Consider the following 196014-nt stretch of genomic DNA (forward strand, 5'->3'; position numbering starts at 1 on the left):
ACGAACGACTTGTTCCTGAGGCAGACCATCGACGACCAGAACCACGATCAGTTTGGCTTGTACAGGTTTTTCAACTGCAACAGCAGCGTGGGACGACAGGCTGGCAGAGGCGGTGAGGCAAGTCAGTAAAAACAGGCGGCGCATGGGCCGGGATATGCTTGGCAAGGGATTCTTCATGATGTATTGTCGAATGGTCAATGATGGTGGCGTTGGCTGATATGGGCTAGCATAGGCTAATGTAAGAGCCGACTTTGACACTGATCGGCACTCAAACTAGCATACACTAAGTGATGCTTCTGACAAGCGCATGACAGCGTAAATCTTGAGCAAAATACATAAGGTTTCCAGTATGTATTTTTTTATATTACATTTCACTTCGGTCCTTTATGATTGTTGCAGCCCAAAAACAATCTGCCTGATCTTGCATTTTCTTACTTTGCTCACCGTTGCCCGGCAGTAAAATGAAATGGCGCATCCCAGCATACATATAAGCGCGGAGCCGGGCTCTGATAGGATCATTCTTGAACAAAGATAATTATTTTGCTTACCTGTTTGATATCTTGCCAGTCGCAATAGCGATTGTTGTGGATGGTAAATTGGTAAAACTCAATCCCGCTGCGGTGCAGTTGCTTGAAGTCAGCGATGAACAGCTATTGATTGGTAAATCTGTCGATGAATTTGTTCATCCTATTGATCAACCAAGGTCACAAGGACGATTGAAGAAGCAGGGCAACAATTGGGCAAATGCGAATAGCAAGTTTCGCATACGTACCAGCAAGGGTAATTTTCGCATGCTGCTGGTGATCAGTAATGCCATCGTATTTGAGGGCAAAGATGCTGTCATGATCAGTGGTATGGACATGACTGAGCATAATGAGATGGAAGAGCAATTGCGCCTGAGTGAATTCAATTTCCGGCGTTTGTTTGAAAACATGCAAGACGTGTATTACCGCACCGATGTTGACGGCATAGTGCAAAAAGTCAGTCCGGCAGTATCTAAAATATTGGGATACACCCCTGAAGAGATTGAGGGCAAACCTGCCGCAGCACTATATCCGCAGATGGCGGACAGGGAGGCCTTCAGAAAAGAAATCATGCTGCACGGTATGGTCAGTGATTTCCCCGGACAAATGGTCACCAAAGATGGCCGCACCATTGATATTTCAGTCAATAGCCAGGCCCTGTTTGACGACGAGGGTAATTATGCAGGGGCAGAAGGTATCTGCAGAGATGTTACCCAGCGCAAGATGCTGGAAAGGGAATTGCAAAGACTGGCAACCACAGATTCCTTGACTGGCATAGCTAACCGCCGGGCCTTTCTTGAGCATGCCGAGCACATATTCAAGAGCTGTCAGCGCTACCAAACCGAGATGACTTTGATGATGCTGGATCTCGACTACTTCAAAAGCATTAACGACAAATATGGCCATCAGTCTGGCGACCAGGCGCTGATTCGTTTTGCTGAGGCCGTCAAACTGGAGTTACGAGAATCAGATTTGTTTGGACGCCTTGGAGGGGAAGAATTCTGCGTACTCCTGCAGCAGGCCAGTCAACCAGAATCCATGCTGGTGGCTGAGCGCATACGCGCTCACATACAGTCTCTGGTCTTGAATTCGGCTGCTGGCGATGTCTTCGTGCTGACTGTAAGTATAGGCATCGCGACATACAGGTCAGAAGACGATCGCCTTGGCCGCTTGCTGGAGCGTGCAGACAAGGCTCTATATCAGGCCAAGAGTCATGGCCGCAACCGGGTTACCTGGGAAATCTAGAACTCATTTCATAAATAGGGTGAGATGCGTTTGTCTCATAACACGGGCTGGCAAAGGTAAAGCAGGGAATTCGTGCAGCATGCTGCACGCCTGCGTACGATGTGCGCTTGCAAGCGCACATGCGCCCTGCAAGGGGACGAGGCAGTCAATAGCGGTGCTATTGATCACGAGTCGAATTGTCAAAACCTGTAGACCAGTACGCGTTATGAGGCAAACCCTTAGTGAACTGACGATTTGGGCGCATTGCAGCGCGTAGTGTGCCACCTCGCGCTTGCAAAGGCACCAGCCTTAGCTTCACAGGGTACACACCTTAGGCCTTGCACTACATCCCAAATCGTCTTGTTCGCACTCATCCTATTTATGAAATGAGCTCTGGAATTTCCCCAGGCGACTGGCTGATCAGGCGCTCAGGCTCAAAATCAGTAACAGATAAATCAGCAAAGAACATCCTGCCACGAACAGCAAGGCTATCGTGCGCCACAGGCTGGCAGCTACTCCCAATTGATAAGCCTCACGTAATTGCCTGAACATATGCAGGGGCGGCACAAAAACAAATAACAGCGATGCCGTGGTACTAAAATTCATGGCATTCAGTATGGCCGTGGTCATCAGAAGCAAGGCCATGAAGGACAGGGAGTACAGCGAAAATACTGCGTGATCGAACATGCCATATCTGCGCTTGAAGATGAAGAGCAGCCATAAAAACGGCAAGGAGATAGGCATGAGCATGAAGGCAAGCTTGGATGCATTGCTCTTCATTTTGTATAAGGTCAATTCAGGTGTATTGACCGCATGCCTGATTTTTTCCTGTATGGATGGAAGAGAAGAAGTAACCGTTACTTTTTGTTTTTTCTCCGCTTGCTTTGCCTGATTTTCTTCTATTTTTTTATACAGTTTTTCATCCAGTTTTTGCGCCAGTTTTCCCACGCCACGGTTCTTGTCATCGTCCTTTACCTGGCTGTTTCCATCATTTTTGATGCCAAGTAAATTCAGTGAATTTTCCAGTGCAGTGATCTCTGATTTAAGATCGGCGATGCTTTCATCCAGTTCTTCCAGTTTTGAGTTACCTGCCGGCAGTTGACCGCGCTCGCCCTCCAGGGATGTCAACTTTGCCTGACTCTCTTGTAAAACCTTGCTGATACCTTCTCTGGTATGCGGTTTGTCAGAAATGCTCTCGAGCGGATTACTGGTCGTGAAAGAAAACACAAAGAACATCACGAAGATCAAAAACAAAAACAGGGCCAAAGGTGATACATAGCGCGTGCGCTGACCTTCTATGTAGTCACGGGTCAGTTTGCCAGGTGACCAGATCAGTTTTGGAATGGTCCGCCATGCCTTGGTCTCAAAATGAAACAGGCCATGCAAAAGCTCTTCTACCAAATGCAGCAGGGAACGATGAATATGGGCTGATTGTCCGCAGGCATGACAATATGCACCCTGCAGGACGGCATTGCAGTTGGCGCAGGTATGATGAGCTTCATCAGTACTGGCAGCATGATGCACGTTTTTTTCTGCTTCGTTCACTAACACTGCTTCTGCTGCAAGGTCTGCAGCAATTTCTACATCCAGATTCATACGTTTGCTCTCTGATTTTTTTGATTGTACGATGTTGAGCTTCCCTCAGTCCGGCAAGATAGCACAATTCAGGTATGGATTTGATAATATGATGGACTTTTTCCAGTTGGCCGTTAGAGCTTCTATTTGAGTTGCTTGCAAGGATATCCGTATGCGTCTGTTTCAAATATTGCTGTCTTCATTCTTGCTTGTGTTGAGTAGCGAGGTACTGGCCCAGCGGGCTGCCTCTGGTGAAGATTGTTTCTTCTTGGGTGGGCAGGCTGATGCACGTGTATGCCTGGAAAAACGTGTCATTGACAGCGATGTGGCACTCAGACAGGCGGAGGCAGATACTCTTGACCATGTGCGTCGCTGGGACGACACCCCAGAAAACCGCAAGCGGGTGAATAATTATTTATTATCCTCAGGCAAACAATACTTGCGCTATCGTAAAGAACAATGCGAATTACAGGCCGCCCTGGCTGCTGGCGGCACCGGTGGTTCTCATCGGCGTTTCTTGTGCATACTGGAATTGAATGAGCAGCGCATGACTCATTTGCAAAGCGTGACTGAAGTGGCGAAGCGCTAAAAATACCTGCCTGATCTGGCGCAGAAGGGTTCTGGGCAGTTTGCTATGAATGCGTTACCTGATCCATATGGCACTTGTCAGTGAACCTGGTTTCCTGCATATTTACTTATGCTATCCCTGCAGTTGGTGCTATCCTAGAAGTCACTCCCTTCCTGCGTATGTAAAATCCCAAGCTGATCAGGCAGTTCAAGATCAGCCTTCATCAGTGTCATGCTTTATCTGTTGCAAATTGAAATCGTTTAATTCTTGATTACAAAGGTGCAAATAATGAAAAGTACACGCCTGTTCCTCATAAAAATCGCTGGCTTCATGATCTTGATGTGTAGTGCACTGACAGCCAGCAGTGTGGAAACTTATAAGCTGGGCGTCAATGCCCCGCGCTCAACGCAAGAGACCCAAAATCAGTGGCAAGACCTGGGCAAGTATCTGAGCAAGACAACAGGTAAGCAAGTAGAAATTGTCCCCATGGAAGTGTCCAAGGTGTTTGGCGATGCCAGTGCCAAGAAAGTTGATTTCATCCTTGCCAATCCCAACCAGACCTTGATGCTGAAGGTGAAACTGGGGGCGTCGCTGCTGGCTTCCCTGAATGGCAAGCAGGGCTCAGTATTTGGCGGTGTTGTCGTGGTTAAAAAGGGTGGTACCATCAGCAAGATAGAAGACCTGAAAGGCAAACCTGTCAGTGCCTTGGGCATACAGTCTGCGGGCGGTTATTTATTCCAGGTTTATCATTTATCCCAAAAGGGTATGCAACCAAGGCGTGACTACGGCTTGTTCACGACCACCAGCCAGGACGATTCTGTGCTGGCTGTGCAGTCAGGCAAATCCAGCGCAGCTTTTGTCCGCACCGGCATACTGGAGAACATGGCCAAGGAAGGTAAAATCAAGCTGGAAGATTTCACTATCCTCGACGAGCGCAAAGATGCAAAATTCCCATTTCTGCTGACGACAGAACTGTATCCCGAATATTTCGTGGTTGCCTTGCCGCATGCGAATAAAGATGTGGCAGCTGAAATCAAGGCCGCATTACTCAAAATGCCGGCAACTGAGCCTGCAGCACAAACAGCAGGCATCAAAGGTTTTATTGAACCACTGAGCACCTCGATGCTGGAAAGCGCCATGCGTGCTGTCAAAGCACCGCCATTTGAATAATGCTGCTTGCCATAAAACCTGCCAGAGGCATCATCGCATCGCAGTGGTGATGTCTCTGGTTTTGATTAGTTCAGGTAATTTGATTGACGGTAAACCAGCCTTGTCACAACCAGCCGGACTTCTTGAAGCGGTAATATAAATAAGCACAGGCTGAGAACATGATGCCTACCGCCATTGGATAGCCATAATGCCATTCCAGTTCTGGCATGGCTTTGAAGTTCATACCCCAGATACCGGCAAATGCGGTGGGTACCGCAAAAATTGCCGCACCTGCAGCCAGCCGCTTGTTGACTTCACTCTCATCGATGGCGACCATGGACAAGTTCACCTGTATCGCCGTGCTGATGGTGTCACGTATGGTTTCGATCGAGGTGTTGACGCGGTAAAGATGATCATATACATCGCGGAAATATTCCTGGGTATTCACGCACAAGGCTGGTACACGCCCACCAAATAATTTGCCGCATGCTTCCATCAAAGGTGTGACCGCATGTTTGACTACCATGATCTTGCGCTTGAGCTGGTACAGGCGCTGGATATTTGCTCGTTCACTGCCCTTGGTAAAAATCTGTTCTTCGATAAGTTCCAGTTCTTCTTCCAATGCTTCTACGACAGGGAAGTAGCGGTCAACGACGGCATCAATCAGCGCATAGAAAACAAATGAAGAACCATGCTTGAGTAAATGTGGTTCGCGCTCACAACGCTGGCGTACACCCAGGAAGTTTTGCTGACAACGGTTGCGCACCGACAATACATAATTTTCACCTACGAAGAGATTGAGTTCACCTATGTTCAGTTCGCCATCCAGCATTTCCACTGTGTGGATGACGGCAAACAAAGAGTCACCATATTCCTCGATTTTTGGCCTTTGATAGCCATGGCGCGCATCTTCAACGGCCAGTTCATGCAATTCAAATTCGACCTGCATTTCCTGCAATTCTTCATCCGAGGCATCGCGCAAGGCTACCCAGACAAACTGGTCTTTTTGTTGCACATAGTCGCTGATTGCTGCTACCGATATGTCGGACAGTTTGCGGCCTTCCTGATACGTAACGCAATTGATTAACATGTTTCAGTTTTCCGTCTTTTGTTAGGAGAAAAATAGCCTTAGTCTGATCCAATATGAGCGCTATGTAAACTCAGGTCTGGCATGGTTCAGTTTGTGTTATAGGAGGTTGTATCGCTGGCGCGCCACCAGCGCTTGTCTACCCGAAAGTTGAAGCGGCGCCGGAATTGCAAAGGGCTCATCTGGGTTTCTCTTTTAAACAGCCGGCAAAATGAACTATTGTCGCGGTAACCACATTGCTCTACGATGGCGCTGATATCCAGCATGCTGATTTCCAGCAATTGCTTGGCTCTTTGTATACGCAGTTTTTGCAGATACGAGAGCGGCGACATACCCAGCACTTCATTGAAATAGCGATTGATCGTGCGCGGACTGACGGCAGCGGCATGTGCAACTTCCTGCAGATCATAGGTGCGGCTGAGATCTGCTTCCAGCCAGGCACGGGCTTTGAAGACGATGCCGTCACGCGCTTTTGCTGACAGCACGGGGTTCATGTCTGCACTGATCTTGTAGCGCTCTTCCTGGTAGTAGGTGGCATCGATCGCACTATTGGCCAGGGCATCTCCAGAATGCAGGCGCATGACTTCATAAATCAAACGGTAATTGCTGGCTGGCGCACCGGTAGTAAAAATGTTGCTATCAACTACGACCTCGTGACGCAGATTCAGCAAGACATTTGGGTAATTATCGGCCAGCCAGCCACTCATCATCCAGCTCATGGCAGCCTGCTTGTGCTCAAGCAGGCCTGCTTCTGCCAGAAATCCGGTAGCGTTATAGCTGGCTGCGATGATGCCACCAGATTGATGGCGTGCCTGCAGCAAGGCTTTTTCTGCACCACCGGTTTTAACGCGCCTGTCCAAATCATAGATAGTGTTTATTTGCAGACCAGGCATGACCAGCACGGTTTGCCTGGCGGGCAGATATTCATCCGTGCCATCGAAGCCTGGTGCCATGGAGTTTGTCAGCCATGGCAAATGCAGGGCCTTGCCATGCACATCAATAATGCGCCAGCGAAATGGCAGGGCACGCCTGCCTGCCTGGCTTAGTTTTTCAGGGTTTCTCAAACTCCACAAGGTATTCCCCGCGGTAATGGCGTCAATGCTGGTCAGCATGGCACCAGGCATGCAGCCGTCCAGAAATAAGAGATCAAAGCGTATCGGTAACATTTGATTACATAGATTTGCTTACAAGTCATGGCTGAATCAGCACATCGCTTGTCTATTTTAGCTTATTAATTTTCCCCAAGCATGAATATACTTACTGCACAGAAACGATATTTCTGTTTCCAAACGGTGGGTGCGCACTCCACAGGAAAGGTTTTGTAGTCCCTTAAACTGCTTATACTTTGGATAAGATCATGCACTCACTTGCTCAGACAAATACCATCATTGGTATGCCACTGGACGTCCCTCGTCATAATAAGGGAGATGCTTTCAAGCGGCAGACACCACAGACCCCAGTATATCCCTGGCCGGACAAGCAGATTCCGGGCTTCAAAGTCAAGCTGGTAAATACCAGGAATGATAGAGAAACCATCGACATGCTGGTCAATGAACGCTTTTCCTCGCGTGGATATGCCCATCCTGAGGCGAGCAAAGCCGGCAATATTCTTAGCCTGCAGGCGACCATAGAAAATCGCGTGGTTGGCACGCTCAGTGTGCAATTCGATGCCGGTGAAGGCCTGCCGCTTGACAAGCTGTACCAGTTTGAACTGGATAGCTTGCGCAGGAGAGGTGCAAAGCTATGTCAGTTCACCAAGCTGGCGATAGAAAAAGAAGTCAAGTCCCGCAGCGTACTCGCGTCCTTGTTCCACCTGGCCGAGATATGGGCATTGCGGGTGCGCCAATACAACTATATCTGCATAGAGGTCAATCCCAGGCATGTGGCGTTTTATCAGCGCATGTTGAAATTTACGGTCTTGAGCGATGTCAGGGATAACCAGCAGGTGCAGGCACCATCTGTTTTGCTAGGCATCGATTTGCATTATGTTGCCAGGATGATAGAGATTTTTGGTGGCAAACCTGAGTTGGCTGACACCGAGCGTTCTTTTTATCCCTACCTTTTTTCCCATGAAGAAGAAGCCCGTCTGGCTGCCCGCATGCAGGGTTTGAGTGAGCAATAAAAATGAAACCATTACCAGCACATCCTGCTCAGTCAGCTTCTTCTTTTGATTACGATCAGGCTTTTTCCCGTAATCTGGGTTGGTTCACCGAGGCAGAGCAGGCCCAACTGCGTGGCAAGAAGGCTGCCATAGCGGGGATGGGTGGCGTAGGCGGTGCGCATCTGCTGACCTTGGCCAGACTGGGTATCGGTGCTTTTCATATTGCAGACTTTGACCAGTTTGACCTGCCTAATATGAACCGCCAGGCCGGTGCCATGCAATCCACCCTCGGCAAGGACAAGGCGCAAGTCATGCAGGCCATGGCCAGGGATATCAATCCTGAGCTACAGATAGAAGTTTTTGCCCAGGGTATAGGGCCAGCCAATATGGATGCCTTTCTGGATGGTGTGGATATCTATATTGACAGCCTGGACTTTTTTGCCTTCGATACCCGCCGCGCGGTGTTTGCTGCCTGCTATCGCAAAGGCATACCGGCTGTGACTGCAGCACCACTGGGTATGGGCACCGCAGTACTGGCGTTCATGCCGGGCAAAATGAGTTTCGATGATTATTTCCAGATGCAGGGCCAGTCAGAGTTTGAGCAAGGCATACGTTTTTTAATCGGGTTGGCACCGGCACGTCTGCATGGTTCTTACCTGGTTGATCCTAGCCGTGTGCGGCTGGATTTGAAAAAAGGCCCGTCAACGGTAATGGCCTGTCAGCTGTGTGCAGGCGTAGCTGCAACGGAAGCTGCAAAAATCCTGCTCGGACGTGGCAAAGTGGTTGCTGCACCGCGCGGCATCCATTACGACGCTTACCGGCAAGAGTTGAAGAAAACCTGGCTGCCAGGTGGCAACCGCAATCCCTTGCAAAAAATTAAACTGGCGATTGCCAGACGCATGTTAGGCCAGAAACTGGCCGAAGCAGAAAGACAGCATGAGCCCGCTTGAATACATACTGGACAAGGCACGCTGGGCACCTAGTGGTGACAATGTACAGAACTGGCGCTTTGAAGTTGTCTCGGAAGACGCTTTCATCATTCGTGCCTTTGATACCCGTGACACGGTAGTCTATGATTTCGATGGCCGTCCCAGCCAGCTCGCCCTCGGTGCTCTGCTGGAAAACATCAGCCTGGCAGCCAGCCACCAGCACAGGCATGCAGAATTTTTGCGTATAGACAGTCAGGGAAATTTGGACAATAGTCAGGCGCTTGCTTACCAGGTCAGGCTCTTGCCCGTCGACATCTGCATTCCACACCCTTTGGTGGAGATGATAGAAAAAAGAAGCGTGCAAAGACGGGCACTATCTACGCTGGCTCTGCGTGCAGAACATCAATTGTTGCTGGAGCAGGCTGTAGGTGGTAACTTCAGCATATGCTGGTTTGGTGGCTGGCAGCAACGCTGGAAGATGGCGAAATTATTATGGCAGAATGCAAAAATACGCCTGACCATGCCAGAGGCTTTTCCCACTCATAAAAAAGTCATAGACTGGGGTAAGCAATTCAGTACAGATCGCATACCGGATCAAGCCATAGGCATGGATAAACTGGGTTTGCTATTGATGCGCTGGGCCATGCATAGCTGGCAGCGGGTCAACTGGATGAATCGCTTTATGGCAGGCACATGGCTGCCACGTTTGCAACTGGATCTGATTCCGGCATTATTTTGCGCCACACATTTTATGATCGTGGCAAGGAAAGAGCCGCAAACTGTAGAAGATTTTATTGCTGCTGGCCGTAGCCTGCAGCGCTTCTGGCTGACAGCTACACAGCTGGGCATACAATTGCAGCCAGAGATGACACCACTGATCTTTAGCTGGTATGTCAAAGCCGGACGCTCTTGCAGTGATACTGCGGGTATACAGGAGCAGATGCTGGAATTGCAGCAAAACCTGGCGGCGTTGTGCCATCCCGCTGTTTTGAAAAATACCAGTTTTATGGGTAGATTAGGTTATGGCAAGGCAGCACAGTCACGCTCTTTAAGATTGAAGTTGCAGGATTTATGTCTTCAGCCTGGTGGCGACCTGAAAGATAATTCTCGCGACTGTCTGACCGTGAGCAAGCTTCCTGCCAGGGAATATAGCTGATTCACACAAATTGTATAGCATGAACAATTATCACTGTCACGCCGCAGGATCAGCGTCAGGAACGGGTGGGAGAAGACGCAGGTATTCTTTGCGGACGACTTCATAGCATTCGCAGACGCGGGCTTCCATTGCAGGCCTGTCCACCACCGTGATATGACCACGTCTGCTGGTAATCAATCCATCTTTTTGTAATTGGCCTATGACTTGAGTGACGCTCTCGCGACGTACTCCCAATAAATTGGAAATCATTTCCTGGGTGATCACGATATCATTTGAATGCAATCTGTCCATACTCATCAAGAGCCAGCGGCACAATTGTTGATCCAGTAAATGGTGCTGGTTGCAAACGGCGGTTTGTGAAGTCTGGCAAATCAGTGCCTGGGTATACAGCAGAGCATATTGCTGCAACTTGCCACCCAGGGAAAATTCCCTTTTCATGACTTTTCTGCTGAGCTTATATGCCTTGCCGGTGCTTTGGACTTCTGTGCTGGACGGCATGCTATCACCACCCATGAAGATGGAAATGCCTACCATGCCCTCATTACCTACCAGTGCCACTTCACTCGATGAACCATCTTCCAAAGCGTAGATCAGCGAGACGATGCCAGAGATAGGGAAATACAGAAAACGTACATGGTCACCAGATTCCAGCATCGTCCATTTCAAAGGGAGAGGTACCAGTTCCAGGTCGGGCAAAATACGCTCGAAATCTGCCTTGGGTAGCGCAGCTAATATACTGTTCTGTTTTGGATTTTCAGACCATGCAGCTTTGCTTATTTTTTTCATATGCGCTTTAAGGTAGCTTGCTTGTTCTACCGCAGGCTTGGGCAGGCTGTAACGTCAAAGCAGTTTACATCTTTTCGGAAGCAGTCTATAGGTCAATTTGCTTGCGCAGGTGGAAACAACAACATTGCAGGTGCTCATCCTGATTTACCGTTAATAGTTTTCTCCAGGCTTAGCTGAACGTACATAGAAAAAGTGGCGCTCAGAATGAACTATCCCCTCATATCAAGCGATATCAGGGGATATTCATCATGCCTTGGCAACCTTGTTTTTCTCAGTTTTTCTCTGCAAGACAAAAATAGGTTGTGCCCATTCGGTGTCTTTTTTCTTCTTGCTGGTGATCAGTGTCAGTTCTGATGGGTCATACACATCAGTATTATGCGTCAGCGGCGTCGTCATCAGATACTGGGCATCCGTGTTCTTCAGGAACTCACCAACCAGCTGGATATTGCGTATATCCAGATGGGCGAAGGGTTCATCGATGAAGACAAAACCGCCTGAACCATCGTCAGATTTCAGCAAACCTATCAGCAGTATCAGTGACTTCATGACTTGCTGGCCGCCAGATGCTTCACCATCATTCATGCCTATCGGGCCTTTGCCGTCAAACTTGAAGCGTACATGCAAGCCAGCCTGGGCCAGTTGTATGTCGTCATTCTCCAGTTTGACCGGGTCGGTATGCACTTCTATGCCTGCCAGCTCACCGAGTTGCTTGATGTTTTTGCTGTATGACTTGATCGTGAAACGCAACCTGTCCATATAGGCGGCGCGGGCATTCACGGTGGCTTCTATCGCGCGGTTATTCTGGTAGCGGCGTTCATCAGTCTCAGCCTGGCGGCCTTGCAGCAGGGCGTTCAGGCGGGTGTACTGATCAACCACAGTAGAGTCGGTTTCCCAGTCATCACGCGCCAGGTTATTTGTCAGGCTGCGTATGCGCAATTCTATCTGGTGGACGTTTTCATGCTCGGCCACCAGTTCCTTGCGGTGCGAGGCGCGTTTCCAGTTATGTGGCAGGGTATGCCAGGTGTCGCGCATGGCACGCAGGGTTTCAAATTGTTCCTTGCGTTCATCGGCATGGCGCTTTTCTGATGTGCGCAATTGGGCTTCGGCATCGGCAATTGCAGCCTTGGCCTGCTCCCATTTCAAATGAGCTACCGAGCGTTGCTCGGTAGCTGCTTTCAGCAAAGGTGCGATTTCACCGAGGCGACCGCCGACTTCCATGCGCTGCTGTTTCAGCGGCTGGGTATTGCGGCTGGCTTCTTCAAATTCGGCATGGCGGGCACTCAGTTCTTTTGCGGCGTCAACACCAGCCAGGCGCGCTTTGAAAGAGCTGATTTCACCTGCCAGTTTGCTGATCTGCATGGTCAGCACATCTTCTTGCGATTGCAGGCGTGGCAAAGACTTCAGCAAGGCTTCCAGGCGCTGGGTGCGGCCTGCATTACCAAAGCGATAGCGTGATACTTCGACAAACAGCGAACGGCCACCACGGCGCTCGAAATGATAGGCGTCAGGCGTAATCCATTCCTGATTCTTAGGCAACTTCATGCCCAGCTCAATTGAGCCTACAGTATCGATGCGCTGCAACTGTTCTATCAGCCAGCCCGGTGCCTGGCCGGTGAAGTTGACGACAGACAGCAGGCTCTGGTCCTTGACCACCGGTGCACTGATACGGTCAGGCACAATGAAGTGGCTGTAGCGCTGCTTTTCACCAATGCGGTAAGCGGCAGAAGCATCGGTGGCTTTGTCCAGCAAGATGACAGAGGTATAGCCGCGCAATACACCTTCTACCGCCGCCTGCCATTTAGGGTCGGTTACTTCGACAATCTCTGGCAGCATGCAATGTGGAATATTCGCATCAGTGAGTGCACGGCGCATCTGGCGCACATTCTCAGGGTCAGGCAGGGCAGACTTGCCTTGCAGGGCGGCGATGGTTTCCATCTCGCCAGCAATACGCTGGGTCAGGGAATCGCGTTCCAGTTTCTGGCGTGACAGCTCGGCTTCTTTCTTCTCCAGATCGTCAGCGATATTGGCGACATCGGCATCAGCTTCAGCAGCCAGTTTTTGCAAACGGGCTTTTTGTTCCAGCAGGCTTTCTTGCGGTTTGAGTTTGCTGTTGATCTGCCCCAGCTTTTCTCGCAGTGATGATTCTTCAGCTTCCAGTGCAGCTTCTGCCTGCTTGGCATCTGTGACTTGCTGTGCTTGCTGTGCCAGGTGCTGGCGACGGTCAGACAGGGCCAGGTCTTGCGTCTTTAAAAAACGCTTGCTGGCACGCAGGGCCTGGCTGGTAGTGCCCGCTTTTTCCAATGCTTCATGGTATTGCAGGGTAGGCAGTATCTCTTCCTGCAGGTCGCGCTTTTCCTTGTTCAGGCTTTCATACTGGTGGTAATTGGCAACGCGCAGGCGCAAGCCTTCCAGATTGGTTTTTGCACCTTCCAACTCGGTTTCAAAACGCTGCAATTCAGTTTCAGTATCACGCTGGTGACGCTTGGCGTCATCATAGGCATCCAGCACTTCCTTGTCGCCAAAGACCTGGAACACCAGGTCCAGCAACTGGCGCGGCGCGTATTCACAGAGTTTGTCTGTCTCGCCCTGTTCCAGCGCCAGTACTTTACCCATGGCATTTGACAAGCCTGCATGTGACAGGCGTTTGCGATAACTTTCCACACCCAGCCAGTCATTGGCTTCCTGTATTTCTTCTATCTCGGTCTTGCCGCTGCGCATCAGGTATTGGCGCTTCCAGTCACCACCATTTTTTTCTATCTTGCAAAACAGCGTGACTTCATCTTCATACAAACCAGACATGCGGAAAGGGCGGTTGGAAATCTGCGGACCCACCGCGCTGTTATCAACGACTGCACGTATCCATGCCGTTTGCTGACCTGAGTGGCGGGCGTAATGTTTGTACGAACGCCCCATCGAACATTCCAGGCCAAACAGGGTGCGCAAGGCATCCAGCAGCGTGGTTTTACCCGAGCCATTTTGCCCGGCGATGGTAATGATCTTGGCATCCAGAGGGATGTTCTTGATGCGTTGCCAATAATCCCAATGGACAAGTTCCAGCGATTTGATATGAAACATGGTGCTTATTCTTTTTCGGTATTGGTGTCGGTATTTGCGCCAGGACCGGCGTCTGTGTCTGCGCTTGTATCGGTAGCAGCAACGGGCGTTTCCACGCTTGCTTCATTTGTTTCAGTAGTAGATTCAGATTCAACTTCAGGCGCAACAGCAGGGACGATGATGGCTGGTGTACGTGGTACCGGGATCTGGAAAATATCTGACAGCGCACCATTGATGATGCGGTCTTTCAGGGTATCGGTATCCATCAGCAAATCCAGCAGCGGGCCTTCCAAAATCAGGTCTGCCTTGCGCTCAATAAAACCTACGCGTGCCAACTGGCCCAGGTTCATATCCATGCGGGTTTTCTTGCCCAGCTTTTCACCAAAGTCTGCCAGCAGGGCGCGGTAAGAAATACCTATCGAGGTATCTTCCGCACGCGGCATGGGTTTGTCTTTGCCAAACATATCATTCTGGTCTTCTTCTGCCAGTTGATGGGCTTCCTGGCGTTCACGCTTTGGCAAAATAATCAAAGACCACAAGACTACCAGCAAGGCCACGCCATCGCGAGCCAAGCCAAAATTATTGTTTTGCCAGGTCTCTTTGGTACCAAATACCTTGGATTCACTATCGCGTGTCAGTGCCAGGGTCACATAGTCGGCATACACGTTATCGACAAACTTCATGCCGCAGGCTTTCAGGCGTGTATCGATCTCGGTGCGGAATAATTCATCTGACAAGGCGCGCTTGACCAGTTTGTCTTCACGGCGCAGGGTCTGGTGCGCCAGCAAGCGGGCGATCAGGATTTGTGCATCTTCGATCATGGTGTTTCTCTTGTCTGTACAGGTGGTGCAGATGGTTCAGCGGGTGCAGATGACTTCGCTTTGCGTGCTGGCTGGACTGCGTTGGCCGCATCGGGGGCGTTCAGGCTGGCAATGGACATTGCCGCGACATGTTCATCATGCACCTTGTGCATTTTGTCTTTGGAATTGAAGACCAGCGGCAGGCGTGCCAGTATCCCGGTTGCGCCCTGCAAGGCGGATTCATTGGGGTCACCCAGCAAAGGCAGCATGGAGGCCCGGTAAGAGGCAATCGAAAAATTCGACGGTAATAAAATATCTTGTAGCGAGATCGGTTTTTCTGAGGCATCGGCCTCAGTCAGCAAGGCCAGCCAGTGATCGAGCTCATGCAGGGCATCGCTATCATCGTTGGCAATCGACGGTGCATTTTCACCGGCAGGCAAGGCACCAGCGAGGGCAGAGACACGGTGGCTCAACAACTCACTCTCGGCCACGTCTATCATTTCTGAGGGCGTGATGAACATCGGCGTTACAGGTTTTGCCAATGCATCGTCAGCCAGAGCTGCCAGATCATCCTTTTGCAACAGCCAGGTCTTGATATCGGTGGTCGACAAGCCAGACTGACCCAGATGCACGCGCTGGCGCTCAATCTGGTTCAAAGCTCTTGAGAACATGCCCTGCATATTCAGCAAGGCACTCTGGGCGCGGCCTATGGCCTGCGCTGCCCTGTGTGTTGCTGCATCGGCACGGCTGTCATTGGTGATGGCATGGATGATCTCTGAACCTTTTTCTACCCAGTCACAGGCGGTATGCCATTTTTGCTGGGCAGTGCGCAACTGGAATTCTGAGCCTGAGGCTATCGCATCCGAGAATTCTTCCGTCAACTCTATCAGGCGGCCCAGCAAGTGATGCAACTGTTCCACCGAGACGCCGCCAACGGCCTGTGCACCGGCAACCTGGGTGAGCATATAACTCATCTCAGCCTGGTCATTGTTTTCTTCGACTTGCAGCAAGGACTCTATCGCTGCCAGCACATTACGTGCCGTCGGTGTAATCCGGTAGACAGACTGGCTGGCGTCCCAGATCAACAGGCCGGTAGAGCGCAGACGTGACAATACCGTCTCCAAAGCATCTGCTTCGAGATAACCGAGTTTGGCATTGATATCTGCCCGGCTTAGCGAAGGTGTTTCCACATCCGCTGTCAATTCCCGCAAAACCAGCAGGCGCAACAGCACCCCGTTGAAACCGCCATGAAACAAAGCCGTAAAAGCCTGTAAAACAGGCTGGCCACGCTTCAGGGGGAATACAGCGGAAACGTCTTCGGGAGTAATACCAGGCTTGAAATAGGTCTGCAGAGCGAGATCGTCTTCGTTCTGAACCTCAGCGTCGTTACTTATATTTTGCATGCGGGCATTTTAACCGCTTGCAGCCTGCTTGAGTATTGTCAGGATTTTAATTTTTGACAGTGCGCATCAAGAAAATGATGTTGAGCATATGACTAAAAATCCATTTTCTTAATGCTAATGCAAGTTTGTATCGCGAATTTATAAAATATGGATAATTTAAAAAATGTTGCTTTAAAATTAATCAGTGCAGGCGTGATCTGTCATAGCGATGTTCTATGATTTGCAGAAGCAGCACTTCACGCTCTGTTTCATTGGCATGTAACAGACGTGTCACCGCTTTGCGCGGTACCTTGAAGTAGCGACGGCGGTTTGAACGCATGTCCAGCGTGCGCCAGCCTTTTTCGGTCAGCCATTCCCATTGTTCATAGTCAATAGGCACGATCAATTGCATCTTCAGGCGTTTATAGACAACGGTGCTGCCAAATGCCGGTTTAGGGCCAGGTGGTGGCAGTTCGCGGTCATGGCGCACTCTGAAGATAGTCCTGAAACCGTTTTTGATAACGTCAATTAACATGGTGTACTTATTGAAATAGCAAAGAGAAAATATGCGCCAAATCTGGTCTGGCAATTAAATTCTGGTATCCGCCATCTCTACAGGATGTCTGTGGATATTTGAATGACTCACCACTGTGTCTGGCAGTGGGAGAAGACATCACCAAAATTGAGGAAATATTTTAGTCGTATACCAAGTATTTCCTTTCATATTCTCGTGTAAGTTTTTGTAATCTTTGGATTGCATGGTTACATTAATTCACATTTGGCCGGATTTTAAAAGTTGTTTTTTAATTACCATTGTAATGTGCTGCGCGTTGTGCACGTATTGTGTACATTGAACTAGAAAAGAATTCGGACAAATTGGGTGGATTCTGAAATTACCGCACTTGCATCTGAGCTTGCAGCTTGTGAGCAAAAAATTCATAAATGTAAGAAAATGACTTGTGAGCAGACTAAGTATATTCAACTGCCATATAAACTAGGAGAAAGCCATGACCACGACATCAACTCAATTTGCCACACTGGGAGGCGGTTGCTTTTGGTGTACCGAAGCGGTATTCCAGCAAATTCGCGGGGTATTGAAAGTGGAGTCCGGCTATTCTGGCGGGGCAGTGCATCAACCCACTTATGAACAAATCTGCACGGGCAAAACTGGCCATGCAGAAGTGGTGCGCCTGACGTTTGATCCGGCTGTCATCAGTTACAGGGAATTGTTGGAAATTTTCTTTACCATCCATGATCCAACCACGCTGAACCGTCAGGGTAATGATAGTGGCACTCAATACCGTTCCGTGATTTTTTTCCATGATACGCAACAGCAGGCAACTGCTGAGCAGGTCGTCAAGGAAATGGCGATGGTCTGGGATGATGCGATCGTCACGGAAGTCAGCCAGGCACCAATGTTTTATATTGCGGAAGACTATCACCAGAATTATTTCCGCCAGCATCCGCAGCAAGGCTATTGCTCATTCGTGGTAGCCCCAAAAGTCGCCAAGGCCAGGAAGATGTTTTCCAGCAAGCTGATCACTTAAGCATGATCAGAAGCTATGCCTACCATATTTGAAAGACTGATCTCTGGCGAGCTACCCTGTGCCAAAGTGTATGAAGACGCTTTGGTGTTTGCTTTCATGGATGCCGGGCAGATCAATCCTGGTCATGTGCTGGTCGCCAGCAAACAGCCTTACCTGACCTTGATGGATGCTGATGAAGCCACAGCCGTGGCGATGATGCGCGCTGCGCATGCGATAGCCAGGGCTGTGCAGCAAGAATTTCAACCTGAAGGCATGACTATCTTGCAGGCAAATCGTGAAGCTGGCTGGCAAACTGTGCCGCACCTGCATTTACATGTGCTGCCGCGCTTTGCCGGGGATGGGGTAGAGCTTATCTGGCCACGCAAGGAGCCAGGCCTGGATGTATTGCAGGCATATGCAGCGCGTTTGGCACTTAGTCAGGAAATTTGCTCGTTAACATGAACTTGAGCCAGAAGAACAGGAGAATTACAGCTTCTCCTGTTTTTCAAATCCATTTCACATCATTCAACGCAATTTATTCCTGAGCGCATCCATCATTTTCGGTATGCTGTCTTTGCTCATGCTATCAACTATCCAGCCCAGGCCCATGGGCACCGGGCCCGGATCGGTAAAGACATGGTATTTGACGACAGTTTTGGCGGGGTTGTCAGCCAGGGCTGTCAGTTCCCATTGACCTGAGGTATCGGCTATGGTTTCTTCCTGTTTCAAACCTTCCCATGGTTGCAATTTCCAGCTCAGGTTACATGCGGCAGAGCTGACTTTGGGTGTCATTTTCAAGCGGTATTTTTTTACTTTCCCCAGCGGCAGATTCAGTGTGAAATCGACCAGGGCAGATTCATCTGGCTGACGAGTGACCTTGGCCTTGGCCGTATTAGGCATGAAGCTGGGATAGTCTTCATAAGCCTGTATGGTTGCGCAGACTTTGGCGACAGGCGCATTCAGGATAGTGCCTGCAGCAAAAGTCTTGCCATTGCTGTCTGCCTTGCTTTGATCTATCAATTGCACTTGTGTTTCAGTGAATTTGCTGGCGTCGAGTTGTGCTGCCTGGGTAGTTGGCAGCAATAGCAAGCTGGACGTGATGCCAATTAAAACTGATACATGCTTCATGGTTTATTCACACCTTCGCGTATTTTTTCTATATTCACTTTTTTCAAGTACTCCGGGATATTTTTCCACATGCTGTGATAGCCATAGCCACCCTTCATCAATTCTTCCAGTGCCTTCTCTTTTGTCCAGGCTTGATACAGGATACGGTACATGGCAGTCACCAGACCAGTGCGGTCAGCGCCGTGCATGCAATGCAAAAGCACAGGGCCATCCTTTTCTGCCGCCTTGATGGCACGCAGGGCAGAGATGACATTGGTATCATTGATATTCCAGGTATTGATGCCTATGCGTTGCAGCTTGATACTGGAATCTTTGAAGATGCTGGCGTCAGAATGAAAGGAGCGTAAGCTGACCACCGTCTTGATGCCCAGGGATTGCAGTAAGGCGACATCCTTGCTGTCGAGTTGGGCGCTGCGGTAAAAGTCTTGATGTACGCGGAACAGGTTTTGCGTTTCTGCTACTGGAGTCGCCCAGTCCGGGGAACGAGTTTCCTGTGCGCTGACGGCACTTGTGACTAGCAAGACAGCACAGGACAGTGCAGCCAGATAGCTGTTGCCACGCTTATTTTGCATCTTGCTGATCTTCATGATCTTATTAAGCATGTTTTTTATACGAATAAATATAGAGAAAAATGGCACCGATTAATCCTACCCAATAATCGGTTGGTACACCCAGCAACCAGTGTATATGCCATGGCACATCACGCGGGCTGAAGCGTGAAATGCCATATGCCGGATTCATTACGAACCATAAAAAATCCTCGACTATCCAGAATGTCATGATATTGGCGATGGCACGACATTCCAGTTTGACCGTCCATTGCTGCAACATCGCAAAGGGAAAATGAAAAAACAAGGTGATGAAAGGAAAGACCCAGGCATGGTAACCCGTCATGGCCCTGCCACCCCAGAAAATGTCCAGCAGCCAGTGCTTTTCTATACGCCAGGTTGGCAGATTGGCTGCCCAGCCGCCACTGCCTTCGATCTGGATTTCTACCTGCGCAAAGAACAGCGCCAGTACACAGACAAAGATAAAGCAAAGCAAGAAGGCCTTGAATGCATTATTAGTTGAATTGTTAGCAGATTTCATCGTCAAACCAGGGCTCAAACCGGTGCATCCAGTATGGTTTGCAAGACCTGTATTGCTGCCTGTGGACGCCCCAGCGCTTGCGCCTTGAGATGCATGTCGTGCAATTTATCCGGATGCTGTAACAGATGATTCAGGCGATAGGCCAGGCTGACATCGTCATAGGCTTTCAGCGCAACACCTTGTTCCAGCAAAAAGTCGGCATTGCGTTCTTCCTGCCCTGGAATTGGTGAGTTGACGATCATGGGCAGTCCCATGGCCAGGCATTCAGATGTAGTCAGGCCACCGGGCTTGGTAATGACCAGATCAGCACAGGCCATGAGGCGTTCTACCTTGTCAGTGAAGCCTTGTGGAAGCAGGCGTCCGGGATAACGCAAGGCCAGTTTTTGCAAGGCTTGCAGGGCAGGGGCGTTTTTGCCAGCCAGTACGATAAGCTGAAAATTGCCAGGTAATGACAACAGGCGTTCAGCAACTTCGTCGAGGCCACCCAGGCCAGCACCACCGCCCATCAGCATGAATGTTTGCAGAGATGGATCGAGGCCGAATTCTGCTGCACAGGTTTTCCTGTCCAGTGCCTGGGTGAAAGCAGGCATGATGGGGATGCCAGTGACATGAATGCGCTCAGCCGGGATGCCAGACGTACGCATACGGTCGGCAACCTCTTCGCTGGCAGCGAAATAGCCTGCCATGTGTTCATGCACCCACATCCTGTGTAAATCAAAGTCGGTGACCTGTACCCAGACCGGGCAATGCAGCCTTTCCTTGCGCAGCAGACGTGACAACATTTCGGCAGGCAGGAAATGGGTGCAGACGATAACATCCGGTGCAAAATCGGCAATAGCTTGCAGTAGAGGACGGGCATTCAGGCGCTCTATGCCGCGCCTGAGTTTTTCCATGGTGCTGTCAGACTGCGCTTCATTACTGGCGTGGTAAAGATAACCCCACAAGGTCGGCGCCTTATTGACCAGCTTGATATAGAAGTCTGTATAGATTTTACGAAACCCGGCGGTGACAAAATCCATTACGTCCAGGTGCAAGACTTCAGTGTCGGCAGCGTGTTGCAGCGCAGTGGCCTGTATGGCCTGGGCAGCACGTTTATGGCCTGCACCAGCAGAAACGCTTAACAACAAGATCTTTTTCTTAGGCATGGACTTCGGTGTCGGTAAAAAAACACCGAGGATAACATGGTCTGTAAACCATCATGCCAAATTGACTTGCTGACTACCTCCTCACAGGAGGTAGTCCGGGGTGCGAAATAACTTCAAAGAAGTTCAAATAAGCTCAAGGTTGCAGGCGGGATATCTTCCAAGCGCCATTGTCATCGCGGGTATAGATGATACGGTCATGCAGGCGCGAGCTGCGGCCTTGCCAGAATTCTACGCGCTCTGGCACTAGCCGGTAGCCGCCCCAATGGGCTGGGCGTGGCGGGTGATCGCCAAATTCTGCCACTACGGCGGCCAATTTTTGCTCCAGTGCTTCACGGTCAGAGATAGGCTGGCTTTGCTGCGAGGCCAGTGCACTTTGGCGGCTGCCCAGCGGGCGGCTGTTGAAGTAGGCATCATTTTCTTTGTCACTGAGCTTTTCTATGCGGCCTTCTATACGTACCTGTCTCTCCAGTGCAATCCAGAAAAACAGCAGGGCAGCATGGGGATTATTTTCCAGATCCTGGCCTTTGGCGCTATCGTAATTGGTGAACCAGGAAAAACCTCTCTCGTCAAATTCCTTGATGAGTACGATGCGTGAACTGGGTTTGCCTTCCACATTTACTGTAGACAGTGTCATGGCATTCGGCTCTGCCACATCGGCTTTCAAAGCCTGATCAAACCAGTTGGCGAACTGGCTGTAAGGATCGCTGGTTACATCAGATTCAGCCAGGCTGGCTTTTTTGTAGTCGGTGCGGATATCAGCTACGGACATGGTTTTCCTTGATAAAGTATTCAGAAGATCGGTATGTTTTTTTATGCAGCAATACCACGCCTTGCCTGCATGGCCGCGCCCAGCGCTGCCATTTGCGCCTCAGAAAACAGTCGCTTGGCCATGGGGGCGATCTGTGTTTCCTCTATCTGCATGTGTTCGCTGTACAGTGCTTGAAAGTCTTGCACTTCGCTGGCAGATAAGGATGCCGCGCTTGCTGCTGCAATGGCACTTAATTGCTTTTCTAATTGTTGCCATTGCGCCGCCATGTCTTCATGCTGGCTAAGAATTTTTGGCAACAAACTGGCTAACAGGCTTGCATCTTCATTCTTGGCAGTGACTTGCAGTTCAGGCAATAGATTGATTTCTTCATCTTCGTGATGCAAGGGTGCTGCCTTAATGAAGTAATTCAAAACAGACTGCGCGGCCTGTTGGGCATCCTTGTCTGCTCCGTACGCAGGCAAGTGCTCCAGCAGTTTAGTCATGGTTGCCAGTTGTTTGCGTATGCGATCATGGCAATGCTTGAGTACTGCCAGGGGCTGATCAAAGCCTGGGGCACTGTCGAATAGAGTATTCATGTTCACCTTGCATGTGTTGATCTGCCTATTATGCAATAGACAGGCTAGCCATGCTTGCGTCATATCAAATTCAGACGTGCTGACTTGGACGTGCTAACTATGCGCCAGACAAATATATTCCCCGGCGATAGCTTGGCTCTTGCTTGCCCGCTGAGTTGCCGCAGCGCTTTCTTTCAAGTCGTTCAGATTGAAACCATTTTTCTGCAAAAATGCCGGGACCTGGTCTTGTGCCATGCCAGACAAAAAAGGTTCGGCTTTTCTTTTCAGAAAAAAATCGATGATCTTGCTGGCCGGACGGAAGTTGGGCCGGCCGTCTGCCTGGATTTCCATCCAGGTGAAAATCAATGATGTCTCGGTTGCGGCTATTTTCATTTGCTGTAATAGCTGGGCAATATTGGCGATCGTCAAATACATGAGCAAACCTTCTGCGATGAACAGGGTCTTTTGTCTTGCATGAAAGTGCGGGCAACTGCTTAACACTTCGGCCAGAGATTGTTTACCCAGTTCAGCCGCGATATAGTGTATGCGATTTGCGTGTGATGGTCCTGCCGCAGCACGCTTCACAGTCTGTGTTGCCGGATGATCGATTTCTATCAGTTTCAATCCGGCAAACTGCTCAGCCAATTCCATGCACAGGGTATCGTAACCAGCACCTATCAAGACGATCTGACGTGTACCAGCAGCGACAGATTGTGCGGCATATTCCCTGATCAGCTTTTTGCGCAAGACATAGTGCAACAAGATACCAGGCAGAGTGATTTTCTCTGCCGCATAGGTCAGTGTGCGAAACCAGTGGCGTGCAACAAGACCGGACAGACGCGGGTGGCTGGCCCGCAATAAGCGTCGGCCATGTACTGCCATCGCGTGTGGCACCAGGTCGCGGTAATCCGGATCACGCGCCAGCATCTGCACCCCGGCTGCGACGATCAGCGCAGTGTTGCTGGCCTGATTTGTCTTCATGCTGCCTGCTCCAGGTCTGCAGAGAACATGGCTGCATGATGCAGGAACCAAGTACTCTGAAATAGTGAATCAGGGTCAAAACGGTGCTTGTAAGCCAGGAAATTTTCAAAGTTGGGATAGCAGTGGCGAATTTGCTCAACTGTCGCGAAGCGTCCATAAGTCAGGTAAAAACTGCCATCGCGTTTGATCGCCAGAGTTATCAAGCGACGGAAAGCTGCAGCGGTGGCGGCGATACCGCTCTCAGTATGTTCAGTATGCAAATTAAAGATGACGCAGGCATAATCTTGTTTGGCCCAGGGTAAAAAACTTTCTGTATCTGCCTCTATCAAGCGTACCGTGCCATAGATGAGATCCACTCCGTGCTGGCGAAAATCCTGCGCAGCATCATGCAAGAAGGCTGGCAGTTCAGCTTTGGGTACATACAACTCACCTATCATCTCCGAACCTTGATGCCCAAGCAGGCTGTCTATCTGTTTGTGATAGCCATCCAGATAAGTGGTTTGTTGCAGCCTGTCACTCCAGTAAATCTGGCCAGAGCTGGCCATATAGTGCTGGGCATAACAATCAAAGGCACGGCTCTTGTCCACATGGGCGAGTACCAGCAATTGCTGCCATTGCTCATCGCTGAGCGCATGTTCTTCCTTGATGCTGCTGGCATCAGATACCGGGCAATAGCAGGAAAATACACCGCGTTGTAAAAAGTCCGGGCTGGCAGGGTCGATGGCGAACTGGAAGTCACCATAAGCGTAGCCAGCATCTATGCGTTGTGCAAACGCGGGCATCAACTCATCCAGCGAGATGATACTGACATCACGTCGCATTTTTTGTCTTTTAGCCAGACACAGGCTGACTTTGGTAATGACGCCAAACATGCCATAACCACCTATGACCAGTCTGAAAAGGTGGCGATTGATTTCGCGGCTGCAGTGTTGCAAGTTCCCCTGCGCATCAAGCAGGCTGAAGCTTTCTACGTCGGCAATGAACGGGCGCATTTGCAAGCCACGTCCATGTACATTCGCAGACAGGCAACCACCTATACTGAGGTCATCGGCCCCAGTTTGTTTTTGCCGTATGCCCCACTGATGCAAGCTGTCTTTCTGGGCGGCTTCCAGGTAATCAATCAGCGCAGGCCACTGTATGCCAGCCTCGACCGTGATGATGCCCAGTTCGCGATCGAAGTCCAGCACTTTATCCATGCCACGCATGTCCAGCAAGACCGCATCTTCAGCAAACTGCTGCCCACCCATGGCATGGCGGCCAGCACTGATGGCGATCTTTTTGCCATTGCTTTTTGCTGCGGCCAATGTGCTGGCAAGCTGTGCGAGATTGGTCACTTCAACAATCCTGCTCACTTTTGTGAGGTTGAGCGCGGAATGCACATCATTTACATTGATTACGCTATGTGACTGGTTTTTGTTGGGCATGTTGTTTTCTCCTGATTTGAAGATTCCATTTTGCGATTTTGGGTATTGATATACAATCTATTAAAAATTAGTATTGAATATCAATACCTGACGTTACTTTGTCACTTAAATTCATCCAGAAAGTGGGCGCAACATGAACCTGACTCAGCAAATCACGATTGCCCTGAAAAAGCATCTGAAGCAAAAAGGCCTGACTTATGCGCAACTGGCAGCCCATTTGCAAATCAGTGAAGCCAGCGTGAAACGTTTGTTTTCTGAATCGACGTTCACAGTACGCAGGCTGGAATCCATCTGCCAATTGCTGGAACTTGATTTCCTGGAACTGGCAAGGTTGGCGCGCGGCCAGCAAGAGTTAAAGGGGGAGCTATCAGAATCGCAAGAGCAAACACTGGCAGAGCAACCCAGGTTGCTGGGCGTGTTTTATCTCTTGCTGAACCAATGGCAAGTCAAGGAAATTGCCAGGCAATTTGAGATTGCAGAAACTGAGCTATTGCAGTTACTGATGAAGCTTGAGCGTCTGGGCCTGATCGAATTGCATCCAAATAACCGCATCAAATTATTGACCCATACCACCCTGCAATGGCGTGATGGCGGCCCCATACGCAAGAAGTACCAGTCGCAGGTCATGGAAGAATTTTTGCAAAGTGATTTTCACGAAGAACAGGCGATTTTACGCTTTGAAACCCGAGAACTTAGCGCAGCCTCGATTGCAGTATTGCAAAGAAAAATGGCGCGCCTGTTGACAGAATTTAATGAGCTGGCTGACATTGATGCCAGCTTGTCATCAGAACAAAGGCAGGGCATGGCACTGCTGTTGGCAACCCGACCCTGGGTATTTTCGCTGTTCACTGACTTGAAGCGCAAAGCTGGCAGTAAAGTCACGGCTTGAGCCGCATCAAGTAAAATAGCGCCTGCTTACAATGTCCAGCCTGCGGGCGCAATTTTCTTATGCAAGAAGTAATAGATATCGATTTTGAGCGCCGCTTTGGTGGTATTGCCCGTTTATATGGGGCTGCAGGTCTTGAACGTTTCAAGCAGGCACATGTCTGCGTCATCGGCGTAGGCGGCGTCGGTTCCTGGGTGGTGGAAGCACTGGCCCGTAGTGCCATAGGCACGATCACCATGATAGACCTCGACAATGTGGCTGAATCGAATATCAACCGGCAGATACAGGCCAATACTGACACTGTGGGCAAAGCCAAAGTCACCGCACTGGCCGAGCGCATTGCCCTGATCAATCCTTATTGTAAGGTGAACGAGGTTGAAGACTTTGTCACCCCAGACAATCTTGACGCCATGCTTGGCGAGCCCGGTTTTGATTATGTGATTGATGCGATCGACAATGTCAAAGCCAAGACTGCCTTGATTGCTTATTGCCGCCAGCATGCGATACCGCTGATTACCATAGGTGCAGCAGGTGGGCAGACTGATCCTGGCAAGATAGAAATACGCGATCTCTCACGTACCGAACAAGAGCCTTTACTGGCGCTGGTACGCAAGCGCTTGCGTCAAAACCATGGTTTCCCGCGCGGGGCAAAAAGCAAATTCGGTATTGACGCGGTATTCTCCATGGAAGCACTCAGCATGCCAGAGACTGCCGAAGCTTGTGAAGTCGATCTCAATCCCAGTGCCGATGGTAGTGCTGGTGTTACAGGATTGAATTGTGCAGGTTTTGGTTCTTCCATCGTCGTTACCGCCTCTTTCGGTCTGATGGCAGCTGCCCAGGTCTTGCGCAAACTGGCTGCGCCCGGCGTAGACAATCAAACAGAATAATTTAGGCATTTTTCAAATTTCATACCAATATTTGCGTATGGAAACAATCTTTCATACTTTGTAGGGAAAATAGCTCAAGAAATTGTGAAATTTTAGTCAGACCTTGAGTTATTGCCTCTTAGCACTTACAGTCAATTGTCAGACGAGTATATCTCGCTCTGTGGTTCTGCTTTAGTCCTGCTTTGGCCTTGATGATACTCATGTATCAGGCCAGATTCAAAAAAAGTCCTTTGCTTTAACCATGGTTTGTCACGTTCAACACAGCGTTTACGGGGGCAAGTATGTTTCAGGATATTCGCATCAAGACCAGGCTCATCTTCAGTTTTATCTTGTTGACAGCTTTGGTGTTATCCATAGGTGTGGCTGGCTATCTGAGTCTGAATGCCAGCAATAATTCGATTAAAACCGTGTATGACGACAGACTGGTCGCTCTGGGGCAACTGGATGCTGTCATGCGCCTGATTATGCGGAATCAGGTCATCGTCGCCAAGGCCATTACAGACGATCCAGAGAAGTCGGCAGCTCACATAGCCGCAGTTGAGAAAGGCAAGACAGAAGCCAGCAAGATATGGTCAGAATACATGGCGACTTATCTGACGCCAGATGAAAAAGTCCTGGCCGACCAATTTGCTGTCAGACGCAAACAGTTCCTGGATGAAGGCTTAAATCCCGCACTGGTTGCATTAAAAAATAAAGAGACGGACGCAGCGTCAAAATTATTCCATGGCAAAGTTGATCCCTTGTTTTTGACGATGAAGGAGAACATGGATGCACTCATACAACTGCAATTAAATGTCGGTAAATCTGAATATGAATCTTCGCAAAGCTTCTTCCACAGCTTCCAGATTTATGCCGCCATTTTCATCGTCTTGTCGGTGTTGTTTGCATCTGCCATGGGCATCTGGTTGGTCAACAGCATTTCACGGCCTTTGAATTATGCGGTTGAGATTGCCAATAATATCGCTGCAGGTGATTTACGCCAGGATATCAAGGTTAGCTCTAAAGATGAGACAGGCGAATTGCTGCAGTCGCTGTTCAATATGAACAAGAGCCTGATTTCCATCGTCAGCCAGGTCAGGATCAGCACGGACACTATTTTCACTGCATCGAACGAAATTGCAACTGGCAATCTGGATTTATCTGAACGTACTGAAAGCCAGGCCAGTTCACTGGAGGAAACCGCGTCGTCAATGGAGGAGCTGACCTCGACCGTACAGCACAATGCTGAAAGTGCTGCGCAAGCCAATCAACTGGTCATGTCTTCATCTGATTTTGCAAGCAAGGGCGGCGATGTGGTTGGGCAAATGGTGAATACCATGGGAGCGATCAAGGATAGCTCGCGCAAAATCGTCGATATCATCGGCGTCATTGATGGCATTGCTTTTCAGACCAATATTCTGGCACTGAATGCGGCTGTCGAAGCGGCCAGAGCCGGTGAACAGGGGCGTGGTTTTGCCGTAGTTGCTTCAGAAGTACGCAATCTGGCACAAAGATCGGCAAGTGCTGCCAAAGAAATCAAGCAATTGATCGGTGACTCAGTATCCAAAGTCGACGCAGGTACTGCACTGGTGGATGAAACCGGCGTTACCATGAGCCAGATCGTGACATCGGTCAAGCAGGTGGCAGACATCATGAGTGAGATTGCTGCGGCAGGCGGTGAGCAAAGCCGTGGGATAGAGCAGGTTAATGTGGCTATTACCCAGATGGACCAGGTGACCCAGCATAATGCCGCTTTGGTGGAAGAAGCTGCAGCAGCAGCCCAAAGCTTGCTGGAGCAGGCCGATAATCTGCATCAGGTGGTAGGCGTATTCAAAATGGCTGGCATGGCAGAAGGTGGTGACGGCAAAACCGGCAAGTTTAAGAAAGCGCAAGCAGCAAATCAGGATCAGCGTTTGCGATTAGGTTGAGCAGGCAATAAGCAAAGCCATAAGTAAAGCAATGAGCAGTAAACATAAAAAAGCCAGTCTGACTTTATATCAGACTGGCTTTTTTGAATTTCCAATCTTTAATTATCGAGTTTGAAATTGAATTCCAGCAGCGTTGTCAGGGGTTTGGAGATAGGTGCATATTTCCATTGGGATGCTGCGGCAATCACTTCCTTGTCAAAATGCTTGGGTGGATTGGCTTTGACGATCTCTACCTGCGAGACCTTACCGTCCGTATCAATGTGTACGCGCGCACTGACTACGCCTGAAGTGATGCCTGCACGTACTGCAGTGCTGGGGTATTTAGGTTGTATGCTGGAGACAACTTTCAAGGTCAGGTTTTCTACCGGTGCTGCCGCTGGTGCAGGCTTGGGTGCCGCAGCGACTACTGGTGGTGGTGCTTCAACAGGCTTGGGTGCAGGAGTAGGTGCAGGCGCTGTTGCCGTCGCGGATGCGACCTTGGGTACTTCTTTGACTTTGGCTGCCAGGGCTTTTGCTTCTGCTGCCAGTTTTGCATCCTTGGCGTCTTTAGCCTCTTTCGCTTCTTTGGCTTCCTTTGCTTCTTTCGCCAGTTTTTCTTCTTTGGCAATTTGTGCAGCGGACTTGTTGGATGCCATGTCCATCCACTTGGTCACGTCGGCAGTGTCGCCATGTTTAACGGGATTTTTTACCAGGCCGGTAGGCATGGCGCTGGATGCTGGTGCGTCATGCGCACTGGCAACAGGGGTTGGCTCCGGGGTCTTTTGACAAGCGCTAATGAGTAGAGCACTGGATGCCAGGCTGAAAGTAAGAAATGACAGCTTCCCTGTTTTTTTAATAACTACCGTTTTCATATTACTCCAGACAAAAGACCGTTTTTAAAGCTAAAGTTAAATCAAACAATCGGCTGCTTCGCTGCGAAAAAGACGGACGCATGGAAATAGTGCGATCAAAAATAAATGCATTAATTCGGTGCAAAATCGATTTGTTTGCTGCTAAGTAAATTTTCACAAATCCGAACGACTATCCTGCCATGGATATAGGCACTTAGCAATATTCAAATCACAGATGTGATTGAAATTGTGAAAATTGATATATCAAAGTTGTCCTGGTCATACCTAACTATGCAGGATTTGTGCCAAATGCTGGCTAAATCATTTAAATGATACGAATTGTGAAAAAAAAGCCAACTTCCTTCGAAGCTGGCTTGTAGTATTGTTACTAGATTATGTTGGGCTTGTTTAGTGATATTTAGTGATAAATAGATTTCATTTGCTTCAGGATTTTCCGAACACTTCATTTAATTGCTGTGTCACCCGGATAAATGTTGTGCGCTTGGTCAGTTCTTTGAGCTTGTGCGCGCCCACATAAGTACAGGCAGAACGTACTCCACCCAGAATATCCTGCAAAGTTGCTTCCACCGGGCCGCGATAAGGGATCAATACTTCCTTGCCTTCAGATGCGCGGTATTTGGCGACACCACCGGCATACTTGTCCATCGCAGCGCGGCTGCTCATGCCGTAAAAGCGCTTGAACTGCTGACCATCGCGTTCTATCAGATCACCGGCACATTCATCATGGCCAGCCAGCATGCCACCCAGCATGATGAAGTCGGCACCTGCACCAAAGGCCTTGGCCAGATCACCGGGTACAACGCAGCCCCCATCGGCACAGATCTGTCCACCCAGTCCATGGGCAGCGTCGGCGCATTCGATGACGGCGGATAATTGCGGGTAGCCTACACCCGTCATCTTGCGGGTCGTGCAGACTGAACCAGGGCCTATGCCCACCTTGACGATATCCGCGCCAGCCAGTATCAGCTCTTCAGTAATATCGCCAGTTACCACATTGCCTGCCATGATGGTCAGGTGAGGGTAAGTGGTGCGTACCTTTTTCACGAAATTGATAAAGCCTTCGGTATAGCCATTGGCCACGTCTATACAGACATACTCAATGGCATTTTGTGCACGCGCCATGACAGCTGAGAATTTTTCGAAATCAGACTGGGTAATGCCCATGGAATAGAAGGCCGTCGATTTTCTTTGCAGGGCAGAGAAATACTCAACCAGCGCGTCTTCATCATAATGCTTGTGCAGGGCAACCGACAATTGATGTGGGTCCAGTGCGGCAGCCATCTCCATGGTGCCAGTGGAATCCATATTGGCAGCAATAATGGGGATGCCGTGATAAGTCTTGCGTGAATGATGGAAAACGAATTCTCGTTCGAGGTTGACTTGAGAACGGGAGGTGAGGGTGGAACGCTTGGGGCGTATCAAAACGTCCTTGAAATCCAGCCTGAGGGTTTCTTCTATATGCATGACGACTCCAGTATGCGCCTGGCGGACGCGGGAAATCACGACTTGACGCAGCAATGCGATCAAGTCGTTGGGCCGTACTTGAGTATAGTGCAAAAAAATCCGGAATCATTATTTGAATTTCATATGGACGATATCATCCATTTCATATTCCGGATGCGCTTGATATTGCCAGGCTAATATGTTGACAGAGGCTAGGGAGAGCTTATCAGAGCGCCCACGGTGGCACAAAAACCTGACCATTTTCCAGTATTGCTTCTGCACCCACGGGCAATATCGCGACAGCACGGAAATTCTCTTCACTGGTCTTGCTCAGAGAGAATCGCGTATGCGCTGGTACGATAAGGCAGGCTCCTGCACTCAGACTGAGATGCTCTTCCCCCATGCTCACTTTTGCCGTGCCCGCAAGACAGATAAATATTTCTTCTCGCGTAAGTTCGTGGGTGGCGCCGGGTTTGTTGGAACTCAATTCAACGATCCAGGCCGAATTTTCGTGAGAACCGCGGCTGGGTGAGGCAAGGCCGGTAAATATGGCCTCATGCATGGTAAAAACTTTGGCGGACGACGCTTCGATCAGATTCATGATTTCCTCTTGTGATATAATTCACCAAAGATTATAAACTAAGGTGAATTAAATTACCACGCAAGCAAATACTGATCTGGGTGTATTGCTGAATCTGGCTTTTGGCAGTTTCAAGGAGCAATTGCACCAGCACCTGGCACAACAAGGCTACGCCGATATAAGAAGTTCTTTTGGCTATGTTTTTCGTTTGCTGAAGAATAATCCACAAAATTTGAAGCAAGTCGCAGACAGCCTGGCAATGACGCCGCAGGGTGCCTTGAAGATCATTAATGACATGGTGCTGAAAGCCTATGTCCAGCGCGAAGATGATGCGAGCGATGCAAGGGTGCGTCTGCTGCACCTGACGCCACGTGCGCTGGCCCTGATGGAAGTGGCTCACGCATTCCACCAGGAGTTTGAACGCCACTTGAGCGATCGACTGGGGGCAAGTAAGGTCAAGGCCATGCGCAATGCACTCGAACAAATAGTCGCAGATGGAGATGACTCAGCGGGTGGTTTGCCTAAATTACGCCCTTTGTAAGCGGGGAGGGGCTTAATAACTGCGATCAGTGGCAGGTGGCCTTGCCCTTGTCGCTGAAGCTTTGCCCAGGCACAGGCAAAAATTCCCATTCATAAGACTTGTCATGCAGACTTAGTTTCAATACGCCGTAGGTAGAATTATCGCGGACTTCGGTCGCGCCTTTGGGTAAAAACATGGGCGTCAGTTTGGCACCACCGGTACCAACGATGAAGCTGCGCATGCCGTTCTTGTCATCCGTGTCGCCATTGGCGTCCAGCGGGACAAAGCGTTCGTAATCATGATCGTGCGAAGCAAGTACGACGTCAGCTTTTGCTGCTACCAGCATGGCCCAGGCTTCCTGCATGTTTTTATTATTGCCATGGCCACCTGAGCTATATACAGGATGATGCCAGAAGGCCAGCGTGCAGTTTTGCTTCTTGTTGGCCAGCTCTGCCTTCAGCCATGTCAATTGCACTTGCATCTGGTTTTTATCGAGATTGCTGTTGAGTGAGAGAATTAACCACTTACCCAATTGTGTCGCATAGTAGCCGCGTCTGTCCGGCCCCGCCAGTTCACCAAAGTAATTGTAATAACCTAAAGCCCTGGGCATGCCGTAATCATGGTTGCCAGGCGAGGGCAGGGTTTTATCCTTGAAGCGACCCCAGGTCGGTTCATAACATTTTGTGAATTCTTCGGGTTTGCCGACCGGGTAAGTGTTGTCACCCAAGGTAATCACTCTGGCTGTGTTGTCTTTGGCGAGACTTGCGGCAATCAATTCCGCAGTTCTGGCTGCCATGCTTTCGAGCGGGTTCTTTTTCTTGCAAGCGGCGATATCACCAGCAGCGTAGATGGTCACGCTGATGGGTTTTTCAGCAGGTTTCTTGTCAGGCAGTTTTGTTTTTTCGGTTGCGTGTGCGGGGTAAATAAACAGGGTGGCAATGTAAAAGGCCAGAATGGAAATACGCATGAATTCTTCTTATTAAACTTTTCAACCAGCACAGCGCTGGCAGCGGACAGGAACAGGCGCGTATTTTACCTGTTCCTGGCGAGCCAATTTTATAGTTTGGCGTGCCGTAAGCGCAACGCATTGCTGATTACCGAAACAGAGCTCAGGCTCATTGCTGCACTGGCTATCATGGGGCTCAGCAAAATCCCGAACCAAGGATACAAAAGCCCGGCAGCCACAGGCACACCAACAAAATTATAGGCAAAGGCAAAGAACAGGTTTTGCCTGATGTTTTTCATCGCCTGCTGGCTCAGGGAGCGGGCTTTGACGATGCCGCGCAAATCGCCTTTCACCAGCACCACGTGGGCGCTATGCATGGCAACATCGGTTCCGCTGCCCATGGCAATGCCCACATCGGCCTGCGCCAGTGCCGGTGCGTCATTGATGCCATCGCCGGCCATGGCGACTATGCGTCCCTGTGCTTGCAATTCTTGCACGATACGGAACTTGTCTGCTGGCAGCAAGTCTGCGCGCACATCATCCAGCCCCAGTTGTTTTGCCACCGCCCGCGCCGTGTTGGCATTGTCGCCAGTCAGCACGATGATTTGCATGCCCTGCTGCTGCAACTGACCAATCGCATCCTTGCTATTGTTCTTGATCTGGTCTGCCACACTCAGCAAGGCTACCACTTTTTGATCAACTGCCATCAACATGACGGTATGCCCCAGCATCTGCAAATCGGTGACTTGCTGTTCAAGATTCGACAAATTGATGGTGTGCTCTTTCAGCAGCGCAGGATTACCCAGCAAGACTGGCTTGCCGCCCACCATGGCACGGACACCCTTGCCCGTGATCGACGTGAAGTCACTGATCACTGCTGGCTTGCAGCCACGTGCTTCTGCATAGGTGACGATTGCATGGGCGACCGGGTGCTCACTACGCTGCTCCAGTGCCATTGCCAGCGCGAGTAAATCTGTTTCTGATTCGCCACTGGCAACGCTAAAGTTTTGCAGCATTGGTTTGCCCTCGGTCAGGGTGCCGGTTTTGTCTATCAGCAGGGTATCGATTTTCTCCAGTCTTTCCAGTGCCTCGGCATCCTTGATCAAAACGCCATCATGGGCACCACGGCCTATGCCAACCGTGACCGATATCGGTGTCGCCAGGCCAAGCGCGCAAGGGCAGGCGATGATCAATACTGATACTGCGGCCATCAAACCATTCGCCAGTGCCGGTGTCGGTCCCCAGATAGCCCAGCCTATAAAGGCCAGCACGGCAACGGCAATCACGCCAGGCACAAACCAGCCGGATACCTGATCAGCCAGCTTCTGTATCGGTGCACGTGAACGTCCAGCCTGATTTACCAGGGAGATGATGCTGGCCAGCAAAGTGTCTTTGCCTATGCGTTGGGCCTGCATACTGAAACTTCCTTGCTGGTTGATGGTACCGGCGCTGACCTTGTCACCAGCCTGTTTGCTGACTGGCAGCGGTTCACCCGTCAGCATGGCTTCATCAACATTGCTATGACCATCCAGCAATACGCCATCGACAGGAATATGCGCGCCTGGCTTGACACGCAAGCTATCATTAAGCTGCACTTCGTTCAGTGCAATTTCAGTCTCGCTGCCATCGGCAGCAATGCGTATCGCAGTTGCCGGTGTCAAACCCAACAGTGCCTTGATGGCTGCATTGGTTTGCGAACGCGCACGCAACTCCAGCACCTGCCCAAGCAAGACTAAAGTAATGATGACGGCCGCAGCTTCAAAATAGAGGGGCGCCATGCCATCCATCTTGAAGGCAGCGGGCAAAATGTCTGGCAACAGCAATGCCACCAGGCTGAATACATAGGCGGCAGCCGTGCCCACACCTATCAAACTGAACATGTTCAGGTGCATGGTCTTGAAGGATGCCAGCGCACGTTCAAAAAATGGCAGCCCAGCCCATAACACCACAGGCGTCGCCAGGAGGAATTGCAGCCAGTTGAACACTGTCATACCCAGCAGGCTGTGAAAAGACACGCCAGGCAACATGTCACCCATGGTCATGATCAGCAACGGCAAACTCAACACCAGGCTGAACTTGAAGCGGCGCGTCATATCGTCCAGTTCGCTGGTATCTTCTTCTGCCGAAGCTTCCTTGGGTTCCAGCGCCATGCCACAAAGCGGGCAAGTGCCGGGGCCAACTTGTTCTATCTCCAGATGCATGGGGCAGGTGAATATCGCATCCTTCGCTACTGCCTTGGCGACGGGCTTGGATACGGGGCGTTTGGCCGGGTCCAGCCAGGCAGCTGGATCTTTACGGAACTTTTCCAGGCAAGAGTTGCAGCAAAAATAATAGCTTTGTCCTGCATGTACAAACTGATGCTGGCTTTGCGCATTGACACGCATGCCGCAAACCGGGTCCTTGTGCTCACCCTGTGCATCGCTTTGCATTGCATCGCCACTGACATTAGCAACGCTACCTAGTCCGATGATCTTCTTGGCTTTGACATAGTTTTCTGGCGCAGCATTGAATTTGCTGACGCAGGAAGTGCTGCAAAAATAGTAGGCAATACCTTGGAAACGGGCCATTTTCTCAGGGTTCTTGCTGACTTGCATGCCGCACACAGGGTCTGTGAATTTCTTGTCCTGCGTTTTTTCTTGTTCAGTGCCTGGCTGCGCTTCATGCTTGTGCCCGCAGCAACTGCCCATATGCTGGTGATTTGTTTGGTCTTGAGTCATCGTTTTTCCTTCCAATACAAAATTAGCTTGATTGGCTTATCATAGACCCCGTACCCAAGAACAGAGTCAAGGACTTTTTAGCTATGCTTGATGCAGATCAATATACGATAGGGCAATTGGCCAAGGCAGCGGGCGTGGGCGTAGAAACCATACGTTACTACCAGCGCCGCGATTTGCTGCCTGTGCCTGAAGTTGCCAGTGGCTTCAGAACCTACCCAGCCCGCCTGGCAGAGCGCATACGGTTTATCAAAAGGGCGCAGGAACTGGGTTTTAGCCTCGATGAAATCGCCAATTTGCTGATGCTGGAAGATGGTAATGACAGGCAAGCCATACGCGATGTCGCACAGGAACGTTTGCTGCAAGTACAGGCCAAACTGGCTGATCTGCACAGGATGGAAGACATGTTGACTCAGTTGATACACCAGTGCGTGTCATCAACGCAGCAGGTGCAGTGCCCGATAATTCAGGCCTTGGCGAGCAGCAGTCCTGACGAAGTGAAAGCTTGTCAACACTGAAGCAAGTTCTGCCTCAGTGCTCACCGTTGGCGACCCAGTCCGGCTTCTCGGTTTGCACGTAGTGGATCAGGGCATCCACCACCAGAGGGTCAAATTGTGTGCCGCTCCGGGATTTGATATAGGCGATCGTGTCTTCCAGTGACCAGGGTTCCTTATAGGGACGGCGGTGCAATAAGGCATCAAACACGTCGACCACTGCAACGATGCGTGCTGACAAGGGGATATCTTCCCCTTTCAATTTGCGTGGATAACCATGACCATCAAAATGCTCATGATGGCTGCCTGCAATTTGTGAGCCATAAGTCAGGTAGCTGACACCGTCCACCATGGTAGCGGCACGCGCCAACACGGTTTCACCTGCCAATGCATGGTATTCCATGATGACGCGCTCCTCCTTGTCATGGCCGCCAGCTTTCAGCAAGACCGCGTCTGGTGTCGCCACCTTGCCCACATCATGCAGGATGCTGGCAATACCCACCATTTCCATGAATTGTGGTGTCAGGTCAGTGGCAAAATTATTGCGTCGCTTGAGTTCACTGGCAATGGCATTGGTCAGTCTGCAGACGCGCTGTACATGGCCACCTGTATCGGTATCGCGGGATTCTGCAAGGTCAGTCAGGGCGACAACCGAGGCTTCCTGCGCTTTTTGCAATTGCTCGTTCAGATAGCGATTATCAAACGCGGCAGCAATGCGGTCGCAGAATAATTCCAGCAAGTCGCGCTGCATTTGCCCCAGTGGCCAGGGCGGCGTCACCAGGATGGCAAATTCATGGCCTTGCCTGGTGTGTATGAACAAGACATCCGCAGGATGCTGGAACTGGCTTTTCTTTTCGTTGAAGGCTTTTTCGACGATGACGGTCCATTCACAATCTTGCGGCAATTTATCCAGTCCAGAAAAATTGCTGTAAGTACCGGTCGCCGCAATAACGCTGGCTTGCAGATTGCCATCTGGTGTGCCAAGCGGATTACGTGACAGGCATAAGACGCCATCAGCACCGACATCGAGGATGGCGCCGATCTGGTTCAGCACGCCACAGGCAAATTCCTTCAATGACTTTAACTCATACAAATTGGCAGATGCCTGCAGTATGCGTGTCAAACCTATGCGGCTGCGCTCTATCGACAGCAGGCCTTCATAAGCACGCAGTGATGCTATCACCGTGGTGAACAGGCGCTGGGTAGTCAGTTCGGTCTTGGTTTTATAGTCATTGATGTCGTAATCGACAATGACACTTTTTTCAGGTGCCTGGCCAGGCTGGCCAGTGCGCAGTACGATGCGCACCAGTTGATTCTTGAGTTCTTCGCGTATGCGTTTTACCAGGCGCAAACCGGCGTCATCGGTCTCCATGACGACATCCAGCAAGATCAGGTTGATGTCGTTTTCCCTGCTTAAAATGTCAAACGCTTCTGATGCACTGTGGGCTGACAATATGTCCAGCGGGCGTCCCTTGAAAACGATATTGTTCAGGGCCAGGCGGGTAACGGCATGTATGTCTTCTTCATCATCAACGATGAGCAGTCGCCAGGGGTGTGATTCAAATGAGGTGTCCAGCTGTTCCTGTGACTTGTCATTACTTTCATCTTCAATGATCCAGTCTTCTTCTGATCCCTGTTCGTGATTCATGCACTCCCCCGATCATTTGCACTGCAACATGACTTTTGGTCAGATAATCAATCGAAACGGCCTGTATCCTGGGAATTTATTATGCCAGCAATTCTATGAAAATGCCTTCCAGCATCATTTTATTATGTGGTATTTGACAGACATTCACATTGCTGCCGTAGTGATGGCGGTTTCGCTGGACGTAACAGCATTGAGTCGCAGTCGATGCAATACCATATCAACAATTAATGTCTCGGCCTCCTCAAAATCATTTTCATTCAATGGGCTATGTCCCAGTACCAGGCTCATCTGGGCGGCAAAATCGGCATAGGACTGCGTCATCGCCCAGATCGAAAATAACAAGTGTGTCGTATTCACTGCAGCAATTTTGCCAGCCGCCATCCAGGCCTCAAATACAGCGATATCTTTCTGTAACAACGGCAGGATTTTATTCCGCATGGTCTCGGCATATACAGGTGCACCACTGATGACTTCCATCGCATATACACGTGAGGCTTGAGGCTGCTCACGCGAGAAGCGCAGTTTGGCCCGTATGTAATTCCCTAGCAGTGTCGCCGGGTCATGCTCGGGGTCCGCCAGGATATTCATACGGTCCAGCCATTGGTCCAACACCTGATCCAGCACCTTCTCATACAGTATCTGTTTGGTAGGGAAGTAGTACAGCAGATTCTGCTTCGACAGGCCAGCGCGCTCGGCGATTGATGCCAGCGCCGTGCCTGCATAACCAGCCTCGGCAAATACCTCGACTGCGGCCTGCATGATACGGGCCTCCAGTGCATCGCGTGAGCGCGTGAGTTTATCCGGCGCCCTATCCATGGTGCTGCTTCATCAAAAAAGCTTTCAATGCATCCGCATCACTATAAGCGATATTGAAACGGAACCAGGGGTGATCACTGGCGCGCAAGCTAAAGAACTCGTCTGGTGCCAGCAAGATGCCTTCTTGCAAAGCCTGGCGTGAAATCTCGCTGGCACTAGCCTTGCTGTCTTTCCAGCCCGCGCTGATGAACATGCCACCACGTGGTTCAGCCAAGGGTGTCAAACCTGCTGCCAGCAGCATGTCCATACTGGCATTGCGCGAGGTTTCCAATTGGCGTTTAAGTTTTTCCAGCATGCGCCGGTACAGGCGCGAGCTGATTGCATGCAGCACGGCACGTTCATTGATTTCAGATGTCGTCAAACCAGCCAGCATCTTCACCCTCAGCAGTTCACCTACCAAAGAATGCGATGCGCAGATCGAGCCTACACGCAGGGTAGGGGATAGCGTCTTGGAAAAACTGCCCACCCGTATCACACGGCGCAAACCATCCATCGCTGCCAGTGAAGGTTCAGGCCGTGGGCAGAGTTCACGGTAGATATCATCTTCCACCAGCCAGAAGTCAAACTGTTCTGCCAAAGCCAGCAGGCGGTGTGCCTGCGCCTGGCTCAGGCTGGTGCCCAGCGGGTTTTGCAAGACCGTATTCACAAACATCAGCTTGGGCTGGTGCAGCAGAGCTTTTTCCATGAGGCTGTCGAGATTCAGACCTTTTTCATCACGGGCTATGCCTATAGGTATGCAGCCGTGATGGCGTATCAGGGATAGCAGATTGCTATAACCGGGGTCTTCTACCAGTACGGTGTCACCAGGCTTGCACAGCGTCCGTAAGATGAGGTCAAAACCATGGGTAGCACCATGGGTCAGCAATATCTGTTCAGAATCAACACTGAACAGTTCCTGTGACAGGCTGCCGGCCAGGTGCTGGCGCAGGCTGGGGAAACCCAGCGGGTTACCATAGCCACGCAGGCGCTGGGTAGGGATACGCATGGATTGCTTAAGTGCATCCAGCAAAATATCATCGCCATACCACTCTGGCGGCAACCAGCCAGAACCTACCGGCAGGGCGCTAGATACGCCAGAATACAAATCCGGGCTTAAGGCATCCAGCGCGCTAGGTATGACGGCTTGCGCCATGGGCTGCGGTGTACAGGCTGGTTTGGTGACAAAATAACCAGAACCACGTCGTGAACTGAGCAGGCCCAGGGTAATTAGCCGCTCATAAGACTCCACAACTGTAAAGGTGCTGACCGCATTGCATTTTGCAAACTGCCGCACTGAGGGCATTTTGCTACCCTGCGCCAGGTCATTCTGCCGCACCAGCCTGGTTACCTCTTGCACAATCTGGTCGACCAGGCTGGCCTGGCGGCTGCGCTCCAGCGACAGTTGCGGCCAGACTGGGCTTTGCTCTATTGCCTGCATTTCTTTTACGGCGTCCATGCTTTTTACTCCTCGCTAGACATAAACTAAATTGTGCAGGTGCACACAACTGTTATGTCTCGGCTACCAATACGGTTGGATGAAATTAAACTGGCTGTATATGTCATTACTGCATATGCTTATTTAACATTTCAGCATATTTTTACCACTTGGTAAATTGTTTTCAGGAGAAGCCCATGCTCAGCAAACAACAACTCAATTCCTACTGGATGCCTTTCACGGCCAACCGTGACTATAAAGAGGCCCCGCGTCTGGTGGCATCTGCCTCTGGCATGTACTACCGCGACCAGAATGGCCGCGAGATACTCGATGGTACGGCAGGCCTGTGGTGCGTGCCGCTGGGCCATTCCCATCCAACTGTGGTGAAAGCGGTACAAGATGCCGTAGCGACACTGGATTACGCACCCGCCTTCCAGATCGGCCACCCGCAAGCCTTCGAGCTGGCAGAACAGTTGATCGACTATAGCGGTAACAAATTCGGCCAGGTCTTTTATACCAATTCCGGCTCGGAAGCTGTTGATACTGCCATGAAAATGGTGCTGGCTTATCACCGCAGCCGTGGCGAAGCCCAGCGCACCCGCTTCATCAGCCGCGAACGTGCATATCACGGCGTTGGCTTTGGCGGTATGTCACTCGGTGGTCTGCCTGCCAACCGCAAACAGTTTGGCACCTTGCTGGCTGGTGTTGATTACCTGCCACACACGCATAACCTGGAAAAAAATGCTTTCACCCGTGGCTTGCCAGAATACGGCACCCACCTGGCAGATGAGCTCGAACGCCTGATTGCCCTGCATGATATCTCCACCATCGCTGCAGTCATCGTCGAGCCACTGGCTGGCTCTGCTGGCGTTATCCTGCCATCAAAAGGTTACTTGAAACGCCTGCGTGAACTTTGTGATAAACACGGCATCCTGCTGATATTTGATGAAGTCATCACCGGCTTTGGCCGCATGGGTACGCCATTCGCATCCGATTTCTTTGGCGTCACGCCTGACTTCATGACGACTGCCAAGGGCCTGACCAATGGTGTCGTGCCTATGGGAGCGGTATTCAGCCATCAAAAAATCTACGACGCCTTGATGGAAGGCCCGGCAGGCATAGAACTGTTCCATGGCTACACCTATTCCGGTCACCCTCTGGCGGTTGCTGCCAGCCTGGCTTCCCTCAAAGTATTCAAGGAAGAAAAAGTGCTGGAACATGCACAAAGCATGACTGCTTATTGGGAAGACGGCCTGCATTCATTGAAAGGCCTGCCGCACGTCATAGACTTGCGCAATGTCGGCCTCATCGGTGCGATAGAGCTCGAATCCATGCCCGGCAAAGTCGGTGCACGCGCCATGGCCGCCTACAAGAAAGCCTTTGCTGAAGGTGTACTGGTACGCACGACGGGCGACATCATCGCCATGTCACCTCCATTGATTCTGGAGAAAAAACACGTAGACCAGCTGTTCGGCAAACTGCACGACATTCTGAAACACCTCGATTAATCTGGCGAACATCATGACCACATATCAAGTCAATCACTACATCAACGGCGAACTGCATCAAAGCGTGCAGCCACGTTTTGCCGATATTTATAATCCTGCGCTCGGTTCAGTCCAGGGCCAGGTCGCGCTGGGTAGCGAGCAGGATGTTAACCTGGCAGTTGCCGCAGCCGCAAAGGCTTTTCCTGCATGGTCAAACACACCAGCCCTGTCGCGCGCCCGCGTGCTCATGGCTTACCTGAACCTGCTGCAACAGCACACCGATGAATTTGCCAATCTGCTGACCAAGGAACATGGCAAGACCCTGGCCGATGCCAAAGGTGAAGTCGCGCGTGGCATAGAAGTGGTGGAATTTGCGATTGGCATTCCACAGTTGTTGAAGGGTGAATATTCCGAACAAATCGCCCGCGGCATTGATGCCTGCAGCATGCGCCAACCGCTGGGTGTAGTCGCTGGCATCACGCCATTCAACTTCCCCGTCATGGTGCCGATGTGGATGTTTCCTATCGCTATCGCCTGCGGCAATACCTTTATTCTGAAACCGTCCGAGCGTGATCCATCTGCATCCTTGCTGCATGCAAAACTGCTCAAGCAGGCCGGTTTGCCTGACGGTGTTTTCAATGTTGTACAAGGTGATAAAACTGTCGTTGATGCATTGCTTGATCATCCGGAAGTGCAGGCCATCAGCTTCGTCGGTTCCACCCCGATTGCCCAGGCAATCTACGCACGCGGTTGCGCCAATGGCAAGCGCGTGCAGGCACTGGGTGGTGCAAAAAATCATATGGTCGTCATGCCAGACGCTGATCTGGATATGGCGGTCGATGCCTTGATGGGCGCAGCTTATGGCTCTGCTGGCGAACGCTGCATGGCCATCTCGGTTGCCGTCGCCGTTGGTTCTGCTGCTGATGCCCTGGTCGATGCCATGGCAGCGCGGGTCAAATCCCTCAAGATCAATAATGGCCTTATCCCTGATGCAGAAATGGGCCCGGTCATTACTCACGCCGCCAAGGAGCGCATAGAAAGCCTGATAGGCGATGGCGTGGCAGAAGGTGCGAAACTTGTTGTTGATGGACGCAACTTCAAAGTGCCAGGACATGAGCAAGGTTTCTTCTGCGGTGGCAGCCTGTTCGATCATGTGACGCCAGAAATGACTGTATACAAACAAGAGATTTTTGGCCCGGTATTGTGCGTAGTACGCGTACCAGACATGGAGGCAGCAGCAGACCTCATCAACAAACATGAATACGGCAATGGCGTCGCCGTCTTCACGCGCGATGGTGGTACTGCACGTGAATTCGTGCGCATGATACAGGTTGGCATGGTCGGTGTGAACGTACCTTTGCCTGTGCCTATGGCCTTCCATAGTTTTGGTGGCTGGAAGCGCAGCCTGTTTGGCGATCATCATATCTATGGCCCTGAAGGCGTGCGCTTTTATACCCGCGTCAAAGCAGTCATGCAGCGCTGGCCAGACAGTATTTCTAAGGGGGCAGAATTTTCATTCCCTCAAAATAAATAATCGCTGTCACGAAACTTGCTTTTAGAAAAAAGTTAGCAAACCGAGATTGATTGGAGCCACCATGTTGGAAGCCCTTAAGCATTTACCCCAGGCAGAAGAAAGTCAGGAAACGCTGCGTTCGCATTTCACTGACTTGAATCCGGCACTGAACAAGCGCCAGGCAGCGATAGAAAGTGACCGCTGCCTCTATTGTTACGACGCTCCCTGCACACGCATCTGCCCGTCAGAAATTGATGTGCCCAGCTTTATCCAGAATATTGCTGTCGGCAATATCAATGGTGCGGCCAAAGTCATCCTCGATCAAAACATCCTTGGTGCAAGCTGCTCACGCGTCTGCCCAACTGAGATTTTGTGCGAGCATGCCTGCGTGCGCAATCATGATGCAGAAGGTGCACCAGTCAAGATCGGTCTGCTGCAACGCTTTGCACTCGACAATGCAAAATTCGAACAGCATCCTTTCCAGCGCGCTGCCAGCACAGGTAAAACAGTCGCCATCGTCGGCGGTGGCCCTGCTGGTTTATCCTGTGCGCACAGGTTGGCGACATTAGGCCACGATGTCGTGATTTTTGAAGCAAAACAAAAATCCGGTGGCCTCAATGAATATGGTATCGCCAAATACAAATTGACGGAAGACAGTGCCCAGCGTGAGGTGGAATTCCTGCTGCAAATTGGTGGCATCACCGTCAAGCATGAACAGGTACTGGGCCACAACTTGCAACTGGCAGATTTACGCCGTGATTATGATGCCGTCTTCCTCGGCCTTGGCTTGGGTGCCAGCCGCCAGCTAGGCCTGACAGGTGAAGATGCCCCCGGCCTGATGGCAGCTGTCGATTACATCGCCGAACTGCGCCAGGCAGAAGACCTGACTAAACTGCCGGTACCCAAACAATGCGTGGTCATCGGTGCCGGCAATACTGCCATCGATATGGCAGTGCAAATCGCACGCCTTGGTGCAGAGCAAGTCACTCTGGTGTACCGCCGTGGTGCGGAACATATGTCTGCCACCCATCATGAACAGGATATCGCCAAGGCCAACCAGGTGCGCATCGTCACCTGGGCGCAACCGCAAGAAGTCTTGCGCGATGCAGAAGGCAAGGTCAGTGGCATGCGTTTTGCCCGTACCAAAGAAGTGGACGGCAAATTGCAAACCAGCGGTGCCACTATCGACATCCCCGCACAAGCCGTTTTCAAAGCCATAGGCCAAAGCATGGACAACAGCAGCCTGTCAGATGCACTGGCAAAGGACCTGCAAAAGCAGAATGACAAAATCCATGTGGATGGGCAGTACCGCACCAGTGTCACAGGCATTTATGCCGGTGGCGATTGCATCGCCGACGGGCAGGACTTGACGGTACAGGCAGTCCAACATGGCAAGCTGGCAGCGCTGGCGATTGATAATGATTTGAAAGCGAAGGTGTAATATGGCTGACCTCTCGATTAACTTTGCCGGCATCAAGGCACCCAATCCTTTCTGGCTGGCTTCTGCTCCACCGACCGACAAGGCCTACAACGTCATCCGCGCTTTTGAAGCAGGCTGGGGCGGCGTGGTCTGGAAAACCCTGGGCGAAGACCCGCCACCGGTCAACGTCTCTTCGCGTTACTCTGCCCACTTTGGCAAGAACCGTGAAGTGCTGGGTTTCAATAACATAGAACTGATCACCGACCGCAGCCTGGAAATCAACCTGCGCGAAATCACGCAAGTCAAAAAAGACTGGCCAGACCGCGCCATGATCGTGTCCCTGATGTACCCCTGCGAAGAAGAAAGCTGGGCACGCATCCTGCCACTGGTAGAAGCCACAGGCGCAGACGGCATAGAACTCAACTTCGGCTGCCCGCACGGCATGCCAGAGCGCGGCATGGGTGCAGCAGTAGGGCAGGTGCCAGAATACGTGGAAATGATCACGCGCTGGTGCAAGAAATATTGCTCATTGCCCGTCATCGTCAAGCTCACACCCAACATCACTGACGTGCGCATACCAGCCCGCGCTGCCTTCAATGGAGGTGCTGATGCAGTGTCGCTGATCAATACCATCAACTCCATCACCTCGATAGACCTCGACCAGATGATCGCCCGCCCCATCGTCGGCACGCAAAGTACGCATGGCGGTTATTGCGGCAGCGCAGTCAAACCTATCGCTTTGAACATGGTGGCAGAAATCGCGCGTGACCCGGCCACCAAGGGTCTGCCCATCTCAGGCATAGGCGGCATAGGCAACTGGCGCGATGCAGCAGAGTTCCTGGCGCTGGGTGCAGGTTCGGTGCAGGTCTGTACTGCCGCCATGTTGCACGGTTTCCGCATCGTCAAGGAAATGACAGACGGCTTGTCCCGCTGGATGGATGAAAAAGGCTACGAGCGCATCAGTGACTTTGCCGGTAAAGCCGTCGCCAATACGACAGACTGGAAATACCTGGACATGAACTATGCCGTCATTGCCGAAATAGACCAGGACAAATGCATACAATGCGGCCGCTGCTATATTGCCTGCGAAGACACATCGCATCAGTCGATTGCCCAGTTGATTGCTGACAACGGCACCCGCAAATACGAAGTCATCAAGGAAGAATGCGTAGGCTGCAACCTCTGCCAGATCACTTGCCCGGTAGAACAGTGCATCACCATGGTGCCCCAGGCAACTGGCAAGCCGTATATGAACTGGACACAAGACCCGCGCAACCCGCGTGCGGTGTTGAAATAATTGCTTGTACTTGGAGGGGAGTGGGGGTATAAATTCTGTCAGATTTAGTAATCTGGGTGTTTAGACTCCTTCCCCTTCAAGTGGTGAGGATATTTTGCACATCATCAGCATCTGGAATAAAGTTTGCTATAGCTTTCGTACCTGAATTTTTTCGAATATTCCACCTGGAGAAGAGTATATGCAGACACAAAGCGGGCAACTTTGGAATGAGGATTTAGCACCTACTTCAGAAGCACAGCGCACCTGGCGCTGGTATCACTTTGCTGCGCTCTGGGTCGGCATGGTCATGTGTATTCCGGCTTATACGCTGGCGGCCAGCCTTATCGAAGGCGGCATGTCGGGCTACCAGGCGGTGGTCACCGTGTTCCTTGCCAATGCCATCGTACTCGTCCCCATGTTACTGATAGGCCATGCCGGTGCCAAGTACGGCATCCCTTATGCCGTGCTGGCGCGCACTTCCTTTGGCGTGCGCGGCGCACGCTTGCCTGCCTTTATGCGTGCCATCGTCGCCTGCGGCTGGTATGGCATACAAACCTGGTTTGGTGGGCAAATGATTTATACCCTGGGTGGCGTCATGTTAGGCCATCCTCTCGGTGGTGACAATATTGCAGGCCTGGGCATTAACGCTGCGCAACTGGTGTGTTTCCTGATTTTCTGGGCCATACAGTTCTGGTACATCTTCCATGGCATGGATTCGATACGCAAGCTGGAAACCTATACCGCGCCTTTGAAAATCATCATCTGCTTTGTGCTGCTGGGCTGGGTCTATAACAAGGCGGGCGGCTTTGGCCCATTACTGGATCAACCTTCCCAATTCGTCGAAGGTGGTAAAAAAGCCGGGCAATTCTGGTCTGCCTTCTGGCCTTCACTGACAGCCATGGTCGGCTTCTGGGCTACCCTGGCTTTGAACATCCCTGACTTTACCCGCTTTGCCAAATCACAAAAAGACCAGATACTCGGCCAGACCATAGGCTTGCCCGCACCCATGGGCTTGCTTGCCTTGCTGGCGGTGATCGTCACCTCTGCCACGGTAGTTCTGTACGGCAAAGCCCTGTGGGACCCGGTAGACCTCGCCAGCCGCATGACGGGCATTGCCGTGTTGATCGCCTTGCTGATCTTGCTGATAGATACTGTATCCGTTAACCTGGCCGCCAACCTCGTCGGCCCGGCTTATGATTTCTCGGCCCTGAACCCAAAGCTGATCTCGTATAAAACCGGTGGCTATATCACCGCCTCCATCGCCCTCATCATGATGCCGTGGAAGATATTGGAATCTACCCAGGGTTATATCTTCACCTGGCTGATCGGTTATTCTGCCTTGCTTGGCCCCATCGCCGGTATTCTGATCATCGATTATTACTTCATCCGCAAGACAGAAATTGATGTCGCAGCCCTGTATCAGGATGAAGGCAAGTACAGCTATAAAAATGGCTGGAACATGGCCGCCGTGATCGCTTTCGTGATCGGCGTCTTGCCGAATATCCCGGGTTTTTTGAATGCAGCTTTCCCTGCCAGCTTCCCGGCTATTCCAGAAGTATTAAAAACCATCTACACCTACGCCTGGTTCGTCGGCCTGGCCTTGTCTGGTGTGGTGTATATGGGTTTGATGAGTGGTAAGAAAGTTTGAATTTTGAATGTGCAAAATCACGGAGTAGGTACAAGAACGAGGTTGGCGAATGCGTAGGTTGGGCTACGGTTTATCAGCCCAACACTGTGCCTCAAATAACGTATACGTTTTTTGAAAGCCGAGTGTTGGGCTGGTGAAGCGTAGCCCAACCTACGATACTAAATTAACGTATACGTTTTTGAAAGCCCAGTGTTGGGCAGATAAAGCGATGCCCAACCTACGAGAAGCGACCTCCCTGATCTCGCACACCCAATGAATTAATGAAGGAACTGCCATGACCATCCTGATACGCGGCGGCACTGTCGTCAACGCAGACCGCGAATTTAAAGCCGATGTCCTCTGCGACAACGGCAAGATCATCGCCGTCGGCGATAACCTCGACGCACCTGCGGGTGCCGAAGTCATAGACGCTGGAGGCCTCTACGTCATGCCAGGTGGCATAGACCCGCACACCCACATGCAATTGCCCTTCATGGGCACGGTCACGCAAGATGATTTCTTTACCGGCACTGCCGCTGGCCTGGCGGGCGGCACGACCAGCATCATCGACTTCGTCATCCCCAACCCGCAACAAAGCTTGATGGAGGCTTTCAACATCTGGCGCAGCTGGGCAGAAAAATCTGCCGGTGATTACTCCTTCCACGTCGCTGTCACCTGGTGGGATGAGACTGTCCATGCCGACATGGGCAAGCTCGTTAATGAACACGGCGTCAACAGCTTCAAGCATTTCATGGCCTATAAAAATGCCATCATGGCCGATGATGAAATCCTCGTCAAAAGCTTTTCCCGCGCGCTGGAGCTTGGTGCCATACCGACCGTTCATGCAGAAAACGGCGAACTCGTTTATGTCCTGCAGCAAGAGCTCATGAAGAAGGGCATGACAGGCCCGCAATCCCACCCCCTGTCTCGCCCACCCATGGTAGAAGGCGAAGCCGCACAGCGTGCCATCGCCATTGCCAATGTGCTTAACACTCCGCTCTACATCGTCCATGTATCCTGCCAGGAATCGCTGGACGCAATTACACGCGCCCGTGCCCACGGCCAGCGCGTGTTTGGCGAAGTGCTGGCAGGTCACCTCGTTGTCGATGACAGCGTCTACAAGAACAAGGACTTTGTACAGTCCGCAGGCCACGTCATGAGCCCACCTTTCCGCAGCAGCCATCATCAAGAGGCCTTGTGGCAAGGCCTGCAAGGCGGCAACCTGCATACCACAGCGACTGACCACTGCACCTTTTGCGCTGCCCAAAAAGCCGCTGGCAAGGACGACTTCACCAAGATACCCAATGGCTGCGGCGGCGTAGAAGAACGCATGATGATTTTGTGGGATGCAGGCGTCAACACTGGCCGCCTGACACCGTCAGAATTCGTCAAGGTCACCTCCGCAAACTGTGCACAGATTTTCAATATCTACCCGCGCAAGGGCGTGATTACCGAAGGTGCAGATGCCGACATCGTGCTGTGGGACGTCAATGGCACCAAGACACTGTCCGCAAAAACGCAATTCTCCAAAGGTGACTTCAATGTCTTTGAAGGCCGCACCGTCAAGGGCATACCAACTCACACCATCAGCGGTGGCAAGCTGGTGTTCAAAGAAGGTGAATTAATGGCAGAGATGGGAGCAGGGCGCTATATCAAACGCCCATCCTTCTCGCCCATGTTTCAAGCGCTGAACAAAATGCGCACGTAAAAAATAAGATGAGGAGTAATACAAATGTCTACCGCAAATTTACGTATCAATGGTGACCGCCTCTGGGCCTCATTGATGGAACTGGCACAAATTGGTGCCACACAAAAAGGTGGCGTCAAACGCCTGGCCCTGACTGATCTCGACAAACAAGGCCGCGACCTCGTCGTATCCTGGGCCAAGCAGGCTGGCCTTACCGTCACCATAGACCAGATAGGCAACGTCTTCATGCGCAGGGCAGGCAAGAACCCGGCACTGCCCCCCATCATGTCCGGCAGCCATATCGACACCCAACCCACCGGCGGCAAGTTCGACGGCAACTACGGCGTGCTGGCCGCGCTCGAAGTCGTGCGTACCCTCAACGACCACAACATAGAAACAGAAGCACCAATCGAAGTCGCCTTCTGGACCAATGAAGAAGGCTCGCGCTTTGTTCCCGTCATGATGGGCTCAGGTGTATTCTGCGGCGCATTCTCGCTGGAGACAGCTTACGCCGCCAAAGACACCGAAGGCAAAACCGTAGGCGATGAGCTTGAACGCATAGGCTACAAAGGCACAGAAGTACCAGGCCAGCACCCCATCGGTGCCTATTTTGAAACCCATATAGAACAAGGCCCGGTACTCGAAGATGCCGACAAGGTCATCGGCGTCGTCCCCGGCGTGCTTGGCCTCTCTTGGTACGACTGCATCGTCACCGGCATGGAAGCCCACGCAGGCCCCACACCCATGGCCTTGCGCAAAGACGCTCTGCAAATTTCCACCAAAATCATGCAAGAAGTCGTCAACATCGGCAACCGCTATCCACCCTATGGTCGTGGCACGGTCGGTATGGTGCAGGTATTCCCCAACAGCCGCAACGTCATCCCCGGCGAAGTCAAATTCAGTATAGACCTGCGCAACGTGTCGTCCGAATTGCTCGACACCATGCACAATGAAATCCTCGCCTTCGTCGATAAAACCAGCAAGGACAGTGGCCTGAGCATCAGCGTAGAACGCGTCTCCTATTACCCACCATGCCCCTTCCACCCAGACTGCGTCAACGCCGTACGCGAAGCCACAGCCACCCTGGGCTACAGCACCATGGACGTAGTCTCCGGCGCAGGCCACGACGCCATCTACACCGCCAGACTGGCCCCCTCAGGCATGATATTTGTGCCTTGCAAGGACGGCATCAGCCACAATGAAATTGAAGATGCGAAATCAGAACACCTGGAAGCGGGGTGTAATGTGTTGTTGCATGCGATGTTGGGGAGGGCAGGGGTGGTGTAGCAGCTTATCAGGAAGGATTCAGGGCGGCTGTGATAGATGCTTGTGGTTTAACTCGAAGTTAATTTTTACTTCGCCGTTTTTACTTCAAGCATCGTCTTTTGGTTTTCAACAGTATCATTTCATGCAATCCATACCGCTGCGCCGTTAGCAATTGCAAGCTCACAGGCACGGATAATATTGCACAGCCGATGATTGTAATCAAAGTTATGATCTAAAGCGTTCAGCAAGGTAGTGGCTTCATTTCTTAACGTGACAACATCACTTCCAAATACAAGAATATCCTGATGCTTGAGTGAGCATAGTAAAGAGAGCCCGAGTTCAACGCTTTCAGGCGATCCATATAATGACTTTCGCCACTGCTCCGGTCCTGCCAACTCTGTTCCTGCTGATAAAGGTATCTCGCCTGAAAATTTTCCAGTCAGTTCATCTATATACATTACGGAAACAATCAGGGACATTTTTTACTTGTGTGTATCAATTACTTGGTAAGCCGAGTTTATCAAAGAAAGCTCTATTTCTTTCTTTTGCGGCTGTTACTAGTTGGTTAAAAGAGATTACTTCTATATATGCTTTAAAGTTGTCGTTGAATCCAAAATAGCCCATGCCATCAGCGGTAACGGTTAAATTTGCACTCTTGCAGCGCTTAACCATTTTTTCAGTTAAGTCGCACAAAACATAACAATATCCTGGTATATATTGAGATCCTGGAATAAGGAGGCCAGATGCTGTTTTTGCTTTTCCTTCACGTACTCGCTCTAAATAATCAAGTGACTGCTGAATAGGATCTTTATCTTCACCCTCTTTCATATCATTGCGCATAGGGCGTTTTATCTCAACCACGGTAATCGATGCAAGTGGAAAAGTTGATTGATTATGCACTAGCAAAGGATTGTCAAAAATCCGTAGGCTCAATAAGTCAGGTTCCTTGTTTGAATTGCTTTCGGTGATAGGCATTGCATTTAAAGTTTTGTCCGAAGCTAAGTAGTTATGAAATGCAAGTCTTTCATCAAGAAGCCATAAATTACATGAGTCTAAGAAAACCTCGGTTGAATCTTTTCGCATAGGCATGATTAGCTCATGAATCATATCTTCGCGCGCATATTTTCCGTTGTCCAGGCGTTCTATGGATTTCTGAAGAAGATCAATAATGACCTTGCGGTGAGATACGTAGTTGGCAAGATCTGATTTTTTCAGATCTTCAGCTTTTTGCAAATAAGCTTGCAGTCGTGTGCTATATTCCTCGGCATATTCATCAATTTGTGGCTGCATAATATCGTGCCCTTCACTTAAAAGTTCTCGCTCTATTTCATACCATTGAGCGTGCAGATAAAGTTCTAATTCTTTATCTGTCTTTTCGGGATCGATGATTAGGTCGGCATCATTTACGTAATTTACAATAGGTCTGTACCGTGGTGCTCGAGTCGCTATAAAGTCTTCAACACGTTTTTTTCCAGCAGCTAGATTTTCAGACAGTAGATCCGACAGATATTCTTTCGATCTTTCGAGGACTGCATCACGGATATCTTTTAAACTGAGTTCTGCGTCAGAAAATATACCCTCTAAATCCTCGGTAATATTGAAAGATGTGCGTTCAGTTCTAACATGGTCATTTAAGTAATCTGAGGAAACATAGCATGTGTAGGTGAATTCACCAATCGCATCACCGATTTTGTTATACAGCCCAGGTATTTTTCCTTGAATGTTTTCTTCTTTTACTAATCTGTTTGCCGCACACAGGGCAATTTGATGTTTCTTATTTACTTATGCTCTGAATTTAATATGAGTAAGTTCAAAGATTTTCTCCTTGATAGTAATTTTTTCATGATGTGCTGCTGTGTGCATATGGAGGTCATAGAGATCACTTAAATCCAGTAAGTCATTGCCATCTTTGAAAAAAATCTTAGGCACGCCTTCTTCCCGAACAAAATACCACAAACAATGTTCTAGTAACTGATTGGCGATTGGTTCAGCGCTACTTGGTGCGGCTTTCCTATATTGCTCTTCAAACCCAACTAATTTGATTGTGGTGCCAGTTTCTTTGCCGTGGGTTGAGGTAATCTCATTAGCATGCACACCCAATTTTTCATCAAAGCGAAATGATCTACGCTGGTGGTCTGAAGATTGATCTATAAAATCACTTATAACTTCGACTTGCTTAAACGCTTTTAACCACATCAATCTGCCGACACCACGGCAGCCTTTCTCAATTTTATGATCTGAGTCTAGTGTTTCAAAAGAGTTGAAATTGGCATGATTGAAGCCACAACCATTGTCTTTAATAGTAAAGCCAATTATGGGAGCGATAGCTTTTGCACCGATATCAAGGTTCCCTTGATTCAAGCGAAGAAGTTCGACAGTAATCTGTCCGTCGCTACGCAAATTTCCTTTTTCCTCAATTGATTGAATTGAGTTAACTACTGCCTCAAACATAGGCATTAGGCCATGGCTCTTAGGGAGCGATGTATTGCGCAAGCGGCCCTTTAAATTTGTTTGTAAGCTCACAGTTTCATTCCATTATTTTAGTTGTTTGAAATACCAAATTCATGAAAAACCAACTACGTATATTTTTATTGCAAGGAAATAAATCCATAGACCCCTAATGTAGAGATCCTGCATTGAATGTGATTATATTGTCAATTTATTCTGTGATAATTTGACAAATATTAACTTCTAATTATTCAGCAGCCCCTTGAGTTGCTCATCCAATGAGTCAAACAAACTATGCACGCTGGTTTTAACCCTTGCTTGGATGAAAACATCAAATGGACGATATCGTGCTTCAGTGTGCATTAGAGAAGCAACTGGACCAGGCGGCCATGTCATAACTGATCTTTGACAGACTAGTCGGTTTTCTTGTTTGTTGCTTAGCCGTCCTTTTTCCCCAGAAAACACCCAACAATCGCATCCGCAACAGCCCTGACCCGCGCAGTGCGTGCAAGGTCGCCATGCATGACCAGCCATACATCGTAGCTATCTTCCCGCTCTGGCCACAGGCGGGTGAGCAGGGGATCGTTTTCTGCCAGGTGGACTGCCAGTTCTGCGATGCCCATGCCAGCGCGGGTGGCTTCGAGCATCATCATGGCGCTGCTGACTTCCATGGTGACACGGGCGTTGGTGATGGGCAGGCCGCAGATTTTTTCTGCGTGGCGGGGTGCGATGCGGTGCTGGTAGGTGATGATGTCGTGGCCGTCGAGGCCTTTGCTGTCTGCTGTTACTTCGTGTTTTTCGAGGTAGGTTTTTGCCGCGAACAAACCCAGCTTGCGCTTGGTCAGGTGGCGGGCTATGAGGTCGGGGTCGGTAGGTCTGACGAGGCGCACTGCTATGTCTGCCTCGCGCCTGGTGAGGTTGCTCAGTTGTGTTGCGGTGCTCAGCACGATGCGGATATCGGGGTGGCTGGCGTGCAGCTTTTTCATGGCGGGGATGACGAAGTGGCTGGCCATGGTGTCTGATGTGGCTACGCGCACTACGCCTGAGAGGCGGTTATCTATTCCGGCTATTTCACGCTGCAATTTGTCCGAGGCTTTTTCCATCATCTCGGCGGCTGCCAGTGCATGTTCGCCTGCCGGTGTCGCCACATAACCTGAAGGTGTTCGCAAGAACAGCCGCGCATTCAAAGCCTGTTCCAGTGCAGCCAGCCGCCTGCCTGCGGTGGCCTGGTCGATGTTGAGCATGGCAGCAGCACTGCGCAAAGTGCCTGCACGATAAATTGCCAGAAAAATTCTTGTGTCGTCCCAATCCATGTTTGATGCAGTCATTTCAGTATTCAATTGATGATGCATTTTTGCATCAGAGCGATGATCTTATGCTTATTTACTGCATCAGACAAGGCAACTACCATGCTCCCAGGTTTATTAAAAAAGGAGTTCTCATGAGCAGGGCAAGTGGTGGGCAAGGCAGTATCAATCTGGTGCATGAATGCAAAACATTGGAGGCGGCTGTCGCAGTGACAGGCAACCCGCGCCTGGGCAGGCTGGATGAGGCCTTGATCTTGCTGACGCTGGCGCTGGGTTTCATGGTGGCGATGGTGGATGTCACTTCGGTCAATATCGCGCTGCCTGCGATTGCCAGCAATTTTTCTTTGCCGCTGAGCCGCCTGGTATGGGTGGTGGATGCCTATACCCTGAGTTTTGCTTCGCTCTTGCTCATAGGCGGCGCGCTGGCTGAACGATGGGGCGCAAAGACGACTTACCAGGCTGGCTTGCTGGTGTTTATCGTGGCGTCGCTGTTATGCGGCATGGCTGACAGCGGCACTTTGCTGATTATTGCACGGCTATTGCAGGGCCTGGGGGCGGCATTGTTCATGCCTGCCTCATTGAGTCTCATGAGCCATACTTTCCAGGAGCAGAAACAGCGCACAAAAATGCTGAGCATATGGTCTGCCTTGGTCGGTGTTGCCAGCGGCAGTGGCCCGCTGATAGGTGGCATGCTGGTACAGCAGTTTGGCTGGCGCAGTATTTTCATGGTGAATATCCCGCTGGGGATACTGGGTGTGCTGATGGTGAGAAAGATCATACCTAAAGCACCAGCACACCCCAGGCCACTGTCCCTGCTCAGTCATGCCTTGCTCGTTGCGGCGTTGGTCAGCCTGACTTTCATCCTGATCGAAGGCCCGGCTTATGGCTGGCAATCTGCACTTGTCATGTTGCTGCTGGCTGGCATGGCCATCAGTGCGCTGGCATTGGTAGTGCAAGAGCGGCGTGGCACTCACCCCTTGTTGCCGCGCGCCCTGTTTGCCAATGCGACTTTCCCGGCGGCGAGCGGTATAGGTTTCCTGATCAGTTTTTCTACCTTCGCGCAAATCTTCTTGTTGGGTATTTTTTTCCAGGATGCCTTGCACATCACAGCCAGCCAGACCGGTTTGCAAATGCTGCCCATGATGTTTTCTTTCATGGTGGGTAATCTGTTGTCGGGCCAGATTTCTGCACGGGTGGGCACGCGTTACCCGCTGCTGTTTGGCACTGCCATTGCAGCTTTGATGGTATTGTGCATACTTGTCACTACACTGAGCTGTGATATGACATCCGCCTTGATGCTGCAGTTACTGACCCTGTGCGTCATGGTCATGAATGTTTCGGTGGGTTTGGCCTTGCCCGCGATGACTGCCACCGTGTTGCAAGTATGTGGAACACGCTATGCAGGCAGCGCGTCTGCCGCCGTCAACGCCAGTCGCCAGATCGGTGCTCTGGTTGGTGTTGCCATCATGGGCGGGATTTTTCATGCGACAGCAGACTGGGCGTGGCGCATGCCAGTGGCTTTTGTGGTGCTGATGAGCAGCTATGCGCTTGCCAGTGTGTTGACGTATCTGTTTATTCCCAGATTAAAGCAAGATTGATGGCGCATGCAAAATCAGGAGTGGCCTGGTCATTCCTGATTGTTTGGGTAGTTTCTGTAAATCTCTAAACTCATGTCCCCGCATCTGCAAATGAAGACCAGACGGACGACGTCGTGTTTCCGTGAGCAGTAGTAAATATTGGCAGGGGCGGCCATTCCGAGTTTTTTTCTTCTTCTCATTACCGCCAGGAATGTGACGCCTGCGTTACCAGGGCGAGGCTACGCATATCGTCGAAACAGGAAAATCCTGGAATCGTAACAATTTGTAAGAAATTGTTCTTGTGATCATTGTCCGAATGTTGGATACTTTGCCATCTTCCCTACTTTCATGCCTTTTCTGTTCGTCCCATCCGTCTGTTTGTTTGCAGCAATTCTCTAAGTCGATTTTTTCATCAAAGGAAATACGCATGGCCTTGCCTGAGCGCGCGACTGAGCGCCACCTTCTTCATTTCGATCTTGCGCGGCATCTGTCTGCCACCGCTACTACTACAACTTCTGTCACCGACACTGCGGCCAATATCTTGCACGCTGCCGCGCCTAGCTCTGCGGCCAGCTTCAAGCTGCATGTGGCGATGAATGAATACGATATTACGCCGCACACTGATCAGTCGCTGGTCGAGGGGCGGCAGAAAAATGGTTTCCTGAAAATGGTGCCTGACGAGGTCGTCAGCCATTATGCCGAGGTGGATTTGCCGTCTGATGCAGTAGCGCTGATGTGGGTGACTACGCCGGTGATCGTCGACGGTTATGAAACCGAGCGTACGATCTCCATGGGCATCCATGTGCCGCGTGACGCCAGGTTGCGCGACGTAAGGCGCAAGCTCTTGCGCGCCAATCCTGATGAGGCCTTGCACCCCAAGCTTGCTTATCGCCAGTTTGGCCAGAATTTTTTGTCGACGCAATTGCAGGCGATAGAGGCCACGCCTGACCATATCGCCAATTACCAGGATGCGTATGAGACTGCAGTGGCGCTGTTGTTCAAGCATCCTGAACTGATCAATCTCAACCAGGCTGCGACTGAAGGCGGGCCGGTGACGGTGATCGAGGCATGCATACGGCGTGCCCTGAATGATTTTAATCTGGTGGTGCTGAAGATACTTGAACATCCTGATGACTGGTCTACGGTAGAGCGCGTGTATGACGGCGACCAGCCAGCGGTGGGGGATGACGGAAAGCCGGTATTTACCATGGGCCTGCATCCTGATGTGCTCGATGCGATCAGCAAGGCGTTGTCGCGGGCGCTGGTGTATGCCAGCCAGGCAGAAGAGTTGCGTGGCCAGACCTGGTCTACCCAGTACGGCACGACCGACGCGGCCTATGACGGCAAGGTGCAACCCAAGCATATGCTGCGCTCAGAAAAACTGCGCGCCTCAAGCGATGTGCGCTGGCGGCTGAAGAACCTGACGCCCACCGATGGCCTGGTGTTCGAGCCGGATGTGCGCTACCAGGCTGCACCTTCTGGCAGCAATTGGCGGGCTGAAGGCACCTGGTCCAGCCGTGAAGACAAACCCAGCTATGCCTTTGATGAAGAAGCACAAAAAGCCTTGGCCGACCAAAACCTGTTTGTCGTGCTTGATGACATGACCGGTCCGCTACGGGCTTTGCCCAATGCTGCCGGGCGCTATGCGGCGCTGGTCACTTCGCCCAGCGGCAGGCATGCCCAGGTTGAATGCATACTGATGGGTGGTGGCACGATTTTGCAGTATCTGGTCACATCGAATGGCGCAGCCTTTGGCAAATCGTATTTTGCGGTAGGCAAGGCGGATGAAGCCAAGAAAGTGTTTCACTTCCCCATGCTCTCCAGCGGTGCGAATGGCAACCTGACCATCGTCCTTAAAAATCACTGGCTGCGCCATTTGTCTTGCTATGTTGAATTTCTCGATGTCAGTGGCAAGGCCAAGGCACCTGAGAACTGGACTTCGCGCTTCCCCTTGTTAGATTCGGTGTTTGACAGTGACAGCTATAAACGCTATGTCGGCATGGTCGACCCTGTAGAAACCATTATGGGCATACCCTTGTCTGCCGATTCTTCTCACTTCGATGTGCCGGTGCCGCATGATGCTGGCACCATACGCTTCACCTGGGGTGGCCTGGGTTGCGGTGCGAATGACCCGGTGGCTTGCCCGCCGGGCATAATCATGACGGTGGTCATAGAAATGGCGCTGCCTACGATGTTGCTGGTGGCGGGGGCCGCCCTGACGGCTTCTGGCGGCATGATGAAACTGCTGAAGCAAAAACCGGTCTATGGTGCTTTGCTGGCCGCCTTTGTCGGGATGTATATCGGTTTTGCTGACAACCCCGCCAAGGCTGCATGGACAGTGGGTAAAAAACTGCTGGTCGTGCTGGCCAAGGCTGGCCTCGGTCAACTGACGCAAATCATTGCCGAGATGATAGCCGTTGGTGCTGCCAAGAAAGCTATCCCTTTCATCAACGTGGCCCTGTTACTGGCTGATATTGCTGCCACTGCGGCGCAACTGGCGCAGACTACCAGCGCCATACGTCAGTCGCCACGTGCCCACGTCACGGAAGTCACCCGCAGCATAGACTTGCGCGTTACCGTTACCTCCAGCAAGCTGTACAAAAAATTCCCCGATCATCACCATCACTTGAGCGTGGTGGTAGCTTATGACAATGGCGCGACCCTGCCAAGGCTGGTCAAGACCTTGCCGCCAGAAACCATCAGTGACGATATCGTCGTCAGCTTCGATGGCGTGCCCGCTGCTGGCAACCTGCGCGTGCTGGTGTTCTTCTATGCCGAGAATGGCTGGCAATCAGGGCAGGGGGCTAGTGGCTGGCTGAAAGCGGAGGGTAGCAATGGCCAGGCCGTGCTCACTGTGCCACCGATAGAAATCGACATCAACGAAGTGCCACTTGGTGCCTGGTCAATCTATGAACACCAGGAAAAAATCACCATGAAAAATGGTGAGCATGTCTGGCAGGCGGGACCTGCACCACTGGCGACCATGAAGTCGCCCTCAAGTCAGCATGGCATCATCGAAAAACTGCATTCCATCACCGTGGCACAGTATCCGGAAATGATAGGCTATGCCTGGAAGGCCACTGACCTGCACCTGCCACCTGACGTTGCATCGCGGCCAGCGACCAATGCCAGCATGTACACCACGCAAAACCTGTCGGTGCTGCAACATCCGCAAAAAGCCTACGCTACCCAGCATGTCGGCTTTACCGGTGGTGGTGGCATTGGGTATGACGTGGTATCGCCCGACGATGGCAGTGGCCGCAATTTCCTGATTGACCCCAGCCGTGGCGTCTATCATGAAACCCGCAATCCTGATGGTGGCTTCCATTTGCGCCGGGTGGCTTTGCAATATAGCCACGTGCCAGAATTCAATGCTGTTGCCAACCAGAGCTGGGGCCGCTTCCCCGACAGCATAGACCAGATGGTGGTACACCCGCATGGCTATGTATTTGGCATCAACCGCAGCATCCACAAAATCTACCGTATTGGCTTGCCTACCCAGGCTGGCAGTGATGCCAGCGCGCCGCTGGCCACCCTGATGTCGGGCGAAGGCAAGCGCCACGGCCTCATCAAGACACCGGTAGCAGTTGCCCTGGCTGTGGATGGGCGTGTGCTGGTGCTGGAGTCAGGCAATGTACGCGTTCAGTGTTTTGATGTGAATGGCAATCCGGTGGCCTACTTTGCCAATCCCGAAGGCAAAGAACTGACCAAAGTGCCTGTCATGGCGCTGCGCCCTGGCAAGCTCAACCTGCTTGACATGGCGGTTGAGGCCAAGGGCCATATCTTTATTCTTGGTCACACCGGCAGTGGTGCCAAGCCCGAAGACTACCGCATGGATTTGTACGACCCGGCAGGTGTCTTCCTCGCCAGCACTGGCAACTTCACGGCGGCGCGCATTACCGTTGACTTGCTGCGCAACCTGTTTGCCCTTAATTACGAAGTGTTGGCTGGCAAAGATGGCCGCCCCGAACCTGGCATCAGCCACTGGCGTCCACCTGCACCTCCACAACATTAAGTCACCAGGATATATCAATGAAAACATTCGCCGGAAAATTTCAGTTCACCGTTGGTAACCATAAGCTCATCCTGTGGGAGCAAAGACTGGGCCTGATCAGCAAAGACCGTACTACCATCCGCAAAAATGGCACTGACACCTATGTGCCACTGCCAGCAGATGCGGGCAGTTTTCTTGCCATTGCCAAGGGTGATGGCACATTCGTGCTGCAAGCCAGCAATGGCGAGATTGTCAGCTTCAATCAATTTACCCCGCATCTGATAGCCACCACGCTGCCCACTGGCATGCCGCTCTATCCTGTGCCTGTGCGTCCATTACGTCTGAAGCTTGACCGTTTGCGCACCCCGGTTGGAGTCAAAGTCAACCTGCGTTTTTATCTTGAAGGTCAGGACCCGACAAAACTGTTTGACCTGATATGTAACCCGCATTTCGTCGAAGTGGACGATATCAGCAAGGCGCGTCACTTGAGTAATCTGAATAGCGTGCCCATGGCAGGCGACACGAATGCTGTGTGGACAGCCGTGCAGCTTGGCGATGGCGTGGACCAGATGCAGGCCAGCAAGTCGGTCACGCATTTTGACTTTACCCCGGCTGGCGCTGCCATCGTTGAGTTGTCAGGCGAAAATCTGGCGGGCATCAATTTTGGCCGCGCCAATTTCAGTCGTGCTTTGCTCAAGGACACCATTCTTACCAGTGGAACCTTCAACAAGGCCAGTTTTAGCCGCGCCACACTTGATGGTGCCGATTTTAGTGGCTCGGCCATGACGGGGGTAGATTTTACTTTCGCCTTGATGAAAGGCACTAACCTCAGCACGCTGACCGGCGGTAATTGTGATTTTTCAAACTGCGATCTGCTCAGCGTCATCAATAGTGCGCCACTTGTGCTGACTTCTACCGCTGCTGCTCCCATGCGCTTTGTGCGCAGCAAACTTAAATACGCCCTGATTGGTAAAGACTGGAGCCACAAGATACTGGCCTATGCCCGTATCACTGAGCGACCAAGCAACATCGACGACCTCAATGCACAGTCCGCCGACCTTACAGTCGTTGACCTGAGCGGGCTCAGCGGGGCAAGGGCCAACTTCAATAATGCCATCATGCGTGGCATCAAGCTGTCCAATGCCAACCTGCCCGCCGCCCAGTTCAAGGCCAGCATCCTGGAAACCACACTGGAACTACCAGCGGCGGACTTTACCAATGCGAGCCTGACAGGCTGCAGCTTTGAAAATGCACTCCTCTCGGGTGCCAGCTTTTCCGGCGCGCGCATGGATGAAACCACATTCAATGGCGCTACCATGCGCCTGACCAACTTCAGCAATGCCTACCTCAAGGCTGTTAACTTTAGCGCGGTCGAACAAAAAATGATGACTGGTGCCAGCTTCACCCGCGCTTTTCTGGTTGGCTGCGACTTCAGTAATGCCGACTTGTCTACTTACGACACCATCGCTGTCAACATGACCAGTGCGTATCTGCAAGGCGCAAATTTCACGGGGGCCAAACTGGATGGCACTTTCCTCACCGACGCCGGCATTTCCGAAGGCGAAGGCAGTCTCAGCGTCAAGCTTGGTGGCATCACTTTCCCCGTCAATTACGAGGCGACGGAGATCGATCCTGAAATTTCCACCAGCGCCAACACTACCTGCCCCATCGGCGCACCCGGCCCCTGCACTGAGGACAAAATGCACACCCTCAAACCTTTCCCCACATCGTGGCCGTGGCCAGGGCGGCTCAAGCAGTTGCAGAAGAAACGGAGATAAACAGGCAAGGGTTGGCCAGTGTGTGAAGATGGTGATGCGGAGACAAATAGTTCGCACCAGAGGACAGACTGACCAACTCCCTGAAGGGCAGGGGATCTCGTACTCTTTGCAGTAAACAATAAATGCAGAGGGTCCGGCAGGCTGTTTCTTTAGTTCCAGTTATTCGGCAAGTCCATAAATTATTCATCCAGCATATCAATCAGGCTGCACACGGCAAGCCTTATCCACCGCCTTGATGGAAACACCAGGTGGACGATGCCGTGCTTCTGCGTCCAGTAGGGAATGAGCTGGACCAGGCGGCCATCCTTCAATTCTCCTTCCTCATCACTGGCAGTGTCACGACGCCTGCACCAGCGATGGCAGCCAGGCGTCAGCAGCGTGTGCCTAATGCCTTGACACCCAGTTCGCTGGCTTCGAGTTGCAGGGTCACGCCCAGGCGTTCTTCCAGCAGGGCGATGCGGCGGCTGAGTTTTGATTTGGGTATACCTATGGCACGCCCAGCCATATTACTGATTACCGGAATCTGATCAACAGCTATACCAGGGCAACAGCGAGCAAGTAAGATTTTGAAGCGGCAAGCCTGCTTGCATGGAACAGAAGGGCTTCCTTATATGTATAGGGAAGCCCTTTCCTGCCTTCATTCAGCCAGGGTCATACCGGGTGTTACTGCATGCATGGGTCGCAGGCTTCTTTACTGTATTTATTGCGGCAGATGTTTTTGCCCGGATATTTTTTCTCAAGATCAGCAAAATATTTGCAGGTCGATTCTTTCAATGGCTTGATTTCAGGCAGTTGCATTTTGACGCCATTCTGGTCAGACACACTGAGGCGCGATCCATTTGTATCAGAGCGTAATTCTATGCCATTGTCACTGTTCCAGAGACGCAGGGCGCTGGCTTCACCTTCAGGCCCGGCGACGAATAAAGCCAGTTGTTTATGCTTGCTGTCGAGGGTAATCATGGCGTTGCTGCCATTGTCCTGGGTGACATAACCACCGCGTTCTATGCCTTCTTCATCAAAGATGATCAGGCCAGCCGCATTGCTGCCACGCGGTGTGACTTTTCCATCGATAATGGCATCAGGCAGGTTGCCACCAAGGCGGGCACGGACTATGCCCTTGTTGTCGATGATGACGATTTCTTTGGCTTTGATAATACCGCTTTGATCCGGGCCTTGCGCCTGGGTAGGCGAGGCAGTGAACCATACGGCGATGCACAGGAAAACCAATGCTTGCAGCCAGAACAGTTTTTTCATGCGCTTGTTGGATTGCTCGCAGTCAGCCAGCCTTTGCATTAAATCTGCATTCATATTTTCTCTTTTTTAAATCAGGGTTGATGTTTGCAAATGAGTTTTTACTCATTTATTTTTTTGGGATGTCTTTTGCAAATCAGATGACTGTCCTTGGCGGACAGGCATAAGACTATTTAAAAAGTTTCATCGTGGAAACTATTATTGCACATATGAATACTGTTGAGTTTGCAATTTAGCATTGCATGTATAGAAAACAGATTGATCCGTCGCCGGGACGGATCGGTGAAACAAGTAAGGGGCTGGTATCAATAAAAAAGACGCATGCGAATGAACAAATCAAACATAGGCATGGATATCAAATTCATCGATCTGCTCAGGGTTCATGAACAGCCTGCCGTATTCCAGATAGGCACCTGATTTAAGGAAGAGCCCGAATAATTCTGCATCGATATGCTGGTCTTTTTTCATGAAACTCATGATCTTGATGGCTTCTGACAGGGTCTTGCCTTTCTTGTAGGGACGGTCAGCAGCGGTCAGGGCTTCGAAGATGTCGGCGATCGCCATCATGCGGGCGGGGATGCTCATGTCGGCGGCGGCCAGGCGTTTGGGGTAGCCGGTGCCATCCATTTTTTCGTGATGACCACCGGCGATTTCTGGCACTCTGGCCAGGTGACGCGGGAAGGGGAGTTTTTCCAGCATCATGATGGTTTGTATCATGTGTTCATTGATCTTGTAGCGCTCTTCTTCTGACAGGGTGCCACGTGCCACGGTGAGGTTATAGACCTCGCCACGGTTATAAAGATGCTCTGGTACCTTGACCTTGAAGCCCCAGGGGTTGTCAGGTGTGATGGTGTCGCGGGGTGATCTGGTGAAGATGTGTTCTGGCTTGTCGCTCAGCAGCTGTTCCTGCACTGGTAAGCTGGGTTCTATTGTGCGGTTTTTGCGTTCTTTTTCATCGTGGGAAATGCCGATGCGGTCAGACAGTGTCCTGAGCCAGTGGCGTCCGGCGATATCTTGTATGCGGGCGATTTTATCGGGGGCCATGAATTCACCGCCTTCATTGCATTCTGCGAGGAAGGCGAAATCACTGTCCAGCTTGTCGATATTTGCGTCCAGTTGGGTTTTCAATTCCGTCGCATTACCACCATTGGCTACCGCTTGCCAGTAATCGATTTGCGCGTCGCGTTTCAAGACTTCAAAGCGCATGCGTATTTCATGGATGCGGTCGTACAGGGTTTCGAGCTTTGTGGCTTTGTCGACGATGTATTCTGGTGTGGTGACCTTGCCACAGTCATGCAGCCAGGCGGCGATGTGCAGTTCTTCCCATTCTGCGTCTGTGAGCTGGAAGCCGGCAAAGGGACCTTCGGTTTCCTTGCAGGCAGCCTGGGCCAATAGTTTTGTGAGTACCGGTACACGCTGGCAATGGCCGCCGGTGTAGGGGCTCTTGGCATCGATGGCGCTGGCGATGAGTTGTATGAAGGCTTCCAGCAGGGCTTTTTGTTCCTGTATCAGGCGCTGGTTTTCGATGGCGACTGCGGCTGCGCCAGATACTGCTTCGGCCATGGCTTGCCTGCCCGGGTCTATGTTTGCATCATCTATCACCAGGGCGATTGCGCCGACCAGCGTGCCGCTCCTATCTTTTAAGGGGATGGCGATCAGAGTGGTGGTGTGGTCGGTGGCAGGCAGGGTGCTGAAGTAGCGTGTCAGGTCCGCTGCCTGCAACTGGCAAATGCTGCTGCGGGACTTGCACGCCTGTATGACGGGGTGGTTCTCATCTGCCATGCTGATGCTGTGTGCATTGGTTTCCAATACCTGATGATCAACATAGGCCTGCACCACTTGCATGGCTTTGTCTTGCGGTTGATAGAGATAGAGGATGCCGGATTTGGCTTCGGTGATTTCTGACATTTCCTTTAGTACCCGTGCCAGCAATTTGTCGTAATTGGTTTCTGATGCCAGGCTGCTGGCAATGTCGAGGAAGGAGCGTATGGTCGCCTTCATGCCGCGCATGGAATTGCTGAGGTCAGCAATTTCCTTGATGCGTGACTGGATATTGATGGGGCTCTTGAAATCGAAGCGGGCGATCTTGCTGGCTTCATCATTCAATTGCTTGAGCGGATTGGATGCCAGGCGCGAGAAGTAAATGGTGACAGCAATGCCTATCATCAGCATTACCAGAAACAGCAAGCTCGTTTGCTCGCGCATCCTGATGATATCGGCCAGTAATTCTTCATGCGGGCTGGCGATGAGTATGCGCAGGTCATGGCCGCCGGGGATATTTATCTTGCCCTGATAGGTCGCCCAGGTTTTATCGATTGCATCCAGTGTCTGGCTGCTATTACCAGTACTGCTGTCGAGTTCGCGTATTTTATTGAGGACTGGGGCATTTTGCTCAGCCAGGGTAGGCATGCCCTGGGTACCATCGAGCTTGGTGACGATCTGTGGTTTATAGGCGGGCTGTTTGCCGTTTTGCCAGGCCAGCAACTGACCCTTGCTATCTATCAGGGCGATTCTGGTGGAAGGGGTGACGTTGCTGTTTCTGATGGTTTCATGGATGGTGGGCATTTCTATGTCGATGCCGACGACAGCATCGGCATCGACAATTTTTTGTGCATAAGTCACGCCTATCTGGCCGGTCGTGAAAAAGTAATAGGGTTCGCTGACATTGGCCTGGCTGGCGTTTTTCATGGCGGTTTCATACCAGCCACGCTGACGCGGGTCATAATTGCGCAGAGGGATTTGCTGGCGGCTGATTTCATTGAGCCTGTCGTCCAGATACACCAGGTGTTCTACCATCTTGCCCGCATCCATGCTGCTGCTTTGCACTATCCAGGCTGTTTTATCCGGTGCCTTGAATATGTCTTGCCCACCATTGGATTTGGCATACTGGCGTAGCAGAAAAAATTCGCCATTGGCAAAACCCACATAAGCAGAGGTCGCAGATTTGACGCTGACGATGGCCTTGGCCAGATAGTTAACGTGGGTAAGACGTTCGTTCAGATCTTTGCCAGAGATGGGATGTGATTGGGCAAGTATCTCCGTCTGGTTTTTTACCGGTTCATAAATGTCTTTGACATTGCTGGCGACTTCATTACCTATCAGGGCATAGCTGCTATTGGCTTGCGCCAATATGATCTGGCTCATGCGGCTGAATTGCACAGTGCCCATGGCGATGGCAAAGATAAGGATCAATGCAGTAAAGAGATACGAGATGTAGATATAGAACTTAACATTCCTGGTTGCACGCATTGCCTGGTCCGCCTGTTTTGGTGGGTGATGCGGTGGAAGAAGTGAAGCAATGAATATAGCAAAGAGCAAAGCAAATAAGATATGTAATGAGCATATCTAAAAAGCAAGAATTATGGTAGTGCTTTATCTAATAATGCACGAAAACTTTTCACTTGCTGGCAATGCGTTGGCAATGACAAATTGATGCACTCGTGAAGTGCTGCGTTGATGATGAAGAAATGAGTTGATGAAGTGAAGCGCAATGCTTGAAGGCATTTCAAGAGACCGGCAAATCCACATAAAACCTGGTGGCTTGTCCGGGTATCGATTCAAAACCTATGGTGCCGCCCATTCTTTCTACCAGTTCGCGGGTGATGGCCAGGCCCAGGCCGGTGCCGCCGTTTTGCCGTGTGTCAGAAGAATCTGCCTGGGCAAATTTCTGGAATATCCTGTCGCGGAATTCATGCGGTATGCCGACGCCGTGATCAATGACGATGATGCGCAGCTTATGTCCCCGCTTTTCTGCTTCGATGCTGACCACATCATTTTCAGGTGAATACTTGATGGCATTTGACAACAAGTTCGACAAGACTTGCATGAAGCGCTGGGTATCGACCGAGATATTGATCTCCGGCATTTGTTTTGCCAGTTGCAGGCTGACTCCACGTTCTGAACCAAAGGTCTGATTGGCTTCCACCGCCTGTTGCAGCAACTCGCGTATGGCGATCGTTTCAGGGCGGAATGTCATCTTGCCTGCCGTGAGTTTCTCCATATCCAGCAAGTCATTGATGAGGAAGGTCAGACGCTGGCAGTTTTTGTTGGCGACATCGATCATCTGTTTCATGCGTTCTGGATAGCTGCCAAAGACGCCGCCAGAAATCAGACCAAGTGCGCCCGAGATAGAGGTGAGGGGTGTGCGCAATTCATGGCTGACTGTAGAGATAAATTCATTCTTGATGGTTTCAGTGCGCTTGCGTTCGGTAATATCACGCATCAGGGCGATGAACAGTGGTTGCCCTAATCTTGAAACGGTGGATACCGACAAATCAAGCGGGAACAAGCTGCCATCTTTACGACGCGCTTCCACTTCGCGCCCTATGCCTATGATGTTTTGTATGCCGGCTTTTTGCGCTTGTGCATTGTCGCTTTCGTGCACGGGATAGGGGATGATCTGGCGTATGTTCTGACCCAGTAATTCGTCAACGGCATAATCAAAAATATGTGCTGCTGCATTGTTGACGCTGAGGATGATCTCCTGGTCATCAAAGGTGATGATGCCATCCAGCACATTATCAAGTACTGCGCTGGTATGGGCAGCCTGGTCGCGCAAGTCTTCTGCGGCGGCTCTTCTCTCACTGATATCCTGAAAGGTGCCGTAGACACGTACACACACGCCTTCTTCAAATTGCGGGAAGCCGATTACGTGTACCCATCTGTCATTGCCCTTGGCACTGAGTATACAAAATTCGCTATCAAAAGAAATATTCTCGCGTATGGCCCTGACAAATAATTCACGAATCTCTTGCTGTTTTTTTGCGCCTTTGTAAAAAGCAATGGCATTGTCAACACCGCATTCAAATGTCTCATCAACCTCATGTATCTGCCGGGTGACTTTACTCCATTGCAGCTTGCGGGTTTTGACTTCAAAGCCCCAGGTACCTATGCGCGCGGCAGTATTGGATTTTTCCAGCAATTCATAGGCGTGTTCGAGTTCTGCTTCCGCTTCTTTTTGCTTGGTGATGTCGGCATGGCTGCCTGACATGATCAGGGGTTCGCCATTGGGGCCCCAACTGACGACGCAACCACGGTCATGTATCCATATCCAGTGGCCGTCCTTGTGACGCATGCGGCTCTTCAGATCAAAGTACTCGATTTCACCCCTGAAGTGCTGTTCTATCATGGCGCTGGTCAGCTTCAGGTCTTCAGGATGGCATAGCTTGAGCCAGGTATCAACGGTAGTGGGCTCCAGTTCTGCCAGGGTGTAACCCAGCATCTCGGCCCAGCGCTCGTTATAGATGGTTTCGCCGGTGAGGATATTGCATTCCCATGTGCCGATATTGGTGCCCTTGATGACATTGACCAGTTGACGCTCAGTTTCATACCTGCGCTTTTGCGCACGTGCTGCGCTGATCAACTGACCAAGCGTGCTGAACAGGGGTTTTAAGAATTCTGTTACATACTGGTCGTAGGCATCTGGCTTGTTGGCGATACCGACCAGGGCTATCAGTTCGCCATCGTATTGCACGGGTATGCACAAGAAGCATTGCAAGGCATCGAAATGTGCAGGAAAAACCTTGTCGAGCGCATCTGCTGTATTGTCAATGACTGGCTGCCCGGATCTGAGCGCCGCACCATACCTGGACTTTAATTGCAGGCAGGCGATATCCCTGGCGGCGGTGTCCAGGCTGGTGCTGGAAATATTCGGGCTGAGTGTATTCCAGGCCAGCATCATGCTCTTCAGGGCAGGGTTGCTGACAGTATTATTCTTGACTTCGCAAATGAAACCATAGGCGCTGCCTGTCAGTTTCAAGATCGCTGCCAGCAGTGATTCAAAGCCTTTTTCCTGATCTGTTTCACGTATGAACAGAGCCTGTGCCATGGCGATGGCGTCGCTGAGTGCACGTTGCCTTTGCAGTTGCCGGTCAAGTTCCTGTCTTTTCATGACGCCAGTGACCCAGTCGGCCAGCAGGCGTACAAATTCTGTTTCTACTTCTGAAAACGGGAATGACCTTGGCTCGGTATGCCAGATACACAGTGCAGCATCATCCCTGGCATTGATATGCAGGCGCAGGCCTATCAGGCATTGTATCTGTGCAGGCACTTTGCCCCTGTACTTGCTTTCTGCCAGGTCTGCCGCATGAATGAGGCCCTTGTTCGCATCTTCTGGCAGGATGCACAGCGGTGCAGAATGCGAGCTTGCCATTTCAGGATGCAGAGAATCTCCGGACTGGCAGACCAGGCTGGCTTTGCCACCTGCTTGCACGCGGCTGATCTGGCCGCAAGTCATACCCAGATAGTCACAGGCCATGGCCAGGGTCTGTTGCAAGGCTGCTTCAGGGTTCTGGTGCGACAGGGCAGTGATGGCAGTCAGCGATAGCAAGGCATGCAATTGTCTTTGCTGTTCTTCGCGTGAAAATTCACTCTCGACACAATCAGCCAGGTCACGCAGGGCAGCCAGGTCTTCTGCGCTGAGTATGCGCGGTTTGGTGTCGATGATGCACAGGGTGCCCAGGCTCTGGCCGTTACGTGCGCGCAAGGGCGCGCCAGCATAAAAGCGGATATTGGGGACATGGCTGACCAGAGGGTTGTCGGCAAAACGCGCATCCTGGCTGGCATCGGCGACGTACAGGATATCTGGCTTGAGTATCGCATGGCCGCAGAAAGAAATATCTCTCGCCGTTTCGCTGACATCCAGACCCTGTTTTGATTTGAACCACTGGCGCTCACTGTCGATGAGGGAAACCAGAGCGATGGGTGTCTTGAACAGGTGACTTGCCAGCCGCGTCAGCCGGTCAAAACGCTCTTCTGGCGGTGTGTCCAGTATGGCGCAGGCTTGCAGGGTTTGCAGGCGCAATATCTCATCGACAGGAAAATCAGGTGCTTGCATCGTGAATCAGTCGTGAGCGTGGCTTGCCAGACCGTCCAGCCATTTTTGTAAGCCTTCGCCATACAGCGGTTTGCTGGCGAAATAGCCTTGCATGGAATCACAACCAAGCTGGCGCAGGCTTTCTCGTTCGGCTGCGGTTTCTATGCCTTCGGCAATCACGCTCAAACCCAGGCCATGGCCCATTTCTATGATGGCCTTGACCAGACCCTGGGTCGTGGGCAGTTTGTCGATATCGGTGACAAAGCTGCGGTCTATCTTGAGTTCGCTGACGGGCAGGCGCTGCAAGTAGGACAGGGAAGAATAGCCAGTACCAAAATCATCGATGGACAAATCCAGGCCAATGGCGCGCAGGCGGTTCAGCAATTCTATGGTGCTGCCCGGGTCTTCCATGATGCCGCTCTCGGTAATCTCCAGCTTCAGCAATTTGGGGTCAAGGTCATACTGACGCAACAGGGCCGCAATCTGGTCGGGGAAGCTGGTGTCACGCAAATCATGGGTGCTGACATTGACGGCAATGGTTTGGCCGGGATATTTTTCTTGCCAGTTCTTGAGTGTGACGATGGCTTGCTCCAGCATCCACATGGTGAGCATGCTGATATAGCCTGTGCGTTCAGCAAAGGGGACAAACTCTGCGGGCGAAATAAAACCGCGTACAGGATGTTGCCAGCGCACCAGCGCTTCAAAACCATAGGCCTTGCCAGATTGCAGATACAGCTTGGGTTGCAGCCACATTTGCAATTCTGATTCCCTGACGGCAGAGCGCAAGTCAGACAACAGGCTAAGATGAGTCAGGCGCGAAGCTTCTTGCGCATCGGTGTACCAGGCGGATGAGCTGGCGCTGCGTTTGGCCGCATACAGGGCAACTTCAGCATTTCTGATCAGGGTCATCAAGGGCAAGGGTGTGGCTGCGGTGATGGCAAAGCCATATACCAGACTGACATCGACCGAGTGCTGGCCGCACTTGACCGGATCGGCCATGGCAGCATCTATGCGTTGGTGCAAGTCTTCAATCGCAGTTTTGGAGCTGTCATGGCAAAGTATGGCAAACGCACCGCCAGCCAGTCTGGCGAGCCATGGTTTTTGTGACGCAGTATCGCCGCCGATAACTGTTTTAAGACGCATGGCCACATCTGATATGACAGTATCACCGGTATCAAAACCCAGGGTTTCATTGATGACTTTCAGACGTGCCAGGTCCATCAGGATAAAGCCCTGGTGGGGTAAACCCTGGCCTTCATGGGTTTTGAGCAGCAGGGTGCGGTTGGGCAAGCCGGTCAGGCTGTCGTAATACGCCAGACGCTCTACTGCTTGTTCGCGTATGCCTATGGCTTCAGCCATGGTGTTCAGGGCTTCACCGACGCGTGCTACTTCTTCAGTCTTGCTGGGGATGAAGCGTGTCTGGTAATCACCTCTGGCAATTTGCAAGGCGCTGGTTTCCAGACGTGCCAGCGGCCTGACCACGCTACGGGTAGTCAGCCACGCCAGTACCGCAGCCAGGATCACGCCAAATATTGAGAGCATGGCCACCATCTTGCCAGTTTCTTCCAATTCCAGTTGCGCTTCCGCCTGATGCGTCTGGATCAGCTCCTGCTCGCGTTTGAGGAAGGTTTTTGACTGATCCAACAAGGCATCCAGCGCAGGTTTTACCCGCGTGATAAAACTGGCCTTGGCGGCATCTTGCCCTTCATCTTCCAGCTGGTTGACTGTATCAAGATAGTGCTGATTGTAGATCGCCCGTTTTTGCTTGAGGACTTTCAGGCTTTTCAATTGCTCATCATCACTGAGGCTGGCTTCGAGATCGCTGATCAGACGATCTATGCGGCGATTTTTTTCATCGACGATGGTGTATTCAGGAACACGTTGTTCATAAGGAACAGTCAGGAATTGCAACAGGGCTCTTCCGACGTTTTCTGTTGCGACACTGAGTTCTTGCACATATAAAAGACTTTGCACCTCTTTGCGGGCAAATTGCTCATTACGCGCAGTCATGTTGCGAATTTGTGAAATTGGCAACAGCAATACAATACTGAATAAAATCAGCAGCAAACCATAGCTGAGCGCCAGACGCATACCTATACGGCGCAAGCGCAGGAGCTGAATCAGACGATTTAAGCTAGAAGACATAAGTTATCAATGTATCGTTTTGGTTTGCTACAGAAGGTGCAGTTTCCAGATTCATGCAAAAGCCACTGGCATGGCATGAGCCTGACATTATGGTCTTATGTTAATGCACTATTAACAGCGAGAGCAATACTATTGTGAGTGAGCGATCTCAGGGAGGCAGGATCAGCGTGCTATCAGTATATACAACATCAGCACATTGGCGACGATGGACAAGACTGCCAGCATGCGCCAGGTGGCCAGTGGATCGCGCTGAGCCAGGGGTTTGGCTTGCGGGGCGGGCAGGGGATGGGCTGCGCCACGTTCCAGTGCCAGCAAGAATTCTTCTGCTGTTTCAAAACGATCGGCCTCGTCGCGTGCGACGGCTTTGAGCAAGACATTTTCCAGCCAGTGTGGCAAGTCGGGACGATAACGACCTGGTGATGCCGCCTCACCAAATTTGGGGCGCTGGAATGGCTCCACTTCACCATAGGGATAATGGCGCGTCAGCAAATAGTAGAGCGTGACCCCGGTGGCATACAAATCCGTAGACCTTGACGGTGCGGCACCCTGGAATTGTTCCGGTGCCAGAAATGAGGGTGTGCCCGCCATGGTGTGGCTGGCGTTACCCTGGCCATCCTGGCTGTCAAAGCCGGATTGTGCTACGCCGAGGTCAAGAATGCGGATCTCATCATCATCCCCCAGATGCACGTTGGCGGGCTTGATATCCCTGTGCAAGATGCTGCGCCTGTGCAGGGCACCAATGGCGCGTACCAGCTTGCCGCCATAGGCAACTGCTTCTGGTATGGTGAAATGCTGACCGGCTTCCAGCCTTTTTTGCAGGGATGCACCGGCATGCCAGGTCGAGAGATAGTACAGGTAGTTTCTCTGATCAGGAGTAATCACCTGTGGGAAAAAGCGCGCCACGACGCGTTTTGCCAGCCATGCTTCATGCGCGAAGGCAGAGCGTTCTTGCGTATCGTTGGCCTTGTCCGGGTGCAGGGTTTTTAATACCAGTTGCCGGTGATGTGATGGTTCGCTGACACGATACAGTACCGTCGTCAGTGAAGTATGCATGACTTCTTCTATGGCATAACCGTCCAGGGTCTGGCCAGGCTTCATGCGCGGCGGCACGGGCAGGGCATGCAGCTCGCTGATGGCATCGCGCAGTTCACCTTCAGGCAAGGTCTCTACGCGTGCTATCACAGCGCTGCAATTATCTTGCGACCCTGCCTTTAGTGCGGCTGCACATAGTGCTTCGCAGGCGGCTTCGCTGCCCAGGCTGCCTGCACTGACTTGCTTCAAAAAATCTGTCAGGTCATATTCGGTCAGGCTGGCCCAGATACCATCACAGGCCAGCAAAAAGACATCATTGACACGCAATTCACCCATGCCATGATCGATGACGAGGTGGCTGTCCAGGCCGATAGCACGGGTCAGGACATGCTGCATCTCTGGCCTGTCCCAGACATGATCCTGGGTCAGTTTTTGCAGCACACCATCACGCAACAGGTAGCAGCGGGTATCGCCCACGTGGGCGCTGTAATACATGCGCCCCCGCAGGACCAGTGCAGTCATGGTGGTGGCCATGCCTGCCAGCTCACGGCGCACTGAGCCTTGCTGCTGTACCCAGCTATTCATGGCAACCAGCACCTTGTCCAGCGCTGTTGTCACTTCCCAGGTATCGGGCGTGGCATAGTAATCGGTGAGCAAGCCACGCACTACATATTCAGCCGCTTCACGTCCGCCTTCATTGCCGGAGACCCCATCGGCTACGGCCAGTACCATGCCCTTGCAGGATAGCTCGGGTTCGCCCGGCGTGACCATGCCGACAAAGTCTTCATTGCGCGGGCGTAAGCCGGCGACGCTGTGATGTCCTGTGCTGACAGTCAGTGGCATATGCGATCGATTAAATTTTTGCTGTAGTCATGGCGGCGGAACCCCAGGTAGTGCGCCAGCGTTTCTTGACTAATGATAAACCCAGCAAGGCGACAATGGCGAGGCTGGCGAAAATTGACAAGCCTATTTGATAGCTACCAGTGATCTGACGTGAATAACCCATACTGGCAGCCAGATAAAAACCACCTATGCCACCGGCCATGCCGACCAGGCCAGTCATGACACCCATCTCTTTACGGAAGCGCTGCGGCACCAGTTGAAATACCGCACCATTACCTGTACCCAGTGCCAGCATGGCAACCACAAATACACATACCGCAGCAGTAGCCGATTGCAAACCTATGGCAGCAATGAACAGGAAGGCAGAAGCGATGCTGTACATGACAGACAGGGTTTTGATACCGCCGATGCGGTCGGCAATACGGCCACCCATGGGACGCACCAGCGAACCGGCAAAGACGCAGGCGGCAGTGAAGTAACCAGCCGTCACTGGCGTTAAACCATATTGCGTATTGAAATAAATTGTCAAAGAGGATGCCAGGCCAGAAAAACCACCAAAGGTAACGCTGTAAAAGAACATGAACCACCAGGCGTCTTTGTCTTTCAAGACGGCCAGATATTCAGTCAGGGATTTGCTTGGTGCGTCTCCCGGTGCATCCTTGGCGAAAATCAGATAAACAGCTAGTGCTATAAATAAGGGGATCAGCGCCAGGCCAAACACATTTTGCCAGCCAAAGGCGATTGCCAATGCTGGTGCAAACAGGGCAGCAAAGGCGGTGCCAGAATTACCTGCACCCGCTATCCCCAGAGCGGTGCCCTGGTGTTCAGGAGGATACCAGCGTGATGCCAGCGGTAATGCCACGGCAAAGGCAGAGCCAGCGACACCAAGGATCACACCGAGGAACAGTAGTTGTTCATACGTATGCAAATTACCCAGCCATGCCCAGCATAAGCCTATCAGTACGACGATTTGCCCTATCAAACCGGCTTTCTTGGGTTTTAAATGATCTACCAATACACCCATCACGATGCGCAATAGAGCGCCAGCTAATAATGGCGTAGCGACGATCAAGCCTTTTTGTGCCGCTGTCAGACCCAGGTCTTTGGAAATCTGGATGGCGAGTGGCCCCAACAATACCCAGACCATGAAACTCAGGTCAAAATAAAAGAAAGATGCCAATAGGGTGGGTGTGTGCCCGGCTTTCCAGAATGATGTTTTTTGCATGGTCGCTCCAATAGTGAACACGCATGCCACTTGCAAGGGACGTGCCATCAAAATGTGCATGCCTTTGCTCTGCTTTATGATTAAAAACAAAACTTACTGCGCGAAAATCGTGCGTCATCTGAATTAAATGGTGCAATGCACCAGAATGGCTTGGTTTTGTATGAGTGCAGTGAGGATTTTGGGCGCATGCTTCAATAAGTGGCATTGCTCTTGCTGCCAACAGAGGAATCCTCAGTTTTTCTTGGTGAAAACCGTATTAATGCGCAGTTAAATTGGTGCAGGCTTATAAAAACATTCTGGCTTTCACTCTGATAAAAATGAACTGGCATTGCTCTTGCTTAGTGTCTGGGGAGACAAGCAAAGGAGCAGCCATGAAGAAACTTAAGCTAGTGATGGTAGGGAATGGTATGGCAGGTGTGCGTACCCTGGAAGAATTAATCAAGATCGCCCCCGACCTGTATGACATTACCGTATTTGGTGCAGAACCTTATGCCAATTACAACCGCATCCTGCTATCACCTGTATTGGCAGGCGAGCAAACCATCAAAGACATCATGCTCAATGATGTGGATTGGTATGAAGAAAACAATATCACTCTGCACCTGGGCAAAAAAATCGTCAAGATAGACAGAGCACGTCGCCTGGTAATAGCCGAAGATGGTACCCAGACTGAATACGACCGTCTGTTGCTCGCGACAGGTTCCACACCTTTCATGCTGCCCGTGCCTGGCAAAGACCTCAAGGGCGTGATTGCCTACCGCGATATTTACGACACCAATACCATGATAGAGGCGGCAGAAAAGCATACGCACGCTGTCGTCATCGGCGGTGGCCTGCTGGGTCTGGAAGCGGCAAATGGTTTGAAAATGCGCGGCATGAGTGTCTCTGTGGTGCATCTGCCTGGCTGGCTCATGGAGCGTCAGCTTGATCCCGTTGCTGGCAAGATGCTGCAAAAATCGTTGGAAGACCGTGGCCTGAACTTCCTGCTGGAAAAAAATACCGAAGCCATCATTGGTGATGATGCCGGTCATGTCAAATCCATACGCTTTACCGATGGTCTGGAAATCCCTGCACAATTGATCGTCATGGCAGTTGGCATACGCCCCAATACGGCGTTGGCAGAGTCTGCAGGCTTGTATTGCAATCGCGGCATCATCGTCAATGACACCATGCAGACTTATGACCCGCGCATTTACTCTGTTGGTGAATGCGTTAATCATCGCGGCACGGTATATGGCCTGGTTGCCCCTTTGTTTGAAATGGCCAAGGTCTGCGCCAATCACCTGGCGAATTTTGGGATTGGCCGTTACCAGGGTTCAGTCACATCCACCAAACTGAAAGTGACAGGCATCGATCTGTTTTCTGCCGGTGAATTCATGGGTGGCAAAGACACTGAAGAAATCATTTTGTCTGACCCTATAGGTGGTGTTTATAAAAAACTGGTGGTGAAAGACGACAAGCTCATCGGTGCCTGTCTGTATGGTGATACCGTCGATGGCAGCTGGTATTTCAAACTGCTGCGCGAAGGCAAGAATATTTCTGAAATCCGCGATTCCCTGATGTTTGGTGAATCAAATACCGGCGACGTTGGCCACGAAGGTCATACCAAGGCTGCCGCCATGCCAGACGAGGCCGAGGTCTGCGGCTGTAACGGTGTCTGCAAAGGCACCATCGTCAAGGCCATCAAGGAAAAAGGTCTGTTCACACTCGACGATGTGCGCAAGCATACCAAGGCATCGGCGTCCTGTGGTTCCTGTACTGGGCTGGTAGAACAGATCATCATGTTTACTGCCGGTGGTGATTATTCGACGGCATCTAAAGTCAAGCCCATGTGCGCGTGTACTGATCATAGCCATCAGCAAGTGCGTGATGCCATCAAGGCCAACAAGCTGTTGACGGTCTCTGGCGTGCAGGAATTCATGGAATGGCGCACACCTAATGGTTGCTCCAGCTGTCGTCCGGCCATTAATTATTACCTGATTTCTACATGGCCACGCGAAGCCAAGGATGATCCGCAATCACGCTTCATCAATGAGCGTTCACACGCAAATATCCAGAAGGATGGTACTTATTCTGTCATCCCGCGTATGTGGGGCGGTGAAACCAATGCCAGCGAATTGCGCCGGATTGCAGATGTCGTCGATAAATTCAAGATACCGACAGTCAAGGTCACCGGTGGTCAGCGTATCGATTTGCTGGGTGTGAAGAAAGAAGACTTGCGCGCCGTGTGGCAAGACCTGGGCATGCCATCCGGTCTGGCTTATGCCAAGGGTTTGCGTACCGTGAAAACTTGTGTGGGCAGTGAATGGTGCCGTTTTGGTACGCAAAACTCTACCCTCATGGGGCAACAGCTGGAACGCGAACTGGCACGCATGTATTCACCGCATAAGGTCAAGTTGGCGGTATCCGGCTGTCCGCGTAATTGTGCCGAGGCAGGTATCAAGGACGTTGGTGTCATTGGTGTTGATTCAGGTTGGGAAATTTATGTAGGCGGCAATGGCGGTATCAAAACCGAAGTCGCACAGTTCCTGGTCAAACTGAAAACCCATGAAGAAGTCATGGAGTATACCGGCGCCTTCTTGCAACTGTACCGTGAAGAAGGTTGGTACCTGGAGCGCACCGTACATTACCTGGCCCGCGTCGGTCTGGATTATGTGAAGAAAATCATATTGGAAGACCACGAGCGCCGCAAAGACCTGTATCAACGTTTGCTGTTTGCACTGGAAGGTGAATCTGATCCGTGGCATGAACCAGAAAAAGCCCAGGTCGATACGCGTCAGTTTGAACGCTTGCCAGCATAACGCCATTTTTTGAGAGGAAAAAACATGAGTCATGAATGGCAAGTTATTTGTCGTGTTGAAGATATTCCCGTACTGGGCGCACGCGTGGTTGCGCGTGCCGCCAAACCGGATGTGGCTATTTTCAGGAATACAGAAAACAAGGTCTTTGCTTTGCTGGACAAGTGTCCGCATAAAGGCGGCCCATTGTCACAAGGTATAGTCTTTGGTGAAAGAGTGGCCTGCCCCTTGCATAACTGGAATATCGAATTGGCTTCTGGCTGTGCAATTGCGCCCGATGAAGGATGCACGCAAAAATTCAGCTTGAAAGTGGATGCAGATCAGGTATATCTGGATGCGAATGAATTGCGTACACTTGCAATAGAGGCTTAGAACCTGTTCACGATCTTAAGCGCGAGCGTGATCGGGGTTCATGTGCTGCTCAAAATGCTCATGTACTGGAGTACATTCCGCTTTTTGCGCTGCTCCTCACTCCCGCTGACGCGCGCTCGCTACATATCGTAAACAGGTTCTTAGAAAAAATGCGCTGCATCACATACTATGGTGATGCAGCGAGCACTTAAAGGCATGTATGACTGAAACCAAATCTACCTGTTGTTATTGCGGCGTTGGTTGCGGTGTAATAATTGAAAGCGAAGGCGGGCAGGTTGTAGGGGTACGTGGTGACCCGGATCATCCAGCAAATTTTGGCCGTCTGTGCAGCAAGGGTAGTACCTTGCATCTGTCGGCAGATGCAAAAATACAGCAGCAAGTCAGGGCTCTTTATCCTGAAATGCGTGATCCGCTAATGCGTGAAGAGACGCGTCATCGCAGTGACTGGGATACCGTCATTGCCAGCATGGCGGGCAAGTTTGCGAACACCATCAAGACGCATGGCCCAGATAGTGTGGCATTTTATATTTCTGGTCAGTTGCTGACTGAAGACTATTACGTCTTCAACAAACTCGCCAAGGGTCTGGTAGGCACCAATAATATCGACAGCAATTCGCGTCTGTGCATGTCCAGTGCCGTGGCCGGTTACAAGCAGACCCTGGGTGCCGATGCGCCGCCTGCCTGTTATGAAGATATAGACCTGGCAGAAGTTATTTTTATTGTCGGTTCCAACACGGCTTACGCACATCCGATTTTGTATCGCCGCCTGGAGCAGGCGAGGGAAAAAAATCCAAACCTGAAAGTGATAGTCGCTGATCCACGCCGTACTGATACCGCGCGTGAAGCAGATTTATTCCTGCCTATCTTGCCAGGCACCGATGTTGCCCTGTTCAACGGCATGTTGCATCTGTGTCTTTGGGAAGACCTGATTGATCTGGGGTATATCCAGGAACATACCGAAGGCTTTGCCGAACTCAAGCAAACTGTGCGTGATTACACACCAGCAGCTGTTGCCAAGACCTGTGGCATCAAGGAAGCTGACCTGGTACAGGCAGCGCGCTGGTTTGGCCAGTCCAAAGCCAGCCTGTCACTGTATTGCCAGGGGCTCAATCAATCATCTGCCGGTACCGCAAAAAATGCTGCCCTGATCAATCTGCACCTGGCTACCCATCAAATTGGCAAGCCAGGTGCCGGGCCGTTTTCTCTCACTGGGCAGCCAAATGCCATGGGCGGACGTGAAGTCGGTGGCATGGCCAATCTGATGTCGGGCCACCGCGACCTTGCCAATGCTGAACACAGGGCGGAAATTGCCGTCTACTGGGGTGTAGACGATGTACCCGCCACGCCGGGCAAAACCGCAGTGGAAATGTTTGAGGCAGTCCGGCAGGGGGAGATCAAGATCATCTGGATAGTCTGCACCAATCCCGCTCAATCCATGCCTGAGCAAAATCTCATACGCGAAGCCCTGCAAAAAGCTGAGCTGGTGATCGTGCAAGAGGCTTATGCAAGCACCGCCACCGTACCTTACGCCGACATACTTTTGCCAGCCAGCACCTGGGCAGAGAAAACTGGCACCGTCACCAACTCAGAACGCCGCATATCCCGTGTGCGCCCCGTCATACCGGCACCTGGCGAAGCAAAACACGATTGGCAAATCGCCAGTCAGTTTGCGCAGGCACTGGCCCCTTTGCTGGGCAAGTCGCCAGCAAACTTCAGGTACGGCAGCGACGAACAAGTCTGGAACGAACACCGCGACAGTACCCGTGGCCGTGACCTCGATATCACCGGCTTGTCATACGCCATACTGGAACAGCAGGGGCCACAGCAATGGCCTTATCCGGCTGGTGCCAGCGCTGGCAAACAGCGTTTGTATGAAGATGGTATCTTCCCTACGCCAAATGGTCGCGCACGTTTCGTCAATACCGTGTATCAGCCTGTCAAGGACGCAGTTGATGCACGCTACCCATTTTCCTTGAACACTGGTCGCCTGCGCGATCAATGGCATGGCATGAGCCGTACGGGTACTGTCGCACAGTTGTTTGCCCACGTGGCTGAACCTGGCATTTGCATGGAGGCCACAGACATGCAGAGGCGCTTCCTCAAAGCGGGTGACCTGGTGCATGTCAGCAGCCGCCGTGGCACTGTCATTTTGCCGGTAGTTGAAAGTGATGAGCAGCGCGCTGGCCAGGTTTTCATCGCCATGCACTGGGGTGAAGAGTATGTATCTGGCCGTGGTCATGCCAGGAACGCCAGCTATGGCGTGAATGCATTGACTTCACCAGCAATCGATCCCAGTTCAAAACAACCAGAACTGAAAGCCGCTGCCGTCAAGATTTTGAAAGCAGAATTGCCATGGCGTTTCGTGGTATTCGCCTGGCTGGATAGTGAAGAAGCTTATGCCGTCCAAACTGCCTTACGCCCTTACATGCGCGAGTTTGCCTATGCATCCTGCATACCATTTGGCCGTGACAAAGTGGGGGTGATCTTCCGTGCTGCGAATGAGGAAGCGGTAGCAACTGAAGTTCTGGAAAAAATCGAGCAGCTGTTTGGCATACAGGGCGCGGATGTCTTGCGTTATGACGATAAGCGCCGCAGTGTTTCTCGCCATATTCTGGTGAAAGAAGGTGGTCTGGCTGCTGTGGCGCTGGCAGGGGATGTGTCTGCCGAAAGCTGGCTCAAGGATTTCCTGCAGGCGCAGGAACCTGTGGCCAGACTGGGCCGCCTCTTGCTCATGCCAAGCACCACGGCACCGCAGGGTTTTGCCGCCCGTGGCAAAGTGGTTTGCAGTTGTCTGAATGTGACTGATACCGAAATCAATAAGGCGCTTGGTGACATGGATGGCCTGCCAGCCGATGTCTTGACGGGTTTGCAGACTAAACTCAAATGTGGCACGAATTGCGGTTCTTGTGTGCCTGAGCTTAAGAAAATGATCAGTTTCAACATGCAGGAAAAAGTAACATAAAAGAACATGAAGATAGAGAGAATAGATCCAGCTTCAGAAGCAGCAGGCAGGTTGATAGCCATGTCTGATGCTTATATGGCGGCACTGTATCCAGCCGAGAGTAATCACTTGTTAAGCGTGGACGCATTAGTGCAAGATAATGTGATTTTTCTCGGTTGTCACATAGACGGACAACTGGCTGCCTGTGGTGCTGTGACTATTCTGTTTGATGACGATGAACAACTAAGTTACGGTGAAATCAAGCGGGTGTTTGTACCTGAAGAATTCCGCGGCAGGGGTTTGTCCAAGCACATCATGCGTGCGCTGGAAGATCACTTGCTGGACCAGGATATCCGCGTAGCCCGGCTGGAAACCGGTATCAGGCAGCCTGAGGCGCTGGGCTTGTATTTCCGCCTTGGATATGCCGAAAGGGCTGCTTTTGCTGATTATGAAGAAGACCCTTTGAGCGTCTTCATGGAAAAAATCTTATCTGCCTGAACCCTCAGACCCTCAAGCGGTTTGTCTGCGTAAACTCAGCAACATCGTCCCGAAGGTGATGAAGGCCGCGCCGACTATGCGGTTAATCCACTTCACAAAACGCGGCTTGACCAGCACATGCATGGCACGCGCAGCCAGTTGGGCATACATCAGATGGGTCAGGTAAGACAGGCTCATGAAGATCGCCATCAATGCAAAAAACTGTGGCGCCAGAGCTTCACCCGGCGTAATGAAGTGTGGGAACAAGGCTGTAAAAAACATCAGGGCTTTGGGATTGGTAGCCGCTGTCAAGAAGGCTTCTGAAAATAATTTACGGGGACGTGGCTGCTTATCTGCATGCCCGTTCTGGACACCATGTGTCAACGCACTACTCTTTCCAAACAACTGTTTTGCACCGATATAAAACAGGTAGATCGCACCGATGATCTTGACGGCAGTAAACAGCATGGCTGACGAATTCAGCAATGCACCCAGGCCGAGGAAGGCAGTAGTGGACAGGCAAAAGATGCCGCACACATTGCCAAAGGCTGACCACATGACAGCGCGCGTGCCATAACTTGCACCGTTTTTTAAAGACAGCAAGGTGGCGGGGCCGGGGCTGAGTATCGCCAGGCTGGCCATGGCGGTAAAGGCAAGCAGGGTTTGGGTTTGCATCGCTAGTTCCTGGTTTGATTAAAAAATGTCCTTCTATGTCATCTTTGCGCCAGTGGCTTGTCGTACCGGGATACCGGCAGGGTCAAAATCCTCCAGACAATAGACATTGATACCAAAATTATCTGGCGTCACGCGCTTGCGATGAAAAGGATAAATGCCGCAAGTCTTGCAAAAATAATGATGGGCGGTGTTGGTGTGAAACTGGTATTCGCTCAATGATTCCGTGCCCGCCAGCAGCTTGAATTTGCTTTCATGTACCTTGACCATCAAGGCATTTTTGCGACGACAGATAGAACAGTCGCACATCGTCAGCTCAGGAAAATCCGTCTCTATTTCAAAGCGCACAGCACCACAATGGCAACTGCCCTGATATTTTTGCGTGGGGCGTGAACCGGGTATTTGCATTTTTTGCTACTCCTGAGTCTTCATTAAGATTCATCTTAGAGCATGGCAGACCAGGTGTACCGGTACAATTCTCTGCAAAATACTGTGCTGCCATGGTCAATTCACCATGACAATTCCGTGTATATTTATTTAAGCTTGCTGCAAAGCCTTGTCTGCCTGTTTCAGGTGTGTCCAAATGTAAGCCATACCTTGGTATCGTTGTAATGATTTGGCAATAGACTTATCATGCCGGGTCTGCTCAGCAACACTGTGCTCCGTTTATTTTTCAACCATCTCATGCAAGCCATTCTTCAGACTATGACCGCACATCGATTTATCAGTACTGGCGGCCAATAACCATGCAGAATTCTTTTTTTGGAAGACCTGTAGTTTCAAGAATATCGCTGATTGCTGCCTGTATTGCTTTGGCGTGGTTAAAGCCAGCTTCCGTGTTTGCAAATGATCTGCCTGTGGTACAGACTGCCTCCAGGGATGTGATGATCAGGGAGTTTCAATTCAATGGCAACGCAGTCATCAGTACTGCAGAACTGCAGGACATGTCGGCAGCCTATCTCGGCAAGCGCACCACTTATGCTGATCTGGAAGAATTGCGCACCCGTATTTCGCGCCTGTATGCAGAACGTGGTTACCTCAATTCTGGTGCCGTTCTGGTCGTGGCAGAGGGTAGTGAGCCTTTTCCATCAGGCATAGTCAGCATACGTTTGATAGAAGGACGCATTTCTGAAGTCCGGCTAAAAGGTGAAGAAAGGCTGCGGCCAGCTTATTTGCAGCAGCGCTTGCTCCGGGATGATGAAGTGTTCAATATGCCAGTCTTGCAGCAGCGTTTCCAGCTCTTGCTGACTGATCCGCTGTTTGAAAAAATCAATAGCCGCATCATCCCCGGTGACAAGCCCGGTACTGCGATATTGGACATCGATGTCGTACGCGCCAAAGCCTATGGCATGAATATCTATGCCAACAATTACCGTGCGCCTTCGATAGGATCAGAAGTGCTGGGCATGTCAGGCTGGGTGCGCAATCTGAGTGGTTATGGTGATTATCTGGATGCCAGTATCGCTCATAGCGAAGGTGCTGACCCAGTGCATCTGGGATGGACCATGCCGGTAAATAGCCGTGGCACTGCACTGAAGCTCAGCCTTGATAAAGGCAGCTCCTCAGTTGTTGGTGAATCCATGGCAGCTATTGATATAAAGAGCCGTAGCTCGGGTTATGAACTGGGCATGAGCCAGACTTTGGTCAATAGTCTACAAAGAAAAACCGAGCTCGGTCTCAGCTATAGCCAGCGCGATAGCCAGACCAGTTTATTGGGCGAGGCATTCTCCTTCACGCCCGGCGAGCCTGATGGTTATTCAAAAACCAAAGTAGTACGCTTTTCCCAGGAATGGACAGAACGCTGGGAAACCCAAGCGCTGGCTTTGCGCAGTGTGTTTGCTTTTGGCCACAATAATATAGATGGCAGTGATACCAGCTTGCAGGTACCTGATCAGCATTACCGCATCTGGACAGGGCAATTGCAGTATGTCAAAAACCTCGGCAAGACTGGTGATCAAATCATCTTGCGCGCTTCTGCGCAGCAAACACCAGATCGCTTATTGCCTATGGAAAGATTCTCGCTAGGCGGTGTTGCTACTGTGCGTGGCTATAGGGAAAACGCTGTCGTACGCGACCGTGCCTGGTTGCTGAATGCAGAATACCATTACCCCTTGCCAGTCTGGCTGGAAGCCGGACACAAATTCAAGCTCATTGCTTTTACTGATCTGGCGACAGCCAGCAACCAGGGTGAGGTTGCACAAAGACTGGCTTCGATAGGCGTGGGCATGAACTGGCAATGGCAAAACTGGGCTGCCGACTTGTTCCTGGCCAGGAAGCTTGTCAGTCTGCCGGGGCAGAGCAATGGCAATTTGCAAGACCATGGTGTGCATGCCCAATTGACTTACCATTTATTTTGAGAGTGTGGCATATGCGTAACAAATTTGCCTCACCAGCCAAATGCATCTTGATTGCCAGTGTGCTGGCAATGTCTATCCACATGCTTGCATCTGCAAGCGATGTTGCGCTGGATCAGGGGTTGCATGAGTGTGCCAGCGGTAGTTATACGCAGGCACTGTCGGCTTTGCAAACTGCTTACGCCAGGGCTGATCAGACAGCAGATAAAGTCAAGGCCGCGTCTGCACTGGCGCAGACTTATGTGCAAATGCATCAGATTGCCAAGGCAGAGCCCTACCTGGTATTTGCCTTTGATCATGCCAGCAATAAACTGGACAAGGCTGGCTATGCAATTGATGTTGGCAACTGGCAGCAGCAACAGGGGCATGTAGAGCAGGCGCGTTACTACTACGATGCGGCGTTGCAATTGGCTGATTCTGATGCCGCAATCGCAATCAGTGTCGGACTGAACCGGCAAAAGCTGGAAGCAAAAAAGCTGACCCCGGCAGCCAGCCTGAAAAACCTGCAGGCATTGTGGCAAGGTCTGCAGCGAGCAGGAGAGCAGCCACATGCTGCCCGCTATAGTCTGAATCTTGGTGCGCAAGCCAAGCCTTTGGGCGCAGAGGGACAAAGCCTGGCTTTTCAGGCTTTTGACTATGCACGTAAACTCTCTGCAAAGCAGGGCCAGGCAAGATTGCAACTGGAAGCACTGGACCAGCTTGCACAGCTTTACGAAGATGCACATCGTTATGATGATGCCCTGGCATTGACTGACCAGGCCCTGCTGGCTTCGCAGGGACTGGAAGCGCATGACTTGCTCATCAATATCGAATGGCGTCATGGCCGCATCTTGCGGGCGCAAGTAAAAAATACTGAGGCAATCGCCGCCTATCAAAGAGCGCTCGACCATATAGAAGTCATACGCACTGACATACCGGTCGAATATCAGGATGGTCGTTCTTCTTTCCGTGCAACTCTGGAGCCTGTGTATCTGGGTCTTGCAGATTTGTTACTGCAGACATCTGCGCGATTGAATGATGACCAAAAAAATGCACAATTGCGCCGCGCCCGCGATGTGCTGGAATTGCTCAAGCAAACCGAATTGCAGGACTATCTGGGTGACCGCTGTGCTGTTGATACCGCCAGGGCCAATCGTAAGAACAATAAGAATGATGTGATCGCTCATGACACAGCAATACTCTATCCCATCATTTTGCCCGACAGGCTGGAGCTTTTGCTGGAAACAAGCAAGGGTATGTACAGCCATAGCATACCTATGTCTTCAGCAAAGATGCGCGCCGACGTGCTCGATTTTGGTGTTGTACTGAAAGAGAATCTTTCTTTTAAACCGCAGGCAAAGCGTCTGTATCAGGCCTTGCTGGCGCCAGTTGATGCTGAACTCTCTCAGCAAGGCATACGCACATTGGTTATTGTCCCAGACGGTGTATTGCGCCTTTTACCTTTTGCGGCCTTGCATGATGGCCAGCAATTTGCCATAGAAAAATATGCGATAGCGGTTGTACCTGCTTTGAGCCTCACCAATACCAGCGTTCGCAACCTTGGCGACACTGCATATAAAACGCTGCTGGCAGGCATGAGCGAGCCTGGTGCTGTTGTTGATAAATTGCCCGGCACCATGGTTGAGCAATTGCTGGCAGCTAATCCACAAACGACAGCAAATGGCAGGCAAGTTGCCAGAGCCGTGCTGACGCGCAGCCTGCGTAATATCCCCCAGGCAAGCGAAGCCGCTATTCTGAATAAGCCAGCCCAGCATCAGCAGTTGCAGCAAATGCTAGCGCTGGCTGGCGTCGATGAAGAAATCCGTACGCTGGAAAAATTGACCAGCAGCCAGACTTTGCTGAATGCGAATTTTACCGTTGCAGCATTCAGCCAGAAGGTCAGGACGGGTGATTACCAGATCGTGCACATCGCTTCACATGGTGTGTTTGGCGGCACTGCCGACAGCACCTTTGTCATGGCGCATGATGATCTGATCACCATGGATAATCTGCAAGGATTTTTACGGTCAGGTGGTATGAAGAATCAGGAACTGGAGTTATTGACACTGTCGGCCTGTGAAACGGCAGAAGGTGATGACAGGGCACCGCTGGGCTTGAGTGGAGCGGCTCTAAAAGCCAGGGCCAGGAGTGCGCTGGGTTCATTGTGGCCTGTATCTGATGATGCGGCGACTTTGCTGATGGGCCAGTTTTACCGTCGCCTGGCAGAACCTGCCACCAGCAAGGCACAGGCCTTGCAAAAGGCGCAGTTGGAATTGATGAAGAATAATCAGTTCAGTCATCCATTTTATTGGGCACCATTCATCATGGTAGGGAGCTGGTTATGAAGACTAAGCGATTGCATAAGGTGGACTTGCTCAGATTAAGCCTTCTCAGAGTAAGCTTGTCCTTGGCTTTTGGGAGTATTCCTGTATTTGCTTACGCCGGTGCCACCACTGACGGCACCGTTGGTGCCGTACAAAACCTGAGTGGCAATTTCGTCGTCCCACAAAGTCTGGGTACGACCAAGGGTGGTAATTTATTTCATAGCTTTAAAAACTTCAGTATAGAAAATGGTGAATCGGCCACATTTACCACTTCGACGGCTTTGCAAAATGTAATAGCCCGCGTCACTGGCGGCGTAGCCTCGAATATAAATGGTTTGTTGAAACTCAGTGCAACTGCGGGTAACCAGCCGCATTTTTATTTCATCAATCCTGCTGGTGTGATTGTTGGTGCAGGGGCTGCCATTGATGTACCTGCAGGTTTGCATATCAGTACAGCAGATTATGTGAAATTTGCAGATGGGAATTTTTATGTCGATACGGCAAAAGCCAGCACCCTGTCCGCTGCCGCGCCTGAAGCTTTTGGATTTTTGGGAAATAATTCTGCCACTCTTGAATTCAAAAATGGCGCAACAGTTAATGTCCGCCCGCAACAGGCGCTGACGCTGGCTGCTGGCGATATCGCTATCAATGACGCAAGCTTGCTCGCACCCGGCGCAGCAGTGCGCGTGGCTGCCATAGGCAAGGGCAAGTTGGAAGTTGGCTTTAATGGTGAGTTGCCCAAGGCGGATGGCAAATTGAGTATAGTCAATGGTGGCAGTCTCAATGCATCGGTGAGTGGTAATGTCGATGGTGCCCAGGTGCGTATACAGGCAGGTGATATTCTTATCGACGGACAAGATGCACGCAAACCTACCGGCATTTTCAGCAATGCTAACGATGGTGGTGCAAAGTCGGGCGATATTCTTATCGCGGCAAACCAACAGCTCAGCATAGTCAATGCTGGCCGTATTTCCACTTCTACCTTCAGTTCTGGCACTGCCGGTTCCATCAGGCTTGATGCAGCCAATGTCAGTATGGATGGCAAGGGACAAGTGACAGGTATTTTCAGCCAGGCTAACGAAGCTTATGGCAATGCGGGCAATCTTGACATCAATGTGGCGGGCAAACTCAATATCCTGAATGGCGCAGTCATTTCTTCATCCAGCTATACATCGGGCAATGCTGGCAATGTGCGTGTGAACGCCAGTGAAATAATGCTCGACGGGGCAGAGGCCAATGGCCCTTATACAGGTTTGCTCAGCACCACCAATAAAGGAACGGGAAATGCAGGCAATGTTGAGGCCATAGTCAAAGGCAAGCTCAGCATATTGAATAGCGCACAAATCTCTTCTGCCACTTATGCGGCAGGGCAGGGTGCCGATGTCAAAGTCAGTGCTGCAGAATTGCTGATCAATGGCAATGGCATTTCTACCGGCATTAACAGTATTTCTGGTGCTGTTGGCAATGCCGGTAATGTCAGCGTCAATGTCAGTGGGACTACTACCATCTTGTCTGAAGGCGGCATCGCAACCTCAGCATTTGATGCAGGTCAGGCTGGCAAGATCAGGTTTGTTGGCAATAGCCTGCACATTGATGGTCAGGGCTTGGAGGCGGGCATCTATAGCGACGCCGGTGATTTTCGTGCTTCTGCCAATTTCCGTGGCGGGAATGGTGGTGATATTGATGTCAGCGTGGCTGACAAGTTATCACTGGCTGGTGGCGGGCGGATCTCGACTACTACGTACACGCGCGGCAATAGTGGTTCTATTAATGTGGCTGCCAATACCCTGGCTCTGGATGGTGATGGCAGTGGCATCCTTGCTGAAACCATAGGTGTGGGTAATGCTGGCAATATTGCAGTCAAAACCAATCAGTCCATACAGATGCAAGATGGTGCGAGAATATCTTCTGCCACCCGCTTTGTGGGTAATGGTGGCAGCGTCAAAATTGATGCTGCCAGTCTTGATGTCAATGGCAAGGGAGCGGCGACAGGTATCTATAGTGATGCTGGTACGCAGGCGCAAGGCAATGCCGGTAATGTTGATGTCAATATCACTGGTAATCTGTCATTGAAGGATGGCGGTCAGATATCGTCGGCGACGATCAGTTACACTACCGGTTCGGCTGGTACCGTGAAAGTGAATGCCGCCAGCATCAGTCTGGATGGCAAGCTCAGCAATCCCATCAAGGAAGATGACGTTAATGCGAAGATTCTGAGTACGGGTATCCTCAGCAGCGCTAATGCAGGTGGTGAATCTACCAGCAGGTCAGTCGGCAATGCCGGTGCGGTGAATGTCACTGCGGGCCAACTGCAGATGGGCAATGGCGCACAAATTTCATCGAGTGCTTATGCCAATGGCAAGGCTGGTGAAGTCAATGTCAATGCAGGTAAGATTCGTGTGGACAGCAATGCCATCATCAGTTCAGAAGCTGGTGCTGCATCCAGCGGTTATACAGGTAATGTGAATATCAAGGCGACCGATAGCCTGGATATGAATCAGGGCATACTGTCGATACGCAATGCTGCCCAGGTCAGCGCCGACAAATTGCCTGCCAAAACCCTGCTGGCAATTGATGCCTCGGATATCACGTTGCAGCAGGCGCAAATCACTGCTTCTGCCAGCGGCAATGTGGCTGCCAGTGATATTCGTCTCAACTATGCTCACCGCCTGCTTGCAAAAAACAGTAATATCAACACCAGTGCCTTTGAAGGGAATGGCGGTGGTATCAATGTCCATGGTAAAGGCGCTTTGATACTTGAGCGCTCACAAATCACCACTTCCGTTACGGGTCTGCAGACAGGCAATGGTGGCGATATCAGCATCAGTGCACCAGCCTTGATACTGCGTAGCGGTTTTGTGCAGGCAAATACTGCGGCCAAGGCTGCCAGTGGCGGTAACGTGAACATACAGGTGAACGCCACCATCGCCAGTGGCAATCAGTTGCTGCTTGGCGGTGCGCCGCAAAAATTTGATGGTAGCGGCAAGAATTTGATACAGGCTGCAGCACCTGATGGGGTGAATGGACTTGTCAGCTTGAGTAGCCCGCAAGTCGATTTTTCTGCCAGTCTGGTGAATTTGAATGCGCAAGCATATGAGTTTGCAGACCTGGCAGCCGATTTGTGCAGGCTGGGTAGTGGCAGTTCATTGAGTCTGATCGGACGGGGTGGCTTATTGCCCACCGCGACGAGTTTGTTGAGATATTGAGTTGCCATGACCACGTCCAGACGCCTGCAGGATTTTTTTACCCCGCGCTTGCTGCAAGTGCTGGGTTTGCTGGTGTTGCTCGTTTTGTCTGCGATCTTGCTGCGTTTACCTGCGGTGATTGCGATAGACAACAAAATTCTCGATTTGCAATTCAAAATATCGCGTGAATACTCTCCTCAAAAAATAGTCATAGACCCCATCGTAGTAGGGATTGATGAAGCTTTTCTTGATGAGGTTGATGAGCCATTGAGTCTGAATCATAGGCATCTGGCCAATTTTTTAAGAGCCATGAACCAAGCTGGAGCCAAGGTAGTCGGCATGGATCTTAGTTTGCCTGAAAAACGCTTTGATACCTTGATCTCAACACGCAAGGATGCACTCGATTTTCATAAAATATTGCTGACGGGACTGCTGGAAAGCATACAAACTACGCCCGTGGTCGCAGCCAAAATCTGGGATTTGAAGCACGCGCACTATCGCGACATCCAGGTGGATTATGCTGCGGTGCTAGGCATGCAGGGTGAGCAATTCCAGCCTGTTGCCTCAGCTGAATTTTGCCGCGACAGTGACCAGCGCATACGTCGTTTCCCGGGACGGGAATGCCAGCCTGATCGCAGTGAACGCGGTCTGGCGACTGAAATAACGGCAGCTGCAGGTGTACGTCAGGACTGGAATGGTCTGATCAATTACCGTCTCGGTGAGCGCTTCAGGTATATCCCGCTACAAGACATACTGAAACTCGCCGAGCAAGGCAAAACAGCAGAATTGCAACAAGGCTTTGCTGGCAAGATCGTCTTGCTGGGGGCGACCATGGACGCAACCGATCTGGTCGATCTGCCTGTATCACTGGCGGCCTGGTTGCCAGAGAATGATCCCAATCCAGGCGTACTGGCGCACGCGCAGTTATTGCGCAGCATACTGAACCAGCGTTTATTGCAGCAGGCAGGCACGCCTGGTCTGTTTGCTCTGTCTGCCTTGTTTGCCCTGTTCTGGCTGGGGCGCAGCATACGCATCAAATTGCTGGCATTCACAGGTGCCACGCTGGGCTTATTTATGACCAGCAGCATCGTCATGCAATATGATTTCTGGTTGCCGCCAACGGCAGTTTTCCTGACAGGTTTGCTGGCCATGAGCAGTAGCAGCGCCTGGCAAGCATGGCAGCACTATGTTGACAAACAACGTCTGAGCAAAGCTTTTTCTGGCCGCGTCAGCCCGGCTGTCATGCAGGAGATAGTGGAGGGCCGCATAGACCAGACTTCACAAAGCAGGCGTTTGCCTGTCTGCGTTTTGTTCTCTGATATCCGCGGTTTTACCACTTTGTGTGAGCATGCACAGGCTGAAGATGTGGTCAGCCTCTTGAACCGTTACTTTGCCGTCATGAGCAAGATTGTGCATGAGCATGGTGGCACCATAGACAAATTTATTGGCGACGGCATGATGGCATTTTTTGGCGCACCCAAGCAACTCGATAATCCTGCGCAAAATGCTTTCAATGCCGCGCGGGCCATGCTGTTTGCACTGGATGCATTGAACCTTGAATTGCAGGCGGAAGGTGAAACTGCATTGCAGATAGGCGTTGGCCTGCATGCCGGCGATGCGGTGATTGGTCAGGTCGGTTCGGCAGAGCGGCATGAATACACAGCCATAGGAGATACTGTGAACACTGCAGCAAGGATAGAGGGCTTGTGCAAGGATGTGGGGTATCCTGTTGTCTGTTCTGAGACAGTAGTTGCCAGCCTGGCTGAAGCAGATACCTTGATTCCGCTTGGGGATAAAAATCTCAAGGGGCGTTCTGCTATTGCCGTATGGGGCTGGCAGGCTGTATCTGCTACTGAAATTTAAATGATGAGTGTGAATATGAAAAAATTAAGAACTTATCTGGCCATGTTGATCAGCCTGCTTACTGTATTGACTTGTGGTCTGGCACGTGCCGAAGCAGCCTTGGGCATGGTGCTGGACGTGCAGGGCAATGGCAAGATGGAAGCCAATGGCGTGACGTCCAAACTGCAATTGCTGGCTTACCTACAGCCAAAAATGCAAATTACACTAGATGCAGGTGCCAAGGCTTCGCTGTCTTTATATGCGACACGTTCGGTGTATCAACTGACCGGCCCCGCGACAGTGATCATAGAAAAAGAGGGCGTCACCAGTCTGCAGGGACAAAAAGCGGTAGTCCGGCCCATGGCAGAAAAACTCGTGCGTGCAGCGGAAACCAGCAATGTGATTGCAGGTGCCGTGCGCATGCGCCAGGTACCGCCACGTATTGTTACCGTCACGCCCGAAAACAATTCCTTGTTACTCGGCAAGCGTCCAGCATTTAACTGGATTTCTGCTGAAGCGGCAGAGTTTGACATCAGTATTTCTGACATGGATGAGAAGCTCATCGTCACTGAAAAAACCAAAGAGAATAACTGGCTGATGCCAGAGACGATAAAGCTGGAAGAGGGCGCGACTTACCGCTGGCAAGTCGCTTATATCTCCGCCAAAGACGGCAAGACATATACTGCCAGGGCTGAATTCAAAATGGCCAGCAAGGCAGAAGCTATTAGTCTCAATGAACTGAAGCCGGAAGATGGTGCAGGCGTTGAAGACTGGGTCATGTATGCAGCCATGCTGCAAAGCAGGCGGGCTTTTGGTGAGGCCAGACTAGTCTGGCAACAGATCGCCAGGCAGCGGCCAGACTTGCAAAAACTGTCTGAAGCTGCACCTTAATAAAAAACGCCACGCTCCTCACAGGGCGTGGCGTTTTAACTAAGCACGGTATTTTATGCTGCCGTATTCATGCCGGTATCAAGAAAATCGACATGGAAATCAACAATGACCTGACCTGCAATACGCTGGACAGAACCATCCTTGTGCATGCGGCTGACAGTTTTATCTTCGCGTGAGCGCACATCAATCTGGAATTCAGGGTGGCTCTTGGCAAATGCATCCTGTATGGTTTCCCTGACTTGCGCGATCAGGGCTTTTTCAGCAGCGGATACAGTATCAATCGCATCCTGCGCATTTTGCTCAGTCATGGCAATAGCGGCCTCAGTGTCGCCAAAGAACTGATCCACTGTTTGCCTGAACTCTCTTTGTGTCGTCACCACATATTGTATTTTGGCGATAGGGAAGAGGCTATGGACGATGCGTGAAGCCATGACACGTTCAGGGTCCGTCGTCATGACAGTCAGGCTGTCGGCATTCTCTTCGAGTATCACCCAGTGATGATCTTCAACATAGGCGCGTTTGAAATTCTTCAAGGCATCCGGGCGTGCGCGGTCGGCCTTGTAAGGCTGGTATTCGCACTCAAAGAAAGTCGCCAGGGAATTGCCTATATCAGACAAGTTAACTTCAAATTCATCGATGAGGATTTCTTCCACATCCACACCCTTGCGGCGTGCTGCACGCGCAGCCAAGCCCAGTTCTGGGATGGACAGTATCGATGACTTGATCAGGGAATCAAACTTGGTATGAATAACCTGTGGCGACATCAGGCGCTGGGCAAAGGCCACAGCCAGGGTATTGCGCAGATATTTGAAACCTTCTTCCAGCAACGGCGGGAACTGGCAATCATTGCGGTTATTGATGAGCTGCAGCACGCCCAGCAATTCATTGCTTTGCTCGTGGATCAGCGGGCCAACCATCATGTGCTTGGTACGAAAGCCAGTGCGTTGATCAACGCGGCGCAAGAATTCCAGTTTGGGCGAATGCTTCCTGAGTTCAGCCTCGTCATACACATTCAGAATATTGACAGTCTGCTTGCTCATGGCGACAAAGCCAGCCACGCTCTTTTCAGAAATAGGCAGGGCAAAATCCTTGAATGAGGTCAAACCAGTCTTGACTTTGGATTCGATGGCGTTTTTCTTGTAATTCACTGAGTACAAGGTCAGGCGTTCACAATCAAACAGATTGCAGATGTCGTGCGACAGATCGAGCATGATTTGCTCGATATTACTGGTCGAATGGATGGCATTCGTGATGGTTTGCAGATTCTTGAAGAAATGTAAGCGAGCATGCACGTCCTCTTTATCATAGACATCATACTTATCTTGCTGGACACGGCGTACAAAACTCATAAATTTGCTTTCATCGATGGGAATTCAATCCCAGCTATTTTGCCACAGCCGGGCTATATCGTCATTGCGACACTGATAAGCTTGGGCTCGTTTTTTGCAAAAAGCCAGTGGCAGGTATTGCCGCCGGGGGAAATATTGATAATTTATGGCTATTTCCATTAAAAAAGAGGCATTGCTGCCTCTTTTGTCTGAATGTTAATTACCAGATCGTAATGCGTTTTTCAGGCGCCACGTACATCTTGTCACCTTCCTTGACACCAAAGGCAGAGTAAAACTCTGGCAAATTCGTCAAGGGGCCGTTGCCACGGAACATGGAAGGGGAATGCGGATCAGTATTCACCCTGAGTATGGTTTCGCCATCGCGTGACTTGCCGCGCCAGACTTGCGCCCATCCCATGAAGACACGCTGGTTGCCAGTATATCCATCGATTACCGGGGCTGGTTTGCCACCCAGGGAAATCTGGTAGGCCTTGTAGGCAATTGACAGGCCGGAATTGTCAGCAATGTTCTCACCCAGGGTCAATGCGCCATTGACCTTATAGCCAGGCAAGGGGCTGTAAGCGCTGTACTGGGCGATCATGGCTGCGGTCAGCTTGCCAAAGTTGGCCTTATCTTCCTTGGTCCACCAGTCACGCAAATTACCGTCGCCATCTGACTGGCTGCCAGAATCGTCAAAGCCATGGCTGATTTCATGGCCTATGACTGCACCTATGCCGCCATAATTGACTGCATCGTCAGCTGCTGCGTTAAAGAATGGCGGCTGCAATATTGCCGCAGGGAAGACGATTTCATTCTGACGTGAGTTGTAATAGGCATTCACGGTTTGCGGGCTCATGCCCCAGTCAGTGCGGCTGACCGGTTTGCCCAGTTTTGCCAACTGGCGCTGGTATTCATGTTCACGGCCACGTATGACGTTGCCGACCAGATCATCCTTGGCAATGACTAGCTTGCCATAGTCGCGCCATTGATCAGGGTAGCCTATCTTGGGATTGAATTTTGCCAGTTTTGCCAGGGCTTCTTTCTTGGTTTCAGGGCTCATCCAGCTCAGGGTTTCTATGCTTTGCTTGTAGGCCAGTAGTAAATTGTTGACCATGGTTTGCATGCGCGCCTTATTCTCTGGCGGGAAGTATTTTTCTACATACAACTGCCCCAGGGCTTCTGACATGGCTTCTTCTACCCGGCCTACGCCGCGCTTCCAGCGTGCCTGGTTAGCGGGGACGCTACGCAAGGTCTTGCTGGAAAATTCAAAATCCTGGTCAACGAAACGCTGGCTGAGGAAAGGTGCATAAGCACTCAGGGTTTGCCATTTCAGATAAATCTTCCAGGTATCCAGAGGTGTGGCGGCGATGATCTTGCCCAGGCCGCTGAAAAATTCAGGCTGACGCACGATGACGTAGTCCATTTTGCCTGCCATGCCTATTTCACTGAAATAAGCGTTCCAGTCAAAGCCAGGCAGTAATTGTTCAAGCTGTTTCAGATCTGTTTTGTTATAGGTTTTGACAGGATTGCGGTTTTCTACCTTGGTCCACTGCACCTTGGCGATCTCGGTCTCCAGCGCCATGATGGCAGCGGCCCCTTGTTCAGGCTTGGCCTGGCCACTCATGCCCAGCATTTTTTCCAGGTGCTTGAGATAGGCTTCGCGGAAGCCTTGCAACTTGGCGTCATCCTGTTTCAGATAATAGTCACGGTCTGGCATGGTCAGGCCATTTTGGCTCAGATACACCGCATAGCGGCTGGAGTCACGTGCATCCTGGTTAATGCCGGTCGCGACTGGCACGTTCACGCCTAGTTTGCTGAGCTCTGCCATCAAGGCAGGCAGTTTTGTCTTATCTGTAAGTGCATCTATGCGGGAAAACTGGCTTTGCAGTGGTTTGATGTCAAGCGTATTGGCGCGTGCTTCATCCATGAAGCTATTAAACAGATCGGCAATTTTTTTCTGGTTTGAGCCTGCGGCCAGCTTCGTGTTTGCAGCCAGGGTCTGGATGATGTCGTAAGACCTTTGTTCAGACAAATCACGCAACTGGTCAAATGAACCAAAGCGGCCACGGTCTGCCGGTATTTCTGCAGTTGCCAGCCACTTGCCGGACATGTGCTGGTAAAAGTCGTCCTGCGGTCTGACAGTTTTATCTATCCACTGCAAATCTATGCCAGATTGCAGTTTATGCGCGACGATAGTGCCGGTGCTGCCAGCATTTGCATTTTGTGCAAAGGCTGGCGTTGCCAGCATATTTGTAAACAGGCTGGCAAGAGCGAGAGAAATCAGGGTACGTGACATAGTATGTCCTGGCTATGAAGCTTGTTGTGTGGAAAGATCTATAGATGCTCTGTTTTAGCTAAAGTTCAGGAATTTTAGAGAAACTTATGCTGCAGAACGGCAAATGTGAGCTTGAAGGCAATATCAAGGCAGGCGGGTTAATTCAATAGCCAGGAAAACCACGCTAATCGTCAATATAGCAAATGGCTTGATGATGGAAATGGGAAAACGAGGGTGTTCAGGCATGGATGGTGCTATGACCATCCATAGGGCATCCGGCAAATGCCTGTGCTGCATCAGGTCGACACGCCATTGAACCTGGTATTTTCGTGATTCATGCCAATACTCAAGCTCGGCATGTAGCCAGCCAGTAGCACAACCATCATCGTCGCCAGTGATCTCTTGTCTGGTGCTCAAGACACGCACTTGCACTTTGGGCCACAAGGCTATTTGTAATAGCCTTGCACCGTAAACCAGGCCAAGTACGCAGACGAGCAATAAAAGCAGTTTCATTTAAAGACCAGGGTGGGTATCGATCGCTTGCATATTGCCCACTCGTACCACTCTTGTAAATGAATGAATTTCTTTATTTGTTATGTCTGTTATGTCAGGCTTTTTCTATACACGATAAATCCCGACCTGTCTGCCACCTGGCGATACAGTTTTTGCGCAGTCTCGTTAGTTTCATGAGTCTGCCAATACACGACGGTAGAACCCGCCAGTTTTGCTTGTTCATACACTGCTTCTATCAAGGCACGTCCCACACCCTGGCCACGTACATCTGGACTGCTGAATAAATCATTCAAATAGCAACTGGCTTCAATACGGCTGGTGGTTCTGTGATACAGGTAATGCGCCAGCCCCACCAGACGTCCATCCTGTTCTGCCACCAGGGCATGCACAGGTTCATAGCCATCAAAGAATCTGCCCCATGTCCTGAGCGTCACTGCTTCTGGCAAGGCATTTGGACCGGTACGCTCATAGAACTGGTTATAGCCTTCCCACAAGACAGACCAGTTGGCGAAATCTTCTTTGGTCACTGCACGGACTACTACTTTACTCATTTACTTTCCTTATCATTTTGTTTTAATCGGTTTTAAACAATTGCTGTTCCATGACATCTGCCAATGCGCGCGAAGCCGGGTCCTGTTTTTCACGCAAGCCATCCACCATATTCACCCTGTCCTGCGTGCTTTTGTTTTGGCTGGTTTTCCATTTTCCGCTGATGCGGCGCACGGGTATTTCTATGCCGACTATCAAGTCCATGATCCTGTCTATATATTCTGCTGGCGCATCGCTGACTTTCCATGGCTGGTCGAACTTGCTCTCAAAATTGTCACTGAGATCGCTGAGCAGGAGTAAAAATTCCTGCCTGTCTTCGACGATGCGCATGGGGCCGTGTGCATGAACGACCGCATAGTTATAGGTCGGTACGACGGAACCGCTGCGCTGCTTTTCTTCATACCAGCGCGGACTGATATAGGCTTGTGCGCCCTGAAAAATCAATAACGCATCCAGACCTGAGTCTGCGCTTTGCCAGACCGGGTTATTGCGGGCTACATGGCCGCGCAATACGCCATACGGTGCATCTGTCGTTGGTGGCGAGATGATGAAGGGAATGTGATTCGCCTCAAGTTCACCTGCTTGCAAGCTGACCAGAGCAGCCAGTGGATGCGCCTGTATCAGGGAGTGTAAGACTTCAATGCGTTCTTCAGAAAAATGACTTGGCATGTACATGGGCTATTCGATTTCTATGATGACTTCGGCATGGATGGAATTGGCGATATAACAGTGTTCATGCGCCATATGATGCAGTTCTTCGCGCTCCTGCAAATTGGGTTGCTTGTCACCACTATAGCTTTCCTGCGGGCGCAGGTGGATGCGGGTAATGGCTGTCTTGCCCTGGGTATTTTTATCCATGATGCCTACCGCCAGGTCACGGTATTGGTCCACCACATAACCACGTTTGGCAACGAAGGACAGGTAAAACAGCATATGACACGATGCCAGCGCCGCAACCAGTGCTTCTTCGGGATCGACATTTTTTTCTTCTGACATGGGTACAGGGACGGATAAAGGGGATGAAGATGCTGGCACTACCAGACCGCCATCAAATTCCCATGCATGCGCGCGGCTGTAGCGATTGTCGCTAAAAGCCTGTTCGCCACGCTCCCATAAAATTTTCGCCTGGTATTGATGCATTTGTTTACTCCGTTGCCATGAATATGCGTTAATCTTATTCTTGGTATTGGCTATTGAAAAGTACCAATTTTATAAAAAATAAGAATGCCAATTTGGTGTAAGCATGCATATTTCACAAATGATTGCCAGTATCGTCCTCGACCGACAAAGCGGGCTGCCCTTGTACCGGCAGTTGTATGCCGAAATACGAAAAGCCATCCTGACAGGCCAGATGCTGCCTGGCATGCAGTTGCCACCCAGCCGCGAGTTTTGTCAGGTGCTGAATATTTCCCGGCAAACTGTCTTGAATGCCTATGATCAATTACTGGCTGAAGGCTATTTGCGTGGCTCGGTAGGGCAGGGGACTTTTGTGAATGAGGAGTTACCTGCAATTGCCGAGCGTAGTAAGTCACCGTTGAGTAATGCTCCTGCTATTCCGTTGATGGACAGGATTTCAAAGCGTGGACTACAGCATATAGACCCCCGTGGCAGCACGCGTTTTCATCATGGCAGTGTGAGGGCGTTCAGGGTCAGCATGCCTGACCTGGATTTATTCCCATTTGATATATGGGCGCGACTGGAAGCGCGCCATTGCCGTCATCCCAAAGGACAATTGGGCTATGGTGACCCTGCTGGCCACCTGGCTTTGCGCGAGTTACTCGCGGTTTATTTGAAGGCAGCGCGTGGTGTGAACTGCGCGCCAGAACAAATCCTGATTACCTCCGGTTCGCAGCAGGCCCTATATCTGCTGAGTACCATGTTGCTTGATCCGGGTGAAAAGGCCGTGGTGGAATATCCTTGCTACCGGGGCACGACAGCCGCTTTGCATGCGTCGCAAGCTGATATCTGCGCTGTACCTGTTGATGATGAAGGCATGGATGTCGCGTATGCGGCTATGCATTATCCGGATGCGAAAGTCGCTTTCGTCACACCTTCCCACCAGATGCCGCTTGGCATGACGATGAGCCTGCAAAGACGCATGGCCTTGCTGGAGTGGGCGCAGGCAAATGCGGTATGGATAGTGGAAGACGACTATGACAGTGAATACCGTTTTGGCAGTTCACCACTGGCATCCCTGCAGAGTCTGGATACACATCAGAGTGTCATTTATGTAGGCACTTTGTCCAAGGTGCTATTTCCTGGCCTGCGTCTCGGCTATCTGGTGCTGCCAGAAAAATTACTGGAACCAATGATTGAGGCCAAGGCAGTCATCGATAAACATACCAGCATCATGCCGCAAATGGCACTGGCTGACTTTATTGCGGAAGGCCATTTCGGCAGGCATATCAAGCGCACCAGAAAAGTCTATGCAGAACGTCAGGCGTGCTTGGTGAATTGTCTGGAAAAGGAATTGGCAGATGAACTGGTCTGCGGTGCGCAAGATGGCGGGCTTGATCTGGCTGTGTATTTCAAACAGGCTTACGATGAAGAGCAGATCATAGAAGCAGGGCAAGAAATCGGGCTGGAGTTGCGTGGCCTGGGGCATTACGCTGACGTACCGGGAAAACTCAACAGACCGGCAGAAAGCCCTGACGGTCTGTTACTGGGTTTTGCTTCACTGACTTGTACAGAGATAGAGCGCAGCGTCAGCAAGCTTGCTACGCTCTTCAAAGCTACTCATTAGCGATCAGGCCGCAATCATTTGCATTGCCGTATCTGCATTTGCATGGCGGTTAATCACACTGATGATGGCGCGCATGCTGGCAGTTGCCGCATCGTCAGCTATGCCCGCACCATGCTGGCTGCTGCCATCATTGATGCGTGCCTCGATGATGCTGATGTACTGTGAACGGCCATGCCGCGTCAATTGCTGCTCTTGTTTGTCGATGATCCTGACTTGATAGCCAAGCACCTGGCAGGCATTGACCTGGGCTTCAACAATACCATGACCTGTACCCTGGATAGCTTGTGGCTGTCCGTGGTGCAGCAGATCGACATGCAAGGATACTTGTGCCGGATCGGATGGTGATGTCCTGTGATGCAGGACGGGGTTTGCATGATGAGCTTGATAACTGATGGGTGTTGCTGGCGCGAGATAGCTGTCACTGAAAATCTGGTGTATCTGTTGTGCCGTCATTTCTTTGCCACTGTCGTCCGCTACCGCTTGCACGACACGGCTGAATTCAATTTGCATGCGCCTTGGCATGCTGATGCCATATTCCTGCTCCAGCAAGAAAGCCATGCCACCTTTGCCAGACTGGCTGTTGACGCGGATCACGGCGTCATAACTGCGGCCAAGGTCAGCCGGGTCTATCGGCAAGTAAGGCACTTCCCAGATGGCGTCTTTCTGTTGCTGGGCAAAACCTTTTTTAATCGCATCCTGATGAGAACCGGAGAAGGCAGTGAACACGAGGTCGCCGACATAAGGGTGGCGCGGATGCACAGGCAATTGATTGCATTCTTCCACGCACTGTCTGACGCTATCGATGTCAGAAAAATCCAGGCCGGGATCAATGCCCTGGGTGTACAAATTCAAGGCCAGTGTGACGAGGTCCACATTGCCGGTGCGTTCGCCATTTCCAAACAGGCAGCCTTCAACCCTGTCTGCACCGGCCATGACAGCAAGCTCCGCTGCGGCGACGGCCGTGCCTCTGTCATTATGTGGATGCACGCTGAGGATAATGGCGTCGCGTTGCGCCAGATTCCTGTCCATCCATTCTATCTGGTCAGCATACACATTCGGCGTTGCACATTCGACAGTGGTCGGCAAGTTGATGATCATCTTGCGTTCAACTGTGGGTTGCCAGATGGCGGCAACTGCATCGCAGACTTCCTTCGAGAAATCCAGCTCGGCCATGCTGAAGGTTTCTGGAGAATATTCAAATACCCATTCTGTCTCAGGCATGGTATCGGTAAGTTGCTTGATGAGGCGGGTGCCATCAGTGGCAATCTGTTTGACTTCTTCACGCGATTTGCCAAAGACGATGCGGCGGAAAGCAGGTGCTATCGGGTTATACAAATGAACGATTGCCCGCTTGGCACCACGCACTGAATCTATGGTGCGGCGTATCAGGTCTTCGCGGGACTGCGTCAATACTTCTATCGTTACATCATCCGGTATCCGTTGTTCTTCTATGAGTTTGCGGACGAAGGCAAAATCAGTTTCTGATGCAGAAGGGAAGGCGACTTCAATTTCTTTAAGACCTATCTTGACCAGCATTTCAAAGAACCTGAGTTTTTTCTTCGCATCCATGGGTTCTATCAGCGCCTGGTTACCATCGCGTAAATCCGTGCTCATCCATATCGGCGTTTTGTTGATGCTGCGGCTGGGCCATTGTCTGTCGTGCAAAGCGATAGTCGGGAAGGCTTGATATTTATTAGCTGGATTACTCATCATGATGTTTTTTCCTTGGGCTGGCACAGTGCCTCAGCAAGGCGCTGATATTTTCAAATTGGTGAATGGATGCTGATGTGGCGGCGCTAAGCTAACCGGCTGCCACAAAGAACGCGAGGCCGGTTAACCGATCAGTAGTCGTAGCGCTAGCAGTTTGTGATTAAGAAGCTTGTAAGCAAGTGACAGCGCAGACTGTGGGCGTGCAAAGCCAGACATGACGCTGATAGCGCCTGCTGAATTCTCTGCTGATGTGCCTGATGGTGTCATGCTATTTTTCCTGATGTCAGGAAGCCTGTGCTGGGTACTACTGGGATATAAGGGTAATTTTTGATACAGGTGTTTCAGGCTGGCAGGTATGCCGCTTAAAACTGGACAAGACGCAACTTATAGTAGCGAGCTTGCTAGAGATGGTAGTAGAACTAGTACAGAAGCAGACACAGACGGCAGCACTGCTTGCAGCTTGGCGCTGTCAGCAGTTTTTCTTGCAGATGTCGATGTCAAAAAAGAGTTCATGTAAATACTGTAAGAGAAATTGGCTATCTTCGTCAAGCGAAATTTTCTTCATCATAAAGAATATTCAACACTCAGCAATAATGTCAGCGATAGGCATTGATCAGTTTTTGCCAGATAGGGTCATTGACAGCATTCCTCAAAATGACATTGATCTGCTGTTGGACCTTGGGCATGTTCAAGGGAACCAGAATCTGTCTGTCATACTGGTCATGCGGTTTTTTTGAGATATAAAACTGCCCCTTCAAATCAGGATGATTCTTCATTTCATAATCGTAGTTGGAGCGACTGATGATGGCCGCATCTATGCGACCTGCCATCAATTTGCGAAAACTATGCTCTTCACTGCTGGCATCGTCACGTTGAATTTTTCCTTCAGCAATGAGTTCATTGACACCGTAATAGTAATAACCCAGTACCAGGCCTATGCGCATGCCAGCCATCGACTTTGCACCTGCGAACTCGAAAGGATGATTTTTGGATGAGACGACATCGTCGATATCGCTCATGACGGGCAGGGTCCACAAGAATTTCTGTTCTTCCCGGTCATTAAACCAGACCGGGCTGACACCAATCACCAGGCCATCCAGATTGCCGGAATTGACCAGCAGATCGAGACGGCGACGTGGCAGATAAATGAGTTCAAAGCGATACGCTGTGTTTTCTTTATTCAGATAACTCAGTATGTCGTTATACAAGCCCCGCCCTGTGACTTGATCCAGTATCAGCGGTGGCTTCAGATGGTAGCTATACACTTTCACCATCTCGACGGCACCAGAACTCTGCCAGCACAGGCAAATCATCAATATCAATGCTGAGCAGATTTTATGCATTGTCAAAGTCTTGTTTTACTGTTAACTATATAAAGATGCTGCGATGGAATGTAGTTTAGCCTGCTTCTTCAACTGAGCAAGCATAGCTTCGTTAATTTTGTTGTGCTGGCACACTGCCATGTACCCCTTCTACCAGATAGTACATGCGCTTCAGATTGAACTCACTCATGGGGCCTTTTTCCAAACGCATTTTGCCGGTATTGTCTTTCAACGGCCCAATGAAGGGAACCAGGCTTCCATTGACTATGTCGGCCTCTTTTTCCGCCAATAACTGCCTGACGTCTTTGGGCACACTGCTGTTGATGAATTCCAGCTTTACCATGCCCTCCTTGATGCCGCCATAGACACTGTCAGACTTCCACTTGCCGTCCAGGACATCCTGTGCCTCTTTTGTAAAGTAACTACCCCAATGGTGAGTGACGGCGGCCAGTTGTGCCTTGGGACCATACTTTTTCATGTCGGAATGGTAGGCTATGGCGTAAATCCCCTTTTCCTCTGCCGTTTGAACGACGGCAGTAGAGTCAGTATGTTGTGTCAATACATCAGCACCCTGTTTGCTCAACGACAAGGCGGCTTCTTTTTCCTTGATGGGATCAAACCAGGAGTTGACCCACTGCACCCTGACTTCAGCCTTGGGGTTGACACTGTTCATGCCTCTGGCAAAAGCGTTGATGCCCTGAATGACTTCGGGTATCGGAAATGCTGCAACATAGCCCGCCACCCCTGATTTGCTCATTTTGCCCGCCAGTACGCCTGCAAGGTAACGTCCTTCATAAAAGCGGGCGTTTGCATTTGAGACATTGGCCGCGTTTTTATAGCCTGTCAGATGTACAAATTTGACTTCAGGGAATTGTGCTGCGACCTTCAAAGTTGGTTCCATATAACCAAATGAAGCCGTGATGATGAGTTTATTGCCTTTTTTGACCAGTTCGGCAATGGCTTTTTCTGCAACCGCGCCTTCAGGAACATTTTCCTGATAATTGCTGCTGACTTTGGTACCGAGATTTTTTTCCATCTCTTTCCTGCCAAGGTCAATTTGCCTGGTAAAGCCAGCATCGCCAATAGGGCTGACATACAGGAAGCCGACCTGCAAGGGATCGGCTGCCAGTGTCACGCCGGGAAGCCCCAGACTAAACAACAGAAGACAAAGCAGTGAACGCAGATGGAAGCGGAATAGGTGAAAGCAGGGTAGGCTGGACATCATTAATCTCCAAAATTTTATACAAAGATGAGATAACAAAATGCCTGAAAAGCTTAACAAGTACTTTTAGTCCGCTTATGCCTGAATCTTTATGCTTCTTATCTCCTGAAGTCTATATGAATTTGAAAAAGAGAATAGTCGAGTTTTTAATTCAAGATTTTTTGTTGAATTTATAAGAGAACGTTAGCAGCAAGAGACCGATGATGATCATAGGGAATGACAGCATTTGTCCGGCAGAGATGGTCATTCCAAGGATGCTGACTTCGTAGTCGGGAGTGCGGAAATATTCAGTGAAGAAGCGTGTGCAGCCATACAGCGTCACATACAAGGCACCGACGGCCAGGCGCGGGCGGGCTTTGGCAGCATATAGCCAGAGTATGACGAAGACCAGCAAACCATCAACCAATGCCTGATAGATGGGCGAAGGATGAACCGGGTAATTGATGCCGGGCCAGATCATGGCCCAGGGCAAATCTGCCGAAGCTACGCGCCCTGGCAATTCATGGTTGATGAAATTACCCAGGCGACCGGCAGCATAGCCCAGCGGAACCAGCGGAGCGATGAAATCATACACATCGGCAAGATGAAACTTTGCCTTGCGCGCCCACAGGAACATGGCGATCAATACACCAATAAAACCGCCATGGAAGGACATGCCGCCTTTCCAGACAGCAAATATTTCCAGCGGATTAGCCATGTAATAGGAAAATCCATAAAAAAATACTTCACCCAGGCGGCCACCGAGTATTACGCCGAGTACACCAAAAAACAACATGTCGTCTATGTGCTCACGCGTCCATCCCTGAGCGGCGATATGCGGCTGCCTGAGTCTGAAGCGACCGAGTGCGATAAACTGGGCAAAGGCGAGCAGGTACATGATGCCGTACCAGTGGACAGAGACAGGGCCCAGGTGAAAAGCGACAGGGTCAGGATTGGGATGAGTCAGCATGGATGAATTGGTTAGTTAAACAGGTGGGCAAATGCCGCCAGCACTGCAGAGTGATTGTCCTTGCGCCAGGCCAGGCCAATTTCTACTGTGGCACTGGCTTCTGGCAAATCAAAATACAATACGCCGGGGCGCTGCAGATTTGAGACGGATTGTGGCACAAGTGCGATACCCATGCCAGCCGACACCAAACCGACGATGGTTTGCATCTGTATGGCTTCCTGGCCTATGGCTGGCGTCAGCCCCGCAGCATGGAAGCAGCCAAGGATGGCATCATGCAAAGCCGGGGCAATTTTTCGTGGAAACAGGATCAGAGGCAAGTCAGTGCAGTCGCTCAGACGTAATTGCTGACGCCCCTGGGCCTGGCTTTCAGGTACTGCCAGCATCAGTGGTTCAGACAGTACTTTTTGATAGTTGAATAAGCCTTGCAGCTTTTCAGGGAGTGGTGGTATCAAAAAACCCGCATCAATTTCACCATTTTCGAGCGCCGCCAGCTGTACGTCTGTGGTTGCTTCACGCAGTTCTATGTGGACGTCGGCATGGTGGCGGCGAAATTCGCGCAATGCTGGCGGCAGCACGCTATAGTCGGCAATGGAGACAAAGGCCAGAGACAGATGGCCATAAGTGCCACTGGCGGCTCTTTGTGCCAGCTCTGGCAAGGATTGCGCCTGTTGCAATAGTCGCCTGACTTCGGGTAAGAGTGCCTGTCCGGCTGATGACAGCGAGATATTACGGGTATTGCGGATAAACAGCTCTGCTCCAAGTATGGTTTCGAGTGTCTGTATGGCTTGCGACAGAGGCGGTTGGGTCATGTGCAGACGTGTTGCCGCCCTGCCAAAATGCATTTCTTCCGCAACGGCAAGGAAGTAACGTAACTGGCGTAACTCAAGATTTCGTAATTCAGGTAAAGACATCGGGCAGGTGCCGGTATTTGCGGTATTTTGTATTGGGGCAGGATGCAAGTCCGGAAAAATAATCCGGACATAATCCGCACGCAGAAATTAACGGCGATGGGTCTTTTTGTCGAAAGCGCGTTTGACGCGTTCTTTCTGGATTTTTTCAAAGTGCGCATGGTCTTTGCGTTTGTCCAGGCCCAGCATGCGCTCAAGAATTTCAAACCAGACAAAGGCTGCACTCGCACCGCCTATGATCCACCACCAGGACATAGTGGCAAAAATCCACACATCTGCCAGCTTTAGTACCAGCATGATGAATAAAACGATGATGATGAACATGGGAGACATCCTTTTTTGGAAAAACTATCAAACTCACTTTTATGGATCATTGAGTTTCCTTAATTTTACTGCAGGTCAACCCCGGCATGGGGATAAACGTTAAAATTGTCAAAAAGCGGTAGAATGAATTAGTTTTTAACCTGGAGAAAGCAATGAAATATTCTTTATTGGTAGGTTCGGTATTGGCAATAATGGTTTCTGGCTCGGCAATGGCGAATGCGGATCTGGCAAAAGCAAAAAACTGCATGGCCTGTCATGCAGTCGATAACAAGGTTGTTGGCCCTGCTTATAAGGAAGTGGCCAAGAAATATGCTACCGATAAGACAGCTGAAGCCAAGCTGGTTCAGAAAGTATTGAAAGGCAGCTCCGGTGTGTGGGGTGCTATCCCCATGCCAGCAAATGCCCAGGTGTCTGAAGCAGAGGCGAAAACCCTGGTTAAATGGATTTTGAGCCTTAAATGAGTCTTGCTTGATGCAGATACTTTGATCTGCATCAAGCCTGCATCAATCATCAGGCAATAAAAAAACCTGGCAATTGCCAGGTTTTTTTATTGCTCATAAGAACTCTTGAATCTTGAAAGAGCATTGCAGCGATAAAACTGCAATGCTCTTCGTCAATCTCAGTTCAAATAAGCTTGTACTGAGCAGCTGTTACTCAGCTATTACTTAACTACGCGCAGCAGTTCACGTTTGCCGCCTTTGTATGTGTACAAAGTCAGTGTGCCGTCTTTGATATCGCCTTTGTCATCAAATGCGATATCGCCTGTTACGCCTTTGTAGTTGATTTTCTTCAACTCTGGCAGGTATTTGGCTGGGTCAGCAGAACCAGCTTTTTTCATTGCTTCTACCATAACCATGACGGAATCATAGACATATGGTGCATAGATCTGGACATCCAGATTGAATTTTTTCTTGTAGGCAGCTTTCCAGTCATCATTGACTTTCTTCTGCGCTTCAAGAACACCACCAGCTTCAGCACAAACTACCTGGCCTTCGCCAATGCCGTTGTCAGCCAGTTTAACCAGATCAGTTGTACAGATACCGTCGCCGCCCATGAACTTGGCTGTAATGCCCAGTGCTTTCATCTGACGCAGCATAGGACCTGCAACAGCGTCCATACCACCGAAGAAGATTACATCTGGGTTTTTAGCTTTGATTGTGGTCAGGATGGCGCTGAAATCTGTAGATTTGTCAGTGGTATGCTCTTGCACGACAACTTCTGCACCCTTGCCTTTGGCACCTTTGATAAACTCAGCAGCTACACCTTCACCGTAGGCTGTTTTGTCATCAATAACAGCGACTTTTTTCGCTTTATTGATTTGTACAGCGAAGCGGCCCAGTGTGCCACCCAGTTGACCGTCATTGGCCACTACACGGAACGCGCCTTTGAAGCCTTGTTGTGTGTATTTAGGGTTAGTTGCAGATGGGGAGATTTGAACGATACCGGCATCATTGTAAATCTTGGATGCTGGGATAGTTGTACCGGAGTTCAAGTGACCGATAACGCCGTTTACTTTCGCGTCAACCAGTTTCTGTGCTACGGTTGTACCTTGTTTTGGATCGGCACCGTCATCTTCAGCCAGCAATTCGAATTTGGCTTTTTTGCCGCCGATCATCACGCCTTTGGCGTTCAGTTCTTCGATCGCCATTTTGGCGCCGTTTTCATTGTCTTTACCCAAGTGGGCGATCGCGCCGGAGATAGGGCCAACGTGACCAATTTTTACAACCAGATCTTGAGCTGCCGCAGCACCAGCGAAAGCGAAAGCAATTGCGCCAGCCAGTGGAATCATTTTAGTTTTGAACGACATGAACATACTCCTAAGGATTAAAAAGTAGGATAACAATACTGCATCTCTGACTTATTCAGATAACTGAACAGCAAGAAGGTACAACAGAAAAAATATTTCGCAAAGCTATTTTGTGTGGTTTTTTCTCCAAACTGACGTTTTTTATATGCCCCAATATCGCACCCTTGACAAGCTTGATCGCAAGCTTTTGAACCTCCTGCAAAAAGACAACCAAACCCCTACCAGGATACTGGCAGACAAGCTGCATATCTCCCAGCCTACCTGCCTGCGCCGCATACGTGAATTGCGTGAAGCCGGAGTGATCAGCGCCGAAGTGGCGATGGTTGACAGCTTTGCCCTTGGCTATGGCATGCTGGCTTTTCTGGAGGTATCGCTGATTAATCAGTCTGACGAATTCATGCGTGAATTTGAGACCCGCATGAACAAGGAAGCCGAGGTCATGCAATGCTATTTTGTGTCTGGGGAGTACGACTATTTTCTGGTTGTCCATATTATTGATATGGACGCTTACTACCAATTTGTGCGGCGCGCCATTTCTGGCTCTGGCAATGTAAGGCATTTCCATTCTCGTTTCCCCATGAAGCGCGCAAAATTTACGACACGCATTTCGTTTGATGAAAAAGCCGAAGAGTTACCTGTGCGTATCAGCGGCAAAGGCAAATAATTAAGGCTGTTGATCAGTAAACGCAGGATGTCGCATTAGGATGACAAAAAGAACGCAAGTTGTTGCAGATAGAAATTCCATTTGGCAACTTGCGTGAGGGGAAACTGGTTCATAACGCTCCCTGGGAGGAGCGTTTTAGCCTGCAAGGCAGGGCTGAGCCTGCCTGTTTGTCTGTGTTTGAGATCAGGTCTTGGGATTAAATTTGTGTACTTCAGGCAGGTTGCAGGATGACTTTGTCTGTCTTGCGCTCCATGCCGGTAAATGCAAAATCTACTTCTGGCTGCAAACCTGAAACGATATCGGCAATGGCGCGGCCAGAACCTGCACCCATGGTCCAGCCCAAAGTACCGTGACCTGTATTGAGGAAAAGGTTGCTGATGCGGGATTTGCCTATGTAGGGCACGTTGGAAGGCGTCAGTGGCCGCAAGCCTGTCCAGTAGACCGGATTGTCATAGTCGCAGGCATGCGGGAACAACTCGCGGGTGCGTCTGGTGATGGCTTCGCAACGGGCAGTATTCAATTCACGGCCATAGCCATTGATTTCACACGTGCCAGCGACTCGCAGGCGGTTACCCAAGCGTGACACTACCAGCTTATACCCGTCATCCGTCAGCGAGATGACTGGAGCCTGGTCAGGGTTAGTGATTTGATAAGTTGCTGAATAGCCTTTACCCGGATAAATCATCAGGGAGATACCCAAGGGTTTTAACAGTGTTTGTGAATGGCTGCCCATCGCCATAACGAAAGCGTCGGCGCGCAAGGTCTTGTGCCGTCCGGCTGCATCGATGATTTCTACCCCAGTAATTTTGGCGCTGGCACCCGTACCTTCTGATAAAAGCCGGGTCACCGTGGTGTTGAACTGGAACTGCACGCCCGCTGCGGCTGCCTTATCGGCCAGGCCTGTCGTGAATTGATAGACGTCGCCTGACTCATCGGTTTCAGTATAGTCGCCACCAACGATTTTATCGCGTATGCCTGCCAGCGCAGGCTCTCTGCGTACCACTTCATCAGCATCGATAGAATCGCGCGGACAACCCAGATCGCGCATGAGTTTTGCTGCGGGCAGGGAAATGTCGAACTCCTTTTGATCTGTGTAGAAATGCAATATGCCTTTTTTCAGGCAGTCATACTGTATGCCGGTTTCCTCACGCAGACTGCGCAAAGTCAGGCGGCTGTATTCAGAGATGGCGACGATCTGGCGGATGTTCTCTGCCGTACGGCCTGGTGTGCATTCACGCAAAAAATGCATGCCCCACAGCCATTGCAGCCATTCTGCACGCGGGCGAAACAGCAATGGCGCATCTTCTTTCCCTAGCCATTTCAAGACTTTCAGCGGTGCAGAAGGATTAGCCCATGGTTCAGCATGGGAGACCGAAATCTGGCCACCATTGGCAAAGCTGGTTTCTTGCGCAGCGCCGGGCTGACGATCAATGACGATTACTTCATGCCCCTGCTTTTTTAAAAACCATGCGGAAGACGTGCCAACAATGCCGGAACCGAGAACGATGACTTTCATGGGTAAATCTCCTGTGTTTCATCTTGTATGTGATGAAGGAGATTGTAGAAATACTTTGCTTTCTCAGGTAATCAGAAATGCATTCGGTATTTTTATTTTTAAACGAGAATTTGTTTTTTATGTTTAAAAATAAAAATATTATTAATTATTCTGATTATTTAGGTGTTTTTACCTTGGTGATTTCCTGGGTCACGGCGCGGGTGATGACTTCTTCCAGGGTTTTATGCAAACCGGAACGTATTTCTGTTGATAAATTTGCCACGGCAATTTGCAAAACATCGGCCAGATTGTCCCTGATCCTGTGCTCGAGGACAAAATCGATGCGTGTCAGAACCTGGCGCAAGACATTTTCGCGCAGGCTTTGCTCCAGCGCTTGCCAGTCTTCTTCCACTTTACCTGGATAGTTATTGGCAGCCATTTCGTTGGCCAGTGGCGTCACACCCTCTGCGCCCGGTTGATCGGCTGCAGCTGCTGACTTGCCTGCGGGAGTGAGTAGTTCTTCCGGCTTAATGACCTCAGTCAAGACAGGAATGCTGGCGTCTATTTGATTATTCATTTTATTTCGCCACGGAGTGGGTAAGGGTATGGCCTTGCTGCTGGTAGTGGCGATAGCGTTCGCGTCCGGCCAGTTTGTCTGCATCATCGGCAGAGATGACTTCTATCATGCGCTGAAACTGAGCAAAGTTGGCTGGCGTAGCAGAAGTCAGGTTGATCAGTAATTCGTAATGCGGACAAGCAGCATGCTCGTCGTGACTGAGTACGATAGGTGTCATGGCTGATAGTGGATCGTTGAGCATGACGTGCGGCAGGAAGTCAGCTTCAGTAAGCGTCCACAAGGCCTCATTCAGCCGCTGCAGATACGCACGGTCATGGTGGTATACCACCATCTTGCAGTTGGCTGCGTGGGCCTTGCGTATCAGGCGGCAAGAGTAATTCAGCTTGTCCGCTACATTACTGTGAAAATCTATACGTGTCATGCGAACTTAAAATTTAAAGCCATCATCCGGTTTTTTGGGCTGAGGAGCGGGAGCTTGCCTTGCCGCTTCCGGTGTTTTGGGTGCAACTGGTGGCGGCGGTGGGGACGCAGGTTCAGCAGCCGCGTAACGGTAATCCTTGGGCAGCTTGCTGGTGGCTGGGTAGCCAGCTTTGCTCAGAGCATCTTTCCAGTCATCCATGCTATAGCCACGGAATTTGACATTGGCAATCACCAGTAGTGGCAATTGCAAATCGCCACTGACCTGCTTCATTTTTTCCTGGTCCGCTGCGGTGTTAACGGTTTTTTCGGTGAATGGTATGCCCATGCTTTTAAGCAGGCTGCGGCCATCATTACATGGTGAGCAGCCGTTGGCTGAGTAAAGAGTAACCGGGTTTTTTGCGACCACGATCGCCAGTTCAGCAGGCAGATTGCCACCTTCCAAAGTATCAGGCAATTTTTTCTTTTCTACTTTTTGATTCGCTGGTGGTGGTTGATCACTATAGGTAACTTTACCGTCCGGTCCGACCGACTTGTACATTTGTGCCTGCGCTGTTGCCACCATAAAAATGCTGGAAATTACACTACAGATCAGGATCTTTTTATTGAATGTCATATTTTTCTCCTAAAGACTCAGGCACTCATGCCATTGTGACGCAACAAGGCATCGATGTTCGGTTCACGACCACGGAATGCCTTGAACGAAGCCAGGGCAGGGCGGGAACCACCAGCTTCCAGAACTTCGGTTTGAAATTTTTCGCCTACCGCCCGCGACAAGGTGCTGCCCGATTCAGTCGCATGTTCTTCAAATGCAGCATAAGCATCGGCTGATAAAACTTCCGCCCACTTATAACTATAATAGCCTGCTGCATAGCCACCAGAAAAGATATGGCTGAACGAATGCTGGAAACGATTGAATTCTGGTGGCTGCATGACAGACACCTGAGCACGTACCGCCTGAACAATGTCTTGCACGCTTTGTGTACCATTGGGTTCAAAGGCATCATGCAAACGCATGTCAAACAGCGAAAATTCAACCTGGCGCAGGGTTTGCAAACCAGACTGGAAATTTTTGGCGGCAATCATCTTGTCATACAGTGCACGTGGTAATGCTGCACCAGTATCCACATGGGCAGTCATATGCTGCAACACATCCCATTCCCAGCAAAAATTTTCCATGAACTGTGAAGGCAATTCAACCGCATCCCACTCAACACCGGAAATGCCTGAGACGGACAAATCATCCACCTTGGTCAGCAAATGGTGCAAGCCATGGCCAAATTCATGGAACAGGGTGATCACTTCATCATGACTGAACAGGGCAGGTTTTGCCACGCCATTCATGGTCACTGGCGCGCTGAAATTACAGGTCAGATAAGCAACTGGTGTTTGCACGCCATGTGCGGTCAATCTGCGGCCACGGGCATCGTCCATCCATGCACCGCCACGCTTGCCATTACGGGCATACAGGTCCAGATAAAACTGACCGACCAATGCACCATTTTTTTCAAGCCGGTAAAACTTGACATCCTTGTGCCAGGTGGTCGCCTGATCCGGTTTGATATCAACTGCAAACAGGGTCTGGATGACACGGAACAAGCCATCGACAACCTTGTGTTCGGGGAAGTATTCTTTTACTTCCTGTTCAGAAAAAGCATAGCGTTGCTGGCGCAATTTTTCGGATGCGTAGGCAGTATCCCAGGCCTGCATGTCGCTGATGCCTAGTTCACCGGCAGCAAAGGCACGCAATTCTGCCAGATCTTTTTCTGCATAAGGACGCGCGCGTTTTGCCAGATCTTCCAGGAACTGATTAACCAGTGCGGGAGACTCAGCCATCTTGCTGACCAGGGATACTTCAGCAAAATTCTGGTAACCCAGCAGCGAGGCTTCTTCCTTGCGCAGGCGTAACAGCTCCGCCATGATGTCGCTATTGTCCCACTCTGCTTTGCTGCCCAGTTCAGAGGCTTTGGTCGCATTTGCACGGTAAATGGTTTCGCGGATATGACGATTTTCTGCGTATTGTAATAACGGGAAATACGAAGGGAAGTGCAGGGTGAATTTATAGCCGGTTTTGCCATCGGTTTCTGCCGCTGATCTGGCTGCCTGCAAGACGTCTTCAGGCAAGCCTTTCAGCTCTGCGACATCTTCTATGAACAGGCCATAGTCATTGGTTGCATCCAGCAAGTTTTCAGAAAATTTGGTCGACAAGGCGGCCTGTTTTTCCTGAATTTCTGCATAGCGCAGTTTCTTGTCCTCTGCCAGTTCTGCACCACTTAACCGGAAGTCGCGTATAGCATTCTGGATGATGGTTTTCCTGGCCTGTGGCAGATAGTCAAATTCAGGTGCTTGCAGCAAGGCTTTATAGCCGGCAAACAAGGCCAGGTTCTGCCCCAGTTCTGTCCAGAACTCGGTGATGGCCGGTTGGTTCTCATTGTAGGCGGCACGCATTTCTGGCGTATCCACAACTGCATTCAGGTGACCGACTATTCCCCAGGCACGCCCCAGTTTTTCTGTGGCGTTTTCCAGTGGTTCAACGAAATTGTCCCAGCTAACCTGGCCAGTGTTTTTTTCGAGTTCAGCGATGACAGCACGATTCTCCTCCAGCAGGGCTGCAACGGCAGGGCCAACATGCTCGGCCCGGATATCGGCAAAACGTGGCAAATCACTAAAGTCCAGCAGAGGATTATCTTGAGTCATATTAAGTTCTTTCAGCAGCTTCTATGGTATTGACCAGTAACATGGTGATGGTCATGGGACCCACACCGCCTGGTACAGGCGTAATATAACCTGCAACTTCTTTACTTGGCAGATAATCAACGTCGCCGCACAGCTTTCCTTCATCGTCTCGGTTCATGCCTACGTCGATGACGACTGCGCCAGGCTTGATCATGTCTGCCGTGACGATATTGCGCTTGCCTGTCGCCACTACCAGAATGTCAGCGTTGCGCGTATGCGCTGCCAGATCACGGGTTTTCGAATTACAGATGGTGACAGTAGCGCCCGCTTGCAAGAGCAACATGGCCTGTGGTTTGCCAACAATATTCGAGGCACCGACCACCACAGCATTAGCGCCACGCACAGGGAAGTCAATGGATTCCAGCATCTTCATAACGCCATAAGGGGTGCATGGGCGGAACAGAGGCTGACCAGTCATCAGCAGACCAGCATTGCTGATATGGAAACCATCCACGTCTTTTTCTGCCGCGATGGCTTCAATGACCTTGTTGGCATTAATGTGAGCAGGCAGGGGCAATTGCACCAGGATGCCGTTGATCTTTGGATCATTATTCAAACGGGCAATGTGCTCAAGCAGAGCCTGCTCAGTCAAATTTGCATCATATTTTTCCAAAACCGAGTAAAAACCACAGTCTTCGCAAGCCTTGACCTTGTTGCGCACATACACCTGCGACGCTGGATTTTCGCCAACCAGAATGACTGCCAGGCCTGGCTGCTTGCCAGCAGCGGTCAGTTTGGCGGCTCGTTGTGTTACATCGGCACGGATTTGTAGGGAAAGCTGGGTTCCACTGATAATTTGGGCAGTCATGACTTTATGTATTGAGCAGTAGTTAGAGGTAGGTAAACCAAGATTATAAAGGATGGCGGAGCGTGGGCTCAGCTCTGCAGATTTAACGAATATTTTTTGTATTAATTTGCCATCTTTTCCCATAGATATTTAATTGTCTTTTAAATAAATAATATCGACTTGAGATTACCCTTGTGTAAGCGATTTATTTCATTTGGTTATGGAATTGTATCGCTTTGTTGTTTTCTGTCCGCATTCTCTGCGTAGTGATTGACTTCAAAATTCAAGAATGGCTTCATACATATTGTGAAAATTAATTTTCAAAATATTTTTCATTGTGGCTGGTTTAGCCGCGATGTAACACAAGACACAAACCCCCTAGGAGAGAGATATGCTGAAGGAAAAGGTAATTTCAAGATCGCTGCGCGTGATGTTTTCTGGCGGCTTGATGATGACAGCCGGTATGCTGGCACAACCTGCATTTGCTCAGGATGACGCCAAAATACAGCGTGTAGAAGTAACTGGTACCAGTATCAAACGTGCAGAAGCTGAAACTGCATCGCCGATACAAATCATCAGCCGTGCGGATATCGACAAGGCTGGTAAAACAACCGTTGCTGAATACCTGCAAACCCTGACTTCCGATGGCGCGGGTTCTCTGCCAACCAGCTTCGGTAATGGTTTTGCTGCCGGTTCTACCGCTATCTCTCTGCGTGGCCTCGGTGCTACTTCCACACTGGTGTTGTTGAATGGCCGCCGTATGGCGCAGTTTGGCCGTGCCGATGACGGACAAAAAGCATTTACTGACATCTCCACTATCCCTATGGAAGTGGTTGAGCGTATCGAAATCCTGAAAGATGGCGCGTCTTCCATCTACGGTGCCGATGCGATCGCCGGTGTCGTCAATATCATCCTGAAAAAGAATTACGAAGGCGTAACCGTCAGCGCCAGCGCTGGTACTTCCGGTTCCCGCGATGCGAATCAGACAAAAGCTTCGATCACCGCAGGTTTTGGTAATCTGGAAAAAGACAAATACAACATCATCGTCAATGCCGAGGCATACAAGTCCAACGAGTTGATGAACAGCCAGCGTTATGACCGTGACTGGATCGGCACAGGCGACTGGCGTCGTTGGGGTTACCCTATGGTGACCGTAGGTTCTTTCACTTCCGGTTATATCGCCGGTAATAATAGCGCGCAACCAAATCCTGCAGGTTCCTTGCGTGATCCAAAAACATTGAATTATGTTTCCTTGCCAGGCTGCTCGACTTTGTCGACAACCAAGGTGCAGGATCCGGGCGGTGGCTGTCTCTGGTATGCAGATCAGTTCCGTACCATGCTGCCACAAATTGATGGCGTCAACCTGTTCACCCGTGGCACATTCCAGATCAATGATGATTTGCAAGCGTATGCTGAATTTGGCTATTCCCAGCGCAAGGCAGCGTTCACTGTAACGCCTCCTTCTACATCCGCCAACGTGTTCTTCCCTTCAAATCCAACCAATTTGAACGGTAACATCAACTACGGCAACACCATCCTGATGTCAGCTTCGCATCCGCAAAATCCGTACGGTGCTGATGTACGTCTGCGCTATTCCATGTTTGACGTAGGTGCTAACCGCCGTATTGCTGATAACTCCTTCTACCGCGCCGTTGCAGGTTTGAAAGGTACGATGGCTGGCTGGGATTTCGATACAGCTATTTTGCATTCTGAATCCAAGCTGCATCTGGACTACACCAATACCATCAACATGGCAGTATTGAAGTCTGCTCTGGGCGATCCTAAGAGCCCATACTTCCCATACTACATAGGTACTCAGGCCAGCAAAAACAATCCAGCTTTGTATGCAGCCATGGTCAAGACAGCGACTATCGATGCACCTACCAAGATGGACATCATCGACTTCAAGGCATCCCGTGAGCTGGTAGCTTTGCCGGGCGGTATGATGGGCCTGGCGGTTGGTGCTGAATATCGCCGTGAATCCTATGACATGCCTTCTCTGGACGGTAGCAAAGATGGTTCCATCAATGCCAGCTATGTAGCGGCAAAGGGTAATGAGACAGTATCTGCGATCTATGCAGAGTTGCTGGCTCCGGTCATCAAGTCTCTTGAATTGTCCGGCGCTCTGCGTTACGACAAATATTCTCACTTCAATTCCGTGACACCAAAAGTCGGTGCCAAATGGACGCCAGTGAAAACATTTGCCTTGCGCGGTACTTACTCTGAAGGCTTCCGTGCACCTAGCGCACCAGAATCCGGTACAGAAAGCTTCAGTGCTGGTACTGCTTCCGTCAGGGATCCGGTACGTTGCCCTAATGGCACACCACTGCCGGGTGCACAGTCTTCTGATTGCGCGGCCACTTTCACAGGCTTCAAAGTCGGCAATCCTAACCTGCAACCAGAAACATCCAAAGGTTACACTCTGGGCGTAGTCTGGGATCCGCTGCCAGACACCAGCTTCGCGATTGACGCATGGAAGATTCGCCGTAACAACGAAATCAACTCCATGTCCTTCCAGCAAGCAGCTGCCTTGCCAGGCGTATTGCGCCAGGATAACAACCTGACCATCAACGGCGTGGTGACACCAGGTACAGGTACTATCATCGGCGGTGCCGCTCCTTATGCCAACTCCAGCTACACTGAAGTCAAGGGTGTGGATCTGAACGCCAAACAGCGTTTCAACCTGGGTGAATACGGCAAGCTGACTGCTGACGTCAACTGGACACATGTTAATTCCTGGTTGCGTGTTGATGGCACCGTACAGCATCAATATGCCGGTACCCATGGTAACTGCGATACATCCAACTGCGCAGGTACACCAAAAGACAAAGTCAACTTTGTACTGGGCTGGGATAGAGGTCCATTGAACATCACTGGCGTTGTCAGCTATCGTGGTTCCATGAAAAACATCCCAGAAGAAGGCCAGCCTTGCGCCAACAAATTTGCTGACGGCACTGATGCGCCAGCAGGTTGCACACTGGCTTCCTTCACGACTCTGGATGTGTCTTTCCGCTACAAAGCAATGAAAAACCTGGAAATCTTTGGTTCCATCGCCAACCTGTTTGACAAGGTTGCACCGCTGGATCCTCTGACTTACGGCGCAATGGGCTTCAACCCTATGGACGGCAGCGGCGCAATCGGCCGTTACTTCAAAGTTGGCCTGAAATACCAATTCAAATAATAAGTAGTTGTAATAAGTAGTAGCGCTGATTAAGGCGATTGAGAGGGCGATGATTTATTCATCGCCCTTTTTTATCCTTATGCCAAAACCGCCCCGCAAGTTACCAAAGTGCTGTAGTTTCAGATAGGCGTCACACCCACCCGTATCAGACAAGTCAACCTCGCAAACTGCGGGGACACGGCCTTGGATTTTAATTGGGGCGACTACTGAATTAAGTAGTGCTATTATTAACAAATCATATCTTGAATAAAAATGGAGATACATGTCTGCTAAAGCTGATGATTTGTATCGAACACATCAATCCCCAGTATGGCGTGCAGAAGCTAATTTTCTAATAATGGCTAGAGTCGATGACGATGGAGAGTCCCAAAAATGGGAGCAGCTATGGACCAAGAAAATTGATGAACATAAATTTGTTATATGTTGCATTCCCTTTTTTACTTGGGATATGGATTTGGGTGATGAAGTAGAAACTACAAATGACTATGTATTTACCCGCGTCCTAAGGCCATCGGGATATAAAACTCACCGTATCTGGTTTGGCAATTCTCTGGGCACGGATACGAACGAGGTAGCTCAGACTTTGCAGAATGTTGGCGCAGAAGTAGAGTGGTCTTCCAGGAATCTGCTTGCTGTTAGTGCAGCAAGTAAAGATATCAATTGCAATGTATTGAAATATTTGCTACATCAGCATAATCAACAACGGTTGATCTATGAGTCGGTAAGGCCCTGAAATGATTGGGATATTTTAAAGCGGTCTGAAATATCGATTCAAAGAATAAGGTTTGCACCGATTAAGATGATTGGGAGGGCGATGATTTATTCATCGCCCTTTTTTTGTTGTCTTTGGAAAAGCTTGCGATCAATTGCAACAACTTACTAGCCGATTGATAATCAAACAAGTATTGCAAGCAATAAGCGTGCTATTAATTTATTTCAAGGATTTTGCACTGCACACCAAGCGCTATGAGCTAAGTTTTAATAGAGAACTTATGAATAAAATAAAAGAATTTTTCAGTTTATTTGCTGCGTTGCGGCGTAAATTTCACATTATGAAATCATATATCGCTATTTGAAAAATTAAAAAGTCCTGTTAAAATACTTGCGAGAACAAAAAACTAGCCGTAATTTGTCGATTCGCCCCGCGCGTTTCACCCAAACGCGCAATAACAGGAGACCCCTTCTATGTCACCCCAGATAGACCAGGTGCTGGCCCAGGCCGTAAATGATCCCGATGTAGTTGAAACAAATGAGTGGCTGGATGCGCTTGAATCCGTCATAGAGGCCGAAGGCCCTGAACGTGCGCATTACCTGATGGAGCGCATGGTTGACCTGGCGCGTCGTCGTGGTGCCCATATCCCGTTTTCCAGCAATACTGCCTATGTGAATACCATCCCTGCTGACCAGGGCGAGCATTGCCCGGGTAACCTGGAAATTGAAGAGCGCCTGCGCTCTTATATGCGCTGGAACGCGATGGCCATGGTGGTCAAGGCTAACCGCGTTGATGGCGACCTTGGTGGTCACCTGTCCAGCTTTGCCTCACTGGCGAATATGCTGGGTATAGGCTTCAACCATTTCTGGCATGCGCCGACTGAAGATCACGGTGGTGATTTGCTTTACATCCAAGGCCATTCTTCCCCTGGTATCTATGCGCGCGCCTTCCTCGAAGGCCGCTTGACTGAAGACCAGTTGCTGCATTTCCGCCGTGAAGTCGATGGCAAGGGTCTGTCTTCTTACCCGCATCCAAAACTGATGCCAGACTTCTGGCAATTCCCTACCGTCTCGATGGGTCTGGGCCCGTTGATGGCGATTTATCAAGCGCGCTTCCTGAAGTATTTGCATGCACGCGGTATTGCTGACACTGAAAAACGTAAAGTATGGGCATTCTGTGGTGATGGTGAGATGGATGAACCAGAATCCATGGGCGCGATCGGCATGGCCGGCCGCGAACAGCTGGATAATCTGGTCATGGTCGTCAACTGTAACCTGCAACGTCTGGACGGCCCGGTACGAGGCAATGGCAAGATCATCCAGGAACTGGAATCTGATTTCCGTGGCGCGGGCTGGAATGTCGTCAAAGTCATCTGGGGCAGTGGCTGGGATGAATTGCTGGCGAAAGACAAAGACGGCATCCTGCAAAAAGTGATGATGGAAACCGTTGATGGCGAATACCAGAACTACAAAGCCAAGGATGGCGCCTATGTACGCGCCAATTTCTTTGGCAAGCATCCAAAATTGCTGGAAATGGTCAGCAAAATGTCGGATGACGATATCTGGCGTTTGACCCGTGGTGGTCATGATCCACACAAGATTTACGCAGCATTCAAAGTCGCCCAGGAAAACAAAGGACAGCCTACCGTCATCCTGGCGAAGAGTATCAAGGGCTTTGGCTTTGGCAAATCTGGCGAAGCACGCAACACTGCACACAATACCAAGAAGCTTGACGACGAAGCCATCAAGGCCATGCGTGACCGCTTCCAGTTGCCGATTGCTGATGCTGAATTGCCAGCTATCCCATTCTTCAAACCGGCTGACGACACGCCAGAAATGCAATACCTGCATGCGCGCCGTAAAGAGCTTGGTGGTTATTTGCCACAACGCCGTCAAAAGGCCGACGAAGCCTTGGTGGTGCCAGAACTGACAGCCTTCCAGGCGATGCTGGAACCAACGGCAGAAGGCCGTGAAATTTCCACCACTGCCGCTTATGTCCGTATCCTGACTGCCTTGCTGCGCGATGCCAGCCTGGGCCAGCGCGTGGTGCCTATCATGGTCGATGAATCCCGTACCTTTGGTATGGAAGGTCTGTTCCGCCAGATCGGTATTTTCAGCCAGGTAGGTCAGTTGTATGAGCCTGTCGATAAAGACCAGGTCATGTACTACCGCGAAGACAAGGCTGGTCAGATTTTGCAAGAGGGTATCAATGAAGCCGGTGGTATGAGTTCATGGATCGCTGCGGCGACTTCCTACTCGACCAATAACCGCGTGATGATCCCGTTCTATACCTATTACTCGATGTTCGGTCTGCAACGTATTGGCGATCTGGCCTGGGCTGCTGGCGATATGCGTGCACGTGGCTTCCTGCTCGGCGGTACTGCCGGTCGCACGACGTTGAATGGTGAAGGTTTGCAGCATGAAGATGGCCACAGTCATGTATTGGCATCGACCATCCCTAACTGTATTCCTTATGACCCTACCTTCGCGCATGAAGTGGCAGTTATCATGCATGATGGCCTGCGCCGCATGGTGACCGATCAGGAAGATGTGTTCTACTACATCACTCTGATGAATGAAAACTATAGCCACCCAGGTTTGAAAGCCGGTCAGGAAGAGGGCATCATCAAGGGTCTGTACCAATTGCAAAAATCCGAACAAACCACCAAGCACCGCGTGCAACTGATGGGCTCAGGCACTATCTTGCGTGAAGTGATTGCCGGTGCTGAATTGCTGCAAAACGACTGGGGTATTGCTGCCGATGTCTGGTCTGCACCATCCTTCACCTTGCTGGCGCGTGATGGCCAGGATGCAGAACGCTGGAACATGCTGCACCCGACTGCAGAAGCACGCGTGCCTTATATCGCCCAATGCCTGAAAGACACGGCTGGCCCTATCGTCGTCGCGACCGACTATATGCGCACCTTTGCTGAACAGGTACGTGCCTTTATACCGAAAAACCGTAGCTACAAGGTCTTGGGTACGGATGGTTTTGGCCGTTCTGATTCCCGCGCCAAATTGCGTGAATTCTTTGAAGTCAACCGTTACTTCGTGGTCATCGCTGCGTTGAAAACATTGGCTGATGAAGGTGCCTTGTCTGCATCTGTAGTGGCGCAGGCGATTGCCAAATACGGTATCAATGCAGATAAACCTAATCCGGTTACTGTGTAATTTTACGTCTGACACCCACTAACATTTCCTGCCTCTCTCATTTTCAGGGAGAGACAGGATGAGCGTGAAGACAGAGTAAAACCTGGCTTCACCCCAACCGCCCTGTGATAGCGCAGGGCGACAATGGAGAAAACTATGAGTAGCGTAGAAGTCAAAGTACCGGATATTGGTGATTTCAAGGAAGTTGAAGTCATTGAGCTGATGGTCAAAGTCGGCGACACCATCAAGGTGGATCAGTCACTGATCACCGTAGAATCAGATAAAGCCAGCATGGAGATTCCATCCAGCCATGCCGGTGTAGTTACAGAAATTAAAGTCAAGGTCGGCGACAAGGTTGCTGAAGGTTCTTTGCTGGTCATCGTTGATGCTGCGGCAAGTGCTGCAGCTCCAGCAGCGACACCTGCGGCTGTTCCGGCTGCATCACCAGCGCCAGTAGCTGCAACGCCAGCACCAGCGGCTCCGGCACCTGCAGTCGCCGCTCCTGCTGCAGCGGCAGCAGCACAGGCTGCTCCTGTAGCAACAGCCAGCGCAGGCAAGGCCCATGCTTCACCATCCATACGCAAATTTGCGCGTGAACTGGGTGTTGATCTGAGCCGCGTCGCCGGTTCCGGTCAAAAAGGCCGTATCACGCAAGAAGACGTACAAAACTTCGTCAAGGGCATCATGGCTGGCAGCACTGCTGTTGCTGCGGTTTCTGCTCCGGCAAAAAATGGCAGTGGCGTTGGCCTCGATGTATTGCCATGGCCATCGCTGGATTTCAGCAAGTTTGGCGCGACCACGACATCACCTTTGTCACGCATCAAAAAACTCAGTGGCCCGAATCTGCACCGCAACTGGGTGATGATCCCGCATGTCACGCAATTTGATGAAGCAGATATCAGCGACCTCGAAGAGTTCCGTAAATCTTCGAATGAAGCCTTGGTCAAATCCGGCGTCAAACTGACGATGCTGGCTTTCGTCATCAAGGCCAGTGTTGCAGCGCTCAAAAAATTCCCGGCATTTAATTCTTCGCTCGATGCGACAGGTGAAAACCTGATCCTGAAGCAGTATTACAACGTCGGCTTTGCAGCAGATACGCCTAACGGCCTGGTCGTGCCTGTTGTTAAAAACGCAGACCAGAAAACCCTGTCGCAAATCGCTGTTGAAATGGGTGAGCTGTCAGCCCAGGCGCGCGATGGCAAGTTGAAACCTGCTGACATGCAGGGCGCAACCTTCACCATATCTTCACTCGGTGGTATCGGTGGCACGGCGTTCACGCCTATCATCAATGCGCCTGAAGTGGCGATCCTGGGCTTGTCCAAATCCAGTATCAAGCCGGTGTGGGATGGCAAGCAATTCCAGCCGCGCCTGATGCTGCCTTTGTCGTTGTCATATGACCACCGCGTCATTGATGGTGCCATGGCTGCCAAGTTCACCGCTTATCTGGCTGATGTCTTGGCTGATCTGCGTAAAACCTTGCTGTGAACGGAGAACAGACTATGAGCACTATCGAAGTCAAAGTACCCGATATCGGTGATTTCAAGGAAGTTGAAGTCATAGAATTGCTGGTCAAGGTGGGCGATACCATCAAGGTTGATCAATCACTGGTGACAGTGGAGTCCGACAAAGCCAGTATGGAAATCCCGTCCAGTCATGCCGGTGTCATCAAGGAATTGAAAGTCAAACTCGGTGACAAGATTGCCGAAGGCAGTTTGTTGCTGGTGATAGAAGCTGAAGGAGCTGCGGCAAGTGCAGCGCCTGCGGCTGCTCCGGCAGTTGCGACCGCTCCTGCGCCAACATCAGCACCCGCCGCCGCGCCTGTCGCAGCAGCACCTGCCGGGCCTGTCGGCATCGTCGAAGTCAAGGTACCTGATATTGGTGATTTCAAGGAAGTTGAAGTCATCGAAGTCATGGTCAAGGTTGGCGACAGCATCAAGGTTGACCAGTCGCTGATCACCGTTGAATCTGACAAAGCCAGTATGGAAATTCCATCCAGCCATGCCGGTACTGTAAAAGAAATCAAGGTCAAGGTTGGTGACAAGGTTGCTGAAGGGAGCTTGCTGTTGCTGGTCGAAGCCGCAGGCCAGGCAGCGTCTGCTCCTGCTGTTGCCGCTCCAGCAGCAACAGCACCTGCTGCTGCTCCAGCCGTCCCTGCGCCAATCGCTTCCGGTTACACCGGCAAGGTCGATGTTGAATGCGACATGATGGTATTGGGCGCTGGCCCTGGCGGTTACTCCGCCGCCTTCCGTTCTGCTGATCTGGGCATGAATACGGTGCTGGTCGAGCGTTATTCTACGCTGGGTGGCGTTTGCTTGAATGTAGGCTGCATCCCATCCAAGGCACTGCTGCACGTGGCTGCCGTGATTGATGAAACTGCATCCATGGCAGCACATGGCGTGACATTTGCGAAGCCAGAAATCGATATCGACAAACTGCGCGGCTACAAGGAAAGCGTCATCAAGAAAATGACGACTGGCCTGAATGGCATGGCAAAAGCCCGCAAGGTCAATGTAGTGCAGGGTGTGGGCCAGTTCCTCAGCCCTAACCATATCGAAGTCACCGCGGCGGATGGCAGCAAGAAAACCGTGCAGTTTAAGCAGGCAATTATTGCCGCTGGCTCTTCTGTCGTGAACCTGCCTTTCGTACCCACTGATCCACGCATTGTTGACAGCACAGGCGCGCTGGAATTGCGCCAGATACCAAAACGCATGCTGGTCATCGGTGGTGGCATCATCGGCCTGGAAATGGCAACTGTGTATTCCACCCTGGGTTCACGCATTGATGTCGTCGAAATGCTGGATGGCCTGATGCAGGGCGCAGATCGTGACATGGTCAAGGTTTGGCAAAAATTCAATGAAAAACGTTTTGACAACATCATGTTGAAGACCAAAACGGTTGCTGTTGAAGCGCTGCCAGAAGGCATCAAGGTCACATTTGAAGCGGCAGAAGCAGGCGGGACTGCACCGGCACCCCAAGTCTATGACCTGGTACTGGTGGCGGTAGGCCGCAGCCCCAACGGCAAGAAGATTGCCGCTGACAAGGCGGGCGTGGCAGTGACTGACCGTGGCTTCATCAATGTCGATAAACAAATGCGCACAAATGTGCCGCATATTTTTGCGATTGGTGACCTGGTTGGCCAACCCATGCTGGCACACAAGGCTGTGCATGAAGCCCATGTCGCTGCAGAAGCAGCTTCCGGTGAAAAAGCCTATTTTGATGCCAGCGTGATCCCATCTGTTGCCTACACCGACCCTGAAGTCGCATGGGTAGGTATGACAGAAGATGAAGCCAAGGCCAAAGGCGTCAAGCTTGAAAAAGGTCATTTCCCTTGGGCGGCGTCTGGCCGTGCAGTGGCCAATGGCCGTGATGAAGGCTTCACCAAGTTGCTGTTCGATGCAGAGACCAAGCGCATCGTCGGTGGCGGCATCGTTGGCACGCATGCCGGTGACATGATAGGCGAGATCGCCCTGGCTATAGAGATGGGCGCAGATGCGGTGGATATAGGCAAAACCATCCATCCTCATCCTACCCTGGGTGAATCGATAGGCATGGCGGCTGAAGTGTATAAAGGTGTCTGTACTGACTTGCCACCGCAGCGCAAGAAATAAGTGAATTTGCTGTAAAGATAGCCCTGATGCATAAAAAGCATCAGGGCTTTTTGTATTCATGGCCATTGAACTCTGGTTTTCTGAACTTGTTCTGCAAACGGTAGTCAAAACGCTGCTTTTTGAGCTATCTTTGCGTGTTGGTAAAACGTAGCTCCATAGAATCTGATCAAGCTCCCTTACAATAAAATATTACAGGTGGTGCAACCATGAAAACCTTTGTACGCAGCACGCTGGCCATTACGCTGGCAACTGCATTTCTCCCTGCTATTTCTGTTCATGCACAGGATAAAGCTGCTCCGACAACTACGGCAGCTAAAGCAGCCAAGCCAGGACAAAAAATGGCAGACCTGCTGCCATTTCACGCAACAGAAAAGCTCTTGCCCAATGGCCTGAAAATCATCATCGTGCCGACTGGCTTGCCTAACATCATCTCTCTGCATATCCCGGTACAGACGGGTTCGCGCAATGAGATAGAAGAGGGCAAATCCGGTTTTGCCCATTTCTTTGAACACATGATGTTTCGCGGTACCAAGGATATTCCGGCAGACAAGTACAAAGACATATTGACCGCCACTGGCGCACGGCAAAATGCGTATACCAGCGACGACCTGACCAACTATCACACGACATTTTCCAAGGAAGACCTGGAAACCATGCTGAGGGTAGAAGCAGACCGTTTCCAGAACCTGTCCTATAGCGAAGCTGATTTCAAGACAGAATCGCGCGCGGTACTGGGTGAATACAATAAAAATAGCGCCAATCCCATCAGCAAGCTGTTTGAAGTCATGCGTGATGCGGCTTACCAGAAACATACCTACAAACACACCACCATGGGCTTTCTCAAGGATATTGAGGATATGCCCAATCAATATGCTTATTCCAAGGTGTTCTTTGACCGCTGGTACCGCCCTGAGCGTACCACCGTCATCATCGCTGGTGATGTAGAGCCGCAGAAAGCCATTGCCCTGGTCGAGAAATACTGGGGTAAATGGCAGCGAGGCAAGGTGCAGCCTGCTGTTCCGGCAGAACCACCAGCGACAGGTGCGATCTACAAACATGTGCCATGGCCCAGCCCTACCTTGCCGTATGTGACGGTGGCTTTCCATGCGCCAGCTTTTTCTGAAGTGAACAAGGAACATGCGGCGCTGCGGTTGCTGCTTAACCTGTCCTTTGGTTCTACCTCGGCCCTGAACAAGCGCTTGCAGCAGGATGAGCAAAAGGTCGATCAGTTGTTTGACTTTACGCCCGATAATGTTGACCCTGGCCTGGCGACCATAGGTGCACGGGTCAAGAAGCCGGAAGACGTGGTGTATGTGCGCGATGCCATCCTCAAAACCGTTGCTGGTATCACGACGAAACCATTGTCTGACAAAGAACTGGCCGACGCCAAGTCGGCACTCAAATATGGCGTGATACGCACGCTGGACAATACCGAGCAAATCGCCTCTACCCTGGTGCGCTTTGTTCATTACAAGCGTTCTTACGCGACCATGAATCAGTTCTATCAGCTCATGGACAGCCTGACGCCAGCTGACTTGCAGGCTGCGGCGAAAAAATACTTGAGCGATGACAGCATGATCGTCACCACGCTGTCGAATGCAGCATTGCCTGCCGAGGTTAGCCAGTTGCCCAAGCTGGCCAGCTTTGCCGACAAGAGCACAGGCAGCAAGCTCGACATGCTGGTACAAAAATCAGCTTTGCCACAGATACGCTTCAAGCTGGTGTTCAATGCCGGTGCTGCCAATGACCCGGCAGGCAAGGAAGGTCTGGCAGCCCTGACCGCAGCCATGGTCGATGCGGCCGGTTCCAAAGATCGCAAGATTGATGAAATCAAGAAGGCCTTGTTTCCGCTGGCGGCCAGCTTCAATGGCCTGACCGACAAGGAAATGACTACCTTTAGCGGTTCCGTGCACAAAGACAAATGGGATGATCTGATCAATATCGCCCTGCCGCAATTGCTGGAACCAGGTTTCCGTGAAGAAGATTTCCGCCGTCTCAAGGATGCGCAAAAGAATGCCCTGACACTGGATCTGAAGGACAACAACGAAGAAGAGCTCGCCAAAGAACGCCTGCAAACCAATGTGTTTGCAGCATCACCGTATGACCACCCTGTGCTGGGTACGATCAAGGGCATAGATGCGATTACGCTGGATGATGTCAAACAGTTCTGGAAACAGGCTTATACCAAGGGCGCGCTGAAGGTCGGTATTTCTGGCGATGTGACCGAAGCGATGCAGGTTTCCTTGCAGCAAGCCCTGGCGAAATTGCCAGAAGGCGCAGGCATTACCCGCATTGCCGCACCTGTGGGCAAGGTCAGCAAGGGGCTGGAAGTGGAGATCATAGAAAAGAATACGCGGGCAACCGCTATCTCTTTGGGGCAGCCCATCACGGTGACGCGTGCGCATCCTGACTTTGCCGCTTTGTGGCTGGCCAAGACCTGGTTGGGTGAACACCGTGCCAGCTCATCCCATTTGTATCAGCGCATACGTGAAGTACGCGGTATGAATTATGGTGACTATGCCTATATCGAAGCCTTCCCTGGAGGCATGTTCCAGTTCTTCCCGACTGCCAACAGGGCGCGTCAGTCACAACTGTTTGAAATCTGGATACGCCCGGTCGCACCGGAAAATGCCCAGATGGCCATACGTGTTGCGCTTACCGAGTTCGACAGAATGGTCAACAAGGGACTGAGCAAGGAAGAGTTTGAGATTACCCGTGCCTATCTGATGAAGAATGTTTTCATGATGACGGCCACCCAGGACCAGCAGCTAGGCTATGCCATGGATTCGCAATGGCACCATACGCCAGAATTCACCAAGATGATGCGTGACAACCTGAGCAAGCTGAGTCTGGCAGATGTCAACGCTGCCATCAAAAAGCATTTGTCGGCAGAAAACCTGTCCGTCGTCATCATCGCCAAAGATGCTGCCGACCTGAAGGCAAAACTGGTGGCGGATGCTGAATCGCCGATCAAATACAATTCCGACAAACCCAAGGAATTGCTGGATGAAGACCAGATCATAGGCAAGCGCAAACTCAATATCAAGGCAGAAGCTGTCAGCATTACACCAGCAAGCAAGGTGTTTGCTGATTAAATACGATTAGCCAGGAGTAGTAAAAAAGCCCTGCGATAAATCATGATCGCAGGGCTTTTTTTACATGTGGATATGGCAAAAAACTAAGCTGCTTTTTGCACGATCAAACCTATGGATGTCACCACGTATTTTTCTATCTGCAAACGCAGATGCGTATCTTGTATGTAAGGTGCCATGTCTACATGGCCATCTGCATAGCCATCGCCTTCATCCCAATCCATGTCTATCTGGTGACTTTGTGATTGCAGGGTAGTGATGATATCTTCGATATCGCGCTTCCGGAATAAGACAGTTGAGCCAGCATCAACGGTATCCTCATTCGATGACATATTGAATTCTGTGGTGTGGACTGCGATGCCGCCAGGCTTCAGGCAGTGCATGGCATTGTAGACAAATTGCTTGCCATGTTCGAGTGAACCCAGATGCTCAAAGGCGCAGGATGACCAGAGGAAATCGAATTTGCCATGCAGTTCTTCACTGATATTGTTCATATCGGCAAATTTGAATTCAACCAGCCTGCGCAATTCTTTTTCATCACAGAGATTACGCTGGTTGATGGCTTCAAAACCATTCGCATGCTGGGTGGAGTCGACCCAGCCCTTGGCTTGTGCTTCTTCGGTAAACAAATCAGTGGCGATGATGTTCGCTCCATGTGCCGCGAAGATCGCGGTCAAAGGTTCAGTGCCGACAGCAAATCCCAGACCCAACTGACCTTCCTGCAGCATGCCGCGCTCTTTTAACGCCTGAGTGATAAAGGCCCACTCCCAGATTTTTCTGTGCATGTGACCTGGCCTGTCGCCCATGCGCGCGGTCCAGTACTGGAAAACTTCCGTGCGCATCATCTGTTCTGTGCACATGGATGATTTCAGCACTTCTGTGCGGGCGGGTGGAGGTGACTCCAGATAGTCGTGGCTTGGTTTGAAACCATCTTGCCAGGCACGTACAGGGACGAGTGGGTCTTCACGCTCAACATGCACCGGTGCTACAGGCTCAACCGGAGTCACGACAGGCGCAGGCATTTCTACCGGTGTTGGCCTCACAAATTGCTGCCGGATTTTTGCCGCCAACCCGGATTGCCGGAATTCAGTCGGGAGTGCACGCCAGACCGGTAAAACCAATTTCAAAATACTGGATTTCATGAGGTAAATCTTAGCTTGAATTGAGTAAACTGCGCTTATGCCATATCCGGCCAAGTCGAGCGCCTGATACCATTCTTCCTATAATAGCAATTGATTTGCCAGTCTGACTATTAAATTTTTCAATTGACAGAGTAATCATTAAGATGGGCTGGAGTTAATAACAAGGTGAGCATTGGATGGATGCTGAAAAGTATCCTCAAAATAAATCCCGTACTTCGTATAAGAATGCTGCCTTGAACTATAATTTTTAGTAATATTGATCTACGACAATCAGGAAAGCCACAAGATGAATACAGCCACTAGCGTTGACAGTTTCACTTGTCCTGAATTTCTGGCAATGGAGCGTAGCATTATTGACGACTTTGTCGATTGCACACGCGAAGCTTGCGAAGAAGCCGAGGCCTGCGTCAAAGAATTGAATAATCAAGGCGGTACTGCTTATGTGCACCGCCTTTTCCGCGCCATGCATTCACTCAAGGGCAATTGCCAGATGGTGGGATTGGTTCCCTTCGTTGAGTTATTGCACAGGGTTGAAGAGATCGTCGCCAGGGTCAGGGCTGAACAAGACCCTTATTTTCGCGAGTTGGGTGAATTTCTGTTGCTGGCCATCGATGAAGTCGAGGATTTGCTCAACGACTTGATTGCCAATGGCCACACCAGCGATGTCAGGCGCAAGAAGTTGTATGAACTGTGCGATGCATTGCAAAAGACCAGCAGCAAAGGTTTTCAAGCGCAGCAATTCAAGGATGCGATTGCTTTGCTCGATGGTAAGGTCGCCAATAAGGAAAATGCCCCGAAAGCTCCAAAGGTATTGCTGGAATTATCGGATGACATGGCAATGATGTACAAGTTTGCCCAGCAAATAGATAATCTCAGCATCTATAGAAAAAATCGCAGTGAGCAAGCCGCGCAATTAACCGAAGCCCTGAATGAGGCCCTGGGTTTGCCAGTAGATGCGAGGCAATTGAAGGCTGCCTCCTTGATGCATGATGTGGGTATGGGCTTTATCCCGCATAGTATCTTTAACAAGGAAGCGGGCTTATCCAGGGAAGAACTGAAAATAGTACAGGAGCATGTGGTGACCGCCAGCCAGATACTCTTGCGCTTTGGCGACTGGGATGAAGCGGCCCGTATCGTACTGGACCATCACGAACGCTATGATGGCTCTGGCTATCCAAATGGCTTGCAGGGACAGCAAATACATCCTGGTGCACGGATGTTGGCGATAGTAGATACCTTTTGCTCTATCACCAATGAGCGGTCTGACCGTAGTTACAAGCGTAGTTTGCTGAGTGCGATTTCCGAAATCAACGCCAATATTGAAAGCCAGTTCGACCCCGCCATGGTAGAGATGTTTAATGATGTGGTACGCAAGCTGATTGCCAGACAATAATTCTTTAATCATGCAGACAGTATGCAGATAAGTAAAGTACCTGACATTTCACACAAGGATGTGGCTCTACACAATATACGCCGCAGTGATGCTGAAGCCTGGTATGCCTATCTCAAGAATCCGGATGTGATCAGACATACCAGTTGGAACCTCAGTGCGGCAAAAGATTTGTTGCCACAGTTTGATGTGTATGAAAGCGATGAGCCTGATACACCCGTTCGCCTTGCCATCGTCACCAAAACAGAGGACAGATTGGTAGGCACGATAGGTTTTCATACTATCTCCAGTGTCAATCGCAGTGCAGAGCTTGCCTATGATCTGGCACCTGAATACTGGGGTAAGGGCATCATGCAAGCCGCAGCAACGGTGCTTTGTGATTGGGGTTTTCATGAAGCTGTTTACAACCGTATCCAGGCAACTGTGCTTGAAAGCAATTTCCATTCAATACAACTGCTGGAACGCCTGAGCTTCGGGCGTGAAGGTTATCTGCGGGCCTTCCGCATGGTGCGTGGTACACCGGGCAATTTCTGGATGTATTCCCGCTTGCATCCCGATATTGCCAGCCAATAAACAAATTGCTGTAACGCTATGGTGAGATTGGGCAAGCTTGAGAAAGACAGAGCAAGACTGTTTTTTTCATGCAAAGCTTGTTGCTTAGTGTTGGACATATGCTTGTGGCTTGAGTTAGGCTGGCATAGAACAGTCTCGCAATCAATTTGAGATGCACTGATTCAATTGCCAGCAATCGCCTGCAACGGCCAGCAAAGACCAGGAACGCAAGCATGTTGTTAAAACGCTCAAAAGAAGAAGTGGTCTTGCTCATGCTTTGTGGTCTGAGCATACCTAGCATCCTTCCCTTTGGCATTGTGCGCTTGTTCCAGGGTAATTTGCTGATGGCAACGGTTGATCTCTTGATCGTGCTTGGCATGTTGTGCATCATGGTATTTGTCTGGCGCACACGACGCGTCCGTCTTGCCGGGATTGCCGTCACTGTGTTTTATTCCATGGGCATGTTGGCGGCTGTGTATGTCAAAGGCGTTCCTATCGTGTACTGGGTTTATCCCACGATGATTGCCGCCTTCTTCATACTCAGGGCTAAAGAAGCCCTGATGATCAATAGTGTATCTTTGCTATGTCTGATTGCTATCCTGCGTGGTGCGATGCTGCTACTGGATATATCCAGCCTCGTCGTCACGCTGGTGTTGATCAATCTGTTTGCCTACATCTTCTCTGACCGCACCAGTCTCCAGCATTTTGAATTGAACCAGCAGGCAGAAAAAGACTTTTTAACCGGAGCCGGTAATCGTCGCGCTTTTGACAAGCAACTGCAAACCATCTGCGCCAAGGATGGTGTGCAGGCTGACGTTTGCATATTGATACTTGACCTTGATCATTTCAAGAGAATCAATGACCAGTTTGGTCACATGGTGGGCGATCAGGTCCTGATACAATTTTGTGCGTTGTTACGCTCACGCATACGGACAGCGGACAGTTTTTTTCGCTATGGCGGTGAAGAGTTCGTTGTCATTGCCATGGGCATAGATGATATTGCTGCTGCACGCTTTGCTGAAGAATTGCGCTCTCTGGTAGAGAAATCACAATTGCTGCGTGACTATCCTGTCACAGTATCAATAGGCGTGGCAAAGAAAATGACCGGAGAAGATGGCGAAGCCTGGTTCCAGCGCGCTGACGCCAAGCTTTATGAGGCAAAGCTGTCCGGGCGCAATGCAGTACGCGTGGCCCGGGAGGACGGGGTCTGATTAATTCTGCTTGTCCGGGTTATCGCCGATAGCCGTACCTTCATTCTCTATGACGATCTGCTTTTCCAGCTCACTGTCCGGGCGATAACTCCAGGCTGGCATGAATAGCAGCACAAATAAAGAAGCCAGTGCCGTAATGACACTGATCCAGATGACAAACTGGTTGGCAGCGACGCGTTCAGGGTAGATGTGGGTGACTGCACCCAGGCCTATGGCATTGGCGGCAGCCACCAGTACTGCACAGGCATAATCCTGAAAGCGCCTGGCCTTGTTGGCGCTTTTGGCCCAACGCGGGTCGGTGTTATAGCTGGGCAGATGCAGGTGGGCGTCTTCCAGTCTTTCCAGCGTGGCCAGGAAATGGCGCAAATTCGTGATTGAGCGTTCTGCTTTGTAATTCAAGAATGTCAGGCAAATCGACGCCACGGGAAAACCCATGACCAGCCATTCTACTGGCAACTTGCTGCTGGGCTCACCCGGTTTCAGGGCCACCAGCGCGGCCAGCAGGCTCACTACCAGCGTTACGTACAGGGCCAGCGCCTGATGTCTTTGTGCTATGCGGGTATTGACTTCCTGGTTGGCGGCGATGAAACGATAATTGGCATCAACATGGGATTTTGACATGGGCGGCTTTCAGCGATTTGGAGCAAGCCGCCATTATCGCTTAATTTTTCGCTGAAATTCATACTGAAACTGCCCATCCCTACACTCAAAATGCCCAGGTAGCAGAAATGTAGGCTGTTTTGCTATCTGGTAGTTGCGCGATTATTGCTTTACTGGGTCCGCCATAAATACGCAAACCACCATTGATACTGATGCGGTCACCCTGCCAGCCCAGTGCCGCGGTGATGATGCGGCCATTGTCCTCTGGCGTCCACAATACGTCCAGCGAGGGTTGCCAGTCATTCTTTTGCCAGCTCCAGCGTGCAAACACATTCTTGCGACGGATATTGCCAGAGGCCGACAGCGCCTGGTTTTGCCAGGCCAGGTTATAGCCAATCATTTGCTGCATTTGCGGTAAATAATTGACGCTGTTCTGCAAAGCCAGGTTGCGCTTGTTCCAGTCTTGCCATTCACGGTCTGACAAGGCTGTGCCATCCCACCAGGTTTCGAGGAAAAAACTGTGCTGAGATTCTGTAGTGTAGTTTGCACCCAGCATGGCTTGCACGACATTGCTTTGTGTATTGTTTTGCCATGGGCTGGTACGTTGTAATAGAGTAAGCGGGGTAGTATCTGCATTCATGCGCAGGCCCGTATTTTTTTGCATGAAACGTAAGGAGCCGTGGACCTCCATTTCATCTGTTGCCACCCAGGATGCAGCAGCTCCCAAGCTACCACCACTCTTTTGACCATAACGGCCAAAGCCATGCAAATCAACGCCACCAGCATGGTGATAAACCCGTGCTGCCAGTGCCTGTTCATCCGCTACGTCCGTCGTCGCAGCGTGACCTGGATTGACCCAGACCATCGTCACTGAGGTATTCGCGTTGAAGTAATCAAGGCTGGCCAAAGGTTTGCCTATGACGGTAGTGCTGATCAGCGAACGACGCTTTTCCTGTGCCACCACGTCATTAGGGCGAAAGCCATAACCCACATCCCAGGCGATGGTTTTTTTGCCCGCGCTGAACTGCCATGCACCATCGCCAAGGCTGCCGTACAGTTCATTGAGCCAGGCTGTGGACTGGGTACGCCCGCCATCATTCATCTGCCCCTGCAAGGTGGCGACAGCGTTAATGCCTTTGCCACTGGCGCGCAATTCGGTTTCTACTACACCCAGTTGTGTATTCTTGCTGGATAAGCCAGGTGCCAGTTGATTGGCAATTGCTAAAGGACTGGCGCTGTTGCTGGAATAGCTGTTGACCAGGCCACGTACTTGGCCACTGAAGTCTGCATCCTCAGCTATGACACAAGCTGGTGCGCACAGCAGGGCAGCCAGCACACTGCTCAGTGCTTGGGTCTTAAGATAGTACATGATTACTCCAGGCTGGGATTTTTGGCCAGGAACATGGGATTCAGCCATTGTTCAGGTACGGTTTTTTGCTTGCGGCCCAGATAGCGCACCCGCGTTTCTTTGTGGCTGCTCAATTGGTCAAGCAAAAACATTTCTGTCACTGCTGTTGGTGCCTGTGGTTTGTCAAATACAAAGCGGGCTTGCTTCGCGAGTTTTTCTGACTGCACATATAAATCTGCCTTGATGGGTTCATGACGGGTCTTACCCAGCCATACCTCGATGCGCTGATAGGCGACAGACTTGCGTACTGCATTCAGGCTCAGGTGCACACAGACTTTGTCGTCGCATTTTTCTTCGCCTATGATTTTGCCCGTGTAATCCTGGGCCCAGCTCATGGTGGCGACGTCGCCTATGGACGCATCCCCCAGTAGTTTTTGCATGGGTGTAATGCGCAAAGGTCGCTGGCTGCCGGGCAAAAGCATCCAGAAATCATCACCCAGCATCAAGACTTTTTGGCCTTTTTCTGCCGGGCTTTTCATGAGCACCAGAGATTGATGATTGACCTGTGAAAACACCAGGTAATTTCTTTCTTTTTCCTTGCTGCCATCCTTGGCAAAGGTAGTGATTTCAGTCTCTACCTGCATGTTTTCTGTACCGACCCTGAACTGATCGGCAGCTTTCAAGATATCACTGACTTCATCTGCCCTGGCGAGACCTGTTGTTGCTGCCAGCAGTAAAGCAGCAATATGTATAGTTGTTTTCATTTTTATTCCTGTCTTAGTTATGTGCCAGCGCATCGACAATAGGTTGGCGCAGGGTTTTGCGGGCGATGAAAGCTGACGACAGCATCGACAAGGCAATCATCATGAACACGGTGATGGCATACATGGCTGCATCTATCGTGATCAGTAAGGGGTAGCCGCTGGAGCGTCCGGGTGGTGGTGGCATTTCTACGGGAAACACCATGAGCAGCAACGCAACGGTGATCGCCAGCAAGGCACCGGCGATGGCACCTGTGCCACCCAGTATCATTCCTTCAAAAGAAAAGCTGCGTATCAGTTGCCCTGGTAAAGTACCCATGGCTCGCAGTGTACCAACTTCACGTGTGCGTTCTATGATGGCCATGGCCATGGCATTGGCAACCACGAACACCACGATGACACTGATGATGGCACCGAGGGCACCAAAGATGCGGTTATATAAATCACGTACAGATTTATAAAAGAAGGCTTGTTCCAGCCAGTTTTGTACTGTCAGTTCCGGGAAGACTGTTGCTAGTCTGGCTTGCGCAGACAAGGTCGCATTCATGGAGTTCAGGAATACACCGAGGCTGGAGATGCGCTGGGTATTCAAGAGCTTTTGTGCAGTCTTGATATTCGAGTACACCAGACGCTTATCCAGGTCAGGCACACCGGTGGATACCAGACCCTTGACGGTGACATCAACCGCATTCAGGGCGCCATCGGTAGTACTGGCCATCAGTGTCAGACTGCTGCCGGGTTTGGCCTTCAGGCTGCGTGCCAGTGCGTCACCCAGGACGATTTCTGCCTCTGCTGATTCGGTTTGCAGGAGCTCCCCTTCTTTCAATGTCAGGGTTGGGCCCTTGACCGAGAATTCAGCATCGGGGTCTATGCCTACTGCCATCATGATGGTGGACTTGTCGCCATTGCTGATCAGGCCGCTATATTCTATGCGTGGCAAGACATAGCGCACGGCTGGGTCTGTCAGCAACTTGCTTTGCAGTGCCGCAGCATTCTCCAGACCATATTGCAGTGGCACATCCTGGTCACTGGTGAAGTGCTGAGGTTTGCCTATGGTCAGATGGCCGGTGCTGCGGGCAGATATCTGCGCCAAGCCTTCATAAGTCGAATAGGCAAAACCACCAGCCAGCAGAATGGCCGCTGTACCTAGCGCAGCGATGACCACGGTAATGGCAGAACGGCGGCGGTTGCGCAGGGTATTGTAAAAGGCAAATTTGAGCCAGCTGAGTTTCATTGCAATCTCCCATCCAGCAGAGACACAATGCGGTCACTGCGGCTAGTCAGGCGGTTATCATGGCTGGCGATGATGAAGGCCACGCCTTCGGCATGACCACGCTCACGCATCAGGTCCAATACCTGGTCGGCGGTGTGCGAATCCAGGCTGGCAGTCGGTTCATCGGCAATCACCAGACTGGGGCGCTTGATGAGTGCGCGGGCAATCGCTACCCTCTGACGCTGTCCACCAGACAATGCATCTGGCAAATGCTGGGCATGTTCATGCAGGCCAACTGCCTTCAATTGCGCAGCTACACGCTCACGCCGTTCTGTTGCCGGTACACCGGTCAGGAAGAGCGGGTAATCGACATTTTCAGCCACCGTCATGACAGGCACAAGATTAAAGCTCTGGAAGATAAAACCTATGGTGTCGCGTCTTTGCAGTGTCTTTTGCGTTTCACTGTATTCATTGATGTTGACACCGTTGAGCAGGATGTCGCCAGCGTCGGCATGGTCTATCAGCCCGCACAGGTTCAGGATGGTGCTCTTGCCGCTGCCGGACGGGCCGGTCAGTGCCAGTAATTCACCGCGTTCCAGTTTCAGGTCCACACCTTGCAATGCCTTGACGACGTGGGCACCGAGTTGGTAGGTCTTATGAACTGCATGCAGTTCTATGGCAGGTGCCAGGCTCATGATGGAATACCTTTCAACATGGCCTTGGCTGCTTCTGCCTGTGGTGCATTTTGTTTGACCACTTCATTCAGGTAACGCTTGGCATCTTCAGGGCGTTTTTGTTCATTCGCCAGACTGGCAGCGCGCATCAGCACCGAACCACGAAAACCTGGTTCTGCCTTGTCGAATTGCTTGTGTTCCAATACTTCGTTGAGGAGTTTTGCCCCACGCGGGCCGCGGTTCATAAAGGCAGGCACTGCCAGGAAAGTGCTGGCGGCAACATACTTGACTTCCAGTATTGCTGGTGTGCTGCCGTGGCTCTGAGCGTTTTCGTTGGCGGCAGCGAGTTGCAGGGCTTTTTCCAGCATGGCCATGCCGTCTTCTGCATAAGACATTTTCTTCCATGGGAACATGGTGGTCACTGCCAGTTTGCCCGTGCTGGCACCAGCGTAAGCCATGATCAAAGGACTGGCAGGGTCTTGCTTGAGTAATTCATTGAAGGCATTGGCAGCAGCTTCTTCACTACCTTTGCCAGACTGGGTGAATTGCTGGAAGGCAGTTTTAAACTCTGGCTCAGAAAATGCCATGGCCTGGCTGCTGACCAGCAAAGCCAGGCTGCTTGCCAACAGAATTTTTTTACTGATAGTGAGGTGAAATGCGCGCATGTGTATCTCCTTTTTGTTTACATGTGATTGATGTTTGCGACAGGGGGAGATTAAAGGCGGGAGGCATCAGCCTCAATGCAGATGCGACGAGGTAAAGAAGTCCGCCGTGAACGGTAGTAAAAATGGCGCGAATGGAAGGCGTGTTGTGCGCCAGGTCTTGCTTATGTGTAAATATTGGCAAGGCAGGAAAAATTTCCTGAATCGTGCAATACTAGAATTTAAATATAAATTTCTTAATAAACTGACGTGAAAACGACGAGACCATGAAGAATCCAGCCAAAGAATTTATTGTCAACAAAAGCAATCTATTGGAGTCAAGATTCAAACCCCTGCATGTACCTGCTGAAGCGGAGTTGCAAGATGGTCAGGTGGTTTTGCAAGTGGAGCGTTTTGCCTTCACCTCGAATAATGTGACTTATGCCGCTTTTGGCACTGCCATGCATTACTGGAATTTTTTTCCTACAGATGAAGGCTGGGGCAATATTCCGGTCTGGGGCTTTGGCGATGTGCTGGCCTCGAAAGCGGAGGGCGTGCAAGTTGGCGAGCGCTTCTATGGTTACTACCCCATGGCGACTCATTTAACGGTGCAGGCGACCAGAGTGTCACCTGGTGGCTTTGTCGATGGCGCAGAACACAGGCAGGCCATGCATGGTTTATATAACCACTATGTCAGAACCAGTACTGATCCTGGTTACACCAAGGAGTCTGAAGATGTGCAAGTCTTGCTGCGACCCTTGTTCATCACCTCATTCATGATTGATGATTTTCTTGATGATAATCAGTTCTTTGGTGCGCAGACCGTGCTGATTTCCAGCGCCTCCAGCAAGACCGCTTATGGACTGGCATTCATGCTTTCGCTGCGCAAGGACAAGGCTTGCAAGGTCATTGGCCTGACTTCAACTGGTAACCTGGAGTTTGTACGGAATATGGCTATTTATGACGAAGTCATCAGTTACGACCAGGTGACTGAGTTGGCTGCTGATCAGGCTGTTGTGTATGTTGATATGGCTGGTAACGGGCAATTACGCAGTCAATTGCATCATCATTTCAACGACAACATGAAGTATAGCTGTGCTGTGGGTGGCACGCATTGGGAAGAACTGAGCGGCGGATCAAACCTGCCTGGTGCAAAACCGGCTCTGTTTTTTGCTCCAGCCCAAATCAAAAAACGCATGACAGACTGGGGGCCGAATGGCGTGCAGTCTCGTTTAGCACTAGCCTGGCAAGCTTTCATGCAACCGGTGATGACTGCAGAAAAACCATGGATGCAGGTTATCCATGGCCAGGGCGAGGCAGCAGTCCGGCAAGTCTATGATGACATGCTGGGTGGTGCAGCGCGGCCCGACCAGGGTAATGTCCTGACTTTGCTTGGCGGAGATGCGGTTTAGTTTTTCCAGAGGGCAGGCAAATCACCAGATTTCCTGCCTCTGATGATGGCGGTGTTGATCCTGTTGATGACATCTGCTTTGGTATTGATGCCAGAGGTGAAATGGATGGGATCAACCAGCAAAGGTTTGGCAAACACCTTGACACCATAATTCATTTGCGTTTCGCTGCGCAGGTTCTTTTCGTCCAGATAAAGATTCAGTTCCGCTTCCAGGTCTTTTGCATTTGGCAGGCGAGAATTAACCAGCATGACATCCATGCGTCCCGATAAAAGTTTTTTCAGACGGGAACTACTTTGTGGCTGATCTTCTTCTACCTTGAACGACACATTACGCAATTTGTCTATCTCATCACCAAAACGTATGCCCCTGACTATGCCAACGGATTTGCCCTGCAAGTCGCCGATGCCAGAATATTTCATATGGCTGTCGTCCCTGACCACGACCCAGACAAAGTCTGAAAAAACTGCCTCTGAATAACGCATGGTTTTCAGTCTCTCGCTATTTTTCGACAAACCAAATCCCAGACCTTCACCCTTGCCTATGTTTTCTATGACGCGTGGCAGGGGGTAACGGCGCATTTCAAATTTCACATCCATGGCGCGTTCAAAATAGGCGATGATTTTTTGATTCTCTGGCCGGATGGGAGCGATCTCGCCGTTTTCATCGCGGGTTTCTGCGAGTAGCAAAGGCAGAACAGTGACGGCATGTGCTCTTGATTGCAGACAGCACAGACAAAGCAGCATCCCTATAAAACGGGAAGCGCTCAGTAAAACGGCGTGATACTTATCTGACATGCAATGTTTTCATGCGGAAATGATGTGCGATGATACCTTTGGTGATGCACGGTTGTATAGCTGTCTTAGGTAAGGATTTGTTAAGCGAAGCTTGATATAACTTAATCGCTGCAAAGCCTTACCAAAATAAACATTAACAAATTTCAAAAGAGCTAATTAATTTGCTAAGATGAAAATAAGCTTCTTTAAAGTCGCAGTTTTTGTAGAAAAGGAGACATTATGCCCCTCGTCACAATTACCGTTTGCAAACCCAAGTCCTTGTTGTTCAAAGAGACAGTCTTGAATGCTGTACACGCGGCATTGATAGAAGCGGGTGTGCCAGAGAAAGACAAGTTTCAGCGCATATTGGAACTGGACCCGGAAAACTTCCGCTTTGATACTCACTACCCCGACCTGCATAAGGACAGGAATCAGGATTTTGTCCTGATAGAGATACTCTGGTCCGTCGGCCGCAGTGTCCAGGTCAAGAAAAAACTACTGGATACCCTTATGAAACGTCTCTGCGACAAGAGCATGAACCCTGAAAACATCATGGTCTGTTTCAGGGAAACCGCCTGGGAAAACTGGTCATTCGCCGGTGGCCGCCTGCTCCATACCTGAGTGTAGTTTCATCCCGGATATTTGGTTTTTCCCAACCGGGTCGGGCAGGGAATATCAGGCAAGTACAGCCAAGTTTTTTGCTGGCGCTGGATTAGTATATCCGTCAGAATAACTAAAATTTTACAAGACGGAGCAAGCATGATGGGAAAAACCAGACTGGAAGCATTCAGCGACGGCGTTATCGCCATATTGATCACCATCATGGTGCTGGAAATGAAAGTGCCGCATGGCGGTACGCTGGATGTGCTGCTGCCTGTGTGGCCGGTATTCCTGAGCTACATCCTGAGCTTTGTCTACGTCGGTATTTACTGGAATAATCATCATCACATGTTGCATACCTGTCGCAAGGTGACGGGTGGCATTTTGTGGGCCAATCTGCATTTGCTGTTCTGGCTTTCGCTCATCCCTTTTGCTTCTGGCTGGGTAGGTGAAAATCATTTTGCTTCTGCACCTGCAGCTTTGTATGGTGTCGTTTTGCTGATGGCAGCGATTGCGTATTTCATTTTGCAGCAACAGATCATCGCCACCCAGGGCGAAGATTCTTTATTGAAAAAAGCCGTAGGTGCAGACTGGAAGGGCAAGCTCTCGCCTATTACCTACGCAACCGCAATTCCTCTGGCTTTCTGGTATCCGCTGCTATCGATGACCTTGTATGTGGCGATGGCCTTGATATGGCTGATACCTGACCGCCGCATAGAAAAAGCCTTGAAGAATCACGAAGAGTAAACCCATGCGTTTTTTTGTTTCTGCCATCACCTTGATGGCTGGCCTGGTTTTTTGCATGCCCGGTCTGGCTAAGGATCAATCCGGCAATGACCAGAATATCGTTCTTGTTACCACTACCGGGAAAATTGACGGCAGCCTGCAACTGCCCGTCAGCAAAGGCAAATTACCTGTGGTCTTGCTCATTGCAGGTTCTGGCCCTACCGACAGGGATGGCAATTCCGTAGGACTCAAAGGCAAGAATGATTCCCTGAAAATGCTGGCGGCATCCATGGCACAAGCAGGAGTTGCATCAGTACGTTTTGACAAGCGCGGTATCGCAGGTAGTGCCAGCGCAGCTACATCCGAGGCTGATTTGCGCTTTGAAACCTATGTGCAGGATGCAGTTGCCTGGTTAAAGCTGTTGAAGGCAGATGCACGTTTCTCCGGTGTTGCCATTCTGGGACATAGCGAAGGTTCCCTTATTGCCATGCTGGCTGCCCGGCAAGAATCTGTCAAGGCATATATATCCGTGGCTGGCCCGGCAAAAAATGCCGCTGATGTTTTGCGTCAGCAATTGCAAGGGAAATTGCCACCACCACTGGCCGCACGGAATGAAGAAATTCTGAGTAGCCTGCAAGCTGGAAAAACCTATACCGACGTGCCAACAGAATTGAAATCTTTGTATCGCGACAGCGTACAGCCTTATCTTATTTCCTGGTTTCAATACTCACCAGAAGAAGAGATAGGCAAACTGAATTGCTCTGTTTTGCTGATACAGGGTGACAAGGATATACAGGTAGATACGACGCAATTGACCGTACTGATGACGGCCAAGCCAGATGCAGACAGCTTATTGGTACATGATATGAACCATGTCTTGAAAATCATAAAAGGGGACATGACGCAGCAAATGGCTTCCTATACAGATCCGACTCTACCAATAGCGCCCGAATTGAGCGCTGGGTTGAATACTTTCTTGCGCACCAAACTAAAGTAAAACATGTACGGTATGGATTGCTATTAGCGTCTGACTGTCTTAGGATGAAAAACGATCCGTATCAAAGAAACGGACATTTCCAAATATCCGGGGGCAAGATGGTAAATCAATCGCAAGGCAGGGGCGGGGATAGTGCACCACCTGACATCAAGACTGTCATCGACAATGAAGCAGTTTTTCCGCCACTGCGCCGGGTGGGCATGTTCCGGCCACTGGTCTGGTTGCGATTGGGCTGGCAGGATTTTCGCGCGTCTGGTAGCGCCAGCATTTTTTATGGTGTATGTTTTGCCGCCATGGGTCTGGTCCTGCGACTGGTGCTGAATAATGCACCTGAATATCTGTCAGCCCTGACTTGTGGCTTTCTGCTGGTAGGACCTTTGCTTGCGCTGGGTTTATATGGTATCAGTCGTCGCCTTGAAAATGTACGCTCAGGCTTGTTGGGTAGCGTGTTTTCCATGCGCGGGCGCTGGAGCAATATAGGCGTGCTGGCGCTGGTATTGGCCGTCATCATGATGGTATGGGCACGTGCTTCGCTGGTGATCTTCGCGTTGTTTTATAACAAGGGCATGCCGACCATGCAGGGGTTTTTGGCACAATTATTTTCACTGAATAATCTGGAATTTCTGGCCGTATATGTCTGTATAGGCTTTGTTTTTGCCAGCCTGGTATTTGCCATCAGTTGGGTATCCATACCCTTGATGCTGGACAGGGATACCGACGCCATTACCGCCATGATCATCAGTTGCGTTGCCTTGTTCGTCAATGTCCCGGCGACCATCGTCTGGTCTTCACTGATCATCACCAGCGTGGTGCTGAGCTTCATGAGCTGGAACCTGGGTTTCCTGGTACTCATGCCCATCATCGCTCATGCAAGCTGGCATGCGTATAAGGATGTGGTTGGCAACGTTGCTGATCGCCAAAGAGTTGTAAAAATTCCAGAGTAAGCTTATGCCTTGATTTGCTCAAATATTGACATTGATATTGCCAGTAGCCTCTGCATCTTTTTCCGGCTCACCCAATTCCTCGGCTTGATGATATGCAGAGTCAGCCTCTGCATCATGACGCTGGTTTTGTGCATGTTCATGCAAATCCAGCGTAACAGGTTCTACCACTGTAACGGCTTCTGGCGCTGTGACTGCATCAGCTTCAGCTGAACGCGGTTTTTCTGTTGTGTTGGCTTGCAGGCCGTCTCTCACACGAAATGCAGCTACAGCAGCAGAAATCAGGGGATTGATGCTGGCCTGTATGCCGTTCACATTGGCACTGGTGTTGACTACCGCACTGTTGTTGACAGGCGTAGTTTGTTGGACGCTGGTATTGACGGGCACTGGAGTAGCAACTGCCGTTGATGCCTGGATGGCTGATGCGGGCGGCTTGTTGGCTGCAATATTATTTGCTGCTGCGGTGGCCTGATTGATGGTATCCAGTGTCTTGCTGACTTCTTCAAATGTGGATGGGGTATTGAGTGTCATCTTCGCATTGCTTGAAGCGGTATTGGACGTAGTGCTTTCATTTAATTTAGCCGCAATTGCAGCAACCTGATTTTCCAGCTGACTTTCTGTCAACAGTGAAGATGGTGTCGTAGGGTTGGCAGATAACTTGTTTCCAGCGCTTATAGCTGCCTGTAATAGCGTGGGCGTATCCACGGTTTCCGCAGGCTGGGTTTGCGCCGTTATTTGTTTACCCTGCGCCTGTGAAGGTTGATTGACGGTGATGTCCGTCGTCTCTGCTGTGGCTGAAAGCGCGTTGCTGTTTGCACTGGTATCCGTAACTCGTGTATTCACTGTTGCATTCGAGGCTATGTCAGTCCCTGTAGCAGACGTTGTGGTCGTTCTTGTGTCCGTAGATGTATCTGCTGCTGGATTGATGGCGGCATTATTTTGCGAGATATTTGCAGCATCACTTGTGGCAGGCGCTGCTGTCGTTGTTTCTGGAGATGCGGGTATTTCAAGCCTTGCCTGCACGGCATTGTTTGCTGTATCGTTTGTGCCATTGGTATTTGCTACTACAGTCTGAGAATTTCTGGTGGTATCGATTGCCACCTGCAGTGCTTCATCTCCCAATGCTCGCTGCAGTTCTGCATTGGCGTTGGTCGTTGCGGTGCCCACATCTTCATTCAAATTAACCGATGAGGCAGCGCTGTTACTGACATTGTTATCTGTACCGGTACTTTCAGTTGAGCTTGTAGCCCTGGCAGTTTCATTGATATTTGTATTCGTCAGGATATTGCCAGAACCAAGCTCCTGATTTTGTGCAATAACGGTGCTCTCTGCGCTACCCAGTACTTGTAAAGCCTGCGTCAGTAAAGTGCTTGTGCCCGCAGGATCTTCAGCCAGGGCATTTTGAAAAGCATTCACATCCAGTGTCAGAAAACTATTGCTGTCAGGCTGGGCGATAGTTTGCAAATTGATCCCAATTCTCCCCAATTGCTCGAACAGGCTACTGCCGTCTGTGTTTTGTGCGCCGGCATTCATGGCTTGCAAGAGGCTGTCGCTACTAGTGGGTATCAAGGGGTTTTCCGCCAGGTCGGAATTGCTGGCTTGCAGTTGATTAAATGCATCCACAAAAGAAGTTGCGATGGCGGTGAGCTGGGCAACATCAGCTTTGGATGCAGCTGCAACTTGAGTTGTATCCGCCGGGTCCACCGTATCCGTAACCGGGGCATTTGCAGTTTGCCTGCTTTGCAAGCGCGCTGTGTAGGCCAGCAATTCACCAAGGGCAGAAACGTCAACAGTGATGTTATTGCTGCCTGTTGCAATTGCATCGGGCGAACCGGGGTTGCTGGTTATTGTTGGAGACAGGGCGTCAATTGTAGCGAGATTGATTGCTGATGCAGCTTGCAATCCCGGTGTCGTCACTGAACTGATGGGCGAGATTATCATGCACTACCTGCTTTCTTAAGACCTGCTTTTATCCGTATTTACACAATAACTGAGCATTCGTAAATACTTTGTGCGCTGCCTCACTTAGCGGGCAAAACGCGGGCATTGAGCTAAATAAAAAAAATCCTCATAGTGTTTAACTATGAGGATTTTTTATGCAATATGAGCAACTACTTATTTGCTACTTACTTGCTACTTATTTCAAAGGTGGAATGGCTTGCGGCACCAGAACTTTAATTGGCTGTTCTTTCAATTTCTTCTCCAGCAACTGTATGGCGGCTTCTAACTGTTGGTCTTTGCCATTGAAGGTTGCATGTGGCAGGTTGTCCACTTCAACATCCGGTACTACACCTATGCCTTCTACCAGCCAGCGGCCATCCATGCCAAACTGTGCATTCTCAGCGGCCCTGATCATGCCATTATCAGACAGCGAATTATTGTCTGACAACCATACGCCAGCACCGGCAGTGCGTTTGCCCACCAGCGGCCCCAGCTTCAAGGCCTTGACGCCGGCGGCAAAGGTTTCGCCATCAGAGTAAGTCAACTCGTCAACCAGCACAACCAGATGACCACGGAAGGTCTGTTGCATATTGGTATATGGTGCCGAGGTTGGTGAAGCCCAGAAAGCCCATGCTTTGCGCAAGAGTTTTTCTATGATCCAGCTATCGATATTGCCACCACGGTTACGGCGCACGTCTATGATCAGGCCATCGCGCTCTATATTGCTATAAAACTCGCGGGCAAAGCTGTTGATGTCTTGCGCACCCATGGCACGCAGATGCAGGTAACCGATACGACCTTGCGATGCCTTGCTGACTTGCTCGCTACGGCTTTGCTCCCAGTCGCTATAACGCAGATTGGCATGCTTCATCATGTTGACCGGTGTGACGATGACAGCGCGGGCAGCCTGGTCGCCACGTTTGACATGCATCAATACCTGTTTGTCTGCCTGATTGGTCAACAGGTCTGAGATATCACGCGCTTCCAGCACGGGCTGGCCATTGATAGCGGTGATGATGTCGCCTTCCCTGACGTCAAGGTCAGGTTGCGACAAAGGTGTGCGCTCGGACGGCAATTCTGCTTCGGTATGATAAATATGGTCGATGCGGTAGCCAGTTGCCGTGCGGCTCAGTACCGCACCCAGCGAGGCAGCTTGCCCTTCTGGTGCTGCGCGGCGTATATCACCAGGACGACTTTGCGAATGCAGGGTGCTGACTTCGCTGGCCATCATGCCCAATACATCATTCAACTCAGCCCTGTCTGTAATACGGTCGACCAGTGGTGCGTATTTGGTGCGTACCTTGTTCCAGTCTACGCCACGCATTTTGTCGTCAAACAAAAAGTCTCTGTGCATGCGCCAGGCATCGGCATACATTTGCTGCCATTCAAGTTTAGGGCTGAGGAAGAAAGCCCAGTCGTTAATATTGACTTTGGATTTGCTGACATCGCCCGGTTGTTTTGCACCGGCTTCGACAACAAAGAATTCCTGCGGCCCAGTGCCAATTTGCTGACGATAAAACACATGTTTTTTATCGGCAGACAAATCAAACTGGCGTATGTTGCCGGCAAAAATGTCGGGTTGTGGTGAAGTCTTGCTTATCGCCAGAGTCTTCAACGTGGACTTGCCATCCGTGCCTTCTGCTTCAGTGAAATACAGGCGTTTTTCATCAATGGCCAGGTCGCGGTAGTTACCATACGCCAGTGGTACCTGATACAAGCGCTCGGCCAGACCGGCATACTGTATGGAAGGGAGGACGGGCTTGGCAGGTTTCTTGACTTCGTCTGCTTTATCGGCAGGCTTATCCTTGGACTTGTCGGCGTTCTTGTCGTCTGTTTTTTCTTTGTCCTTGTCTTTTTCCTTATCTGTGGCTTTGTCACTGGACTTGCTCAACTCATCGTCAGCCTTGAAAGGAAAGCGATTCCCTGCTTGCAAAGCCAGTGCATACAGGCCAGTACGCTTTTCAAAATGCGGTCCCATATTGCGGTCACCCCAGGGCGCGCGGTTGCTGACCTGGAAATTGCGTTCAGAGTAAAAATACAGCCAGCGTCCATCGGGCGAGAACACCGGTGCATGTGAGTTGTATTTATCGCTGGTGACAAAGTGTATTTGCTTGCTGTCGACAGCGTACAGACCTATCTGCGGCCTTTGCAATTTGTTGTCTGCCCTGACGACGGCGATGGTTTTACTGTCTGGCGACCAGATGACTTCTTCCTGCCTTTCAGCGCCAATTTTGCCTGCATCATCAATCACCTGATTGGTCTTGGTTGCCAGATCCAGCAGCCACAGCCTGCCGCGCTTGTCGGTATGAGCCAGCCACTTGCCATCAGGGGAGGGGATGATACGGTAGCGGTGTACGTCACCATTGGTTGTCAGCACTTCAGGTTTACCTACGCCATTGGCAGGAAATTTCCAGATTTCATTTTCACCCGTGGTATCGACAATGGCATACACGGATTTGTCATCATGCGAAAACACGGCTTCGCGGGCGCGGGCGTTTTCTGGCACGGGTAAGTCTATGCGTCTTTGCGGGCCTGAGCCTGCAATGGTCAGGCGTCCGCGCGCAGTGAACAGCAGGCGTTCTTCCTTGCCAGCGATTTCTATATTCGACACATATTCCATCGGGTTTTTGATCTGGCGCTTGCGTTGCTGATCAAAGTCAGACACAAGGTCTATATTCAAGGTCTGGTCTTTGGCGCTGGCAATATCAAGTACATGCAAGTCGGCACCCAATTGATAGGCTATTTTGCCATCAGCGATGCTGGGATTGCGCACTTCCCATTCCTTGTGCTGGGTCAGGACGCGCGCATCCGTGCCATCAGGATTGGCGCTCCAGATATTGAAGGCACCATTGCGATCGCTGACAAAGTAGAGCTTGCCCTTCCACAGCATGGGACGACGGTTGTTACTCTTGTCTTCTGCAAATAATTGTGTGGCTTCAGTTTTAGCTTGTACGTCATACCGCCAGACTTGTGCTGTAGCACCCCCGCGATATTGTTTGGCATTGTCATTCGTCATGTGCAAGCCAAAGCGGGTGAAGTACAGGTACTTGCCACTGTCATCAAGCACAGCCTCATTCGCATCTGCCACCGGGAATACCCTGCGCGTCAGGGTTTGCGGGTTGATAGCGGCGATGATACGGTGCGAGGCCGGGCCTGTGCTATTGAGTGTCGTTACCAATACTTCACCACTGGCAGTCCAGCCCAGGACAGATACCTGATCATTTTCGAAACTGATGCGCTTGGGTACGCCACCTGTCATGGGCATGACGTAAGCTTCGTTCGCACCTTCATAGGCAGCAGAAAATGCCAGCCATTTTCCATCTTGTGAAATAGCGGGCAAGACTTCTGCCGCAGGATGGCTGGTCAGCCTTTGCGCTTGGCCACCATTACTTGCCACTTTCCATAAATCGCCTTCTGCCGTGAATACAACAGCATCACCACGTATGCTGGGGAAACGATAATAGGCAGGTGCAGCTAGTGCGGTAGTCATCAGGCTGGTCAGGCTTAGAGCGAGGGCGAGTTTGCTTGGTCTCATTGTTATTCTCGAAAATGGATGTGGATGATTTTTTAATAAATACTTGTGTAAATTGAAATTAAAATTACAAAGTCATGTTGCAAAAAAATAGCCTCAAATACATGCAAAGGCTGAGTGAAAAACAATACGCAATAACGGGATTTGCAACATTCTGTAAGCAGTTTTTCATTTATTCCAAGGAAAAACAGAAACAGCATGTTTTACAGTTACATTTGGCTGCCAGACGTTTCTTGAATTGTTAAAAATTATGAAGTACCCTGAGTGCTGAGTTTCCACTTGGAAATAATTCACTTACGAGCAGACCAAGGGTGCATCATGAGACAAGTCAGCTTGTGTAAAGTTCTTTTAATTCTGGGTATTTCGGCGGAAATTTCGACAACGTCGGCACAGAATGTGACATTTTCCATTGATACTCAGGCAGAGCGCAAGACTATCAGCCCGCTGATCTATGGTTATAACGCTTACGCCGATGGTACTGGTCGAGCAGGCTGGGCCAATCAGGGCGGACAAGCCAGTTTACAAAGCCTGAATTTGCGCTCGCGCCGCCTGGGCGGTAATAACATGACCAGCTATAACTGGGAAAATGGCGTCAGCAATTCGGGTAATGACTGGTGTCATTCTTCCAATGCCGGTGTCAGTGCGACTGCCGGGGCGGGTAATCCCAATTCAAACAATGGCCTGGCTTATTATGCGCCGGGTGCTGCATTACAAAATTTCCAGGATCAGTCGCTGGTGCTGGGCACTTATTCTTTGCTGCAATTGCCTGCTGCGGGCAAATTACCCAAGGACATCGTTAATCTGAATCCTCCATCGACTTGCATGGGTTACCAGCTGTGGCAAAGCACCGCTGGGCCGTCGAATGTGGATACTGCGCGTTGGGTAAACATCATGAATGACAAACCAGCAGCGGCTGGTGGTCTGAGTCTGACACCAGGCCTGAGTGATGGCGTGGTCTATATTGATGAAGAAATCAATTTTCTCGTACAAAAATATGGCACTGCCTCTACAACAAATGGCGTGAAAGGCTATGAACTGGATAATGAGCCTGATCTCTGGCATCACTGGACGACGAACAGCGGAGAGAGTGGCACGCATGCCAATCTATACCCCTCGCTGACCACAGTCACTGATGTTTTGCAGAGGAATATCAGCCTCGCGACAACCGTCAAGCGCATGGATGCTTCTGCCGAAACCTTTGGACCGGCAATCAGTGGCTATCTGGGGTTGTTCAGCCTGTGGGCGGTGTGGGATGGTTCAGCTTCACATCAGCCATCTGACTGGGCGCAATACAATGTGGAACCCTATTACAGTAATAATACTGGTGACCGCTACCGTTACAATGGCATGGCCATGGCGAATACCTATCTGGCAAAAATGAACCAGGCTTCGCAAAGTGCTGGTCGTCGTTTATTGGATGTATTCTCTTTTCATTACTATCCGCAAGCGTCTTACAATGCGACTGACCGTGTACAGGCTGCCCGCAGTCTGTGGGATTCTACTTATGTAGAGCCTAGCTGGATTACCCAGACCGGCAATGGGTTCACCGATGGGCGCGCTTTGCAAATGCTGCCCAAGTTGCAGCAATCCATCAATGATTTTTATCCCGGCACCAAACTGGCCGTGACTGAATATGATTTCGGTGGCAAGAGCGATATTACTGGTGCCATCGCCCAGGCAGATGCACTGGGTACCTTTGGCAAGCAGGGCGTCTATCTGGCGACTTATTTTGGTGATGCAGAAGAGTTCATTGCTGCTGGTTTTAAAATATACAGAAATTACGATGGTAATAAATCTGTTTTTCCGGCCACGTCAGTCAAGGCCGTTTCCAGTAACAACGCAAATGCGGCGGTGTATGCAGCGGTTGATGTTAATGATCCCAACGTCATTCATGTCATTGCCATCAATCGTCAGGCCAGCAATGTAACAAGCAGCTTTCAATTAAACCACCCCGTGAATCTTAAATATGCACAAGTCTGGGGTGTCAGCGGCAGCAGTAATGCCATCACTGCCAGAAGCGGCCTCAGCAATATTTCGAAGAATAAATTCAGTTATACCTTGCCTGCACGATCTGTCTTGCATTTCGTGTTGAAACCCTGATTGAAAAAGCCATCAGCATGCTGGTGGCTTTTCATCTGAGTCAGGCTACCTGGCTCAGGCAGCAGCTACTTTCAAAATCAGCTTGCCATTGTTTTCACCAGTGAACAGTTTTTGGAAAGTCTCAGGGAAATTTTCCAGGCCTTCGACGATATCTTCGCGGCTTTTCAATTTGCCAGACATGATCCAGCCACCCATGACCATGGCGGCTTCCATGGCACGTGGGTAAAAGTCGGATACCATCACGCCTTTCATTGTCGCGCGCTTCACCATCAGGTTCAGGTAATTTGATGGGCCTTTGATTGGCGTAGTATTGTTGTATTGGGATATCGCACCGCAAATCACAACGCGGGCACCAAATGCCAGTTGCGCCAGGGCTGCATCAAGGATGTCACCGCCGACATTATCGAAATACACATCTATGCCTTTAGGGCAATGCTGTTTCAGTGCTGCACTGACATCTTCACTTTTATAATCTATTGCTGCATCAAAGCCCAGTTCTTCTGTCAGGTAGCGGACTTTGTCTGCGCCACCGGCGATACCAACAACACGCGCACCCTTGATCTTGGCGATCTGGCCAACGATGGTGCCAACAGCACCTGCTGCGCCGGAGATGACAACGGTATCACCTTCCTTGGGTTGGCCGACTTCGAGCAAACCAAAGTAGGCAGTCATGCCTGGCATGCCCAGGGTACTCAGATACAGTGGCAGCGGGGCCAGTTTGGGGTCAACCTTGCTGATGCCATTGCCGTCAGAGTAAGCATACTCTTGCATGCCCAGTATGCCGCTGACATGGTCGCCGACTGCAAATTTAGGATTATTTGATTCAACTACCTTGCCAACAGCCAGGGCGCGCATGACTTCACCAATCGCAACTGGTGGCATATAGGAATTTTTGCTCTCATTCATCCAGCCGCGCATGGCAGGGTCGAGCGAGATATACAGGTTCTTGATCAGCACTTCGCCTGCTTGCAAGTCACGCAATTGCTCCGTGACATGATTGAAATCGCTGGCTTTAACGCTGCCTTGTGGACGGGCTGCGAGTTTGAATTGAGAATTGATGGCGTTCATGTTTTTTCCTTGTCGAGTGGTAAGGTAGCGAAGCGCTGACCATGAAGAGCAGTATAGACAGGATATTGTTGCCTGATAAGGCAGGGATATTGCATAATATTGTTGCTTAAAGTGAGACAATGAAAGAGGGGTACTCATGCTGAATCCACAACATCTGGCAGTCTTTGCCACCATCATCCGCGCTGGCAGCATCAGCAAGGCTGCCACCCAGCTTGGTTGCGGCAAGTCCTTGTTGTCGCGGCAATTAGCAAAACTGGAAGATGATTTGGGAGCACGCCTGATACAGCGTTCCACGCGCAAACTGACCTTGACCGAAATTGGTGAGCAAGTCTTGCATGAAGCCCAGCGCATCGATACTGCGTTGGCCAACATAGAACAAATGGCAGGCCAGCACCAGCAAGAAGTGAAAGGGCGCTTGCGTGTAACCTGCCCGATGCCCGCTGTAGCCAGGCTGGTACCGGTTATGACTGAATTTTGCAGGCGTTATCCGCAAATCGATTTTGCCCTGCAAGTAGAAGACAAACTGGTGGATCTGATCGCCGGGCAAATCGACGTTGCCATCCGGGTCGCGCATCTGGATGATTCCAACCTGATTGCACGCAAGCTGGTGGATAGTCAGCGCATACTTTGCGCTGCACCAGCCTATCTGGCAAACGCAGGCCATCTTGTTGTGGCTGAAGACCTGGCACAACATGCCTGTCTGCTGTATATCAATGCAGCAGGCAGGGCCAATGACGAATGGACCTTGCTTGATGAGCACGGTGAGATCAAGAAGGTCAGAGTGAGCAGCCACTTCCAATCAAATAATGGTCTTGCGCTGGTTGCTGCCGCCTGTTCGGGGGCTGGTATTTTGTTGATAGACAGGCTGATCGTCAGCAAGCACTTGCAAAGCGGGGAACTGGTGGCGGTGCTGGACAACTATCAATTGCCCAGTGGTTCACCTGTGTATGCAGTGTATCCAGCGCGTGACTGGCTGGCGTTGAAGACGGCCACTTTCGTGGCCTTTTTGCAGGAGCGATTATTTACCGGCGTCTGATGCCGCCATTGACTGGCTTTTACCAATATTCTGATCAAGGAATTTTTCTACACGGCCCCAAAAATCGATATTGTTTTTGAGCAGATTAAAGCCGTGGCCTTCTTCCGCGTATTCTACCCATTCGACGTTGGCATTTTTTTCTTTAACGGCCTTGTAGAATTTGGTGCCGTGATCTATAGGTACCCGGTGGTCACGCTTGCCATAAGCCATCAGTAAAGGGCGGGTCAGCTTGTCGGCATTTTGCAAAGGCGAAGTGGCTTTTAGTTGGGCAGCATCCTTGACCTGGTCACCGATCAGCACAGGCATGCCGTACCATTTCCACTCATCTGAAAAATCACTCCAGTGGATGTCGTACATGAGGTTGATATCTGTCACGCCTACCCATTCTATGCCGCAACGGAAGATATCCGGGTCTTTGATCAGGCCCATCAGAGTGGCATAACCACCGTAACTGGCACCGGCAATGCAAATACGTTTAGGGTCTGCATAGCCTTTGGCAACTGCCCATTTGGCAGCATCAGCGATATCATCCTGCATCGCAAGACCCCATTGTTTGATGCCAGCGCGGAAATGTTTGCTACCATAACCTGTGCTGCCACGATAATCCGGCTCTATGACAACATAGCCACGAGAGGCGAGGAATTGCGCTTGTGGATTCCAGCTCCAATGGTTGCCGCGCACATAGGGGCCACCATGTACCAAAACCACGGCCGGCAGGTTTTTGCCGTTGCTGTTTTTGGGCAGGGTCAGATTAACCGGTATCTGCATGCCGTCGCGAGCCGCGTAGTTCAACATTTCTTTTTCGGCCATTTGTTCCGGCTTAATCTCAGGCTTGCTGACGCCCAGGCGTGTTAATTTCCCAGTATTGAAATCAAACAATTGCCATGCACCGGGGGCGACATCCGAATAAGAATAGATCAGAGCGATATTGGTTTTCAGGTCTGAAGGGAAATGCAAGGAATTATAGGTATCTGGCAAAAGCGCATCGATCTGCTTTTGTTTTTCAGCGATGGTTTCATCAAACCAGATGGTCGCAGGTCTGCTCATTTCATAGCGCAGGCCGAGTACTTTCTTTTGCGGGCCGTTATATATCAGTTGCCCATCAAAGTCGTAGCCTTTCAAAGAAATCACTGGCTCAGGGTCCAATTGATTTTTTTCCAGATCAAAGCGGTACAGTGAACTGAAGTCTTTGCCGTTGCTTGCACGTACATATAAATCACCCTCGGGACTAAAAAATACGGGAGTAATCCTGTCATTTGATGTCCAGTCTGACGTGGCCAGCTTACGCCAGGTATCAGTTTTGGGGTCTTTATAATAAATGATCGCTTTTTCGTCTTCGGTCGTTACTGCAATACGCGGTACACCTGCCTTGTCTATCAGCCATCTGCCGACCTTGCCAGGACGGGTAACCAGTTCAGTATTACCAGTCAAGGTATTCAAGCGATACAGATCATGTACATTGGAACCTGCTTCTACAGCCTGTGTGACATAGACATCTGGTGAGCCAGAACCATGTGCAATATCTAGATAGTGAGTGTACCAGGGTAACTCATTGCCTATGAGCTTGGTACGGGCACCGGTAAACTGATGCGTGACCAGACGCAGACGCTTGCTACGGTCCTTATTGACTGCATACAGACCGTGACCAAAAAAACGTTGTGTTTCCTTGTATTGCAGGTCGGTCAAGTCATACACCAGACGATCATTATTGATCCAGTGGAAGGACCGTACATCCTTGTCTTCATAATTGGCGATAATTTCCGGACGTAGTTGACCTACTTCCAGCACTGCCAGCACCATACGGTCGTTGGCACCCTTCATGATCATGGCGATGTTTTTACCATCCGGTGACAGGCGGGCATCACGGAACTGGGATTCTCTGAAAAAACTGGCAATCGGAATGGGCTCAGCCGCCGCATGCGAAACCGGGGTGTGAAGCAAAAACATGCTGCTGAAAACACCGAGGGCGATTTTGCAGGCGAGAGGCTTGTAAAAGTTGTGCATGCGCGCTTTCATTGCTGGAATGGAATCGTGCATTATATACAGATTAAAAAATGTTAAACATGCTTTAGAGGCAATATTCTTGTCGTAAAAAATGGCCTGTACTGCTCTCACAATACAGGCCAATTCTTTTGCGTTGATGGCTAAACTTAGTCCTGGTTTTTGACTTGTTGTATCACTACACGCAGCATGCTGATCAATTGATCAATCTCTTCTTTTGTCACATTCAATGCCGGCATGAAGCGCAGCAGGTCAGGGCGAGGTGAATTGATCAGCAAACCTACTGGTTCCATGTCACGGGCAACTTCTACCAGCTTGCCACCGATGTTTTCACCCAGTTTCAAGGCACGCAGCAAACCAAAGCCACGCTCGCCTTGCATGCCGAATTCTTCAGACAGTTTTTCCAGTTGCTGGCTCAGGTACTCGCCTTTTTCCTTGACCGAAGTCAGGAAGCCAGGCTTGTTCAATTCATTGAATACGGCCTTGCCCACCGCTGCCATCAAAGGTGCGCCGTTATAAGTGCCTCCCTGGTCGCCAGGGACGAAACAGGCCACTTCTTCACGACACAGCAGGGCACCCAGTGGCACACCGCCACCTATGCCTTTTGCCAGGGTCATGATGTCTGGTTCTATGTTGGACAATTGATAGCCAAACAATTCACCAGTACGGCCCATGCCGGTCTGAACTTCATCAACGATGAGCAGCAGGCCATGCTTCTTTGTCAACTCACGCAGGGCTTGCATGAACTCAGGGCTAGCGGGGATCACGCCGCCCTCGCCTTGTACTGGTTCCAGCATGACACCAACAGTTTTGTCAGTGATCAGTTTTTCTACTGAAGTGATATCGTTCAAGTCTGCCTTGGGGAAGCCGCTGACTTGCGGGGCAAAAATCGTGTCCCAGCCTGGTTTGCCAGATGCAGACATCATCGCCAGGGTACGGCCATGGAAGCCATGGTCAAAAGTAATAATTTCAAACGCGCCATTCTTGTTCAACTGGCCCCACTTGCGCGCCAGTTTGACAGCGCCTTCATTGGCTTCGGCACCACTATTCGTAAAAAACACGCGGTCAAAGCAAGAGTTTTTGGTCAGCAAATCAGCAAACTCCACCATAGGGGCGTTATAGAAAGCCGGGGAGGGGTTCAGCAATTTCTTGGATTGCGTTACCAGCGCATCATGAATCACGTCAGGGCAATGACCGAGGCAATTGACGGCCCAGCCTTGCAGATAATCCAGATATCGCTTGCCCTTGTGATCAGTCAAATACATGCCCTTGCCTTCGACGAACACGAGTTCGGGGCGTGGGGTGATGTACATCAGGGAATTTACGTTGTACTGACTGAATTCCATTTCAAGACTCCTAAGGTCGTTACAGTGGGTGGGGTAGACAAAAATTCAAGGTAAAAAAAAGCCACAGGGCGGAACCTGTGGCTGGATATTCGTGGTGCAGCTTTTTACGCGCACGCTCACTCCTACATCGGCCCAGGCTCGCTAAGCGAGTTGCGACGTCGTGCAATATTCGGTGAGGACATGTCAGTAAAAATTTTCATAAAACGGATAGTAGGACTTTTTGCGCACTGCGTCAAAATAAATTTTCGGGCGCACCCAAAAAGCCTGTTTGCATCAATTCGCCAGATCAGCCTCGGAAGTAAATGAATCAGCATAGAACTCGTCCACAGGCAACTGGCACTGAGCAGTAAAGTCACGTTTGGCTGAATCGACCACGACAGGTGCGCCGCAAGCGTAGACTTGATGGCCTGACAAGTCTGCATGATCGGCTATGACGGCCTGATGTACAAAGCCACTACGGCCTGCCCACTCGTCTTCAGGCAAGGCGTCAGAAACGACAGGGATATAGGTAAAGCCTGATATTTGCTTTTCCCATTCCTTGCACAGACTATGCATATACAGGTCAGCAGGTCGGCGACCACCCCAATACAGGCTGACGGGGCGCTTGGATTCTATGAAGATCAAGTGTTCCACCAGCGCCTTAATAGGGGCGAAGCCAGTGCCGGAAGCCAGCAGGATAATTGGTTTTTCACTATCTTCGCGTAGGAAAAAAGTACCTTGCGGGCCTTCAAAGCGCAGGATGTCACGTTCTTTCAGGGTAGAAAACACCTGATCAGTGAACAGGCCACCTTGCATATGGCGCACATGCAAGGTGATCTGCTCATCCAGGTGCGGTGCATTCGCCATGCTATAGCTGCGGCGTTTGCCATCCCTGAGCATAAATTCTATATATTGGCCGGCGCGGTATTGCAGGCGCTCATTGGCAGGTAATTGCAAGGCGATGAGCATGACATCGTGTGACAATTTTTCCAGTTTTGCAATGCGGCTAGGCATTTTCTTGACCGGATAGTCACCGTCAGCGACGATTTCACGTGCTTCTATGACCAGGTCAGATTGCGGTTTAGCGCAGCAGAACAAGGACATGCCCAGGGCTTCTTCAGCCTCAGGCAGGGCACGTTGCTGGTGCGGGCCATGTTGTACAGTGCCGCTTGCTATCTTGCCCTTGCAAGAGCCGCAGGCACCATTTTTACAGCCATATGGCAATATGACGCCTGCGCGCAGAGCTGCCGACAATACGGTCTCATCTTCTTCACAGCTAAATTGACGGCCACTAGGGGTGACGCTTACTTGAAAAGTCATACAATCCTGAACATGAAAAAACAGTTTAAACAAATTGGCAAGCCACGCTTGCTTATCATAGGTTGCGGCGACGTAGGCATGCGCCTGCTGCCCCTGTTGAGTCAGCATTTCCGCATCTTTGCCCTGACCAGCCAGACCGGGCGCTGCGCAGAGCTACGTGCCGCCGGTGCCACTCCCTTATTGGGAAACCTGGACCAGCCTGATACCCTGGCCCGTCTCAAAGGTCTGGCAGACAGGGTTGTTCATCTGGCACCACCACCCTCAGAAGGCAAGACCGACAGGCGCACACAAAATTTGACCGCCATTTTACCTGACAAGAGCCGCCTTGTTTATGTCAGTACGACAGGTGTGTATGGTGACTGTGCCGGTGCATCCTTTGACGAGACCAGAACGGTAAGCCCACAAAACGCCCGCGCCCAGCGCCGCGTGGCTGCAGAAAACTGCCTGCGCACCTGGGCCAGGCGCAGCCATTCTTGTTTATCCATCTTGAGAGTACCAGGTATTTATGCGGCTGACCGCCTGCCGCTGGAACGTCTGCACAAAGCCACGCCCGCGCTGATAGAGGTTGATGATGTGTACACCAATCACATTCATGCAGATGATCTGGCACGATTGATCAGGCTGGCATTGTTCAGAGGCTTTCCTAACCGGGTATACCATGCTGTCGATGATAGCGACATGAAGATGGCCACCTATTTCGATCTGGTCGCCGATGCCTTTGCACTACCGAAGCCACCGCGTTTGCCACGTACTGAACTGGAGCAGCAGGTCAGCCCGGTACTATTGTCGTTCATGTCAGAATCACGGCGCATGCAAAACCAGCGTATCAAGCTGGAACTGGGGGCGCGTCTGCGTTATGCCTCGGTGGTTGACGGTGTGGCAGCGGCAGTCGCTGCAGTAACAAGTGGCAAAATGATATAGAAGCAGGAGCCCAGGTTTTCTGTACTGCTGAAGCCGATTTGCCCGCCCATTTTTTCTATCATGGTTTTGCTCAGGCTGAGGCCCAGGCCTGTACCGGCATATTTGCGGGCGGCCTTGGCATCTTCCTGGGTAAATTTCTGGAAGATGCTGCTCTTGAATTCTTCTGAAATACCTATGCCATAGTCCTGTACTTCTATGCGTACCTGATCCTGGCCGGTCGTGACGCGCACGTCGATCTGCCCGTGTGGCTGCGAGAACTTGATGGCATTCGACAGCAGATTGGACAAAACTTGCACGAAGCGCTGTGAATCCACGCGTACATGCACAGCTTGATCTACCGGTGTTTCATACTGTATGCCTATATCAAAACTTTGCGCATATCCCTGATTTGACTGCAAGGTACTGTCTATCAAATCCGCCAGGGGCAGTGTCTCGAAATGGAATTGCATGCTGCCATATTCCAACTTTTCAAAGTCCAGCAAATCATTGATGAGCGTCGTCAGTCGCTTGGCATTGTCATTTGCCATCATCAGCATGGCTTGTGCTTTTTCAGGGATGTCACCGGCGACACCACCAACCAAGAGGCCCAGCACACCACGGATAGAAGTCAGCGGTGTGCGCAATTCATGCGAGACGGCAGAAACAAATTCAGTCTTGAGTTTCTCTACCCGTTTTTTCTCGGACAGATCATGCACGATAATGACGTACAAGACCTGCAAGCCCAGGCGCACGCGGGTAATTGCCAATTCCACAGGTACATCATGATCATCTTTTTGCCTGGCCAGTAATTCTCTGCGTTCACTTTTTCCTGCCACTTCAAATTGCTTTTCACGGTTGGTCGTGCGCAAATGTGTTGACAGGAATTGCAGTGATTGCGGATCAGGAAACAGGCTGAACATGTTTTTGCCACGCAGACTGCCATGAGCATATTTCAACAAAACTTCAGCAGAGCGATTGGCTGATTCTATGATGCCGTTTTCATTCGTCGTCAAGATCCCTTCCGCTGCATTATCGAGTACGGTGCGCAGGCGCTCTTCACTGTCATGCAATTCTGCAGTTCTTTGCGCGACCAGACTCTCTACGCCAAAGGTATGCGCCGTTGCCACCAGGAGATAGGCACCCAGCAGGCCAGTGAACAGCAGACCACCTATCATGGTGATCCAGGTGATCCATGCAACATGGGTGCGCCAATATTCTGATGAAGGTTGCGCCTGTAAGGCAAATTGCCGGCCACCAAAATTGATGGTGGACTGGAACAGATAACCCTGATTCAGTCCGCTGATTTCATCGATGAATATTCCTCTTTTTCCAGGGTAGGAGAGATCATAAAATTTGATGCGTACACTACGCATGTCTTCATTGGAGAGAATTTCCCTGACCACGTCAGCCATGCGTATCATGCTGACTGCTGCCCCTGAAAAAGCAATTTTCCTTTGTTCCATGGTCGCTTGCGGTTTGCCATTTTCATAGACAGGCGCAAACAGCAGCACGTGCAATTGCTCTCTGCCATCAGTCTCATTGAAAATCAAGGGATCGGTTACTGTCAGGTGGCCGCTGTCACGCGCATCCTCTATCGCGATCCTGCGTGCCGTGGTTGACCCCATGTCATAACCAAACATCTGGTGATTATCGAAAAAAGGCTCTATATACCGGACGGGATAATATTCATCCCTGACACTGACTTCAACGAGTTGCTGAAATTCATTCATCTCCTGTATCTGGTAATTGGCAAAACCTTCGCGCAGCACGGTCACTTCAAAGCTTTCACGCTGTTGCAGATCTACCCTGGGTACCCAGGAAAGGAAGGAAATGGCTTTCTGACTTTGCAGGTTATGACTGACAAAGGTGGCAAAATCATTGCGGCCGACTTGTATGGAACTTGCATACAGGCGCTCGATATTGCGCATGATGTCGGCATGCGTATCAAGCTTGTTTTGCAGATTCTGGCCTATGCGTTCAGCTTTCAGGCGGAATTCAAGCTGCTGTTTTTGTTCTTCCCGGTAACGGGTAAAGGCAAATGCGGTAATCACCAGCATCAGGCATATCAGCAGTGGCACCATGACGCTCCAGCGCCTGGCATACCAGATTTCACGTGGCTTGCCATAAATAACCATGATGATGGGGGCAATCGTCAGCACACCAAAGGTATCGCCTATCCACCAGCCTATCCAGTTGTTGAAAAAATCCTGCCAGGGAATCACCCCCAAAGCCACCAGCGCCGTGACACTGATACTGGCATTGACCAGGCAGGCAATGACGCCGCCATAGATAAAAAACTGGAAAATCGCCTTGTCTGTATCCAGCGCCAGATTGTCCTGTAATTTTTTCAGGATCAGTTTGCTGCCAGTGAAGGCCTGCAAGGTGGCACCCGCAGCAACGATGGTTGATGCAATCAATGAATTGGTATTGATACTGCCAAAGATACTCTGGTTAATGAGTAAATTGGCAATGAATGCACCGACTGCCACGCCAGGCAAGAGACGGTAGCCACCAGTGAGAACCATGCCCAGTGCAACACCTGCAGAAGGGTAGATGGCGATGGAATAACCAGGTGGGATGGCAAGTAACAGGGAAAGGCGTCCAAGTGCCGCATACAGTATGGCAAGCACCAGCATTTGCCATAGTAGTTGTCGCGTATCACTTTGCGGTGTTGAACGCATCCCCGCCTTCCCTGAAGACTATGCTAGATCAGTGATGAAGTGACTTTCAAGACCTCATCTGCCGTGGTAACACCTTCGATGATCTTATATGCGCCTGCAATGCGCAAGGGTTTCATGTCATCCTTGATGCTTTGTGAACGCAGGGCGTGGATATCGGCACTTTCAGTGATCAATTTGCTGAAGGGCAGAGTGACCGTCAGCAATTCGTATAAACCGGTACGTCCCATGAAACCAGTCTGGCGGCACTCGGGGCAACCGACAGGTTTATAAATTTTCTCCGGTTTGCTGATACCCCAGCCTTCGGTCAGGGTATCCCAGACGGCATCCTGCAACTCACCTTCAGGCGACTTGCAATGGATGCACAGGGTTCTGACCAGGCGCTGGGCCAGGATGCCAATGATAGTTGCTTCCAGTAAATAATAAGGAACGCCCAGTTCCAGCAGACGCATGATGGCTGAAGGTGCGTCATTGGTATGCAGAGTGGACAAGACCAAATGGCCCGTCAGTGCGGCCTGTATGGCCATTTCGGCGGTTGGCAAGTCACGTATCTCACCCACCATGATAATGTCAGGATCCTGACGCATGAGGGCGCGTATACCATCGGCAAAGCTCAGGTCGATGGACGACTGTACCTGCATCTGGTTGAACGAGCCTTCTACCATCTCGATAGGGTCTTCGACGGTGCAGACATTCACGTCCGGTGTGGCGAGAGCCTTCAAAGTGGTGTACAGGGTGGTGGTTTTACCGGAACCGGTAGGTCCTGTCACCAGGATAATACCGTGTGGCTTACTGGTCAGATGATCCCAGCGCTTGGCGTCATTCAGTGGGAAACCCAGTTCCGGCAGGGTTTTGACGACGACTTCAGGATCAAAAATACGCATGACCATTTTTTCGCCAAACACCGTGGGCAGGGTGGACAGACGTAATTCGACTTCCTGGCCTTCACTGGTACGGGTTTTGATACGACCGTCCTGGGGGCGACGTTTTTCGATCACGTCCATGCGGCCCAGCAATTTGATACGGGCTGTCATGGCGATCATGATGGTGGCCGGTACCTGATACACCTGGTGCAAGACACCGTCAATACGGAAGCGGATGACAGAAATATCTCGTTTGGGTTCCAGATGGATATCGGAAGCGCGCTGATCAAAGGCAAATTGCCATAGCCAGTCAACAATATTGACAATATGCTGGTCATTCGCATCAACCTGCTTGTTGGTCTTGCCGATTTCTATGAGTTGTTCAAAGTTTTGGCGTAAATTGGCGTCATTCTTATTCGATTTACGCGCATCCTTGATGGATTTGGCCAAGGAGAAAAACTGGACGATGTATTGTGAAATTTCCAGTGGGTTCGCCAGCACCAGGCGAATTTCCTTGCGGCTGAATTTCAGTATTTCATCTTGCCATTCAGTATTGAATGGTTCAGTCGTTGCGACTACGACAGTGTTGCTTGTTGATTCTACCGGCAGTATGTTGAAGCGGGTTGCGTAGGATGCAGACATGACATCAGATACGCTGGTGAAATCAATCTTCAAGGGATCAATGCGATAGAAAGGCACGTTCACCTTGCCTGCTACCCATTCTGTCAACCAGTCCAGCGTCAGCAAAATATGCGGGGAAATGGCCGAATGCAACCTGGCCTGTGCCACTGCCGTCAAGGGATGCATGCTGGCTGGGCCATTTTTCAACAAGCCCTGGGTCGCGTGGAACTGGGTCTTGGCTTCATCTTTGAGGATGATGCCGTCAGCCATCAACCAGGTGAAAATTTGTTGCAGATTCAGACTGCGGTGTGCGGGTTTATTCATACTGTATGGCCGTTTCCATCAATTTATTTTGGAATTGTTTTGCATCGCAGGCTACTTTGAGCCGGCTTTTAGTCCGTTTACCCAGGATTTTGCTGGCAATTTGGTACTGGCTCTGATCTGTTCAGCTTTCTCGTACAGGTCAGGGAAATTCAATTCAGGTTTGCGCTTGAAGGCAAGTGCAACAACGTTGCCATCATGGACTTCCGGCAGGCATAGCACGGTGTCAAAGGCAAAGCGCATGGCTTTAAGGTTGCGTGCATAGCTGGGGTGGTCACCAAACAGGTTGACTGTCAGTATGCCTTCATCGTTCAGGCAATTTGCGCAGGCTTGATAAAATTCTGCACTGTCGAGTACTGGCCCACGTGCGGTGGCATCGTATAAATCCACCTGCAGAGCATCGAAATGGCCATGATTATTGTCATCATTAACAAAATCCAGTGCATCCATTTCCAGCACTTGCAGGCGATCATCATTGGCTGGCAATTTGAACATGCTTTCGCAAATGGCAATGACTGAGGGATTGAGCTCTACAGCCGTTACTGATGCCTCTTCGAACTGGCGGTAACAGAATTTGGTCAATGCACCGGTCCCTAGTCCCAACTGCGCCAGGTGTTGTGGTGCATCAATGAACAGCATCCAGGCCATCATCTGTTGCGCGTATTCGAGTTCAATGGCATCTGGTTTGCGCAGGCGCATGGCACCTTGTACCCATTCGGTACCAAAATGCAAAAAGCGTACTCCATCCATTTCAGACAGGGTTACTGGAGCAAATTTGGGTTTGCGGTTGGCTTTCTTGGGCGCCGCTGCCGTGGGGCCAGACCGGTGGTTGGCCTCGGCTTCTATGGATTTTCGTTTGATTAGCATCCGCTTATTTTAACCTCCATAGTGTTTATGGAAAGCAAATTTACATCATTCATACAAGTTGTAATAAATTTTGACTGAAAAAGCTGCAAATTTTGCTTTTTCCTGCCATGCCGGACACGGCAGCGATGTCGTGGCGCTATAGCTTAATGTTACTGATGAAATGAATTTCAGGGAGCGGCAGGCCCTAGCTCGGCTTGCCATTCCCTTAGTTTTTCTTCAAAACTGCGCATCGCATAAGCAGGAGAAGATGAAGGAAGTATCGCCGTCAGATAGCCACGCTCCTTGAAGTAAGCCGCCATTTTGCCTGCCGTCTGACCATTGAAACAAAGCTTGCGCAATTGGGGGTGGCTTGCTTGCAAACCACTGAAATCATTCAGCTTGCCTTCACGTATTGCTGAATCCAGGCTGCCTGCGCGTACACAGGAATGAAATACATCCCACAAACCTATACCATGCGCCAGTAAGCCTTGCAGGCGTTGTTCATACTCCAGACTGACCAGGTCTGTGCCCAGAGAGGCAGAAACCAGACGCCAGAACTGGTTTTGCTTGAATGCATAGTATTGCGTTGCATCTAGTGAAGCAACGCCGGGGAAGCTGCCCAGTATCAATGTGTGGGTATCCCCATTCACTACTGGTGGAAAGCCTTGTAGTAAAAGAGATTGGGAAGGCGAGGTCAGGGAAGAAGCTTTCATTCGATTTATATTTGGTCAGGTCTCAATATTATAAGCAGTAGCCTTTGGTGTGCAGTACGGTCTCGCATGCTTCTTTTATCTTGTGATAGAAACCTGTCGTAAGACATTAGCAAGACAATAGTGAGACATTAGTGAGACATTCTGCTGCAAAACTTTGTGACAAAATTCATTATGACTGGCGACCGGCATTGTCTGGTCGTTTTTGCATTCATGAACTATTCTTGAAGTAGGGAAAAATCTTGCAGTACTTGCTATAGTAGAATGAAACAGGAGGTGGAAAATGAAATTGACTTTTAGCACAGTGTTTTTGGCTATTGTAATGACCGCGCAGGTACAAGCAGGTGAAGTGAAGGTCACCTGGCAGGAGCCTGAAAAGTTTACTGATATTCGCCCCGGTAATGAGTCCAAATCAGGGTTCCAGGCTCGCATGATCAAGGAACTTGACCTGATATTTGCAGACCTGGCAAAAAAATTGCCCGACGCTTATCAATGGGATGTGACAGTCACCGATGTTGACCTTGCTGGCGATGTACGTCCATTTTTCCGTAATACTGTCGATGACATACGTGTCATCAAGGATTTATACTGGCCGCGCATGACTTTCAGTTTTGACTTGAAAGACGAAAAAGGTAAAAGCGTTGCCTCAGGTACGGAAAATGTCAAGGATATGAACTTCCTCATGCGCTCGGGTCTGGCCACTGGCAATTCCAGCTTTCGCTATGAAGAACAGATGTTGCGTGACTGGTTTGCCAAACAGCAGCGTGACAAGATTTTCCCTTCGCGCTGAGCTTGTTACATAAAAAAACGGACTCAATATTGAGTCCGTTTTTCATTGCGCAGGGATGAGAGAGCTTATTGACTCATTTGCTTACTTTTACTTACTCAGCAACATCTCATTAAGACGTTTCACAAAAGCGCTAGGGTCGCTGAGATGGCCGCCTTCCGCCAGCAGAGCCTGGTCAAACAAGATGTGTGACCAATCATTGAACTTGGCCTCTTCATATTTGAGTTTCTGTACCAAAGGATGGTCAGGGTTGACTTCCAGGATAGGCTTGGATTCAGGCGCGCTTTGACCCGCAGCCTTCAACATGCGTGCCAGGTTACCAGACAAATCATGTTCATCAGCCACCAGGCAGGCTGGGGAATCAGTCAGACGGAAAGTCACGCGTACATCCTTGGCTTTATCTGCCAGGGCTGTTTTCATTTTCTCGACCAGGTCCTTGAACTCGGTCTGCGTTTCTTCATGTTGTTTCTTTTCTGTTTCATCTTCCAGTTGGCCCAGGTCCAGGCCTCCTTTGGCGACAGACGCCAGTTCCTTGCCTTCAAAGTCGTTCAGGAAGGACAGCATCCATTCATCGACGCGGTCGGTCAGCAGCAGAACTTCAACGCCTTTTTTGCGGAAGATTTCCAGGTGCGGGCTGTTTTTGGCAGTCGCATAGCTTTCTGCCGTGACATAGTAAATCTTGTCCTGACCGTCTTTGGCGCGACTCAGGTAATCTGCCAGCGACACGTTCTGTACATCGCTGTCATTGTGGGTAGAGGCAAAGCGCAATAGCTTGGCGATACGTTCCTTGTTGGCATTGTCTTCACCGACGCCTTCTTTCAACACCTGGCCAAATTCTTTCCAGAATGTGGTGTACTTGTCTTGCTTCTCTTTAGCGTCGTCACCGTCAGCATTTGCCAAATCTTCCAGCATGCCCAGCACGCGCTTGGTCGAGCCCTCGCGGATAGCCTTGATGTCGCGGCTTTCCTGCAGTATTTCGCGCGAGACATTCAAAGGCAGATCGTTGGAGTCAATAACACCTTTGACAAAGCGCAGGTAGACCGGCATCAGTTGTTCTGCATCATCCATGATGAAGACACGTTTGACATACAGCTTGATGCCACCGCGCTTATTGCGGTCCCACATGTCAAATGGCGCGCGTGCCGGGATGTACAGCAATTGCGTGTATTCGCTACGGCCTTCAACACGGTTATGCGTATGTGTCAGCGGCGCTGTGTAATCATGCGAGACATGTTTGTAGAATTCATCGTATTGCTCAGGCGTGATCTCGGACTTGCTGCGCGCCCACAAGGCACTGGCCTGGTTGATGGTTTCCAGTTCATCTTTCAAAACCTGTTCTTTTTTCTCTTCATCCCATTCTTCTTTCTGCATCTTGATAGGCAGGGAGATATGGTCGGAATAAGTACGAATAACGGATTTGAGTTTCCATGCCGACAGGAACTCATCTTCACCTTCGCGCAGGTGCAGGGTGATGCTGGTGCCGCGACCTTCCTTGACGATATCTTCGACGCTGAAGTCGCCCGCACCTTCAGATTCCCAGCGTACAGCCTGGTCTGCTGGCAGACCGGCGCGCCGGGTTTCTACGGTGATGCGGTCGGCAACGATAAAGCCGGAATAAAAACCAACACCAAACTGGCCTATCATGGCCGCGTCTTTTTGCTGGTCGCCAGACAATTTGCCAAAGAATTCCTTGGTGCCGGATTTGGCGATCGTGCCCAGATGTTCAATTGTATCAGCTTTGCTCATGCCTATGCCATTGTCGGCGATAGTGATGGTGCGAGCTTCTTTATCGAAACTGACCTTGATTTGCAGATCAGGATCGTTTTCAAACAGGCTGGCATTGTTGATGGCTTCAAAACGCAGTTTGTCTGATGCATCAGAAGCATTCGAGATCAGTTCGCGCAAAAATATTTCCTTGTTTGAATACAAGGAATGGATCATCAATTGCAAGAGTTGTTTGACTTCGGCCTGAAAGCCCAAGGTTTGCTTTTCTGACATGGTTTCCCTCAAAGATTTTTTAGTGACAATGGCAATAATTGCCTGCTGCTGTTTTTGTAACATTGTTTGCAGCATTGCTTGAGCAGGGAAGGTGAGGCCGCTTTGTTGGATTTCAAGATGATTGTTTAAAAAACATGTAAATAGTGTATTTTTATCACTGGCGTTTAGGGATATTTGTAATTTTTGCAAAAGATCACTAAACTTGGCTATATCAATACACATTCAATACATAATTACCAGTGCGATTTTTGATCGTTCGCGGTAAGGAGTGGCAACAATGTTACTTAATGTAGCAGCTTCGGTAGCGCGTTCGCTCTGTGTTTTTCTTTTTTGCACTCATGTGCCTGCTTTACATGCAGCCAATCTCTATCTGACGGAGGTAGCTCCTTTTGCGTTCGTCAAAGATGCCAAGGGTGGCTACGATGGTATTAATGTGCGTATCGCCAATGAATTAAGCAGGCGTTCAGGGGTCGTTCTGGACCTCGTGGTGGTACCCAGTGCCCGCCATGTAGTGATGTTTCCTGCAGATAAAGAAGCCTATAGCATTTCCCAGGCTGAAAATTTTACAAACCAGGAAGGCAGTTTTTTATCCGAGGTGACGCAGTTCCCTATTGTGGTGGTCGCGCAGCGTGGTGCCGCGCTGAGGAATTATGATGATCTGATTGCCCTGTCCATGGAAAAAGGCATAGGCATGATGCGTCGCTTAAGTTACGGTACTTTTGGTCAGGATGAGCGGGTCAGAAAGGTAGAAATCAATACCCTGGAAAATGGCCTGCGCATGCTGGAGGCCGGGCGTATCTCGGGTATCGTCGGTAGCCAGCCAGCTATTCTGGCTGCGGCAGAAAGAAATGCATCAACACACTTATTGGGGCCTAGCCTGATTATTTCTTATGGTTCTCATGTCATGCGCGTCAGACCAGAATTTGCTTCAAGCCCGACTTCAAAAACCATCAATGCGACTTTGCTGGCGATGAAAAATGACGGCAGCATTGCGCGCATACTTGATGATTTTTTAAAAGACCTCAAGGCGGGTTTGTCGCCGGCAAAATAGCATGCCGACAAAGTTCTCGCTATCCGTGAGATGAGTTCTGCTTTCCCTGTCACCTGATTTCGGGCTTTTGTCACAAGCCAGTTCTGCGATAGTCTTGCCCACTTTACAATCTCCCCGTTATCTAAAAATTTCTGCTTGCCGTATGGCTGGCAGTACTCTCCCGCTTATATTTCCTCTCCATGCCCAAGTCTGTCTCAAGAATTAAATCTGTATCGCCTGACGCGTCACACCAAGCATTCATGAAATCCAGTATGAACTGTGTTGGAGCCTCGCTTTTATTTTTCAGTGCTGCATTGCATGCTGCTGATGTGCCCGCCAAGAGTGGCGAAGTAGTACAAACGGTGGAAGTTGCAGGGCCGGAGGCAACTGCGCAAAGAAAGAACGACACTGCCGCCAAAATCATCATTAATGCTGCTGAGCTATTGCAGTACGGGGACACGCAATTGTCGGCCGTATTAAAGCGCCAGCCAGGTGTATCCGTCGTGGGCAATGAATTACGGATGCGCGGCCTGGGATCTGGTTATACCCAGATTTTATTGAATGGCGACGCAGTAGCGCCTGGGTTTTCCATAGACAGTATTGCACCTGAGTTGATAGAGCGCGTGGAAATCCTGCGTACGACGACGGCAGAGTTCAGCGCGCAGGCGGTGGCAGGTACCGTCAATATCATCCTGAAAAAAGGCGTGAGCAGTGCCAGGAAAGAATTCAAATTCGGCATAGCGCATGGCGAAAATAACTGGAATCCCTCATTGGCTCTGGAGCTTGCTGACAAGAACGCCGGGCTTTCTTATTCTGTCGTCGCTACACTCTCAAAAACTGGCTATGAAAATATACCAAAGGTGACAGAGAGCATTGATGATGCAACAGGAGAACTCAAAGCCCTGCGCATCATGCAGCAAAGGAATATCGCAAACGTCTGGCGCTTCGGACTCAGCCCGCGATTGAACTGGACCATGGAGAATGGTGATACGCTGAGTTGGCAGAGTTTCTTTGACTACTACGGTAATTTGAATTGGGGTAGTGATCACGAAACGACAGTGGTCGGAGGGGCTACGCAATACCCGGATAACAATTACCGCACCTCCATGCATACAGCCATTTTGCGGACAGATCTGAACTGGGCGCACAGGATAGATGCCGATAGCAAGCTGAATGCGAAGCTGGGCCTGAATTATAATCATCGCGAGGTAGATTACAATTTCTTTGGTTATCCTTTACTGCAGGATCAGCCTTTCAATCGCCATGTGGTATCGAATGCTGCCGAAAGCAGTGCCAGTAGCAACGGTAAATACCTGAGTCGCTTTCGCGAAGATCATAGCCTTGCCCTGGGATGGGACGCGACGCTGACGCAGCGTAGTGAAGCCCGTCTGCAATTTGACCGGCGGACAAATACCAATACCATAGACCCGCTGGCAGAGGACTATAAAGCCAATGTGCGCCGCGTTGCCTTGTTTGCGCAAGATGAATGGGATATGACTAACAGGTTGCAAGCTTATCTGGGCTTGCGCTGGGAAGGTTTGAATACCGAAACCACAGGTCGCCTGATGGCAGCAGTGCAGACCAGGTCCAGTGTCTGGAGCCCGGTCATGCAATTACTGTGGAAGTTGCCGGGGCTGGAAAAAGATCAATTGCGCTTTGCCTTGTCACGTACTTATAAGGCACCGACCCCGCGTAGCCTGGTGCCGCGCCGCTACACAGCAAATAATGACAATGGTCCGAATAATCCTGACTTTCAGGGTAACCCGCAACTCCTGCCAGAGCTGGCCTGGGGGGCCGATCTGGCTTATGAATCTTACTTTGCCAAAAACAGCATGTTCAGCCTGTCAGCGTATGCCAAACGTGTGCAGGATGTGACTGTGCAAAACCTGTATGAGAAAAATGGCGTTTGGATTACGACACCCCATAACCACGGCACAGCCAAAGTGATGGGAATAGAGTTTGATGCAAAAATAGCATTGCAGAATTTGCTGGTTGCTGCGCCACCGGTAGAAGTACGCCTGAATGCAGCACGTAATTGGTCAAGGCTGGGTGCCATACCAGGGCCGGACAACCGCCTTACAGACCAGGTCCCCCTGACTGCTAATCTGGGTATGGACTACAAGCGCAGTGAGCAACAATCATTTGGTTTCAATTTTAATTTACAGACTGGTGGTACTGTGCAAGTCACGTCTGGTTTGCGTAGCTTTACTGGCGTCAGCCGTAATCTTGATTTGTATGCTCTGTGGAAGCTGGAAAATAAAGTGCAGTTGAGACTGTCGCTAAATAATCTCTTGCATCAGGATGTGCTGCAGGCTTCACAATTCAGTGACCAGGAGGGACGCAAGTTGCGTAGCTCTGTCACACCTGGTAGCGCGACGATACGTCTGCAGTTTGAAAAGAGTTTATAGATTCATTGGGGGGGGCTGCTCCCCAATGTTTGTCTGGTACCTGTTACTTGGTGCCCACACCCTTGAATTTTTCCGGATCAAAATCGGCTATATCAATTTTGCCGAAATGTTTAGGTGGTGTGTAAGTCTTTTCTTTGGCTTTTTCCGGATCGCTGGTATGGAAGGAAGATTCAGACACTTTCACCAACTGCCATGTATCATCCTTGCGCGAGTAATTGAATTGATATTCATTCGCCCAGCGCCAGGCACTGCCACCGTAGTGGGACACGGTAAAACTTTTCTTGTTGGCCGTCAGGTCGGCAAATGGATCGCCCATCATGCCGCCGCAAGTTGAACATAGAACGATTCTTTCATTGGTCTTGACCAGTTTTAATTTACCGTCGGCCTGGCGTATGGCGATTTGCAGGGGGCGCTGTCCTTGTTCAATATCTTCATCCCCGGCGTTTTTCTTTTGTTTTTCCAGGATGAAGACATAGTCAGTCTTATCATCACCGTTCAGGTCAGCGCTGACAAAGGCCAGCAATTTGGTATTGGCTGCGATGAGGGGCCGCAAATCTGCGGGAATATCTTTGCCTTCTATGTAGGTGCCAGCCTGGCCGAGTCCCGGCACTATCATCATGCTGGCGATGGCTGCGAATTTTTTGGACAGACTGATATTTTGCATTGCAATCCTTTTGAAAGAAAAACAGGGGAAACAATTGTTTCCCCTGAGTAGTCTTAGATGTTGAATAGTATGGTTTATGACAGCTTCTTGATTTGCATGCTTTCGGCCTTGTCTTCTACTTCATAGCCTAATGCATGCAGCTCGCCACGCAAGCGATCTGCCTCGGCCCAGTTCTTGGCCTTGCGCGCAGCCTGACGTTGCTCCGCCAGGGTTTGCACTTCTGCCGGGATGGCCAGCACGGCAGGTTGCCATTGTGCCAGACCCAGGCCAAATACTCTGTCGAACTCTGTCAGCGTGGCTTTTTTGTCGGCGTCAGGCAAATCGGCTTTCAGCATTTCCCACACCAGTGCCAGGGCACGCGGCACGTTCAAGTCTTCATTGATGAAGGTAGTGAATTTCTCGCGGTATTCTGCACTGACATCGCCACCTGCTGGCCATGCATGATAGGTCTCGCGCAGGCGTTGCAAGGCTGTCTGTGCGGACAGCAGGGCTTCAAAGCTGAATTGCATCTGGCTGCGGTAATGCGCAGTCAGGCACAGGTAGCGATATGCCAGCGGATCAATATTCTGATCGAGCAAAGTTTGCAGGCGCAGGAATTCGCCAGTCGATTTGGACATCTTGCCCGAATCGATTTGCAGGAAATAACCATGCATCCAGAAGTTGGCCAGACGGGTGCCATGGCAAGCCTGGTTTTGCGCGATCTCATTGCTATGGTGGATAGCGATATGGTCTTCACCACCGCAATGGATATCAAACCATGGCGTCAGGTATTTGGCTGACATGGCCGAGCATTCTATATGCCAGCCAGGAAAACCACGGCCCCATGGACTGTCCCATTCCATCTGGCGATGTTCATCGGGTGGACTGAATTTCCATAGCGCGAAGTCAGTCGCATGCAGTTTTTCACCGAGTTCAACGCGGCTGCCAGCCTTGATGGCATCGCGCTTGATACGTGCCAGGAAACCATAGTCATCCTGCTTGCTGGTATCAAAATAAATGCCATCACTGGTGCGATAGGTATAGCCATTTTTTTCTATGGCAGCGATAAAATCGATTTGCTCAGCAATATGGTCGGTAGCCTTGCACCAGATGGCGGGTTCCAGGATATGCAGTTTTTGCAAATCATCCTTGAAGGCCGCAGTAAAACGGTCAGCAATCTGCCAGGCTGATTCGCCAGCTTTGCGGCTGCCTTTTTCCATCTTGTCTTCACCATCATCTCCATCGGACACCAGATGGCCGACGTCAGTAATGTTGATGACATGGCGTACGGTATAACCATTCCATTCCAGGGCACGGCGCAGCAGATCCTCAAACAGATATGTGCGCAGGTTGCCGATATGGGCATAGTCATACACGGTAGGTCCGCAGCAGTACAGGCCCACCCAGTCTTTGTTCAGGGGGCTGAAAGGGCGCAGGCGGCGTTCCCAGTTATCGTAGAGAAGTATGTCCATTTGTTGTGAAAATAGCTAAGTGTGAATGTGATCGTTGGTGAAAGCAGGTACTCAGGGCGGGCAGACAGGGGTAAGCCTTCTGCATGCAGTTTTGCAGACTCAACAACAGCTTGAGTTGAAAACTTGTGTTTGCGCGGACGCAGACATGCCAGACACAGACGTTTCGCCTATGCAATCTTTAACATGTTGTTGGTCCAAGTGGGGCATATAATTAAGTCTGACTGGTTCCGTTAGCACAGAATTTAAGAAGTTCAGCGTGAGAATGTAGCATACATATGCACTTTTGATCAAAATTGAACTGTCTCGAATTGTCTGTTCACGAACCAAACAGGCAAAACAAGATGTGGCTGAAAATAAAGCGGTGCAAAAATGCAAACGAATTATAAAGACGTCAGCGAAGAAAACTATCGTTCCCAGTACATCAAACAGGACAGGGCACAAGTTCGCCGTGTCGTGCGCATCATGCTATGGGCATTCCTGCCGCTGGCACTGGTCGATGTGTTATTCCATGAATTTGACATTCCGCTGGCTATCTTGCTGGTTCTGCGTCTTGTGGGTTTCGCCTATTCCCTGTGGTTGATACAGCAATATGGCAGGGAAGAAAATGTGCCAAAACTCGACCGTTATGCCATGCACTGGATAGTCATGGTCTTGCTGATACAGTTCATCAGCAATGCCTGTCTGCCGCGCGATTATCTGGGGCATTACATGGTTGATGCCTGGTTGGTGTTGATGGCGTTCATTTCTTTGCCCCTGGCTTTGAATGTCTTGCGTGTACCTTTATATTTGTTTGTCGCCGCATCCTGTTTACTTTTGCTCTATAAGCAATCAGGTACTTTTTCCCAGGCGGCCAGCGTATTGCTGGTCTTGCCCGCAGTCGCCATCACTGGTCACGCCATTGCAGCCTATGTGCACAGATATAGACGCAAGCTGTTAAGCGCGGAGCAAGAGCTGGAAAGACAGGCGAATATCGACCCTGTTACCGGCGTCGCCAACTGGAAAGAATTCATGCGCATCTCTGATACTGAGCTGCAACGCCACCAGCGTCTGGGCAAGCAATTGTCGATGCTGGTACTTGACCTGGATGACTTCAAACATATCAACGATACACATGGACCACAGGTGGGTGATGTGATCCTGGTTGAAGTCAGCCGCCGGGTGAAACGTGCGATGCGTGCCTATGATTGCATTGCCCGCTTTAGCGGCGAAGAATTTTGCGTGCTCTTGCCAGAAGCATCTGCGGAAGATGCCAATAAAATTGCCGACCGTACCCGCGCCACTGTGATTGCCATGCCTATTTCAGTATCAGGCAAGGAAATGAAAGTCAGTGCTTCTGTACGCACTGCTACCTTGCGTGAAGGGGATACTGCGCTGTCACTTTTGCGCAGGGCGGGCGAGGGTTCAGGCAGGCCTGAGCAAGAAGTGCAGCAAAATGTTAATCTCATGCCTGTGCCAGTGTAGATGGCGGAGCTCAGTAAAGGACTGCTGGGCAATCTACTGAGCAAGATAAGGGTAGAGAAAAATGAGTTTTTATGGCGTAACCGATTTGTGGACTTATGTACTTGGTGCTTTGGGCATCATCTTGTTGCCTGGGCCTAATTCCCTGTATGTATTGGCGGTTGCTACCGCACGTGGTGTGCGTGAGGGTTATAAGGGGGCGGCTGGGATATTTGTCGGCGACAGTATTTTGTTGATGCTGACGGCTCTCGGTGCTGCAGGTATCTTACGGACTTATCCGGCCTTGTTCATGGTGGTCAAATATGCTGGCGCAGCTTACCTGGCCTGGGTAGGTGTCAATCTGATCTGGGCTGCCATACAAAAATGGCGCAACAAGACAGCGACTGTGGCAGAAACGCAAGCGACCGCGATTAATATGCAAAACCCTTTCAAGCGTGCCCTGGTCATCAGCTTGCTCAACCCGAAAGCGATCCTGTTCCTGCTGTCTTTCTTCGTGCAATTCATAGACCCCAACTACCCGACTCCAGCAGTACCTTTTCTGATACTCAGTGCTGTGGTGATGGTATTCAGTACCACGTATCTGTCGGTATTGATCTTCCTTGGTTCCCGTCTGGCGCGCAGCTTTAGCCAGCGCCGCCGTTTGTCTGCCAGTTTGTCGAGTGGTGTGGGCAGCATGTTTGTCTGGTTTGGTGTCAAGCTGGCCAATGCCAGCTTGCATTAATCGATCCGCTGGCTAATTTATCTCTCGTTTTAAAAATTCCCAGACACCGGGATCAGACATCGCTGCAATATTGATGCGCATCTTGGTGGAAGGGAGCTGGCTAGGCGAGAATAAACTGCCGGGTGCCAGCAAATAGCCTTGCTCCATGGCTTTCTCGGTCAGCTTATTGGTATCACAGCCAGTCTCCGTCCACAAAAACATGCCTGCCGGTGTACGGTAATCAACCTTCATCCCCTGTTGTTCCAGCCGTTTGGTAATGTCATCGCGTACGCCATCAAGCTTCACGCGTATGCGGTCTACATGTTTGCGGTAATGTCCTTCTGACAGGATTTTGTATACCACGCGCTCCCCAATTTCTGTGGTCGTCAGGGTAGACAGCATTTTGCGGTCAGCCAGGCGTATTGCCAGTTCTGGCGAGGTGGCGATAAAGCCGACACGCAGATTGGCTGCCAGTGTCTTGGAAAAACCACCAAGATAGATCACCCTGTTTAACTGATCCAGTGCCGCAATGCGGGTGGCGGCCTGTACTGCCGGGCCGGGGTGCATATCGCAATACACATCATCTTCGACGATCATGAAATCATGTTCTTCTGCAGCTTTCAAGACCTGGAAAGCCTTGGCGGCGGACAACGATGTCGAAGTTGGATTGTGCAAGACTGAATTGATGATATACAGCTTGGGCTTGTGCAAGGCAGCCAGTTCGGCCAGCTTGGCAACATCCGGGCCATCATGCAGGCGTGGTATGCCTATCACCTTGGTGCCAAGAATGGCGAAAGAGCCAAACATCAGAAACCAGGCCGGGTCATCGACAAAGATAGTATCGCCAGGCTGGGTAAATTCACGGGCTACCAGGTCCAGGCCCTGGGTAACGCCACTGGTCATGACGATTTGTTCGGGTGAGGCGGCAATTTCCAACTCTGCCATTTTCAATTGCAATTGCTGGCGCAATGGCAAGAAACCTTGCTGGGTGCCGTAATGCAGCAAGAGGTTCTGGTTCAACCTGCTGATGGAGCGCAAGCCATTCGCCACCAGTTCACCATCCAGCCAGTCATGCGGCAATACTCCAGAGCCGGGCATTTTCTGCGGTGGCAATTGCCGGAACATATTGCGCACCAGCCACACTACATCCAGATTTTGGGTGACAGGCGCAATTTGTGGGGTATTGGGGACATTATTGAGCATGGACGCACGTTCGCGCACAAAGAAACCGGCACCCCGGCGTGACTCAAGATACCCCTTGGCGACCAGCCTGTCATAGGCTTCGACTACGGTAAAGCGCGACACCGTTTGCTCATCGGCAAACTGGCGTATCGACGGCATGCGCGCACCAGTGCGCAGCAATTTATCGTCGATGCGGTTGGCCACGGCATTGACGATTTGTTCTACCAACGAACCGCCAGAATCACGCGAGATAAAAAAAGTGGGTGTCAGCATTGATGTCTCCAGCGAGTCTTCTGTAATGGATAGTTGACCATTACAGTACGAATATTATCGTTTGTAGTGTATTGGTACTGTATCGGTTTTTGCGTTTAGGATAGCACAACACTAAAGCAAAAACAGGAGAAACACGATGAATGAGCGACAGAATTCTGATCACTGCCAGCAGGGACACGAGCGCGGAGTAAAACATGGCAATTGATACTTTGATGGCCTTCGCCCTGTTTGCCCTGGTGTCATCCATTACACCAGGCCCGAATAACCTGATGTTGCTGGCTTCTGGCGTGAACTTTGGCTTTCGCGCCACCTTGCCTCATATGCTGGGCATCAGCATAGGATTCATGGTGCTGGTGTTGGCCGTTGGCGTTGGTCTGGCGGGCTTGTTCGCGGTGTTCCCTTGGTTATATGTCGTGTTGAAATGGGCAGGCGCAGCTTATCTGCTGTATCTGGCCTGGAATATCGCCAATGCCGGGCCTATAGAAAGCAAGGCACAAGACGGTGTACACAAAGCTGGTCCCATGAGTTTCTTGAGTGCTGCCGCGTTTCAATGGATCAACCCCAAGGCCTGGGTCATGGCGCTGGGTGCTTTCAGTACCTATATACCCGCGACCAGCGGATTCTGGATCGTTGCCCTGGCTGCAGGTGTGTTTGCGGTCATCAATTTGCCCAGCGTAGGTCTGTGGGCTTTGTTCGGTGCCAAGGTCAGGCATTTGCTGAAAGTGGAACGCAATCTGCGCATCTTCAACTATGGCATGGCCTTGCTGCTGGTATTGTCGCTTTACCCCATGCTGGTGAGTTCACAATGATATACAGCGCGCAGTGTACACAGGCAGGTTCATCATGCTGATGCAAGAAAACAAGGGCATGGTCCTGGGCCTGGTTGGCGTCATGATTTTTAGCCTGACCCTGCCATTTACCCGCATGGCAGTGGCGGAACTCAATCCGGTGTTCGTAGCACTGGGGCGGGCTGTGGTGGCGGCTTGCTGCTCTGGCCTGCTGTTGTGGATGCAGGGTGCGAAATTGCCGCAACGTGCACAAATGAAGCCACTGCTGATCACTTCTCTGGGTGTGGTGGTTGGTTTCCCCTTGTTCAGCTCTGTCGCAATGGCCTATGTACCTGCGTCTCATGGGGCAATCGTATTGGGTATTTTGCCATTGGCTACTGCTTTGTTTGCGGCATTGCGCTTTAATGAAAAGCCGTCGACGGGCTTTTGGGTGATGGCGGTACTGGGCAGTGGACTGGTGATAGCCTTTGCTTTGATGCAGGGTGGTGGCTCATTCCAGTTTGCCGACCTGGCCTTGTTTATCGCCGTGATTGCTGCAGCCATGGGGTATGCCGAAGGTGGTCGACTGTCGCAAAGCATGGGCGGACAGCAGGTTATTTCATGGGCTTTGCTGCTGGCTTTGCCGGTTTTATTGCCAGTGACGGCCTGGCTGGGTTGGCATTATGGGGTACAGGCTTCTGGGCGTGCCTGGGCCGGGTTTGCCTATGTTTCGATATTTTCCATGTTCATCGGCTTTTTCTTTTGGTACAAAGCGTTGGCGATTGGTGGTATTGCCCGTGTCGGTCAAGTGCAATTGCTGCAACCATTTTTGAGTTTATTGGGAGCTGCCTTGATACTGGGTGAAGTCCTGACTGGCCGTGAAATCTTTTTTGCACTGGCGGTCATCATTGTAGTGGCACTGGGCAGACGCATGAATATTCAACGGTGATTTTCTTGTAAAGCACATGGCGACCGAATTTAATCTGCCATTAGCCATGCACTAGGGGGTGTTAATCGGCGGGGTGCGGGCTTACAATAGAGGACTGGTATTTGTGCCTGAATTTGTTCTTTACTAAGAAGGCATTTGCCAGAACAAGGTTTTGACTTCTGCAAACTTTTAAAACTTGCAGAAAATAATAATAAAAATTTAATTATCTCTAGTGCATCAGTGAGGGCTGCTGCGCTTTTTTCTGGAAAATAGACATGTCATTTTACGAAAAGCTTCAAGCATTAAATATTGAATTGCCTGCTGTCGCGACACCTGCTGCTGCCTACGTCATGTATGCACAAACTGGTAACACAGTATTCCTGTCTGGCCATATTGCCAAAAAAGATGGCAAGCCATGGGTAGGTCAACTGGGTAAGAATATCTCTACAGAAGAAGGCAAACTGGCAGCACGCGCAGTCGCGATTGATCTGATCGCCACCTTGCAGGCAGCTTGCGGTGGCGATTTGAACCGCGTTAAACGCATCGTCAAGCTCATGAGCCTGGTCAATTCCACGCCTGATTTTATCGAGCAACATCTGGTGACAAATGGCGCATCTGAACTCATCGGTGAAATCTTTGGTGAGCAAGGCAAACATGCACGTTCAGCCTTTGGCGTTGCCCAGATCCCCCTGGGTGCTTGCGTAGAAATTGAAATGATCGTCGAGATCGCCTGAATTTTATAAAACAATAAGCTTGCCCGAGATGGCAATTTAACCGAGAGATAGTGAGACCAGCATGAAACTTGAGAATCCCAGCCCCATAGATTGGAAATTTTCTGACCGCGCAGAGCAGTTGCAAAGCTCTGCCATCAGGGAGATTCTAAAAGTGACCATGCGTCCTGAAGTGATTTCTTTCGCTGGTGGATTGCCATCTCCAGAAACTTTCCCGGTAGAGCGTATGCGCGCTGCCTTTGACAAGGTACTGACACAACAAGGCAAGTCAGCATTGCAATACGGCCCTACCGATGGTTATGCTCCATTGCGTGAATTTCTGGCTGACTCTTTGTCCACCAGTGATTCAAAAATCCTGCCTGACCAGATCATGATGGTATCTGGCTCGCAGCAAGGTCTGGATTTGCTTGGCAAGGTGCTGGTGGATGAAGGCAGCAAGGTTTTGGTGGAAACACCGAGCTATCTCGGCGCACTGCAGGCTTTTTCCGTTTATCGCCCTGAATTTGAATCGGTGGATACCGATGATCATGGCCTGGTGCCAGCTTCAGTCGCAGCCAAAGGTGCTGGTGCACGCCTGATGTATGCCTTGCCTAACTTCCAGAACCCGACTGGCCGCACGCTGTCGGTAGAGCGTCGCTATGAACTGGTAGAAACCTGCGCCCGCATGGGTATCCCGCTGGTTGAAGATAATCCTTATGGCGATCTGTGCTATAGCGGCGAACCTTTGCCAAAAATGCTGAACATGAATCCGGGTGGCGTGATTTATATGGGTTCATTCTCCAAGGTGCTGACGCCAGGGATACGCCTGGGTTATGTCGTTGGCCCTACACCATTGATACGCAAACTCGAACAAGCCAAGCAGGCGGCCGATTTGCACACGGCGCAACTGACACAAATGGTGGTGTATGAAGTCATCAAGGATGGCTTCCTGAGTGAGCACATTCCAACCATACGCACTCTGTATGCCAAGCAATGCAATGCCATGCTTGAGGCGATGAGCAGACATTTCCCTGAAGGTGTGCGCTGGACCAAGCCTGAAGGCGGCATGTTCATCTGGGTAACCTTGCCTGAGCACATGGACAGCAAGCAATTGCTGGATGAAGCCATACAACAAAATGTCGCTTTTGTTCCTGGCGGCCCTTTCTATGCAAATAATCCTGCAAAAAATACCTTGCGCCTGTCATTCGTGACTGTGTCGCCAGAGCGTATCAATGAAGGCATAGAAAAACTGGGTAAGCTGATCAAGGCAAAAATCTGATTTTTATTTGATTTCCAGATTGCCCGATCATCAGTGTCTACAAGCAAAACCCGTCATCTGACGGGTTTTTTTATGGTTGAGATACATGTTATTAATCCTGGCTTAATATGTAACTGTCAACTATTGTGATTTAAGTCATCATATTTCGTCGTGAACCGTTAATGGACTTAGTTTCTAACCCATGTTTCGCAAAGCGATACTGAACTTTGACCAATCGAGGAGTAGTAAATGAATAAAAAATTGTTTCTGGCCAGCCTGATGTTAACTGCCGTGACAGGCGCTTTTGCGCAAAATATGACTGCCAAACAACAATATGCAGCAGATAGCAAACGTGCCACGCAGAGATACAACGAGGATAAAAAACTGTGCGCTGATGCTGGCAACTCTTCGGCAAGAATGCAATGTCTGCGTGACGCCAAAGCTGAATACAATACCGCGCTGGCAGTTGCCAAACAAAACATGAGTAAACCGGTAGCTGCGCCAGTGAATGCCAGAAATGAGCCAGTTTGTCCTGATTGCGGCAAAGTCGTTGCTGTTGCTATTGGGGATAAGGAAGGCGAGGGCGGCGCCCTTGGTGTGATTGCTGGCGGTGTAGCCGGTGCCCTGCTGGGTAATCAGGTTGGTGGTGGCACTGGCCGTGACCTGGCGACAATTGCCGGTGCTGCTGGTGGTGCATTGGCAGGACACAAGATAGAACAAAAAGTGAAGACGACCAAGGTGTGGAATGTGACAGTGGCTTTTGAGAATGGCAACAAGCAAACCTATGCTTTTGACCATGACCCTGGTTTGTTGTCTGGCGATGCTGTCAGGACAAATGGTAATTCTATCGTCAGGCGCTGAGCTTATTAATATGCAACATTAAATACAGCATTAACATATGCGGAAAATGGATTGCGCTGATTAATCCAGTCTGATGCAATCCCTTTTCTGCCTGATTTCAAGATGGTAAAAATCTTGCACTTATAGTCAGGATTTGGAGGAATTATTTTCTTTTTGGAAACCGTTCCTCCTTCACAACTACTTCCTTGCCAAGCCTAATTCCAGCAGTTAGACTTAGGTGTCTATCCCCCCCACGTTCTTGTCGAGAAGGTCGTGCCATGAAGCTTGATACTTGCAAAGCTAGTCCTTCAAATAATGTCATTTTGCAGTTGCTCTGCTGGATGGTATTGTTGCTGGCGACAGCATTTAGTTCAGCCGCACGTGCCAATGAATCCTGCAAAAGCCTGATAGCAACTGGTAATCCTGAATATCCGCCTTATCTGTGGCGTGACCCAGAAGATGAAAACCGCCTGATAGGGGCAAATGCTGAATGGATGCAATTATTGTCTAAAGAAATTGGCATACCAATTGACATTAAATATGTAGGTCCGTGGGGACGGGTGCAAGAAGAAGCCAAACTGGGCCGTGTGGATTTGCTCGCGGGTGCCTTTTTTACCCTGCCAAGACTGGAATACATGGATTATTTCTATCCAGCTTTTCGTGAAACACGCACAGTCATCTGGACCCGCAATAATTTCAATTTACCTTATAAGAAATGGTCTGACCTCGCTGGCAAGCAGGGGGTGACTGTGATTAATAATAGTTTTGGCGAAGACTTTGATCGCTATGCCAAGGAGTCTTTGAAAATTTCCATGGTCCCGAGTCTGGAGCAGGCTTTGAAGATGCTCAGTCTTTCCCGTGCAGATTATTTGATTTATGAAGAAGATCCAGGCCTGGCCTATGTCGCCAAGCTCAATATCTCTGGCTTGAAAACTGTAACGCCGCCCATTACAAATGAGAATTTATATTTGACACTGTCCCATAAGTCAGCCTGCAACACTCCGGAAATGCGCGGCCGTATTGCCAAGGCAGTTTATAAACTGGACAAACAAAACGTGATGAATAAACTCATCGCGGCAAATATACAATTGTGGCGTAAGCAACAATCGAAGTAACCGCTGCAAACAACAGGTAATCCATTGCGTACACTCTCCCTCCGACAAATCCTTATTATCGGCGTTGTGGTTGGCATCGTATTGCCCGCGATTGTTTTGGGGCGTTTTCTGGTTCAGGACAGGTACGAGCGTGAGTTGCAACTACGCGTACGTAATCCCATGTCGCAGTACGCAGATATGCTGTCGCGCGGCATGGCAGTGCCAGTCTGGACGCTGGATAAGGCCGTCGCCAATCAATTCATACAAGCCGTCATGCGCAACCCTGAAGTGGTCAGCGTGGAAGTGCTGGATGAATCCAAATCCATTTTTGCCCACAGCAGTAAATTCAAAAAAGAGGGCGCTAAACTCTTGCGCGAAGAACGCCCTATCTTGCTGGAAACCAAGGTCATAGGCAGCGTCATGCTGGAACTGACCACCGAGCATATAGAAAAAGAATTGTGGGCAGATTTCCTTAAGCTAGGCCTGGCCTTGCTGGTCCAGGTGGTGTTTTCCTTTATCCTGATCTGGTTATTGTTTGAGCGACGCATCGTCCGGCCTATCATGGAATTGCAGTCGGCAACCGGGCGGCTGGCACGTGGCAAACTGGATCAGCCTCTGGAATGGGTGCGTCAGGATGAAATCGGGAATCTGGCGCAGGGCCTGGATAAAATGCGCCTGAACCTGGGGCGCTTGATTACCGAGAGAGAAGCGCAAAATATCACTTTGCAACAAGAGCTCAATGAGCGTTTGCGTGCTGAGCAGGCCTTGAAGGTGACTGAAGAAAAATTCATTGGTATTTTCCAGGCTTCCCCCGTCGCCATGACGGTGCTGCGCAAGAGCCAGCTGTACAGCATGATAGATGTGAATGATGCCTGGGTCAGGCAATTTTACTGGTCACATGATGAAATCCTGGGGGATAACGAAACCCAGAAAGCCTTATGGCGCAATGAAGCTGATTTTCTGGAAGTCGTGCGCATCATAGAACGTGATGGCGAAATCCATGATTATGAAGCATGGCTGACTTGCGGCCAGCAAGAAAAAATTATCCTTTGCCAGGTATCCGGACGCATGATACGGCTGGGTAATGAACCCCTGATTATCCTGGTGCAAGAGGACATTACTGAAAAACGCCAGAACGAGCAGGAAATTCGCAATATGAACACCACGCTGGAAAGACGGGTGTCTGAACGTACTCAGGCACTGGAAGCAGCCAACAGTGAATTAACCATTGTTTTGGAAAACCTGCAGCGTGCGCAGAGGGAATTGCTCAGGACTGAAAAGATGGCGGCGCTGGGTTCTCTGGTGGCTGGTGTTGCCCATGAACTCAATACACCTATAGGCACCAGCGTTACGGTCGCCAGTACGCTGGCCCAGCATACCGATAATGTGCTGGTCGAATTTGAAAAAGGCTTGCGTCGCTCGGTACTGGAAGAATATTTGAGAAATGCCAAAACAGGTGCCGATTTACTCTTGCGTAATTTGAGCAAGGCGTCTGAGCTGGTGATCAGCTTCAAACAGGTGGCAGTCGACAGGACCAGCGCCAACCGCCGTGTTTTTGCGCTCGATGAAATGCTGTCCGAGCTGATCTTGACCATGGGGCCTGCCATACGCAAGACACGTCACGATGTTGTGCACAATGTCCCGGTCAAGCTGATGATGGATAGTTACCCAGGGCCCTTGGGGCAAGTCATGACCAATCTGATCAACAATGCCTTTATTCATGCATTTGAAGGTGACTATCGTGGCACGGTCAGTATTACGGCGCGCATTCTTGATCAAAGCTTTGTCGAAGTAACCGTGCGCGACAATGGCAAGGGCATACCGGATGGGAATTTAGGGCGTATTTTCGATCCCTTCTTCACCACCCGCCTGGGTTTGGGCGGCAGTGGTCTGGGGCTCAATATTGTGTACAACCTGGTGACGGGCATTCTGGGTGGCAATATCATGGTTGAAAGTGAAATGGGCAAAGGAACTTGTTTCAAGATCAGTTTGCCTCTTGATCCAAAAATGGTTGATGAAGAAACCGCTGAGGTCAATTGAAAACAGTCCACTAGCCTGGTAAGCGCTACATCTGATAAAGTCGCGGCATGACAAAATTAAGCTTAGATAAAATCCTGCAGTCGCAAGGATTTGGAACCCGAAAATATTGCCGCGATCTGGTTGAAGATGGCGAAGTCTCCATCAACGGCGAAGTGATACGCAGTGTCAAGACCAGCTTTGAAACCCAGGGCTTGCAGTTTCATATCTTTGAAGAAGAATGGGAATTCCGCGAGCGCGTATATATCGTTCTTAACAAACCGGCAAACTTTGAATGCTCACGCAAGCCCAGCCATCATCCCGGTGTGTTGACACTTTTGCCAGAGCAATTCAGCTGGCGCGATGTGCAGCCAGTGGGGCGGCTTGACCATGACACTACTGGCATGTTGCTGATGTCTGACGATGGCCCGTTTATCCACGCACAATCCTCACCCAAGCGCCATGTGCCCAAAGTGTATCAGGCGACAACTGCCGAGCCGGTAACTGACGATCTGGTGAATCTATTATTGCAAGGCGTCAAACTGCATGATGAACCTGCGCCACTGGCAGCAATACATTGCCAAAAGCTGGACGATTATCTGCTGGAGATCGTACTTGAGCAGGGCAAGTACCATCAGGTCAAACGTATGCTGGCCGCTGCCGGCAATCATTGCGCTGCCTTGCAGCGTACAGCCATAGGTAAATTGACACTGGCATCGCTGGAACTGGAAGAAGGAGAATGGTGTTATCTGACCCCGGAACACCTCGCTTTATTGGTACCTGCCTGAAGCTGTTTTAGCGCTTGCAATGCAGTTGAGGCAGTTTTGCGTTTCCCCTTTTCCAGATGAAGTCTTGCTATCTTCCGGTTAATATGGATAATCTGACCAGATGCTGCGGTTCTTAAACTGTAAAAGGAGTGGACATGCCTGTCATTGCAATTGTCAATCCCAAAGGGGGCGTCGGTAAAAGCACGGTTGCTACCAACCTGGCAGGTTATTTCGCAGCGCATGGACATAAGGTCATGCTGGGCGATACTGATGTGCAGCAGTCTTCACGCACCTGGCTGACATTACGGCCACAAAATCTGCCTCAAATCCAGCCCTGGGATATTGCTGACGGCAATGTATTAAAACCACCCAAAGGTACTACCCATGTTGTGCTGGATACACCGGCTGGCCTGACAGGCAGCAAGCTGGATGTGGTGCTGAAGTCGGCAGATAAGATCATCGTTCCCTTGCAGGCTTCGATTTTTGATATCCTGGCGACGGAGGAGTTTCTAAAAAGCCTGTCCCAGCATAAAAAAAATGGTTACCAGATCGGCATACTGGGCATGCGCGTGAATACCCGCAGCAAAGCAGCCGAACAGCTTGAACACTATGTAGGCCAGCTAGGTTTGCCAGTCCTGGGATTTTTGCGGGATACACAAAACTACATACAGCTGGCGGCCCACGGCGCAACCCTGTGGGACGTTGCTCCATCCAGGGTAGAAAAGGACTTGCCCCAATGGGAGCACATCTTGAATTGGGTAGAGACTTGATCGACTAGGATTAATCGCTTTCGTTAATTAATTTAAAAAAAGCTGATATTTGTTTCCCATTTTGCTGCTGCTCACTATAATGCCGCTTGCTTGAAGAGAAGGCAGAATTCTCTTTTCTTATCAAAGACTTACGGCATGCACCTTACCATTTTTGAAACTCCCATCATCAATACAGTCATGCGCTGGCTGTCCGTACTCGGACTCAAGCTGATTGGCTGGAAGGTCGAGGGTATCGTTCCTGCCGAACAAAAATACGTCCTGATTGCTGCTCCACATACCAGTAACTGGGACTTTCCAGTTACCTTGATGGTTTGCTTTGCCCTGCGTTTGCGGGTTTACTGGATGGGTAAGTCCAGCTTGTTTCCTCCTGTATTAGGGCATGTCATGCGCTGGCTGGGCGGTATTCCTGTCGACCGCAGCAAGTCAGGTAACCTGGTGCAAGGCACGGTAGACGCTTTTCATGAAAATCAAAGACTGACTGTGATCGTGCCGCCTGAAGGCACCAGGGGCAAGGTTACTCACTGGAAAACCGGGTTTTACTATATTGCACTTGGCGCTGGTGTGCCAATCGCACTTGGTTATCTCGACTTCAAGCGCAAGGCGGGTGGTATTGGAAAAATGTTTGCAGTGAGTGGTGATATCGAAGCGGATATGGTGCAGATACGCGAGTTTTACTGTGGTATATCTGGCAAGAGCCCGCAACAGTTTGACGAAGGCAAAGTACAGGCAAAAGCCCAGGATTGATTGATGCAATGAAGTTTTGTACTGAGACTTGTTGTTGCGATTGTGTTTAACCCGGATTCAATGTTCTTGCTGTACAGGTTTATCTTGTGTCTCAGTGACTACCTCAGTTGGCTTGCTTGCCGACTGAGGTATCAACAACCACGCAAGTGGATTCAGGATCAGGCGCTTGGTCAGGATTTCAGTTTTTCCATGCGCGCATACCCACGTAATCGCCATGGAAACCAGCACTGAAATCGCTAGGGCTACGGTATTTTCGTGTTTGAAAATTGCTCGTAATACGCCGGTTTCTTGCAAAATAATTAGCGCCATACCATGCCATACCAGCACATAGATGGAGCGTTTGCCTATCTGTGCCAGACGCAAATCTTTCTGCGCCAGCAAATACAGCACTGATAAACCTATTACTGTCGACGCCGCATACTGTAATAACTGGTACATGCTGCCGGTCAGATTTGCCATTTCCAGTCTGTGTAGTGAATAACTGCCATAGAACCAGCGATAGTCAAAATCACTCTTCAACATGAACGCGCCGATGACGCTTGCCAATACCACTGCGGCACTTATAAACAATCTCTCCTTCTTTTTGACATTGAATATTTCAGGGCCAAGCTTCCAGCCTAACAAGAAGTAGGGGAAGAAGATCAGGGTGCGTGAAATACCAAGGTAGTAGCCAGCATGCTCAGAATAACTGCCCACCAGCGACAGCGCCAATGCCAGCATGACACCAAACTGCATGCGCGAAAACAAAGGCAGCATCAGGCGCCAGCATAACAAACTCAGCAAATACCACAGCATCCAGTAGGGGGCGATCAAGCCTGCATAGACGCTGCCAGTACCCTTCAGGGCAAACTCGGTTGCTTCATAAATAATTTCAAAGCCTATCAAAGGTACCAGAACAGTGGATATCAGTTGTGTGGCATTTTTGTCATCCCACTGTGCCTTGGAAAACATGCCAGACATCAGGGCAAACATGGGCATGTGGAAGGAGTAAACAAAAATCCAGATGGAGCGCAATATATGATCTTCACCCACATAAATTTCTATCAGGTGGCCGAACACGACTAAAAATATCAAGACAGCTTTGATATTGTCTATGCTCGTATTTCTGACTTTGGGGAGTGCGGGATTGGTCATGCCTGTCATGGTCGTGCGGGGGAATGCCCGTATGATAGCGAACTTGGCTGCTGATTTACACTCTTAGTTTGTAACGAAGCATTTAAATTCCGGGTCTGGCAAGATGTGGCAGCAATGAAGTAGCAGGGTGATTGTTGAAAAACAAATGCCTCGAAGTGAGGGATCATAATATTCAGGCCATTGAATTTTTCCGACCCATACCTTGGAATTTTATGAATTTGGGTAAAATATAAGCTATGCTTTCCCTGCCGTGAAATTTCCAGGTGGCAATTTAATTGCTTGACCATTGTCGAGAATATATTGCCACGCGCAAGTTATAAGAGGTAGTCATGTCTAAAGATAGGTCAAAAGCCAGCTTGCTCAGTGCGCAGCTGGATTTTGAGGCAATAGATGGCAGTGAGCCCAAAAATCCAGACCCTGCTTTGGATTTTGATGTCGGTACTGACACGCATGCCACTCCCGCTGCCAGTCCGGCATCTAAAGACAGCACCACCCCGTCGCGCAGTTCTGCACCTGCCTATGGCTCCGCTAAAATTGAAATTGCCAAAAAATCAACAAAAAAGGCTGAGGCAGCTAAAGACCGTTTTGGCATATATGCAGCCGTCATTGTGGTGGTTGGTTTTGCGATTTTACTGGCGATTTTCTTTTATATTCGCAGCGTGACCAGCAATACTGCCGGGCTCAGTTATTTTGTACTCCCACAGCAAGTAGCCAACCTGAATGGTCAAGTGGTACGCATGCAAGTCACCATACAAGTCCGCACTGAAGATAAGGAATGGTTATTTGAAAACAAGAAAATACTGACGAATATCTTCCAAATCGAATTTGCCAAGATTGATCCAGATGATTTGCATAGCGAAGAAGGGTTTGATACCGTCAGGGCACAACTCAAGGCAGGCTTGAATACGGCGCTACAAACAGACAAGATAGAGTCTGTCCTGATCAATGAGTTATTGATGCAAAATCGGGAGCAATGACAATTCCTTGAATCGGGAAAACCAGGAAGGCACATGATGTATATGTGCCTTTTTTTTGCTTCTTATGCACTGACAGAAATGCTTTGATTGCTGGGTGTAGCCGGGGGCGAACTATATGCACGCAATAACTGTAAAGCCTTTTTGAACAAGGCAGCATCAGTATTCGTACTTGCGCTCGTAACCGAACTGGCCGTGCCATCTGATGTAGTGCCGGTACTTGTCAGCTTACTTGAACTACTGCTTGCTGAGTTGCTGGTGTCGGTAGTACTGGTCGCACTTGTCGTTGTGGACGTAGTGCTTGTCTGCGCATTGGCAGTGCTGGTTTTTTCAAGATAAGCCAGGGTTTCTTGCAGGCTGACCTTGCCATCCTGATTCGTATCGGCAGCTTCAAAATTTTGGGCTACCTGACTGAGTGCCGCGCCAGCGCTACTATTGGTTTTTCCTACTTCTGTCGACAAATCGCTTAACTGGGTTTTGTCCAGGCCCGCCTCGCCAGCACCATCTCCACCTTCTGGCGGAGGTGGCGGCGGTGGCCTGGAACCTCCTTCCGCACCACGAGTGCGCCGTGCATTGAATTGCGTTTCCAAAGCATCGCTGAGTTTTTTGATGCCATCGCTAAACTCGCTTTTGGTGACCTTGCCGTCGCCATCACTGTCGAGTTTTTTGAACAAGTCATTGATGCTGGCACTATTGCCAGTTGTATTGGTGGGGCTGGTTGAACTGCTGCTGTCAGTGCTGGTAGCGCCAGTAGATGAGCTTGATGCAATATTGCCAAATGCGGTTTCCAGATCCGTGACTTCAAGATAGCCCTGGTTTTTGGTATCAAGCTTGGAAAAAACATTTTCCGCAATCTTGCTGGCGTCACGTTCGCGCCTTTGTGCGCTACCAGTTTGCGAGAAATAACTGCTGTTGCTGCCACTTATGCCAGTGATACTGCTCATTACGCTCCCCTTCAGTCATGCTTGTGATGTCCTGAAGTGTCGCATTCACGTGTTGCTCGCTTGTGTCTGCTTTGTATCGGTTTTGACACAATGTGGAACTTACCCTCTTGGCAGGCGCAATTCCGCCCGTAAACCTTGCTTATCATGGCGATTTTTTAAAATCAGACTGCCTTGATGACGTCTTGCGACTTCCCTGGCAATACTGAGTCCCAGACCAACGCCGCCGGTATTTTTATTTCTGGAAATGGCCAGACGGAAGAAGGGGGCGAATACTTTTTCCAAATCTGCTTCGGGTATTCCCAGGCCCTGATCCTCGATACAGATCAATAACTCATGGTGGCTGTCATGCAAACTGACTTGCGCAGTTTTGCCATACGCAATTGCGTTTTCGAGCAGATTGCTGACACAGCGCCTCAGTTCATTTGGCAAGGCCGGAAAAGGCTTGGCTTCTCCATGCATGCTGACAGATTTGCCTTCGTCCTGCATATTGTCAACAATGGCCGCCACCAGTGAAGTTACGTCCAGCATTTGCATGGATTCTTCGCCGCCACGCAGATAATCCAGGGTGGCATCCAGCATCAGGCGCATTTCTTCTATATCATCAAGCAGCTTTTCATTTGTGGCTGCATTGTGCAACTGTTCTATCCGCAACTTCATACGCGTCAGCGGAGTGCGCAAATCATGGGAAACTGCCGCCAGAAAACGCTCTCTTTCTTCCATTTGCTGGAACAGGCGCTCTTGCATTTGATTAAATACCTTTGCACTTTGGCGCGCTTCTTCTGGCCCGGTCTCTGGAATTGCCAGGGGTTGTTTGTGCTTACCCAGTGCGCTTGCTGCTGCAGCCAGTTTTTGCATGGGACGTGCCAGGCTACGTGAGCCTATCCAGGCAGCTATTGCAAGTAACAATAGTTGTATTGCCATACTCAGGCAAAATCCCAAAAAAGGGCCGTGCAATATGCCATGCGGGGGATGGGGCGGCATATGTTCTGGCGCTGGGGGAGGGCGGTGATCCCCCAGGAAAACAAACAACAGGACAAAGGTCGCGACGTGGCTGACAACTACAGCCGCCATGGCCAGGCCAAACAGGCGGGTAAAGATGGTATCGCGAAGCAGTTGTTTCATGGCACGCTGGCGTTAAACAGATAACCTTCACCACGGACGGTTTTTAACAGACTGGGATGGCGCGAGTCATCTCCCAGTTTTTGGCGCAAGCGTGACACCAGCAAATCTATGCTTCTGTCAAAGACTTCGGTAGACTTATTGTGTGCAAAATCAATTAATTGGTCGCGGCTGAGTATTTGGCCGGGTCTTTTGATAAAGGCCAATAAGAGCCTGAATTCGGCGTTTGACAGCGGAATAATCAGTTTGTCAGGACTGCACAGTTGCCGCGTCGGCAAATTCAACACCCAGGCATCAAAGCGCATTTCTGTTGCTTTGCTATCGCTGATTTCTTGAGTTTGCCGCGCAGATGTATGTGCACGTCTGCTGACACTTTGTATGCGTGCGACCAGTTCCCGGGTATCGATGGGTTTGATCAGGTAATCATCCGCACCCGATTCCAACCCCACTATCTTGTCTGCAAATTCACCTCTGGCAGTCAGCATGATCACAGGTGTGTTCGCATGACGGCGTAGCTGGCGCAACAGACACAGGCCGTCTTCGCCTGGCAACATCAGGTCCAGCAAAATCACATCAAAATTATGCGACTGTAATGCGGCACGCATTGCCACGCCATCTTCTACAGCGACACAGCTGATATCAAATTTCCCCAGGTAATTGCTGAGCAGATCAGCAATTTCTGCATCATCATCTACCAGCAAAATATGCAGGCGGCCGCTATGTGCAGTTAGTTTTGCTGGCGAATGCACGAATGTATCAATTGTCGCTGGCAATACTGACAGCAATTTATAACTCCTTGATATACCTGAGTAATTTATCTAATGCATGAACAACTGTTTGTTCGCGTACAGATTTCCTGTCGCCAGCAAACACCAGTCTTTCTGTATGAGAGACACCACCGACTACCCAGCCAAAGCAGATGGTTCCTACCGGCTTGCCTGGCACTGCCCCGGTTGGACCGGCAATGCCTGTGGTCGATAAAGACAGATGGGCTTCAGAATTAGCCAGGGCACCTTGTGCCATGGCAGCGGCGATTTCTTCGCTGACGGCACCATGCTGGGCGATCAGTGCTGCCGGTATATCCAGCAATTCTGTTTTGGATGAGTTGGAATAAGTGACAAAGCCACAGTCAAACCATTCCGAAGAACCGGCAATTTCTGTAATGGCATGGGCTACACCACCGCCGGTACAGGATTCAGCTATGCTAAGTATCAGTTTTCTGGATTTGAGTTCTTCACCGACTTGTGTTGCGAGTTCTATGGCGTTTTGCATGATGCGTCTCCTGGCTGCTTGCTCTGACTTGATGAACTTATCCAAAACTTGTTTCTAGAACTCATTTCATAAATAGGGTGAGATGCGTTTGCCTCATAACGTGGGCTGGCCAATGGTAAAACTATGGACGAGGCAGTCAATAGCTTTGCCTATTGATAACGAGTCCAACGCAGTCCAGCGCGCGTTATGAGGCAAACCCTCCGGGAACTGACGATTTGGGCGTATTGCTGCGTGACGCGCCTTGCACTGCATCCCAAATCGGCATGTTCGCACTCATCCTATTTATGAAATGAGTTCTAATGGCTTAAAAGTACTTTACCACCATGTCTACCCTGAAGTGAAGTAAAGAAATAAGTCAAAAAGTAAGCTGGCGAGAAAGTAACAAATTACATCCGTGCAAGCAGAAAAGTGATATACAAAATACTGTCTGCTGGCTGAATTGTTACCAATCTTGTGTAAAGCGATACATGCAACAAAAAAGCATTTCTGAAAAACCAATATCAGAGTATGATTTTTGATAGCAATGTGCATTTCTCCCGATTATTCGGGGAATTTGCTGACTGGTATTCAATTTCCGGAAAATAATAAGAGGCACAGACCTCTTGTATCCACATCCCCAAAGGAGATGCCCTATGAAAATCGAGAATCTGTTTCAGCAGCAAAATGCTTTGCCATCGATACCCAAAGTGGTCCAGGAAGTCATTGACAGTTTCAATAATGACGATGTCTCGATAGACGAGATTGCCCGCAAGCTGTCTGCAGACCAGGTCCTCAGCGCAAAACTGCTGCGCCTGGCAAACTCTTCTTATTATCATGCATCAAGAACTGTTGGTTCTGTTGATGATGCTGTGTTGATGCTGGGTTTTATGACCGTACGTACCCTGGTCGTCAGCAGCGGTTTAACCAGCGGTTTCAAGGCGATGCCTGGGGTGGATCTGAAGCAGTTCTGGCGTTATAGCCTGCATACTGCGGTCGTATCAAAATGGTTGGCAAAAAAAGCCCATTGCAATTCCGACTTTGCATTTACTGTTGGATTAATGCATGCCATAGGCCAGTTAGTTATGCATGCAGGCATGCCCGAGCAAATGCTGCAAGTCGACAAGACTGCCGGGCCACTGGATCCGCGCAGGCCAGACGTAGAGCGCACATCCTTTGGTTATGATTTCTTTGATGTGGGTGCTGAGCTGGCGAAGCGCTGGCGTTTTCCTGACACTTTTTCTACCGCTATCAAGGCTTGTGGCGAACCGCTGCTGCAGTCTGAGTTTGACCAGATAGGGGCAGTCGTCCATATTGCCTCATGGTGTGCACGCGGGGAAGAAAGTCATTATTCCGAAGAGGAGCGTGAAGCTACTTTCCCAACAGAAGTGGCAAAAAAATTGGGCATCAAACCTGAACTTATTCTCGAAGAAATGCCGCCGTTAGCAGAGTTGGCTGCAGGACTGGAAGATCTTTTGGGTTAAAAAGTCGCAAAAAAAAATGGCAAAAACGAATTCTGTTTTTGCCATTTTCTACGCTTGCTTAGACTTTCTTTTTACGCGTTTGCCTGGATGTCAAGGGCAACAGCTTCTGCAACCCTGATGCCATCTACTGCGGCAGACAAGATCCCACCCGCATAACCAGCGCCTTCACCTGCAGGAAACAGGCCGCGGGTATTCAAGCTTTGCAAATCGCCGTCATTACGCTTGATGCGGATAGGTGAGGATGTGCGTGTTTCGACGCCAGTCAAAATTGCATCCTTCATTGCAAAGCCTTTGATTTTCTTTTCAAACTCAGGCAGGGCCTCCCGTATTGCCGTGATCGCAAATTCAGGTAACACCGTCGCCAGGTCGCACAAAGTGATGCCAGGCTTATAGGATGGCTCTACCGTACCCAGCGCGGTTGATGGGCGCGCCGCCAAAAAGTCACCAACCAACTGACCCGGTGCATTGTAATTACCACCACCCACTTCATAAGCTTTTTCTTCCAGAGCCCTTTGCAAATCTATGCCAGCTAATGGATTGCCGGGATAATCAGCGGGTGTAATGCCGACGACGATCGCCGAATTTGCATTGCGTTCATTACGTGAATACTGGCTCATGCCGTTCGTGACGACGCGGCCGGGTTCAGATGTAGCTGCGACCACGGTGCCACCCGGACACATACAGAAGCTATATACAGAACGGCCATTTTTGGCGTGATGCACCAGCTTGTAATCTGCCGCCCCCAGTATCTTGTTGCCTGCATTCGGGCCAAAGCGTGCCTTGTCGATGACAGACTGCGGGTGCTCTACCCGAAAGCCTATGGAAAATGGCTTCGCTTCCACGTATACACCACGGTCAGCAATCATTTTGAATGTATCGCGCGCGCTATGTCCTATCGCCAGCACTACATGGGCTGTTTCTATATACTCACCGTCATTCAGTTGCACACCCTGAACCTTGCCGTCAACGATATCGATATCCGTCACTTTTTGCTCAAAACGGATTTCACCGCCCAGCGCTTCTATATTGTGACGCATTTCTTCTATCATCTTCACCAGACGGAAGGTGCCAATATGTGGTTTGCTGACATACATGATTTCTTCCGGCGCGCCAGCCTTGACGAATTCCGTCAACACTTTACGACCATAATGTTTTGGGTCTTTGATCTGACTATATAACTTGCCATCAGAAAAAGTACCGGCACCACCTTCACCAAACTGCACATTTGATTCCGGCTTCAATTCACGCTTGCGCCACAGACCCCAGGTATCCTTGGTACGTTCACGCACAGTTTTGCCACGCTCCAGCACGATAGGGTTAAAGCCCATTTCTGCCAGGAGTAACGCAACAAACAAGCCACAAGGCCCAAAGCCTATGACAACCGGCCGCTTGAAAGGCTTGTTGTCCGCATGTGTGACAAACTTATACGACGTATCCGGTGTCTCGGACAATTTTGTGCGGTTCCTGTGGCTGGCCAGTAAGGCAGTTTCATTCGTCGTTTCTACATCTATCGTGTAGATCAAAATGATCGCTGTCTTTTTACGCGCATCATAGCTACGGCGGAACACCGTAAAATTAATCAGTTCTTTTTCTGTTATTCCCAATTCCTTCAGTACGGCAGCTTTTAGCGCGTCTTCGGCATGGTCCAGCGGGAGTTGTAAATCGGTAATGCGCAACATAAATTCGGTCCGGATAGCACTAATGACAAGGTGACCTGCTTATATAGTTATATAGGCAGGTGCTCTTAATAGTGATTTGATGAATCCGCTATTTTACCTGCATGTGCTTCGATATAAGGATTTCCTTGTCCAGAAAACTGATGTTGACCAGGTGTGCAAAATACCATTCCTGATTGTTGCTGCGGTTTCGCAAAACGCAGAAATCCCTTCCCCTTCAAGGAGAAGGCCGGGATATGGCTGGGTTTCGGTCGATGAGCGAAATGCCCATCAATATAGAAGCCCATCGGACGACGTTGATTCGTAAAGCCCATTACGAAGCAAGACGCCAAACACCGGAATAGCAGGAAGTGACAGGGGTGCGCGCAGCGCACCCCTGATTTTGCTTTTCCACAAACGGCTAAATAATTTACGTCGGGGTCTTGCAAAGTAGGTAGAGAGTTTGCTATAGTTCGCCTCCCGCTGAAGAGCGGGGCGAAGAAAGTGAAGCAAGACTGGAAATTGAGCGGAGAAGTAAAAGCTGCGGAAAGATCTGGTGCTGTGAATAGATTGCAACGGTTTAGTGAGTTCGCAAGAACGAAACAAAACGAAATGAGTTGCAGGTGTTGACAGGGTAAGTAAAGTGCTTCATAATCTCGTTTCTCTGCTGCTGACGCACACAACGCTGCGACGCAAGACTGGATGAATAAGTAGTCCG

The 196014-nt window shown here is 50.5% G+C and carries 154 protein-coding genes and 1 pseudogene (1 of these 155 running past the window's edge); 69 read left to right on the forward strand and 86 right to left on the reverse strand.

Annotation, left to right across the window (positions count from 1 at the left end; translation table 11 throughout):
- Positions 1-165, reverse strand: the 5' portion of a protein-coding gene (locus AC3WQT_RS20460) for an alkaline phosphatase family protein (RefSeq protein WP_492706544.1). 1506 nt of this gene lie to the left of the window's left edge; only the first 165 of its 1671 coding nucleotides appear in the window; the start codon lies at positions 163-165; its stop codon lies beyond the left edge, outside the window.
- A 356-nt stretch (positions 166-521) separates the two neighbouring features.
- Between AC3WQT_RS20460 and AC3WQT_RS20465 the strand changes: the two genes are divergently transcribed.
- Positions 522-1769 (forward strand): sensor domain-containing diguanylate cyclase, encoded by a 1248-nt coding sequence (locus AC3WQT_RS20465; RefSeq protein WP_492706546.1) that lies wholly within the window; start codon positions 522-524, stop codon positions 1767-1769.
- Positions 1770-2168: 399 nt separating this feature from the next.
- Here AC3WQT_RS20465 and AC3WQT_RS20470 read toward each other — a convergent pair whose 3' ends face one another.
- Positions 2169-3344, reverse strand: coding sequence for a DUF3667 domain-containing protein (locus tag AC3WQT_RS20470; protein ID WP_492706548.1), 1176 nt, complete (start codon positions 3342-3344; stop codon positions 2169-2171).
- Positions 3345-3495: 151 nt separating this feature from the next.
- On the opposite strand from AC3WQT_RS20470, the gene AC3WQT_RS20475 reads away from it, so the two are divergent.
- Together AC3WQT_RS20475 and AC3WQT_RS20480 are read left to right on the forward strand one after the other, a co-directional pair.
- Complete coding sequence (locus AC3WQT_RS20475) at positions 3496-3912, forward strand: lysozyme inhibitor LprI family protein (protein WP_492706550.1); 417 nt, start codon at positions 3496-3498, stop codon at positions 3910-3912.
- Positions 3913-4179: 267 nt separating this feature from the next.
- Complete coding sequence (locus AC3WQT_RS20480; protein WP_492706552.1) at positions 4180-5061, forward strand: phosphate/phosphite/phosphonate ABC transporter substrate-binding protein; 882 nt, start codon at positions 4180-4182, stop codon at positions 5059-5061.
- A gap of 103 nt (positions 5062-5164) precedes the next feature.
- On the opposite strand, the gene corA is transcribed toward AC3WQT_RS20480, so the two are convergent.
- Together corA and AC3WQT_RS20490 are read right to left on the reverse strand one after the other, a co-directional pair.
- A complete protein-coding gene (gene corA / locus AC3WQT_RS20485; protein ID WP_492706554.1) occupies positions 5165-6130 on the reverse strand; it encodes a magnesium/cobalt transporter CorA in 966 nt (321 codons plus the stop codon).
- An 86-nt stretch (positions 6131-6216) separates the two neighbouring features.
- Positions 6217-7293, reverse strand: coding sequence for a GlxA family transcriptional regulator (locus AC3WQT_RS20490; protein ID WP_492706556.1), 1077 nt, complete (start codon positions 7291-7293; stop codon positions 6217-6219).
- 191 nt (positions 7294-7484) lie between these two features.
- On the opposite strand from AC3WQT_RS20490, the gene AC3WQT_RS20495 reads away from it, so the two are divergent.
- The 3 genes from AC3WQT_RS20495 to AC3WQT_RS20505 are packed head-to-tail and all read left to right on the forward strand — an operon-like array spanning position 7485 to position 10313.
- Positions 7485-8249, forward strand: a complete 765-nt coding sequence (locus tag AC3WQT_RS20495) for an N-acyl amino acid synthase FeeM domain-containing protein (protein WP_492706558.1) — start codon at positions 7485-7487, stop codon at positions 8247-8249.
- A 2-nt stretch (positions 8250-8251) separates the two neighbouring features.
- Positions 8252-9178 (forward strand): ThiF family adenylyltransferase, encoded by a 927-nt coding sequence (locus AC3WQT_RS20500; protein ID WP_492706560.1) that lies wholly within the window; start codon positions 8252-8254, stop codon positions 9176-9178.
- Positions 9165-10313, forward strand: coding sequence for a nitroreductase family protein (locus tag AC3WQT_RS20505; RefSeq protein ID WP_492706562.1), 1149 nt, complete (start codon positions 9165-9167; stop codon positions 10311-10313). The genes AC3WQT_RS20500 and AC3WQT_RS20505 overlap by 14 nt, the downstream gene beginning before the upstream one ends.
- A gap of 36 nt (positions 10314-10349) precedes the next feature.
- Here AC3WQT_RS20505 and AC3WQT_RS20510 read toward each other — a convergent pair whose 3' ends face one another.
- From AC3WQT_RS20510 to AC3WQT_RS20530, 5 genes are all read right to left on the reverse strand, one after another.
- On the reverse strand, positions 10350-11099 hold the full coding sequence (locus AC3WQT_RS20510; RefSeq protein WP_492706564.1) for a Crp/Fnr family transcriptional regulator: 750 nt from the start codon (positions 11097-11099) through the stop codon (positions 10350-10352).
- Positions 11100-11345: 246 nt separating this feature from the next.
- Entirely contained in the window at positions 11346-14174 is a 2829-nt protein-coding gene (locus AC3WQT_RS20515) for an ATP-binding protein (protein WP_492706566.1), read from the reverse strand.
- A 5-nt stretch (positions 14175-14179) separates the two neighbouring features.
- Entirely contained in the window at positions 14180-14974 is a 795-nt protein-coding gene (locus AC3WQT_RS20520) for a hypothetical protein (protein WP_492706568.1), read from the reverse strand.
- Positions 14971-16356: a hypothetical protein gene (locus tag AC3WQT_RS20525; protein WP_492706570.1), complete on the reverse strand. Its 1386-nt coding sequence runs from the start codon at positions 16354-16356 to the stop codon at positions 14971-14973. Before AC3WQT_RS20525 ends, AC3WQT_RS20520 begins: the two co-directional genes overlap by 4 nt.
- Positions 16357-16537: 181 nt before the next feature.
- The gene (locus tag AC3WQT_RS20530; protein ID WP_492706572.1) at positions 16538-16870 is read right to left on the reverse strand and encodes a hypothetical protein; all 333 of its coding nucleotides are present in this window, start codon (positions 16868-16870) and stop codon (positions 16538-16540) included.
- Positions 16871-17342: 472 nt separating this feature from the next.
- Here AC3WQT_RS20530 and msrA point away from each other — a divergent pair, with 472 nt between their 5' ends.
- Positions 17343-17882, forward strand: coding sequence for a peptide-methionine (S)-S-oxide reductase MsrA (gene msrA / locus AC3WQT_RS20535; RefSeq protein ID WP_492706574.1), 540 nt, complete (start codon positions 17343-17345; stop codon positions 17880-17882).
- Positions 17883-17897: 15 nt separating this feature from the next.
- Positions 17898-18323, forward strand: a complete 426-nt coding sequence (locus tag AC3WQT_RS20540; RefSeq protein WP_492706576.1) for an HIT family protein — start codon at positions 17898-17900, stop codon at positions 18321-18323.
- A gap of 63 nt (positions 18324-18386) precedes the next feature.
- On the opposite strand, the gene AC3WQT_RS20545 is transcribed toward AC3WQT_RS20540, so the two are convergent.
- The 8 genes from AC3WQT_RS20545 to AC3WQT_RS20580 all read right to left on the reverse strand — a co-directional run bounded on the left by AC3WQT_RS20545 (position 18387) and on the right by AC3WQT_RS20580 (position 24951).
- Positions 18387-18989: an SRPBCC family protein gene (locus AC3WQT_RS20545; protein WP_492706578.1), complete on the reverse strand. Its 603-nt coding sequence runs from the start codon at positions 18987-18989 to the stop codon at positions 18387-18389.
- Positions 18986-19591 carry a dual specificity protein phosphatase family protein gene (locus AC3WQT_RS20550; protein WP_492706580.1) on the reverse strand — a complete coding sequence of 202 codons (606 nt, stop codon included), beginning with the start codon at positions 19589-19591 and terminating at the stop codon, positions 18986-18988. The genes AC3WQT_RS20545 and AC3WQT_RS20550 overlap by 4 nt, the downstream gene beginning before the upstream one ends.
- Positions 19584-20078 carry a hypothetical protein gene (locus tag AC3WQT_RS20555; RefSeq protein WP_492706582.1) on the reverse strand — a complete coding sequence of 165 codons (495 nt, stop codon included), beginning with the start codon at positions 20076-20078 and terminating at the stop codon, positions 19584-19586. The genes AC3WQT_RS20550 and AC3WQT_RS20555 overlap by 8 nt, the downstream gene beginning before the upstream one ends.
- A 14-nt stretch (positions 20079-20092) precedes the next feature.
- Complete coding sequence (locus tag AC3WQT_RS20560) at positions 20093-21223, reverse strand: MGDG synthase family glycosyltransferase (protein WP_492706584.1); 1131 nt, start codon at positions 21221-21223, stop codon at positions 20093-20095.
- A 133-nt stretch (positions 21224-21356) separates the two neighbouring features.
- Positions 21357-21992, reverse strand: coding sequence for a pyridoxamine 5'-phosphate oxidase (pdxH, locus tag AC3WQT_RS20565; protein WP_492706586.1), 636 nt, complete (start codon positions 21990-21992; stop codon positions 21357-21359).
- A gap of 41 nt (positions 21993-22033) precedes the next feature.
- Entirely contained in the window at positions 22034-22567 is a 534-nt protein-coding gene (locus AC3WQT_RS20570; protein ID WP_492706588.1) for a hemerythrin domain-containing protein, read from the reverse strand.
- A gap of 93 nt (positions 22568-22660) precedes the next feature.
- Positions 22661-23527, reverse strand: a complete 867-nt coding sequence (locus AC3WQT_RS20575; RefSeq protein WP_492706590.1) for a class I SAM-dependent methyltransferase — start codon at positions 23525-23527, stop codon at positions 22661-22663.
- Entirely contained in the window at positions 23524-24951 is a 1428-nt protein-coding gene (locus tag AC3WQT_RS20580; protein WP_492706592.1) for an FAD-binding oxidoreductase, read from the reverse strand. The genes AC3WQT_RS20575 and AC3WQT_RS20580 overlap by 4 nt, the downstream gene beginning before the upstream one ends.
- A 133-nt stretch (positions 24952-25084) precedes the next feature.
- Here AC3WQT_RS20580 and AC3WQT_RS20585 point away from each other — a divergent pair, with 133 nt between their 5' ends.
- The 3 genes from AC3WQT_RS20585 to AC3WQT_RS20595 all read left to right on the forward strand — a co-directional run bounded on the left by AC3WQT_RS20585 (position 25085) and on the right by AC3WQT_RS20595 (position 28631).
- Positions 25085-25840, forward strand: coding sequence for a helix-turn-helix domain-containing protein (locus AC3WQT_RS20585; RefSeq protein WP_492706594.1), 756 nt, complete (start codon positions 25085-25087; stop codon positions 25838-25840).
- Between the two features lie 59 nt (positions 25841-25899).
- Positions 25900-26724, forward strand: coding sequence for a tRNA cyclic N6-threonylcarbamoyladenosine(37) synthase TcdA (tcdA, locus tag AC3WQT_RS20590; protein WP_492706596.1), 825 nt, complete (start codon positions 25900-25902; stop codon positions 26722-26724).
- A gap of 281 nt (positions 26725-27005) precedes the next feature.
- Positions 27006-28631: a methyl-accepting chemotaxis protein gene (locus AC3WQT_RS20595; protein WP_492706597.1), complete on the forward strand. Its 1626-nt coding sequence runs from the start codon at positions 27006-27008 to the stop codon at positions 28629-28631.
- A gap of 98 nt (positions 28632-28729) precedes the next feature.
- On the opposite strand, the gene AC3WQT_RS20600 is transcribed toward AC3WQT_RS20595, so the two are convergent.
- The 3 genes from AC3WQT_RS20600 to AC3WQT_RS20610 form a co-directional block, all read right to left on the reverse strand.
- The gene (locus tag AC3WQT_RS20600) at positions 28730-29482 is read right to left on the reverse strand and encodes an energy transducer TonB (RefSeq protein ID WP_492706599.1); all 753 of its coding nucleotides are present in this window, start codon (positions 29480-29482) and stop codon (positions 28730-28732) included.
- Positions 29483-29905: 423 nt separating this feature from the next.
- Positions 29906-30946 carry a GMP reductase gene (locus tag AC3WQT_RS20605; protein WP_492706831.1) on the reverse strand — a complete coding sequence of 347 codons (1041 nt, stop codon included), beginning with the start codon at positions 30944-30946 and terminating at the stop codon, positions 29906-29908.
- 205 nt (positions 30947-31151) lie between these two features.
- On the reverse strand, positions 31152-31526 hold the full coding sequence (locus AC3WQT_RS20610; RefSeq protein WP_492706601.1) for a cupin domain-containing protein: 375 nt from the start codon (positions 31524-31526) through the stop codon (positions 31152-31154).
- A gap of 85 nt (positions 31527-31611) precedes the next feature.
- On the opposite strand from AC3WQT_RS20610, the gene AC3WQT_RS20615 reads away from it, so the two are divergent.
- Positions 31612-32046 (forward strand): MarR family winged helix-turn-helix transcriptional regulator, encoded by a 435-nt coding sequence (locus tag AC3WQT_RS20615; RefSeq protein ID WP_492706603.1) that lies wholly within the window; start codon positions 31612-31614, stop codon positions 32044-32046.
- Positions 32047-32071: 25 nt separating this feature from the next.
- Here the strand turns inward: AC3WQT_RS20615 and AC3WQT_RS20620 are convergent, their stop codons facing one another.
- Together AC3WQT_RS20620 and AC3WQT_RS20625 are read right to left on the reverse strand one after the other, a co-directional pair.
- On the reverse strand, positions 32072-32992 hold the full coding sequence (locus AC3WQT_RS20620; RefSeq protein ID WP_492706605.1) for a metallophosphoesterase family protein: 921 nt from the start codon (positions 32990-32992) through the stop codon (positions 32072-32074).
- A gap of 89 nt (positions 32993-33081) precedes the next feature.
- Complete coding sequence (locus tag AC3WQT_RS20625; protein ID WP_492706607.1) at positions 33082-35688, reverse strand: heavy metal translocating P-type ATPase; 2607 nt, start codon at positions 35686-35688, stop codon at positions 33082-33084.
- Positions 35689-35771: 83 nt separating this feature from the next.
- On the opposite strand from AC3WQT_RS20625, the gene AC3WQT_RS20630 reads away from it, so the two are divergent.
- Positions 35772-36203 (forward strand): MerR family transcriptional regulator, encoded by a 432-nt coding sequence (locus AC3WQT_RS20630; protein ID WP_492706609.1) that lies wholly within the window; start codon positions 35772-35774, stop codon positions 36201-36203.
- Between the two features lie 13 nt (positions 36204-36216).
- Here AC3WQT_RS20630 and AC3WQT_RS20635 read toward each other — a convergent pair whose 3' ends face one another.
- The 3 genes from AC3WQT_RS20635 to AC3WQT_RS20645 all read right to left on the reverse strand — a co-directional run bounded on the left by AC3WQT_RS20635 (position 36217) and on the right by AC3WQT_RS20645 (position 40078).
- Positions 36217-37827 (reverse strand): DUF3369 domain-containing protein, encoded by a 1611-nt coding sequence (locus AC3WQT_RS20635; RefSeq protein ID WP_492706611.1) that lies wholly within the window; start codon positions 37825-37827, stop codon positions 36217-36219.
- Between the two features lie 144 nt (positions 37828-37971).
- Positions 37972-38643: a TetR/AcrR family transcriptional regulator gene (locus AC3WQT_RS20640; RefSeq protein WP_492706613.1), complete on the reverse strand. Its 672-nt coding sequence runs from the start codon at positions 38641-38643 to the stop codon at positions 37972-37974.
- Positions 38636-40078 carry an aminotransferase-like domain-containing protein gene (locus AC3WQT_RS20645; protein WP_492706615.1) on the reverse strand — a complete coding sequence of 481 codons (1443 nt, stop codon included), beginning with the start codon at positions 40076-40078 and terminating at the stop codon, positions 38636-38638. The genes AC3WQT_RS20640 and AC3WQT_RS20645 overlap by 8 nt, the downstream gene beginning before the upstream one ends.
- A gap of 176 nt (positions 40079-40254) precedes the next feature.
- Between AC3WQT_RS20645 and aptA the strand changes: the two genes are divergently transcribed.
- The 7 genes from aptA to AC3WQT_RS20680 all read left to right on the forward strand — a co-directional run bounded on the left by aptA (position 40255) and on the right by AC3WQT_RS20680 (position 50354).
- Positions 40255-41565 (forward strand): omega-aminotransferase AptA, encoded by a 1311-nt coding sequence (gene aptA / locus AC3WQT_RS20650; protein ID WP_492706617.1) that lies wholly within the window; start codon positions 40255-40257, stop codon positions 41563-41565.
- Positions 41566-41578: 13 nt separating this feature from the next.
- Entirely contained in the window at positions 41579-43078 is a 1500-nt protein-coding gene (locus AC3WQT_RS20655; protein ID WP_492706619.1) for a CoA-acylating methylmalonate-semialdehyde dehydrogenase, read from the forward strand.
- A gap of 61 nt (positions 43079-43139) precedes the next feature.
- On the forward strand, positions 43140-44498 hold the full coding sequence (locus AC3WQT_RS20660; RefSeq protein ID WP_492706621.1) for an NAD(P)-dependent oxidoreductase: 1359 nt from the start codon (positions 43140-43142) through the stop codon (positions 44496-44498).
- A gap of 1 nt (position 44499) precedes the next feature.
- Positions 44500-45774, forward strand: a complete 1275-nt coding sequence (preA, locus tag AC3WQT_RS20665) for an NAD-dependent dihydropyrimidine dehydrogenase subunit PreA (RefSeq protein WP_492706622.1) — start codon at positions 44500-44502, stop codon at positions 45772-45774.
- Between the two features lie 178 nt (positions 45775-45952).
- On the forward strand, positions 45953-47401 hold the full coding sequence (locus AC3WQT_RS20670; protein ID WP_492706624.1) for an NCS1 family nucleobase:cation symporter-1: 1449 nt from the start codon (positions 45953-45955) through the stop codon (positions 47399-47401).
- A gap of 274 nt (positions 47402-47675) precedes the next feature.
- A complete protein-coding gene (gene hydA, locus AC3WQT_RS20675) occupies positions 47676-49088 on the forward strand; it encodes a dihydropyrimidinase (protein WP_492706626.1) in 1413 nt (470 codons plus the stop codon).
- A gap of 24 nt (positions 49089-49112) precedes the next feature.
- On the forward strand, positions 49113-50354 hold the full coding sequence (locus tag AC3WQT_RS20680; RefSeq protein ID WP_492706628.1) for a Zn-dependent hydrolase: 1242 nt from the start codon (positions 49113-49115) through the stop codon (positions 50352-50354).
- Between the two features lie 119 nt (positions 50355-50473).
- Here the strand turns inward: AC3WQT_RS20680 and AC3WQT_RS20685 are convergent, their stop codons facing one another.
- The 4 genes from AC3WQT_RS20685 to AC3WQT_RS20700 form a co-directional block, all read right to left on the reverse strand.
- Positions 50474-50812 (reverse strand): hypothetical protein, encoded by a 339-nt coding sequence (locus AC3WQT_RS20685; protein WP_492706630.1) that lies wholly within the window; start codon positions 50810-50812, stop codon positions 50474-50476.
- A gap of 16 nt (positions 50813-50828) precedes the next feature.
- Entirely contained in the window at positions 50829-51623 is a 795-nt protein-coding gene (locus AC3WQT_RS20690) for a hypothetical protein (RefSeq protein WP_492706631.1), read from the reverse strand.
- Positions 51624-52115: 492 nt separating this feature from the next.
- On the reverse strand, positions 52116-52856 hold the full coding sequence (locus tag AC3WQT_RS20695; protein WP_492706632.1) for a hypothetical protein: 741 nt from the start codon (positions 52854-52856) through the stop codon (positions 52116-52118).
- A gap of 362 nt (positions 52857-53218) precedes the next feature.
- A complete protein-coding gene (locus AC3WQT_RS20700; protein WP_492706833.1) occupies positions 53219-54094 on the reverse strand; it encodes a LysR family transcriptional regulator in 876 nt (291 codons plus the stop codon).
- Between the two features lie 128 nt (positions 54095-54222).
- On the opposite strand from AC3WQT_RS20700, the gene AC3WQT_RS20705 reads away from it, so the two are divergent.
- The 3 genes from AC3WQT_RS20705 (at position 54223) to AC3WQT_RS20715 (ending at position 61437) form a co-directional block, all read left to right on the forward strand.
- Complete coding sequence (locus AC3WQT_RS20705; RefSeq protein ID WP_492706633.1) at positions 54223-55686, forward strand: MFS transporter; 1464 nt, start codon at positions 54223-54225, stop codon at positions 55684-55686.
- 406 nt (positions 55687-56092) lie between these two features.
- Positions 56093-59680 carry an NHL repeat-containing protein gene (locus AC3WQT_RS20710; RefSeq protein ID WP_492706635.1) on the forward strand — a complete coding sequence of 1196 codons (3588 nt, stop codon included), beginning with the start codon at positions 56093-56095 and terminating at the stop codon, positions 59678-59680.
- A 17-nt stretch (positions 59681-59697) separates the two neighbouring features.
- Complete coding sequence (locus AC3WQT_RS20715; RefSeq protein WP_492706637.1) at positions 59698-61437, forward strand: pentapeptide repeat-containing protein; 1740 nt, start codon at positions 59698-59700, stop codon at positions 61435-61437.
- Positions 61438-61857: 420 nt separating this feature from the next.
- Here AC3WQT_RS20715 and AC3WQT_RS20720 read toward each other — a convergent pair.
- From AC3WQT_RS20720 to AC3WQT_RS20750, 7 genes and pseudogenes are all read right to left on the reverse strand, one after another.
- A pseudogene (locus tag AC3WQT_RS20720) lies at positions 61858-61939 on the reverse strand (LysR family transcriptional regulator); the annotation flags it as partial.
- Between the two features lie 161 nt (positions 61940-62100).
- Complete coding sequence (locus AC3WQT_RS20725; RefSeq protein WP_492706639.1) at positions 62101-62745, reverse strand: hypothetical protein; 645 nt, start codon at positions 62743-62745, stop codon at positions 62101-62103.
- 279 nt (positions 62746-63024) lie between these two features.
- Entirely contained in the window at positions 63025-65937 is a 2913-nt protein-coding gene (locus AC3WQT_RS20730) for an HD domain-containing phosphohydrolase (protein WP_492706641.1), read from the reverse strand.
- Between the two features lie 256 nt (positions 65938-66193).
- Positions 66194-69523, reverse strand: a complete 3330-nt coding sequence (locus AC3WQT_RS20735; RefSeq protein ID WP_492706643.1) for a PAS domain S-box protein — start codon at positions 69521-69523, stop codon at positions 66194-66196.
- Between the two features lie 6 nt (positions 69524-69529).
- Positions 69530-71647, reverse strand: a complete 2118-nt coding sequence (locus AC3WQT_RS20740) for an EAL domain-containing protein (RefSeq protein ID WP_492706645.1) — start codon at positions 71645-71647, stop codon at positions 69530-69532.
- Between the two features lie 162 nt (positions 71648-71809).
- Complete coding sequence (locus AC3WQT_RS20745; RefSeq protein ID WP_492706648.1) at positions 71810-73522, reverse strand: bifunctional protein-serine/threonine kinase/phosphatase; 1713 nt, start codon at positions 73520-73522, stop codon at positions 71810-71812.
- Positions 73523-73532: 10 nt separating this feature from the next.
- Positions 73533-74747: a nitrate/nitrite transporter gene (locus AC3WQT_RS20750; RefSeq protein WP_492706650.1), complete on the reverse strand. Its 1215-nt coding sequence runs from the start codon at positions 74745-74747 to the stop codon at positions 73533-73535.
- A 371-nt stretch (positions 74748-75118) separates the two neighbouring features.
- On the opposite strand from AC3WQT_RS20750, the gene nirB reads away from it, so the two are divergent.
- The 4 genes from nirB to AC3WQT_RS20770 all read left to right on the forward strand — a co-directional run bounded on the left by nirB (position 75119) and on the right by AC3WQT_RS20770 (position 81356).
- Positions 75119-77548, forward strand: coding sequence for a nitrite reductase large subunit NirB (nirB, locus tag AC3WQT_RS20755; RefSeq protein ID WP_492706652.1), 2430 nt, complete (start codon positions 75119-75121; stop codon positions 77546-77548).
- 24 nt (positions 77549-77572) lie between these two features.
- On the forward strand, positions 77573-77917 hold the full coding sequence (gene nirD / locus AC3WQT_RS20760; RefSeq protein WP_492706654.1) for a nitrite reductase small subunit NirD: 345 nt from the start codon (positions 77573-77575) through the stop codon (positions 77915-77917).
- Positions 77918-78116: 199 nt separating this feature from the next.
- Entirely contained in the window at positions 78117-80879 is a 2763-nt protein-coding gene (locus tag AC3WQT_RS20765) for a nitrate reductase (RefSeq protein ID WP_492706656.1), read from the forward strand.
- A gap of 6 nt (positions 80880-80885) precedes the next feature.
- Positions 80886-81356, forward strand: coding sequence for a GNAT family N-acetyltransferase (locus AC3WQT_RS20770; RefSeq protein WP_492706658.1), 471 nt, complete (start codon positions 80886-80888; stop codon positions 81354-81356).
- 12 nt (positions 81357-81368) lie between these two features.
- Here the strand turns inward: AC3WQT_RS20770 and AC3WQT_RS20775 are convergent, their stop codons facing one another.
- Both AC3WQT_RS20775 and AC3WQT_RS20780 read right to left on the reverse strand, forming a co-directional pair.
- A complete protein-coding gene (locus AC3WQT_RS20775; protein ID WP_492706660.1) occupies positions 81369-82010 on the reverse strand; it encodes a LysE family translocator in 642 nt (213 codons plus the stop codon).
- Between the two features lie 33 nt (positions 82011-82043).
- Positions 82044-82415, reverse strand: a complete 372-nt coding sequence (locus AC3WQT_RS20780) for a GFA family protein (protein WP_492706662.1) — start codon at positions 82413-82415, stop codon at positions 82044-82046.
- A 428-nt stretch (positions 82416-82843) separates the two neighbouring features.
- Here AC3WQT_RS20780 and AC3WQT_RS20785 point away from each other — a divergent pair, with 428 nt between their 5' ends.
- From AC3WQT_RS20785 to AC3WQT_RS20805, 5 genes are read left to right on the forward strand one after another with little or no spacing between them, the layout of a single operon-like run.
- On the forward strand, positions 82844-84364 hold the full coding sequence (locus AC3WQT_RS20785) for a ShlB/FhaC/HecB family hemolysin secretion/activation protein (protein WP_492706664.1): 1521 nt from the start codon (positions 82844-82846) through the stop codon (positions 84362-84364).
- 11 nt (positions 84365-84375) lie between these two features.
- Entirely contained in the window at positions 84376-86685 is a 2310-nt protein-coding gene (locus AC3WQT_RS20790) for a CHAT domain-containing protein (RefSeq protein ID WP_492706666.1), read from the forward strand.
- 56 nt (positions 86686-86741) lie between these two features.
- Positions 86742-89870, forward strand: a complete 3129-nt coding sequence (locus tag AC3WQT_RS20795) for a beta strand repeat-containing protein (RefSeq protein ID WP_492706668.1) — start codon at positions 86742-86744, stop codon at positions 89868-89870.
- Between the two features lie 6 nt (positions 89871-89876).
- On the forward strand, positions 89877-91712 hold the full coding sequence (locus tag AC3WQT_RS20800; RefSeq protein ID WP_492706670.1) for a CHASE2 domain-containing protein: 1836 nt from the start codon (positions 89877-89879) through the stop codon (positions 91710-91712).
- A gap of 15 nt (positions 91713-91727) precedes the next feature.
- Positions 91728-92582, forward strand: coding sequence for a hypothetical protein (locus tag AC3WQT_RS20805; protein ID WP_492706672.1), 855 nt, complete (start codon positions 91728-91730; stop codon positions 92580-92582).
- Positions 92583-92635: 53 nt separating this feature from the next.
- On the opposite strand, the gene AC3WQT_RS20810 is transcribed toward AC3WQT_RS20805, so the two are convergent.
- The 6 genes from AC3WQT_RS20810 to AC3WQT_RS20835 form a co-directional block, all read right to left on the reverse strand.
- Positions 92636-93931, reverse strand: a complete 1296-nt coding sequence (locus AC3WQT_RS20810) for a GAF domain-containing protein (RefSeq protein ID WP_492706673.1) — start codon at positions 93929-93931, stop codon at positions 92636-92638.
- Between the two features lie 199 nt (positions 93932-94130).
- Positions 94131-96206 (reverse strand): M13 family metallopeptidase, encoded by a 2076-nt coding sequence (locus AC3WQT_RS20815; protein WP_492706675.1) that lies wholly within the window; start codon positions 96204-96206, stop codon positions 94131-94133.
- A 123-nt stretch (positions 96207-96329) separates the two neighbouring features.
- A complete protein-coding gene (locus AC3WQT_RS20820; protein WP_492706677.1) occupies positions 96330-96698 on the reverse strand; it encodes a hypothetical protein in 369 nt (122 codons plus the stop codon).
- A gap of 89 nt (positions 96699-96787) precedes the next feature.
- Positions 96788-97249, reverse strand: a complete 462-nt coding sequence (locus tag AC3WQT_RS20825) for a GNAT family N-acetyltransferase (RefSeq protein WP_492706679.1) — start codon at positions 97247-97249, stop codon at positions 96788-96790.
- Positions 97250-97271: 22 nt separating this feature from the next.
- Positions 97272-97922, reverse strand: a complete 651-nt coding sequence (locus AC3WQT_RS20830) for an FMN-binding negative transcriptional regulator (RefSeq protein WP_492706680.1) — start codon at positions 97920-97922, stop codon at positions 97272-97274.
- A gap of 3 nt (positions 97923-97925) precedes the next feature.
- Complete coding sequence (locus AC3WQT_RS20835) at positions 97926-98387, reverse strand: OsmC family protein (RefSeq protein WP_492706682.1); 462 nt, start codon at positions 98385-98387, stop codon at positions 97926-97928.
- Positions 98388-98490: 103 nt separating this feature from the next.
- On the opposite strand from AC3WQT_RS20835, the gene pdxR reads away from it, so the two are divergent.
- A complete protein-coding gene (gene pdxR, locus AC3WQT_RS20840; protein WP_492706683.1) occupies positions 98491-99990 on the forward strand; it encodes a MocR-like pyridoxine biosynthesis transcription factor PdxR in 1500 nt (499 codons plus the stop codon).
- Between the two features lie 3 nt (positions 99991-99993).
- On the opposite strand, the gene leuA is transcribed toward pdxR, so the two are convergent.
- From leuA to AC3WQT_RS20870, 6 genes are all read right to left on the reverse strand, one after another.
- Positions 99994-101706 (reverse strand): 2-isopropylmalate synthase, encoded by a 1713-nt coding sequence (gene leuA / locus AC3WQT_RS20845; protein ID WP_492706835.1) that lies wholly within the window; start codon positions 101704-101706, stop codon positions 99994-99996.
- A gap of 590 nt (positions 101707-102296) precedes the next feature.
- Positions 102297-103043, reverse strand: coding sequence for a substrate-binding periplasmic protein (locus AC3WQT_RS20850; RefSeq protein WP_492706685.1), 747 nt, complete (start codon positions 103041-103043; stop codon positions 102297-102299).
- A gap of 91 nt (positions 103044-103134) precedes the next feature.
- A complete protein-coding gene (locus AC3WQT_RS20855) occupies positions 103135-104247 on the reverse strand; it encodes a BMP family ABC transporter substrate-binding protein (protein ID WP_492706686.1) in 1113 nt (370 codons plus the stop codon).
- Between the two features lie 148 nt (positions 104248-104395).
- Positions 104396-105193 carry a prolipoprotein diacylglyceryl transferase gene (gene lgt / locus AC3WQT_RS20860; protein ID WP_492706688.1) on the reverse strand — a complete coding sequence of 266 codons (798 nt, stop codon included), beginning with the start codon at positions 105191-105193 and terminating at the stop codon, positions 104396-104398.
- Between the two features lie 11 nt (positions 105194-105204).
- The gene (locus AC3WQT_RS20865; protein ID WP_492706690.1) at positions 105205-106104 is read right to left on the reverse strand and encodes a LysR family transcriptional regulator; all 900 of its coding nucleotides are present in this window, start codon (positions 106102-106104) and stop codon (positions 105205-105207) included.
- A gap of 87 nt (positions 106105-106191) precedes the next feature.
- Positions 106192-106425, reverse strand: a complete 234-nt coding sequence (locus tag AC3WQT_RS20870; protein WP_492706692.1) for a TIGR04438 family Trp-rich protein — start codon at positions 106423-106425, stop codon at positions 106192-106194.
- Between the two features lie 152 nt (positions 106426-106577).
- Between AC3WQT_RS20870 and AC3WQT_RS20875 the strand changes: the two genes are divergently transcribed.
- The gene (locus AC3WQT_RS20875) at positions 106578-106886 is read left to right on the forward strand and encodes a c-type cytochrome (protein WP_492706694.1); all 309 of its coding nucleotides are present in this window, start codon (positions 106578-106580) and stop codon (positions 106884-106886) included.
- A 200-nt stretch (positions 106887-107086) separates the two neighbouring features.
- Here AC3WQT_RS20875 and AC3WQT_RS20880 read toward each other — a convergent pair whose 3' ends face one another.
- Positions 107087-108232 (reverse strand): branched-chain amino acid ABC transporter substrate-binding protein, encoded by a 1146-nt coding sequence (locus tag AC3WQT_RS20880; protein ID WP_492706696.1) that lies wholly within the window; start codon positions 108230-108232, stop codon positions 107087-107089.
- Positions 108233-108377: 145 nt separating this feature from the next.
- Between AC3WQT_RS20880 and AC3WQT_RS20885 the strand changes: the two genes are divergently transcribed.
- The gene (locus tag AC3WQT_RS20885) at positions 108378-108896 is read left to right on the forward strand and encodes an Lrp/AsnC family transcriptional regulator (RefSeq protein ID WP_492706698.1); all 519 of its coding nucleotides are present in this window, start codon (positions 108378-108380) and stop codon (positions 108894-108896) included.
- Positions 108897-109107: 211 nt separating this feature from the next.
- On the opposite strand, the gene AC3WQT_RS20890 is transcribed toward AC3WQT_RS20885, so the two are convergent.
- The 6 genes from AC3WQT_RS20890 to folD form a co-directional block, all read right to left on the reverse strand.
- Positions 109108-110412, reverse strand: coding sequence for a D-amino acid dehydrogenase (locus tag AC3WQT_RS20890; protein WP_492706700.1), 1305 nt, complete (start codon positions 110410-110412; stop codon positions 109108-109110).
- A 154-nt stretch (positions 110413-110566) separates the two neighbouring features.
- A complete protein-coding gene (locus AC3WQT_RS20895; RefSeq protein WP_492706702.1) occupies positions 110567-110968 on the reverse strand; it encodes a DUF2486 family protein in 402 nt (133 codons plus the stop codon).
- Between the two features lies 1 nt (position 110969).
- The gene (locus AC3WQT_RS20900) at positions 110970-111389 is read right to left on the reverse strand and encodes a DNA polymerase III subunit chi (RefSeq protein WP_492706703.1); all 420 of its coding nucleotides are present in this window, start codon (positions 111387-111389) and stop codon (positions 110970-110972) included.
- Between the two features lie 6 nt (positions 111390-111395).
- Entirely contained in the window at positions 111396-112001 is a 606-nt protein-coding gene (locus tag AC3WQT_RS20905; RefSeq protein ID WP_492706705.1) for a DUF4124 domain-containing protein, read from the reverse strand.
- A 17-nt stretch (positions 112002-112018) separates the two neighbouring features.
- Positions 112019-114082 carry a M3 family metallopeptidase gene (locus tag AC3WQT_RS20910; RefSeq protein WP_492706707.1) on the reverse strand — a complete coding sequence of 688 codons (2064 nt, stop codon included), beginning with the start codon at positions 114080-114082 and terminating at the stop codon, positions 112019-112021.
- A 1-nt stretch (position 114083) separates the two neighbouring features.
- Positions 114084-114929, reverse strand: coding sequence for a bifunctional methylenetetrahydrofolate dehydrogenase/methenyltetrahydrofolate cyclohydrolase FolD (folD, locus tag AC3WQT_RS20915; RefSeq protein WP_492706709.1), 846 nt, complete (start codon positions 114927-114929; stop codon positions 114084-114086).
- A gap of 370 nt (positions 114930-115299) precedes the next feature.
- Between folD and AC3WQT_RS20920 the strand changes: the two genes are divergently transcribed.
- The 6 genes from AC3WQT_RS20920 (at position 115300) to AC3WQT_RS20945 (ending at position 128653) form a co-directional block, all read left to right on the forward strand.
- Positions 115300-118089, forward strand: coding sequence for a TonB-dependent receptor (locus tag AC3WQT_RS20920; protein ID WP_492706711.1), 2790 nt, complete (start codon positions 115300-115302; stop codon positions 118087-118089).
- Positions 118090-118351: 262 nt separating this feature from the next.
- Positions 118352-118822 carry a DUF4265 domain-containing protein gene (locus AC3WQT_RS20925; RefSeq protein WP_492706713.1) on the forward strand — a complete coding sequence of 157 codons (471 nt, stop codon included), beginning with the start codon at positions 118352-118354 and terminating at the stop codon, positions 118820-118822.
- Between the two features lie 452 nt (positions 118823-119274).
- A complete protein-coding gene (aceE, locus tag AC3WQT_RS20930) occupies positions 119275-121971 on the forward strand; it encodes a pyruvate dehydrogenase (acetyl-transferring), homodimeric type (RefSeq protein WP_492706715.1) in 2697 nt (898 codons plus the stop codon).
- A gap of 135 nt (positions 121972-122106) precedes the next feature.
- Positions 122107-123435 carry a dihydrolipoyllysine-residue acetyltransferase gene (aceF, locus tag AC3WQT_RS20935; protein ID WP_492706717.1) on the forward strand — a complete coding sequence of 443 codons (1329 nt, stop codon included), beginning with the start codon at positions 122107-122109 and terminating at the stop codon, positions 123433-123435.
- Between the two features lie 14 nt (positions 123436-123449).
- The gene (gene lpdA, locus AC3WQT_RS20940; RefSeq protein WP_492706719.1) at positions 123450-125558 is read left to right on the forward strand and encodes a dihydrolipoyl dehydrogenase; all 2109 of its coding nucleotides are present in this window, start codon (positions 123450-123452) and stop codon (positions 125556-125558) included.
- Positions 125559-125764: 206 nt separating this feature from the next.
- Positions 125765-128653, forward strand: coding sequence for a M16 family metallopeptidase (locus AC3WQT_RS20945; protein ID WP_492706720.1), 2889 nt, complete (start codon positions 125765-125767; stop codon positions 128651-128653).
- An 83-nt stretch (positions 128654-128736) separates the two neighbouring features.
- Here AC3WQT_RS20945 and AC3WQT_RS20950 read toward each other — a convergent pair whose 3' ends face one another.
- On the reverse strand, positions 128737-129792 hold the full coding sequence (locus AC3WQT_RS20950) for an SAM-dependent methyltransferase (protein ID WP_492706721.1): 1056 nt from the start codon (positions 129790-129792) through the stop codon (positions 128737-128739).
- Between the two features lie 286 nt (positions 129793-130078).
- On the opposite strand from AC3WQT_RS20950, the gene AC3WQT_RS20955 reads away from it, so the two are divergent.
- From AC3WQT_RS20955 to AC3WQT_RS20965, 3 genes are all read left to right on the forward strand, one after another.
- The gene (locus tag AC3WQT_RS20955) at positions 130079-131185 is read left to right on the forward strand and encodes an HD-GYP domain-containing protein (protein ID WP_492706723.1); all 1107 of its coding nucleotides are present in this window, start codon (positions 130079-130081) and stop codon (positions 131183-131185) included.
- A 21-nt stretch (positions 131186-131206) separates the two neighbouring features.
- A complete protein-coding gene (locus AC3WQT_RS20960; protein WP_492706725.1) occupies positions 131207-131755 on the forward strand; it encodes a GNAT family N-acetyltransferase in 549 nt (182 codons plus the stop codon).
- A gap of 212 nt (positions 131756-131967) precedes the next feature.
- Entirely contained in the window at positions 131968-132945 is a 978-nt protein-coding gene (locus AC3WQT_RS20965) for a GGDEF domain-containing protein (RefSeq protein ID WP_492706727.1), read from the forward strand.
- On the opposite strand, the gene AC3WQT_RS20970 is transcribed toward AC3WQT_RS20965, so the two are convergent.
- From AC3WQT_RS20970 to AC3WQT_RS20995, 6 genes are all read right to left on the reverse strand, one after another.
- Complete coding sequence (locus tag AC3WQT_RS20970; RefSeq protein WP_492706729.1) at positions 132946-133566, reverse strand: hypothetical protein; 621 nt, start codon at positions 133564-133566, stop codon at positions 132946-132948.
- A gap of 85 nt (positions 133567-133651) precedes the next feature.
- Entirely contained in the window at positions 133652-134914 is a 1263-nt protein-coding gene (locus AC3WQT_RS20975) for a hypothetical protein (protein ID WP_492706731.1), read from the reverse strand.
- A gap of 2 nt (positions 134915-134916) precedes the next feature.
- Complete coding sequence (locus tag AC3WQT_RS20980; RefSeq protein WP_492706733.1) at positions 134917-135657, reverse strand: outer membrane lipoprotein-sorting protein; 741 nt, start codon at positions 135655-135657, stop codon at positions 134917-134919.
- Positions 135658-135670: 13 nt separating this feature from the next.
- A complete protein-coding gene (locus AC3WQT_RS20985; RefSeq protein WP_492706735.1) occupies positions 135671-136888 on the reverse strand; it encodes an ABC transporter permease in 1218 nt (405 codons plus the stop codon).
- The gene (locus AC3WQT_RS20990; protein WP_492706737.1) at positions 136885-137562 is read right to left on the reverse strand and encodes an ABC transporter ATP-binding protein; all 678 of its coding nucleotides are present in this window, start codon (positions 137560-137562) and stop codon (positions 136885-136887) included. The genes AC3WQT_RS20985 and AC3WQT_RS20990 overlap by 4 nt, the downstream gene beginning before the upstream one ends.
- Entirely contained in the window at positions 137559-138206 is a 648-nt protein-coding gene (locus AC3WQT_RS20995) for a hypothetical protein (RefSeq protein ID WP_492706739.1), read from the reverse strand. Before AC3WQT_RS20995 ends, AC3WQT_RS20990 begins: the two co-directional genes overlap by 4 nt.
- A gap of 263 nt (positions 138207-138469) precedes the next feature.
- On the opposite strand from AC3WQT_RS20995, the gene AC3WQT_RS21000 reads away from it, so the two are divergent.
- On the forward strand, positions 138470-139594 hold the full coding sequence (locus AC3WQT_RS21000) for a DUF2855 family protein (RefSeq protein WP_492706741.1): 1125 nt from the start codon (positions 138470-138472) through the stop codon (positions 139592-139594).
- On the opposite strand, the gene AC3WQT_RS21005 is transcribed toward AC3WQT_RS21000, so the two are convergent.
- Positions 139591-140388, reverse strand: a complete 798-nt coding sequence (locus AC3WQT_RS21005) for a substrate-binding periplasmic protein (RefSeq protein WP_492706743.1) — start codon at positions 140386-140388, stop codon at positions 139591-139593. The two genes, AC3WQT_RS21000 and AC3WQT_RS21005, sit on opposite strands and share 4 nt — an antisense overlap.
- A gap of 219 nt (positions 140389-140607) precedes the next feature.
- Here AC3WQT_RS21005 and AC3WQT_RS21010 point away from each other — a divergent pair, with 219 nt between their 5' ends.
- The 4 genes from AC3WQT_RS21010 to AC3WQT_RS21025 all read left to right on the forward strand — a co-directional run bounded on the left by AC3WQT_RS21010 (position 140608) and on the right by AC3WQT_RS21025 (position 143634).
- Positions 140608-140988, forward strand: a complete 381-nt coding sequence (locus tag AC3WQT_RS21010) for a tautomerase family protein (protein WP_492706744.1) — start codon at positions 140608-140610, stop codon at positions 140986-140988.
- A 141-nt stretch (positions 140989-141129) separates the two neighbouring features.
- Entirely contained in the window at positions 141130-141714 is a 585-nt protein-coding gene (locus tag AC3WQT_RS21015) for a TMEM175 family protein (protein ID WP_492706837.1), read from the forward strand.
- A 4-nt stretch (positions 141715-141718) separates the two neighbouring features.
- A complete protein-coding gene (locus AC3WQT_RS21020; RefSeq protein ID WP_492706746.1) occupies positions 141719-142690 on the forward strand; it encodes an alpha/beta hydrolase family protein in 972 nt (323 codons plus the stop codon).
- A 98-nt stretch (positions 142691-142788) separates the two neighbouring features.
- Entirely contained in the window at positions 142789-143634 is an 846-nt protein-coding gene (locus tag AC3WQT_RS21025) for a DUF2189 domain-containing protein (RefSeq protein WP_492706747.1), read from the forward strand.
- An 18-nt stretch (positions 143635-143652) separates the two neighbouring features.
- On the opposite strand, the gene AC3WQT_RS21030 is transcribed toward AC3WQT_RS21025, so the two are convergent.
- A complete protein-coding gene (locus AC3WQT_RS21030) occupies positions 143653-145572 on the reverse strand; it encodes a hypothetical protein (RefSeq protein ID WP_492706749.1) in 1920 nt (639 codons plus the stop codon).
- Between the two features lie 196 nt (positions 145573-145768).
- Positions 145769-149107, reverse strand: a complete 3339-nt coding sequence (locus tag AC3WQT_RS21035; RefSeq protein ID WP_492706751.1) for a S41 family peptidase — start codon at positions 149105-149107, stop codon at positions 145769-145771.
- A 393-nt stretch (positions 149108-149500) separates the two neighbouring features.
- Here AC3WQT_RS21035 and AC3WQT_RS21040 point away from each other — a divergent pair, with 393 nt between their 5' ends.
- Positions 149501-151204 carry a glycoside hydrolase family 44 protein gene (locus AC3WQT_RS21040; protein ID WP_492706753.1) on the forward strand — a complete coding sequence of 568 codons (1704 nt, stop codon included), beginning with the start codon at positions 149501-149503 and terminating at the stop codon, positions 151202-151204.
- Between the two features lie 54 nt (positions 151205-151258).
- On the opposite strand, the gene AC3WQT_RS21045 is transcribed toward AC3WQT_RS21040, so the two are convergent.
- Positions 151259-152272 carry an NADP-dependent oxidoreductase gene (locus AC3WQT_RS21045; protein ID WP_492706755.1) on the reverse strand — a complete coding sequence of 338 codons (1014 nt, stop codon included), beginning with the start codon at positions 152270-152272 and terminating at the stop codon, positions 151259-151261.
- Between the two features lie 136 nt (positions 152273-152408).
- Here AC3WQT_RS21045 and AC3WQT_RS21050 point away from each other — a divergent pair, with 136 nt between their 5' ends.
- Positions 152409-153308, forward strand: a complete 900-nt coding sequence (locus AC3WQT_RS21050; protein WP_492706757.1) for a LysR family transcriptional regulator — start codon at positions 152409-152411, stop codon at positions 153306-153308.
- Here AC3WQT_RS21050 and AC3WQT_RS21055 read toward each other — a convergent pair.
- The 3 genes from AC3WQT_RS21055 to AC3WQT_RS21065 form a co-directional block, all read right to left on the reverse strand.
- Positions 153291-155312, reverse strand: a complete 2022-nt coding sequence (locus tag AC3WQT_RS21055; RefSeq protein WP_492706759.1) for an alpha/beta hydrolase family protein — start codon at positions 155310-155312, stop codon at positions 153291-153293. The genes AC3WQT_RS21050 and AC3WQT_RS21055 overlap by 18 nt on opposite strands.
- A 146-nt stretch (positions 155313-155458) precedes the next feature.
- Positions 155459-156655, reverse strand: a complete 1197-nt coding sequence (locus tag AC3WQT_RS21060; protein ID WP_492706760.1) for an acetylornithine transaminase — start codon at positions 156653-156655, stop codon at positions 155459-155461.
- Positions 156656-156928: 273 nt separating this feature from the next.
- The gene (locus AC3WQT_RS21065; protein ID WP_492706762.1) at positions 156929-157954 is read right to left on the reverse strand and encodes a CDP-6-deoxy-delta-3,4-glucoseen reductase; all 1026 of its coding nucleotides are present in this window, start codon (positions 157952-157954) and stop codon (positions 156929-156931) included.
- A gap of 12 nt (positions 157955-157966) precedes the next feature.
- Here AC3WQT_RS21065 and AC3WQT_RS21070 point away from each other — a divergent pair, with 12 nt between their 5' ends.
- Positions 157967-158875: an SDR family oxidoreductase gene (locus AC3WQT_RS21070; RefSeq protein WP_492706764.1), complete on the forward strand. Its 909-nt coding sequence runs from the start codon at positions 157967-157969 to the stop codon at positions 158873-158875.
- On the opposite strand, the gene AC3WQT_RS21075 is transcribed toward AC3WQT_RS21070, so the two are convergent.
- From AC3WQT_RS21075 to AC3WQT_RS21090, 4 genes are all read right to left on the reverse strand, one after another.
- The gene (locus tag AC3WQT_RS21075; RefSeq protein ID WP_492706765.1) at positions 158809-161535 is read right to left on the reverse strand and encodes a CHASE domain-containing protein; all 2727 of its coding nucleotides are present in this window, start codon (positions 161533-161535) and stop codon (positions 158809-158811) included. The genes AC3WQT_RS21070 and AC3WQT_RS21075 overlap by 67 nt on opposite strands.
- Before the next feature lie 23 nt (positions 161536-161558).
- Complete coding sequence (gene tfpB / locus AC3WQT_RS21080) at positions 161559-163340, reverse strand: type IV pilus assembly ATPase TfpB (RefSeq protein WP_492706767.1); 1782 nt, start codon at positions 163338-163340, stop codon at positions 161559-161561.
- A gap of 51 nt (positions 163341-163391) precedes the next feature.
- Complete coding sequence (locus AC3WQT_RS21085) at positions 163392-164204, reverse strand: spermine/spermidine synthase domain-containing protein (protein ID WP_492706769.1); 813 nt, start codon at positions 164202-164204, stop codon at positions 163392-163394.
- Positions 164205-164371: 167 nt separating this feature from the next.
- A complete protein-coding gene (locus tag AC3WQT_RS21090) occupies positions 164372-164896 on the reverse strand; it encodes a DNA-deoxyinosine glycosylase (protein ID WP_492706771.1) in 525 nt (174 codons plus the stop codon).
- A 280-nt stretch (positions 164897-165176) separates the two neighbouring features.
- On the opposite strand from AC3WQT_RS21090, the gene AC3WQT_RS21095 reads away from it, so the two are divergent.
- On the forward strand, positions 165177-165683 hold the full coding sequence (locus AC3WQT_RS21095) for a DUF3016 domain-containing protein (RefSeq protein ID WP_492706773.1): 507 nt from the start codon (positions 165177-165179) through the stop codon (positions 165681-165683).
- A gap of 87 nt (positions 165684-165770) precedes the next feature.
- Here the strand turns inward: AC3WQT_RS21095 and htpG are convergent, their stop codons facing one another.
- The gene (gene htpG, locus AC3WQT_RS21100; protein ID WP_492706774.1) at positions 165771-167678 is read right to left on the reverse strand and encodes a molecular chaperone HtpG; all 1908 of its coding nucleotides are present in this window, start codon (positions 167676-167678) and stop codon (positions 165771-165773) included.
- A 277-nt stretch (positions 167679-167955) separates the two neighbouring features.
- Between htpG and AC3WQT_RS21105 the strand changes: the two genes are divergently transcribed.
- The gene (locus AC3WQT_RS21105; RefSeq protein WP_492706776.1) at positions 167956-168729 is read left to right on the forward strand and encodes a substrate-binding periplasmic protein; all 774 of its coding nucleotides are present in this window, start codon (positions 167956-167958) and stop codon (positions 168727-168729) included.
- A 251-nt stretch (positions 168730-168980) separates the two neighbouring features.
- Positions 168981-171116: a TonB-dependent receptor plug domain-containing protein gene (locus AC3WQT_RS21110; protein ID WP_492706778.1), complete on the forward strand. Its 2136-nt coding sequence runs from the start codon at positions 168981-168983 to the stop codon at positions 171114-171116.
- Between the two features lie 43 nt (positions 171117-171159).
- On the opposite strand, the gene AC3WQT_RS21115 is transcribed toward AC3WQT_RS21110, so the two are convergent.
- Both AC3WQT_RS21115 and cysS read right to left on the reverse strand, forming a co-directional pair.
- A complete protein-coding gene (locus AC3WQT_RS21115; RefSeq protein ID WP_492706780.1) occupies positions 171160-171780 on the reverse strand; it encodes a hypothetical protein in 621 nt (206 codons plus the stop codon).
- Positions 171781-171854: 74 nt separating this feature from the next.
- A complete protein-coding gene (gene cysS / locus AC3WQT_RS21120) occupies positions 171855-173231 on the reverse strand; it encodes a cysteine--tRNA ligase (protein ID WP_492706782.1) in 1377 nt (458 codons plus the stop codon).
- Positions 173232-173600: 369 nt separating this feature from the next.
- Here cysS and AC3WQT_RS21125 point away from each other — a divergent pair, with 369 nt between their 5' ends.
- Complete coding sequence (locus AC3WQT_RS21125) at positions 173601-174692, forward strand: GGDEF domain-containing protein (protein ID WP_492706784.1); 1092 nt, start codon at positions 173601-173603, stop codon at positions 174690-174692.
- Between the two features lie 61 nt (positions 174693-174753).
- The gene (leuE, locus tag AC3WQT_RS21130) at positions 174754-175410 is read left to right on the forward strand and encodes a leucine efflux protein LeuE (RefSeq protein ID WP_492706786.1); all 657 of its coding nucleotides are present in this window, start codon (positions 174754-174756) and stop codon (positions 175408-175410) included.
- Positions 175411-175422: 12 nt separating this feature from the next.
- On the opposite strand, the gene AC3WQT_RS21135 is transcribed toward leuE, so the two are convergent.
- Complete coding sequence (locus tag AC3WQT_RS21135; protein WP_492706788.1) at positions 175423-176844, reverse strand: aminotransferase-like domain-containing protein; 1422 nt, start codon at positions 176842-176844, stop codon at positions 175423-175425.
- Between the two features lie 194 nt (positions 176845-177038).
- Between AC3WQT_RS21135 and AC3WQT_RS21140 the strand changes: the two genes are divergently transcribed.
- The 10 genes from AC3WQT_RS21140 (at position 177039) to AC3WQT_RS21185 (ending at position 186738) form a co-directional block, all read left to right on the forward strand.
- Positions 177039-177653, forward strand: a complete 615-nt coding sequence (locus tag AC3WQT_RS21140; RefSeq protein ID WP_492706790.1) for a LysE family translocator — start codon at positions 177039-177041, stop codon at positions 177651-177653.
- 34 nt (positions 177654-177687) lie between these two features.
- On the forward strand, positions 177688-178560 hold the full coding sequence (locus AC3WQT_RS21145; RefSeq protein ID WP_492706792.1) for a DMT family transporter: 873 nt from the start codon (positions 177688-177690) through the stop codon (positions 178558-178560).
- Between the two features lie 254 nt (positions 178561-178814).
- Positions 178815-179273, forward strand: a complete 459-nt coding sequence (locus AC3WQT_RS21150; protein ID WP_162040354.1) for a RidA family protein — start codon at positions 178815-178817, stop codon at positions 179271-179273.
- Positions 179274-179334: 61 nt separating this feature from the next.
- Complete coding sequence (locus AC3WQT_RS21155; RefSeq protein ID WP_492706794.1) at positions 179335-180528, forward strand: aminotransferase-like domain-containing protein; 1194 nt, start codon at positions 179335-179337, stop codon at positions 180526-180528.
- A 228-nt stretch (positions 180529-180756) separates the two neighbouring features.
- Positions 180757-181368, forward strand: coding sequence for an outer membrane lipoprotein (locus AC3WQT_RS21160; protein WP_492706796.1), 612 nt, complete (start codon positions 180757-180759; stop codon positions 181366-181368).
- Between the two features lie 257 nt (positions 181369-181625).
- A complete protein-coding gene (locus AC3WQT_RS21165) occupies positions 181626-182462 on the forward strand; it encodes a substrate-binding periplasmic protein (RefSeq protein ID WP_492706798.1) in 837 nt (278 codons plus the stop codon).
- Positions 182463-182486: 24 nt separating this feature from the next.
- On the forward strand, positions 182487-184481 hold the full coding sequence (locus tag AC3WQT_RS21170) for an ATP-binding protein (RefSeq protein ID WP_492706800.1): 1995 nt from the start codon (positions 182487-182489) through the stop codon (positions 184479-184481).
- Positions 184482-184528: 47 nt separating this feature from the next.
- Positions 184529-185245 carry a pseudouridine synthase gene (locus AC3WQT_RS21175; protein WP_492706802.1) on the forward strand — a complete coding sequence of 239 codons (717 nt, stop codon included), beginning with the start codon at positions 184529-184531 and terminating at the stop codon, positions 185243-185245.
- 134 nt (positions 185246-185379) lie between these two features.
- The gene (locus AC3WQT_RS21180; protein WP_492706804.1) at positions 185380-185994 is read left to right on the forward strand and encodes a ParA family protein; all 615 of its coding nucleotides are present in this window, start codon (positions 185380-185382) and stop codon (positions 185992-185994) included.
- A 135-nt stretch (positions 185995-186129) separates the two neighbouring features.
- Positions 186130-186738: a lysophospholipid acyltransferase family protein gene (locus tag AC3WQT_RS21185; RefSeq protein ID WP_492706806.1), complete on the forward strand. Its 609-nt coding sequence runs from the start codon at positions 186130-186132 to the stop codon at positions 186736-186738.
- 57 nt (positions 186739-186795) lie between these two features.
- On the opposite strand, the gene AC3WQT_RS21190 is transcribed toward AC3WQT_RS21185, so the two are convergent.
- Positions 186796-187872 carry an acyltransferase family protein gene (locus AC3WQT_RS21190; protein ID WP_492706807.1) on the reverse strand — a complete coding sequence of 359 codons (1077 nt, stop codon included), beginning with the start codon at positions 187870-187872 and terminating at the stop codon, positions 186796-186798.
- 329 nt (positions 187873-188201) lie between these two features.
- Between AC3WQT_RS21190 and AC3WQT_RS21195 the strand changes: the two genes are divergently transcribed.
- Positions 188202-188849: a flagellar basal body-associated FliL family protein gene (locus tag AC3WQT_RS21195; RefSeq protein ID WP_492706809.1), complete on the forward strand. Its 648-nt coding sequence runs from the start codon at positions 188202-188204 to the stop codon at positions 188847-188849.
- 62 nt (positions 188850-188911) lie between these two features.
- Here the strand turns inward: AC3WQT_RS21195 and AC3WQT_RS21200 are convergent, their stop codons facing one another.
- From AC3WQT_RS21200 to AC3WQT_RS21215, 4 genes are all read right to left on the reverse strand, one after another.
- Positions 188912-189790: an EF-hand domain-containing protein gene (locus tag AC3WQT_RS21200; RefSeq protein ID WP_492706811.1), complete on the reverse strand. Its 879-nt coding sequence runs from the start codon at positions 189788-189790 to the stop codon at positions 188912-188914.
- Positions 189791-189889: 99 nt separating this feature from the next.
- Entirely contained in the window at positions 189890-190912 is a 1023-nt protein-coding gene (locus tag AC3WQT_RS21205; RefSeq protein ID WP_492706813.1) for an ATP-binding protein, read from the reverse strand.
- Entirely contained in the window at positions 190909-191694 is a 786-nt protein-coding gene (locus AC3WQT_RS21210) for a response regulator (protein WP_492706815.1), read from the reverse strand. The genes AC3WQT_RS21205 and AC3WQT_RS21210 overlap by 4 nt, the downstream gene beginning before the upstream one ends.
- A gap of 1 nt (position 191695) precedes the next feature.
- Positions 191696-192181, reverse strand: coding sequence for a CinA family protein (locus AC3WQT_RS21215; protein ID WP_423009722.1), 486 nt, complete (start codon positions 192179-192181; stop codon positions 191696-191698).
- Positions 192182-192813: 632 nt separating this feature from the next.
- On the opposite strand from AC3WQT_RS21215, the gene AC3WQT_RS21220 reads away from it, so the two are divergent.
- Complete coding sequence (locus tag AC3WQT_RS21220) at positions 192814-193641, forward strand: HDOD domain-containing protein (RefSeq protein ID WP_492706817.1); 828 nt, start codon at positions 192814-192816, stop codon at positions 193639-193641.
- Between the two features lie 71 nt (positions 193642-193712).
- On the opposite strand, the gene AC3WQT_RS21225 is transcribed toward AC3WQT_RS21220, so the two are convergent.
- Complete coding sequence (locus AC3WQT_RS21225) at positions 193713-195320, reverse strand: NAD(P)/FAD-dependent oxidoreductase (protein WP_492706819.1); 1608 nt, start codon at positions 195318-195320, stop codon at positions 193713-193715.
- 65 nt (positions 195321-195385) lie between these two features.
- Positions 195386-196014 (reverse strand): hypothetical protein (locus AC3WQT_RS21230; RefSeq protein ID WP_492706821.1); only part of this gene is annotated, 629 nt, incomplete at its 5' end.

It is taken from the genome of Undibacterium sp. FW305-107, from assembly GCF_058788535.1.

Bases quoted from the DNA above. Each gene is read 5' to 3' on its own strand.
- AC3WQT_RS20865 (WP_492706690.1), bottom strand. From the start codon at position 106,104: ATGTCTTTACCTGAATTACGAAATCTTGAGTTACGCCAGTTACGTTAC.
- AC3WQT_RS20530 (WP_492706572.1), bottom strand. From the start codon at position 16,870: ATGTTAATTGACGTTATCAAAAACGGTTTCAGGACTATCTTCAGAGTG.
- AC3WQT_RS21110 (WP_492706778.1), top strand. From the start codon at position 168,981: ATGAACTGTGTTGGAGCCTCGCTTTTATTTTTCAGTGCTGCATTGCAT.
- AC3WQT_RS21105 (WP_492706776.1), top strand. From the start codon at position 167,956: ATGTTACTTAATGTAGCAGCTTCGGTAGCGCGTTCGCTCTGTGTTTTT.
- AC3WQT_RS20500 (WP_492706560.1), top strand. From the start codon at position 8,252: ATGAAACCATTACCAGCACATCCTGCTCAGTCAGCTTCTTCTTTTGAT.
- AC3WQT_RS20640 (WP_492706613.1), bottom strand. From the start codon at position 38,643: ATGGATAGGGCGCCGGATAAACTCACGCGCTCACGCGATGCACTGGAG.
- AC3WQT_RS20715 (WP_492706637.1), top strand. From the start codon at position 59,698: ATGAAAACATTCGCCGGAAAATTTCAGTTCACCGTTGGTAACCATAAG.
- AC3WQT_RS20990 (WP_492706737.1), bottom strand. From the start codon at position 137,562: ATGAGCCTGGCACCTGCCATAGAACTGCATGCAGTTCATAAGACCTAC.
- AC3WQT_RS20540 (WP_492706576.1), top strand. From the start codon at position 17,898: ATGCCTACCATATTTGAAAGACTGATCTCTGGCGAGCTACCCTGTGCC.
- AC3WQT_RS20770 (WP_492706658.1), top strand. From the start codon at position 80,886: ATGAAGATAGAGAGAATAGATCCAGCTTCAGAAGCAGCAGGCAGGTTG.
- AC3WQT_RS20890 (WP_492706700.1), bottom strand. From the start codon at position 110,412: ATGAAAGTCATCGTTCTCGGTTCCGGCATTGTTGGCACGTCTTCCGCA.
- AC3WQT_RS20630 (WP_492706609.1), top strand. From the start codon at position 35,772: ATGCTTGATGCAGATCAATATACGATAGGGCAATTGGCCAAGGCAGCG.
- AC3WQT_RS20905 (WP_492706705.1), bottom strand. From the start codon at position 112,001: ATGACATTCAATAAAAAGATCCTGATCTGTAGTGTAATTTCCAGCATT.
- AC3WQT_RS20750 (WP_492706650.1), bottom strand. From the start codon at position 74,747: ATGCAAAAAACATCATTCTGGAAAGCCGGGCACACACCCACCCTATTG.
- AC3WQT_RS20955 (WP_492706723.1), top strand. From the start codon at position 130,079: ATGAATACAGCCACTAGCGTTGACAGTTTCACTTGTCCTGAATTTCTG.
- AC3WQT_RS20595 (WP_492706597.1), top strand. From the start codon at position 27,006: ATGTTTCAGGATATTCGCATCAAGACCAGGCTCATCTTCAGTTTTATC.
- AC3WQT_RS20705 (WP_492706633.1), top strand. From the start codon at position 54,223: ATGAGCAGGGCAAGTGGTGGGCAAGGCAGTATCAATCTGGTGCATGAA.
- AC3WQT_RS21055 (WP_492706759.1), bottom strand. From the start codon at position 155,312: ATGCACAACTTTTACAAGCCTCTCGCCTGCAAAATCGCCCTCGGTGTT.
- AC3WQT_RS21060 (WP_492706760.1), bottom strand. From the start codon at position 156,655: ATGGAATTCAGTCAGTACAACGTAAATTCCCTGATGTACATCACCCCA.
- tcdA (WP_492706596.1), top strand. From the start codon at position 25,900: ATGCAAGAAGTAATAGATATCGATTTTGAGCGCCGCTTTGGTGGTATT.
- AC3WQT_RS21115 (WP_492706780.1), bottom strand. From the start codon at position 171,780: ATGCAAAATATCAGTCTGTCCAAAAAATTCGCAGCCATCGCCAGCATG.
- AC3WQT_RS20895 (WP_492706702.1), bottom strand. From the start codon at position 110,968: ATGAATAATCAAATAGACGCCAGCATTCCTGTCTTGACTGAGGTCATT.
- AC3WQT_RS20560 (WP_492706584.1), bottom strand. From the start codon at position 21,223: ATGCCTAAGAAAAAGATCTTGTTGTTAAGCGTTTCTGCTGGTGCAGGC.
- AC3WQT_RS20515 (WP_492706566.1), bottom strand. From the start codon at position 14,174: ATGTTTCATATCAAATCGCTGGAACTTGTCCATTGGGATTATTGGCAA.
- nirD (WP_492706654.1), top strand. From the start codon at position 77,573: ATGAGTCATGAATGGCAAGTTATTTGTCGTGTTGAAGATATTCCCGTA.
- AC3WQT_RS20745 (WP_492706648.1), bottom strand. From the start codon at position 73,522: ATGCCACTGACTGTCAGCACAGGACATCACAGCGTCGCCGGCTTACGC.
- AC3WQT_RS20545 (WP_492706578.1), bottom strand. From the start codon at position 18,989: ATGAAGCATGTATCAGTTTTAATTGGCATCACGTCCAGCTTGCTATTG.
- AC3WQT_RS20490 (WP_492706556.1), bottom strand. From the start codon at position 7,293: ATGTTACCGATACGCTTTGATCTCTTATTTCTGGACGGCTGCATGCCT.
- AC3WQT_RS20880 (WP_492706696.1), bottom strand. From the start codon at position 108,232: ATGTCGTTCAAAACTAAAATGATTCCACTGGCTGGCGCAATTGCTTTC.
- AC3WQT_RS21215 (WP_423009722.1), bottom strand. From the start codon at position 192,181: ATGCAAAACGCCATAGAACTCGCAACACAAGTCGGTGAAGAACTCAAA.
- htpG (WP_492706774.1), bottom strand. From the start codon at position 167,678: ATGTCAGAAAAGCAAACCTTGGGCTTTCAGGCCGAAGTCAAACAACTC.
- AC3WQT_RS20820 (WP_492706677.1), bottom strand. From the start codon at position 96,698: ATGAAACTGCTTTTATTGCTCGTCTGCGTACTTGGCCTGGTTTACGGT.
- cysS (WP_492706782.1), bottom strand. From the start codon at position 173,231: ATGGACATACTTCTCTACGATAACTGGGAACGCCGCCTGCGCCCTTTC.
- AC3WQT_RS20505 (WP_492706562.1), top strand. From the start codon at position 9,165: ATGAGCCCGCTTGAATACATACTGGACAAGGCACGCTGGGCACCTAGT.
- AC3WQT_RS20495 (WP_492706558.1), top strand. From the start codon at position 7,485: ATGCACTCACTTGCTCAGACAAATACCATCATTGGTATGCCACTGGAC.
- aptA (WP_492706617.1), top strand. From the start codon at position 40,255: ATGCTCAGCAAACAACAACTCAATTCCTACTGGATGCCTTTCACGGCC.
- corA (WP_492706554.1), bottom strand. From the start codon at position 6,130: ATGTTAATCAATTGCGTTACGTATCAGGAAGGCCGCAAACTGTCCGAC.
- AC3WQT_RS20525 (WP_492706570.1), bottom strand. From the start codon at position 16,356: ATGCAAAATATAAGTAACGACGCTGAGGTTCAGAACGAAGACGATCTC.
- AC3WQT_RS21225 (WP_492706819.1), bottom strand. From the start codon at position 195,320: ATGTTGCGCATTACCGATTTACAACTCCCGCTGGACCATGCCGAAGAC.
- AC3WQT_RS20680 (WP_492706628.1), top strand. From the start codon at position 49,113: ATGTCTACCGCAAATTTACGTATCAATGGTGACCGCCTCTGGGCCTCA.
- AC3WQT_RS20975 (WP_492706731.1), bottom strand. From the start codon at position 134,914: ATGTACTATCTTAAGACCCAAGCACTGAGCAGTGTGCTGGCTGCCCTG.
- pdxR (WP_492706683.1), top strand. From the start codon at position 98,491: ATGCATATTTCACAAATGATTGCCAGTATCGTCCTCGACCGACAAAGC.
- AC3WQT_RS20645 (WP_492706615.1), bottom strand. From the start codon at position 40,078: ATGGACGCCGTAAAAGAAATGCAGGCAATAGAGCAAAGCCCAGTCTGG.
- AC3WQT_RS20870 (WP_492706692.1), bottom strand. From the start codon at position 106,425: ATGTTCATCATCATCGTTTTATTCATCATGCTGGTACTAAAGCTGGCA.
- AC3WQT_RS21175 (WP_492706802.1), top strand. From the start codon at position 184,529: ATGACAAAATTAAGCTTAGATAAAATCCTGCAGTCGCAAGGATTTGGA.
- AC3WQT_RS20900 (WP_492706703.1), bottom strand. From the start codon at position 111,389: ATGACACGTATAGATTTTCACAGTAATGTAGCGGACAAGCTGAATTAC.
- AC3WQT_RS20580 (WP_492706592.1), bottom strand. From the start codon at position 24,951: ATGCCCAACAAAAACCAGTCACATAGCGTAATCAATGTAAATGATGTG.
- AC3WQT_RS21015 (WP_492706837.1), top strand. From the start codon at position 141,130: ATGGGAAAAACCAGACTGGAAGCATTCAGCGACGGCGTTATCGCCATA.
- AC3WQT_RS20780 (WP_492706662.1), bottom strand. From the start codon at position 82,415: ATGCAAATACCCGGTTCACGCCCCACGCAAAAATATCAGGGCAGTTGC.
- AC3WQT_RS20655 (WP_492706619.1), top strand. From the start codon at position 41,579: ATGACCACATATCAAGTCAATCACTACATCAACGGCGAACTGCATCAA.
- AC3WQT_RS20735 (WP_492706643.1), bottom strand. From the start codon at position 69,523: ATGCAAGCACCTGATTTTCCTGTCGATGAGATATTGCGCCTGCAAACC.
- AC3WQT_RS21065 (WP_492706762.1), bottom strand. From the start codon at position 157,954: ATGACTTTTCAAGTAAGCGTCACCCCTAGTGGCCGTCAATTTAGCTGT.
- AC3WQT_RS21050 (WP_492706757.1), top strand. From the start codon at position 152,409: ATGCTGAATCCACAACATCTGGCAGTCTTTGCCACCATCATCCGCGCT.
- AC3WQT_RS20775 (WP_492706660.1), bottom strand. From the start codon at position 82,010: ATGCAAACCCAAACCCTGCTTGCCTTTACCGCCATGGCCAGCCTGGCG.
- AC3WQT_RS20945 (WP_492706720.1), top strand. From the start codon at position 125,765: ATGAAAACCTTTGTACGCAGCACGCTGGCCATTACGCTGGCAACTGCA.
- AC3WQT_RS20570 (WP_492706588.1), bottom strand. From the start codon at position 22,567: ATGAATACTCTATTCGACAGTGCCCCAGGCTTTGATCAGCCCCTGGCA.
- AC3WQT_RS20830 (WP_492706680.1), bottom strand. From the start codon at position 97,922: ATGTACATGCCAAGTCATTTTTCTGAAGAACGCATTGAAGTCTTACAC.
- AC3WQT_RS21085 (WP_492706769.1), bottom strand. From the start codon at position 164,204: ATGCTAATCAAACGAAAATCCATAGAAGCCGAGGCCAACCACCGGTCT.
- AC3WQT_RS21000 (WP_492706741.1), top strand. From the start codon at position 138,470: ATGAAGAATCCAGCCAAAGAATTTATTGTCAACAAAAGCAATCTATTG.
- AC3WQT_RS20920 (WP_492706711.1), top strand. From the start codon at position 115,300: ATGCTGAAGGAAAAGGTAATTTCAAGATCGCTGCGCGTGATGTTTTCT.
- AC3WQT_RS20575 (WP_492706590.1), bottom strand. From the start codon at position 23,527: ATGAAGACAAATCAGGCCAGCAACACTGCGCTGATCGTCGCAGCCGGG.
- AC3WQT_RS21150 (WP_162040354.1), top strand. From the start codon at position 178,815: ATGTCATTTTACGAAAAGCTTCAAGCATTAAATATTGAATTGCCTGCT.
- AC3WQT_RS21005 (WP_492706743.1), bottom strand. From the start codon at position 140,388: ATGTCAGATAAGTATCACGCCGTTTTACTGAGCGCTTCCCGTTTTATA.
- AC3WQT_RS20620 (WP_492706605.1), bottom strand. From the start codon at position 32,992: ATGCGTATTTCCATTCTGGCCTTTTACATTGCCACCCTGTTTATTTAC.
- AC3WQT_RS20510 (WP_492706564.1), bottom strand. From the start codon at position 11,099: ATGAAAAAAATAAGCAAAGCTGCATGGTCTGAAAATCCAAAACAGAAC.
- AC3WQT_RS20800 (WP_492706670.1), top strand. From the start codon at position 89,877: ATGACCACGTCCAGACGCCTGCAGGATTTTTTTACCCCGCGCTTGCTG.
- AC3WQT_RS20910 (WP_492706707.1), bottom strand. From the start codon at position 114,082: ATGACTCAAGATAATCCTCTGCTGGACTTTAGTGATTTGCCACGTTTT.
- AC3WQT_RS20950 (WP_492706721.1), bottom strand. From the start codon at position 129,792: ATGAAATCCAGTATTTTGAAATTGGTTTTACCGGTCTGGCGTGCACTC.
- AC3WQT_RS20585 (WP_492706594.1), top strand. From the start codon at position 25,085: ATGAACCTGACTCAGCAAATCACGATTGCCCTGAAAAAGCATCTGAAG.
- AC3WQT_RS21185 (WP_492706806.1), top strand. From the start codon at position 186,130: ATGCACCTTACCATTTTTGAAACTCCCATCATCAATACAGTCATGCGC.
- AC3WQT_RS21135 (WP_492706788.1), bottom strand. From the start codon at position 176,844: ATGCTGACACCCACTTTTTTTATCTCGCGTGATTCTGGCGGTTCGTTG.
- lpdA (WP_492706719.1), top strand. From the start codon at position 123,450: ATGAGCACTATCGAAGTCAAAGTACCCGATATCGGTGATTTCAAGGAA.
- AC3WQT_RS20985 (WP_492706735.1), bottom strand. From the start codon at position 136,888: ATGAAACTCAGCTGGCTCAAATTTGCCTTTTACAATACCCTGCGCAAC.
- AC3WQT_RS21220 (WP_492706817.1), top strand. From the start codon at position 192,814: ATGAAAATCGAGAATCTGTTTCAGCAGCAAAATGCTTTGCCATCGATA.
- AC3WQT_RS21190 (WP_492706807.1), bottom strand. From the start codon at position 187,872: ATGACCAATCCCGCACTCCCCAAAGTCAGAAATACGAGCATAGACAAT.
- AC3WQT_RS20685 (WP_492706630.1), bottom strand. From the start codon at position 50,812: ATGTCCCTGATTGTTTCCGTAATGTATATAGATGAACTGACTGGAAAA.
- AC3WQT_RS20875 (WP_492706694.1), top strand. From the start codon at position 106,578: ATGAAATATTCTTTATTGGTAGGTTCGGTATTGGCAATAATGGTTTCT.
- AC3WQT_RS21070 (WP_492706764.1), top strand. From the start codon at position 157,967: ATGAAAAAACAGTTTAAACAAATTGGCAAGCCACGCTTGCTTATCATA.
- AC3WQT_RS21195 (WP_492706809.1), top strand. From the start codon at position 188,202: ATGTCTAAAGATAGGTCAAAAGCCAGCTTGCTCAGTGCGCAGCTGGAT.
- AC3WQT_RS20670 (WP_492706624.1), top strand. From the start codon at position 45,953: ATGCAGACACAAAGCGGGCAACTTTGGAATGAGGATTTAGCACCTACT.
- AC3WQT_RS20850 (WP_492706685.1), bottom strand. From the start codon at position 103,043: ATGCATAAAATCTGCTCAGCATTGATATTGATGATTTGCCTGTGCTGG.
- AC3WQT_RS20805 (WP_492706672.1), top strand. From the start codon at position 91,728: ATGAAAAAATTAAGAACTTATCTGGCCATGTTGATCAGCCTGCTTACT.
- AC3WQT_RS20970 (WP_492706729.1), bottom strand. From the start codon at position 133,566: ATGTCAAAATCCCATGTTGATGCCAATTATCGTTTCATCGCCGCCAAC.
- lgt (WP_492706688.1), bottom strand. From the start codon at position 105,193: ATGCTGACTCATCCCAATCCTGACCCTGTCGCTTTTCACCTGGGCCCT.
- AC3WQT_RS20965 (WP_492706727.1), top strand. From the start codon at position 131,968: ATGTTGTTAAAACGCTCAAAAGAAGAAGTGGTCTTGCTCATGCTTTGT.
- tfpB (WP_492706767.1), bottom strand. From the start codon at position 163,340: ATGAATAAACCCGCACACCGCAGTCTGAATCTGCAACAAATTTTCACC.
- AC3WQT_RS20610 (WP_492706601.1), bottom strand. From the start codon at position 31,526: ATGAATCTGATCGAAGCGTCGTCCGCCAAAGTTTTTACCATGCATGAG.
- AC3WQT_RS21090 (WP_492706771.1), bottom strand. From the start codon at position 164,896: ATGAAAGCTTCTTCCCTGACCTCGCCTTCCCAATCTCTTTTACTACAA.
- AC3WQT_RS20555 (WP_492706582.1), bottom strand. From the start codon at position 20,078: ATGAAATCTGCTAACAATTCAACTAATAATGCATTCAAGGCCTTCTTG.
- AC3WQT_RS21045 (WP_492706755.1), bottom strand. From the start codon at position 152,272: ATGAACGCCATCAATTCTCAATTCAAACTCGCAGCCCGTCCACAAGGC.
- aceE (WP_492706715.1), top strand. From the start codon at position 119,275: ATGTCACCCCAGATAGACCAGGTGCTGGCCCAGGCCGTAAATGATCCC.
- AC3WQT_RS20470 (WP_492706548.1), bottom strand. From the start codon at position 3,344: ATGAATCTGGATGTAGAAATTGCTGCAGACCTTGCAGCAGAAGCAGTG.
- AC3WQT_RS21145 (WP_492706792.1), top strand. From the start codon at position 177,688: ATGCTGATGCAAGAAAACAAGGGCATGGTCCTGGGCCTGGTTGGCGTC.
- AC3WQT_RS20625 (WP_492706607.1), bottom strand. From the start codon at position 35,688: ATGACTCAAGACCAAACAAATCACCAGCATATGGGCAGTTGCTGCGGG.
- leuE (WP_492706786.1), top strand. From the start codon at position 174,754: ATGAGTTTTTATGGCGTAACCGATTTGTGGACTTATGTACTTGGTGCT.
- AC3WQT_RS21165 (WP_492706798.1), top strand. From the start codon at position 181,626: ATGAAGCTTGATACTTGCAAAGCTAGTCCTTCAAATAATGTCATTTTG.
- AC3WQT_RS20925 (WP_492706713.1), top strand. From the start codon at position 118,352: ATGTCTGCTAAAGCTGATGATTTGTATCGAACACATCAATCCCCAGTA.
- AC3WQT_RS20980 (WP_492706733.1), bottom strand. From the start codon at position 135,657: ATGAAAACAACTATACATATTGCTGCTTTACTGCTGGCAGCAACAACA.
- AC3WQT_RS20690 (WP_492706631.1), bottom strand. From the start codon at position 51,623: ATGCAGCCACAAATTGATGAATATGCCGAGGAATATAGCACACGACTG.
- AC3WQT_RS21200 (WP_492706811.1), bottom strand. From the start codon at position 189,790: ATGAGCAGTATCACTGGCATAAGTGGCAGCAACAGCAGTTATTTCTCG.
- AC3WQT_RS21020 (WP_492706746.1), top strand. From the start codon at position 141,719: ATGCGTTTTTTTGTTTCTGCCATCACCTTGATGGCTGGCCTGGTTTTT.
- AC3WQT_RS20660 (WP_492706621.1), top strand. From the start codon at position 43,140: ATGTTGGAAGCCCTTAAGCATTTACCCCAGGCAGAAGAAAGTCAGGAA.
- AC3WQT_RS20605 (WP_492706831.1), bottom strand. From the start codon at position 30,946: ATGCATATAGAAGAAACCCTCAGGCTGGATTTCAAGGACGTTTTGATA.
- msrA (WP_492706574.1), top strand. From the start codon at position 17,343: ATGACCACGACATCAACTCAATTTGCCACACTGGGAGGCGGTTGCTTT.
- pdxH (WP_492706586.1), bottom strand. From the start codon at position 21,992: ATGTCCGTAGCTGATATCCGCACCGACTACAAAAAAGCCAGCCTGGCT.
- AC3WQT_RS20960 (WP_492706725.1), top strand. From the start codon at position 131,207: ATGCAGATAAGTAAAGTACCTGACATTTCACACAAGGATGTGGCTCTA.
- AC3WQT_RS21010 (WP_492706744.1), top strand. From the start codon at position 140,608: ATGCCCCTCGTCACAATTACCGTTTGCAAACCCAAGTCCTTGTTGTTC.
- AC3WQT_RS20550 (WP_492706580.1), bottom strand. From the start codon at position 19,591: ATGCTTAATAAGATCATGAAGATCAGCAAGATGCAAAATAAGCGTGGC.
- AC3WQT_RS21155 (WP_492706794.1), top strand. From the start codon at position 179,335: ATGAAACTTGAGAATCCCAGCCCCATAGATTGGAAATTTTCTGACCGC.
- AC3WQT_RS21125 (WP_492706784.1), top strand. From the start codon at position 173,601: ATGCAAACGAATTATAAAGACGTCAGCGAAGAAAACTATCGTTCCCAG.
- AC3WQT_RS21140 (WP_492706790.1), top strand. From the start codon at position 177,039: ATGGCAATTGATACTTTGATGGCCTTCGCCCTGTTTGCCCTGGTGTCA.
- AC3WQT_RS20815 (WP_492706675.1), bottom strand. From the start codon at position 96,206: ATGTCACGTACCCTGATTTCTCTCGCTCTTGCCAGCCTGTTTACAAAT.
- AC3WQT_RS20810 (WP_492706673.1), bottom strand. From the start codon at position 93,931: ATGAGTTTTGTACGCCGTGTCCAGCAAGATAAGTATGATGTCTATGAT.
- AC3WQT_RS20995 (WP_492706739.1), bottom strand. From the start codon at position 138,206: ATGCGCGCATTTCACCTCACTATCAGTAAAAAAATTCTGTTGGCAAGC.
- AC3WQT_RS20885 (WP_492706698.1), top strand. From the start codon at position 108,378: ATGCCCCAATATCGCACCCTTGACAAGCTTGATCGCAAGCTTTTGAAC.
- aceF (WP_492706717.1), top strand. From the start codon at position 122,107: ATGAGTAGCGTAGAAGTCAAAGTACCGGATATTGGTGATTTCAAGGAA.
- AC3WQT_RS20725 (WP_492706639.1), bottom strand. From the start codon at position 62,745: ATGAATGCAGATTTAATGCAAAGGCTGGCTGACTGCGAGCAATCCAAC.
- AC3WQT_RS20765 (WP_492706656.1), top strand. From the start codon at position 78,117: ATGACTGAAACCAAATCTACCTGTTGTTATTGCGGCGTTGGTTGCGGT.
- AC3WQT_RS20520 (WP_492706568.1), bottom strand. From the start codon at position 14,974: ATGATCGAAGATGCACAAATCCTGATCGCCCGCTTGCTGGCGCACCAG.
- AC3WQT_RS20635 (WP_492706611.1), bottom strand. From the start codon at position 37,827: ATGAATCACGAACAGGGATCAGAAGAAGACTGGATCATTGAAGATGAA.
- AC3WQT_RS20825 (WP_492706679.1), bottom strand. From the start codon at position 97,249: ATGAGTAAAGTAGTAGTCCGTGCAGTGACCAAAGAAGATTTCGCCAAC.
- AC3WQT_RS20835 (WP_492706682.1), bottom strand. From the start codon at position 98,387: ATGCATCAATACCAGGCGAAAATTTTATGGGAGCGTGGCGAACAGGCT.
- AC3WQT_RS20730 (WP_492706641.1), bottom strand. From the start codon at position 65,937: ATGCGTGCAACCAGGAATGTTAAGTTCTATATCTACATCTCGTATCTC.
- AC3WQT_RS20700 (WP_492706833.1), bottom strand. From the start codon at position 54,094: ATGGATTGGGACGACACAAGAATTTTTCTGGCAATTTATCGTGCAGGC.
- AC3WQT_RS20480 (WP_492706552.1), top strand. From the start codon at position 4,180: ATGAAAAGTACACGCCTGTTCCTCATAAAAATCGCTGGCTTCATGATC.
- AC3WQT_RS20790 (WP_492706666.1), top strand. From the start codon at position 84,376: ATGCGTAACAAATTTGCCTCACCAGCCAAATGCATCTTGATTGCCAGT.
- AC3WQT_RS20740 (WP_492706645.1), bottom strand. From the start codon at position 71,647: ATGTCTTCTAGCTTAAATCGTCTGATTCAGCTCCTGCGCTTGCGCCGT.
- AC3WQT_RS21205 (WP_492706813.1), bottom strand. From the start codon at position 190,912: ATGAAACAACTGCTTCGCGATACCATCTTTACCCGCCTGTTTGGCCTG.
- AC3WQT_RS21030 (WP_492706749.1), bottom strand. From the start codon at position 145,572: ATGATAATCTCGCCCATCAGTTCAGTGACGACACCGGGATTGCAAGCT.
- AC3WQT_RS21160 (WP_492706796.1), top strand. From the start codon at position 180,757: ATGAATAAAAAATTGTTTCTGGCCAGCCTGATGTTAACTGCCGTGACA.
- AC3WQT_RS20475 (WP_492706550.1), top strand. From the start codon at position 3,496: ATGCGTCTGTTTCAAATATTGCTGTCTTCATTCTTGCTTGTGTTGAGT.
- AC3WQT_RS20710 (WP_492706635.1), top strand. From the start codon at position 56,093: ATGGCCTTGCCTGAGCGCGCGACTGAGCGCCACCTTCTTCATTTCGAT.
- AC3WQT_RS21075 (WP_492706765.1), bottom strand. From the start codon at position 161,535: ATGCGTTCAACACCGCAAAGTGATACGCGACAACTACTATGGCAAATG.
- AC3WQT_RS21025 (WP_492706747.1), top strand. From the start codon at position 142,789: ATGGTAAATCAATCGCAAGGCAGGGGCGGGGATAGTGCACCACCTGAC.
- nirB (WP_492706652.1), top strand. From the start codon at position 75,119: ATGAAGAAACTTAAGCTAGTGATGGTAGGGAATGGTATGGCAGGTGTG.
- AC3WQT_RS20600 (WP_492706599.1), bottom strand. From the start codon at position 29,482: ATGAAAACGGTAGTTATTAAAAAAACAGGGAAGCTGTCATTTCTTACT.
- AC3WQT_RS21095 (WP_492706773.1), top strand. From the start codon at position 165,177: ATGAAATTGACTTTTAGCACAGTGTTTTTGGCTATTGTAATGACCGCG.
- AC3WQT_RS21180 (WP_492706804.1), top strand. From the start codon at position 185,380: ATGCCTGTCATTGCAATTGTCAATCCCAAAGGGGGCGTCGGTAAAAGC.
- folD (WP_492706709.1), bottom strand. From the start codon at position 114,929: ATGACTGCCCAAATTATCAGTGGAACCCAGCTTTCCCTACAAATCCGT.
- preA (WP_492706622.1), top strand. From the start codon at position 44,500: ATGGCTGACCTCTCGATTAACTTTGCCGGCATCAAGGCACCCAATCCT.
- AC3WQT_RS21035 (WP_492706751.1), bottom strand. From the start codon at position 149,107: ATGAGACCAAGCAAACTCGCCCTCGCTCTAAGCCTGACCAGCCTGATG.
- AC3WQT_RS20855 (WP_492706686.1), bottom strand. From the start codon at position 104,247: ATGATGTCCAGCCTACCCTGCTTTCACCTATTCCGCTTCCATCTGCGT.
- hydA (WP_492706626.1), top strand. From the start codon at position 47,676: ATGACCATCCTGATACGCGGCGGCACTGTCGTCAACGCAGACCGCGAA.